The sequence below is a fragment of the Bradyrhizobium sp. Unk1 genome (assembly GCF_059512345.1).
The window spans coordinates 1-224,940 of sequence record NZ_JCAMOP010000009.1 but is presented as its reverse complement, the minus strand read 5'-3'; the positions used below and the strand labels follow the sequence as shown (position 1 = coordinate 224,940).

Annotated in this window: 210 protein-coding genes and 3 pseudogenes; 101 read left to right on the top strand and 112 right to left on the bottom strand. The window is 64.2% G+C overall.

Going from position 1 to position 224,940, the window contains the following annotated elements:
• Window positions 1–30: 30 nt before the first annotated feature.
• The 3 genes from AC5ZFO_RS14270 to AC5ZFO_RS14260 all read right to left on the bottom strand — a co-directional run bounded on the left by AC5ZFO_RS14270 (window position 31) and on the right by AC5ZFO_RS14260 (window position 4,067).
• Window positions 31–1,767: a type I secretion system permease/ATPase gene (locus AC5ZFO_RS14270; protein ID WP_496122174.1), complete on the bottom strand. Its 1,737-nt coding sequence runs from the start codon at window positions 1,765–1,767 to the stop codon at window positions 31–33.
• 141 nt (window positions 1,768–1,908) lie between these two features.
• The gene (locus tag AC5ZFO_RS14265) at window positions 1,909–2,484 is read right to left on the bottom strand and encodes a hypothetical protein (RefSeq protein WP_496122173.1); all 576 of its coding nucleotides are present in this window, start codon (window positions 2,482–2,484) and stop codon (window positions 1,909–1,911) included.
• Window positions 2,485–2,633: 149 nt separating this feature from the next.
• Entirely contained in the window at window positions 2,634–4,067 is a 1,434-nt protein-coding gene (locus tag AC5ZFO_RS14260; RefSeq protein ID WP_282523957.1) for a hypothetical protein, read from the bottom strand.
• A gap of 363 nt (window positions 4,068–4,430) precedes the next feature.
• Between AC5ZFO_RS14260 and AC5ZFO_RS14255 the strand changes: the two genes are divergently transcribed.
• Window positions 4,431–5,276 (top strand): hypothetical protein, encoded by an 846-nt coding sequence (locus tag AC5ZFO_RS14255; protein WP_496122172.1) that lies wholly within the window; start codon window positions 4,431–4,433, stop codon window positions 5,274–5,276.
• A gap of 812 nt (window positions 5,277–6,088) precedes the next feature.
• On the opposite strand, the gene AC5ZFO_RS14250 is transcribed toward AC5ZFO_RS14255, so the two are convergent.
• From AC5ZFO_RS14250 to mdcA, 7 genes are read right to left on the bottom strand one after another with little or no spacing between them, the layout of a single operon-like run.
• The gene (locus AC5ZFO_RS14250; RefSeq protein ID WP_496122171.1) at window positions 6,089–7,009 is read right to left on the bottom strand and encodes an acyltransferase domain-containing protein; all 921 of its coding nucleotides are present in this window, start codon (window positions 7,007–7,009) and stop codon (window positions 6,089–6,091) included.
• Window positions 7,009–7,872: a triphosphoribosyl-dephospho-CoA synthase MdcB gene (gene mdcB / locus AC5ZFO_RS14245; RefSeq protein ID WP_282523954.1), complete on the bottom strand. Its 864-nt coding sequence runs from the start codon at window positions 7,870–7,872 to the stop codon at window positions 7,009–7,011. The genes AC5ZFO_RS14250 and mdcB overlap by 1 nt, the downstream gene beginning before the upstream one ends.
• A complete protein-coding gene (gene mdcG / locus AC5ZFO_RS14240; protein ID WP_282523953.1) occupies window positions 7,869–8,516 on the bottom strand; it encodes a malonate decarboxylase holo-[acyl-carrier-protein] synthase in 648 nt (215 codons plus the stop codon). The genes mdcB and mdcG overlap by 4 nt, the downstream gene beginning before the upstream one ends.
• Window positions 8,509–9,249, bottom strand: a complete 741-nt coding sequence (mdcE, locus tag AC5ZFO_RS14235; RefSeq protein ID WP_282523952.1) for a biotin-independent malonate decarboxylase subunit gamma — start codon at window positions 9,247–9,249, stop codon at window positions 8,509–8,511. The genes mdcG and mdcE overlap by 8 nt, the downstream gene beginning before the upstream one ends.
• On the bottom strand, window positions 9,236–10,150 hold the full coding sequence (locus tag AC5ZFO_RS14230; protein ID WP_282523951.1) for a biotin-independent malonate decarboxylase subunit beta: 915 nt from the start codon (window positions 10,148–10,150) through the stop codon (window positions 9,236–9,238). The genes mdcE and AC5ZFO_RS14230 overlap by 14 nt, the downstream gene beginning before the upstream one ends.
• Complete coding sequence (gene mdcC, locus AC5ZFO_RS14225; protein WP_282523950.1) at window positions 10,147–10,464, bottom strand: malonate decarboxylase acyl carrier protein; 318 nt, start codon at window positions 10,462–10,464, stop codon at window positions 10,147–10,149. Before mdcC ends, AC5ZFO_RS14230 begins: the two co-directional genes overlap by 4 nt.
• Window positions 10,465–10,474: 10 nt before the next feature.
• Window positions 10,475–12,121 carry a malonate decarboxylase subunit alpha gene (mdcA, locus tag AC5ZFO_RS14220; RefSeq protein ID WP_282523949.1) on the bottom strand — a complete coding sequence of 549 codons (1,647 nt, stop codon included), beginning with the start codon at window positions 12,119–12,121 and terminating at the stop codon, window positions 10,475–10,477.
• A gap of 193 nt (window positions 12,122–12,314) precedes the next feature.
• Here mdcA and madL point away from each other — a divergent pair, with 193 nt between their 5' ends.
• From madL to AC5ZFO_RS14200, 4 genes are all read left to right on the top strand, one after another.
• On the top strand, window positions 12,315–12,755 hold the full coding sequence (gene madL / locus AC5ZFO_RS14215) for a malonate transporter subunit MadL (protein WP_282523948.1): 441 nt from the start codon (window positions 12,315–12,317) through the stop codon (window positions 12,753–12,755).
• Complete coding sequence (madM, locus tag AC5ZFO_RS14210) at window positions 12,752–13,516, top strand: malonate transporter subunit MadM (protein WP_282523947.1); 765 nt, start codon at window positions 12,752–12,754, stop codon at window positions 13,514–13,516. The genes madL and madM overlap by 4 nt, the downstream gene beginning before the upstream one ends.
• Window positions 13,517–14,203, top strand: coding sequence for a GntR family transcriptional regulator (locus AC5ZFO_RS14205; protein WP_282523946.1), 687 nt, complete (start codon window positions 13,517–13,519; stop codon window positions 14,201–14,203).
• Between the two features lie 462 nt (window positions 14,204–14,665).
• Window positions 14,666–15,814 carry an ABC transporter substrate-binding protein gene (locus AC5ZFO_RS14200; protein WP_282523945.1) on the top strand — a complete coding sequence of 383 codons (1,149 nt, stop codon included), beginning with the start codon at window positions 14,666–14,668 and terminating at the stop codon, window positions 15,812–15,814.
• A 45-nt stretch (window positions 15,815–15,859) separates the two neighbouring features.
• Here AC5ZFO_RS14200 and AC5ZFO_RS14195 read toward each other — a convergent pair whose 3' ends face one another.
• From AC5ZFO_RS14195 to AC5ZFO_RS14175, 5 genes are read right to left on the bottom strand one after another with little or no spacing between them, the layout of a single operon-like run.
• Window positions 15,860–17,089: a Gfo/Idh/MocA family protein gene (locus AC5ZFO_RS14195; RefSeq protein ID WP_282523944.1), complete on the bottom strand. Its 1,230-nt coding sequence runs from the start codon at window positions 17,087–17,089 to the stop codon at window positions 15,860–15,862.
• 33 nt (window positions 17,090–17,122) lie between these two features.
• Window positions 17,123–18,748 (bottom strand): dipeptide ABC transporter ATP-binding protein, encoded by a 1,626-nt coding sequence (locus AC5ZFO_RS14190; RefSeq protein ID WP_282523943.1) that lies wholly within the window; start codon window positions 18,746–18,748, stop codon window positions 17,123–17,125.
• A gap of 36 nt (window positions 18,749–18,784) precedes the next feature.
• Window positions 18,785–20,380, bottom strand: coding sequence for a gamma-glutamyltransferase (gene ggt, locus AC5ZFO_RS14185; RefSeq protein WP_282523942.1), 1,596 nt, complete (start codon window positions 20,378–20,380; stop codon window positions 18,785–18,787).
• On the bottom strand, window positions 20,377–21,153 hold the full coding sequence (gene nagB, locus AC5ZFO_RS14180; protein ID WP_282523941.1) for a glucosamine-6-phosphate deaminase: 777 nt from the start codon (window positions 21,151–21,153) through the stop codon (window positions 20,377–20,379). Before nagB ends, ggt begins: the two co-directional genes overlap by 4 nt.
• Entirely contained in the window at window positions 21,150–22,358 is a 1,209-nt protein-coding gene (locus AC5ZFO_RS14175) for an ROK family transcriptional regulator (RefSeq protein ID WP_282523940.1), read from the bottom strand. The genes nagB and AC5ZFO_RS14175 overlap by 4 nt, the downstream gene beginning before the upstream one ends.
• A 231-nt stretch (window positions 22,359–22,589) precedes the next feature.
• Between AC5ZFO_RS14175 and AC5ZFO_RS14170 the strand changes: the two genes are divergently transcribed.
• From AC5ZFO_RS14170 to AC5ZFO_RS14145, 6 genes are all read left to right on the top strand, one after another.
• On the top strand, window positions 22,590–24,101 hold the full coding sequence (locus AC5ZFO_RS14170) for an ABC transporter substrate-binding protein (RefSeq protein WP_496122170.1): 1,512 nt from the start codon (window positions 22,590–22,592) through the stop codon (window positions 24,099–24,101).
• A gap of 57 nt (window positions 24,102–24,158) precedes the next feature.
• Window positions 24,159–25,100: an ABC transporter permease gene (locus tag AC5ZFO_RS14165; RefSeq protein WP_282523938.1), complete on the top strand. Its 942-nt coding sequence runs from the start codon at window positions 24,159–24,161 to the stop codon at window positions 25,098–25,100.
• Window positions 25,097–25,969: an ABC transporter permease gene (locus AC5ZFO_RS14160; protein WP_028149198.1), complete on the top strand. Its 873-nt coding sequence runs from the start codon at window positions 25,097–25,099 to the stop codon at window positions 25,967–25,969. The genes AC5ZFO_RS14165 and AC5ZFO_RS14160 overlap by 4 nt, the downstream gene beginning before the upstream one ends.
• Window positions 25,970–26,221: 252 nt before the next feature.
• On the top strand, window positions 26,222–27,310 hold the full coding sequence (locus AC5ZFO_RS14155; protein WP_282523937.1) for an AI-2E family transporter: 1,089 nt from the start codon (window positions 26,222–26,224) through the stop codon (window positions 27,308–27,310).
• Between the two features lie 173 nt (window positions 27,311–27,483).
• Window positions 27,484–28,593, top strand: coding sequence for an acetate kinase (locus tag AC5ZFO_RS14150; protein ID WP_496122169.1), 1,110 nt, complete (start codon window positions 27,484–27,486; stop codon window positions 28,591–28,593).
• A 40-nt stretch (window positions 28,594–28,633) separates the two neighbouring features.
• A complete protein-coding gene (locus AC5ZFO_RS14145) occupies window positions 28,634–29,077 on the top strand; it encodes a potassium channel family protein (RefSeq protein ID WP_282523936.1) in 444 nt (147 codons plus the stop codon).
• A gap of 195 nt (window positions 29,078–29,272) precedes the next feature.
• Here the strand turns inward: AC5ZFO_RS14145 and AC5ZFO_RS14140 are convergent, their stop codons facing one another.
• Entirely contained in the window at window positions 29,273–29,956 is a 684-nt protein-coding gene (locus AC5ZFO_RS14140) for a helix-turn-helix domain-containing protein (RefSeq protein WP_282523935.1), read from the bottom strand.
• A gap of 221 nt (window positions 29,957–30,177) precedes the next feature.
• On the opposite strand from AC5ZFO_RS14140, the gene AC5ZFO_RS14135 reads away from it, so the two are divergent.
• Together AC5ZFO_RS14135 and AC5ZFO_RS14130 are read left to right on the top strand one after the other, a co-directional pair.
• Window positions 30,178–30,801: a response regulator transcription factor gene (locus tag AC5ZFO_RS14135; protein WP_247303629.1), complete on the top strand. Its 624-nt coding sequence runs from the start codon at window positions 30,178–30,180 to the stop codon at window positions 30,799–30,801.
• Between the two features lie 184 nt (window positions 30,802–30,985).
• Window positions 30,986–31,354, top strand: a complete 369-nt coding sequence (locus AC5ZFO_RS14130; RefSeq protein ID WP_282523934.1) for a response regulator transcription factor — start codon at window positions 30,986–30,988, stop codon at window positions 31,352–31,354.
• Window positions 31,355–31,368: 14 nt separating this feature from the next.
• Here AC5ZFO_RS14130 and AC5ZFO_RS14125 read toward each other — a convergent pair whose 3' ends face one another.
• The 3 genes from AC5ZFO_RS14125 to AC5ZFO_RS14115 are packed head-to-tail and all read right to left on the bottom strand — an operon-like array spanning window position 31,369 to window position 34,563.
• The gene (locus tag AC5ZFO_RS14125; protein WP_282523933.1) at window positions 31,369–31,953 is read right to left on the bottom strand and encodes an invasion associated locus B family protein; all 585 of its coding nucleotides are present in this window, start codon (window positions 31,951–31,953) and stop codon (window positions 31,369–31,371) included.
• A gap of 22 nt (window positions 31,954–31,975) precedes the next feature.
• Window positions 31,976–32,863 (bottom strand): alpha/beta hydrolase family protein, encoded by an 888-nt coding sequence (locus AC5ZFO_RS14120; protein WP_282523932.1) that lies wholly within the window; start codon window positions 32,861–32,863, stop codon window positions 31,976–31,978.
• A gap of 11 nt (window positions 32,864–32,874) precedes the next feature.
• Window positions 32,875–34,563 carry an aspartate:alanine exchanger family transporter gene (locus tag AC5ZFO_RS14115; RefSeq protein WP_282523931.1) on the bottom strand — a complete coding sequence of 563 codons (1,689 nt, stop codon included), beginning with the start codon at window positions 34,561–34,563 and terminating at the stop codon, window positions 32,875–32,877.
• A gap of 135 nt (window positions 34,564–34,698) precedes the next feature.
• Between AC5ZFO_RS14115 and AC5ZFO_RS14110 the strand changes: the two genes are divergently transcribed.
• The 3 genes from AC5ZFO_RS14110 to AC5ZFO_RS14100 all read left to right on the top strand — a co-directional run bounded on the left by AC5ZFO_RS14110 (window position 34,699) and on the right by AC5ZFO_RS14100 (window position 39,975).
• The gene (locus AC5ZFO_RS14110) at window positions 34,699–35,379 is read left to right on the top strand and encodes a YoaK family protein (protein WP_282523998.1); all 681 of its coding nucleotides are present in this window, start codon (window positions 34,699–34,701) and stop codon (window positions 35,377–35,379) included.
• The gene (locus AC5ZFO_RS14105) at window positions 35,376–37,079 is read left to right on the top strand and encodes a SulP family inorganic anion transporter (RefSeq protein WP_282523930.1); all 1,704 of its coding nucleotides are present in this window, start codon (window positions 35,376–35,378) and stop codon (window positions 37,077–37,079) included. The genes AC5ZFO_RS14110 and AC5ZFO_RS14105 overlap by 4 nt, the downstream gene beginning before the upstream one ends.
• A 142-nt stretch (window positions 37,080–37,221) precedes the next feature.
• On the top strand, window positions 37,222–39,975 hold the full coding sequence (locus AC5ZFO_RS14100) for a decarboxylase (RefSeq protein WP_496122168.1): 2,754 nt from the start codon (window positions 37,222–37,224) through the stop codon (window positions 39,973–39,975).
• A gap of 1 nt (window position 39,976) precedes the next feature.
• Here the strand turns inward: AC5ZFO_RS14100 and aspT (AC5ZFO_RS14095) are convergent, their stop codons facing one another.
• Both aspT (AC5ZFO_RS14095) and aspT (AC5ZFO_RS14090) read right to left on the bottom strand, forming a co-directional pair.
• Complete coding sequence (gene aspT, locus AC5ZFO_RS14095) at window positions 39,977–41,668, bottom strand: aspartate-alanine antiporter (protein WP_282523928.1); 1,692 nt, start codon at window positions 41,666–41,668, stop codon at window positions 39,977–39,979.
• Between the two features lie 14 nt (window positions 41,669–41,682).
• Window positions 41,683–43,374, bottom strand: coding sequence for an aspartate-alanine antiporter (gene aspT / locus AC5ZFO_RS14090; protein WP_282523927.1), 1,692 nt, complete (start codon window positions 43,372–43,374; stop codon window positions 41,683–41,685).
• Window positions 43,375–43,717: 343 nt separating this feature from the next.
• On the opposite strand from aspT (AC5ZFO_RS14090), the gene aspD reads away from it, so the two are divergent.
• Together aspD and AC5ZFO_RS14080 are read left to right on the top strand one after the other, a co-directional pair.
• Entirely contained in the window at window positions 43,718–45,337 is a 1,620-nt protein-coding gene (aspD, locus tag AC5ZFO_RS14085) for an aspartate 4-decarboxylase (RefSeq protein ID WP_282523926.1), read from the top strand.
• A gap of 67 nt (window positions 45,338–45,404) precedes the next feature.
• Complete coding sequence (locus AC5ZFO_RS14080; RefSeq protein ID WP_282523925.1) at window positions 45,405–45,839, top strand: hypothetical protein; 435 nt, start codon at window positions 45,405–45,407, stop codon at window positions 45,837–45,839.
• Between the two features lie 55 nt (window positions 45,840–45,894).
• Here AC5ZFO_RS14080 and ppk2 read toward each other — a convergent pair whose 3' ends face one another.
• The gene (ppk2, locus tag AC5ZFO_RS14075; protein ID WP_282523924.1) at window positions 45,895–46,695 is read right to left on the bottom strand and encodes a polyphosphate kinase 2; all 801 of its coding nucleotides are present in this window, start codon (window positions 46,693–46,695) and stop codon (window positions 45,895–45,897) included.
• Window positions 46,696–46,697: 2 nt separating this feature from the next.
• Window positions 46,698–47,150 carry a hypothetical protein gene (locus tag AC5ZFO_RS14070; RefSeq protein WP_496122167.1) on the bottom strand — a complete coding sequence of 151 codons (453 nt, stop codon included), beginning with the start codon at window positions 47,148–47,150 and terminating at the stop codon, window positions 46,698–46,700.
• A 174-nt stretch (window positions 47,151–47,324) separates the two neighbouring features.
• Here AC5ZFO_RS14070 and AC5ZFO_RS14065 point away from each other — a divergent pair, with 174 nt between their 5' ends.
• The 6 genes from AC5ZFO_RS14065 (at window position 47,325) to AC5ZFO_RS14040 (ending at window position 54,202) form a co-directional block, all read left to right on the top strand.
• The gene (locus tag AC5ZFO_RS14065) at window positions 47,325–47,759 is read left to right on the top strand and encodes a hypothetical protein (protein ID WP_282523997.1); all 435 of its coding nucleotides are present in this window, start codon (window positions 47,325–47,327) and stop codon (window positions 47,757–47,759) included.
• Entirely contained in the window at window positions 47,752–48,984 is a 1,233-nt protein-coding gene (locus tag AC5ZFO_RS14060; protein WP_282523922.1) for an HlyD family secretion protein, read from the top strand. The genes AC5ZFO_RS14065 and AC5ZFO_RS14060 overlap by 8 nt, the downstream gene beginning before the upstream one ends.
• Before the next feature lie 94 nt (window positions 48,985–49,078).
• Window positions 49,079–50,974 carry a sensor histidine kinase gene (locus AC5ZFO_RS14055; RefSeq protein ID WP_282523921.1) on the top strand — a complete coding sequence of 632 codons (1,896 nt, stop codon included), beginning with the start codon at window positions 49,079–49,081 and terminating at the stop codon, window positions 50,972–50,974.
• A 141-nt stretch (window positions 50,975–51,115) separates the two neighbouring features.
• Entirely contained in the window at window positions 51,116–52,840 is a 1,725-nt protein-coding gene (locus AC5ZFO_RS14050) for a DUF3300 domain-containing protein (protein WP_282523996.1), read from the top strand.
• A complete protein-coding gene (locus AC5ZFO_RS14045; protein WP_282523920.1) occupies window positions 52,837–53,754 on the top strand; it encodes a DUF2950 domain-containing protein in 918 nt (305 codons plus the stop codon). The genes AC5ZFO_RS14050 and AC5ZFO_RS14045 overlap by 4 nt, the downstream gene beginning before the upstream one ends.
• Complete coding sequence (locus AC5ZFO_RS14040) at window positions 53,738–54,202, top strand: lipid-binding SYLF domain-containing protein (RefSeq protein WP_282523919.1); 465 nt, start codon at window positions 53,738–53,740, stop codon at window positions 54,200–54,202. Before AC5ZFO_RS14045 ends, AC5ZFO_RS14040 begins: the two co-directional genes overlap by 17 nt.
• A 16-nt stretch (window positions 54,203–54,218) precedes the next feature.
• Here AC5ZFO_RS14040 and AC5ZFO_RS14035 read toward each other — a convergent pair whose 3' ends face one another.
• Window positions 54,219–54,524 carry a RidA family protein gene (locus tag AC5ZFO_RS14035; RefSeq protein WP_249814683.1) on the bottom strand — a complete coding sequence of 102 codons (306 nt, stop codon included), beginning with the start codon at window positions 54,522–54,524 and terminating at the stop codon, window positions 54,219–54,221.
• Between AC5ZFO_RS14035 and AC5ZFO_RS14030 the strand changes: the two genes are divergently transcribed.
• On the top strand, window positions 54,513–54,692 hold the full coding sequence (locus AC5ZFO_RS14030) for a hypothetical protein (RefSeq protein ID WP_282523918.1): 180 nt from the start codon (window positions 54,513–54,515) through the stop codon (window positions 54,690–54,692). The genes AC5ZFO_RS14035 and AC5ZFO_RS14030 overlap by 12 nt on opposite strands.
• A gap of 182 nt (window positions 54,693–54,874) precedes the next feature.
• A complete protein-coding gene (locus AC5ZFO_RS14025) occupies window positions 54,875–57,196 on the top strand; it encodes a molybdopterin guanine dinucleotide-containing S/N-oxide reductase (RefSeq protein ID WP_282523917.1) in 2,322 nt (773 codons plus the stop codon).
• Window positions 57,197–57,422: 226 nt separating this feature from the next.
• Here AC5ZFO_RS14025 and AC5ZFO_RS14020 read toward each other — a convergent pair whose 3' ends face one another.
• Window positions 57,423–58,400 carry a helix-turn-helix domain-containing protein gene (locus AC5ZFO_RS14020; RefSeq protein ID WP_282523916.1) on the bottom strand — a complete coding sequence of 326 codons (978 nt, stop codon included), beginning with the start codon at window positions 58,398–58,400 and terminating at the stop codon, window positions 57,423–57,425.
• Window positions 58,401–58,748: 348 nt separating this feature from the next.
• Between AC5ZFO_RS14020 and AC5ZFO_RS14015 the strand changes: the two genes are divergently transcribed.
• A complete protein-coding gene (locus AC5ZFO_RS14015; RefSeq protein WP_282523915.1) occupies window positions 58,749–61,625 on the top strand; it encodes an ATP-binding protein in 2,877 nt (958 codons plus the stop codon).
• A 6-nt stretch (window positions 61,626–61,631) separates the two neighbouring features.
• Here AC5ZFO_RS14015 and AC5ZFO_RS14010 read toward each other — a convergent pair whose 3' ends face one another.
• The 6 genes from AC5ZFO_RS14010 to AC5ZFO_RS13985 all read right to left on the bottom strand — a co-directional run bounded on the left by AC5ZFO_RS14010 (window position 61,632) and on the right by AC5ZFO_RS13985 (window position 69,135).
• Window positions 61,632–62,351 (bottom strand): hypothetical protein, encoded by a 720-nt coding sequence (locus tag AC5ZFO_RS14010; RefSeq protein ID WP_282523914.1) that lies wholly within the window; start codon window positions 62,349–62,351, stop codon window positions 61,632–61,634.
• 105 nt (window positions 62,352–62,456) lie between these two features.
• Complete coding sequence (locus tag AC5ZFO_RS14005; protein ID WP_282523913.1) at window positions 62,457–63,500, bottom strand: alpha/beta fold hydrolase; 1,044 nt, start codon at window positions 63,498–63,500, stop codon at window positions 62,457–62,459.
• Window positions 63,501–63,538: 38 nt separating this feature from the next.
• Window positions 63,539–64,492, bottom strand: coding sequence for an alpha/beta fold hydrolase (locus AC5ZFO_RS14000; RefSeq protein WP_282523912.1), 954 nt, complete (start codon window positions 64,490–64,492; stop codon window positions 63,539–63,541).
• A gap of 78 nt (window positions 64,493–64,570) precedes the next feature.
• On the bottom strand, window positions 64,571–65,272 hold the full coding sequence (locus tag AC5ZFO_RS13995; protein ID WP_282523911.1) for a type 1 glutamine amidotransferase domain-containing protein: 702 nt from the start codon (window positions 65,270–65,272) through the stop codon (window positions 64,571–64,573).
• Between the two features lie 193 nt (window positions 65,273–65,465).
• Entirely contained in the window at window positions 65,466–66,173 is a 708-nt protein-coding gene (locus AC5ZFO_RS13990) for a hypothetical protein (RefSeq protein WP_282523910.1), read from the bottom strand.
• 118 nt (window positions 66,174–66,291) lie between these two features.
• Complete coding sequence (locus tag AC5ZFO_RS13985; RefSeq protein WP_282523909.1) at window positions 66,292–69,135, bottom strand: ATP-binding protein; 2,844 nt, start codon at window positions 69,133–69,135, stop codon at window positions 66,292–66,294.
• Window positions 69,136–69,464: 329 nt separating this feature from the next.
• Here AC5ZFO_RS13985 and AC5ZFO_RS13980 point away from each other — a divergent pair, with 329 nt between their 5' ends.
• The 7 genes from AC5ZFO_RS13980 (at window position 69,465) to msrA (ending at window position 74,962) form a co-directional block, all read left to right on the top strand.
• Entirely contained in the window at window positions 69,465–70,133 is a 669-nt protein-coding gene (locus AC5ZFO_RS13980) for a sensor histidine kinase (RefSeq protein WP_282523908.1), read from the top strand.
• Between the two features lie 33 nt (window positions 70,134–70,166).
• A complete protein-coding gene (locus AC5ZFO_RS13975) occupies window positions 70,167–70,868 on the top strand; it encodes a VOC family protein (RefSeq protein WP_282523907.1) in 702 nt (233 codons plus the stop codon).
• Between the two features lie 285 nt (window positions 70,869–71,153).
• Entirely contained in the window at window positions 71,154–72,467 is a 1,314-nt protein-coding gene (locus AC5ZFO_RS13970; RefSeq protein WP_282523906.1) for an epoxide hydrolase family protein, read from the top strand.
• 65 nt (window positions 72,468–72,532) lie between these two features.
• Window positions 72,533–73,381, top strand: coding sequence for an enoyl-CoA hydratase/isomerase family protein (locus AC5ZFO_RS13965; RefSeq protein ID WP_282523905.1), 849 nt, complete (start codon window positions 72,533–72,535; stop codon window positions 73,379–73,381).
• A 121-nt stretch (window positions 73,382–73,502) separates the two neighbouring features.
• The gene (locus tag AC5ZFO_RS13960) at window positions 73,503–73,925 is read left to right on the top strand and encodes an OsmC family protein (protein WP_014493564.1); all 423 of its coding nucleotides are present in this window, start codon (window positions 73,503–73,505) and stop codon (window positions 73,923–73,925) included.
• 21 nt (window positions 73,926–73,946) lie between these two features.
• Window positions 73,947–74,417 (top strand): cupin domain-containing protein, encoded by a 471-nt coding sequence (locus tag AC5ZFO_RS13955; protein WP_282523904.1) that lies wholly within the window; start codon window positions 73,947–73,949, stop codon window positions 74,415–74,417.
• Window positions 74,418–74,446: 29 nt separating this feature from the next.
• The gene (gene msrA, locus AC5ZFO_RS13950; protein ID WP_282523903.1) at window positions 74,447–74,962 is read left to right on the top strand and encodes a peptide-methionine (S)-S-oxide reductase MsrA; all 516 of its coding nucleotides are present in this window, start codon (window positions 74,447–74,449) and stop codon (window positions 74,960–74,962) included.
• Between the two features lie 94 nt (window positions 74,963–75,056).
• Here msrA and AC5ZFO_RS13945 read toward each other — a convergent pair whose 3' ends face one another.
• Window positions 75,057–75,698, bottom strand: a complete 642-nt coding sequence (locus AC5ZFO_RS13945; protein WP_282523902.1) for a TetR/AcrR family transcriptional regulator — start codon at window positions 75,696–75,698, stop codon at window positions 75,057–75,059.
• Between the two features lie 139 nt (window positions 75,699–75,837).
• On the opposite strand from AC5ZFO_RS13945, the gene AC5ZFO_RS13940 reads away from it, so the two are divergent.
• The 3 genes from AC5ZFO_RS13940 (at window position 75,838) to AC5ZFO_RS13930 (ending at window position 79,496) form a co-directional block, all read left to right on the top strand.
• Window positions 75,838–76,980, top strand: coding sequence for an HlyD family secretion protein (locus AC5ZFO_RS13940; protein WP_282523901.1), 1,143 nt, complete (start codon window positions 75,838–75,840; stop codon window positions 76,978–76,980).
• Window position 76,981: 1 nt separating this feature from the next.
• Complete coding sequence (locus AC5ZFO_RS13935) at window positions 76,982–78,475, top strand: MDR family MFS transporter (RefSeq protein ID WP_282523900.1); 1,494 nt, start codon at window positions 76,982–76,984, stop codon at window positions 78,473–78,475.
• A gap of 82 nt (window positions 78,476–78,557) precedes the next feature.
• Window positions 78,558–79,496: an aldo/keto reductase gene (locus AC5ZFO_RS13930; protein ID WP_282523899.1), complete on the top strand. Its 939-nt coding sequence runs from the start codon at window positions 78,558–78,560 to the stop codon at window positions 79,494–79,496.
• A 38-nt stretch (window positions 79,497–79,534) separates the two neighbouring features.
• On the opposite strand, the gene AC5ZFO_RS13925 is transcribed toward AC5ZFO_RS13930, so the two are convergent.
• Window positions 79,535–82,375: an ATP-binding protein gene (locus tag AC5ZFO_RS13925; RefSeq protein ID WP_282523898.1), complete on the bottom strand. Its 2,841-nt coding sequence runs from the start codon at window positions 82,373–82,375 to the stop codon at window positions 79,535–79,537.
• Window positions 82,376–82,673: 298 nt separating this feature from the next.
• Between AC5ZFO_RS13925 and AC5ZFO_RS13920 the strand changes: the two genes are divergently transcribed.
• Complete coding sequence (locus AC5ZFO_RS13920; protein WP_282523897.1) at window positions 82,674–83,663, top strand: Bug family tripartite tricarboxylate transporter substrate binding protein; 990 nt, start codon at window positions 82,674–82,676, stop codon at window positions 83,661–83,663.
• A gap of 6 nt (window positions 83,664–83,669) precedes the next feature.
• On the opposite strand, the gene AC5ZFO_RS13915 is transcribed toward AC5ZFO_RS13920, so the two are convergent.
• The 10 genes and pseudogenes from AC5ZFO_RS13915 to AC5ZFO_RS13870 all read right to left on the bottom strand — a co-directional run bounded on the left by AC5ZFO_RS13915 (window position 83,670) and on the right by AC5ZFO_RS13870 (window position 96,363).
• The gene (locus AC5ZFO_RS13915) at window positions 83,670–84,830 is read right to left on the bottom strand and encodes an MFS transporter (protein WP_282523896.1); all 1,161 of its coding nucleotides are present in this window, start codon (window positions 84,828–84,830) and stop codon (window positions 83,670–83,672) included.
• A 744-nt stretch (window positions 84,831–85,574) separates the two neighbouring features.
• On the bottom strand, window positions 85,575–88,097 hold the full coding sequence (locus AC5ZFO_RS13910) for an autotransporter outer membrane beta-barrel domain-containing protein (protein WP_282523895.1): 2,523 nt from the start codon (window positions 88,095–88,097) through the stop codon (window positions 85,575–85,577).
• 1,074 nt (window positions 88,098–89,171) lie between these two features.
• Window positions 89,172–89,339, bottom strand: a complete 168-nt coding sequence (locus tag AC5ZFO_RS13905; RefSeq protein ID WP_282523894.1) for a hypothetical protein — start codon at window positions 89,337–89,339, stop codon at window positions 89,172–89,174.
• A 122-nt stretch (window positions 89,340–89,461) separates the two neighbouring features.
• Window positions 89,462–89,587, bottom strand: a pseudogene (locus tag AC5ZFO_RS13900) (SOS response-associated peptidase); the annotation flags it as partial.
• Window positions 89,588–90,376: 789 nt separating this feature from the next.
• Window positions 90,377–91,609, bottom strand: coding sequence for a Zn-dependent hydrolase (locus tag AC5ZFO_RS13895; protein WP_282524336.1), 1,233 nt, complete (start codon window positions 91,607–91,609; stop codon window positions 90,377–90,379).
• On the bottom strand, window positions 91,602–92,387 hold the full coding sequence (locus AC5ZFO_RS13890; protein WP_282524335.1) for an ABC transporter ATP-binding protein: 786 nt from the start codon (window positions 92,385–92,387) through the stop codon (window positions 91,602–91,604). Before AC5ZFO_RS13890 ends, AC5ZFO_RS13895 begins: the two co-directional genes overlap by 8 nt.
• Window positions 92,384–93,157: an ABC transporter permease gene (locus tag AC5ZFO_RS13885; RefSeq protein ID WP_028156759.1), complete on the bottom strand. Its 774-nt coding sequence runs from the start codon at window positions 93,155–93,157 to the stop codon at window positions 92,384–92,386. Before AC5ZFO_RS13885 ends, AC5ZFO_RS13890 begins: the two co-directional genes overlap by 4 nt.
• Window positions 93,158–93,229: 72 nt before the next feature.
• Entirely contained in the window at window positions 93,230–94,174 is a 945-nt protein-coding gene (locus AC5ZFO_RS13880) for an ABC transporter substrate-binding protein (protein ID WP_282524334.1), read from the bottom strand.
• A gap of 105 nt (window positions 94,175–94,279) precedes the next feature.
• Entirely contained in the window at window positions 94,280–95,008 is a 729-nt protein-coding gene (hutC, locus tag AC5ZFO_RS13875) for a histidine utilization transcriptional repressor HutC (RefSeq protein ID WP_259256555.1), read from the bottom strand.
• Window positions 95,005–96,363 (bottom strand): formimidoylglutamate deiminase, encoded by a 1,359-nt coding sequence (locus AC5ZFO_RS13870; RefSeq protein WP_282524333.1) that lies wholly within the window; start codon window positions 96,361–96,363, stop codon window positions 95,005–95,007. Before AC5ZFO_RS13870 ends, hutC begins: the two co-directional genes overlap by 4 nt.
• An 82-nt stretch (window positions 96,364–96,445) precedes the next feature.
• On the opposite strand from AC5ZFO_RS13870, the gene hutI reads away from it, so the two are divergent.
• The 3 genes from hutI to hutU are packed head-to-tail and all read left to right on the top strand — an operon-like array spanning window position 96,446 to window position 100,900.
• Entirely contained in the window at window positions 96,446–97,660 is a 1,215-nt protein-coding gene (gene hutI / locus AC5ZFO_RS13865; RefSeq protein WP_282524332.1) for an imidazolonepropionase, read from the top strand.
• A complete protein-coding gene (hutH, locus tag AC5ZFO_RS13860) occupies window positions 97,657–99,216 on the top strand; it encodes a histidine ammonia-lyase (RefSeq protein WP_282524331.1) in 1,560 nt (519 codons plus the stop codon). Before hutI ends, hutH begins: the two co-directional genes overlap by 4 nt.
• Before the next feature lie 13 nt (window positions 99,217–99,229).
• Entirely contained in the window at window positions 99,230–100,900 is a 1,671-nt protein-coding gene (gene hutU / locus AC5ZFO_RS13855) for a urocanate hydratase (RefSeq protein ID WP_282524330.1), read from the top strand.
• On the opposite strand, the gene AC5ZFO_RS13850 is transcribed toward hutU, so the two are convergent.
• Window positions 100,901–101,521 carry a TetR/AcrR family transcriptional regulator gene (locus AC5ZFO_RS13850; protein WP_028170512.1) on the bottom strand — a complete coding sequence of 207 codons (621 nt, stop codon included), beginning with the start codon at window positions 101,519–101,521 and terminating at the stop codon, window positions 100,901–100,903. It abuts the gene before it with no gap.
• Window positions 101,522–101,778: 257 nt separating this feature from the next.
• Here AC5ZFO_RS13850 and AC5ZFO_RS13845 point away from each other — a divergent pair, with 257 nt between their 5' ends.
• Genes AC5ZFO_RS13845 through AC5ZFO_RS13810 form a run of 8 tightly spaced genes read left to right on the top strand, consistent with a single transcriptional unit; the run spans window position 101,779 to window position 110,142 of the window.
• A complete protein-coding gene (locus AC5ZFO_RS13845; protein WP_282524329.1) occupies window positions 101,779–102,639 on the top strand; it encodes an FAD binding domain-containing protein in 861 nt (286 codons plus the stop codon).
• Window positions 102,636–103,160 (top strand): (2Fe-2S)-binding protein, encoded by a 525-nt coding sequence (locus tag AC5ZFO_RS13840; protein WP_282524328.1) that lies wholly within the window; start codon window positions 102,636–102,638, stop codon window positions 103,158–103,160. The genes AC5ZFO_RS13845 and AC5ZFO_RS13840 overlap by 4 nt, the downstream gene beginning before the upstream one ends.
• Window positions 103,157–105,532, top strand: coding sequence for a xanthine dehydrogenase family protein molybdopterin-binding subunit (locus AC5ZFO_RS13835; protein WP_282524327.1), 2,376 nt, complete (start codon window positions 103,157–103,159; stop codon window positions 105,530–105,532). The genes AC5ZFO_RS13840 and AC5ZFO_RS13835 overlap by 4 nt, the downstream gene beginning before the upstream one ends.
• Window positions 105,533–105,554: 22 nt before the next feature.
• Entirely contained in the window at window positions 105,555–106,796 is a 1,242-nt protein-coding gene (locus AC5ZFO_RS13830; protein WP_282524326.1) for an ABC transporter substrate-binding protein, read from the top strand.
• Between the two features lie 11 nt (window positions 106,797–106,807).
• Window positions 106,808–107,683 (top strand): branched-chain amino acid ABC transporter permease, encoded by an 876-nt coding sequence (locus AC5ZFO_RS13825; protein WP_028152185.1) that lies wholly within the window; start codon window positions 106,808–106,810, stop codon window positions 107,681–107,683.
• Entirely contained in the window at window positions 107,680–108,678 is a 999-nt protein-coding gene (locus tag AC5ZFO_RS13820; protein WP_282524325.1) for a branched-chain amino acid ABC transporter permease, read from the top strand. The genes AC5ZFO_RS13825 and AC5ZFO_RS13820 overlap by 4 nt, the downstream gene beginning before the upstream one ends.
• Window positions 108,675–109,430: an ABC transporter ATP-binding protein gene (locus AC5ZFO_RS13815; protein WP_282524324.1), complete on the top strand. Its 756-nt coding sequence runs from the start codon at window positions 108,675–108,677 to the stop codon at window positions 109,428–109,430. Before AC5ZFO_RS13820 ends, AC5ZFO_RS13815 begins: the two co-directional genes overlap by 4 nt.
• The gene (locus tag AC5ZFO_RS13810; protein ID WP_282524323.1) at window positions 109,423–110,142 is read left to right on the top strand and encodes an ABC transporter ATP-binding protein; all 720 of its coding nucleotides are present in this window, start codon (window positions 109,423–109,425) and stop codon (window positions 110,140–110,142) included. The genes AC5ZFO_RS13815 and AC5ZFO_RS13810 overlap by 8 nt, the downstream gene beginning before the upstream one ends.
• A gap of 96 nt (window positions 110,143–110,238) precedes the next feature.
• On the opposite strand, the gene AC5ZFO_RS13805 is transcribed toward AC5ZFO_RS13810, so the two are convergent.
• Complete coding sequence (locus AC5ZFO_RS13805; RefSeq protein ID WP_496122166.1) at window positions 110,239–112,248, bottom strand: putative bifunctional diguanylate cyclase/phosphodiesterase; 2,010 nt, start codon at window positions 112,246–112,248, stop codon at window positions 110,239–110,241.
• A 500-nt stretch (window positions 112,249–112,748) separates the two neighbouring features.
• Between AC5ZFO_RS13805 and AC5ZFO_RS13800 the strand changes: the two genes are divergently transcribed.
• The gene (locus AC5ZFO_RS13800; RefSeq protein ID WP_282524321.1) at window positions 112,749–114,065 is read left to right on the top strand and encodes an alpha/beta hydrolase; all 1,317 of its coding nucleotides are present in this window, start codon (window positions 112,749–112,751) and stop codon (window positions 114,063–114,065) included.
• 19 nt (window positions 114,066–114,084) lie between these two features.
• Here AC5ZFO_RS13800 and AC5ZFO_RS13795 read toward each other — a convergent pair whose 3' ends face one another.
• Both AC5ZFO_RS13795 and AC5ZFO_RS13790 read right to left on the bottom strand, forming a co-directional pair.
• Window positions 114,085–114,363: a Plug domain-containing protein gene (locus tag AC5ZFO_RS13795; protein ID WP_175618126.1), complete on the bottom strand. Its 279-nt coding sequence runs from the start codon at window positions 114,361–114,363 to the stop codon at window positions 114,085–114,087.
• A gap of 63 nt (window positions 114,364–114,426) precedes the next feature.
• Window positions 114,427–116,061 carry a hypothetical protein gene (locus tag AC5ZFO_RS13790; RefSeq protein WP_496122165.1) on the bottom strand — a complete coding sequence of 545 codons (1,635 nt, stop codon included), beginning with the start codon at window positions 116,059–116,061 and terminating at the stop codon, window positions 114,427–114,429.
• A gap of 100 nt (window positions 116,062–116,161) precedes the next feature.
• Between AC5ZFO_RS13790 and AC5ZFO_RS13785 the strand changes: the two genes are divergently transcribed.
• Complete coding sequence (locus AC5ZFO_RS13785) at window positions 116,162–116,971, top strand: ABC transporter substrate-binding protein (protein ID WP_282524320.1); 810 nt, start codon at window positions 116,162–116,164, stop codon at window positions 116,969–116,971.
• Here AC5ZFO_RS13785 and AC5ZFO_RS13780 read toward each other — a convergent pair.
• From AC5ZFO_RS13780 to pstS, 3 genes are all read right to left on the bottom strand, one after another.
• A complete protein-coding gene (locus AC5ZFO_RS13780) occupies window positions 116,945–117,643 on the bottom strand; it encodes an ABC transporter permease (protein WP_282524319.1) in 699 nt (232 codons plus the stop codon). The two genes, AC5ZFO_RS13785 and AC5ZFO_RS13780, sit on opposite strands and share 27 nt — an antisense overlap.
• Before the next feature lie 262 nt (window positions 117,644–117,905).
• Window positions 117,906–119,039 (bottom strand): NAD(P)/FAD-dependent oxidoreductase, encoded by a 1,134-nt coding sequence (locus AC5ZFO_RS13775; RefSeq protein WP_496122185.1) that lies wholly within the window; start codon window positions 119,037–119,039, stop codon window positions 117,906–117,908.
• A 214-nt stretch (window positions 119,040–119,253) separates the two neighbouring features.
• Entirely contained in the window at window positions 119,254–120,306 is a 1,053-nt protein-coding gene (gene pstS, locus AC5ZFO_RS13770) for a phosphate ABC transporter substrate-binding protein PstS (protein ID WP_282524318.1), read from the bottom strand.
• Window positions 120,307–120,700: 394 nt separating this feature from the next.
• Here pstS and AC5ZFO_RS13765 point away from each other — a divergent pair, with 394 nt between their 5' ends.
• The 4 genes from AC5ZFO_RS13765 to AC5ZFO_RS13750 all read left to right on the top strand — a co-directional run bounded on the left by AC5ZFO_RS13765 (window position 120,701) and on the right by AC5ZFO_RS13750 (window position 125,062).
• Complete coding sequence (locus AC5ZFO_RS13765; RefSeq protein WP_496122164.1) at window positions 120,701–121,552, top strand: 3-hydroxybutyryl-CoA dehydrogenase; 852 nt, start codon at window positions 120,701–120,703, stop codon at window positions 121,550–121,552.
• A gap of 267 nt (window positions 121,553–121,819) precedes the next feature.
• Window positions 121,820–122,284 carry a group III truncated hemoglobin gene (locus tag AC5ZFO_RS13760; protein ID WP_282524316.1) on the top strand — a complete coding sequence of 155 codons (465 nt, stop codon included), beginning with the start codon at window positions 121,820–121,822 and terminating at the stop codon, window positions 122,282–122,284.
• Between the two features lie 264 nt (window positions 122,285–122,548).
• The gene (locus tag AC5ZFO_RS13755; protein WP_282524315.1) at window positions 122,549–123,205 is read left to right on the top strand and encodes a QcrA and Rieske domain-containing protein; all 657 of its coding nucleotides are present in this window, start codon (window positions 122,549–122,551) and stop codon (window positions 123,203–123,205) included.
• 129 nt (window positions 123,206–123,334) lie between these two features.
• Complete coding sequence (locus AC5ZFO_RS13750; protein ID WP_445216832.1) at window positions 123,335–125,062, top strand: methanol/ethanol family PQQ-dependent dehydrogenase; 1,728 nt, start codon at window positions 123,335–123,337, stop codon at window positions 125,060–125,062.
• 229 nt (window positions 125,063–125,291) lie between these two features.
• On the opposite strand, the gene AC5ZFO_RS13745 is transcribed toward AC5ZFO_RS13750, so the two are convergent.
• From AC5ZFO_RS13745 to xoxF5, 7 genes are all read right to left on the bottom strand, one after another.
• The gene (locus AC5ZFO_RS13745; protein WP_282524314.1) at window positions 125,292–125,552 is read right to left on the bottom strand and encodes a hypothetical protein; all 261 of its coding nucleotides are present in this window, start codon (window positions 125,550–125,552) and stop codon (window positions 125,292–125,294) included.
• Between the two features lie 55 nt (window positions 125,553–125,607).
• The gene (locus tag AC5ZFO_RS13740) at window positions 125,608–127,920 is read right to left on the bottom strand and encodes a xanthine dehydrogenase family protein molybdopterin-binding subunit (RefSeq protein WP_282524313.1); all 2,313 of its coding nucleotides are present in this window, start codon (window positions 127,918–127,920) and stop codon (window positions 125,608–125,610) included.
• 1 nt (window position 127,921) lies between these two features.
• Window positions 127,922–128,374 carry a (2Fe-2S)-binding protein gene (locus tag AC5ZFO_RS13735; protein ID WP_014493612.1) on the bottom strand — a complete coding sequence of 151 codons (453 nt, stop codon included), beginning with the start codon at window positions 128,372–128,374 and terminating at the stop codon, window positions 127,922–127,924.
• 626 nt (window positions 128,375–129,000) lie between these two features.
• Window positions 129,001–129,564, bottom strand: a complete 564-nt coding sequence (gfa, locus tag AC5ZFO_RS13730) for an S-(hydroxymethyl)glutathione synthase (protein WP_282524312.1) — start codon at window positions 129,562–129,564, stop codon at window positions 129,001–129,003.
• A gap of 33 nt (window positions 129,565–129,597) precedes the next feature.
• A complete protein-coding gene (locus AC5ZFO_RS13725; protein ID WP_014493614.1) occupies window positions 129,598–130,707 on the bottom strand; it encodes an S-(hydroxymethyl)glutathione dehydrogenase/class III alcohol dehydrogenase in 1,110 nt (369 codons plus the stop codon).
• Window positions 130,708–130,764: 57 nt separating this feature from the next.
• Window positions 130,765–131,286 (bottom strand): c-type cytochrome, methanol metabolism-related, encoded by a 522-nt coding sequence (locus AC5ZFO_RS13720; RefSeq protein WP_496122163.1) that lies wholly within the window; start codon window positions 131,284–131,286, stop codon window positions 130,765–130,767.
• Window positions 131,287–131,367: 81 nt separating this feature from the next.
• Entirely contained in the window at window positions 131,368–133,179 is a 1,812-nt protein-coding gene (gene xoxF5 / locus AC5ZFO_RS13715; RefSeq protein ID WP_282524311.1) for a lanthanide-dependent methanol dehydrogenase XoxF5, read from the bottom strand.
• Window positions 133,180–133,692: 513 nt separating this feature from the next.
• Here xoxF5 and AC5ZFO_RS13710 point away from each other — a divergent pair.
• Window positions 133,693–134,661 carry a helix-turn-helix domain-containing protein gene (locus tag AC5ZFO_RS13710; RefSeq protein ID WP_014493617.1) on the top strand — a complete coding sequence of 323 codons (969 nt, stop codon included), beginning with the start codon at window positions 133,693–133,695 and terminating at the stop codon, window positions 134,659–134,661.
• Window positions 134,662–134,701: 40 nt separating this feature from the next.
• Here the strand turns inward: AC5ZFO_RS13710 and AC5ZFO_RS13705 are convergent, their stop codons facing one another.
• The 6 genes from AC5ZFO_RS13705 to AC5ZFO_RS13680 all read right to left on the bottom strand — a co-directional run bounded on the left by AC5ZFO_RS13705 (window position 134,702) and on the right by AC5ZFO_RS13680 (window position 140,505).
• Window positions 134,702–135,127, bottom strand: coding sequence for a hypothetical protein (locus tag AC5ZFO_RS13705; protein ID WP_282524310.1), 426 nt, complete (start codon window positions 135,125–135,127; stop codon window positions 134,702–134,704).
• A 135-nt stretch (window positions 135,128–135,262) separates the two neighbouring features.
• Entirely contained in the window at window positions 135,263–136,252 is a 990-nt protein-coding gene (locus AC5ZFO_RS13700) for a Bug family tripartite tricarboxylate transporter substrate binding protein (RefSeq protein ID WP_282524309.1), read from the bottom strand.
• 100 nt (window positions 136,253–136,352) lie between these two features.
• Window positions 136,353–137,342: an FUSC family protein gene (locus AC5ZFO_RS13695; protein WP_282524308.1), complete on the bottom strand. Its 990-nt coding sequence runs from the start codon at window positions 137,340–137,342 to the stop codon at window positions 136,353–136,355.
• Between the two features lie 205 nt (window positions 137,343–137,547).
• Window positions 137,548–138,477 (bottom strand): substrate-binding periplasmic protein, encoded by a 930-nt coding sequence (locus AC5ZFO_RS13690; protein WP_282524307.1) that lies wholly within the window; start codon window positions 138,475–138,477, stop codon window positions 137,548–137,550.
• A complete protein-coding gene (locus tag AC5ZFO_RS13685; protein WP_014493623.1) occupies window positions 138,474–138,830 on the bottom strand; it encodes a c-type cytochrome in 357 nt (118 codons plus the stop codon). Before AC5ZFO_RS13685 ends, AC5ZFO_RS13690 begins: the two co-directional genes overlap by 4 nt.
• A gap of 10 nt (window positions 138,831–138,840) precedes the next feature.
• Window positions 138,841–140,505: a methanol/ethanol family PQQ-dependent dehydrogenase gene (locus AC5ZFO_RS13680; RefSeq protein WP_282524306.1), complete on the bottom strand. Its 1,665-nt coding sequence runs from the start codon at window positions 140,503–140,505 to the stop codon at window positions 138,841–138,843.
• 338 nt (window positions 140,506–140,843) lie between these two features.
• On the opposite strand from AC5ZFO_RS13680, the gene lanM reads away from it, so the two are divergent.
• From lanM to AC5ZFO_RS13660, 4 genes are all read left to right on the top strand, one after another.
• Entirely contained in the window at window positions 140,844–141,236 is a 393-nt protein-coding gene (gene lanM / locus AC5ZFO_RS13675; RefSeq protein ID WP_063981985.1) for a lanmodulin LanM, read from the top strand.
• Between the two features lie 171 nt (window positions 141,237–141,407).
• Window positions 141,408–141,488, top strand: a complete 81-nt coding sequence (gene pqqA / locus AC5ZFO_RS13670; protein WP_012029362.1) for a pyrroloquinoline quinone precursor peptide PqqA — start codon at window positions 141,408–141,410, stop codon at window positions 141,486–141,488.
• 24 nt (window positions 141,489–141,512) lie between these two features.
• A complete protein-coding gene (locus AC5ZFO_RS13665) occupies window positions 141,513–142,415 on the top strand; it encodes a DUF6662 family protein (RefSeq protein ID WP_282524305.1) in 903 nt (300 codons plus the stop codon).
• Between the two features lie 125 nt (window positions 142,416–142,540).
• Complete coding sequence (locus AC5ZFO_RS13660) at window positions 142,541–142,750, top strand: hypothetical protein (RefSeq protein WP_014493627.1); 210 nt, start codon at window positions 142,541–142,543, stop codon at window positions 142,748–142,750.
• Between the two features lie 174 nt (window positions 142,751–142,924).
• Here AC5ZFO_RS13660 and AC5ZFO_RS13655 read toward each other — a convergent pair whose 3' ends face one another.
• From AC5ZFO_RS13655 to AC5ZFO_RS13635, 5 genes are all read right to left on the bottom strand, one after another.
• Complete coding sequence (locus tag AC5ZFO_RS13655; RefSeq protein WP_282524304.1) at window positions 142,925–143,272, bottom strand: hypothetical protein; 348 nt, start codon at window positions 143,270–143,272, stop codon at window positions 142,925–142,927.
• Window positions 143,273–143,298: 26 nt separating this feature from the next.
• Window positions 143,299–144,084 carry a pentapeptide repeat-containing protein gene (locus AC5ZFO_RS13650; protein ID WP_282524342.1) on the bottom strand — a complete coding sequence of 262 codons (786 nt, stop codon included), beginning with the start codon at window positions 144,082–144,084 and terminating at the stop codon, window positions 143,299–143,301.
• A gap of 100 nt (window positions 144,085–144,184) precedes the next feature.
• Window positions 144,185–144,883: an ABC transporter ATP-binding protein gene (locus AC5ZFO_RS13645; protein WP_282524303.1), complete on the bottom strand. Its 699-nt coding sequence runs from the start codon at window positions 144,881–144,883 to the stop codon at window positions 144,185–144,187.
• Window positions 144,873–145,610 (bottom strand): ABC transporter permease, encoded by a 738-nt coding sequence (locus AC5ZFO_RS13640; RefSeq protein WP_282524302.1) that lies wholly within the window; start codon window positions 145,608–145,610, stop codon window positions 144,873–144,875. The genes AC5ZFO_RS13645 and AC5ZFO_RS13640 overlap by 11 nt, the downstream gene beginning before the upstream one ends.
• Before the next feature lies 1 nt (window position 145,611).
• Window positions 145,612–146,559: an ABC transporter substrate-binding protein gene (locus AC5ZFO_RS13635; RefSeq protein WP_282524341.1), complete on the bottom strand. Its 948-nt coding sequence runs from the start codon at window positions 146,557–146,559 to the stop codon at window positions 145,612–145,614.
• Window positions 146,560–146,694: 135 nt separating this feature from the next.
• Here AC5ZFO_RS13635 and AC5ZFO_RS13630 point away from each other — a divergent pair, with 135 nt between their 5' ends.
• Window positions 146,695–147,054: a hypothetical protein gene (locus AC5ZFO_RS13630; protein WP_014493633.1), complete on the top strand. Its 360-nt coding sequence runs from the start codon at window positions 146,695–146,697 to the stop codon at window positions 147,052–147,054.
• 296 nt (window positions 147,055–147,350) lie between these two features.
• Here the strand turns inward: AC5ZFO_RS13630 and AC5ZFO_RS13625 are convergent, their stop codons facing one another.
• Together AC5ZFO_RS13625 and AC5ZFO_RS13620 are read right to left on the bottom strand one after the other, a co-directional pair.
• Entirely contained in the window at window positions 147,351–148,169 is an 819-nt protein-coding gene (locus AC5ZFO_RS13625) for a quinoprotein dehydrogenase-associated SoxYZ-like carrier (protein WP_282524301.1), read from the bottom strand.
• Window positions 148,170–148,244: 75 nt separating this feature from the next.
• Window positions 148,245–149,171: a quinoprotein relay system zinc metallohydrolase 2 gene (locus AC5ZFO_RS13620; protein WP_282524300.1), complete on the bottom strand. Its 927-nt coding sequence runs from the start codon at window positions 149,169–149,171 to the stop codon at window positions 148,245–148,247.
• A 129-nt stretch (window positions 149,172–149,300) separates the two neighbouring features.
• On the opposite strand from AC5ZFO_RS13620, the gene AC5ZFO_RS13615 reads away from it, so the two are divergent.
• Window positions 149,301–150,182, top strand: a complete 882-nt coding sequence (locus AC5ZFO_RS13615) for a substrate-binding domain-containing protein (RefSeq protein ID WP_496122162.1) — start codon at window positions 149,301–149,303, stop codon at window positions 150,180–150,182.
• Entirely contained in the window at window positions 150,179–150,736 is a 558-nt protein-coding gene (locus tag AC5ZFO_RS13610; protein WP_282524298.1) for a PQQ-dependent catabolism-associated CXXCW motif protein, read from the top strand. The genes AC5ZFO_RS13615 and AC5ZFO_RS13610 overlap by 4 nt, the downstream gene beginning before the upstream one ends.
• A gap of 164 nt (window positions 150,737–150,900) precedes the next feature.
• Here AC5ZFO_RS13610 and AC5ZFO_RS13605 read toward each other — a convergent pair whose 3' ends face one another.
• The 6 genes from AC5ZFO_RS13605 to AC5ZFO_RS13580 all read right to left on the bottom strand — a co-directional run bounded on the left by AC5ZFO_RS13605 (window position 150,901) and on the right by AC5ZFO_RS13580 (window position 155,755).
• Window positions 150,901–151,200 carry a copper-binding protein gene (locus AC5ZFO_RS13605; protein WP_028151296.1) on the bottom strand — a complete coding sequence of 100 codons (300 nt, stop codon included), beginning with the start codon at window positions 151,198–151,200 and terminating at the stop codon, window positions 150,901–150,903.
• A 137-nt stretch (window positions 151,201–151,337) separates the two neighbouring features.
• Window positions 151,338–151,952 carry a hypothetical protein gene (locus tag AC5ZFO_RS13600; RefSeq protein ID WP_496122161.1) on the bottom strand — a complete coding sequence of 205 codons (615 nt, stop codon included), beginning with the start codon at window positions 151,950–151,952 and terminating at the stop codon, window positions 151,338–151,340.
• Window positions 151,952–152,797 (bottom strand): ABC transporter permease, encoded by an 846-nt coding sequence (locus AC5ZFO_RS13595; RefSeq protein WP_282524296.1) that lies wholly within the window; start codon window positions 152,795–152,797, stop codon window positions 151,952–151,954. The genes AC5ZFO_RS13600 and AC5ZFO_RS13595 overlap by 1 nt, the downstream gene beginning before the upstream one ends.
• Window positions 152,794–153,600 (bottom strand): ABC transporter ATP-binding protein, encoded by an 807-nt coding sequence (locus tag AC5ZFO_RS13590; RefSeq protein WP_496122160.1) that lies wholly within the window; start codon window positions 153,598–153,600, stop codon window positions 152,794–152,796. Before AC5ZFO_RS13590 ends, AC5ZFO_RS13595 begins: the two co-directional genes overlap by 4 nt.
• A complete protein-coding gene (locus tag AC5ZFO_RS13585; RefSeq protein WP_282524294.1) occupies window positions 153,597–154,565 on the bottom strand; it encodes a YVTN family beta-propeller repeat protein in 969 nt (322 codons plus the stop codon). Before AC5ZFO_RS13585 ends, AC5ZFO_RS13590 begins: the two co-directional genes overlap by 4 nt.
• Before the next feature lie 8 nt (window positions 154,566–154,573).
• Window positions 154,574–155,755, bottom strand: coding sequence for an ABC transporter substrate-binding protein (locus tag AC5ZFO_RS13580; protein ID WP_282524293.1), 1,182 nt, complete (start codon window positions 155,753–155,755; stop codon window positions 154,574–154,576).
• A gap of 59 nt (window positions 155,756–155,814) precedes the next feature.
• Between AC5ZFO_RS13580 and AC5ZFO_RS13575 the strand changes: the two genes are divergently transcribed.
• A complete protein-coding gene (locus AC5ZFO_RS13575) occupies window positions 155,815–156,387 on the top strand; it encodes a DUF3280 domain-containing protein (RefSeq protein WP_282524292.1) in 573 nt (190 codons plus the stop codon).
• 177 nt (window positions 156,388–156,564) lie between these two features.
• Here AC5ZFO_RS13575 and fghA read toward each other — a convergent pair whose 3' ends face one another.
• On the bottom strand, window positions 156,565–157,410 hold the full coding sequence (fghA, locus tag AC5ZFO_RS13570; protein WP_282524291.1) for an S-formylglutathione hydrolase: 846 nt from the start codon (window positions 157,408–157,410) through the stop codon (window positions 156,565–156,567).
• 75 nt (window positions 157,411–157,485) lie between these two features.
• Window positions 157,486–158,106: a response regulator gene (locus AC5ZFO_RS13565; RefSeq protein ID WP_014493646.1), complete on the bottom strand. Its 621-nt coding sequence runs from the start codon at window positions 158,104–158,106 to the stop codon at window positions 157,486–157,488.
• 193 nt (window positions 158,107–158,299) lie between these two features.
• Between AC5ZFO_RS13565 and AC5ZFO_RS13560 the strand changes: the two genes are divergently transcribed.
• Window positions 158,300–159,649 carry a histidine kinase gene (locus tag AC5ZFO_RS13560; protein ID WP_282524290.1) on the top strand — a complete coding sequence of 450 codons (1,350 nt, stop codon included), beginning with the start codon at window positions 158,300–158,302 and terminating at the stop codon, window positions 159,647–159,649.
• 153 nt (window positions 159,650–159,802) lie between these two features.
• Window positions 159,803–162,289, top strand: coding sequence for a TonB-dependent receptor (locus AC5ZFO_RS13555; RefSeq protein WP_496122159.1), 2,487 nt, complete (start codon window positions 159,803–159,805; stop codon window positions 162,287–162,289).
• An 86-nt stretch (window positions 162,290–162,375) separates the two neighbouring features.
• Here the strand turns inward: AC5ZFO_RS13555 and AC5ZFO_RS13550 are convergent, their stop codons facing one another.
• Window positions 162,376–162,942, bottom strand: a complete 567-nt coding sequence (locus AC5ZFO_RS13550) for a DinB family protein (RefSeq protein WP_282524288.1) — start codon at window positions 162,940–162,942, stop codon at window positions 162,376–162,378.
• Between the two features lie 124 nt (window positions 162,943–163,066).
• On the opposite strand from AC5ZFO_RS13550, the gene AC5ZFO_RS13545 reads away from it, so the two are divergent.
• The 5 genes from AC5ZFO_RS13545 to AC5ZFO_RS13525 all read left to right on the top strand — a co-directional run bounded on the left by AC5ZFO_RS13545 (window position 163,067) and on the right by AC5ZFO_RS13525 (window position 167,742).
• Window positions 163,067–163,234: a hypothetical protein gene (locus tag AC5ZFO_RS13545; protein WP_282524287.1), complete on the top strand. Its 168-nt coding sequence runs from the start codon at window positions 163,067–163,069 to the stop codon at window positions 163,232–163,234.
• 61 nt (window positions 163,235–163,295) lie between these two features.
• Entirely contained in the window at window positions 163,296–163,703 is a 408-nt protein-coding gene (locus tag AC5ZFO_RS13540) for a hypothetical protein (protein ID WP_282524286.1), read from the top strand.
• A 404-nt stretch (window positions 163,704–164,107) separates the two neighbouring features.
• The gene (locus AC5ZFO_RS13535; RefSeq protein WP_282524285.1) at window positions 164,108–165,571 is read left to right on the top strand and encodes a GH1 family beta-glucosidase; all 1,464 of its coding nucleotides are present in this window, start codon (window positions 164,108–164,110) and stop codon (window positions 165,569–165,571) included.
• A 279-nt stretch (window positions 165,572–165,850) separates the two neighbouring features.
• Window positions 165,851–167,083 (top strand): acetyl-CoA C-acetyltransferase, encoded by a 1,233-nt coding sequence (locus AC5ZFO_RS13530; RefSeq protein ID WP_282524284.1) that lies wholly within the window; start codon window positions 165,851–165,853, stop codon window positions 167,081–167,083.
• 356 nt (window positions 167,084–167,439) lie between these two features.
• Window positions 167,440–167,742 carry an HU family DNA-binding protein gene (locus AC5ZFO_RS13525; RefSeq protein ID WP_014493658.1) on the top strand — a complete coding sequence of 101 codons (303 nt, stop codon included), beginning with the start codon at window positions 167,440–167,442 and terminating at the stop codon, window positions 167,740–167,742.
• Window positions 167,743–167,814: 72 nt separating this feature from the next.
• Here the strand turns inward: AC5ZFO_RS13525 and AC5ZFO_RS13520 are convergent, their stop codons facing one another.
• The 4 genes from AC5ZFO_RS13520 to AC5ZFO_RS13505 form a co-directional block, all read right to left on the bottom strand.
• The gene (locus AC5ZFO_RS13520; RefSeq protein ID WP_282524347.1) at window positions 167,815–167,979 is read right to left on the bottom strand and encodes a hypothetical protein; all 165 of its coding nucleotides are present in this window, start codon (window positions 167,977–167,979) and stop codon (window positions 167,815–167,817) included.
• On the bottom strand, window positions 167,976–170,369 hold the full coding sequence (lon, locus tag AC5ZFO_RS13515) for an endopeptidase La (protein WP_282524283.1): 2,394 nt from the start codon (window positions 170,367–170,369) through the stop codon (window positions 167,976–167,978). Before lon ends, AC5ZFO_RS13520 begins: the two co-directional genes overlap by 4 nt.
• Window positions 170,370–170,377: 8 nt before the next feature.
• Window positions 170,378–170,761 carry an Hsp20/alpha crystallin family protein gene (locus AC5ZFO_RS13510; protein ID WP_014493661.1) on the bottom strand — a complete coding sequence of 128 codons (384 nt, stop codon included), beginning with the start codon at window positions 170,759–170,761 and terminating at the stop codon, window positions 170,378–170,380.
• 186 nt (window positions 170,762–170,947) lie between these two features.
• On the bottom strand, window positions 170,948–171,517 hold the full coding sequence (locus AC5ZFO_RS13505) for a YciE/YciF ferroxidase family protein (protein WP_496122158.1): 570 nt from the start codon (window positions 171,515–171,517) through the stop codon (window positions 170,948–170,950).
• 150 nt (window positions 171,518–171,667) lie between these two features.
• Between AC5ZFO_RS13505 and AC5ZFO_RS13500 the strand changes: the two genes are divergently transcribed.
• The 4 genes from AC5ZFO_RS13500 to AC5ZFO_RS13485 all read left to right on the top strand — a co-directional run bounded on the left by AC5ZFO_RS13500 (window position 171,668) and on the right by AC5ZFO_RS13485 (window position 175,960).
• The gene (locus AC5ZFO_RS13500; RefSeq protein ID WP_282524281.1) at window positions 171,668–172,294 is read left to right on the top strand and encodes a MarC family protein; all 627 of its coding nucleotides are present in this window, start codon (window positions 171,668–171,670) and stop codon (window positions 172,292–172,294) included.
• A gap of 176 nt (window positions 172,295–172,470) precedes the next feature.
• Window positions 172,471–173,118: an L-fuculose-phosphate aldolase gene (locus tag AC5ZFO_RS13495; RefSeq protein WP_282524280.1), complete on the top strand. Its 648-nt coding sequence runs from the start codon at window positions 172,471–172,473 to the stop codon at window positions 173,116–173,118.
• 13 nt (window positions 173,119–173,131) lie between these two features.
• Window positions 173,132–174,919 (top strand): chloride channel protein, encoded by a 1,788-nt coding sequence (locus AC5ZFO_RS13490; RefSeq protein ID WP_496122157.1) that lies wholly within the window; start codon window positions 173,132–173,134, stop codon window positions 174,917–174,919.
• Between the two features lie 180 nt (window positions 174,920–175,099).
• Entirely contained in the window at window positions 175,100–175,960 is an 861-nt protein-coding gene (locus AC5ZFO_RS13485) for a hypothetical protein (protein ID WP_282524278.1), read from the top strand.
• A 35-nt stretch (window positions 175,961–175,995) separates the two neighbouring features.
• Here AC5ZFO_RS13485 and AC5ZFO_RS13480 read toward each other — a convergent pair whose 3' ends face one another.
• Window positions 175,996–176,148, bottom strand: coding sequence for a hypothetical protein (locus AC5ZFO_RS13480; protein ID WP_282524277.1), 153 nt, complete (start codon window positions 176,146–176,148; stop codon window positions 175,996–175,998).
• 3 nt (window positions 176,149–176,151) lie between these two features.
• Window positions 176,152–176,409 carry a DUF2798 domain-containing protein gene (locus AC5ZFO_RS13475; RefSeq protein ID WP_282524276.1) on the bottom strand — a complete coding sequence of 86 codons (258 nt, stop codon included), beginning with the start codon at window positions 176,407–176,409 and terminating at the stop codon, window positions 176,152–176,154.
• Between the two features lie 289 nt (window positions 176,410–176,698).
• Between AC5ZFO_RS13475 and AC5ZFO_RS13470 the strand changes: the two genes are divergently transcribed.
• The 3 genes from AC5ZFO_RS13470 to AC5ZFO_RS13460 all read left to right on the top strand — a co-directional run bounded on the left by AC5ZFO_RS13470 (window position 176,699) and on the right by AC5ZFO_RS13460 (window position 180,257).
• Window positions 176,699–177,094, top strand: a complete 396-nt coding sequence (locus AC5ZFO_RS13470) for a hypothetical protein (RefSeq protein ID WP_282524275.1) — start codon at window positions 176,699–176,701, stop codon at window positions 177,092–177,094.
• Between the two features lie 424 nt (window positions 177,095–177,518).
• Window positions 177,519–179,444 (top strand): AI-2E family transporter, encoded by a 1,926-nt coding sequence (locus AC5ZFO_RS13465; protein ID WP_282524274.1) that lies wholly within the window; start codon window positions 177,519–177,521, stop codon window positions 179,442–179,444.
• 441 nt (window positions 179,445–179,885) lie between these two features.
• Entirely contained in the window at window positions 179,886–180,257 is a 372-nt protein-coding gene (locus AC5ZFO_RS13460) for a hypothetical protein (RefSeq protein WP_282524273.1), read from the top strand.
• Window positions 180,258–180,610: 353 nt separating this feature from the next.
• Here the strand turns inward: AC5ZFO_RS13460 and AC5ZFO_RS13455 are convergent, their stop codons facing one another.
• The gene (locus tag AC5ZFO_RS13455; protein WP_282524272.1) at window positions 180,611–180,826 is read right to left on the bottom strand and encodes a hypothetical protein; all 216 of its coding nucleotides are present in this window, start codon (window positions 180,824–180,826) and stop codon (window positions 180,611–180,613) included.
• Here AC5ZFO_RS13455 and AC5ZFO_RS13450 point away from each other — a divergent pair.
• The 5 genes from AC5ZFO_RS13450 (at window position 180,807) to uraD (ending at window position 183,699) form a co-directional block, all read left to right on the top strand.
• Window positions 180,807–181,052, top strand: coding sequence for a hypothetical protein (locus AC5ZFO_RS13450; protein WP_282524271.1), 246 nt, complete (start codon window positions 180,807–180,809; stop codon window positions 181,050–181,052). The two genes, AC5ZFO_RS13455 and AC5ZFO_RS13450, sit on opposite strands and share 20 nt — an antisense overlap.
• A gap of 27 nt (window positions 181,053–181,079) precedes the next feature.
• A complete protein-coding gene (locus tag AC5ZFO_RS13445) occupies window positions 181,080–181,367 on the top strand; it encodes a hypothetical protein (RefSeq protein WP_038934641.1) in 288 nt (95 codons plus the stop codon).
• Window positions 181,368–181,456: 89 nt separating this feature from the next.
• On the top strand, window positions 181,457–181,870 hold the full coding sequence (locus AC5ZFO_RS13440) for a DUF3830 family protein (protein ID WP_282524270.1): 414 nt from the start codon (window positions 181,457–181,459) through the stop codon (window positions 181,868–181,870).
• Window positions 181,871–182,806: an allantoinase PuuE gene (gene puuE, locus AC5ZFO_RS13435; RefSeq protein WP_282524269.1), complete on the top strand. Its 936-nt coding sequence runs from the start codon at window positions 181,871–181,873 to the stop codon at window positions 182,804–182,806.
• A gap of 5 nt (window positions 182,807–182,811) precedes the next feature.
• Window positions 182,812–183,699 (top strand): 2-oxo-4-hydroxy-4-carboxy-5-ureidoimidazoline decarboxylase, encoded by an 888-nt coding sequence (uraD, locus tag AC5ZFO_RS13430; protein WP_282524268.1) that lies wholly within the window; start codon window positions 182,812–182,814, stop codon window positions 183,697–183,699.
• Here the strand turns inward: uraD and AC5ZFO_RS13425 are convergent.
• Both AC5ZFO_RS13425 and AC5ZFO_RS13420 read right to left on the bottom strand, forming a co-directional pair.
• Window positions 183,696–186,422, bottom strand: coding sequence for a molybdopterin-dependent oxidoreductase (locus AC5ZFO_RS13425; RefSeq protein ID WP_282524267.1), 2,727 nt, complete (start codon window positions 186,420–186,422; stop codon window positions 183,696–183,698). The genes uraD and AC5ZFO_RS13425 overlap by 4 nt on opposite strands.
• Window positions 186,419–187,246: an FAD binding domain-containing protein gene (locus tag AC5ZFO_RS13420; protein WP_282524266.1), complete on the bottom strand. Its 828-nt coding sequence runs from the start codon at window positions 187,244–187,246 to the stop codon at window positions 186,419–186,421. The genes AC5ZFO_RS13425 and AC5ZFO_RS13420 overlap by 4 nt, the downstream gene beginning before the upstream one ends.
• A gap of 150 nt (window positions 187,247–187,396) precedes the next feature.
• On the opposite strand from AC5ZFO_RS13420, the gene AC5ZFO_RS13415 reads away from it, so the two are divergent.
• Window positions 187,397–188,746, top strand: coding sequence for an 8-oxoguanine deaminase (locus AC5ZFO_RS13415; RefSeq protein WP_282524265.1), 1,350 nt, complete (start codon window positions 187,397–187,399; stop codon window positions 188,744–188,746).
• 110 nt (window positions 188,747–188,856) lie between these two features.
• Here the strand turns inward: AC5ZFO_RS13415 and AC5ZFO_RS13410 are convergent, their stop codons facing one another.
• The 4 genes from AC5ZFO_RS13410 to AC5ZFO_RS13395 all read right to left on the bottom strand — a co-directional run bounded on the left by AC5ZFO_RS13410 (window position 188,857) and on the right by AC5ZFO_RS13395 (window position 193,561).
• A complete protein-coding gene (locus AC5ZFO_RS13410; protein WP_282524264.1) occupies window positions 188,857–189,933 on the bottom strand; it encodes a BMP family ABC transporter substrate-binding protein in 1,077 nt (358 codons plus the stop codon).
• Between the two features lie 77 nt (window positions 189,934–190,010).
• The gene (locus tag AC5ZFO_RS13405) at window positions 190,011–190,928 is read right to left on the bottom strand and encodes an ABC transporter permease (RefSeq protein WP_282524263.1); all 918 of its coding nucleotides are present in this window, start codon (window positions 190,926–190,928) and stop codon (window positions 190,011–190,013) included.
• Window positions 190,915–192,006 (bottom strand): ABC transporter permease, encoded by a 1,092-nt coding sequence (locus tag AC5ZFO_RS13400; RefSeq protein WP_282524262.1) that lies wholly within the window; start codon window positions 192,004–192,006, stop codon window positions 190,915–190,917. Before AC5ZFO_RS13400 ends, AC5ZFO_RS13405 begins: the two co-directional genes overlap by 14 nt.
• A complete protein-coding gene (locus AC5ZFO_RS13395; protein WP_282524261.1) occupies window positions 191,990–193,561 on the bottom strand; it encodes an ABC transporter ATP-binding protein in 1,572 nt (523 codons plus the stop codon). Before AC5ZFO_RS13395 ends, AC5ZFO_RS13400 begins: the two co-directional genes overlap by 17 nt.
• 574 nt (window positions 193,562–194,135) lie before the next feature.
• Between AC5ZFO_RS13395 and AC5ZFO_RS13390 the strand changes: the two genes are divergently transcribed.
• Window positions 194,136–195,245 (top strand): hypothetical protein, encoded by a 1,110-nt coding sequence (locus AC5ZFO_RS13390; RefSeq protein ID WP_282524260.1) that lies wholly within the window; start codon window positions 194,136–194,138, stop codon window positions 195,243–195,245.
• 196 nt (window positions 195,246–195,441) lie between these two features.
• Here AC5ZFO_RS13390 and AC5ZFO_RS13385 read toward each other — a convergent pair whose 3' ends face one another.
• Genes AC5ZFO_RS13385 through AC5ZFO_RS13360 form a run of 6 tightly spaced genes read right to left on the bottom strand, consistent with a single transcriptional unit; the run spans window position 195,442 to window position 201,314 of the window.
• Complete coding sequence (locus AC5ZFO_RS13385) at window positions 195,442–195,927, bottom strand: nucleoside deaminase (protein ID WP_282524259.1); 486 nt, start codon at window positions 195,925–195,927, stop codon at window positions 195,442–195,444.
• A 13-nt stretch (window positions 195,928–195,940) separates the two neighbouring features.
• Window positions 195,941–197,473, bottom strand: a complete 1,533-nt coding sequence (locus AC5ZFO_RS13380; protein WP_496122156.1) for an ABC transporter ATP-binding protein — start codon at window positions 197,471–197,473, stop codon at window positions 195,941–195,943.
• Window positions 197,470–198,153, bottom strand: coding sequence for a biuret amidohydrolase (biuH, locus tag AC5ZFO_RS13375; protein ID WP_282524257.1), 684 nt, complete (start codon window positions 198,151–198,153; stop codon window positions 197,470–197,472). The genes AC5ZFO_RS13380 and biuH overlap by 4 nt, the downstream gene beginning before the upstream one ends.
• An 11-nt stretch (window positions 198,154–198,164) precedes the next feature.
• Window positions 198,165–199,091, bottom strand: coding sequence for an ABC transporter permease (locus AC5ZFO_RS13370; RefSeq protein WP_282524256.1), 927 nt, complete (start codon window positions 199,089–199,091; stop codon window positions 198,165–198,167).
• 1 nt (window position 199,092) lies between these two features.
• Window positions 199,093–200,205 (bottom strand): ABC transporter permease, encoded by a 1,113-nt coding sequence (locus tag AC5ZFO_RS13365; protein WP_282524255.1) that lies wholly within the window; start codon window positions 200,203–200,205, stop codon window positions 199,093–199,095.
• Complete coding sequence (locus AC5ZFO_RS13360) at window positions 200,202–201,314, bottom strand: BMP family ABC transporter substrate-binding protein (RefSeq protein WP_282524254.1); 1,113 nt, start codon at window positions 201,312–201,314, stop codon at window positions 200,202–200,204. Before AC5ZFO_RS13360 ends, AC5ZFO_RS13365 begins: the two co-directional genes overlap by 4 nt.
• A 399-nt stretch (window positions 201,315–201,713) precedes the next feature.
• On the opposite strand from AC5ZFO_RS13360, the gene AC5ZFO_RS13355 reads away from it, so the two are divergent.
• Together AC5ZFO_RS13355 and AC5ZFO_RS13350 are read left to right on the top strand one after the other, a co-directional pair.
• A complete protein-coding gene (locus AC5ZFO_RS13355) occupies window positions 201,714–202,988 on the top strand; it encodes an allantoate amidohydrolase (protein WP_282524253.1) in 1,275 nt (424 codons plus the stop codon).
• A 101-nt stretch (window positions 202,989–203,089) separates the two neighbouring features.
• Entirely contained in the window at window positions 203,090–204,463 is a 1,374-nt protein-coding gene (locus AC5ZFO_RS13350) for a hypothetical protein (RefSeq protein WP_282524340.1), read from the top strand.
• 10 nt (window positions 204,464–204,473) lie between these two features.
• On the opposite strand, the gene AC5ZFO_RS13345 is transcribed toward AC5ZFO_RS13350, so the two are convergent.
• On the bottom strand, window positions 204,474–205,793 hold the full coding sequence (locus AC5ZFO_RS13345; RefSeq protein WP_282524252.1) for a dicarboxylate/amino acid:cation symporter: 1,320 nt from the start codon (window positions 205,791–205,793) through the stop codon (window positions 204,474–204,476).
• 182 nt (window positions 205,794–205,975) lie between these two features.
• On the opposite strand from AC5ZFO_RS13345, the gene map reads away from it, so the two are divergent.
• On the top strand, window positions 205,976–206,728 hold the full coding sequence (gene map, locus AC5ZFO_RS13340; RefSeq protein WP_496122184.1) for a type I methionyl aminopeptidase: 753 nt from the start codon (window positions 205,976–205,978) through the stop codon (window positions 206,726–206,728).
• A gap of 87 nt (window positions 206,729–206,815) precedes the next feature.
• On the opposite strand, the gene AC5ZFO_RS13335 is transcribed toward map, so the two are convergent.
• Window positions 206,816–207,037, bottom strand: coding sequence for a hypothetical protein (locus AC5ZFO_RS13335; protein ID WP_282524251.1), 222 nt, complete (start codon window positions 207,035–207,037; stop codon window positions 206,816–206,818).
• A gap of 364 nt (window positions 207,038–207,401) precedes the next feature.
• Between AC5ZFO_RS13335 and AC5ZFO_RS13330 the strand changes: the two genes are divergently transcribed.
• Window positions 207,402–207,584: a hypothetical protein gene (locus tag AC5ZFO_RS13330; protein WP_282524250.1), complete on the top strand. Its 183-nt coding sequence runs from the start codon at window positions 207,402–207,404 to the stop codon at window positions 207,582–207,584.
• Window positions 207,585–207,609: 25 nt separating this feature from the next.
• Here the strand turns inward: AC5ZFO_RS13330 and AC5ZFO_RS13325 are convergent, their stop codons facing one another.
• From AC5ZFO_RS13325 to AC5ZFO_RS13315, 3 genes are all read right to left on the bottom strand, one after another.
• Window positions 207,610–208,989 carry a vWA domain-containing protein gene (locus AC5ZFO_RS13325; RefSeq protein WP_496122155.1) on the bottom strand — a complete coding sequence of 460 codons (1,380 nt, stop codon included), beginning with the start codon at window positions 208,987–208,989 and terminating at the stop codon, window positions 207,610–207,612.
• A 5-nt stretch (window positions 208,990–208,994) separates the two neighbouring features.
• A complete protein-coding gene (locus AC5ZFO_RS13320; RefSeq protein WP_282524248.1) occupies window positions 208,995–209,942 on the bottom strand; it encodes an AAA family ATPase in 948 nt (315 codons plus the stop codon).
• 145 nt (window positions 209,943–210,087) lie between these two features.
• Window positions 210,088–210,285, bottom strand: coding sequence for a hypothetical protein (locus tag AC5ZFO_RS13315; RefSeq protein ID WP_282524247.1), 198 nt, complete (start codon window positions 210,283–210,285; stop codon window positions 210,088–210,090).
• Between the two features lie 226 nt (window positions 210,286–210,511).
• On the opposite strand from AC5ZFO_RS13315, the gene AC5ZFO_RS13310 reads away from it, so the two are divergent.
• Window positions 210,512–211,486 carry a quinone oxidoreductase family protein gene (locus tag AC5ZFO_RS13310; RefSeq protein ID WP_282524246.1) on the top strand — a complete coding sequence of 325 codons (975 nt, stop codon included), beginning with the start codon at window positions 210,512–210,514 and terminating at the stop codon, window positions 211,484–211,486.
• A gap of 39 nt (window positions 211,487–211,525) precedes the next feature.
• On the opposite strand, the gene AC5ZFO_RS13305 is transcribed toward AC5ZFO_RS13310, so the two are convergent.
• Window positions 211,526–211,801, bottom strand: a complete 276-nt coding sequence (locus tag AC5ZFO_RS13305) for a hypothetical protein (protein WP_282524245.1) — start codon at window positions 211,799–211,801, stop codon at window positions 211,526–211,528.
• A 99-nt stretch (window positions 211,802–211,900) separates the two neighbouring features.
• Entirely contained in the window at window positions 211,901–212,509 is a 609-nt protein-coding gene (locus tag AC5ZFO_RS13300; protein WP_028156659.1) for a S24 family peptidase, read from the bottom strand.
• Between the two features lie 166 nt (window positions 212,510–212,675).
• Between AC5ZFO_RS13300 and AC5ZFO_RS13295 the strand changes: the two genes are divergently transcribed.
• Window positions 212,676–213,206 (top strand): GcrA family cell cycle regulator, encoded by a 531-nt coding sequence (locus AC5ZFO_RS13295; RefSeq protein WP_496122154.1) that lies wholly within the window; start codon window positions 212,676–212,678, stop codon window positions 213,204–213,206.
• A gap of 38 nt (window positions 213,207–213,244) precedes the next feature.
• Window positions 213,245–213,817 (top strand): hypothetical protein, encoded by a 573-nt coding sequence (locus AC5ZFO_RS13290; protein ID WP_496122153.1) that lies wholly within the window; start codon window positions 213,245–213,247, stop codon window positions 213,815–213,817.
• Between the two features lie 49 nt (window positions 213,818–213,866).
• Here the strand turns inward: AC5ZFO_RS13290 and AC5ZFO_RS13285 are convergent, their stop codons facing one another.
• Window positions 213,867–214,223 (bottom strand): hypothetical protein, encoded by a 357-nt coding sequence (locus tag AC5ZFO_RS13285; RefSeq protein ID WP_282524242.1) that lies wholly within the window; start codon window positions 214,221–214,223, stop codon window positions 213,867–213,869.
• 688 nt (window positions 214,224–214,911) lie between these two features.
• Between AC5ZFO_RS13285 and AC5ZFO_RS13280 the strand changes: the two genes are divergently transcribed.
• Together AC5ZFO_RS13280 and AC5ZFO_RS13275 are read left to right on the top strand one after the other, a co-directional pair.
• On the top strand, window positions 214,912–215,097 hold the full coding sequence (locus tag AC5ZFO_RS13280) for a hypothetical protein (RefSeq protein ID WP_282524241.1): 186 nt from the start codon (window positions 214,912–214,914) through the stop codon (window positions 215,095–215,097).
• Window positions 215,098–215,242: 145 nt separating this feature from the next.
• The gene (locus AC5ZFO_RS13275) at window positions 215,243–215,584 is read left to right on the top strand and encodes a phasin (protein WP_014493705.1); all 342 of its coding nucleotides are present in this window, start codon (window positions 215,243–215,245) and stop codon (window positions 215,582–215,584) included.
• Window positions 215,585–215,634: 50 nt separating this feature from the next.
• Here the strand turns inward: AC5ZFO_RS13275 and AC5ZFO_RS13270 are convergent, their stop codons facing one another.
• The 3 genes and pseudogenes from AC5ZFO_RS13270 to AC5ZFO_RS13260 all read right to left on the bottom strand — a co-directional run.
• Window positions 215,635–215,811, bottom strand: a complete 177-nt coding sequence (locus AC5ZFO_RS13270) for a hypothetical protein (protein WP_282524240.1) — start codon at window positions 215,809–215,811, stop codon at window positions 215,635–215,637.
• 78 nt (window positions 215,812–215,889) lie between these two features.
• On the bottom strand, window positions 215,890–216,720 hold the full coding sequence (locus AC5ZFO_RS13265) for an alpha/beta fold hydrolase (protein ID WP_282524239.1): 831 nt from the start codon (window positions 216,718–216,720) through the stop codon (window positions 215,890–215,892).
• A 148-nt stretch (window positions 216,721–216,868) separates the two neighbouring features.
• A pseudogene (locus AC5ZFO_RS13260) lies at window positions 216,869–217,230 on the bottom strand (BamA/TamA family outer membrane protein); the annotation flags it as partial.
• On the opposite strand from AC5ZFO_RS13260, the pseudogene AC5ZFO_RS13255 reads away from it, so the two are divergent.
• Window positions 217,229–217,428: pseudogene (locus AC5ZFO_RS13255) on the top strand (hypothetical protein); the annotation flags it as partial. The pseudogenes AC5ZFO_RS13260 and AC5ZFO_RS13255 sit on opposite strands and share 2 nt — an antisense overlap.
• Window positions 217,429–217,455: 27 nt before the next feature.
• On the opposite strand, the gene AC5ZFO_RS13250 reads toward AC5ZFO_RS13255, so the two are convergent.
• Window positions 217,456–217,716, bottom strand: a complete 261-nt coding sequence (locus AC5ZFO_RS13250; RefSeq protein WP_282524238.1) for a hypothetical protein — start codon at window positions 217,714–217,716, stop codon at window positions 217,456–217,458.
• Between the two features lie 277 nt (window positions 217,717–217,993).
• Between AC5ZFO_RS13250 and rocF the strand changes: the two genes are divergently transcribed.
• From rocF to AC5ZFO_RS13230, 4 genes are all read left to right on the top strand, one after another.
• A complete protein-coding gene (rocF, locus tag AC5ZFO_RS13245; RefSeq protein WP_282524237.1) occupies window positions 217,994–218,971 on the top strand; it encodes an arginase in 978 nt (325 codons plus the stop codon).
• Window positions 218,972–219,131: 160 nt separating this feature from the next.
• Window positions 219,132–220,403 carry a sulfite dehydrogenase gene (gene soxC / locus AC5ZFO_RS13240; RefSeq protein ID WP_496122152.1) on the top strand — a complete coding sequence of 424 codons (1,272 nt, stop codon included), beginning with the start codon at window positions 219,132–219,134 and terminating at the stop codon, window positions 220,401–220,403.
• Window positions 220,390–220,932, top strand: a complete 543-nt coding sequence (locus tag AC5ZFO_RS13235; protein WP_282524235.1) for a c-type cytochrome — start codon at window positions 220,390–220,392, stop codon at window positions 220,930–220,932. The genes soxC and AC5ZFO_RS13235 overlap by 14 nt, the downstream gene beginning before the upstream one ends.
• Window positions 220,933–221,078: 146 nt before the next feature.
• Window positions 221,079–221,363 carry a hypothetical protein gene (locus AC5ZFO_RS13230; RefSeq protein ID WP_282524234.1) on the top strand — a complete coding sequence of 95 codons (285 nt, stop codon included), beginning with the start codon at window positions 221,079–221,081 and terminating at the stop codon, window positions 221,361–221,363.
• A gap of 131 nt (window positions 221,364–221,494) precedes the next feature.
• Here the strand turns inward: AC5ZFO_RS13230 and AC5ZFO_RS13225 are convergent, their stop codons facing one another.
• Entirely contained in the window at window positions 221,495–222,739 is a 1,245-nt protein-coding gene (locus AC5ZFO_RS13225) for an NRAMP family divalent metal transporter (protein ID WP_282524339.1), read from the bottom strand.
• 803 nt (window positions 222,740–223,542) lie between these two features.
• On the opposite strand from AC5ZFO_RS13225, the gene AC5ZFO_RS13220 reads away from it, so the two are divergent.
• The gene (locus AC5ZFO_RS13220) at window positions 223,543–223,716 is read left to right on the top strand and encodes a DUF3606 domain-containing protein (protein WP_282524233.1); all 174 of its coding nucleotides are present in this window, start codon (window positions 223,543–223,545) and stop codon (window positions 223,714–223,716) included.
• Window positions 223,717–223,750: 34 nt separating this feature from the next.
• On the opposite strand, the gene AC5ZFO_RS13215 is transcribed toward AC5ZFO_RS13220, so the two are convergent.
• Window positions 223,751–223,936, bottom strand: coding sequence for a hypothetical protein (locus AC5ZFO_RS13215; protein WP_014493715.1), 186 nt, complete (start codon window positions 223,934–223,936; stop codon window positions 223,751–223,753).
• 498 nt (window positions 223,937–224,434) lie between these two features.
• Here AC5ZFO_RS13215 and AC5ZFO_RS13210 point away from each other — a divergent pair, with 498 nt between their 5' ends.
• Complete coding sequence (locus tag AC5ZFO_RS13210; RefSeq protein WP_282524232.1) at window positions 224,435–224,767, top strand: hypothetical protein; 333 nt, start codon at window positions 224,435–224,437, stop codon at window positions 224,765–224,767.
• The last annotated feature ends 173 nt before the right edge of the window (window positions 224,768–224,940 follow it).

Here is a 224,940-nt window from a genome sequence, read left to right as displayed (position 1 = left end):
GATGTTTCCAGATGGTGAGAGAGTTCCAGATCATGGCGCTATCTGCGAAGTAACCTGGGGTCGGCTCAGGTGCCGTTCAAAGATGTCCTCGCTGTCGCCGAACGCGGCGACCGCACCGCCCTCCATGATGGCAATCTTGTCCGTGGCGGCGAGGAGACCCATCCTGTGGGTGACGACGACAAGGATGACGCCTGCGAGCTTCATGTGCTCGATGGCATCCAGGAGCATTCGCTCGCCCCCGTAGTCGAGGCTGGCGTTGGGTTCGTCGAGAACGACGAGGCGTGGACTGCCGAAAAAGGCGCGGGCAAGACCGAGGCGCTGCCGATACCCGCGCGAGAAGGTTGCTTCGCTCTGAATCACCGTGTCGTAGCCCAGCGGCAGGCGCATGATCGCCCCATGGATGCCGACGAGCTTGGCCGCTTCGATGACCTTGCGCCGGTCGGCATCTTCAAGGCGTGCGATGATGTCGTTGATCGTGTCGCCGAGCAGGTTGATGTCCTGGGGGAGATATCCGAGACGGTCGCCTTTTAGGCCCTCGCGAAGCAGCGAGACGTCGGTATTGTCGAGCGCGACACGGCCATGCGTCGGCATCGACAGCCCGGCGATCACCTGGCCGAGCAAGGACTTGCCCGACCCGGACGGACCGATGATGCCAAGGCATTCTCCGGGCATGAGGCTGAACGAGACGCCGTTCAGGAGAAGATGGTTGGTCCCCGCAAGCCTCACGCCGACATTGTCGACGACGAGGCCGCTTCGCGCCTGCAGCGGAGAAACTTCCGCGCTCTGCTGCCGGGCGACGGGGAATGCGGCGAGAAGTGCGCCGAGCCGCTGACAGGCGCTCATGGCCGTCACGAGTGATTTCCAGCCTGCGACCGCACTTTCGACCGGCGCGAGCGCCCGGCTGAACATCAGCGTGGAAGCAAAGATGATGGCCGGACTCTTCCCGTGATCGAGGACAAGCCATGCGGCGGCCCCCATGATCAGGACCTGCGACAGCGCGCGAACCGGCTTGGTGGCCAGTGAGACGATCTCGCCTCGCCGCAGTGCCACATCGTGCTCTCTGCGGGCGTGCCGCGCGTCACGGTGGATCATGCGCGCAGCGCTATCGAGCATTCCCATGGCGCGGATCATGTGGATGTTGCTCGCCGCAGTCTGGAGGCGGCCGCAGCTGCTGGACAGCGCGGCGCCGGATCTGAGCAGAGCGTCTTCCGTGACCAGCTCTCCGGCAACCGTGAGCGCGAACAGGAAGGCGACGCAGCAGGCGCCCACCACGCCAAGCAGGGGATGGATCAGAAAGAGGACAAGGAGGAACAAGGGCGCCCAGAACGCGTCGAACAGCATCGTACATGCGCCGGACTCGACGAACTGGCGCAGCACGGTGAGATCCCGATACGCGCCCGACGCTTGCGTCCAATCGCTGCGAAGCGCCGATTCGAGGCCGGCCGAAAGCACGCAAGGACGAAGGCGATCGTCGAGCCAGGCACCAAGGCGTCCAAGGACGGCGCGCCGCAATGCATCGAACACGCCCCCGACGACCACCGTGATCGCGACAATGAGCGTGAGCAGGAGCAACGTGTCGCCGCTCCGGCTCGACAATACCCGGTCGTAGATTTGAAGAAGATAGATGGAGGGCGCGAACAGAAGCAGGTTGTAGCTGCAGCTATACGCGAACACGAGACCGAGCGGTCCCGCGCAGGACCGGAGGGCCGCGTGCAGTGGCGTCCCGATCTGCGGCAGGATAGGCAACCGGATGGGCGGCATCAGCATGATCGTCACCGCCTGAAATCGAGGTCCGGCGCACTTGACCGATGGCCAACGCAATCCGGCAACGGCATCGGTAAATCATTGGCGTGAAATCCAGGACCGGCGGCCGCGGCCGCCGGTCCCACCAGTCGGACGAGCGGCTGGTCAGAGCGTATCGAGATGGAAGGTCACTCCGCCACCCCATGCGACGTTGCCGTCTCCGCCATCGCCGCCGATGCCGGCCACAACTTCCTGGTGCTGGTCCACCATGACCTTGTTGATCTGGGTGGCATCCGTATTGGCGTAGACCTTGGAGGTATCGTAGCCGCTGTAGGATTTCTGGCTTCCGTTCGACTCGGCGTCTCCGCCATGGGCCTTCGAAAAATACGAGGCCTTGGCGTTTGCGCCGCCGGCATCCCAATCCGCCGTCTGTTTGACGTGATCGCCGGTGTTCACGTGCACGTCGGCACCTTCCGCCTTGTTGGTCGGATCGAAGTTGACAGTCGGCTTGCTGATGATGGCTCCCTTGAAAGTACCGTCGCCGCCATTTCCGGCACTTTGACCACCGGTGTCGATCGATTTGACTTTGATCGTATCCGAGATGTTGATTGCCTTTGGCATCATTTGAGGCCTCCGTCGTTTTGTTGGCTGTCGTGCAACATCCATCCCGATCAGGCGGACGCGCGCGGCAAGTCTGATCCGCCCACGCGCGAAGGCGATAGATGTCAAATCGGACACCATCCGGTGTGGTCGACCTACGTACGAAAGTATGGCGTTCGTCGCGCAACACCGGAGCTCGAGACGTCCGGGAGAGCCCGCAGGGGGAGCTTGCGTGTGCAGAGTGTCGACGCAGCTCGCGATCGGGCTTGTGCTAGCGTCGCGATGCTTCGCTAAGCCATCAGGTGAAGATCCGACAGAAGATGGGCGGAAAGATCGCCGCCCAGCGCGAGATTGCCGTGGCCGCCGTCCCCGCCAACACCGGCGGTCTGGACCGCACTCTGGTCGATGTGCACGTTGTTGACCTGATCGGCTACGGCCGTCGAATGTGGACCTGCGATTGCGATGTTGATGGGTGCATAGATCGCGACGCTGACATCGATCAGGCTGCCGGAAAAATATCCGTTGCCGCCATTGCCTGCGCCGTTCGAACCGGTCGCGATCGTATCGGAGCCGCCCCACAGATGATGGGAGAGAAGGCTTGCGTGGCCGCCCGCTGCGGCGTCGTCGTTGCCGCCGTGCCCGCCAATGCCGGCGATCTGAACCGCGGATTGATCCACGGAGACATCGTTTATCTGGACCGCGTAAGTGCTGGAGCCATAGCCCGCGATTGCGATGTTGATCGGGTTGTACATTACAAACGAGGTATGGACGAGTTCACCGTAGAACACGCCGTCACCGCCATTGCCGGCTTGGCTTCCGCCCGTTTGAACGCCAAAGACGCTCCCTCCGTTGCTTGATCCCCAGCTGGGGTCGAGCGTCATGACGCTGCCGCCGGCGGCCAAATTGCCATGTCCGCCACTTCCGCCGACGCCCGCTATCTGGGTGGCCGACTGATCGATGTCCACCGTGTTCGATTGACTTGCATGCGCAGTGCCGCTCGAGGCCGCCACCGCAATATTGATCGGATGATAGATCACCACGGGAGCGTCCAAGATCGCACCCGAGAAATAGCCGCTGCCGCCGTTTCCGGCGCCGTTGTCGCCGCTCGCGATCACGCCGGCGCCTGAGGACGTACTGACGCTGCCTCCCGATGCAATGTTGTCATTGCCGCCATGGCCGCCGACGCCGGCCATCTGAAAGGCGGATTGATCGACATTCAAATTGTTGGACTGGTTGGCCAGGGCGACCGAGTCGTATCCCAGGCTCACCGAGATGTTGATCGGTTGATAGATCAACAGGGACGCGTGAATGACGCTACCGTAAAAGTAGCCATCTCCGCCGTTCCCGGCCGTGTTGGCTCCGCTTTCGACCGTAGCAATGCCCATCCCTGATGCGCCGGAAGCGGGCGTAGTAGACGAAACATCAGGGTCCGCCGCAGCGTGGTTGCCGGCGTGGCCGCCCGTGTCGCCCACCGATGTGGGATGTTTGGCTTGAATCGGGTCGGAGTCATGATGCTGGGTATTCGCGCCCGCGGCGTGCGCTTCAGTACCTGCAAATTGACCTGCAGACGGGCCGGGACCATGGACCAGGGCGCCACCGCCGACCGCCTCGGTCACGAACGGGGCGCTCGGTCCCGGACCCGCTTCGTCGTCGCCATCGTACCCATCGTGCCGATGAGAGGCGTGATGCAGCCGGATCCCATCCGACATCCGCGAAAAATCCATCGTAGCCTCCCTCATCGCAATCGCTCCACGCAATCGGACGGGTCCTGCACTCCGGACGGAATGTCATCCCGGGAAGGTCGAAAGCCCAGTCGTCAGTTCGGATATAGCGTTTCGTCTGGCAGCCGTAACATCGGCTACATCCGTTCGGGTAAAGTTACAGCCTTTGCAACTTTGCGTGGGCCGATGCTCGAAAGTGCGACCCTGAGGGGATGGCGAAAATGGACAATCGAGCTGACGGCCAGGTCGCCTGCATCTCGCCTGCGGCCAAAATGAATCCACCGCGTTGCCGGATTTAAGTCGCATTGCGACCCAGGTCGCGGCCAAAGCTCCCGTCCGGGCGGGGGCGCAACACCGGGGTTTTTCATGTCCGGTCATTTGCGAATTTGTTGCGCCACTTTTGCTTTTCTTGCAGGTCTCTCGACATCATCCGCGTTTTCGACCCCTCTTTCCGAACTCTTCAATGCCGGTCCCGCCACGGCCCCCGCGCCCGCTTCCGCGGAAGCGGAGTGCTTGACGCGGCCCGGCAAGTCGACCGCCGATGGCCAGCACTGGGTCTATCGGGTGGAAGGCCAGCGCAGATGCTGGTTCCAGATCGCCGAAGGAACAGAGAAGGCGAAGAAGCTGGTTCAGCAACGCGCCACCAAACATCGTGTCGCCGCGGCCGAAGAGAACCAGACCGCGGCGCGCAAGCGGAAGGCGGTGGTGGATGCGCGCGCGGAGCTGCCGCGCTCCGCACCTGCGGATACGTCCCGGCCGAGCCCGTCCGTGCCCGCGCAGGTGGTTGATGCCAGTCCCATCCTCGCCACCGGGATCGCAACCCGCGCGTCGCCGGCCCCGCTTTCCAAACGCGACCGGCTCACCGGTGACGAGATCACGCCGCGCCAGGTCGACGTCCAGGTCGACGTGGAGGCACTCCTGGCGGCGGTGCCGGCCGCCAGTGACGTGGTTGCCGCCTCGGCGGCGCCGCTCGCCTTGTCCGCCGCAGAGGCGGGCGATGACGGACGGGTCTGGACCTGGCTTGGCATGCTGCTGATGGCTTTGGGGCTTGTCTCCGTCTTGAGCGCGAGTCCAACCATTCGGTGGGCCGTGCTGCTGCACGAGCTATCATTCGCTTGCCAGCGGCTGCTGCTGGTCAAGACGCGACTACGCGGGGGGGCGGGGGTCAAGCGGCCATTCGGCCTGAACCGATCGGCTCCGGCCGCAAGCTGAACAGCTGAGACGGTCTTTGGTTCAGGTCGGACTTTCCGAACAGGCGTCAGGGCCCGATCTTGAATCGGCGACGGCGATCCATTGTCGTGCTCAGGCATGGAGGCCTGCTTCTACGTCCGCCCGAACAGCCTCAGCGTCCGCAGGTCTTCGCCATCCAGCGTTACATATTACAGAGACGGTGCACTTGGTTCATGGGTCTTCGAATCCGCGAAAGCGGCCGCGGATATTGAATGCACCGTAATCCCCGCTTCAAACATGCGTGGATGCGGGTCACGCAACGGTGAGTGCCGTTCGCGCAGCCGTGATTTTCCATCGCGTGTCTTTTCTCAAGCGCATACCTACGTAATCCTTGTCCAAAAAAATTCGAAGGAAACGCTTTCAACAGAGCAGCCGATTCTGGCCAGCGCGAACGCTCCGGACGAAAACAACAACCGTTCGGAGCACGACTATGATTGGATTCAGGACTTCCATTATTGCAGCGATGATGTCGATTGGCGCGATAGGCTCTGCAAGTGCCCAGTGCCCGACGTGGGCGACTCAAAATCCAGCTTCGTTTCAGGCGCAATATCCCAACAGGGATATATTGAACGACTGCGAGTTGACGCCAGCAGGCAGAATGGGCCTCGAACTCCCCGGCGGCGCGGCTCCCTGGTTTGGGCGCAACAGGGCTTATGGAGCAATGCCTGGCGTTGTTCAACACCACAGCTTTCAGCACCGATCGCGGTGAGGATCTGAAGGCTTCTCTTGTCGAGGGCGAGTTCTCTCGAGAAATTTCATGCGTTCGCTCAATCGCGAGCCGCCGGGCGCCCTGCCTATTCGGAAGAAACCCAATTTCGCAGACCATCGATCGTGCGAAATCCGTCGGCGGCGTAGCAGCGGATCGATGGATGGAAGCCCTGCATCATCTCCGCAAGCGCGTGTCCTGGGCCGAGATCCAGGACTTGATCGACCCCGAGCTCTACGAGAGCCTCCAGCGTCGCCGCCCAGTCGATCGGGCGCGCGATCTGGCATGCGAGCTTTGCTGTCGCATCGGTCACGGAGAAGATGCGCTCGCCGCCATCCCCGGCGAGGAGGGTCCTTTGGTCTGCGACAGGAGCGCGTCTGCTGGTCGCAAGCGCCTGCCGCAAGGGCGTGCAGGCCGGTTCGAGACGCGCCGTATGCGAGGCGATTTTGACGGCGAGGAGACCGGCGCGGGCGGCGCCTTGTGTCGTCGCCTCCTGACAGAGGTCGATGACATCGCGCTCCGCGCCTCCAACCACGACAAGAAGGCCGGGATTCCGGATTGCGATCTCGCAGCGGTGCTTCTCGAGCAGGTGTTCGAGCGCGGTTCGTTCGAGCCCGCGGACATAGCCGAGCCGCCCATCCGGCCCCGCCACGCCGTCCATCAACCGGGCGCGAATATCGGTCAGTCGCAACGCTTCGGCGGCGGTCCATATTCCCGCAACGCTCCAGGCCGCCATCTCGCCGACGCTGTAGCCCGTGACAGCGGTATCCTCAGTCAGCAAGTCCGCGATGCAGGCGTGGATCGCGAGCGCCGATGTGACGGTCAGGATCTGGCTGGCATGGTTGGCGGACAGCTCGTCCGCGCTGCGCGTCCTGATGAGCTTCCGCGGATCTTCGCCGAGACAAGCAGTCGCGGCGGCGAAGATCGATTCCGCAGCAGGCCGTTCGGCGACGAGATCGAATATCTTGTCCGACAGGGTGCCTTGTCCGCCGCAGAGCAGTGCAAGCATCAGGGGGCCGGCCGATCGACGAAGAGAGCGTCCACAAACAGAGCCATGGCGAGCAGATCTGCCGATCCGCCCGGACTGAGATTGCGCGCGACGAACGCCCGGTGAATGCCGTCGGCGTGTTTGCGCCAGCCTGGGCAACCGATTCCGCCCGCGGCAAGGAATGCGGATGCGCTGACCTGCGCGAAGCGCAAGCCGTCAGCTCCGCCCCTGTGCAACAAATTGGTGTCGGCAACATCTGCGATCAGCGCCATGCAGGTCTGAACCCGGACCGCCTCCTCATCCCGAGGCGCGAGCGTCCGCGCCGCGTGCAGCGCGGGAAGGGCGATGTCATAGACGGAGGGGAAGCCACAAGCCGCTTCCGCCCTGGCGCCGCCGGCGCCGTAGCGACGTGACGCCAGCGCGCCGTGGCTGCGCAGGGATATCGGGCCTGCGTGGATGGCGTCGCCCCAACGTTGCGACACCAATTCGCCGAGCGGCTTGCGAATGCCGAGAGCGCTGCGATATCCGGCCGCGGCGCAGAGCAGACCCAGTCCGAAGATCGCGCCGCGATGCGTGTTCACACCTGAGGTCGCAGCCAACATCGCGCGCTCCGCCGCAACCCCGATCGCGCGCAACCGGTCCATGCCGGCGCTCTCGGCGCCCGCGGCTGCGAGGTTGCGGAAGAACGGAGCCAGCGTGTCGGCACTCCGGCGCAGGAGCCCGGCATCCATATCGCGATGCGCGCCGTTGTCGACGTGGCTGACGAGCCCCGGCTTCGGATAGGTCTCGACTTCGAGCTTCAGGCACAGCGATGCGAGATGACCGAGTTGCTCCGCGCGGAGCGCGCGTTGCGGCGGCGCTTGCCATCTCAGCGCGACATTCATGACGCGCCACCCGCGAGAAACGCCGCACGCGTGGTGACATGAACGCCGGCCGCGCCCTTGACGAGGACCTCGTCCTCGTCAGCGCCGGTCAGCTCGCGCCATTGCACGCCGCCGGCGTGATAGACGATCTCGCCGTCGAGCCGCATCGGCGCCGTCTCTGCGATCCGCGCGATGTCGGACGGCAGGGTGTTCGCGTGCCTCGCCGACGACAGCGGCCAGAGCAGGTCGAGGTCCGATCCATCCGACAGATAGGGCAGGCCGGTGAGATGCTGCCAGGCCAGGCTGCCGAACGTGCGCGTCTGCGGCAGAAGGCGGACGAGCAGGTCGATGGTCTCGCGCCACGACGCAGGCGCGGCTGCTGCCGCATCCGCCAGCAATGGCGGCGGCGCGTGTGCGATGAGATCGCCGGGGGCGAGCGCGACCGCGATACGCCGCTTGCCGTGGCCCGGCGGCAGCGGCAGGCCGAGCGGAATCATGCCTGCGGGATCGTTGCAGGCCGGCCTGCGAACCACGAGAGGGCGGCCGCTGCGCGCCCAGCCCTCGATGATCGGCTCGCTGGCGAGTGCGGGGTTTCGGCTCATCGCGGCGGCCCATCCGGTGGCCGAGGCCGTCACCATCGTATGGCGCTGGAGGGCTTCAGCCATGTTGCGCCCCCTGATGCGCGGCTGCCGCGAGTGTGACAACCCGATCGGCGATCTCGGCCGCCTTCCTCCTGCCGCCACGCTCGGCGCCGAGCCGCGCGCGATCGTCCTGTCCCTGCGGCCGTCGCAGCACGGCGGCAAGCTGCGGCGCCAAGGGGGCGCTTTCGTTCCAGACAACGTGAATGCCGCCGGTCTGCATCATGTTGTCGAGGCCCGGCGCGAACACCGGCGTCGCTTCCGCCTTGGCCTTCAGCACATCGATCGGAAGCTTGGTGACCCGCGCCATCGACGGCAGGTCCATCACCGCGGGATGCGCGCCGGGCAGCGCCACCAGCGTAGCCGTGGCGAGCGCGGTGGCGATGAACGCGCCGGCCGCGCTGCCGCCGTAGAGCAGGCCGACGGTGCGGTGTCCCTCGGCTTCCGCCAGCAGCAGAGACTTGGCGAGATGCGACAGGTATTCGCTGAGTCCCAGCAGCTCGTCGCGCTTGCTCATGCGCTGGCTGGCGGAATCCACCAGGACCAGGATCGGCGCGCGATCGCCGGATTTGACGATCTCGATCACGCGCCCTGCGAGCACGATCGCCTCGTCCACGCCGAGCGGCTGACCCTGCGTGACGCCCAGCACGTGGACGGGGCCTCCATCGGGAAGGATCGCCTGTCCCGCGATCATCGCGCCGGTGGTTGCGATCTTGCTGCCGTTCGGAAAGAGACTGGCCAGAGTGTCATCGAGCGTCATCGGCGTTCTCCCTGTTGCTTGCCGCGCGAAGAAATGCGGCTGTGGGAAGTGCGGGGATCCCGGTCGGCTGGTCGATGCCGAGTGCTTGCCAGATTTCGACGGCGTCCGCGGCCTCGCCGAAACGCTGCAGCCGCCGCTCAAGGCGTTTCTGCTCCGCTTCCAGGACCGCAACATCGCAACCCCGCATGGTCTTGAGCGCGTCGATTGCCGCCTGACGAAACGCCAGCGCCTCGTCGTCGACGAACGCATCAGCGCCGCCGATCAGGTAGCGATGCTTGCCGCCCATGGTGCGCCACACCAGCGCGCGGTCGCGCGAGTCGAATTCCTCGATGCCCTTGTTGGTTTCGATGACCTCGGGGCCGCTGACGCTGATCCGCCCCTGTTCGGATACGATCAGGCGCGAACAGGTGCCGGCGATCAGGCTGCCGCCGCCATAGCAGCCGGCGCGGCCGCCGATCAGGCCGAGGACGTGGATGCCGGCGCGCCGTGCCTCGATCACCGCGCGCATGATCTCGGCGATGGCGAGCTCGCCGGCATTGGCTTCCTGAAGCCGCACGCCGCCGGTGTCGAACAGGATCAGTACGTCCTGATGAAGCGCACGCGCGGCGCGCAAGAGGCCCGTGAGCTTGGCGCCATGGACCTCGCCGAAGGCACCGCCCATGAAGCGTCCCTCCTGTGCCGCGACGAGCACCGGCACGCCGTCCAGGCGGCCGCGCCCGACGACGATGCCGTCGTCGAACTGCTCCGGCAGGTCGAAGATCGCCAGATGCGGGCTCATCTCGCGCAGCTCGGGGCCGATGAGTTCGGCAAAGCTGCCGGCATCGACGAACGCGTCGATGCGCTGGCGGGCGCTGGCCTCGTACCAGCTCAGCGAAACATTGTCGGCTTTGGCCGTTGTCATCGTTCCGGCTCCTCGATCTTGCGGACGCCTTGCGCAAGGCGCAGCGCCACTGTGTCGGGCCTGGCTCCGCCGTCATTGATGGAAATGCGTAAGCCCCCGGCAGAGCGGCGGGCGACGAAGTCGCGGACCACGGCGTCCCACACCGCACCGAAGCCATGGGCCGCGGTTGCGATGTCGATCGTGCACATGTCGGCCGGCGAGGCCCGTTCCAGCAGGACCTCGAGATTGCCGGAGGCGACGACGCCGACGATCGCCTGGGTGCGGGTGCCGCCGGCGCATCGCGGGGCAGTCAGTCTGAAGCTGAGCTTTTCCATGCAAAACTCCTCACCAGTTGCGGAAGCGGCTGGGCGGGCGGTAGAGACCGCCGGAGGCCAGCATGAGGTCCTTGATCGAGCGGGCCGCCAGCAGGCTCCGGTCGGCGTCGAGCGGATCGATGTCGAGATCCTCGGGGCGCTGGATCACACCGCGCTGCCTGAGCTGTTCGACCAGCTTCGCATCACGCGCGCGTCCGATGTCGGTGTAGCCGGCAACGCCGCGGATCGCCTGCTCGCGCTCGTCCTTGCTCCGGCACATCAAGAGGTTGGCGATGCCTTCCTCGGTGACGATGTGGGTGACGTCGTCCGAGTAGACCATGACCGGCGCGAGATCGAGCTTGAGCTCGCGTGCCAGATCGAGCGCATCGAGCCGCTCGACGAACAGCGGCGCTTTGCGCTCGCCGAAGGTCTCGCCGATCTGCACCACCAGCTTGCGGCCGCGGCGCAGCGCCGCATTGGAGTCGGGATCGGCTTCGGCGCCGGCCTTGAGCCAGGGTTCGCTCGGGTGGCGGCGGCCGCGCGGATCGGAGCCCATATTGGGCGCGCCGCCGAAGCCGGCGATGCGGCTGGTCGTCACCGTCGAGCTGTGGCCATCGAGATCGATCTGCAGCGTCGAACCGATGAACATGTCGCAGGCATAGAGGCCCGCTGTCTGGCAGAAGGCGCGGTTCGATCGCAACGATCCGTCGGGCCCGGTGAAGAAGACATCGGAACGCGCCGCGACGTAATCCTCCATGCCGACTTCCGAGCCGAAACAGTGGATCTGGTCGACCCAGCCGGATTCGATCGCCGGAATGATCGTGGGATGCGGGTTGAGCGCGAAATGGGTGCAGATCTTGCCCTTGAGGCCGAGCCTCTCGCCATAAGTCGGCAGCAGCAGCTCGATCGCGGCGGTGTTGAAGCCGATGCCATGGTTGAGGCGGCGCACGCCGTAGGGCGCGTAGATGCCCTTGATCGCGAGCATTGCCGTCAGGATCTGGGTTTCGGTGATCGCGGCCGGGTCGCGGGTGAAGAGCGGTTCGACATAGAAGGGACGGCCGGCCTCGACCACGAAATGCACGAGGTCGCCGGGAATATCGACGCGCGGCACCTTGTCGACGATTTCGGTGACCTGCGCCACGACGAGACCGTTCTTGTAGCTCGTCGCCTCGACCACCGTCGGCGTGTCTTCGGTGTTCGGCCCCGTATAGAGATTGCCGTCCTTGTCGGCGCTCACCGCCGCGATGAGTGCGACGTTCGGCGTGAGATCGATGAAATACCGGGCGAACAGCTCGAGATAGGTATGGACCGCGCCGAGCTCGATCTTGCGGCCGAACAGCATGCGCGCGATGCGGGCTGATTGCGGGCCCGAATAGGAGAAGTCGAGCCGCCGCGCGATTCCCTTGTCGAAGATGTCGAGGTGGGAGGGCAGGACCACCCCCGACTGCACCATGTGCAGGTCATGGACATCCCGGGGGTCGAGGTTCGCGAGCGCCGAGGCGAGGATGTCGGCCTGCTTCTGATTATCGCCCTCCAGGCAGACCCGGTCCCCTGACCGGATCACCGCCTTCAGGAATGCAGGCAGGTTCGCGATGGGCACCATCTTGCCCTTCGCGTGCTGGTCGCCGGCCGCCAGGCGCTCCGCCAGGGCGGCCTTTTGCATACCCCAATCGCTCATTTCGGCTCCTTGGCATGCGGGGTTGGCTTTCGATTGCCTCAATGTATGCGTATTGCCTTCTAATGTCAATTAGTGTATACACAAATCCATAAGCGATGGATGTTCGCATACACAGGAGGGAATTTACGATGCGAATGCATGCAGATAGTCCAAGTCCTGGGGATCGTGCGCTGCTCGCCGAGGGGAGGCGCCCGTGACCATTTCCGGCGTAGCGCTGCTCGCGATCTGCACCCTCTTAGGGGGCCTGCTGGGGGACCTGCTCGGCGTCGCCCTCGGCGTGAAGGCCAATGTCGGCGGCGTCGGCATCGCCATGATGTTCTTGATCGCGGCCCGGCTCTGGCTAATGCGGCACGGCATACTCAGCCACGGGCTCAAGACCGGCGTCGAGTTCTGGGGCAGCTTCTACATTCCGATCGTGGTCGCCATGGCCGCGCAGCAGAACGTGGTCGCCGCGGCAAAAGGCGGTCCGGTCGTCGTCATTGCGGGGATCGGCGCGGTCGCGGTGTGTTTCGCGATGGTGGCCCTGATCGGGCGGTTCAGCGGTCGCGTCGAGACCATGGACGAGATCGAGGCGCGAGAGGCCGAGGCACTCGCTGCACCTGTGCCCCACTTCAAGTCCGGGAGGATCGGATGACCATGATGTCTCACATTCTCGCCGCCAATGCACTGATCACCGCGTTCGCGGCCGTCGGAATCCTGATGTGGATATCCGGGGCGATCTCGAAACATCTCACCTTCGGGCGCATTCACGCCTCGGCGATCGCGATCATGCTGGGCCTTGCGCTGGCCTTTTGGGGAGGCATCTCCACCGGCGGCGAGAAGGGCGTGGCCGACCTGCCGGCCCTGGCCGGGATCGGCTTGATGGGCGGAGCGATGCTGCGCGATTTCGCCATCGTCGCCACCGCCTTCGAGGTCGATGTCGTCCATGCGCGCAAGGCCGGGGTGATCGGTGCAATCGCACTCGGACTGGGAACGGTGGTGCCGTTCATTCTCGGCGTGTTCGTCGCCGCGGCGTTTGGCTACACTGACGCGGAATCGCTGACGACGATCGGTGCCGGTGCGGTCACCTACATCGTGGGCCCGGTCACGGGCGCGGCGATCGGCGCATCCTCACCGGTTATTGCGCTCTCGATCGCGACCGGTGTATTCAAGGCAGTCATCGTCATGATCGGCACGCCCTTTGTGGCGAAGATGATCGGCCTGAACAATCCGCGTAGCGCGATGGTGTTTGGCGGCTTGATGGGAACGGTCAGCGGCGTGTCTGGAGGGTTGGCGGCGACTGACCGGCGTCTGGTGCCCTACGGTGCGCTGACGGCGACATTCCACACCGGGCTCGGATGCTTGGTCGCGCCCTCGATCCTTTACTTCGCGGTGCGCGCGATCACGGGAGGCTGAATGGCAGAAGTATTGAAGGTCGCAGTCGACGCTGAGGACGATGGCGGGCTGCTCTCCGATCGTATCCGGAACGCGCTCACGGACGAGATTGCCTCAGGTGCGCTCGTCGCCGGTTCGGCCCTGGAAGAGCAGCAGCTTGCCGATCGTTTTGGAGCTTCCCGCACGCCGGTGCGGGAGGCGCTTCGCCAGCTCGTGGTCAGCGGCCTCGTCGAGGTGCGCGGCCGCCGCGGCCTCGTCGTTGCGCGGATGACGCCGGAGCGCATCATGGACATGTTCGAGACCAGCGCCGAGGTGGAAGCCATGTGCGTCAGGCTCGCGACCTACCGCATGACCCCGCTCGAGCGCAGCCATCTGATCGAGCTTCATGACGCCTCGCTGCAGATGGTCGAGGCGAACGATGTCGATGCCTATGACGCGTTCAACCGCGAATTCCACGAATGCATCTATCGGGCAACGCACAACTCGTTTCTCGCCGAGCAGGCGCAGGACGTGCGTTCGCGGCTCAGCGCCTTCCGCCGTACCCAATTGCGACAGGGCGATCGCATTCGCAAGTCCCGCGACGAGCATGACGCCATCATGCAGGCGATCGCGGAAGGTGACGGAGAGACCGCCGCGCGCCGAATGCGTGCGCACATGCTGAACGCCGCGTCCGCGCTCAGGCGCTACATCGATGATCGCCTCGGCTGAGTAGCCCGATCGCACGATCGGGCCGATAGCTTGACCGCATCCGGCGGCCGCAGGCATGGACTATTGGTAAGGTCGCGTGCCCATTCTGCCTGATCGAGGCGCGCCGGGCAGAGGCGTAGGCATCTTGCCTGCGTTCGTCCGCGCACCGAATAGCGCGATAGTCCGGCCTCACCAGCCAGTCGATCGGGGCGTCGAACGCGACGCAAGACAGCTCGATCATGGCGCGCACGACGTGAACTGCCGATTGGGTGGCTTAGGCCGGCGCCTGGCTTGAGGCGCTGGTCCTTGTCCCTAGGCATAGGGACAGACACGGCCCTGCGATCCGCTTAGGGTCGCTCGCCTGGTTGCTCGTAGCCGCGGGGCAGGGCTTGAATATCGGACGATCTCCTCCGGGTCCTTGATGCTGCCCCGCGGGGTCCGATGCAGCCGGCCGAAACACTGGGGCGGACAGGGAGGAGCTGCATGACGATCGGTTTCACGCGAGTTTGTCTTGTTGTGGCCTGCGTACTTTATGGATACGCGGCGCACGCGGAAATTAAGGTCGGAATTGTGATTTCGGCCACCGGCCCGGGATCTGCCTTGGGGCAACCCCAGCTCAAGACTGTCGCAGCTCTGCCAAAGGAGATCGGCGGAGAGAAGGTGACCTACATCACCCTGGACGACGAGTCTGACTCGACCAAAGGAATCCAGAACGCGCGCCGGCTCGTGATCCAGGACAAGGTCGATGTGCTGGTCGGGTCTTCCCTGACGCCGGTGACCATGCCGATGCTCGACGTCGCGCTGGAGTCGAAGACGCCGCTGCTATCGCTTGCGGCCGCCACCGCCATCGTTCAGCCGCTGGACGACAAACGGGCCTGGGCCTTCAAGGTCGTCCCCAACGATGACCTGATGGCGAGCGCCATTCTCAAATACATCGCGAAATCCGGCGCGAAGACGCTTGGCTTTATCGGTGTTTCGGATGGGTATGGCGAAGGTTACTATAAAGAGGTGAGTCGCCTGGCACCGACCTTGGGCCTGACGGTGACGACGCATGAAGTCTACGCGCGTGCGGACACCAGCGTCACCGGCCAGGCGTTGAAGGTGATGTCGACGAATCCTGACGCGGTCTTCATTGCTTCTGCAGGTACCCCGGCGGTCCTGCCGCAACAGGCGCTCCGTGAGCGCGGATACACCGGAAAGATCTTTCAGACACATGGCGTGGCCAGCGAGGAGTTCATCAAGCTCGGAGGCGCGACCGTCGAAGGCGCTATTTTCGCCGGCGAGGCCTTTACCGTTGCGGCCGATCTTCCGGCCGGAGACCCGTTCCGTCACGCGACGGAGCAGTTCGTGACCGCCTATGAGGCGGTGAACGGTCAGAAGCCCAATATGTTCGCGGCTCACCTCTGGGATGTCGTCGCGCTGATCGGGAAAGCTGCTCCGAACGCGCTGAAGACGACGAAGCCGGGCACGCCCGAGTTTCGTGCAGCTCTGCGGGACGAACTCGAGCGCGGGGAGAACATCTATCTCAACAATGGGCTGTCGAACATGAGCAAGACCGACCACAACGGCTATGATGAACGCTCAGCCTTTTTGATCAAGGTCGAGGGCGGGAAGTTCCGTTTGGCGAAATAGCAGCGCGCCATCCTCGGGAAGACGCGATGGGCGCGTCCCGCGCCGTCAGCGCGCCACGAGAGGGACATAGTGTTCGAGTTCGGGGTCCGGGAAATGGATGGTCCGGCCAAGCTCTGCGGAGCGATAGAGCCCCATAAGCATTTCCATGACGCCGACCCCGTCATCGAAGGTTTCTGCCGGACTCATGCCTCGCCTGAATGCCTCCACCATATGGCGGTTCTCGTCGGTGTAGCCGTAGATGCCGGCTTCATCCTCGACAACCGGCATCAGACCCTGCTCGGAATTCTGCTTCTCGACGAGATCCTCGCCCTCTGATCCGCTGATTGCGCGGGAGAGGAAGACCTTGAGGCCGGTTGAGAGCGAGGAGAACTCCATCGAATATTCGGGACCAAGCAATTCAAGCTGGATGCGCAAGCCCGCGCCGACATACGCCCATGAGGTCGTCGCCTCGATCATCAATTGATGCCCATCAGCATCTTCCATCGCAAGTATCCCGCGCGCGAAATCTTCGACCGGACGTTTGGTGAAATCGACTCCCATTCGCCTCTTGAGGTCGGCAGCGTAGTGGGGGCGCGTCCATTTGAGATTGGCCGTCGTGGCGCTGGCGCTGAGCAGCCGCAAGGAATCGCGCTTTGCGCCTGGCGCGGTGAGCATGAAGCGTGCGACCTCGACTGAATGGCACATCATGTCGGAGAGCACGCCCCCTCCCTGTTTGTCGCCTTGCCAGAACCACGGCTCGTGCGGTCCTGAATGTTCCTCGGCGGCACGCGCGAGATAGGGGCGTCCACTTCCGGGTACGGCTCGCCGCCAGATGATGTCCTTGCCGCGCATCACCGCGGTCGAGAAAAGCTGGTTCTCCAGATAACCGTGAAGCAGGCCTGCATCTTCGACGAGCCTGCGCATTTCCCGTGCTTCGGCAAGCGTGCGGGCGAGCGGCTTTTCGCAAGCGATGGCGCGCAAGGGAGCCCCGGCCTTGGTCACGCGGTGGATCTCGCGCATGATGTCGAGACGGCTGTCGTTCGGCGTCAGCAGCCAAAGCGCATCGACCTCGCCGGACATTGCCATCGCTTCGATGCTGTCAAACACATGCGCCGGCCCAAGGCCAAGACTGCGCGCCTTGTCGGCGATCCGCGTCCGCCGCTCGGCAGAACGGCTGTAGACGCCGCCGACGCTGACGTTGCGCACGCCGAGCATGGACTGCAGATGGAACGCGGCAATGAAGCCGCTGCCGACAAGGCCGATGCGCAGCAGTGGAAGTTCCGTGAGCTTCTGCATGTCAGAGACCTCCTTCGATGAAAATGCGGTGGTTCAGACCGAATTGGGCATTCTGCGTTGCCTGCCCGGGATCGCCGCCAGCAGTGCCTGCGTGTAGGGATGCTCCGGCCGTGTCAGCAGATCTGCCGTCGGCCTGATCTCGACGATTTCTCCGAGGCGCATCACGGCGATCCGATCGCAGACCTGGGCCGCGACGTTGAGATCGTGGGTGATGAACAGCACCGCCAGCCGCAGCCGCGCCTTCAATGTCTCGAGCAAGGTGAGCACCTGCGCCTGGACAGAGACGTCGAGCGCCGACACCGGTTCGTCGGCCACCAGCACCTCCGGGTCGAGCGCCAGCGCGCGCGCAATTCCGATCCGCTGGCGTTGCCCTCCGGAGAATTCATGCGGAAAGCGTCGCGCGGCGCTCGGGTCGAGACCCACGAGCGCCAGCAGTTCCTCGGCACGCGCGAAGGCCTGCGCCGGCGGGACGCCGTGCGCGATCGGCCCGTCGGCGATGATTCGCCCGACGCGGCGACGTGGATTGAGCGAGGCGAAGGGATCCTGGAACACCATTTGGACGTGCTTGCGGGCGGCCCGCAGGCGGGCACCGCGAGCCTCGGAGAAATCCAGTTCGCCGATGCGGACCACGCCCGCATCGGCGTCGGTAAGGCGCATCACCAGCCGACCGATCGTGCTCTTGCCCGAGCCGGACTCTCCAACGAGGCCGAGCGTCTCGCCGCGCCGGATTTCGAAGGTCACATTCTTTACGGCTGCGACCTCGGTCCGCGAGCTGAACCAGTCGCTGCCACGATAGATCTTCGCAAGTCCGGTCGCAGCGCAGGCGATCGGTTCATCCGCGACCCGGACCCGGACCGGCGGAGTCCCGCCGGGCACCGCGGCGAGAAGCCGGCGCGTATAGGGATGCTGCGGGCGCTCGAGCACGTCCTCCACGGACCCCTGTTCGACGACGCGACCCTTCTCCATGACCGCGACGCGGTCCGCGATGTCGGCCACGACGCCGAAATCATGGGTGATGAACAGCACCGCCATGCCGCGCCGCTGCTGAATGTCCCGGATCAACCGTAGGATCTGTGCCTGTGTCGTGACGTCGAGTGCCGTGGTTGGTTCGTCCGCGACCAGGATCGATGGTTCGAGCGCAAGGGCCATCGCGATCATTGCACGCTGACGCTGGCCACCCGACAACTGATGCGGGTAGCTGCGGATGATCCGCTCGATATCGCGCATGCCGACCTCTTCGAGGAGGGCGCGCAAGTGGGCCTGCCGCTCAGTTGGCGTGAATTGTCCGTGCGCCTCGAACGCTTCCATGATCTGGTCGCCGATCCTGATCACAGGATTGAGCGCTGTCATCGGTTCCTGGAAGATCATCGCGATGCGTCGCCCGCGCAACGTCCGCCATTCTGCCGCGGGCAGGTTCAGCAAATCGCGTCCCTCAAAGTGTATGGCCCCTGCAACCGGGCGAATGGCCCTGGGCAGCAGGCCCATTACAGCAGAGGCGCAGACCGATTTACCGGAGCCGGATTCACCGACGACGCAGAGGATTTGTCGCGGATGCAGAGCCAGCGAAACGTCCTCGACGGCAGAGGCGCGATCCCCGCCGGCGGGCAGCGCCAGCGTCAGCCGCTCGATCGACAGGATCGCCTCCGTTGTCTCGCTCATGCTGTCCGATCCGACATCACGTCTTTCTCATCCTGGTCACGCCGCCAGTGCAATGCCGTCCTTGCGATGGTCCGACGCGCCGAGCATGACGCCCCTGGAAGGATCGACGTGCACGGCCTGACAACCTCCGAGCGGTTCGTCCGCCCGGATCACGCGATGACCGCGCGCAATCAGTTCGTCAGCGACGGAGCCGGGAATCGTGGGTTCGAGGCTCAGCGTGCCATCAAACGCAAAGCTGCGCGGCGCATCCGAGGACTGCTGAATGTCGAGCCGACGATCGAGCACGCCGCTCAGGATCTGCACATGTCCCGCCGCCTGGTATTGTCCACCCATCACGCCAAAGGCCATGATCGGCTTGCCGTGCTTCGCCAGCAGACCCGGAATGATGGTGTGAAAGGGACGCTTTCGCGGCGCGATGGCATTGGGATGTCCTTCGAGGAGGGAGAATCCCGAACCTCGGTTCTGCAATAGCACCCCCGCGCGCGGGGCGTAGATGCCGCTGCCGAATGCAAAGAAAAGCGAATTGATGAAAGATACCATGTTGCCGTCGCGGTCGGCGACTGCAACGTAGGCCGTGTCACGATGAACAGGCATGTCAAAATCCGCCGATGCGCTGGCACGATTCCGGTCGATGGAGGAGCGCAACGCCGCGACTGACGCCTCCGAGAGGAGCGCGTCGACATCGAGCGGACGGAATTCCGGATCGGCGACCAGCGCGTCGCGCTGCCGGTAGGCCGCCTTGGTTGCCTCGGCAAGGAGGTGAATGCGATCCGCCTCACTGAGCGCCGGATTGGCCATGTCGAAGCCGGCAAGGATGCGGGCGATCAGCAGCGCCGCGACGCCCTGTCCATTAGGCGGACATTGCAGGATTTGATGATCGCGGTAGTCGGCGCTGATCGGCTCAACGTACTCCGATCGGGCACTTGCGAGATCTTCAAGCTGCATCATTCCGCCCAGCGCCTTCAATGTCGCGACGATTTCTTCGGCGACGGCACCTTCGTAAAACGCGGCGCGTCCCTCGCGCGCAATCCGGCGCAGCGTCGCGCCGAGTGCGGGATGATTGAGCTTGCTGCCGACGGCGGGCGCAGCGCCGCCGGGCAGATAGACCGGCACGCCAGTCTGATGTCGTTCGATGCGATTGGCGTAACGTGCCCAATCCAGCGCGGCGCGGGGCGTCACCACAAAGCCGGTCTCGGCCGCGCGGATCGCTGGCGCCAGAACCTCATCCAGGCTTTTTGAACCATAGTCGCCAGAGAGGCGGCACCAGGCATCGACTGCGCCCGGAACTGTGACTGCATGGGGTGAATCGTCCGGGATCGACGCCAGCCCGTGTTGCCGAAACCAGCCGAGCTCGGCCTTCGCCGGCGCTCGGCCCGAGCCGTTGACGGCGACGGGTTTGCCGGAGGCGGGAGCATAGATCGCAAAACAGTCGCCGCCGATTCCGGTCATAAGCGGATCAATGACACCCTGGAGGGCGATCGCGGCAATGGCGGCATCGACTGCATTGCCGCCACTGCGCAGGATCTCGACCGCAGCGAGCGTGACAGCGGGATGAGAGGTCGCGGCCATGCCCCGGTCGCCAACCGCCAGTGAGCGCCCCGGCACCATGAAATCGCGCTGTCCCCAGCTCATGCCCTTCTCCGATTGTTGTTCTGGGGCCGCGTGGCCAGGGCTGCTGCAGCCGGTTCATCGCAAAGGATATCGACGTTGCCGTGCAGGCGGAGCGCCGAGGCAGGACAAGCTGCTGCGATCGGACCCTCGATCGCGGCTGCGACCGCGGCGGCTTTCTCCGGCCCCCTGGCGATCAGGAGGATGCTCCGAGCCTCCAGGATTGTCGCTATGCCCATTGTGATCGCACGTTCGGGAACCGACGCCGGATCGGGAAAATTGATGGCATTCGCGATGCGGGTGGCTTCGTCGAGTCTGACCTCGCGGGTACGTGAGGCGAAATCCGAACCTGGCTCATTGAAGCCGATATGGCCGTTGGCGCCGATGCCGAGGAGCAGCAGGTCGATGCCCCCGGCAGCCGCAATCTGCGCCTCATAACGCGCGGCCTCGGCGGCGACGTCGTCGGCCGTGCCATCGGGGATCTTTGCCCGACCGGCTTCCATATCCACATGCCCGAACAAATGCTGCTGCATATAGGCATGGAAGCTTCCGGGCGATTGGGGTGCGACGCCCACATATTCATCGAGGTTGAAACTCGACACGGTCCGGAATGAGATGAGGCCGGCGCGGGTCGCGGCGACAAGGCGGGCATAGAGCGGCGCCATGGTCGCTCCGGTCGCAAGACCGAGGGTCATCGGCCGTCGATCGTGCAGCCGCGCGATGACAAGCGCGGCCGCGCGTTCCGCGACGGCGGCGGCATTGCCGAAAACTTCGATTCTCGGCGCCTGCTCCTTCATGCGGCGACATCTTCTGCCGTGAAAGGAAGAGCCAGCGGGCCCGCATCCTTGCCGATGCCGAACAACGAGCGATGCACGAGGTCGATCGCGCTGCCGATCGCGCCGATCAGCGTAGCGCGATTGCCGAGCGCGCTGAGCTCGATACGAACAGGCTCGCGCATGCAGCGTGCCAGATGTTCATCGATCCGGACCTTCAACTCGGGCCGCGCGCCGATGCTGCCACCCATGATGATGATTTCCGAATCGAGGATGCTGTGCACCGCCAGGATCGCGGTCGTGAGGATCCGGCCGACTTCGTCGATCGTCACTCGTGCCGCCTCCTCGACCACGAGCCGATCGAAGACATCGCGCACGGTACTGCCGGGCGCGCCGCCGAGCCCGATATAGCGTTCGACAATGCCGGCACTGCCGATCGCGGTTTCCAGGGTGCCGAACCGAAGGCCGCGCGCATCGTAGGGATCGCCCCCAAGCGGCAGGTAGGCTATCTCGCCGGCCGCCCCGCGTGCACCGCGCACGAGATAACCGTCCGAAAAGATGCCCATGCCGATGCCGGTGCCGACTGCGATGAAGGCGAAACTGCGAGCCTTGCGGCTGTTGCCGCGCCAATGCTCCCCGATTGCGGCGAGATTGACGTCATTCTCGATGGCGACGTCGATCCCGAGCCGTTCGCGCAGCGCGGCCCTCACGTCCAGGCTATCCAGTCCGGGGATATTGGGTGCGATGACGATACTGCCCGACGCCGGGTCGACCATTCCCGGACTTCCCATCACGCCGCCGCGCAAACGTTGCGCCGATACGGACGCACGCTGAAGCAGGGCATCCTTCATGCGATCGATCTGTGCGACCACGGCAGCGCCGCCGTCGCAGGATGTCGGCTCGATGCTCTCGGCGACGATCTCACCGTGCAGATCGGCAAGTGCGACATGCAGTTTCGTACCGCCAAGGTCGATACCCAGCACGAAGGCGGCGTCCGGCCGGAGCGCATAGGTGACGGCGCTTCTCCCCACGCTGCCCTGGATTTGACCGTCCTCATGGACCCAGCCGTCGCGCTCGAGATCACGCATCACTTCGGAGATGGTCTGCTTGGACAGGCCTGTGCTGCGGGCGATTTCGGCGCGCGATACCGAGCGATCGCGCAGCAGGCGCTCAACCACAAGGCGCACGGATTGCTGTCGCGCAACGGGCGATGAGGGGGCGTCTGACATGGGCCTCAATCCAATTAGTCAACATACCGAACTAATACCTCGCATGATCTGCCGTCAAGGGGTTTAATGCGAGGATTTTGCGCTTTCGAAAGCGGTGCATTGTAATTTAGTTCCATATCTTAGAACGATTTGTTCGAGATATTTACAAATAGGTTCAGTCGTGCTTGTCTTGACCTTCCACAGCAGAGGCTTGGATGCCTTGGGATAGGCGTGCGACGAAAGGAATTCCGTATGAAGCGGACGGGCACGGCGTTGGCGGCAATTCTGATGATCGCATCGGGCCTTGTCTCGGCGAGTGCCGCGACATTGCGGGTCGGCATCCAGGACGATCCCGATGCGCTCGATCCGGCACTCAGCGGCACCTACTCCGGCCGCTTCGTGTTTGCGGCGCTGTGCGACAAGCTTGTCGATATCTCCCCCGACCTCATGATCGTGCCGCAGCTGGCAGAGGCATGGGAGTGGTCCGCTGACGGCAAGTCGATCACCTTTATGCTGCGCAAGAACGTCACGTTCCACGATGGCACCGCGTTCGATGCAGCGGCAGTCAAGTTCAATATCGAGCGCATGAAGACGATGCCGGATTCCAAGCGCAAGGCCGAACTGGCGCCGATCGCGAGCGTCGAAGCGCTTGCTGCGGACAAGGTGAAGTTCAACCTGTCGGAGCCGTTCGTGCCGCTGCTTGCCAATCTCAGCGATCGTGCCGGCATGATGGTCTCGCCCAAGGCTGCCACGGAGAAGGCCGGGGAATTTGCAGCCGCGCCGGTCTGTGCCGGTCCGTATCAATTTGCCGAGCGCAAGTCGCGCGATCTCATTCGCGTCAAGAAATATCCCGGCTACTGGAACGCCGCACGGGTCGGCTATGACGAGGTCGTCTACTACTACGTTCCCGACTCGACCGTGCGGCTGTCGCGTGTCCGGGCGGGCGATCTCGATCTCGCGGAGCGTATCGCGCCGACCGATCTCAAGACCGTACGCGACGATCCCAACCTCGCCTTGCATTCCGGCCAGGGACTTGCCGTCTCGCATCTGATGTTCAATGTCGGCGCGGGCGCGAAGGCCGATACGCCACTCGGCAAGAACTCGACGCTGCGTCAGGCCTTTGAGCTGGCGATCGATCGCAATGTCATCAACCGCGTTGCCTTCAACGGCGAGTTCCTGGCGGATAACCAGATGATCCCGCCGTCATCTCCGTTCTACGATAGCGCGCGCAAGGCGCCGGCTCGCGATGTTGGCAAGGCCAAGGCAATGATTGCCGCCGCCGGAATGACTCGCGTGCCGGTCGAGATCCAGTACGAGAATACGGCCGGCGATTCCCGGGTCGCACAGATCATACAGTCGATGGCGGGCGAGGCCGGCTTTGACGTCAAGCTGCTGCCCATGGAAACGACCACGGCCATCGAGCGCTACATGAACGGAAATTTCGAAGCCTATATCGGCAACTGGAGCGGCCGCGCCGACCCGGACCCGACGTTGGTCGCCTTTTTCAGTTGCGCGGGCTCCCAGAACGTCAACAAGTACTGCAACAAGGACCTCGATGCGATCCTGAACCAGGCCCGGGGCGAGGCTGACGAAGCCAAGCGCAAGGCACTCTACGCCAAAGCGACGGACATCTACCTGACGGCGCTCTCGTCGATTCCCCTCCATCACCCGAACTGGTTCTTCGCGGCCCGCAAATCGGTCGGCGGCATCGTCATGGTGCCGGACGGTCTCTTGCGTCTGGTCGGTGTCGGGCCTGTGAATTGATGCGCAGCGCCTTGCGCCCGCCGACGCGCTCGCCCTGGTGAGGACTGGTCTGCCCCGATGAAGACCTTGCTTCTGCGCCGGCTTGCCGTCCTACTGCCGACCTTGTTGCTGGTGTCGATGATGGTGTTCGGTCTGCTGAAACTGCTGCCCGGCGATCCTGCGCTGGCGCTCGCCGGTGAAGAGCGTAATCCTGAAGTCGTCGAGTATCTTCGGCAGAAGTATCGCTTCAATGATCCGATCCCGGTGCAATACGCCGTCTGGCTGAAAGCCCTGGTGCACGGTGACTTCGGCACTTCGGTACGCACCCGATTGCCGATCGGCACCATGCTGGCGGAAAAATTGCCGGTGACCGTCGAGCTCGCAATACTGTCGATGCTGGTCGCGCTGCTCGTCGGGTTGCCGATCGGGATCTTCGCGGCGCTGGGGCGCGGAACGCCGTTCGACTACGGTGCCAGTCTGTTCGGGCTTGCCGGACTGTCGATCCCGCATTTCTGGCTCGGGATCATGCTGATCCTTCTGTTCTCGGTGAATCTCGGCTGGCTTCCGGCCGGAGGTTTCGTTCCGCCGTCCGAGAGCGTGGGACGCAACCTGCTTTCGATGCTGATGCCCTCCTTGGTGCTCGGCACGGGCACGGCTGCGATCATGATGCGCCATGTCCGCAGCGCGATGATCGAGGCGATGAAGCAGGACTACGTGCGCACCGCCCGCGCGAAGGGCGTGCGCGAAAGCACCATCGTGCTGCGTCATGCGTTGCCGAACGCGCTGATTCCCGTGGTCACGCTAGGCACACTGCAATTTGGCGAACTGCTGGCCGGCGCGGTGTTGACGGAGCAGGTCTTTTCCATCCCGGGTTTCGGCAAGATGGTCGTCGACGGCGTGTTCAGCCGCGATTATGCCGTGGTTCAGGCGGTCGTGCTCTGCACAGCAGCCGTATTCCTCCTGATGAGCCTGATTGCCGACGTGGCCTATGTGCTGCTCAATCCGAGGCTCAGATCATGAGCTCGATTGAGACGGTGCCGGTCGCAAGTCAGGCGCGCGCCGCCGCTCCTTCGGAAATTCGTCGCCTGTTGCGCGAACCATCCGCCGTCATCGGGGCCACGATCATCCTGTTCTTCGTCGTGCTGGCGGTGTTTGCCTCGTGGATCGCGCCATACGATCCAAACTCGCCGGACTGGATGGCGATTCGCGCGGCACCCGGTGCGGCACATTGGTTCGGCACCGACGATCTCGGTCGGGACGTGCTGTCGCGCGTGATCTTCGGCACGCAAGCCTCGCTTGCCGCCGGCATCGTCTCCGTGACGGTCGCGGTGCTGATCGGCCTCCCGTTTGGTCTCATGGCCGGCTATTTCGGCGGCCTCACCGACATGGTGATCTCGCGCTTCGCCGATGCGCTGCTCGCTTGCCCGTTTCTGGTGCTGGCGATTGCGCTCGCCGCGTTCCTGGGCCCCAGCCTGCAAAATGCGATGATTGCCATCGGCATTTCCGCCGTGCCGGTGTTCGTTCGTGTCGCGCGTGCCGAGACGCTGGTTGTCTGCACCGAGGATTATATCGCGGCGGCCCGGTCCCAAGGCCTCGGCCATCTCGCCATCCTGACCGGACAGGTGCTGCCGAACGTGCTAGCGCCGACGATTGTGCAGGCGACGCTGACCATGGCGATTGCAGTTCTCGCCGAGGCGAGCCTGGCCTTTCTGGGGCTTGGGCAGCTTCCGCCGGCCCCGTCATGGGGCGCCATGCTTGACGTTGCCAGGCAATTTCTCGGCGAGGCGCCATGGATGGCCTTCTGGCCCGGCCTCGCGATCATTGCGCTCGTCATCGGCTTCAACCTGATGGGTGACGGCCTGAACGATGCCCTCAATCCCAGGCACTAGATGGAAGACGAGCCTGTTCCGCTGAGGGACTTCGCTGCGTGGCCTAGGGCTTTTTGATTTCAGGCGGCAGCACAAAGCCTGTCTCATCCGAGCGTTGCAGCGCGCAGATCCGATGACAGAGGTCGATGACGTGCCCGTCGTAGACTAGCGTGTATTGGCGCGAGCATTGGGCGTGCTGTTGATCTGTATCAAGCCTGCCGCGGGATAGGGGCTGCTAGGCTTGCAGCAGGAGCGCTGCCCGAGACACAGGCCTTGTACACCCCTCGCCAGTATCTGTTTGCCGATGGCATCATCCAGCTCGTGATCCGGCTCGGATTGCTGGCGCTGCTGATCGTGTGGACTTTCCTCATCATCCGCCCCTTCGTGCCAATCCTGGCCTGGAGTGCGGTGCTCGCGGTGGCGTTCTATCCAGTCTTCGGCTGGCTCGCCAAGCGCCTCGGGGGCCGCCCGCGCACCGCCGCTTTCATTCTTACGCTGGTTACGCTGGGTATCGTCATTGGTCCCGCGGCCTGGCTCGGCATGAGCGCAGTGGACGGGATCAGGGATCTCGCGGGCCAGATCAGCAGCGGCGATCTCAGGCTTACGGAGGCGCCCGAACAGATCAAGAGCTGGCCGCTGATCGGCACCCAGCTCTACGATCTCTGGACCCAGGCCAACAGCAATATTCGCGCGGCGCTGAGCCAGGTGATGCCGTATCTCAAACCGCTTGCCGGGATGATGCTGTCGTTCGCGGGTGAGGCCGGTGTTGGCACGCTCCAGTTCCTGCTGTCGGTCTTTGTCGCCGGCTTCCTCTTTCCCTACGGTCCGCAGCTCGTCGACGCGGTGCGCGGCTTCCTGTTCCGGGTCGTACCGGAGCAGAGCGAGCATTTTCTAGAGCTCGCCGGCGCGACCATCCGCGCGGTGTCGCAGGGCGTGATCGGTGTCGCAATCGTGCAGTCGCTATTGGCCGGCATCGGCTTCAAGCTCGCCGGCGTCCCGAGTGCCGGCCTGCTGGCATTCGTCGTCCTGTTGCTGTCGATCGTGCAGATCGGTCCCTTCCTCGTTCTCTTCCCTGTCGTAGTCTGGATCTGGATGGACAAGGACGTGACCACGGCACTGCTCCTGACCGTCTTCTTCGGCGCCGTCGGCCTCCTCGACAACGTCCTGAAGCCCATCGTCATGGGGCGCGGCCTGACCACGCCGACGATCGTGATTCTGATCGGGGTGATCGGCGGAACGCTCGCGCACGGAATCATCGGCCTCTTCATCGGGCCGATCATCCTGTCGGTCGCCTGGGAGCTCGCGGCGGCCTGGATCCGGAACGACCGCGCGGCTGCGCCGAAAAGGCCGGAAGAGACCTGAATCTCCGCGCGCATCACCACCTTTGACCTAAGTCAATCCTCTCGACTCCCGATGCACCTTGATTGAGTGAAGGCAGATCTGACTTCAGGCATGTCGATGGCTCATCAAACGTCGCAGCGGGATTGCGCATTCGGGCAAACGTCCCCGGCGATGACGGGCGTCGATTGACCGCCATGGATGCAATCCTTGCCATCGATGCGAATGCAGGAGGCGTGAACTTCCAGCTCTTCTCCGTACGCGGCGAGGGGAGGCTGGAACGGCAAATCAAGGGACGGCTTGACGGGCTCGGCAGCCATCCGCGCCTCAGGGCGAGCGGAGCGAACGGCGATCCGCTGGCGCACCGCACCTATCAGAACGACGACGTCGATGACGTTCCGGCGGCATGCGCGGTTGTCGATAGCTGGCTGCGGGACGAATTGGGAATCCAGCCGCTGGCCGTGGGACATCGCGTCGCGCAGGGAGGACCGGATGACGCCCGGCCGGCCCTGATCGATGACGCCGTGATGGCGCGTCTGGAACGGCTGATTGCACTGGCGCCGCTGCTTCAGCCGCATAATCTTGCGCCGATCCGTATCATGCAGGCCAATCATCCGGCGCTGCCGCAAGTCGCCTGTTTCGATACTGCATTCCATCTTGGCAAGGTGGTAGAGAACGGCAGCTATCCTATCCCCCATCGACTCTACGCAGGTGACGTAAGGCGCTACGGGTTTCACGGTCTTTGCTACGAATCGATTGCACGAGCTCTGACGCTCGAGGCTCCCGGGATTGCCGCGCGCCGCGTGATCGTTGCGTGCCTCGGCGAGACCAGCTCGATGTGTGCGCTGAAGGATGGCCGCAGCGTCGAAAGCACAAATGGATTCTATGCCTTTGGTGCATCGCCGTCGGACTATTCCACAGGCGAAATCGATCCCTGCGACGCGTTTCTGTTCACCAATCCGGGTGACGACGCAGCGGCTCGTTCTTTGCGAGCGGAGCAGGCCGTCGAGCACCTCGCCTACTGCGCTGGCCTCAACGCCGGCCTGCTTGCGGCCGCGCTGGAGGGGCTCGATGCCTTTGTTTTCACCGGCGCGATCGGCCAAGGTTCGACAGCGACCCGCGCGCGCATCGCCGAAAGGCTGAGCTGGCTCGGTGCAACACTGGATGCTAAGGCCAACGCCCAGAACGCACGGCTGATCTCGCGCCGCGATAGCCGTATCCCAATCTACGTGCTCCCGTCCGACGACGAATTGACCATCGCGCGGCACACGTTAGCGCTCTTGCTGAACGGGCCGTCGCCACGTTGAGGCAGCTTCCCGGAAACCTGAAAAGGATTGGCGGCGCGCGATGCTTCTTCAATTCCTCGTCGGTACGCTGGTCAGCGTGATCAATATCGGCATCCATGCGCTGGTGACCATCGTCGCCGTCGGGATCGCCCGCGGCGCGGGCTTGCGGCAAACCAGGAGACCAAGAGTGCACCTGATGGGTGTCATGGTCGCGACAGCCGTGGTGTTGCAGGTCGCGCACACGCTGGAGGTTCTGGTGTGGGCTCGGATGTATGAAGTCGTTCAGGCCGCCGCACCGGGCAGTGATTTGCTCTATTTCGCCTTCGTCAACTACACCACGCTGGGCTACGGCGATATCACCCCGGTGCGCGATTGGCGCCTGATCGGCCCGTTGACGGCTATGAATGGTGTCCTGCTGTTCGGCTGGTCGGCCGCCATCCTGTTCGAGGTCTTGCGCAAGACTCTCGAGCACCTCGGTGTAACCCAGGCGCCTGGCCTTAAATGACCCTGATACCGATGGCGGCTTCGGTCGGAGCCGAGCTCACCCCAGGAAAAGGATCATGGCCGTGAACGCCACCGGCAGCGTCCCGAACACAACGACTGCGATCCGAAATGCGGTCTCGTTCCACATCGGAAGAGGCTAGCATCGGACTGTACCGGTGTGATGTGCAGTTTGTGCCATTCGCCGGGGTCGGCTCGCTCAAGGCTGCAGATCGAGGCTTGCAAGCTGGTGCCGATCCAGCAGCACGATCTGACGCTGAGTGTTGCCGACGAAGCCGAGGGCGCCGAGCTCATGGAGCCGTGACAGCGCGCGGGATACGGTCTCCAGCGTCAGGCCGAGGTAATCGGCGATATCGCGCCGCGACATCGGCAGCGCCATGACGCCGGACGCCGTCAATCGCCCGTCCATCTCGAGCAGGAACGCCGCGACCCGCTCCAGCGAGGTCTTGCGTCCCAGCAGCAGCATGTGGTCCTCCGCATGCTGGAGGTTGTTCGTGGTCATGCTGAGGAGGTTTCTGGCCACCATCGCATCGCTTTCGGCCACCATTTCGAGGCTTTGCCGTCTGACCAGGCGCACCGTAGTGTCGACGATCGCTTCCGTGGTGAAGCGGTGCTCGTTGCCGTTCTCCAGGCCAAAAATGTCGCCGGCGAGGTGAAAGGCGCCAATCTGCCTGCGGCCGTCCGACAGCAGCTTGTAGCTTCGCACCGCACCGGACGTCACCTGATAGACATATTCGGCGGGCTCTCTCTCCCCGTAGATTTCGCTGCCCTTTTTATAAGTAAATTGGCTTAAACTGACGAGCGTATTTGAATCGCTGCTCATGCCGAGGTCACGAAGGGAGTTGGGACGCGGCGTCGAATCCGCTGTGATGCGAACGAACATGGGCCAACTCCTCAGCTCATCGCCGAATTGGTCTGTCGGACGAAAACTCTCGCCGCCGGGAATGCGCCACGCCGTCCCACTCCCGCCGAAGTTGATTTACGACTAAGGCGGCATTCTCATCCATTGTCCCAAGGTTCATTGTACCAAGGGACAGCGTGGACGGCCGTTGGGAGGTTGTTGCGCGGATTGAGAAGCTGTCGGAATTCAGCAAGAGGTGATGCGTGCCCGGTCTTGTTCACGTGGTGGACGACGACGATTCCTTCCGGACGGCGATCGCGCGCCGACTGAAGCTCGCTGGCTACGACGTTGCGACCTACGCATCGGCGCAGGATTTACTGGATGCGGCGCCTGACGACGCGCAGCCGGGATGCATCCTGCTCGACGTGTGGATACCGGGGCTGAGCGGCCCCGACTTGCAGACCCGCTTGGTCGCGTCGGGCTCGACGTTGCCAATCATATTCCTGACCGGACACGCCGACACGCCAACCACGGTGCAGGCCATCAAGGCCGGCGCGGAGGATTTCCTGACCAAGCCGGTATCCTCCGAGCAGTTGATCGCTGCGATCGAGCGCGCGATGGTGCGCCAGCACACCGCGCAGGCGCATCGCGGCAGGCTCGAGACCTTCCGCATTCACCTCGCCGCATTGACGCATCGCGAGCGTCAGGTGTTCGATCTCATCGTCCGCGGCAGGATCAACAAGCAGATCGCGCATGAGCTTGGAACCACCGAGCGCACCGTGAAGGCGCACCGCCACCAGGTGATGGAGAAGATGCAGGTTCGTTCGCTGGCGGAGCTCGTTTCGATCGCGGAACGGCTTGGAATGCTCGATACGAGCGACGATTAGCTGATTTTTCGTCACGGCACAGTTCCCGCGGTGTGACTTCCCCAAGAGACAATATGAAATTCGTTGGTGCGGTGCTGCCATGCAGGGCGGCGAATGCGGCGGTTTGCCTGACACGCAAGTAGACCAGGCGAATATGGCGCCAGCGCCGCCGTGATCAGTCCGTCCGTCTCGAAGGGACACTTCCTTGCCAGAGCGTGGCTCTGTTTTCGTCGTCGATGACGATCCCTCCATTCGGACCAGCTTGAACAGGCTGCTCCGCGAGTATGGCTTTGCCGCGACGCTCTTCGATTCCGCAGGAGCCTTGCTCCATCACGGCAGCTTCGACAAGGCGATCTGCATCGTTCTCGATATCGACCTGAACGGAAGGTCCGGCATCGACCTGCGCCGGCAACTGGCAGAGGAGGGCGTCACTGCGCCGGTGATCTACATCACGGGAAATGACAGCTCGGCGAATCGCGCCGCCGCGGTCGCCTCCGGATGCATTGCCTATCTGGTCAAGCCGTTCACGGCGGAGTCCCTGATCGAGTCGGTGGCGCGTGCGTCGGCTGCGTAATGCAGCATGGCCGATCATTCGTCGACATATTGCTCCAGCGTCCTGGCCGGTGCGCCCTTGTGGACGGACGCGAACTGCGCCAGCGGCACCGAGGTCGTCAATGCCAGAAGGTTTGAATCGACGACCTCGAGGGCAAGTGTCTTCCCTGACCCCATCTCCTTGATGATCGCGGGCGGCGCGACGTCGGCCGCAATGCAGGCGTTGGTCAGGCACCAGCTGTAGGGGATGCGGAGGGGGCTGCCCTGGTCGACGGTCAGCTTCGCCGGCTGTTGCAGGTACATGCCGACGGGCACGAAGAGCTGCAGCCTTGCCGAGGGAGTGCCTTCGCGCTCGATCAGGTCCACGCGCACCGCCGTCTGGCCGGTTGGAAACTTGCCGGTGATCGAGGTTCGGCACAGCGTCGGCGCACCGCCTGCCTTGAAGCAGAGCTTCTGCCAGTCTCCGTAGACGATGTCCTTTGCCTCGCGCTGGCCGCGCGTCGCGACCTCGGCGGGTTTATCGGCCTGCGCGGATTTCGGCGCGGCGATGCCGGCACATGTCGCGCTTCCGGCGACCGCGACGACGAGCAGGCCAGAGAGACAATTGCGGGGACTTGGCATGATGTGCCTCCGAACCTGAACTCTATTTCTGCGCGTCGAGGAACTTCGCCACCAGCGGCGACCACAGCGGGATCGCGTCCGGCGAGCCGATGAAGAAATGGCCCTCGCCGCCGAACGGCGGCATCAGATGATATTCGGCGCGGCCGCCAGCCGCCGTGAATGCTGCATGCATGCGCTTCGACAGATCGGGGCCGAAAAACGTGTCGTTCTCGATGTAGATCCACAGCATCGGCACCCGCGACGTGCTGCCGAAATCCGCGGTCGCCTCGACCAGCTTGTCGGGTGCACAATTGTTGTTCGGCTTGCCGCCGACCCGCCCGCCGCGGCCGGCGGCGAAGGTGATGATGGCCTTCACCTGTGGTGGGTTCACGCTGGACAAGGCGATGGAAGCCCAGCCTCCGGCGGACTGGCCGACCACGATCACGTCCTTTGGAATGATCCGTTTCTCGGCGGCCATGTAGTCGATGATCCAGAGATCGACCTTGGCGACTGCGAGGCCCGCATCATGGAAGTTGGGGTTCGTGCACTTTCCGACCTTGGAAAAGAATGGCCCATAGAGCGCGCGCTCGGGAATGTCGATGGCCGCGGCGCCATAGCCGCTGCCGACCGGTGCGACCACGAGATAGCCGCGCTTGGCGAACCACTTTGCAGCGTCGCGGAATTCCACCAGCGGGAAGAAGCTCCGGTCGGTCGGATTGAGAGAGACGCCGTGGTTCATGATCACCAGAGGGAAAGGGCCGTCGCCGACCGGGCGCACCAGATAGGCGAACATCGGCAACGGCAGTGGCAGAGCCCAGATCTCCTCCTGGATTCGGACCTCGTCCTCAGCCCGCGTTGGGGCAGAGAGCGAGGCCAGAACGAGCAGGGTGGTCGCCAGGGACCGGAGCGTTACAGCCAGAAGCGAGTGCATCGCGATCTCCTTCACCCCGTATACGTAGCGGCAACGACGATCGGGCCCAGCACCGTCAGCAACACGTTGCCGACCGCGTAGGGCACGGCGACACCGAGCACCGGCGTCTTGCTCTCGGCGACGTCGCACGCGCCTGTCACGGCGGCGTCGACCGTCATGGCACCGGCGAGCGCGCCGCAGGTCACGACCGGGTTCATGCGGAGCACGTAGCGGGCGAACAGGGTCCCAACCGTCAGCGGGATCAGCGTGACGACGATGCCCATGCCGACCAGCAGAAGGCCGTGCGCCTGAATGGCTGTCCAGGCGGCGAGGCCGTTGCCGAGCCCAATCGCCGCGATGAAGCCGCCAAGCCCGAGATCGCTCAGCGTCTGTTGCGCCGCCGGCGGCAGCGCGCCCATGGTCGGGTTTCGCGACCGCAGCCAGCCGCAGACGAGGCCGGAGATCAGTGCGCCACCTCCTCCGCCGAGCGTCAGCGCGACGGCGCCGACTTTGAAGTTTGCAAGGCCGGCCAACAGACCGACGGCAATGCCTGCGGTGAGGAAGGCAATATCGGTCCGGTCGGACGCGTTGAGGGCGTGTCCGACCTGCGTCGTCGCCCGCGCGATATTGCCGGTGCTGCCGACCAGCGTCATGACGTCGCCGATATAGACGCGCGTGTCGGGACCGAGCGGCACCTCGCGGCCCATGCGGGTCAGAGAACGCAGGAACACGCCGCGCGCATCGTCGCCGAGCCGTTCGGCGATGTCCCGGATCGAACGGCCGTGCAGCCTGCGGTTTTCCACGAGGACCTCTGTCACGTTGCCGGGCAGGTTGCGCAGGAGTTCGCCGGCGTCGATTTCGGCGCCGAGAAGGGGCTTGGCCGCCACGATTGCCGTGGTGGGGCCGGCAATCACGACATCGTCGCCGGCTTCGAGGCGGGTGTCATGCTGGGGCTTGATGTCTGCTCCGGCGCGGACGATCCGCTCCACGACGGTGCGGTTGCCGATCTCGGCTTCGATCGCCGCGATCGTGAAGCCCGCGCCGGTCGAGACGCGATAGGCGCGCGCCTGGAATTTGCGATAGGACAGGTTTTCGGTCTTCGGTGGCGCGCCGCCGGCCAGCTCGGCTTCGAGCTTCGCAGCCTCCGCCTTGAGATCGACCCGCATCAGGATGGGTGCGACGAACGGGACGAACAACAGCGTCAGGATGTAGCCGAGCACGTAGGTCACCGCATAGCCGGCCGCGATATTGGCCTCCTGCTGCTCCAGCGCCGCCTTCGGCAGGCCGAGTTGCGCCAGCGCGCCCGACGCGGTGCCGATCACCGAGGACTGGGTCAGCGCGCCGGCGGTCAGCCCCGCCGCAGTTCCGGTATCGAGCTCGAAGACATGAGCGAAGACGAGCACGATGACGAGGCCGGTGGCGCCGATCACCAGCGCCAGGACAACCTGCGCCAGGGTCCGAAAGCTCAAGGAAGCAAAGAACTCCGGGCCGGAGCGGTAGCCTATGGTGAACACGAAGAGGCTGAACAGGATGGCCCTGAGGATCGGCGGAAAAGCAAAGCTTCCGAGTTGTCCGATCAGGACGGCGACGATCAGCACACAGGCGGTCGTTCCGATCGAGAAGCCGCGAATCTTGATCCGGCCGAGGAGGGTGCCGATTGCAATGGCCAGCAGCAGTAAGATTTCCGGAGCGGTGGAGATGATCCACCTGACGGTTTCCATGGTCGCAATTCCCCCGGTGCTTTGGCCGATTTGATTTGCGGGGAAGGGAGATTGCTTGATCCAGATCAAGCCTTGCCGACGGCAGGGCGCCGCCTATGCGCGCATGCAGAACCTGCGACGGCCCGCATTGTCAGCATGAGCACTCTGGATGTCGTAGCCGGTGCGGTGCGCCGCGATGAGACGGTCGAGATCGTCCTGCTGCTCGCCTTCGCCGGCGGCTATATCGATGCCTATACCTGGATCATCCACGGCGTGATGGCCAATGCCCAGACCGCCAACCTGATCTTTCTCTGGGTCTATGCGACAGCCGGCAACTGGGCGAAGGCGTTTCACTTCGTGCCGCCGATCCTGGCCTTTGCGGTCGGCATCGTGATCGCCGCCTGGCTGCGCCGCGCTGCCGGCGAGCGGGCCCGCACGATCAGCACTCTGGTCGAGATCGCGCTCCTGATCGTGATCGGAATCCTGCACAACCGGCTGCCCGATATGGCCGGAACGCTCGGCATTTCCGTGGTCGCAGCGATGCACGCAGCAATGTTCATCAAGGTCAAGGGGACGGTTTGCAGCACGGTGATGATCACCGGCAACATGCGCCAGGCCATCGAGAACATCTTTGCGGTGGTGTACGGAGACGCGCCGCTCGGGACACTGCGCAAATCTGGCATTTTCTTCGCCCTGTGCGCGGTGTTCGGCTTCGGTGCCGCCGCCGGTGCCTACGCCACCAAGATTATTCCCAACCTCGCGCTCGGTTTGCCCGTGATCGCGCTGCTGATCGTCCTGCTGCGCTACGAAACGACGCCTCGTGAGGTGACCGGATGAATTCGCCTCCTGAAGCGAGCTGGATGCGTTTCTTCCCACCGTTCGGCTGGCTCGCGGCCTATCGGCGCGAATGGCTGCCATCCGATGCCGTCGCAGGCATCACGCTCGCGGCCTACGCGATCCCGGTCTCGCTCGCTTATGCCGCGCTTGCCGGCCTGCCGCCGCAGATCGGGGTCTACGGCTACATGCTCGGCGGCATCGGCTATGCGCTGCTCGGCTCGTCGCGCCAGCTTGCGATCGGCCCGACCTCCGCGATCTCCCTGATGATCGCCGCGACCGTCGGCGCGCTCGCCGGTGGGGACGCGGTGCGCTATGCGCAGATCGCAAGCCTCGCGGCGTTTGCCGTGGCGGTGTTGTGCTTCATCGCCTGGCTGTTCAAGCTGAGCGTGCTCGTGCGCCTCGTCAGCGACAGCATATTGGTCGGCTTCAAGGCGGGGGCAGGGCTCACCATCATCATGAGCCAGTTGCCGAGCCTGCTCGGCGTTGCTGGCGGGGGCCACAATTTCTTCGACCGCGCCATCAAGCTCGCGGGGCAGCTCGGTACCATCAATCCGCTTGTGCTCGCGATCGGCGCGGTCGCGCTACTGCTGCTCTTGCTCGGCGAGCGGCTGCTGCCTGGAAAACCGGTCGGCATCACCATCGTCGCACTCGCGATCGTCGTGGCGACGGTGCTGGGTCTCCCCTCTCTCGGTGTGCCCGTCACCGGGAAGATACCCGAGGGGTTGCCGGCTCTGGCGACGCCGACCTTCGGCCTGCTGGAATTCGACGATCTGTTTCCGCTCGCCGCCGGTTGCGTGCTGCTGGCCTATATCGAAGGCGTCTCGGCGGCCCGCAGCTTTGCCGCCAAGCACGGCTACCCGCTCGACGTCCGGCAGGAATTTTTGGGTCTTGGCGCCGCCAACCTCGCGGCTGCCTTTGGCCATGGCTATCCCGTCGCCGGCGGCCTATCGCAATCGGCCGTCAATGACAGCGCTGGCGCACGGACGCCGCTGGCGTTGGTGATTTGCTCAGTGACACTCGGGCTGTGCCTTCTGTTCTTTACCGGCCTCTTGACCAACCTGCCCAAGGCGGTGCTCGCGGCCATCGTCTTTGCCGCGGTCTATAAGCTCGTGGATGTGCGTGCGCTGCTGCGGATGTGGCGGGTCAGCCGGATCGACTTCTACGCGGCGGCGATTGCCTTGGTATCCGTGCTGCTGCTCGGCATTCTCCAGGGCGTCCTGCTGGCAGCGATTGCGTCGATCTTCCTGCTGCTGGCGCGCGCCTCGCGGCCGAACGTCGCGTTCCTTGGCCGATTGCCCGGCAGCGGCCGCTATTCGGACAGTGCCAGGCACGAGGACGTCGAGCCGCTGGCCGGAATCATCGCATTCCGCCCCGAAGCATCGCTGCTCTACATCAATGCCGAGACGATCCTGGAGACGGTCCTGATCGCGCTCCGGAGGTCGCCTGGCATCCGGCTGGTGGCCTGCGATCTTTCAGCCTCGCCTTATATCGATCTGGCCGGCGCGCGCATGCTGCACGAGCTCTACGACGAACTGGCCGTCCGCGAAGTCAGCTTTTGCATCGTCGGGGCGCATGCGCAGCTACGCGACCTGCTGCGTGCCGAAGGGCTGGCGGAGAAAACCGACAGCGGCCAGTGGCTGCGGTCGCTCGACAGCGTCCTGGGCGACGATTCAGCCAACACCGCGCAACGAACGGTCTGACGCCCCGGTATTGCGATGCCGAGGGCATCGTCCTGTCCGTCCGCCCGATCAGAATGCGCGACCGTTGACTTGGATCAATGGAGCGACCAGCCCCGCACTCACGATCCCGCATCACCCTTGCCTATGGGATCGGGAGAGCCGCATGTCCAAAGAAGCCAAGCCCGCGCAAAAGCGCATCGATCAGTTCTTCTCCGGGCCCGGCGGACGGGCGGACAACTGGCGCGATCTGGTGGAGGCCGCAAAGGCGTGGGTGCGTGGCGGGGATCGCGCGAAATATGATGCTGCGCTGGCCGATCTCTCCATAACGGAGGAATTTCACGGATATCCCGGCCTTCACCTCATGACAGCCCTGCGGGACGCGGCCGCGGCTGGCGATGCGGCGGGCTCACTCGCCCTTGCGACACGGATGATGCAGGCCTTGACGACGAGGTCGTTTCGCCAACATGCCGGCGACGGGAGCGGAAATGACGAGGGCAACGGTGACACCCCCGATCTGGTGCCGCAAATGTCCGGGCAGCATGGTGCGCGCCGTCCCTATTTCGAGACACTGATCGTCACCGGCCTCTCGTCCGGCAATTGGCCCGCGCTCGCCAACGAATGGCGCAAGCTGCGGCGGCCGGTCGATCCATTCGTCTATGAGCCGGTCATCGTCGGCAGCCTCGAAGATGCCTTCTGCGCCGCCATCCTGAATCCCAATCTCGCAGCCGTCGTCATCAATGAGGGCTTTGCGCTGCGCTCACGCCATGACGCGCCGGTGCTCCGTACGATGACCTCGTCGGCCGGGTTGAACGACGAGTCCGATGCCTCGGCGCTGCGGCTCGCCCACGTCATCAAGCGGGTCCGCCCCGAGCTCGACCTCTATTTGATGTCCAATCGCGACGTTGAGGCGATGGCCGGAAATCCCGAGGCCGATGTCGTCCGCCGCATCTTCTATTCGGTCGAGGAACTGCTCGAGCTGCATCTCTCGATCCTGGAAGGGGTACAGGATCGTTACGACACGCCGTTCTTCGACAATCTGAAGAAATATGCACAGCGTCCGATCGGAACGTTCCATGCGCTGCCGATCGCGCGCGGCAAATCGGTCTTCAAGTCGGACTGGATCCGTGACATGGGCGAATTCTACGGCCTGAACCTGTTCCTGGCCGAAAGCAGCGCGACCACTGGCGGCCTGGATAGTCTGCTGGAGCCGACCGGCAACATCAAGAAGGCGCAGGACAAGGCAGCACGCGCGCTTGGCGCCGATCGCGTCTTCTTCGTCACCAACGGCACCTCGACCTCGAACAAGATGGCGGTGCAGGCGCTACTCGCGCCAGGTGACATCGCGATCGTCGACCGCAATTGTCACAAGTCGCATCATTACGGCATGGTGCTGGCCGGCGCGCAGCCGCTCTATGTCGAAGCCTTCCCGATGACGGAATATTCGATGTACGGCGCCGTGCCGCTGAAGACCATCAAGCAGGCCTTGCTGAACGCCAAGGCCGATGGCCGGCTCGATCGCGTCAAGCTGCTGGATCTGACCAACTGCACCTTCGACGGCCACATCTACAACACCCGCCGGGTGATGGAGGAATGCCTCGCCATCAAGCCCGACCTGATCTTCCTGTGGGACGAGGCCTGGTTCGGCTTTGCGCGCTTTTCACCGTTCCTGCGACGGCGCACCGCGATGGGCGCCGCCAACGAGATCGAGGCCTGGATGCGCGATCCGAGATCGGTCGCAGCTTACGAAGCCCAACAAGCCACGCTCGGCAAGAACCCCTCGAACGAGGTGCTGCTCAAGACCCGGTTGATCCCCGATCCGCGCCAGATCCGCTTGCGCGTCTATCAGACCAATTCGACCCACAAGTCGATGTCGGCGATCCGTCAGGGCTCGATGCTCTCGGTCAAGGACGTCGAATTCCATACGGTTGAGCAGCAGTTCAAGGAGGCCGTCTTTACCCATGCCTCCACGAGTCCGAACCAGCAGTTGATCGCTAGCCTCGACGTCTCGCGGCGCCAGATGGAGCTGGAAGGGTATGGTCTGGTGGCCAATGCGATCGAGATCGCGCTCGCCATCCGTCACGCCGTCAACAGCAATCCGCTGCTGTCGAAATATTTCCGCATCCTCGGCGCCGACGCCATGGTGCCGGCGCAATATCGCCAGAGCGGATTCACCGATTATCTGGCCGCCGGCGCGAACTGGGCGAGCGCGCTGAAGAGCCTGGACGAGGATGAGTTCTGCCTCGATCCGACCCGCATGACCCTGGTGTGCGGCACCGCCGGCTACGATGGCACGCAGTTCAAGGGGATCCTGGCGAACGACTACAACATCCAGGTCAACAAGACCTCACGCAATTCGGTGCTGATCCAGTCCAACATCAACAACACCCGCAGCGACGTCGCGCATCTTGTCAGGGTTTTGGCCGAGATCGCGGGCGAGGTTGATCGCGGCCTCGCCCAAGGCGGTGCCAATGCGAAGAAGACCTTCGAGGCGCGGGTGAAGAGCCTGATGACTGACGTGCCTGATCTGCCGAACTTCTCGCACTTCCACCAGAGCTTCCGTGGCGATGCCGGCAGCAAGACCAATGAGGGTGATATCCGCAGCGGATTCTACGCGGCCTACAACGCGGCGGGATGCGAATATATCAGGCTCGCCGATCCCGAGATCGACCGCCGCCTGAAAGCCGGCCCCGACCTCGTCTCCGCCAGTTTCGTGATTCCCTATCCGCCGGGCTTCCCGATCATGGTGCCGGGGCAGGTGATCACCCAGGAAACCATCGACTTCATGCGCAAGCTCGATGTGAAGGAGATCCATGGCTACGACGCCAAGGAAGGCCTCAAGCTCGTGCGCGCCGAAGCCTTGGCGAAGATCGGCAAGCCCAGGCCCGGCGCGCAGCCGAAGCTGAAGGCCGCGTCATAGGTCAGGCGAAGACGACCACTATAACGGAGCCCCAGGTCGTCAACAGGATGTTGGCGACCGGGTAGGCCGGCGTATAGCCGAGCACGGGCACCGGGCTTCCGGAGCGCTCCTGGAGCGCGGCCATTGCCGCCGTCACGGTCTGAGCCCCGGTCAAACCGCCGAGCAGAAGGATTGGGTTCATGCGCAAGACGAAATGACCGAAGCAGAATCCGACGATCTGCGGCAGCAGGGTCACGACCATGCCGCCGAGCAGCAGGCCGATGCCCGATTCCCGCAAGGCGGAGAGGAAGATCGGCCCGGCATGGATCCCGGTGAGCCCGACAAACGCGGCCAGTCCGAGTGACGTCATCAGGCTGACGGCGCCGTCCGGAATCCGGCCGAAGCGCGGATTGAGCGTGCGGAGATAGCCGACCAAAAGCCCGGCAAGCAGCGTGCCGACGCTCGTGCTCAGTGCGATCTGGATGCCGCCGACAGGAAAACTCACGAGAACGCCGACGATGCCGCCGAAGAAGATGGCGAGCCCCAGCACCACGAAATCGATGCTGGTGCTGGGGGCAACGATGACACCGATATTTTTCGCCGCGTTCTCCACGACCGGTTCTGGACCGACGATGCGCAGCAGGTCGCCACGCTGCAGGACGACGCCGGGAGCAATCGGAAGCTCTTGGCCGCCCCGGCTCAACGAGCGTAAATAGAGGCCGCGTGTCCAGTCATGCTGCGAGGCCTCCTGCAGGTTCATGCCCGCGAGCTTGGTGTTGATCAGGAACACGTCAGCGGAGATCAAGGGAATGTCGAGCAGCTCTTTGTCCTCGACCTCCTCGGCGCGGGAGCCGACGAGTTCTACGATGATCTGGCGCGGAGCCGATATCGTGATGACGTCGCCTGGCGCGAGGATGGTGCCGGGCTCTGCCTGGAAGATGCGTTCTCCTTGGCGGATCCGATGGATGAACAGGCGATGCTCGGGCAGGCGGTCTTCGGCGGCCGCGACTGTCGATCCGGCGAGAGGAGAGTGCTCGTCCAGCCGATAGGCGCGCAGCTCGAATTTTCGCCAAGCGGACGCCAGACCCGGCTTGGTGCGGCTCATTCCCAGCGATTGCTCGAGCTTGAGCGCCTCTTCTCGCAGGTCGATCTTCAGAAGCGCCGGTGCGATCACTGTGCACCACATGATCACGCCCGCATAGCCGAAGATGTAGCAGACTGCATCAGCGACCGCGATGTGCGAGACGAAAAGGGCGCGTTGCGCCTCCGGCACCGCGAGACCGTTGACCGCGTCGGTCGCCGTTCCCATCGCCGCGCTTTGGCTGAGCGCTCCCGACATCAGCCCCGCCGCAAAACCGGGATCGAGCCCGAGTATCCTGCCGACGACAATTGCGGCCGCAAGGCCCGTGAGGCACACGACGACGGCTAGCAGCATCGGCTTCAGCCCGTCGCGCTTCATTGCCTGCACGAATTGTGGACCGACGGAATAGCCGACGCCAAACAGGAATAGCAGGAACAGGAAAGATTTGGTCATGCTGGAAACAGGCACATGCGCGAAGTCGCCGACCATCAGGCCGGCGAACAGCGCGCCCGTGACCGGACCAAGACTGAAGGCGCCGATCTTGAAGCTTCCGATCCAGTAGCCCGCGGCGATCACCAGGAACAGCGCGAGCTCCGGATAGCGGACGAGAAACTGCTCCAGCCAAACCAGCATCGCGGGCGGCCTTGCTATGTCATCAACATGACAAGCACCATTCCCCAGATTGTCAGCAGCGTGTTTCCGACAGCGTATGTCACGGTATATCCCAGACCCGGGATCTGGCTCTTGGCGCGGTCATTGATCATGCCGAGAGAAGCTGTCGTGGTCCTCGCCCCTGAGCAGCATCCGAGCACGATGGCGTCATGGAAGCGGAACACATATTTTCCGACATACATTGCGAGGATCAGCGGCACGGTCGTCACGCCGACGCCCCAGAGGAACAGGCCGATGCCCTGCGCCTTGAGGCCGGCCACGAAGCCCGGTCCCGACGAGATGCCGACGATCGCAATGAAGACGTTCAGGCCGACCGAGTTCATGAACCAGACGGTCGGCGAAGGAATCCGGCCGAAGGTCGGGTGCACGGAGCGGAGCCAGCCGAAGAACAGGCCTGAGATCAAGGCGCCACCTGACGTGGACAGCGTCAACGGCACGCTGCCGATCTTGTAGACGATGGCGCCGATCAGCGCGCCGATCGCGATTGCGGCTCCGATGAAGGCGACGTCGGCCACATCGGTCGCGCGATCCGGGCGGCCGAGCATCTTTGTCGCGGCCGCCACATCCGGCGTGCGTCCCACGATGGTGACGATGTCGCCGCGATTGATCTTCGTGTTCGGCAGGATAGGGATATCAACGGCGATCGCACCACGGGTGATCTTGCGAAGGAACACTCCGCGAGCGCCTGCCGTTCGCGACAGCTCCTCCAGCGTCTTTCCGTCGACGTCCTTACTGGTCACGTAGACGTCGACGCCCTCGATCGGCATCGCCAGCAACTCGCGATCGTCGACCTCTTCCGCTTGCTCGCCGATCAGACTGACGAGAACGTCGCGTCGGCCGGCCACAGCGACGACGGCGCCTGCGTGAATGACGGCATCGGCGGTGGCATCCGTGATCTTGCCGTCCTGCCTGATCCGCAGGACGAACACCCGATGGTCGGGTAGCAATGCTTCCGCCTGCTGCACGGTCTTTCCAACCACCGGACCCCGCTCATTGACACGAAAAGCGCGCACATCGAACTGGTGCCAGGCCGTTCCCGGACCGCCCGTCTGCTTCTTGCCCCCGTGCTCCTCCTCATATTTCTTGCAGGCCGCCTCGAGATCGATACCGAGCAGTGCCGGACCAAGCAGAGCCAGGACGATCGCGGATCCGACCGTGCCGAAGATATAGGTGACCGCGTAGGCGACCGGCATGCCGTCGAGAATCTTCTTGGTCTCTTCCGGCGACAGGCCGAGCCGGTTGATGGCATCGGTCGCAAGGCCCATGGATGCCGAGATCGTCTGCGAGCCGGCATAAAGTCCGGCGGCCGAACCGACATCGTAGCCTGCAAGCTTTGCTCCAACATACGCCGCGATCAGGCAGAACACGCACACGACGGCCGCGAAGATCGCCTGTGGGACGCCGTCCTGCGCGATGCCGCGCACGAATTGCGGCCCGACGCCATAGCCGATGGCAAACAGGAACATCAGGAAGAAGAACGGCTTGAGCGGACCCGTTACCGTGATCCCGATCTGGCCGATGATCACGGCGGCAATCAGCGTCGCGGTGACGGCACCGAGCCCGAGGCCCTTGTAGGTGAAGGAGCCGAAATAATAGCCCAAGGCCAAGGACAGGAAGATCGCGATTTCCGGATAGCTTTTGAGCGTCTGAAAGAACCAGTCGATCATGATGTCACCCCTTCACGCAGTCGCACGCGCCCCGCTTCGCTCCTGCGCGACGTCTTGGGATCGAAGACCCCGGCGACGAGCGCTGAAGCCGCATCGATCCGGATGAAGCGACCCGTCCGAGCCGGTCATGTTGATTTATGTCAAGCGCGCGGGGGGATGGCATCCGCGACCCCGCCGACGAAATCGTCTCACTGCGTTGCGACATGGGGCGATCCGGACCGCTCTACGGCCAGGACCTTGAGGTAGATCAAGGGAGGTCACCGGACGCCGATCATCCTGAGCGCGATTGCACAGGCGAGGGCTCCACCTCGTTTCAACAGCTCGCACCGCTCGGGAGCGTCACATGGCCGATATCTTGACCCTGAAGAAATTCGAGGCACTGAGCCCGTTCGAGATCAAGGACGAACTGATCAATCTCGCCAAGGCGACGTCGAAACGAACGCAATCCGCGTTCCTGAACGCCGGCCGCGGCAATCCGAACTGGGTGGCCACCACGCCGCGCGAAGGCTTCTTCCTGCTCGGACAGTTCGCGATCACCGAGAGCAAGCGCGTCATGGAACACCCGGCCGGGATTGGCGGCATGCCCCAGGCCAAGGGCATTGCGGCAAGGTACGAGGCTTGGCTCGCCAAGCACTCTGACATGCCGGGCGCGACCTTCCTGTCGGAGATGCTGCCCTTTGCGGTCAAGAAATTCGGCTTCGATGCGGACGCCTTCGTCCACGAGCTGGTCGATTCCATCATCGGCGACAATTATCCGGTGCCGGACCGCATGCTGGTGCACAACGAAAAGGTCGTGCACGAATATCTGACGTGGGCCGTTTGCGGTGACCCGCGGCCCGCCGGCAAGTTCGACATCTATGCGGTCGAGGGCGGCACTGCGGCGATGTGCTACCTCTTCAAGTCACTGAAGGCCAATCGCCTGTTGCTTCCCGGCGACACCATCGCGCTGGGAACGCCGATCTTCACGCCTTACATCGAGATGACGCATTTGGAGGACTACGACCTCAAGGTCGTCCAGATCAAGGCGCCGCAGGAAAACAAATTCCAGTTCACCGACGAGGAAATCAAGAAGCTGGAAGATCCGAAGATCAAGGCGTTCTTCATCGTCAATCCCGCAAATCCCTCCGGGATGGGGGTGAGCCCGGAGACGGTCGCCAAGCTGGGCAAGCTGGTCAAGACCAAGCGCCCCGATCTTATGCTGCTCACCGACGACGTCTACGGCACTTTCGTTCACGGATTCCGCTCGCTGCTGGGCGAGCTTCCGCACAACACCATTGGCGTCTATTCCTATTCGAAATACTTCGGCTGCACGGGATGGCGGCTCGGCGCCATCGCCATTCATGAAGACAACATCTTTGACAAGATGATCGCGAAGCTGCCCGAGGCAGCCGTGAAGGCGCTCGACAAGCGTTACGGGCCGCTGACGCTGGAGCCGCGCAAGCTGAAGTTCATCGACCGCATCGTCGCCGACAGTCGCGACGTCGCGCTCAATCACACGGCGGGCCTGTCGCTGCCGCAGCAGGTGATGATGAGCCTTTTCTCGCTCGCGGAGATGATGGACGCGAAGAAGGCCTATCAGGCCGCATGCATGGAAATCGTCAACAAGCGCCTGTGGGCGTTGCTCGATGGCCTGGGACTTGCCGACAAGCTGAACCCGAACCCCAACTATGATGCGTATTACGGACTGATCGATTTCGAGTTCTGGGCGCGGAAGAACATTGGCGACGACGCCGTCGACTACCTGAAGAAGAACGTTCATCCGCTCGATCTCGCGTTTCGACTGGCCGAAGCCCACGGCATTGTGTTGCTGAACGGCGGCGGTTTCGATGCGCCCGAATGGTCGCTGCGCGTGTCGCTGGCAAACCTTCCGGACGATGTCTACGACGATATCGGACGCGGTGTTCGCAGCATTGCGCGTGGCTATCGGGACGCCTACGAGGCGGCCGAGGGCGGCTCGAAGTAACGCGAACCAATGGGAGTGCCGGTCGATCCGGATCACTCCGATATCAACCCAAAGGAGAATGAACGTCATGAGGAAATCTGCCATCGCCGCCGCCTTGATCACCTCGTTCGCCGTCGCTGCCGGTTTCAGCACGCCGTCGCGTGCCGAGACCGGTCAGGTCGCCGTCGTCTTCACCAAGGGCGGCTTCATCGTCGGCGTCGGCGGCGGCGAGGGCGTTTTGGTGTTGCGGGGCAAACAATATCCCTTCACCGTGTCAGGCATGAGCGTCGGTTTCACGATCGGAGCTTCGACGACCAAGCTTGTCGGCCGCGCCCTCAATCTGAGGGGGCCGCAGTCGATCGAAGGCTCTTACGCGGCGGGCGGCGCCGGCGGCGCCGTCGCTGCGGGGGCCGGAGCCGTGCAGTTGCAGAACGGCAATGGGGTGATCCTTCAGCTCAGTGGACCGAAGGTCGGCGCGGAGGTGTCGGCCGCGGTCGGCGGCGTCACGATCCGGCTGAAATAGGCTCGGCAGGGCGCTCAAGCTAAACGGGCTGCGTCATCGCAGCCCGTTTCGCGTTTCAGTAGCGTTCCTCGACGAACTTCAGGCCGCGCAGGCTCGCCTGGTCGTTGTAACGTCCCTTGTGGGACCGCGGCGGCAGCTTGATCTTCTCCCGCTTGACCCTCTTGTAAGGGATCGTTCTCAGGATGTGCGAGATGACGTTGAGCCGCGCTCGCCGCTTGTCGTCGGAGCGGATCAGTCGCCACGGTGCATGCTTCGTGTCGGTCGCCTCGAACATCATGTCACGCGCGCGCGAGTAATCGTACCAGCGCCCGAACGATTCGGTGTCCATCGGGCTCAGCTTCCACTGCCGCAGCGGATCCTCGATCCGCGCCTTGAAGCGGAGCTCCTGCTCCTCCATCCCGACCTCGAGCCAGAGCTTGATCAGGACGATGCCGGCGTCCACGGCGAATTTCTCGACCAGCGGACACAATTCCAGGAAGCGCTTATGTTCGGTCGGCGAGCAGAAGCCCATGACGTATTCAACGCCGGCGCGGTTGTACCAGCTGCGGTCGAAAATCACGATCTCACCGCCGGCCGGGAATTGCTCGATATAGCGCTGCAGGAACAGCTGGGATTTCTGCCGGTCGGAGGGCGCGGGCAGGGCGCAGACACGGAACACGCGCGGGCTCACTTTTTCGGTCAGCGCCTTGATGGTCCCGCCCTTGCCGGCCGCGTCGCGCCCCTCGAAGATGATGATGACCTTCAGTTTCTGGGTTCTGACCCATTCCTGAAGGTGACACAACTCGACCTGGAGTTTTTCGAGTTCCTTCTCATAGTCCTTCCGCTTCATCCGCTCCGCGGGCGCGTCCTTGGCCATGCTCAATCACCCCAGGAAATGGTCACGCCGATGTCGCCGGGCACACCGCCTGGAAAATCGATGATCTGATAGGCGATGCGATAGCCGCGCGGTTTCAGGTAATCGCTCCAGAGCTGGAAGATTTCCTTCGGAATCCCGGTCAGGGTGTCCTCCCAGCCCTTTTCCATTTGATTGATGGCGCGACCCTTGTCCGTGCACAGCGTGTTGGGAAAGCGGTAGACCTGAACCTCCGTCAATCCGTTTCGCACTGCACGCTGGATGATGGTCGAAGCGAGTTTGATCTTCTCGTCCTCGGTCTTGCCAGAAGGCTTGGTGAGGCGTTCAATGAGGGCGTGTTTCTCGGCTTCGGCGGCGGCGGCAAGGCGCGCATATTCGTCGGCCTTCTCTGCCTCCTTGAGGGCTGCTTCCTTCCGGATCTGCGTGGCGCTGGGGATGAGATCATCGATGCCGGGCATGGCAGGCGGCTCCTGTTGTTGCACGTCAACTTTCAGGCGAGGCTAGGTGGGGCCGTTCCAGGCCCGTTGATCCAAATCAAGCAATTGCGCCACCCGTTACCGACACTGCATTCGACGCATTCAAGTGGATACGCGCCTGTCGAGGAGAGAACGTTGAGCGATCAGCTTCATCCGATGGCCCCGCATCATCTGCCGTTCTATCTCGCTCCGGGAAGCGGGGTGGATCCGCTGATGGTCGTGATGGGAATTTTCCTGATCGGCACCGTGCTCTGGGTCGGTACTCTCTATTGGAAACTGCACAGCCTGCCCGAGCGAATGGCGCACAAGTCGCAGAAACTGCAATTTGAATTCGTAGCCGTGCTCGGCCTGATCTCGCTCTTCACGCACATGCACATCTTCTGGATCGCAGGCCTGCTGCTGGCCATGATCGACATTCCCGACTTCGGCGGTCCGCTGCGCAGCATCGCCGATTCCGTGGAGAAGATCGCGGATGCGACGCCCGAAGACAGCGACGCGGCCAAGCAGGCCAGCTCGCGACCGACAGGCGGCGACACGCCGCCCCCAGAAAAGCCGGGGCCCGCGAAGGAGAAGGAGCACAGCCATGTTTGAGCTGATGTTCTGCTCGCTGCTGACGATCCTGCCCGACTATCTCTACCGCCGCTATGTCCAGGGCAAGCGCTTTGGCAAGGAGATCACCTTCTTCTCCGTCTGGTACGAGCTGCGCTGGGGCATTACCGGCTGCCTGATGCTGACAGTGTCGCTGATCACCATGATCTTCTATTTCCATCCGTCGACATCCAACGCGACGCTTTATTTCCGCACCGTGCCGATCCTGCCCGAAGGCTCGGGCCGCGTGGCCGAGGTCAAGTTCGGCTTCAGCGCGCCGGTGAAGAAGGGCGACGTGCTGTTCACGCTCGACGCGTCGAAGCAGCAGGCCGCATTTGAGACCGCCAGGCGCAAGATCGCCGAAGTCGATGCCGCCATGCAGACGGCACAAGCTGACGTGGTCAAGGCCGATGCGCAGATCGGCGAAGCGAAGGCGAACTACCAGCAGGCCAAGGACGAGCTCGACGTCAAGACCGAGCTGCAGCGCCGAAATCCCGGCATCGTACCGCAGCGCGATATCGAAAAGCTCCAGGTGCTGGTCGACCAGCGCCAGTCCGGCATCGATGCCGCGACGGCCGCGCGGCAGTCGGCGGCCTTGCAGGTCTCGACCTCGCTTCCGGCGCAGAAGGCGAGTGCCGAGGCGGCGCTTGATCAGGCCCAGGTCGAGCTCGACAAGACACAGGTCCGCGCCGGCGTAGACGGGCGCGTCGAGCAGTTCCTTGTCCGCTCTGGCGACGTCGTCAACCAGTTGATGCGGCCGGCGGGAATCCTGATTCCGACGGAGGCCGGCCGAACGTACCTTCAGGCCGGCTTCGGTCAGATCGAGGCCCAGGTGATGAAGACCGGCATGGTGGCGGAGGCGACCTGCATCTCGAAGCCGTGGGTCATCATCCCGATGGTGATCACGACGGTGCAGGACTACATCGCCGCCGGCCAATTCCGCTCCGGTGAGCAGTTACTGGAAGCACAGAACGCCGTTCGGCCCGGCACGATCCTGGTGTTCCTGGAGCCGCTCTACAAAGGCGGCCTCGAGGGCGTGACGCCGGGCTCGAGCTGTATCGTCAACGCCTACACCAGCAATCATGAAGAGATTTCTGCCAAGGACACGCCGACCAGCCGAAAGATCGCGCTGCACGTCGTCGACGGCGTCGGCCTGGTCCATGCCCTGCTGCTGCGCATCCAGGCGTTGCTGCTGCCGATCCAGACGCTGGTGCTGAGCGGCCATTGACGGCAGGCAACGGCCTCTTCCGGGTCTGTCGAAATGGCGCAATTCGGGCTAGAATTGCCGCCACAACGGCCGGATGAAGCCGTGGGGGAGGCGGATGAGCAGGCGCAGCTTCATAGCGTCGGTCAGGTCGCGGACAGTCGTGGCCGCGTGGCTGGGTCTCGGCCTGCTGCTTGCCTCCTGCATCCTGTCCGGCCCCGCCGCTGCCGTCGAGCGCAGCCTGCGCGGCGAGCTCAAGCGCGTGCTGATCCTGCACTCCTTCGGCCGCGAGTTTCGCCCCTGGAGCGAATATGCGCGGAGCATCAAGGCCGAGCTCGAGCGGCAATCGCCCTGGCCGCTCGACGTCCAGGAGCACACTCTGCTCAGCGCGCGCTTCAACAATCCAGGCCCCGAAGCGCCCTTCGTCGATTATCTCGGTTCGCTCTACCAGGGCAAGCCGCCCGACATCGTGCTGAGCATCGGCGCACCCGCGGCGCGGTTCGTGCAGAGATACCGCGCGAAGCTCTTTCCGGAAACGCCGGCGGTGCTGACCGTGGTCGAACAACGGCTGGTGAACCGCCTGGATCTCACCGACAATGACGTGGTCGTGTCCGTCCGCAATGATTTCGTGGCGGCCTTCGAGAACATTCTCAAGCTCTTGCCCGGTACCAAGACGGTTGCCGTTGTGGTCGGTGCCTCGCCCCTCGAGAAATTCTGGATTGACGAGGTGAAGCGGGAGTTGAAACCGCTGGAAGGACGGCTCGATCTCGTCTGGTACTCCGACCTTCCGTTTGAGGAGATCCTGAAGCGCGCATCGGCGCTTCCACCGCACACGGTGCTGTTCTGGGGGTTGATGTCGGTCGATGCCGCCGGCGTTGTCCACGAAGGCGATATCGCCCTGCACAGGCTGCATGCTGTCGCGAACGCGCCGATCTTCTCGTATCAGGAGCCTTTCTTCGGCAACGCCAGCGTCGGCGGGCCCATGCACTCCGTCGCCGAAACCAGTTCGAAGACCGTCAGTGCCGCGATCCGCATCCTCGGCGGCGAGAAGCCGGCCCGCATCAAATACGAGCCGATCGGATTCGGGTCGCCGAAATATGATTGGCGGGAATTGCAGCGCTGGGGGATCAGCGAGAGCAGTCTGCCGCTGGGCAGCGAAATCCTGTTTCGTGAGCCGACCGTCTGGGATCGCTATAGCTGGCAGATGCTGCTGATCGCGGCCGTGATTTTGATACAGGCCGGCTTCATCAGCGGGCTCCTGCACGAGCGCCATCGCCGTCAATTGGCCGAGATCGAGTCGCGACAGCGCCTGGCGGAGCTCGCCCACGCCAATCGCTACGCGGCCGTCGGTGAGTTGACGACGTCGATTGCCCACGAGCTGAACCAGCCGCTCGGCTCCATTCTGACCAATGCCGAGACGGCGGAGCTCATGCTCAAAGCCACTTCACCTGACATCAACGAGATCCGCCAGATTCTGGCCGACATCAGGCGGGACGATCAGCGGGCGTCCGAGGTCATCCGCAGGCTTCGCAGCGTCCTGAAGAAGAGGCCGTTTGAAATCAGGGACACCGAACTGAACGACACGGTACGGGAAGCCATTGGCCTGGTGACAAGCGTCGCCGACGGGCGCCGGATCACGCTGGCATATGCGCCAGCCGCCGTGGAGCTGAACGTCAAGGGCGATCCCGTGCAGCTGCAGCAGGTCGTTCTCAACCTGATCATCAATGCGTTGGACGCGGTCTCCGACGCGGACATGAAGAAGCGCGAGGTCAGCGTATCGACCGGGCGCGCCGGAAGCCACGCCGAGATCAGGATCGCAGATACCGGTTCGGGCATTGCGGCCGGCGACCTCGCGAACATCTTCAATCCATTCTTCACGACCAAGCCTCAGGGCATGGGTATGGGGCTTGCAATCGTCAAGACCATCGTCGAGGCCCATCGCGGCACCATAGCCGCCGAGAACCAGCCGTCGGGCGGCGCGCTGTTCACGATCAGGCTTCCGATCATCCACTAGGGCGAACGTTTTGCGATCCGGCAGCGCGGCATTGCTCTCGCGCCGCAACACGGCGGCGAAGCAGCCCTTCGTTGATCTTGATCAATAAACGCCCATACCGCGGCCCGATCTTGGTGGCCGGAAAGTTCGATGGAGGATGGCATGTTTCGCTGCGGCAAGATCCTGATGGCGCTTGCGTTGATGCTGACGATGCCGATCACCGCAACCGCGCAGACAGCTGACCAGCCGGCGGCGCCAAGCACGCAGGCACAGCCCGCAAGTCCGCCTCCGCCGAGCGCCGAACTCTTGAAACCCGAACAGCTCGAGGCACTGGTGGCGCCGATCGCGCTTTATCCCGACGAGCTGCTGGCCAATGTGCTGGCGGCATCGACCTATCCGCTGGAAGTGGTGCAGGCCGATCGCTGGCTGAAGGAGCGCAAGTCGCTGAAGGGCGATGCGCTCAAGGCCGAGGTCGACAAGCAGGCCTGGGACGACAGCGTCAAGGCGCTGGCGAGCACCGCCGATGTGTTGTCGATGATGAGCGACAAGCTCGAATGGACCCAGAAACTCGGCGACGCTTTTCTGGCCCAGCAACCCGATGTGATGGACGCGATCCAGCGATTGCGCAACAAGGCCTACGACAACAAGAAGCTGGTCACGACCAAGCAGCAGAAGGTCAGCGTTCAGAGCCAGGAAGGCAAGCAGGTGGTGGTCATCCAGCAGGCCGATCCCGCCGAGATGTACGTGCCCTATTACGATCCGGCGACGGTCTACGGCGCTTGGCCCTACGCGGAGTACCCGCCCTATTATTGGGGCTATCCGTCCTATATCGGCGCCGGCGTGGTCGCGGCCGGCATTGCCTTCGGCTCGGCCTGGGCGATCGGGCGCTGGGGCAATTACTGGGGCGGCGGCTGCAACTGGGGCAACCGCAACGTCTACGTCAATCATCGCACCACCAACATCGGCAACGGCTGGCAGCATAATCCGGCGCATCGCGGCGGAGTGCGCTATAACAACATCAACGTCCAGCAGCGCTTCGGCAACAACAACATCAGGGCCGGCGCGTCGGATCGGATGGATTTCCGCGGCCGGGACGGCAACCAGGTGCTGCGCCCGAGCCAAGGTGCGGGAGACCGGGCGGGAGATCGCGCCGGCGACCGTGCCGGTGATCGTGGTGGTCCGGGTGACCGTGCAGGAGATCGTGCTGGTGATCGCGGTGATCGTGCCGGCAATCGCGGCGACCGGCCCGGCGGCGGCGATCGCGCCGGCGCGGGAGATCGTGCCAAGGGTGGTGGAGATCGCGCCAAGAATGCAGGCAAGAATGCAGGTAAGGGCGGCGGCGATCGTGCAAAGGCTGCGAACCGTGCCGGCGGCGGCGCTGCCGCCAATCGTGGCGGTGGCGGCAATCGCGGCGGTGCGATGAACGTCTCGTCGGGCCGGGCGGCGGCTGCAGCATCGGCGCGCGGACGCTCCAGCATGGCGAGCATGCCGCGCGGCGGTGGCGGCGGAGGCTTTGCCGGGCGCGGCGGCGGTGGCGGAATGGCCATGCATGGTGGTGGTGGTGGCGGCTTCCGTGGTGGAGGCGGCGGAGGAGGCCGCGGCGGTGGCGGCGGTGGCCGGCGCTCCGACATCGCGCTGAAGCACGACATCACGCTGCTCGGCCATCTCTCCAACGGCCTCGGCTATTATCGCTTCAGCTACATCGGCAGCGACAAGGCCTATGTCGGCGTGATGGCGCAGGAAGTCGAGCGGGTGATGCCTGACGCTGTGGCGCGCGGCAGCGATGGCTATCTGCGCGTCTATTATGACAAGCTTGGCCTGACGTTCCGCACCTACCGCGATTGGCTCGCCGACGGCGCGAAGATCCCTGCGGAGGTGACGCCATGATCGGCCTGAAATCGCTCCATCGCGCGATCCTGCCGGGCGTGGTGGCGCTCGCCATGCTTGGCTCGGCGGCACAGGCGCAGCAATCCTACAAGACACCGGAGGATGCGGCCGCCGCGCTCGCGGCCGCGGTCAAAAGCGGACCGAGCGACATTCTGAAGGTGCTCGGCAGGGCCGCCGAGGATATCGTCTCGTCCGGTGACGAGGTCGCCGACAACGACATCCGTCAGCGCTTCACGTCGATGTACGACGCCAAGCACGGCATCAAGGCGGAGGGCAACAAGACCGCGACCTTGATGCTGGGGCCGGACGATTTCCCGTTCCCGATTCCACTGGTCAACACCAAGACGGGCTGGGCGTTCGACACCGACGAAGGACGGATCGAAGTGCTTCGTCGCCGCATCGGCCGCAACGAGCTCGATGCGATCCAGACCGCGCTCGCCTATGTCGATGCCCAGAATGAATATGCCGACAAGGATCGCGGCGAGGGTGCCGGCGTCTACGCGCAACGTATCGTCTCGTCGCCCGGCAAGAAGGACGGCCTGTTCTGGCGCGACGACAGCGATCCGAGCCCGCTCGGCGCGCTGGCGGCCGATGCTTCGAAAGAAGGCTATCGCGCAGGCGACGTCGGACCCGCGCCCTACCACGGCTACTACTTCCGCATCCTCAAGGGGCAGGGCCCGGATGCGCCGGGCGGCGCGCTCAACTATGTCGTCAAGGGCAAGATGATCGGCGGCTTCGCACTGATTGCCTGGCCGGCGGAATACGGCAATTCCGGCGTGATGACTTTTCTCGTCAATCATGCCGGCACCGTCTACCAGAAGGATCTCGGCAACCGCACGGCCTCAATCGCCGAACGCACCACGTTGTTCGATCCCGACCAAACCTGGAAGAAGGTCGATGCCGCGAAGCCTTAAATCGGAACGCATGCGGCGCGCGATCGCAATCGGCTTTGCGACGTTCGCGCTCTTCCTGCTCGCGATGCCGGCCACGCCGTCGTTTGCGCAAGCGAGCGGCCATGTCCAGGTGACGTTCGTCAAGGCTGGTCTGCTGGTCGGAGGCGGTACCGGCAGTGGCGTGCTGAACTACCGTGGCCGGAATTATCCCTTCAAGATCTCAGGCTTGAGCGTCGGCATTACGGCCGGTGCGACCATCGGCAGATTTGATGGCCGCGCATCGGGCATCCGCGATGTCGGCGACTTCGTCGGCACCTACAGCTCCGTCGGCGGCGGCTTCGCCCTCGTCGGCGGCGTGAACGGCGTCCACCTGCGCAACGAAAAGGGCGTGACGATCGTGCTGCAAGGCCCGAAGGCCGGACTCGAGCTCGCCTCCAACATCAGCACGATCACGATCGCCTGGAAGTGAGCGCCTCGAGCCTGGGTTACCGGGCCGCGATGGCCGTCATCTCGAGTTTGACGCCCGGACCGAGATCAGCCACGCCGATCGCAGCGCGCGCCGGCAGGTGGGCTTCCGCAAAGTGCGCCTTCCAGGCAGCGTTGAACTCCGCCTTCTCCTTGAGGTTGGTCATGAAGATGGTCACCTGCAAGACGTTGGCGAGATCGGAGCCGAGCGTCTTCAGCAGCCGCGCCAGCTGCCCGAGGACGTCGTTGGCCTGGCCCGACATATCGAGGCTGGTGTCCTCGGGGACGATCCCGCCGATGTAGAGCACGCCATTATGCTCGACCACTTCGTGGAGGAGTCCTTCGTAGGGCAAGACGCGCTGGATCATGATGAGACCGATGCTGCTGCGGGGATGGGCGGCATATCGCACATTTCCATGTCGATGTCGTTTGAAGAGATTTCGCGGCCGGAGCGCCCCGAGGATCATCCACAAGATATTGAAAATAAAGAATAAATTGGCTCAAGAATCGCCGCTGGTCGCGCGGTCGGACGGTCACCAAGCTGTACTTGCGCGCGGGAGCCCGGCGTTTCCGGCGGCCCTGATCCCGACGACATCAGGATGCGGATCGGTATACTGCCACCGGAATTGACGCGGTCGCGGCTGGACCCGTGCCGTACCGGAACAAGGATCAGACGATGGACGATACGATTGGCTTTCCCGACCCCGGCCTCGACCTGTCTGACGGCTTCAAGCCGCACACCTCGCATTGGGGCGTGTTTTCCGCGCGTCAAAGCGAAGCCGGGCTCGAGGTCAGGGCCTATGCGGGCGACCCCGATCCGAACGGCATCATCGGCAATTTCCCCGGCGCGCTGCGTCATCAGGCGCGCATCGCCCAGCCGGCGATCCGCCGCGGCTGGCTCGAGCGCGGACCTGGCCCGGACGATCGCCGCGGCCGCGACGAGTTCGTCTCCGTCAGTTGGGAGAAGGCGCTCGATCTGCTCGGCGACGAGCTCGGCCGCATCCGCGACACGCGCGGCCCCGGCGCCGTGTTCGGCGGCTCCTACGGCTGGTCGAGCGCGGGCCGCTTCCATCATGCCCAGAGCCAGGTGCATCGCTTCCTCAACATCGCGATGGGCGGCTATGTGCGTTCGGTGAACACTTACTCTTCGGGCGCTTCCTCGGTGCTGCTGCCGCAAATTCTCGCCGGCTACGAGGACATCACCAAGCGCAACGTCACCTGGGAGCAGATTGCCGGGAACACCGACATCGTGCTGGCGTTCGGCGGCATGGCGCTGAAGAACTCCATGGTGGCCGGCGGCTCGATCAGCAAGCATGTCGAGCGCGGCGCCATGGAAGCCGCGCGCCGGCGCGGCTGCGCGTTCATCCTGGTCAGCCCGCTGCGCGACGATCTTCCCGTCGAGGCCGGTGCCGAATGGATGACGTGCCTGCCCGGCACCGACACCGCCCTGATGCTCGGCATCGTCCACACGCTTGTGAGCGAAGGTCTGCACGACCAGGCCTTCCTCGATCGCTACACCGAAGGTTGGCCCGTGTTCCTGCGCTATCTCAACGGCGAGAGCGACGGGCAGGCCAAGCATGCCGAATGGGCCGCCGCGATTTGCGGTGTCGATGCGGAGGCGATCCGCGAGCTCGCGCGCCGCGCCGCCGGAAAGCGTGCGCTGATCACCGTTTCGCATTCGCTCCAGCGCGCCGAGCATGGCGAGCAGCCGGTGTGGATGGGCATGGTGCTCGCAGCAGCGCTCGGCCAGATCGGCCTGCCTGGCGGCGGCTATGCTTATTCGCTCGGCGCGATCGGCTATTACGGCCGCCGCGTCAACGACGCGCCGGGACCGACGCTGGGACAGGGTCGCAACGGCGTGCGCGATTTCATTCCGGTCGCGCGCATCGCCGACATGCTGCTCAATCCCGGCACGACCTATCGCTACAATGGCGAGACGCGTACCTATCCGGACATCCGCCTCGTCTACTGGGCCGGCGGCAATCCCTTCCATCACCACCAGGACATCAACCGCTTGCGCAAGGCTTTCGCGCAGCTCGATACGTTCGTCGTGCACGAGCTCGCCTGGACCGCGACGGCGCGGCACGCGGACATCGTGCTGCCCTCGACCATGACGCTGGAGCGCGAGGACATCGGCTATTCGACCAACGATCCCCTGATGGTCGCGATGCACCAGATCGCCGAGCCCTTTGGCCTTGCGCGTGACGATTACGACATCTTTGCCGATCTCGCCGAGCGCCTAGGTGCACGCGAACCTTTCACCGAAGGGCGCACGGTGCGGCAGTGGCTCGAACATCTGTACGAGCCGACTCGTGCCTCGCTTCAAGCGCGTGGCCTTGAGGCGCCTGATTTCGACGAATTCTGGCGGCGCGGCAGCCTGGTCGTGCCGCAACAGCCCGACGACGGCGGCCGGCTGCGCAGTTTTCGCGAGGATCCGGTCAATCATCCGCTGCCGACGCCGAGCGGCCGCATCGAGATCTATTCAGCCAAGATCGCCGCGCACGGCGATGCCGATTGCCCCGGCCATCCGGTCTGGCTGAAGAAGACCGACATGCCGAAACCCGGCGCGCCGTGCTTCCTCGTCGCCAACCAGCCAGTGACGCGCCTGCATAGCCAGCTCGATTTCGGTGGCCACTCGCTTGCCGCAAAACATCGCGGCCGCGAGGTCGCGCGCATGAATCCGCGCGATGCGGATGCGCGCGGCATCAGGGATGGTGACATCATCCGCCTGTTCAACGAGCGCGGCGCCTGCCTCGCCGCAGTCCACGTCACCGACGGCATCGCGGCCGGCGTCGTGCAGCTTCCGACCGGCGCCTGGTACGATCCGATGGACCCCGAGGACGAGGCGCCGCTCTGCGTTCACGGCAATCCGAATGTTCTCACCCGCGACATCGGCACCTCGTCCTTCGCGCAAGGCTGCACCGGCCAGCTCACGACGGTCGAGGTGGAGAAGTTCACCGGCAACCTGCCGCCGATCCGCGCGTTCGATCCGGTGTAGGCGCGTCGCCGGGATTGTTGCGCTGTAGTGTGAAGGCGCCGGATTACGCTGCGCTCCGTCCGGGCTGCGCGAAATGCGCCGCGAACCGCAGCGCGTCCGGGACACGAGAGGCAGAAAGAAAAAGGGGCCGCCCTCTGTGGGCGCAGGGACGGCCCGAGAGGCTCGCAGGCCCCGGGAGGAAAAAGGGCTCGAGCCGGCGCGAGTGGTAGGCACTCACGCCAAAGAACTACGCCGCTGCGCCGACCATCCAATCCATGTCCGCGGCAGGGCGCCGCCGCGGAAGCGCCTCCGTAGCAGGCAGCAGGGTCCTGCTGGCCAGACGCCAGCGTGCCGGTGACTCGCCGCTGATGCGCTTGAACACGGTCGAAAAATGCGCCTGGGTGCTGAAGCCGACGGCAAGTGCGATCTCCGCCAGGGGCCGCTCGGTCGTCGTGAGCAAGGTCTTCGCATGCTCGACCCGATGATTGAGCAGATATTCACGTGGACGGTAGCCGGTCGCGGCGCGGAACTGTGCCGCGAAATGCATCCTCGAGAGGCCAGCGACATTGGCGAGCTCGGACAGGCTGATACAGCGATCAAAGTGATCGGCGATAAATTGCTCGACGCGCCGCAGCCGCCATTTCGGCAAGGCATTGACTTTTGCGCGTGGCAGCTCGAGCCGGGTCAGATGCATCGCAAGGGTCTCGCCGATGCAGCGTGCGAACTGCTGGTCCGCAGTATCGCCATGCTCGGTCAGTGCCTTGGCGAGCTCGGCGGCGAGCGGGTCGCGCAGCAGGACGAGGTCATTGAGGCCCTCCGTCGCGGGCCGCGCCGCCGAGAAATGAGCGGTGGAGACGTGGAAGTGCAGGAAAGCGCAGGGCGACTGGAATTGCACGCCGAGAAGCTTCGATGGCGCACTGACGTACAGCGTGCCCGCAGGCATGGTGCCGTCGAAGATGATCTGACGGTCACGCGTCAGCTTGACCCGGGCGGTCTTCAGCGCGATGGCGACGAAATAGCGGTCCGGCGGCGTCGTCGCTTCGTGCGACGAGATCGCCCGCGAGTCCCCCCATCGCGAAATCGTGATGTCCGCGTCCAGACCGCGGTCGATCTTGCGCCATCCGCTTTCCTGCGCGATTGCTCGCATCCCGTGCGCGACCTCGCGATCACACCGGCTGGCGGGAAATTCGATCCAGGCATGCGCTGCCTGCAAGTCATTGAACATAGCGCGTCCTCTCCTGGTCTCGCCGCCGCTTGCAACGATCGGCCAACTCTGGGTGCTCTCCACGGTCAGAGGATAGGCGTGAGCCAGGCAAGAAGCCCGTTAGTGATGATTAGGAGGTGTTAGATTTTGTGCGTGCGCATAAAGTGTGACAGCCCGCCGCAGGACGTTCGATTCTGTCCAGCTTTTCAATTATTTGCGCAGATCGGTGCGGTGTGAGGACATTGCAGAACATCGCGCGGCGATCGATATGCCGGTGTGAGGCCGGCGCGGGGCCTTGCTGGACCCTGCATCGACGGCGGGTATAGTCGCCGCGCATTTGAATGAAATGGCCGTCAAGATGAGTCAGAAGTGACCGAACCCCCGGCAGGACATAGCTCGCCCGGCAATGGCGCCGGGGCGAGCCTTGATTTCGACGCAGTCTCGTTCGGACCGTTTTCGCTGCGGTCGCGGTTGCTCGAGAGGGACGGAGCGCCGGTCAAGCTCGGCAGCCGCGCGATGGACATTCTGCGCCTGCTCCTCAGCCGTGCCGGCGAAGTGGTGCCGAAGAACGAGATTTTGAGCTACGCGTGGTCCGGCCTCGCGGTCGAGGAGATCAGCCTGCGCGTCCATGTCGCGGAGCTGCGCAAGGTGCTTGGCGACGGCAAGGATGGGGCTCGCTACATCACCAACGTCCCGAGCCGCGGCTATTGCTTCGTCGCGCCTGTGCAACGTAACGAACGCAACGTGGCGCCCGTGCCCGTGTTGCGTGCGCCCGAACGAGCGGTGGCGCCGGCGGCCTTGCCGCATCGGCTGGACCGGATGATCGGTCGGGACGACGTGCTGCCCGAGTTGTCGGCGCGTCTGCTGAGCGACCGCTTCGTCACGCTGCGAGGACCGGGCGGCATCGGCAAGACCACGGTTGCAACCGCGCTCGCGCATGACATGTGGCAGGCATTCGACGGCCACGTTCATTTCCTCGAATTCGGCCCATTGAAGGACGCCACGCTGGTCGCGAGCACGGTTGCCGCCACTCTGGGCCTCGTCGTGCATCACGATGATCCCTCAGGCAGCATCATCAATTTCCTGCGCGGACGGCGGCTGCTTCTCATCCTCGACAGCTGCGAGCACGTCATCGACGAGGTCGCGCGTCTGGCCGAAAACATCTATCGCGAGGCGCCGGGCATCGCCATTCTAGCCACCAGCCGCGAGTCGCTGCTGGTGGAAGGCGAGCAGATCTTCGAGCTCGTTCCGCTGGCCGGCCCGCCGCAAGGCGCCCGCCTCAGTGCCGGCGAAGTGCTGGATTATCCGGCCGCGCAGCTGTTCATCGATCGTGCCGCGGCCGCAGGCCATCGCGGCGATATCACGGACGAGGATGCGGAGGTCCTGGCCGAGATCTGCGGCAAGCTCGACGGCATCGCGCTCGCGATCGAGCTCGCCGCCGTGCGCGTCGGCGTCTACGGATTGCGGGAGATGGCCGCGCTGCTTGACTCCCGGCTCAAGCTCGAATGGCGCGGACGGCGAACGGCGCCGCCACGGCAGCAGACGCTCGGCGCGACACTCGACTGGAGCTTTGGCCTGATTGGCGACAACGAGCGGACCGTGCTTCAGCGGCTCGCCATCTTCGCTGGCCCCTTCACGCTCAAGGGTGCGATGTCGGTCGCGGCGGAGGAGGGAACGCCGGGTGATCGTGTCGTCGATGCGCTGGAGCAGCTCGTGGCCAAGTCGCTGGTGTCGGCGCAGCCCGATGGCGCATCGCGACGCTATCGCCTGCTGGATGCCACGCGCGCCTATGCCATGCAGAAGCTGGTCGACGCAGGCGAAGCGGCGGCGATCGCGCGCCGTCACACGGCCTATGTTCAGCGCACGCTCGAAGCCGGCTTGGCGGAACAGGGCGACCAGGCTTCGCGCCTGCAGGCGCGCGCGAGCCTGCTCGCAGATGCTCGTGCGGCGTTGGAATGGAGTTTTGCCAACCACGACGGTGCCGCCCTGCGCGTGCCGCTCGCCGGCAGCGCCGCAAGGCTGTTCGTCGAGCTCAATCTGCTGAACGAGGCGCGCATCTGGTCGGGCCGCGCGCTCACGATGCTCGACGATGCCAACCAGGGCGGTAAATGTGAGCTCGAGCTCCAGTCGACGCTCGGCCACGCCTTTATGTTCACGGAGCGCAACAGCGAGCAGGCCGAGGCCGCACTGCGGCGCGGGCTGGAGATCGCGGAATCGCTCGACGATCACGCCAATGCGTTCAGGCTGCTGTCGCGGCTGAACATGTTCTATCGCCGCACCGGCGACTACAGGCACCTCGTGCCGACCGCACGCCAGGCCGAGCGCATCGCCCGCCAGATCGGCGACACCGCGGGGATCGCAGGCAGCAAGGCACTTCTCGGCGTGTCCTATCATCTCGCCGGCGACCAGGCCGAGGCGCAGGCCCATCTCGACGAAGGCGTGCGCGACGACGCCGCGCTGCGCGGAACGGAGCCCGGGCATTTCGCCTATTCGCGCACGCCGCAGATTCCGCTCGCGCGGGTGCTGTGGCTACGCGGCTTCCCCGACCGCGCACTCGATTGCGTCCGCCCGCTCGTCGGCGCCGCCGCGCCGCGCGATGTGGTGATGCATTGCATCGCGCTGTGCTGGTCATCCTCGGTGTTCGGCTGGGTCGGCGACTGGGCCGCCGTCGAGACGATGACGGGACGCCTCGCGACCCATGCGAATTTGCACGGGCTCGCGCCGTACGAAGCCGTCGCGAGCGGCTTTCGCGCGCAGACCATGATCGCCCGCGGCGAGGTGGCCGACGGTGTCGATTTGCTGCGGAGCGCGCTGCCGCGCCTGCATGCTGATCGCTACGAGCTCTACGCATCCGCGTTCGCCGCAGACCTGTCGCAAGGACTGGCGGCGCTGGGACGGTTGACGGAAGGGTTGCAAGTCCTGCACGCGACGATCGCTCGCGTCGAGCAGGGCGGCGGAGGTTTTGACATGCCCGAGCTCCTGCGCCGGCGCGGCGACCTCGAGGCGCGGACCGGTGATCTCGGGGCCGCCGAAGCGAGCTTTGCCGCATCGCTCGCGCTGGCCGAGCAGCAGGGCGCGTTGTCCTGGCGATTGCGGACCGAGATGTCGCTTGCGGCGCTTCGGCTTCAGCAGGGCATCAAGAATCCGCTCGACGATCTCGCCGCAACCTATGCGCGGTTCTCGGAAGGATTCGAGACGGCGGATTTGAAGGCCGCACGGCTCGTGCTGGACGAGGCATCTGCCTGACAAGGCTCAGTCGAACCGGAAATCCGCGAGATCGATCGACACCATCAGCTCGTCACGCAGCGGCATCAGATCGTCGCCGCGCAGATAGATGCGCCGGCGGGTCGGGAGCCTGAAGCCGTCAACGGTGACGGGATCGGATACGTACTGAGCTGCCGGAAAATTGCCGGCGATCTCGACCCGGTAATCATGCCGGCGGATGAGCATGTCGGGGCCAAAATAGAAATCCTGCTCGGCGCTGTGGCTCGCGATCACGGCCGGGAAGGTCGCCCGCAATCCGCGCCAGACCTCCGCGCCCTCGCGCCAGGGTGCGATCTCCCGGACTTCGAACCCGTCCGCCGCCAGCAGGAACGGCGCAGTCATGTAGGTCCAGAGCGCGTAGCCGTTGAAATAGGCGCGATGCAGCGGATCCCAATGCGTGCGCATATCGTGCCGCGCGAACGAGCCGCGCGGATTGTTGCGCTCCGCGACGACGTGGCCGTCCGCAGCCACGATGGCGATCCGCTCCGGGCTGAAGTCGGTGCGCTGGCCGGGCTTGCCGAACGGCTCCACGGAAGCCCGCTCACGATGCAGCTCGATCCGCATCGTCCGCGGCGCCTGGTCCTGATCGACGCCCTTCAATATCCAGAGGTCGCCGCCCGTCACGATCGTGGCGGTGAGTCGCTCGTGGGCATTCCATCGATCGAGCCCGCCATGGGCCTCGATCGCATTCGCCAGCAGCGGAATCATCCGGCCGTTTCCTCTCGCATCGTTGGTGTCGCCCCAATAGAGATACCCCCGTGCGCAGACGATCGCCCGTTAAGCGTTGTTAAGTGCCGTTGGCCGGCCCGGCGCCTAGGCTTCGGCCATGACGTCCAGCACCGCGTCGGCAAAGGCCTTCGGCGCCTCTTGCGGCAGATTGTGGCCGATACCGCCCTTGATGGTCCGGTGCGAATAACGCCCGGAGAATTTCTTCGCATAAGCGGACGGTTCCGGATGCGGCGCGCCGTTGGCATCACCCTCCATGGTGATGGTAGGCACGGCGATCACGGGCGCTTGCGCCAGCCGTGCCTCGTCGTCGGCGTATTTCGGTTCGCCTTCGGCGAGGCCGAGCCGCCAGCGATAATTATGGATCACGATCGCCACATGGTCCGGATTGTCGAACGCCTTCGCGCTGCGGTCGAAGGTGGCGTCGTCGAAATGCCATTGGGGCGACGCGAGCTGCCAGATCAGCTTGGAGAAATCGTGACGGTACTTGTCATAGCCCTCGCGGCCGCGCTCGGTCGCGAAATAGAACTGGTACCACCATTGCAGCTCGGCCTTCGGCGGCAGCGGCATCTTGCCGGCCTGCTGGCTGCCGATCAGATAGCCGCTCACCGACACCGTCGCGTTGACCCGCTCCGGCCAGAGTGCAGCGATGATGTTGGCGGTGCGCGCACCCCAGTCGAAGCCGGCAATCGTCGCCCTGTCGATTCCGAGCGCGTCCATCAGGGCGACGATGTCGGCCGCGATCGCCGCCGGCTGCCCGTTCCGCATCGTCGAGTCGGAGAGGAAACGCGTGCTGCCGTAGCCGCGCAGGTAAGGCACGATCACGCGACGGCCGGCCGCGGCGAGCAGCGGTGCGACATTGACGAAGGCGTAGATGTCATAGGGCCAACCATGCAGGAGGATCACGGGCGGGCCATCCGCGGGACCCGCCTCGGCATAGCCGACGTTGAGGAGGCCGGCGTCGATCTGTTTCAGGGACGCGAACGAGGTGTTGGCGACGGGCTTGACGACGGTGGCGGACTTCGCCGGTTTCGCCGTAGCCGTCGTGCTCAGCGCAAGCTGGGTCGCGGCGAGTGCCATCGCAGCCCTGCCGACGAAACGACGTCGTTCGTGGCTGATGTTGTCGGTCATACGTGCCTCCTGTGGTCGGTGCAGTGTGCAAGTCGCCGTCAGCCCTTGTGCCCGTCCAGACGCGCAAGGAAGTCGCGGACCAGCGTAGCGATCTCGTCGGTCGCCTCGTCGAGCGCGAAATGGCCGGCTTCGAGGATGTGGACCGCCGCATCCGGCACATCGTCGCGATAGGCCGAAGCGCCGGCGACGGTGAATGACGGATCGTATTTGCCCCAGACCACCAGCGTCCGCGGCCGCGCCTTGCGCAGCCACTCCTGCCATTTCGGATAGGAGGCGACGTTGGTCCGGTAATCCAGGAACAGCGCGGTCTGGATCTCGGCCTGCCCCGGACGCGTCAGGAATGCGTATTCGTCGGTCCAGGTGTCAGGGTCGTAGCGCTCGGGGTGCGGGCTGGAGCCGAGGTGCCGCTGGCGCGTCGCGGCCAAGGATGTGAAGTTGGCCTTGAGCGCCTCGAGCTCATGCGCCGGATCAGCCCAGTACTTGCGACGCGCTTCCCAGAGCGGGCTCAGTCCCTGTTCATGCGAGACGGCATTCTGGATCATGATGGCGCGAACGCGCTCTGGATGCGCCAGCGCCATGCGGAAGCCGACCGGGCCGCCATAGTCCTGCATGAACAGCACGTAGTTGGTCAGGCCGAGCTTGTTCGTCAGCTCGCCCATCACGCCGGCGATGTTGTCAAAAGTGTAGGTGAAGTCGGACGGCGGCGGCTCGCTGCTGTTGCCGAAGCCGGGATAATCAGGCGCGATCAGGTGATATTTGTCGGCGAGCAGTGGCAGCAGGGGTTCCCACATCCGCGACGAGGATGGGAAACCATGAAGCAGCAGCACGGTCGGCGCATCGGCGGGCCCGGCCTCGCGGTAGAAGATGTTGAGACCCCCGATATCGATCGTGTGATAACTGATCGAGCGTCGGCTCGACCGCAGATCCTGTGCCGAGGCCTGCACGGTCACGCAGGCCAGCGCGGCCGAGAGGGCGAAGGTAAGCCAATTCATGATCGTGGCCTCTCTGAGGGATACCGTGGCGTCGAGAGGCGTCATCGTAGGCGCCTCTCGAGATGTGGCATCCAGGATTTACGAAGCCCTCGCCAGCGGCTTGCCCTTCAAGGCGGCGAGCAGCGTCTGCGCGGCCGGGCCCGAGGAGTGCGGATTCTGTCCCGTGATGAGTTGGCCCGCGCTGACGACGTGTACGCCCCAGTTCGCCGTTTTCGAGAAGACCGCGCCCAGCTTCAACATCTCGTCCTCGACCAGGAACGGCACGACATTGGTCAGGCCCACGTCCTCTTCCTCGCCGTTGGTGAAGCCGGTGACTTCCTTGCCCTCGACCAAAGGCTTGCCATCGGGCGTCTTGACGTGGCGCAGCGCGCCGGTCGAGTGGCACACCACCGCGATGGTCTTGCCGGCGGCGAGGAAGGATTCGATCAGCTTGACCGAGTTCTTGTCTTCGGCGAGGTCCCACATCGGGCCATGACCGCCGGGATAGAACAGCGTGTCGAAGTCTTCCTGCTTGACGCTGTCGAGGCGCACCGTCTTGTCGAGCTGGGCTTCAGCGGCAGCGTCCGCCTCGAAGCGCAGCGTCAGGTCGGTGCGGAACTCGGGCTCGTTGCTCTTTGGATCGAGGGGCGGCCGGCCGCCCTTGGGCGAAGCGAGTGTGATCTCCGCGCCGGAATCCTTGAACACGTAGTAGGGGGCGGCGAGCTCCTCGAGCCAGAACCCGGTCTTGCGTCCGGTATTGCCGAGCTGGTCGTGGGAGGTGAGAACCATAAGAATCTTCATGACGATCTCCTTGAGTGCGTTCGCTGTAATGACGCATCCCCTCGTGGTGGAGGTGCGACGGTCTCGGTCTCGTTCGAGCACGACACTTGTTCGTTGCTCGTGAGCCCGATCCTGCACCCAAGGCCGCGTGTTAGCTCGTTATGTATTGTTAGGCGTTGAGAGCAACGGTTCCAGCTCTCGCGCGTCGCCACCGCTACTCGAACACCGCGTCGAATATCTCGACGTCCATCAGCACGGGCTTGGCGATCACGCTTCCATCAGGCCGCAGCGTCTGCGCTCGCCGCAATGTGGGCACGACGATGCCGCCGAAGCTGTCATGGGCCCAGGAATAATGTGCGACCTTGGTTCCGAACAGATCGTGATCCGTCCGCCGTTGCAGCGCGTTCTCGTCGAAGTAGAAGATCTGCTCGGGCGCGAGCGTGATCAGGTTCGGCGGAAACTGCGCGCGCAGCCGCCGCCACGTGTCAGCGTTTTCGCGCCACGGCGGAAGCTCCTCCGTGACGACGTCGGGATGGGCGAGCAGAAATGGGTTGGTCAGATAGTTCCAGATCGCAACGCCGCAGAAGAAGACGAGGTGCAGTTCGTCCGCGAGCGCAGGCGAGCCGGTCTCGGGAAATGCAAGGCTCGGGTTATTCCAGGTGCGCAGCACCTCACCCTCGAGGCTCTCGATCGTGATCGCGTCGGGCTGAAAGCAGCCGGAGTGTTCACCCCCGGTGATGCCGGTGAAGCGGACCGACTGGGCGCGGGTCGAGCCCTCCGCCGTCACGTCCTTGAATTCGCTGGCATGTCCGGCGCTGGAGAACAACGAGCCGCCGACGGAAAGGTGGAGCGTGAATCGGTTCAAGCTATTCCAGCGGGCCATCCCGCCGCTGGCATCAATCACATCGTCAAGGAGCGCCATGTCCCGCCATATCCACCGTGAAGTGCCGCCACCATGGCGGGGCGGATGCGGCTTGGCATGTTAGAAGTTGTTAGGAGTTGCGAGCAGGTGCTTGGGCGGTATCCCGTTGAAGATACTGTCAATTCAGCGCGCTCAGGAGATCCCTGGCCGCCACGAGATCACGGGTCTGGAGGCCTTCCTGGTACCGCGCGACGAGCGGGGCGAGCAGGGCGCGTGCTTCGCCCGCTTGTCCGGCCTGGTGCCGGAGCCGGCCGAGGCTGATCGCCCCCCGCAGCTCCCAGCCGAGCGCGCACTGCCGGCGCGACAGATCGAGCGATTTCCGGAAGCAGCGCTCGGCCTCCGCGGCGTTGCCTGACCGGACGAGGATGTCGCCCTTGACCCTGAGCATCTCCGGCATGTCGAAGGATTCGCCATGATCTGGAATCTGCGCAATGGCCTCATTGATCGTGCGCAGGGCCTCGTCCGGCTGGTTTTCCGCCACGAGGCCCTCCGCCAATGCCGTCGCAAATACCGTCGTCATGATCCGGTGCCGCGTCGCGTACAGCGTGGCCTGGCTGCGGCGAAGATGCTCTATCCCGCCCGCGATGTCGCCGCGGCGAAGCATGAGCTCGCCCTTCTGGCCGATGCCGACGGCGTGATAGGGACCGAGGAAGTGCCGCGCCGAATGGTCGATCAGTCGTTCGATCAGGATTTCGGCATTGGCCCAGTCGCCGACCCAGAGGAACACGTAGATCGTCCAGATCAGGGAGATGCCGAGGGTGAGCGGTTGTTCCAGCAGTTCGGCCTCGCGAACGGTATATCTCGCCGCCTCGATCGCGCGATCGGGCCGGCCGGTGAGCCAGAGCCCGCGCGCCAGCGCGACCAGCGCGACGATGCGGTCGTCATAACCGAGATGCCCGATGTTCAGCCGCTGCGAGCCGGGATTGTGCACCATCGCGCTCTCACAGAACTGCACGGCCTTGTCCTGATTGCCGATCAGATGGTGCGCGACGCCCAGCATCCATTCCACGTTCAGCGCGGCGGCTGGATCATTCAGCTTGCGTGCAACGCTCTCGCCCTGCTCGCCGGTGCCGAGCGCGCCATGAAAATCCCCGACCCTGGTCAGGTAGATGTGCAATCCGCGCAGCAGCCAGAGCTGCCAGTGCAGATCCTCGAGATCCCGCGCAAGCTGAAGACTGCGTGTGAACGCCGACCGGACCGCTTCGGTATTGCCCTGCGTGAACATCACGGAGACGCCGAGCGCGGCCTGCAACGTCATCTCCTGGCGGCGGTCGATCGAATTCGTATCGAGAGAGACCAGCGCCTGCTGCGTCCAGCGATAGCACTCCGTCAGCAATGTCAGTTCGAGGAAAAACTGGGCCGCCGAAGCCGCCAGATCCACGCCGATCGTCCGGTCGGCGCCATCCGAAAAGCTCCAGGTCAGCGCGGCCCTGACATTGGGCAAATGGTCGGCATAGGGAAGGAAGCCGCCCGCGGTCTGCATGCCCGTGGATTTGAGCGCGATGTCGCGCAGGAAGTCGCGGAAATATTCGGCGTGAGCGCGCGCGACACGGGGCGCTTCGCCGTTCTCGACGAGCTTCGCGCCGACGAAGGCGCGGGTGGTGTCGAGCAGACGATAGCGCAGCCGCCGCTCCGCAGGCGAGGTTGCGATCAGCGATTTGGAGAGCAGGTTCGAGATCGCCTCGACCGCCTCGGGCTCGCTGATGCCCTGGCTGGACGCAACGGCGAGCGCGGCCTCCATCGTGAATGGCCCGACGAACACCGACAATCCGCGCAGCGTCGCGCTTTCGGCTGCCGGCAACAAATCATAGCTCCAGGCGAGCGCGGCGCTCAGGGTCTGGTGCCGCGGGATCGCGGTGCGGCGCCCCCGCCACAGCAGCGAGAAGCGGCTGTCGAGCAGCGAGGCGGTCCCGGCAATCCCATAGGCGTTCACGCGTCCGGCGGCGAGCTCGATCGCGAGCGCGATGCCGTCCAGTCGCCGGCAGATCTCGGCGACAAGCGGTGCATCCTCCTCACTCAGTTCGAATTCGCCCAGGCTCTCGGCAATGCGTTCCACGAAGAGCTGGCTTGCGGGATAGGCAAGGATGTCGGCGATGCCGAGCCCGTCGCGCTGGGGCGGGCAGTCCAGCGGAAACAACCGGTGGACGCGTTCGCCTTCGGTGCGAAAGGATTCGCGGCTGGTCGCGAGAATATGCAGCTCGGGCGCTTCCTGGACGATGTGCTCGGCCAGGGGCGCGAGCTCGTCGATGATGTGCTCGCAGCTGTCGAAGATCAGCAGCATCCGACGGTTGCGCAGGACCGTCAGCAGGCCCGGCATTGGGTCCTCGGAATTGACGGTCAGGCCGAGCGTGGTGGCGATGGTGCTTGGAACGAGCCTGGCATCCGTCAGCGCGCCGAAATCAACGAAGTCGACCTGTCCGTCGAAGGCCTGGAGTTCGCGATGCGCGACGGCGAGCGCGACGGAAGTCTTACCAATCCCGCCGGGGCCGACAATTGTCACGAAGCGATGCTGCGCAAGCTCGGTGGAAATCCGCTCGACCGCGTCGTCCCGTCCAATCATCCTGGCAAGCGGCGGGGGGAGTATGTGAGGCGACGGGACGGCCGGGCCTGTCCGCGTCTCCGACGATTCGGACCGGACCAGCGGGCCCGTGAAGCAATAGCCACGGCCGGGCACATTGACGACATAGCGGGAGCCTTCGCCGGCATCGCCCAGGGCCTTGCGTAGCGTCGTGATGTGGAAGCGCAGGCTGCCTTCATCGACCGTCACGTCGGCCCAGACGCGCTTGATCAACTCACGCTTGTCGATGACCTCGCCGGCGCGCTCGACGAGAAAAATGAGGATGTCGAGTGCGCGGCCGCCGAGGTGAAGCGGAGCGCCGTCCTTCTCGAGCAGGCGCGACCTCGCGTACAGCCGGAATGGCCCGAAGGAAATCGCCGCATCCTGGTCGTTAGTGTCCACCACGCGCCAATGAATCCAGTGAAGGGGCTGTTGTCCGCATCCTGATCTAGCAGAACGAGGTCATGAGTAAACTGGTCGAAAGTGGCGAAATCGCGCGGCAAATCAGCCGGCCACACAAGGACTATGCGTGACAAATTTCGCTTAAACGCGAGCGGCTTGCGAAGCGAACGGGACGACCCGTCAGCGTGCTTGACCGTCGAGAGGACAGTCTGGCCGCCAACTTGTGATGCCGCCGATCATAACAAAATCTTGCAACGTCTAACGAGCAAAACGCGCGCGACGCATCCAGTATACGCTTCGAGTTAGGTCCTAGGTCCAACGGGGAGGCTATCATGTCCGCTATCGGCTTGGAGACGAGCGACCATTTCTTTCGTTCTCAACACATTGCCAGCCCTGATGATCAGTCGCGTGATTGGGAACTCGTGCTGCGAGAATCCCACCATCGGATGAAGAACACCCTGACGCTGCTGGGTGCGTCAGTCCGCCGCGACTTCTCGCGGCCGGGCACCAGGGATATGTCGGGCGCGGTGGACCGGTTCGAGCAACGCATCGTCGCGTTCGGTAGGCTCTATCAGCTTTTGTCCGATAGTGACAGCCTGACCGCCGTCTCCGTCGAGGCCTTCTTCGAAAACCTGTGCGAGGCGCTCTCCGAGGCAGTGCTGGAACCGGCCGGGATCCGCTGCGAGGCAGCGATCGAGAGCGGGGCGCTGCCGGCATCGCAGTGTCATCGGCTGGCCTTGATGCTGACGGAGCTGGTCACGAATGCAGCCAAACATGCCTTCCCAAACAAGAACGATGCGCTGATCCGCATCGAAATGGCCAACCGCGACGACGCCTGGCTCTGCACGGTGGCTGACAACGGCATCGGCGCGACCGGTCCGCTTCAGGGCACCGGCAGCCGCATCCTTGAAGGGCTCGCACGCAGTATCGACGCGCGGTTGCAGGGCGAGGCGGGCCGGGGCGGCACGCGCGTGACGATCGTGATGCCCGCTGCCGCTTGAAGCTCGCTTCAATTTCAACTCAGGGAGTTCGACATGGCCACCACCGAAATCGACCGCGACGCCGCGGCGAGGTCTCCGAATACGTCTTCGACATCGCGTAGCGTTGATCTGAAGCTCGAGATCGTCGTCATCCCCGTGTCGGATGTCGACCGCGCCAAGGCGTTCTACACACGCCTCGGCTGGCGATTGGACGCCGATTTTGCCTCAGGTGACGAATGGCGCGTGATCCAGTTCACGCCGCCGGGGTCGGCCTGTTCGGTAATCTTCGGCAAGAACGTCACACCGGCAGCGCCAGGTTCGGCGCGCGGGCTGTACCTGATCGTCTCCGATCTGGCGGCCGCGCGACAGGAGCTGCTCGACCGCGGCATCGTGGTGAGCGAACCATTCCATGGTGCGGGCGACGTTCACGCCGGTCCGGACGAGCCGTATCTGTTCGGCAGCGTCCGGGTCAGCGGTGTTGACCCGAAGCGCGGCAGCTACAGCTCGTTTGCCTCGTTCAGCGATCCCGACGGCAATGGCTGGCTGTTCCAGGAGGTCACGACGCGACTGCCTGGACGCATCGCGGGTGACGGCACGACGTTTGCCTCGACGGCCGATCTGGCCGCAACCCTGCGGCGTGCCGCTGTCGCGCATGGTGAGCACGAGAAGCGTACCGGCGGACACGACGAGAACTGGGCGGACTGGTACGCCGACTACATCGTCCGCGAGCAGGCCGGTCAACCGCTGCCCTCCTGAGTTGTAGTGAACTCATCTCTTGAATTCACTGACAGGGCGCGCGCCGGCTGAACTCGTCGCGCGCCGTGTCGCTTCTGCATCGCGCGTATCGTCATCGTCGCTCGCTCTCTCTCTCTCTCTCTCTCTCTCTCTCTCTTGCATCCCCCGGACTCGCAACGGCTAACGCAGCCTAACAACCGATAACGAGCAAATTGCCAGGACCTGCGCCAATCTCTGTTCACGACGAAACAACGCGTCGATTTCGAATTCGGTTGGCGTCACCGACCAGAGCAAGGGAGATCCGACATGACCACGCAAGCACGAGCCGACATTCTCAATCCCGACCGCCGTCAATTGCTGAGCCAGGCCGCAATGACCGCGGTCGCCGCCAGCGTGGCGAGCCTGCTGCCGCTGCGTCCGGCAAAGGCCGCTGCAAGCGGCGCCATCCGTCCGTTCCGAGTCAGCGTGCCCGAGGAAGATCTGCTTGACCTCCGCCGCCGCCTCGCAGCGACACGCTGGCCGGATCGTGAGATCGTCGCCGACCAATCGCAGGGCGTGCAGCTCACGACGCTCCAGCAGCTCGTGCGGTACTGGCAGAACGACTACGACTGGCGCAAGATGGAAGCGCGGCTGAACGCCTTGCCGCAATTCGTCACCGAGATCGACGGCGTCGACATCCACTTCATTCACATCCGCTCCCGCCACGAGAACGCGCTGCCGATGGTCGTCACGCACGGCTGGCCCGGCTCGATCATCGAGCAGATGAAGATCGTCGGCCCGCTCACCGATCCCACCGCGCATGGTGCGAAGGCTGCGGATGCATTCGACCTGGTGATCCCCTCGCTTCCGGGCCACGGCTTCTCCGGCAAGCCGACGGAGCTCGGCTGGGATCCGCAGCGTATCGCGCGTGCCTGGATCGTGTTGATGCAACGCCTCGGCTACAACCGCTACGTGGCGCAGGGCGGCGATTGGGGCAATGCCGTTACCGAGCAGATGGCGGTGATCGCACCGCCGGAGCTGCTCGGCATTCACACCAACATGCCCGCCACCGTTCCCGACGACATCGCCAAGGCGCTTCAGCCGGGCGGGACGCGGCCGTCGAACCTCTCGGCCGACGAGCGCATTGCCTACGACCAGCTCGATGATTTCTACAGGCATGGCCTCGGCTATGCGATCGAGATGTCGAACCGGCCGCAGACGCTCTATGGCCTCGTCGATTCGCCGGCCGGCCTTGCGTCCTGGATGCTTGATCACGACGCACGCAGTGCTGCGATGATTGCGCGGGTGTTCGACGGCAAGACCGAGGGCCTGTCGCGGGACGACGTGATCGACAACATCACGCTGTACTGGCTCACCAACACCGCGGTCTCGTCGGCGCGGCTCTACTGGGAGAACAAGCTGGTGTTCTTCGCGCCCAAGCACATCAAGATCCCGGTCGCCGTCAGCGTGTTCCCTGACGAGATCTATGCCGCGCCGCGCAGCTGGGCCGAGAAGGCCTATCCGAAGCTGATGCACTACAACCGCCTCGACAAGGGCGGCCACTTCGCGGCCTGGGAGCAGCCCGCGCTGTTCTCTGCGGAAATGCGCACCGCGTTCCGCCCGCTGCGCCAGTCGATCTGAACCGAGCAGGGGACGCGCGCTGCCGTGCGTTCCCTTTTCGAACACACATATCAGGAGTGCCAACAATGGACCGCCCCGTACAGATCTTCACCACCGAGGACATTCGTCTGGAGCGCCGCCTGCCGACATACTGGCGCGTCACCTTCGACATGCCGCCGGTGAACATCTTCGGCCCAAAACACCTTCCACTGCTCAACGACATCATCACCGCGATCGAGACCGATCCGGATGTGAAGGTGGTCGTATTCGCCAGCGCCGTCGAAGGCTTCTTCATCACGCATTACGACTTCCTGGCGCCGCTTGAGGACTCGCTTCGCGTTCCACCCGGGCCGACCGGCCTTGAGGCGCTGCCCGACATGCTGGTGCGCCTCAGCCGCGCGCCGGTCGTCTCCATTGCCTCGATCCGGGGCCGTGCCACCGGGGTCGGCAGCGAGCTCGCGCTGGCGAGCGACATGCGCTTTGCCAGCCGCGAGAAGGCGATCCTGTCGCAATGGGAGGTCGGCGCGGGACTCGTGCCCGGCGGCGGGCCGATGGCGCGGTTGCCGCGGCTGATGGGCCGAGGCCGTGCGCTCGAAGTGTTGCTCGGTGCCGATGACATCCACGGCGATCTCGCCGAGCGTTACGGCTACGTGAACCGTTCGCTGCCGGATGCCGAGCTCGACGGCTTCGTCGAGGCGCTCGCCATGCGCATCGCGTCGTTCGACAAGGAGGCCATCGCCGAGACCAAGCGTCTCGTCGATGTTGCGAGCCTGCCACCGGATGACGAGATCAAGCCGGAGTGGGACGCGTTCCTGGCCGCGCTCGGCCGTCCCGCCAGCCAAACCCGTATCAAGGCGTTGATGGCGCGCGGCTTCCACCGCGCCGGCGACGTCGAGAACCGGTTGGGCTTCCATGTGGGTCAAATCAGCGGCTAACGGAACCGCTGTGGCGTTCGGCCGGTTGGAGGGGTGACAGGCGGTCGTGCCAATGTCGCTTTCCTCCGCTACCGAGCGCCGGTGCCAAAAACCAACCTGAAAACCAACAAGGAGAATTGAGATGATCCGCAAGGCAACAGCAGTCTGGAAGGGCACCGGTCGCGACGGCACCGGTCATCTGTCGAGCGAATCCGGCGTGCTCGCCGGGACGCCCTATTCGTTCAAGACCCGCTTCGAGAACGAGAAGGGCACCAATCCCGAGGAGTTGATCGCTGCGGCCCATGCCGGTTGCTTTACCATGGCGCTGGCCTTCGGCCTTCAGCTCGCCGGCTTCACGCCGGACGAGCTGTCGACGGAAGCCGCCATCACGCTCGAGCCGGAAGGCAAGGGCTTCAAGATCAGCAAGTCGGCACTGACGCTTCGCGCCAAGGTGCCGAACCTTGATGACGCAGGTTTCGCCAAGATCGCCGGCGAGGCCGAGAAGAACTGTCCGGTGTCGAAGGTGCTCAACGCCGCGATCACGCTCGACGCCAAATTGACCTGATCGAACACAGGGAGCGGTGCCATGTCCCGCCAAGATCTGTCTCGTCAAGATCTGCCTCGCCAGCATCAGCCGGACGAAGACAGGTTCCGGGCGATTTTGCCCGAGGACATCGCTTGGCAACCGTTCCCTGCGTTCCCGCCGGGCGCGCGGCTGGCCGTGATGGTCGGCCATCCCAGCGAACCCGGACCTTACGTGGTCCGGGTGAAGGTCCCCGGTGGCACAAAATTGATGCCGCACAAGCATCCGGAGGACCGCATCTACACGGTCATGTCGGGTGTGTTCTACATCGGGCTCGGCGAGCGGTTTGATGGCGACCAGGTGAAAGCCTATCCGCCGGGCAGCGTCATCGTGCTGCCCGGCGAGACCTGGCATTTTCACTGGGCGAAGTCCGGCGAATACGTCACACAGGTCTCCGCCATCGGGCCGCTGGGCCTCGAATATCACGATGACCATGATGACCCGCGCTTGCATCCGGCAGCGGACAAGCGCTGACTATCTCGACGAAACGAATGGAGTATCAGATGACGACAGAGCGCGCAGTTTTGGCCGGAGGCTGTTTCTGGGGCATGCAGGATCTGATCCGCAGGCAACCGGGGGTGATCTCCACCCGTGTCGGTTACACTGGCGGGCAGGTGAAGAACGCCACCTATCGCAATCACGAGGGCCACGCCGAGGCGATCGAGATCATCTTCAATCCCGCGAAGACGAGCTTCCGGACCATGCTGGAGTTCTTCTTTCAGATCCATGATCCCACCACGCTCGACCGCCAGGGCAATGATCGGGGCACGAGCTACCGCTCGGCAATTTTCTATACCAGCGACGAGCAGAAGAGAGTGGCCGAAGACACCATCGCCGATGTCGAGGCGTCAGGTCTCTGGCCCGGCAAGGTGGTGACCGAGGTTGCGCCCGCAGCTGAGTTCTGGGAAGCCGAGCCGGAGCATCAGGATTATCTCGAGCGCTATCCCGATGGCTACACCTGCCACTTCATCCGGCCCGACTGGAAGCTGCCAAGGCGCGCGGCCGCGGTGGGAGGCTAGCCGGTTTGTCGCGTACGGCCGCCGAGGGCCTTTTGACGAGGAGTGCAAATGTGCGAACTCCCCTCATCGTACGACCACGAGCATTCCTCGCGGCTTAATGCGCCTGCGGCCGGCGTCGGCAGATCACAGTCACCGCCTTGCGGGCAATCTCCCCCAGCTCGGCGCGGCGTGCGCCGGCGCGGGCGCGGATGGCGATCGTCTGCATCGTGGCGGCGGCAAGGATCGCGAGTGCAGCCGGATCGGCCTCGCGATCCAGCTCGCCCTTGTCCTGCGCCAGGCGAAAGCGGGCCTCGAAATCGGCATCGATCGCGCGCAGTCCCGTCGCAACGCTGCTGCGGATCGCCGCATCCTCGGCGACTTCGGTCACCGCGGTACCGACCACGAAGCAGCCGCGCGCTGATCCCTTGCCGGAAAAGTAGATCGACAGCGCCGCGTCATAGGCCAGCATCAGCGCTTCGTCCAAGGGATGGTCCCCTGCGAGAGCCTCGCGCGTTGCCGCGAGGCTGATCTCCCAATAGCGCGCCAAGGCCTCGAGATAGAGCGCGTGCTTGTTGCCGAACACCGCGTAGAGGCTCGGTGGGCTCATGCCGGTCGCGGCCGCGACCTTGTCCAGGGACGTGCCGGAATAGCCCGTCCTCCAGAACGTTTCCGTGGCCCGCTTGAGGGCCGTCTCAGTGTCGTAGGCGGGTGGCCGTCCCCGGCGCGCCGGGCCCGTCTCGCTCTTTTTCCGTGCCATGTCGTCCGAACCTGGTTGCCATGTTCCACACGTATATTTGTATGGATCGTTATAAAAATCAATGGTCGCGCGGCTTGATCCTCACATCGGGGTACAATATTTGTAACGAACGTTATTAAATGAGATGAGGACGCGGACGATGGGTTTGAACTTTGCGCCAATCGCCGGCTGGCTGGGCGATCGCAGCTTCCGCGGGAGCGAAGCTGCGGCGCCGTTGTTCGGAGCGGATCTTGCGAGGCGGCTGCGCCGGCCCCTGATGCTGGTGGTGCCGGCCGCGGCTGCCGTGTTCGGCGCCTTTATGTATCTGGCGCAGGAACAATATGTCTCGACCGACGATGCGTTCGTGCGCGCCGCGAAAGTCACCATCAATGCGCGGGTGTCGGGCCAGGCGGTCGAGATCGCCGTGCGCGACAATGAGCGTGTCCGGCAGGGCCAGGTCCTGTTTCGAATTGACCCGGAGCCCTACCAGATCGCCGTCGATCAGGCCGAGGCCCGGCTCGGCAGCGCGCGGCTCCAGATCGACTCCCTCAAGGCGACCTACCGCCAGCAGCAGGCGGAACTGCAATCGGCGAAGGACTCGGCCTCTTTCGACGAGCGCGAGTTCGACCGCAAGAGAATGCTGGTCGCCTCCGACTTCACGCCGCGCGCGGTCTACGAGCGGGCCGAGACCGATCTCAAGGTCGCGCGCCATCGGATGGCATCGATCGAACAGCAGATCGCCAATACGGTCGTCGCGCTCAACGGCGATCCCGATATCGATGTCGACCGCCATCCGACAGTCCGCGCGGCCAGGGCGCAGCTCGATCGCGCGCGGCTCGATCTCTCCTACGCCACGGTGAGGGCTCCCGACGACGGTATCGTGACCAAGGTCGACGATCTGCAAATCGGTGGTTTCGTCAACGCAGGCGCGCCCACGTTCTCACTGATGTCGAGCCGGGACGTCTGGATCGAGGCGAATTTTCGTGAGACGGGCCTGACCCACATGCGGCCGGGCCAGGAGGCGACGATCGACGTCGACGCCTATCCGGATCGAAAATTCAAGGCGCATATCGTCAGCATGAGTCCCGGCACCGGGTCGGACTTCTCGATCCTGCCACCGGAGAATGCGACCGGGAACTGGGTCAAGGTCGTCCAGCGGCTGCCGGTGCGCCTCGAGCTCGACGATCCCGATCCGACCCGGCCACTGTTCTCCGGCATCAGCGTGACGGCGCGGGTCGACACCGGCCATCGTCGCAACTGGCTGCATCTGCTCCAGGCTGCGCTTGCGACGGAGGTCAAATGAAATGAGTACGCCCCTCCCATCGACCGCGACCGGCGGTCATCATGCAATCTCGGCGGCCGCCCTGATGGCGACCTACATGCAGGCCGTCAACATTTCGATACCGAACGCCGCGCTGCCGCACATCCAGGCCACGCTCTCGATGGCCAATGACGAGGTCGGCTGGGTGTTCTCCTCGTATATCGCTGCAAGCGCCGTGACCATGTCGATCACGCAATGGCTCGCGGGACGCTACGGCCGCAAGGCGGTCTATCAGACAGCCCTTGCCGTCTTCACGCTTGGTCTTGTCCTCGACACGCTGGCGACGACGTCGATCCAGTTCGTGCTGGCGCGGATTCTCCAGGGCGCGGCGAGCGGACCACTTGCGCCGCTCTCAATGGCGATTCTGCTCGAGGCGACGCCGGCGGCGCGGCAAGCGCGCATGGGCCTGGCATTGACGGTCTGTTCGCTGCTCGGCATCAGCACCGGCCCCGCTCTTGGTGGCTGGCTCAGCGAATATTACGGCTGGCCGTCGACCTTCTATGTCAGCCTGCCCATGACGGCCTTCATCGCCCTGACGATGGCCCTGCTGCTGGGCGAGAAGCGGGCAGAGCGGAGCCAGCCCTTCGACGTCTTCGGCCTAACGACCTTCTCCGCCGGCATGATCGGGCTGCAGATGCTGCTGGATCGCGGCGAGCGCCTCGAATGGTTCGCCTCGACGGAGATCTGGGTCGAAGCGATCGCCTCGGTCCTGGGCTTCTATCTCTTCATTGTGCACGTTCTGACGAAGAAGGAACAGTTTCTCCGCACGGCGCTGTTCAGGGATCGCAATCTCGTCCTCTCGACGGTGATCTCCTTCGCGCTCGGCTTCGTCTTGCTGCCGACATTGGCGTTGACCTCCCCGATGCTGGAGGAGTTGCTCAACTACCCTGTCGACACCACCGGCTACATGACCATTCCACGCGGCGTGGCGCTGGTGGGAGCGCTGGTGCTGACCAGCCTGGTTCCGGGGCAGGTCGACTACCGGCCGTTCCTCATGGGAGGAATGGCGCTGGTGGTCTATGCCAACTGGCTGATGCTCGGTTATTCGCCGACGATGGATTGGCGGCCGGTCGTCGAAGCAGGTTTTCTCCAGGGCGCCGGTCTCGGAATGTTGTTGCCGGCGCTCGTGAGGGCCGCGTTCGGAACGCTCGATCCGAAGCTTCGCCCTGAAGGCGGTGCGCTGATCAACCTGTCGCGCCTCTATGGCAGCACCATCGGCATCGCGGTGGTCCAGCTCTTCTTTTATGCCAACACCCAGGCCGTGCATGTCGCGCTCGCCAAGCATCTCACGCCTTATCGTGTCGCGGCGAATGTCGCGGGCCCGATCGGGAAGCCAGGCCTTGCCGCCCTCAACGGCATGGTCACGCGCCAGGCGGCCACGGTCGCGGTCATCGATCAGTTCGAGATCCTGATGTTCGCCATGCTCGTCGTGATCCCGCTGGTGTTCTTTCTTCGTAAGCCGCGTCCCGTCGGCTAACGCCGGAGAGTCGTGAAATGTGTCCGCAACCTCGATCGCTTCGTCCGCATCGCGCGGCCAGCAGTCAACAAGGAGTATCACCATGACGACCTCCGATTCACTTCGTTACACGAGAATTCCCACGCATGAGGCCGTGACGATTCCCGCAGTCGGATTTGGCACGCTCATTCCGGATCCGCACGTGACCCGGCAGGCCACCAGGGCTGCATTGGAGGCCGGATTTCGACATCTCGATTGTGCCGAGCGCTATCGCAACGAAGCGGCCGTCGGCGATGCGATGCAGGATGCGTTCAAGGCGGGCACGCTTCAGCGCCAGGACCTGTTCGTTACGACGAAGCTATGGAACACCAATCATCGGCCGGAGCGGGTCAGGCCCGCCTTCGACGCCGGTCGCCGGCGGCTCCAACTCGACGAGATCGACTGCTACATCATCCATACCCCCTTTGCCTTTCAACCCGGCGACGAGCAGGACCCGAGGGACGCGAGTGGCCAGGTGATCTATGATTCAGGCGTGACGTTGGCGGAGACATGGGGGGCGCTGGAGCGCCTCGTCGACGAGGGGCACTGCAAGTCGATCGGGCTGTCGGACATCACCTTGGAGAAGCTGCGCGAGATCGTCGAGGTCGCGCGGATCAGGCCCGCCATGGTGCAGGTCGAATCGCATCCGTACCTGCCCGAATTGGAGCTGCTCGACTTCTGTCGCGAGCATGGAATTGTCCTGCAGGCGTTTGCCGCGCTGGGACACGCCATGAAGCCGAACCTCCTCGCTGACCCCGTGATCACCGCCATCGCGGAGCGCCTGCACAAGACGCCGGCCCAGGTCGCCCTGGCCTGGGCCGTCCAGCGCGGCACGGCTTTCCTGACGACCTCGACCAATCCTCGTCGGATCGAGGAAAATCTCGATATTTCGACGCTGCCTGAAGACGCCATGCGGGAGATGCGGGACCACATCACGACGAATGTCCGGTTCAACACAGTGATCGAGACCGGCGTGCCCGGATTCATTCCGCGGGCAGGATGAAGCGAGTGGCGTGGTACGAAGGCCTTCGGCCGGCCTCGTCAAGTCCGGAGTTGCGCGATCAAATCGCGTGCGCTGCGGATATCGGCGATGCCGTCGCCCTCGCTGAACGGCCCGCATGCACGTTCGAGAATTGCCAGGGCCTCTGCATTCTGGCCGGCTCCGATCATGAACCGCGCGAGGCTGATCGCACCGCGCAGTTCCCAGAATCGCGCGCCCTGCTGGTTGGCAATGTGCATGGCCTCGCGAAAGCGCGCCTCGGCGTCCCCCGCATGCCGCGGGCTCTTGAGCAATAACTCGCCCTTGATGCGGATCAGTTCCGGCAGATACCACAGCTCCTGCCGGTCGTTGCAGCGGGTCAGGACGTCCTCGATCACGTCGAGGCCACGGTCGACCTGGTGGGCCTCGCCGGAACACGCGGCGAGTTCGCCGAGCAGCGGAAGAAAGCGCGGCAGGAAACGCGCATCGCCGGCACGATTGAGCTCTTCACGCAGCAGCGGCAGGCCGGTTGCGACGTCGCCACGCCTTACGACGACCGCCGCGTTGAAGGCCCGTGCCCACAGGCCCCACAGCCGGATGGCGTGGCGCTCGGTGTGTTCGAGCAGCTCAATGCCGTGGCGCTCCGCGGCTTCGAAATCGCCGGACCAGAAGGCGATCGGGCAAGCGGCTTGCCCCAGCACGCTGCAGAAAGTCAGCGCGTGGCCGTTGGCGCGACCTTCCTCGATGTTTCGGGCGGCGAGCGCCTGCGCCTGATCGGCGAGGCCCTGAAGCCACAGGATGCGGGCCCGGAAATATTGCGTCGATATCCTGAGGTCGAGCGGGAAGATCTTCGGCTTCTCCGCCAGCACATGCAGCGACGCGTTCACGCGCTCGATGCGCAGCCGTGCGTCGTTCTGATCGCCGAGATAATGCAGCGCCACCGCCATCAGCCGGTCGCCCAGCATGAGGTCGGTCCTGTCCGACGAGTTCGCCGCTGCATTCGCAAACCGGTCGGCGAGCGCACGGGCCTTGCCGAACTGTCCGTTGTTGAACTGGTCGATGCACAAGCCCCAGAGCGCGCGCAGCCTGAAGTCCTTGTCGTCGAGTCTGTCAGCCAGCTCCAGGGTCGTCTCGAGGATCGGACGCGCCTCGCGGGCGCGGCCCTCGCCATACATCAGCGACCAGCCGAGCGCCGATAGGAGTTGCATGCGAATGCGATCGTCGCCGCCGCTGTCGCCGAGCGCGGTGAGCGCCGTCTTGGCGCGCTCGCGGCATTCGGCGAACAGGGACAGGCGGACCCACAGCGTGACGGCAGCCGCCGTCAGCGCGATCCCGAGTGCGGCGTCGCCGTCGGGCCCGAAGGCCCAGTTCAATGCGGCGCGCACATTGTCCAGCTCCGCGCCATAGATGCTCAGCCATTCCGGCAGCAACGTCGATGTATCGGCCTCCGCGCGCTCGAAGAAGTCGCGGAAATGCTCTGCATGACGCCGCGCGAACTGACTGGTCTCACCGAGCTCGTTCAGCTTTCCATGCGCATAGGTGCGTGTGGTGTCGAGCAGGCGATAGCGCAGCGTTCGCGAGGCGGATGGCGAGATCAGCGATTTGGTGACGAGGCTGTCGATCGCCTCCAGCGTTTCGGACGCGCCAAGGCCGTCGCCGGCGGCCACCGCGGCAGCCGCCTCCGGCGCGAAGGGCCCGGCAAAGACCGACAGGCGTCGCAGCGTGGCACTCTCGGCGGGAGGTAGCAGATCGTAGCTCCAGTCGAGCGCCGCGGCGAGCGTCTGGTGTCGTGGCACGGCGGTGCGCCGACCCCGCCACTGCAACGAGAAGCGGCTGTCGAGCAGCGACGCCGTGCCGGCAATGCCATACGCATTGACACGGCCGGCCGCGAGCTCGATCGCGAGCGCGATGCCGTCGAGGCGCCGGCAAATGCTCGCGACGAGCGGTGCCTCTTCCGCGCTGAGCTGGAACGGACCCGAGCTCTGCGCAATGCGCTCGACGAAGAGCTGGGCCGCGGGGTAAGCGAGGACCTCGGCGACATCAAGGTCCTCGCGCTCCGGCGGGCAATCCAGCGGGAACAGGCGGAAAATCCGTTCGCCATCGCTCCGGAACGATTCGCGGCTGGTTGCGAGAACGCGGAGCTGCGGTGCGTCGCGAACGATGCGCTCGACGAGCGGTGCCAACGCATCCAGCACATGCTCGCAGCTGTCGAAGATCAGCAGGGCTGGGCCGGTCTTCAGAAATGTCAGCAGGGCCGGCGTCGGATCCTCCGCGCTGATGGTCAGTCCCAGTGCGGAGGCGATGGTGGTCGCGATGTGGCTGGCATCCCTCAGCGGACCGAAGTCGACGAAGAATACGCGCCCGCCGAAATCCGCCGATCTGCGATGCCCGACGGTGACGGCGACGGCGGTCTTGCCGATGCCGCCGGGGCCGACCACCGTCATGAAGCGATGCAATGAAAGCCCGTTCGATATCTTCTCGACGATCTCCTCCCGTCCGACCATTTTGGAGAGCGGCGAGGGAAGGGAGCGGGGAGGTGAGATGTTCACGGCGGGCTGAGCGGCCGGCGGGGCCGCCTGAGCGAGCGAGGCGACAAAGCAGTAGCCGCGGCCGGGCACATTGACGACATAACGGGCCGACTTGCCGGTATCGCCCAGCACCTTGCGCAGTGCCGCGACGTGGAAGCGCAGGCTGCCCTCGTCGACATTGACGTCGGCCCAGATGCGCTTGACCAGCTCTCTCTTGTCGATGACTTCGCCGGGGCGCTCGGCGAGGAAGATCAGAATATCGAGCGCGCGGCCGCCGACGTGAAGCGGCGAGCCCTCCTTCTCCAAGAGCCGCGACTTCGGAAATAGTCGGAATGGCCCAAAGGAAATGGCCGAGTCTTCGGTACGATCTGGCACGCGCCATTGCCCCCGCAACGGGAGTCAAAATGTATTACTTTTTGGTCTATCAGAACGAGGCGTACAGTAAACTGGCCGAAAGCAGTGGGCAAAGCTGGCAGCCCTGCGCGCATGGCTTGGGTCGGTCGGTCCGCTGAAATAACCCTTAAAAAATAAGGGGTTATGCTGACATGACAAGGCGATGACGCCGGTGCTCTCACCCGGATGGCGCATTGACGACGGTAGCAGATTGCTGAGATTGGATGGTTCGGGAGCCGGTCCCGCCTCGACAGTGACTACCGACTTCCGGAATTCGAACATGGCTTCCTTCTCGCGGCGACGATTCGTTCATGCGCTATCGGGCGCAGCGGCTCTGGCGGCCATCCCGCGCAGCGGACAAGCCGCTGACTATCCGTCTCGTCCCATTCGCCTCGTGCTTCCGTATGGAGCCGGCGGAGCGGGGGACCAGATCGGGCGTCCCTGGGTGGACAAGATGTCATCGCTGCTTGGGCCGACCTTCGTGGAATATATCGGCGGTGCGGGCGGCGCGATCGGGGCTGCGACGGTCGCGCGCGAGGAGCCCGACGGCTATTCGCTGCTGCTCGGCAACGGCAGCACGCAGGTCATCATTCCCCTGACCTCGAAAAATCCCGGCTATTCCGTTGACGATTTCCGAGCCATCTACCGCCTGATCAGCAGTGCATTGGTCTTCGCCATCAACCCGTCGGTGCCCGCCGCAGACCTGCGCGAGCTGATCGCCTACGCCAAAGCCAATCCGGGAAAGCTGTCCTACGGGACACCCGGCATCGGCACCGGCAATCATCTGGTTGGCGAATCCTTCAAGCAGCAGGCCGGCGGGCTGGATATCGTCCACGTTCCGTATCGGGGCATCTCGCAGGCAACCAACGACCTCGTCAGCGGCCAGATCTCGCTGATCATTGCCGTCATGTCCGTTCAATTGCAGCAACTGGCTCAAACCGGGAAAGTGAGGCTGCTGGCGGTCACCACCGAAACGCGGCTGAGCGGGGCGCCGGAGATCCCGACCGCCGTCGAATCCGGCATGCCCGACATCCGATATGGGGGATGGTTCGGCTTGTTCGCGCCCAAGGACACGGACGATGCGATCATCGACAAGATCGCGCAGGCGACACGTCTCGCCATGGGCGATCCGGCGCTTCAGGCAAGCTACCGCGCGCAGGGCATGGAGCCGGACGGCGATTCAAGCCCGGACAAATTCCAGCGCATTGTCGATGCGACAACGGCAAGCCTGGGGCCCGTGATCAAGTCGATCGGGCTGAGCAATTTGTAAGGCCGCTCAGGCCTCGACGCGCGATGTTTGGCGGCCCTCTGCCGTGACGATGCGCGCCGACAGCGCGACGAGACACATCAGCGCGGCCAGCAGCCAGAACGCTGTCGGCAATCCGCCAAGCCGTGCGACGAAGCCGACACCGGCGGGACCAATGAGGATGCCGGCGTAGCCTGCGGTCGTGATGGCGGCGACGGCGAGCCCCGTGGGCATCACAGTCTGCCTGGCCGCCCGGCGGAACAGCACCGGCACGAGGTTCGACGCACCGAGGCCGATCAGCAGGAAGCCGCCGATGGCGACCGCCGCAACGGGCGCCGTGAGCAGGACTACGAAGCCCGCGATCGCAATGATGCTGCCCCAGAACAATGTCGTGCGATCCCCGATGCGCGCAACGACAGCGTCGCCGCCGAGCCGCCCCGCCGTCATCGCGATCGAGAACACGATGTAGCCGATCCCGCCTTGCGCCTCCGAGACGAGGCCCGCGCCGATGACGAGCAGCGCGCCCCAATCGAGCATCGCGCCCTCGACGAGGAATGTGATGGCGCCGAGCAGCGCCAGCAGGAGCACGGAGCCATGCGGCAGCACGAAGAGCGGTCCGTCCAGCACCTGCACCGAACGAAGCAGGCGCGGCCAGGCCGCCAGCATTGCAATCAGCATCAGCACGGAGCAGATCAGCGTGCAGGCGAGCGCGCCGAGTTGCAGCGAGAGCAGCGCCGTCATCAAGGCGGATCCCGTGAAGCCGCCGATGCTGAACAGCGCGTGGAAGCCGGACATCAGCGGGCGGCCCGCGTCGCGCTCCACCTCGACCGCATGGATGTTCATGGCGACGTCGATGGAGCCGAGCGCGGCGCCGAAAGCGAACAGGGCCAGCGCCAGCGTTGCAGGCGAGCTCGCGATCGCCAGCAGGGGCAGCACCAGCGCCAGACCGAGTCCGCCCGCAATGATGATCGGCTTGCTGCCGTAGCGCGCGCTCATGACCCCGGTCAGAAGCATCGCAACGACCGAGCCGATGCCGAGGCTGAGCAGGAGCAATCCAAGAACGCCGTCGTCGACGCCGAGCCGCGTCTTGGCGAACGGCACCAGCGGCGCCCAGCACGCGATGCCGAAGCCCGCGACGAGAAAGGCGAGCCGCGTCGCGAGGCGCGTTGCCGGCCGGTCGGCAGAATGCATGGGAACTCCGGGGAAGCAGGGGCGGGGCGATCGACAAGCCCTGAGATTGCCGCGCCTTTATGTCCGAGGCGTGCTCGAATTGTCGCAGATAGTGCTCAAGAACGGCGTGACGTCAACCTGGGTTCCGAAGCGTGTCGCGTTCGGGACGATATTCGTGAGCGCGCCGCCGGGCCCGGCCGTCGGGCAAAACACCGGGTCATTCCGAGCTGCGCCGGTGTCAAGCCGCGCTTGCAAGAATATTCCACTTTACCGAAATTCGGATTTGTCGTATGTGTTACCCATCCCGGCTCATCCTTGAGGGGCGATCTTGTGTCGTCACTGTCGCGAGCCGGGCTTGCGGTGGACGCGGCAGCGTCGGGCGCGAGAGGTCAAGGGCAGGGCGGATTGCTCTCCGTGAGCCCCGAGGCCTCGTGCCGGATGAGCGGCGCTGTCAGGTTCGTCTCGTCTGTAAGTTTCCGGCTCCGTCGACAGGGCCGGAAAAACTGCGGCGAAACGGCGAGCCGTGCGTACGGCAAAACCGTGTGGTCCTGGCGTCCAGCACTAATTTTCGGGTGCCGTGGATGAGACAATCTCTTGCAGAACAAGACGCTTTTCAGATCTCTGAATGACGAAGCGAACCGCGGGTGAGATGGCCGGGCCCCAATAGGCCCTAGACCGCTTATCCGCTGAAGGCGGACGCGAACCACTTGTAGGCGGCAAGGGCCCATAAGCTGAAGTCCCTGCCCGAGAAGTGGCGGGCCGTTGTTACCAGCTGTAGCGGATCGTGCCGGTGCCAGCGTAGGTGGATGAGTGCGAGGCGAAGCCGCCGTCGAACTTGGCGAGCAGGCTGATGCCGTTGACGAACCGAAGCTCCGCACCCACCGACGTCAGCGCGGAATCTTTCGGGGGGATCGCCCCGTTGACGATGAAGCTCGCCCCCGGCAGCGCCTGGAACACCGGCATGAGGGTGGGATCACTCACCCAGTCATGCGCCCACGCGAGCCGGCCGCGCAACGTCAGCACGGCGTTGGAATAGAGCGCCAGCGACCGGTCGAAGCGCGCACCAAGCTCACTCCTGGTGTCGGTCGCATCGCGCGAACCGAACGCGAGGGCAAAGCCATTGGGAATGGTGCCGATTTCGCCGTAGCTCGGCGTGTGGAAGCTCTGCGCCTGGATCGCCGCATAGGGCGCAACTCCGACATACGGCGTCTCGAAGTGATAGCCGCCTTCCAGCCGCCCGCCGTAGCTCTGCGCGTTGAAGTCAGCCGTCAGATGGTCGCCGCCAAAGGCGAAGCGGTCGGTTGACATCCAGTGATTGGTGAAGGCGAAGTCCGTAGCGAGATAGGCCGCGCCCCAGCGGGTCGCGCCGTAAACGCCAGCCTGGAAGGCATCGCTTCTACCACCGCCAAGCCCGTGCGACAGGCTCCAATTGGTGCCGCCACCGGCGATTGCAAAGCCCACCACGGAATTGGGCGCAAGGCGGTAGTCGAACCCGCCCGCGAAACCCGCGGTGCGTGCCGAAAGATCATGGCTGCCGATCACGGGATCGCCGCTGGTCTTGTTGCCCCCGCCATAGCCGCCACCCCACACCGTCCAGCGCGGCTCATAGATCGGCGCCGGCGCCGGGGGTGTCTTGGTGTACATCGAGGCATAGGCAAGAGCTGGTCCCGACGGCCGAGGCTCGCAGTCGGGCCTGAAGCCGAGCGCTGGATAGTCCGTGCGGCCAACACCGCATCGGCCGTCGACGAGCGGATCGAGCATCAGGTTGAGAAACTGGCTGCCGAGTTGGAATGCGGCTGTCTGTGCACCGGTCGCAACTTCTCCGGAGATCTGATCGAGGGCATTGGTGAGATTGCTGCCGGCGAGGCCAAAGAGCGGCACAAAGGCCGGCGGCAGCGTACCGCCGTTGTTGAAGAAGTTGTCGATGGCACGGCCGACGTTGAGCTGGTTCTCGGTGAAGACCGGTGGGGGCGGCGGCAGCGCCGGTCCACCCGGTATGGGTGGTATAGGTATTGGCGGGTTAGGATCGGGAACGAGCTGGGCCTTGAGATTAAGTATTGCGTCGTTGCCGACGTAGGCCAGTCGCGCCCCGAAGCCGGCCGGCAAGCCGAAGGTGGCGAGCGCGTCGAACGTGCCGGTGAGCCCGCCGGCGGCCGTCAAAATGGTGTATTGGCGCGAGACATAACTCCCAGGTGCAAAAACGGCCCCCACTGTCCCCGCGAGCGAAGCGGTGCCGGTCACATTGGTGGTCGACGCCGTCGAGGGGTTTACCTGCACGATGTAGAACGCGCCGGATTGAAACGCGAGGCTGCCGGCGACGTTTATGCTGCTCGGCGTCCCCACCGGACCGGGAACGAGGAAGCCGCCCGCGTTAATGCTCGCCGGGCCTACGGTGCCGCTACCGTGGAGCGCAGCGCCTGAGTTCACAGTGGTCAGGCTCGATGATGCGATCGAACCATCCACTAACAGCGAACCGGCGTTCACCGTCGTTGTGCCGGTGTAAGTATTGGTGCCGGACAGCGTCAACGTGCCACTGCCCGTCTTGACTAGCGATCCGCCGGCGCCGACGATCACACCGCTGACCCCGGTCGATAGATCGTTGCTGCCAACTGTCAGTGTTTTACCGGGAAGTATGTAATTGCCGGCGCCCGCGATCGATCCGGCTGTGATCTGATTGTCGCCATTTGGCCCCGCCGTGAACTCAAAAGTCAGGTTCGCCCCAGCATTCGTGATCAATTGCGCATTGCCGCCGGTGCTGTTGCCCGCAAACGTCGTTATACCATTCGTGGTGATGGTGGCGTTGGCAGCCGTGCTGCTGTTCGTGAAAAGTAACTGAAAGTTGTTCGCGATCGTAGCGGTGCCCGCCGAGCTGGTGCCAGCAAAAGTCACGTTGCCGCCGTTGGTGATTGTGGTGGCGGCAGTGCCCACCGAAGTGCCCGCTGTGCTGTTGCTAGCGAACACCAAATTGCTGAGGGGCGAAACGGTAATTTGCACGCCGTTCGGCGTAAAGTTGGAGATGCCCGCGCCGGTAAATGTCAGGCTGCTCAAGGGAGCAAGAAGGAACGAATAGGGCCCCGCGAAGGCATTATTGAAGGTAAATCCGCCGAGGCTGTTTGCGGCACCCGAGTTGAACGTCAGGCTGGTGATATTGGACTGCCCGAAGAACGCGGTGCCAATACCGGTCGGCACTGTGGCGGGGTTCCAGTTGCCGGCGGTGTTGAAATCTCCGGAGCCGGGATTGCGCAGCCAAGTCGCATCTTGCGCGTGTGCGGATGTCGCCGCGAGCAAGGCCGCTACTGCCGCCGTTGCCACCAGATGCGCGCGAACCTCACCCCCTGCGCAAGCGGACCGAATATCTTGCCGCGTTTGTCGCGCTGACCTCCGGCGCTTTTGTATCGACGTTGGCTCGCTTGATGCTGTCACTCATCGTTCCCCCTTCGAGGAGCCGCGACTTCAGCAATGACCTGACGAACGGTGAGAGCGTGGATTGCCTTAAGTGTGGCGAACGACAAGCGCAATTACAGTTTGTGGCTTGCTGTTGCGAACGTGTGACGAAGTGGACAGAGTTGCTGACCAATTCTGAGTAGTTCGCTTGCCCTAAGGCACGTCGACACGGCGGTTTTGGTCCATTCGAGATCGAGTTAGCCTGTGGTAAGTCTGGTCGTGGTCCGCTATGCCGCCGAAAGCGGAAGTGGGCTATCCTGCGCGACGTAGCAGGAATGACGCTGACGACCGAGACAGTCGCGTCCATCGCCAAGCCTTCCCCTCGACCCGGCCCCAGAAAGCCCGCGACGGTCAGCGCGTCGGCATTGGCGCAACACCTCGATTGCAGTCGGACCTACATAGGGAAGCTCGAGGCCGAAAGCGTGATCCAGCGGCAGGGTGACGGCTTCCCGCTCGACCAGAGGCCGCGTTGCCTACCTTCGATGCTTGCCGCGAGTGGCGGCAATCGCCGCTGGTGCTGATCACGTCAGGGGCAAGACCGAGATGCTGCAACTGCGGCTGATGGAGAAGCAGGCGCGAACTGGTGCGGCGGGCAGATGTTGATGCGCTCATCGAGGGAATTGCCGGTGTCACCCTGACCGCACTGTCGAGCCTACCTGGCGCGGTGTCCGCCGCGCGGCGGATCTTGCGATCCGTCGCAGCATCGGGCGGGTCATGTTCGAGATCGCTTGCATCTGTCAGGAGATGGCCGACAAGTGCGGCGAGCCGCCACTCGATGAACAGTACGGATAGATGCTGGCGCGACGTGGGCGACCGGCGGCAATGACAGCGTGTTTTCGAGAACGCCGCAATCTCCTCATGCTGTTGCCGAAAGGCAACTGATTTATTGTTTCTTCGTTGAACTGTTCCATTTTGCGTTTACGCCGCAACAAACAGTTTTAGATTTGCGGTCTCCGGGCTGGGGCGTGTTTTACGACAGCGAATTTTCGAACCCGGAGGCTTTTCGAAATGATTTTGGAATTCCTCGCAATTTTTTCTCTCGTTCAGTTCGCCAACATGATTTCGCGACTGATCGGTCAGCGGCATGACGTACTCTCCTACGTTTCAAGATCAGGTCCTCACCGGTAAGTGTGGCTAAAGCGGCATTGCTGGCACCGTTTTGATGGCATCTATCCTGCACGGTGCGCGACGTAGCGATCTTGCGACCCGACCGGCGCAGGATAGTCGGGAAACACGCCGGGCATCGGTGCGAGGTTGCCGACGTATCGGTTGACGACGCGAAACAATGCGGCGATAGCGGCTTGATTAGTGGTGATGCTGTAGAGGTTGCACATGCGAGATGGTGTTGATGCGGTGGGGCATGCCGCCGCCGCTCCGCACAGGCGGGCCGCCAGTCACGCCGCCGGCCCCGGCCGTCGGGCAAAACACCGGGTCATTCCGAGCTGCGCCGGTGTCAAGCCGCGCCTGCAAGAATATTCCACTTTACCGAAATTCGGAAATGGCGTATGTGTCGTCCATCCCGGCTCATCCTTGAGGGGCGATCTTGTGTCGTCACTGTCGCGAGCCGGGCTTGCGGTGGACGCGGCAGCGTCGGGCGCGAGAGGTCAAGGGCAGGGCGGATTGCTCTCCGTGAGCCCCGAGGCCTCGTGCCGGATGAGCGGCGCTGTCAGGTTCGTCTCGTCTGTAAGTTTCCGGCTCCGTCGACAGGGCCGGAAAAACTGCGGCGAAATAGCGGGCCGTGCGTACGGCAAAACCGTGTGGTCCTGACCGTCGTTGCTACGGTCAAGCTCTTGCGAATGCGGCAGTCGCGTCAACCGGCGCGGCGTCGGCGACTTTCGCTGGGGTGAGGGAGGCCAGAAGGAACTCGGCTCCCGGGAGAGCGCGGCATAAGCCGTCCAACCACTGCGCAGGGAAGGCCGTGTGTTGGGCTCACCTGTATGCCGTTGTGCGGTTTTCTCTGCGTGTGCTTTTCGCGCAGCGGACCGCGGGTGCCAGCCGGCACCCGGCCTTCCCTGCGCCCTCTTGGATATGAGGGCGAAAGACGAAGCAAAGCTCGGGCGAAATGCGCTGCGAGGACGCGAAGGTGTGTCTGCGGGAGTTCAGGTTCGGCGGGGGACGTCGTTCTAACCACCCAGAATGCGGCGGCAGGCGTCGACGTACACCTGCGCGCCGGTGACGATGTCGGCGTCGGCGGTGTTCTCGGTCCAGTGGTGGCTGATGCCGCCGATCGACGGCACGAACAGCATGCCCGCGGGCATAACGGTCGCAAGCAACTGCGCGTCATGGCCGGCGCCGCTCGGCATGCGGACGGACCGTCCGCCAGCAAGGGCCTCGCTCGCGGCCTCGATTGCGTCCTGAATGCCGGGGTTCATCATCGCGGGAGCACCGGTGCGCAGCTTCTCCACGGTGACGGCGCAAGGGCCCTTCGCGCTGGCCTCGTCCGCCATGCTCCGCAGCAATTGCTCCAGCCGCGAGATCACAGCCGGATCGTCGTCGCGGATCTGGAACAGCAATTCGGCTTTGCCCGGGATGATGCTCGGCGCGCCGGGATCGAGCGTGATGCGGCCGGTGGTCCAGACCGTGCGCGGCCCGCAGGCGCCTGGGAACCGCTCGTCGATCGCGACGCAGAATTTGGCCAGCGCGAGGCCGGCATCCTTCCGCGCTGCCATGCGGGTGGTGCCGGCATGGTTCTGCTCGCCGACGAAATTGATCTGGTACTGCCAGATGCCGACGATGGAGGTCACCACGCCGATCGCCAGCTTGCCGCTTTCGAGCGTGTCGCCCTGCTCGATATGCGCCTCCAGATATCCGACGTGGCGTCCAGGCTCGGTCGAGACGCGCGCACGGCCCGAGAGCCGCATGTCGGCGAGCGCGTCGCGCATGGTGCGGCCGCTGGTGCGGTCGCGGGCGGCATCGATGTCGGCCTCGGTCACCTGTCCGACATAGGAGCGCGAGCCGAGGAAGTGCCCAAAGTGTCCTTCCTCGTCGCACCAGGCGGCAACTTCGACCGCGCCCTTCACGGACGGATCGGCATTGAGCACGCGCGCCGCTTCGAGCGCATAGACGACGCCGAGCGGGCCATCGAGCCAGCCGGCGTAGTTCTGGCTTTCCAGATGCGATCCCGCCAGCAGCTTCGGTCCGGGCTTTGCGCTGGTGCCGAACACATTGCCGATGCCGTCGATCGCGGCGGTAAGGCCGGCGTCGGGCAGCTTCTGCACCAGCCAGTCCAGTGACTGCTTGTGCGGCTCGGAGAAGGTCGGCTTGTGCACGCCGGTCTTGTAGGCGCCGATGGCACGCAGCGCATTGAGATCGGCGAGAACGCGTTGCCCATCGGCACGCGGCTTGGTGTCAGGCATGTTCGGCAACCTTCAGCGCCTCGGTGCGGATCTCCTCGACCAGCCGTTCCTTCAACTGGACGAATTCGGGCGTGGTCTTGATCTTGTAGGAGCGCGGATGCGGCAGGTCCACATTGATCTCGGCCTTGATGCGGCCGGGGCGCGCGCTCATCACGATGACGCGGCTGCCGAGGAAGATGGCTTCCTCGATGTCGTGGGTGACGAACAGCACGGTCTTCTGGTCGCGCTCCCAGATGCCCAGCAGCATCTCCTGCATCAAGGCGCGGGTCTGGTTGTCGAGCGCGCCGAAGGGCTCGTCGAGCAGCAGGATCTTCGGATCATTGGCGAGCGCGCGGGCGATCGCGGTGCGCTGCTGCATGCCGCCGGAGAGCTGTTTCGGCCAGTGGTTCTCGAAGCCGGACAGCCCGACCTGGCGGATGAAGGCATCGGCGATCTTGTTGCGCTCCGCCTCGGGCACGCCGCGCTCGCGCAGGCCGAAGGCGATGTTTTCCCGCACGGTCAGCCACGGAAACAGCGTGTAGGACTGGAACACCATGCCGCGATCGGCGCCGGGGCCGGTCACCTCGCGCCCGTCAAGCGTGACGCGCCCGCTGGTCGGGCGGTCGAGGCCGGCGACGATGCGGAGCAGCGTGGACTTGCCGCAGCCGGAGGGGCCGAGGATGGTGACGAAATCGTTGTTGCCGATGGTGAGGTCGGTCGGCTCCAGCGCCCTGGTCGGCGCGTTGCCGTGGCGCGCGGGGAAGGTTCGCGAGACCTGTTCGATCTTCAGCGTGGTCATGCGAGCCTCCACGGAAACAGCCAGGCGTTGAACGCCTTGAACATGAAGTCCGAGAGGAGACCGATCAGTCCGATCACGATGATGCCGAAGATGATCTGGCCGGTGTTGAGCAGCGCCTGGCTGTCGGTGATCATGTGGCCGATGCCCGAGGACGAGCCGATCAGCTCGGCGACGATGACATAGGTCCAGGCCCAGCCCAGCACCAACCGCAGAATCTCCGCGATCTCGGGTGCGGAGGAGGGCAGCAGCACGCGGCGGATGATGCCGCGGTCGCTGGCCCCGAGCGTATAGGCCGCCTCGACCAGATCGCGCCGCGTGGTGCCCACGGTTACGGCGATCATCAGGATGATCTGGAACACCGAGCCGATGAAGATGACGAGCAGCTTCTGCAATTCGCCGATGCCGGCCCACAGGATCAACAGCGGGATGAAGGCCGAGGCGGGCAAATAGCGAGCAAAGGAGACGAACGGTTCGAGGAATGCTTCGACCGGCTTGTAGGCACCCATCAGCACGCCGAGCGGAACCGCGATGATCGCAGCGAGCGCGAAGCCGCCGACGACGCGCCAGATCGTCATGCCGATGTCGAACAGGAAGCCCTGCTTGGCAAGCAGGTCATAGCCTTCCTGCATCATGGTCAGCGGGTTGGCGAGAAAGGTCTTCGACACATGGCCGCCGAGCGTTGCCCATGACCAGAGGGCGACGAACAGCACGAAGAACGCGAGGCCGTAAGCCACGCGCTGCTTCGATGTCACGGGATCCAGGGGACGCATCAACGATCTATCCCGGCGGTGAACGAGTTTGCCGGCCCCGCCGAGAGACGGGGCCGGCAGTTCCTGAATGGTTTACTTGATGTAGCTCGCGTCGAAGAGGTCCTCGACCTTCGGCGCGGCCTTGATGATGCCGATCTCGAGCAGGAGGTCGGCGGCGTCCTTGTTGAAGGTCAGGAAATCGCCGGCAAAGAACTTCTGGTTCGCGGCCTTGTCCTGCCAGCGCAGATATTTTGCCGAGTTGCCGAACGCCTCGCCGGTCTGCTTCACATCGGCCCCCATGATCTCGTAGGCCTTGGCCTGATCCTTGGCGATCATGTCGAGCGCCTCGAAATAGCTGTCGGCGAGCGCCTTGGCAGCCTTCGGGTTCTCGGTGAGGAACTTCGGCGTGCAGCCAAAGGTGTCCATGACCATCGGATAGTCGAGCGTGGTCGCGATGATCTTGCCCTTGTCGGGCGCGGCGCGAACCGTCGACAGATACGGCTCGTAGGTCATCGCGGCATCGTTCTGGCCGGAGACGAAGGCCTGGGCGGCTGCGGCGGGCTCGAGGTTCACGACGGTGACGTCCTTCACCGAGAGCCCGTTCTTCTTGAGCATCCAGGCCAGCGCGAAATAGGGCGAGGTGCCGGGCGCGGAGGCCGCAACGGTCTTGCCCTTGAGGTCCTTGATCGATGCGAGATCGTTGCGCACGGCCATGCCGTCGGCACCATAGCTCTTGTCGAGCTGGAAAATCTGCTTGGTCGCAACGCCATTGGCGTTCCAGGAGATCCAGGTCTCGACGGTCGTGGCAGCGCACTGGACGTCGCCGGAGGCGATCGCGAGGTGGCGATCCTTCTGCGGGATCTTCTTGATCGTCACGTCAAGACCGTTCTTCTTGAAGATGCCGGTCTCCTTCGCCAGCGTCAGTGGCGCGAATCCGGTCCAGCCGGAGATGCCGACGCCGACCTTGACGTCGTCGGCGAGCACGGGAGTGCAGGCCGTAAGCGCAATGATTGTCGCAAATACCTTTGAACTACGCATGATTGTCGTCCTCTTGCCGATCGATGGTTTGACGTCCTGTTGATCATTGCCGGCCCATATGGACCGTTGCCCGAAGCGTTGCACGATTTGTGCCGACATATCCTCTCAGCCTCCCTTGAATCGGGCGACAAGGCGGTGAGAGTCACCGGGATAGAGCAGGCGCACCGCGGTGATGGTGCGCGCGCTGCGCCAGGTATAGCGGTCGATCACGAGGCAAGGCGCGCCGACGGCGATGTCGAGCGCTTCCGCCGTGCGATCGTCCGCAACGATGGCGCTGATCGTATGCTCGGCTTCCGTCCATGGGACATGATGAAGCAGCCACGAGCCGGGCGGCTCGCGCGAGAAATCCGCGGTCGCCGCATCCGGCACGGACGACAGATCGATCAGTCGGTCCTCGACGGCAAACGGCACCTTGTCGGCGCTGTGCCGGCAGGTGATCGCAACCACCTTGCCGGCCTTCTTGACGCCAAGACGCTCGCGGTCGGCGGCGGTCGCCGCGCGCAGCTTGCGCCCGATCAGCTCGTAGCCGTAGCCGCGGCCAAGCGCGGTGATCTCGGCGCGAATGTCTGCGATCTTCAGCACCGCCGACAGATGCTGCGGCCGGCGTACGAAGGAGCCGGCGCGCCGGCGCCGTTCGATCAGGTCGGCCTGCGCGAGCTCCGACAGCGCCTTGTTCACCGTCATGCGCGAGCAGCCGTAACGTGCGACCAATTCGTGCTCGAACGGGATGCGATGCCCGGGTGGCCATTCGCCGGTCAGGATGCGCTTCTCGATATCGGCGCGGATGCGCTTGTAGAGCGTCGGCTGGTCGGCTGCATTGGTGGCCAGGCTCATGCGACGAGCCTCCGCACCGCTGCGTTGAAGCGCTCGCGCGCGGTCTGTCGCAGTCTGTGTCGTCCGCCTTCGACGACCTTGTGGCCGCCGGCCCAGACGCAATCGATCGCGCCGGTCCCTCCGGCAAAAATCCAACCGTCGATGGCGGCGTCGCGCAAACGTCCCGCGAGCGACGGATGTGCGGTGTCGAGCGTGACGATGTCGGCGCGTGCGCCGGGCCTGAGGCCAGCCGCGGCCTGTGCCAGCGCGCGCGCACCGCCGGCGAGCGCATGATCGAACAGCGTACGTCCCGTCGAGCGGCCTGCGCCGCCGGAGAGCACGTTGCGCTCGCGATGCTTGAGACGCTGGCCATATTCGAGCTGACGCAGCTCGTCGGCTGCGCCGACCAGCACGTTGGAGTCGGTGCCCACACCGAACGCGCCGCCGGCATCGACGAATTCGCGCGCCGGAAAGATGCCGTCGCCGAGACTGGCCTCGGTGATGGGGCAGAGACCGGCCACCACACCGGTCTTCGCGAACGCCGTGACTTCCGCATCCGTCGTATGGGTCGCGTGGATGAGGCACCAGCGTTGATCGAGCGGCGCGTGCTCCAGCAGCCATTGCACCGGCCGTCGTCCCGACCAGGCCAGGCAATCCTCGACCTCTTTCACCTGCTCGGCGGCATGAATGTGCACCGGTCCACCATCCGCGAGCGGAATGATCGCCGCGAGCTCATCCGGCGTCACCGCGCGCAGGCTGTGCGGCGCGATGCCGATATTGGCGCCCGGCAATCTGCTGATCGCCTTGCGTGATGCAGCCATCAGCGCGGCGAACTGATCGACCGAACAGATGAAGCGGCGTTGTCCGGCATGCGGTGCTGCGCCGCCGAAGGAGCCATGCGCATAAAAACTCGGCAGCAGCGTCAGCGCAATGCCGGATGCTTCGGCAGCCTGTGCAATGCGCACAGCCATTTCCGCGAGGTCGGCATAAGGAGAGCCGTCGCGATCGTGGTGGAGGTAGTGGAATTCGCCGACGCGGGTAAAGCCCTGTTCGAGCATCTCGACATACAGCAGCGTCGCAACGGCGGCGACATCGTCCGGGGTCATCGCCAGCGCGAAGCGATACATCGTGTCGCGCCAGGTCCAGAACGTATCGGTGCTATCGCCGCGCAGCTCGGCCAGCCCCGCCATGCCGCGCTGGAATGCGTGGCTGTGCAGGCTCGCCAAGCCCGGAAGCGCAATTCCGTGACGCTCGTCGCCGCCGGCCGGCGCCACGCCCGGCGTCACCTCGGCGATCGCGCCAGCGGTGATCACCATCTGCACGTCATTGGCCCAGCCCGAAGGCAGGAGCGCGGAAGCGAAATGCAGTCGGGTCATGATTACACGCCGGCTGGACAGAACCGCCCCACGATTATATGTCTAGACATATAAGTCAAGCATCCCACGAAGGGACCATTGCATGGCAGAGCGCTTCGACCGGATCTGGCACAATGCCCGGCTCGCCACGATGCGGGCCGACCGTCCAGATCTCGGCGAGATCGAGCATGGTGTGATCGCTGCACGCGACGGCCATATCGTCTATGCGGGCGCAGCGGCGGGTTTCCCTGTTGATGCCGACGCGATCAAGCGGATCGATTGCGAGGGGCGTTGGATCACGCCCGGCCTCGTCGATTGCCACACCCATCTCGTCTATGGCGGCAACCGCGCGCACGAATTCGAGCTGCGTCTGAAAGGCGCAAGCTACGAGGAGATCGCGCGCGCCGGCGGCGGCATTGTCTCGACAGTGGCCGCGACGCGCAAAGCGAGCGAGGCCGAGCTCGTTGCCAGCGCGCTGCCGCGGCTCGATGCGCTGATCGGCGAGGGCGTCACCACCATCGAGATCAAGTCCGGTTACGGCCTCGATGTCGAGACCGAGATGCGGCAGCTCTCAGCGGCGCGCATCCTCGGCCGTCAGCGGCCGGTTGCGATCCGCACCTCGTTTCTCGGGGCGCATGCGCTGCCTGTGGAGGCCGGCGGTGACAAGGATCGCTACATCGATCTCGTGTGTCATGAAATGCTGCCGGCTGTCGCAAAGGCCGGCCTTGCCGATGCCGTCGATGCCTTCATGGAAGGCATCGCGTTCTCGGCCGAGCAGACCGCGCGGGTGTTCGAGACGGCGAGGGGGCTTGGGCTGCCGGTCAAGCTCCATGCCGACCAGCTGTCGAACCTCGGCGGCGCTGCGCTCGCCGCAAAATTCTCCGCGCTCTCCGCCGATCACCTCGAGCACACCGACGAGGCCGGCGCCGCCGCGATGGCGAAGGCCGGAACAGTCGCTGTGCTGCTGCCCGGCGCCTTCTATTTCATCCGCGAGACGCAGAAGCCGCCGATCGAGGCGTTCCGAAAGCACGGCGTCCACACGGCGCTCGCGACCGACTGCAATCCCGGCAGCTCGCCGCTGACATCGCTCCTGCTCACGATGAACATGGGCGCGACGCTGTTCCGGATGACGGTGGCCGAATGCCTCGCTGGTGTCACCCGTGAAGGCGCGCGGGCGCTCGGCGTGCTCAATGAAACCGGCACGCTGGAAGCTGGAAAGTGGTGCGATCTCGCGATCTGGGACATCGAGCGGCCCGCCGAGCTCGTCTACCGCATCGGCTTCAATCCGCTGCATCGCCGGGTGTGGAGGGGACAGTGACGGAGCAGGGCGCAGCCATCGTCGTCAAGCCGGGAACGGTCGGCCTCGACGATCTCGCGCGCGTGCTCGTGGGCGCTCCTGTCGTACTCGATCCGTCATTCTGGCCGCGCGTCGAGGCGGCCGCGGAGATCGTCGCAAAGGCAGCACACGCCGCCGCGCCGGTCTACGGCATCAATACCGGTTTTGGAAAACTGGCCTCGAAGCGCATCCCGCCCGACCAGACCGCGCTGCTCCAGCGCAATCTCATCGTCTCGCATTGCTGCGGCGTCGGCCCGGCCACGCCGGAGCCGATCGTCCGGCTGATGATGGCGCTGAAGATCGTTTCGCTTGGGCGTGGTGCCTCCGGCGTCCGCCGCGAGGTGATCGAGCAATTGCAGGCCATGCTGGCGCAGGACGTCTATCCGCTGGTGCCGCAGCAAGGCTCGGTCGGTGCCTCCGGCGATCTTGCGCCGCTCGCGCACATGACGGCGGTGATGATCGGCGAGGGGCAGGCGATCGTCGATGGCAAGACTGTCTCCGGCCGAGAGGCACTCGCCGTCGCCGGACTTGCGCCGCTGACGCTGGGCCCCAAGGAGGGGCTCGCGCTGATCAACGGCACTCAATTCTCGACCGCCTATGCCGTCTCCGGCGTGCTGCGCGCGTTTTGCCTGGCTCGCGCCGCGCTCGTCACCGGCGCGCTGTCGGTCGATGCTGCGATGGCTTCGACAGCGCCGTTCCGCCCGGAAATTCAGGCGCTGCGCGGTCATGCAGGACAGATCGCTGCCGCCGCGACGTTGACCGCGTTGCTCGACGGCAGCGATATCAGGTTGTCGCATCTCGAAGGTGACGAGCGCGTGCAGGATCCCTATTGCCTGCGTTGCCAGCCGCAGGTCGCGGGCGCTGCGCTCGACCTGATCACGCAGGCCGCACGCACCCTGATCGTCGAAGCCAATGCCGTCACCGACAATCCGCTCGTCCTGGTCGAGACCGGCGAGATCATCTCCGGCGGCAATTTCCACGCCGAGCCGGTCGCCTTTGCCGCCGATACGATCGCGCTGGCGCTGTCGGAGATCGGCGCGATCAGCGAGCGGCGCATCGCGACGTTGGTCGATCCCGCGCTCAATTTCGGCTTGCCGCCGTTCCTCACGCCCGATCCCGGCATCAATTCCGGCTTCATGATCGCCGAGGTCACGGCGGCCGCGCTCTATGCCGAGAACAAGCAACGCGCGGCGGCCTGCTCGATCGACTCGACCCCGACCAGCGCCAACCAGGAAGACCATGTCTCGATGGCCGCGCACGCCGCGCGTCGCCTCTCGGACATGGCCGACAATCTCGCCGCCATCCTCGGCATCGAGTTGCTGGTCGCCGCACAAGGCATCACGCTGCGTGCGCCGCATGCGACCAGCGCGCCGCTCGCAGCCGTTATCGCCGCGCTTCGCGAGCATGTGCCCGCACTCGCCGCCGACCGCTACATGGCCGGCGATCTCGCCAAGGCGGCTGCGCTGATCGAAGCCGATGCGCTACCGGCCGTGGCGATCGCAGCGCTTCCAACCGATCCGTTCCCGAGACTTGACTAAAGAGGTGCTCCGCATGAACCGCCGACTGGACAATGACCGCACCATCCGCGCCCCCCGCGGCAGCGACATCAGCGCCAAGAGCTGGCTGACGGAAGCGCCCCTGCGCATGCTGATGAACAATCTCGACCCTGATGTCGCGGAGCGCCCGAGCGAGCTCGTCGTCTATGGCGGCATCGGCCGCGCCGCGCGCGACTGGGAGAGCTTTGACCGCATCACGGCGGCCTTGCGCAAGCTCGAAAATGACGAGACGCTGCTGGTCCAGTCCGGCAAGCCGGTCGGCGTCTTCCGTACCCATGCCGATGCTCCGCGTGTGCTGATCGCGAACTCCAACATCGTGCCGCATTGGGCCACGCTCGATCATTTCAACGAGCTCGACCGCAAGGGCCTGATGATGTACGGCCAGATGACGGCGGGCTCCTGGATCTATATCGGCAGCCAGGGCATCGTGCAGGGCACCTACGAGACCTTCGTCGAGGTCGGCCGGCGCCACTATGGCGGCAGCCTCGCGGGAAGATGGATTCTCACCGCCGGTCTCGGCGGCATGGGCGGCGCGCAACCGTTGGCGGCGACCATGGCCGGCGCCTCGATGCTCGCGGTCGAATGCCAGCCGAGCCGCATCGAGATGCGGCTGCGCACCGGCTATCTCGACCGGCAGGCCGCGACGCTCGACGAGGCGCTCGCGATCATGGAAGAGGCAGCAAAGACCAAGAAGGCGGTATCGGTGGGTCTGCTCGGCAATGCCGCGGAGATTTTCCCCGAGCTGGTGCGCCGCGGCGTCAAGCCCGACATCGTCACCGACCAGACCAGCGCACATGATCCGATCAACGGGTACTTGCCAAAGGGCTGGACGCTCGCCGATTGGGAAGCCAAGCGCGCGTCCGATCCGAAAGCTGTCGAGCGCGCCTCAAAAACGTCGATGGTCGAGCACGTCCAGGCCATGCTGGATTTCCATGCGCAAGGCATTCCGACGCTCGACTACGGCAACAACATCCGCCAGATGGCGCTGGACATGGGCCTGAAGAACGCCTTCGATTTCCCGGGCTTCGTTCCCGCCTATATCCGCCCTCTGTTCTGCCGCGGCGTCGGGCCGTTTCGCTGGGCTGCGCTGTCGGGCGACCCCGAGGACATCTTCAAGACCGACGCCAAGGTCAAGGAGCTGATGCCTGACGATAAGCATCTGCACAACTGGCTCGACATGGCCAAGGAACGCATCAAGTTCCAGGGCCTGCCGGCGCGAATCTGCTGGGTCGGCCTTGGCGACCGAGATCGCCTGGGCCTTGCCTTCAACGAGATGGTGGCGCGTGGCGAATTGAAGGCGCCGATCGTGATCGGCCGCGATCATCTCGACAGCGGCTCGGTGGCAAGCCCCAACCGTGAGACCGAGGCGATGAAGGACGGATCGGATGCGGTGTCCGACTGGCCGCTGCTCAACGCGCTGCTCAATTGCGCCAGCGGCGCGACCTGGGTCTCGCTGCATCACGGCGGCGGCGTCGGCATCGGCTACTCGCAGCATGCGGGCATGGTGATCGTCGCCGACGGCACGCCGGAAGCCGCGAAGCGCATTGAGCGTGTGCTGTGGAATGATCCCGCCAGCGGCGTCATGCGCCACGCCGATGCGGGCTATGAGACTGCGATCGATTGTGCCCGTGACAAGGGCCTCGATCTGCCTAGCCTTGCGAAGTAACTAGCCGCTCACCAGCAGCTTCGGCATCGTCATCTTCGCGCCGTCCATGAAGGTCTGGACGGCGTCGCGGACGATCGCGTCGAGATCGGGCGGGATCGGCGTCTCGTAGATGAACTTGCGGATGGCGAGATAGAAAATGCGGCCGTGCAGGCCCCAGAACAGCTCGGTCTCGCGTTCGCTGAGCGGATGGGATTTCGCGTCGGGCAGCTTCAGGTCGTGGCGCAGCTCGGCCGCCGCGGGCTCGATGATCTCGCGTCGGACAATGTCGAGATAACGGCCGGTGATGCCGAACGACTTCATGCCGGAGAAGACGAAGATCCGAACCCAATTGTACTCGAACACGCGTTCGACATAGTCGAGATAGAAGCGCGTCAGCCGCGCCTCGAGCGGCAAGGTTCGGTCGCGGATCATCGGCCCCCAATCGGGCGACCAGCGGCTGAGATAGACCTCCTGGTAGACCCGCTCGATCAGCGCTTCCTTGCTGGGGAAGTGGCGATAGATCGCCGAATGCGTAATGCCCATGCGTTTGGCCAGCTCGCGGGTCTGGCCTTCGAAGCCATGCTCGGCAAAGAAACGGATCGCCTCGTCCACGATCGCGCGCTCGCGGTCGGCCGCGCGCATGTTGCGGCGCTTTGGCGCGGCCTTGCTGCCTGCTTCGGTCCGCCTCCGAACCGGTCGCTTCGCTGACTTCTGCGCTTTTCGGGCCATTTCGTCGCTGTTTAGCAATCTCCGGCTGCCTTCTTAGCCCAAAGGTGCATTTGTAACCAAATGGTCATTTCCTGTTGACCGCCTCCCGGCGGCATGTCAGGATTTTGAGACCAGATGGTTACAAATCTGGCATCCCGGCTGATGAGCCGACGGATCTCGAGGAAACGGCGGTGAAGGCGAGGGCTTTCAGCTATTTTCGTGCTGCGACGATCGACCAGGCGCTGGATGCTCATGCCCGCGCCGGCGATGACGCGCGCTTCATTGCCGGGGGCCAGAGCCTCGTGCCGGCGTTATCGCTGCGGCTACAAGCGCCGCGGTTGCTGATCGACATCACCCATATTGAGGAGCTGCGCGGCGTCCGGCGCGAGGGCGGTTATTTGCGTATCGGCGCGCTGACGCGTCACTGCGAGATGCTGAGCGAGCCGCTGATCGCCGAGTTCGCGCCGCTGCTGCATGCGGCCGCCCCCTTCGTCGCCCATCCCGCGATCCGCAACCGCGGCACCTTTGGCGGCAGCGTCGCGCTCGCCGATCCTGCCTCCGAATTCCCGGCGATGACCCTGGCGCTCGATGCCGAGATCGAGATCGCCGGCCCTTCCGGCAGCCGGCGTGTGAAAGCCGACGACTTCTTCGTCGAGCTGTTCGAAACCGCGTTGCAGCCCGGTGAGCTGATCACCGCGATCTACGTTCCGCTGTTCAAGGCCGATCAGCGCTTTGCATTCGACGAGCTGGCGCGCCGGCGCGGGGACTATGCTCTGGTCGGATGCGGCATGCTTGCGACCTGCACCGGCGAGCGCATCGACGACATCCGCATCTCCTTCTTCTCCGTCGGCAATACGCCGACGCGCGTGAAGGGGGCTGAGGCGACCCTCATTGGCTCGCGCTTGGATGCGGAACGTATCGCCGCCGCACAAGCGGCGCTCGAAGGCGATCTCGCGCCGCCTGACAGCGACGATGTGCCGCCGGCGATGCGGCTGCATCTCGCCCGCGTGCTGCTCGGCCGCCTGCTCGGACGTCTGGGTGAGGGCGCATGAGCGGTTTTGACGAAACCCTTTTGGACGACGCGGACGAGACCGTGCGGGTCCGCTTCGTCGTCAATGGCCGCAAGGTCGCCTGCGAGGTGGCGCCGCGCGAGACGCTGGTCGATTGCCTGCGCAACGCGCTGGAGCTGACCGGCACGCATGCGGGCTGCGAGATGGGGGCCTGCGGCGCCTGCCTGGTGCAGCTCGACGGCCGCGCCGTGCATTCCTGCTTGATGTTCGCGGTGCAGGCCGATGGCGCCAAGATCAATACCATCGAAGGTCTTACCGAGAGCGGCGTGATCGCCGATCTCCAGGCCGAATTCCACCACCGCAACGCGCTGCAATGCGGCTTCTGCACGCCGGGCATGTTGGTCAATGCCCACGAGTTGCTCTCGCAGATCGCGCGGCCCAGCCGCGACGAAATCCGCGACGCGCTGTCTGGTAATTACTGCCGCTGCACCGGCTATGAGGCGATCGTCGACGCCATCGATGCGGTGGCCAAAGCGCGCAAAGAAAGCGGAGGCGGGACATGAGCGCGCCGCTGACCTCGCTCGATCGCCCGAATTCCTATATCGGCCGCTCCGTGCCGCGCCCGAACGCCAAGCGGCTGCTCGTCGGCCGCGGTCGCTATGTCAGCGACCTCCGACTGCCGCGCATGCTCGATGCTGCGTTCCTGCGCAGTCCGCATGCGCACGCGAAGATCGTCGCCATCAATACCGAGCAAGCGCGCGCGCTCGAAGGGGTGCATCTCGTTGCCACCGGCGAGGACCTCGCAAAGATCTGTACGCCCTGGACCGGCACGCTCGACCACTTCAAGGGCATGACGTCGGCTCCGCAATTGCCATTGCCGCTCGACCGCGTGGTCTGGGCCGGGCAGGCTGTGGTGGCCGTCGTTGCCGAGAGCCGGGCCATCGCGGAAGACGCGCTGGAGCTGATCGAGATCGATTACGAGGACCTCCCTGTCGTCGTCGATATCGACCGTGCACGAGAGGCTGGTGGCCCGCTGATCAATCCCGGCAGTGTCAATAACACCTGTTTCCGGGCCCAGCTCGACAATGGCGCCGTTGACGACGCCTTTGCGCATGCCGCGCACGTGGTGGAAGAAGAGTTCTCCTTCGGCCGCCACACCGCGGTGACGCTGGAGCCGCGCGCCATCGTCTCCGACTACGATCCCGCCGCCGATGCGTTGACCGTGCATCACGCGACGCAGACGCCCTACCAGTTCCAGGATCTCTATTCGCGCCACTACGGTATCCCCGAGGCCCGCGTTCGCGTCATCGCGACCGACATCGGCGGCTCCTTCGGGATGAAGCTGCATGTCTATCACGAGGATATGGCGGTGGTCGGCCTGTCGATCCTGCTCGGCCGTCCCGTGAAGTACGTTGCCGACCGCATCGAGTCCTTTGTCTCCGACATCCATGCGCGCGACCATCGCGTTCGCGCCCGCATGGCGCTGGATGCCAAGGGCGAGATCCTGGCGATGGACGTGCTGGACCTGACCGCGATCGGGGCGTTCTCGACCTATCCGCGCACCAGCGTGGTCGAGGGCAACCAGGTGATCCGCTTGATGGGGGCGCCCTACCGTTTCAAGAACTACCGCGCCACGCTGGAGGTGATCTTCCAGAACAAGGTGCAGACCAGCCAGTATCGCGCCGTCGGCCATCCCATCGCCTGCGCCGTCACCGAGCGGCTGGTGGACATGGCGGCGGCCAAGGTTGGCCTCGATCCCTTCGCCATCCGCGCGCAGAACGTCATCGCGGACGATGCCTATCCGCAGACCTCGCCGACCGGCTATCGCTTCGAGGCGCTGTCGCATCAGGCCTGCCTGAAGCGCCTGCACGAGATGATGGGTTATGAGGCGTTGCGCGCCGAGCAGGCCGACTTGCGCGAGCGCGGCATCTATCGCGGCATCGGCATTGCGGCCTTCGTTGAGATCACCAATCCCAGCCCGGCCTTCTACGGCGTCGGCGGCGCGCGCATTTCGTCGCAGGACGGCGCGATCCTCAGCCTGACGCCATCGGGCGAGATCCGCTGCCTGATCTCGGTCACCGAGCAGGGGCAGGGCACCGAGGCGATCATCAGCCAGATCGTGGCCGATCAGCTCGGCCTTGCGCAGGAGCACGTCAAGGTCATCACCGGAGATACCGAGGTGACGCCACATGGTGGAGCGACCTGGGCCTGCCGTGGCGCGGGCATCGGCGGCGAGACCGCGCTGCAGGCAACGCGCGTGCTCAAGCGCAATATTCTGGAGATTGCCGCTCTCATTCTTCAGGAGCAGCCGTCGGCACTCGACATCATCGATGGCGAGGTCGTCGACGCCGTGACCCGGAACCAGCGGATGCCGATCTCCGAGATCGCGCGGATCGCCTATTTCCGCTCCGACACCTTGCCGCCCGGCACACAGGCGCAGCTCACCGTCAGTCATCATTTCGCGCCGCAGGGCTATCCGTTCGCCTTCACCAACGGCATCCAGGGCTGTTCGCTGGAGGTCGATGTCGAGACCGGCTTCATCAAAGTGCTGAAGCACTTCATCGTCGAGGATTGCGGCCGCGTCATCAATCCGATGCTGGTGGACGAGCAGCTTCGCGGCGGCATCGTCCAGGGGTTGGGTGCGGCGCTGTTCGAGGAGTGCCGCTACAGCGAGACTGGCCAGCTCATGAACGGCTCGCTCGCCGACTACCTCGTTCCAATGCCGATGGAGATGCCCGACATCGTCATCGGCCATGTCGAGACGCCGACCGCCGACACCGTGCTCGGCGCCAAGGGGGTTGGCGAGGCCGGCACGGCGGCGGCCTCCGCCTGCGTGCTCAACGCCGTCAACGACGCGCTCACGCCGTTCGGTGCGACGATCAATTCGATCCCGATCACGCCCACAAAAGTCCTGAAAGCCCTGAAACGTTTCTAAAAAAAGACAGTTGGAGGAAATCATGCCAAAATCCGGTTCGACCTCGACAATATCCCGCCGCGCCGCGCTCGCCGGCATCTCCGCCGGCGCCGCTCTGCTCGCCATGCCGCGGCTCGGCCGCGCCGCGGACGAGACGATTCGCATTGGCTTCCCGACGCCGCTGACCGGCCCGTTCGCTGCTGAGGCGCGCGATCAGGTCAAATGCGCCGAGCTTGCCGTCAAGCTCGTCAACGACAAGGGCGGCATCGGCGGCCGCAAGGTCGAGCTCTTGGTGCGTGACGACAAGCTCAATGCCGGCGAAGCCGCGACTCGCACGCTGGAGCTGATCGAGAAGGACAAGGTCCACGCCGTGGTCGGCGCGCTCTCCAGCGCGGTGCAGCTCGCCGTCAACGAGGTCACCCGCGCGCGCGGCGTGATCTACGTCTCGATCAGCCAGTCCGACACCATCAACGAGGCCAAGGATTTCAGCAAATACACCTTCCATGAGGCGCTGAACCCGCACATGACGACGGCTGCCGTGGCGCGGCAGACCTTGAAGAAGGGGATGAAGGTCGCTCATCTCGTCGCGGACTATGCCTACGGCCACGAGATGCTGCGCGGCTTCAAGCGCGCGCAGGCAGCGATCGGCGCGGACAATGTCGGCGAGATCCTGCATCCGTTCGGAGCGGCCGACTATTCCACCTTCATGCCGCGCCTGATGTCGATGCGGCCGGACGTGCTCTGCATCTCCAATTTCGGCCGCGACCAGGCCAACGCGATCAAGCAGGCGGTGGATTTCGGCGTCAAGCAGCAGATGAAGATCGTCGTACCCGTCATCCTGCACAACCAGCGGCTCGCGGTCGGTCCTGATGTGTTCGAGGGCGTGGTCGGCGGGGCCAACTATTATTGGGGGCTGGAGCCGCAGAGCAAGTCGGCAGCAGCCTTCAACGCGGCGTTCAAGGCCGCCAATGGCGGTGCGATCCCGACCGACTACGGCGCCTACGGCTATTCCGGCGTCGGTTCGCTGCTGGCGGCCATGCAGGCCGCCGGCGGCACCGACACCGACAAAGTCATCGATGCTCTCGAGAAGCTGCAATATGATCTGACCAAGGGCCCGCAGCACTACCGCAAATGCGACCACCAGTCGGTGCAGTCGGTGCTGGTGCTGGAGTCCAAGAAGAAATCCGCCATGGCGAACGACAACGACCTGTTTGCGATTCTCGCCAACGATTCGGGCTCCGACGATATGCTGCGCAGCTGCAGCGAGCTCGGCCACGCGATCTGAAGCCTGTCACGATGGACCTGTCGCTGATCATCATGCAGCTTCTTTCCGGGATCGCCCTTGGGGCGGTCCTGGTGATCACTGCGCTTGGACTGACGATCGTGTTCGGCATGCTCGGGGTGGTCAATTTCGCCCACGGCGCGCTGTTCATGATCGGAGCCTATGCGGGGCTGTATCTGGCGTCGCTCACCGGCAGCTTCTGGTGGGGGTTGCTGCTCGCTCCCATCTTGATCGGCGCGTTCGGCATGCTGATCGAGCTCGTCCTGATCCGCAGGCTCTATGGACGCTCGATCGACGATCCGCTGCTGCTCACCTTCGGCCTCAGCTACATCCTGGTCGAGGGCGTGCGTATCGTGTTCGGCAGCGATGGCATTCCGTTTCCGACCCCGCCGCAGCTCGTCGGCGTGCTCGATCTCGGCATCGGCTTCTTCCCGCGCTACCGCCTGTTCGTCATCGCGCTGGTGGCGGTGGTGCTGCTGGTGCTCTGGCTGACGCTGGAGAAGACCCGCATCGGCCTCATTGTGCGCGCGGGCGCCCGCGATCCCACCATCATGCAGGTGCTCGGCGTCGATATCGGCCGGGTCTGGCTCGCGATTTTTGGCCTTGGCGTCGGACTTGCCGCGCTGGGCGGTGTGCTCGCGGGTCCCATGCGCAGCGTCAATCCGGAGATGGGCTCGCTGGTACTGGCGGAGGCCTTCGTCGTGACCGTGATCGGCGGGCTCGGTTCGATCGTCGGCGCGGTGGTCGCCGGCCTCATGGTCGGCATCTCCATCAGCCTGGTGGCGCTGTTCGCACCTGAAATGGCGACCATCGTCATGTTCGCGCTGATGGCGATTGTGCTGCTGATCCGCCCGCAAGGCCTGTTCGGCGTGAGAGGGAGGACCGCGTGACGTCACCATCGAGCGGCGAAGCGGTCGCCAAGCCCTCGTCCAGCGGGCTCGGCTGGATTCTCGAGCAGCGCGTCCTGCTCTCCATCGCGGTGCTGGCCGTGCTGCCATGGCTGCTGCCGTCCCAGGCACTGGCCGTCAACGTCCTGATCTACGGCGTCGTGGTGATGGGCTACAACCTGCTGTTCGGCTACACCGGGCTGCTGTCGTTCGGGCAGGCGGCGTTCTTCGGCGCGGGCGCCTACTTCACCGGCATTGCGATCGGCCGCTACGGCGTGCCCTGGTTCGCCGCGGTGCCGATCGCCGTCCTCCTGAGCACCGGCCTTGCCGCCGCAATCGGCATCGTCTCGACGCGCACCCGCGGCATCTATTTTTCCATGGTGACGCTGGCGCTGGCGCAGCTCGTCTACTACGTCGCGCTGCAGGCCTCGTCCTTCACGGGCGGCGAAAACGGCCTGCGCGGCTTCACCGTCGACCGCATCAACCTGTTCGGCTTCCCCGTCAATTTCCTCGACCCCGTCAACAAATATTATGTGCTGATGGCCTTCGCGGCGCTCGCGATGTGGTTCCAGTCGCGGATCCTGAACTCGCCGTTCGGCGCCGTCATCGAGGCCATCCGCGAAAACGAGCAGCGGGCACGAGCGTGCGGCTATGACGTCGAGCGCAGCAAGCTGATCGTGTTCATGCTGTCGGGTGCGATCTCCTCGCTCGGCGGCTGCATGCTGGCGCTGCACCTGTCGATCGTGCCGCTGGACCTTTTGCACTACCAGACCTCGGGCATGATCGTGATGATGGTGCTGCTCGGCGGCGCCCGCAGCTTCTTCGGGCCCTTCGTCGGCGCGGCGAGCTTTCTGATCCTGGAGGATGTCATCTCGCTCTGGACGCCGCATTGGCAGATCTTCGTCGGCGCGATCTTCGTGCTGTTCGTGCTGTTCCTGCCCAAGGGGATCTGGGGAACGCTGCTCGACACGCTCGGCATCGGAAAGGCGCGGCCATGAGCGGCGAACTGCTTCGCATCGAGGGGGTCGGCAAGCGTTTTGGCGGCTTTGTCGCGCTCGAAGACATTACCGTGTCCTTTGCGGCGGGACAGCTCACCTCGATCATCGGACCGAACGGCGCCGGCAAGAGCACCTTCTTCAACATCCTCTCCGGCGCGCTGACCCCGACATCGGGTACGCTGCACTTCAGGGGACGCGAGCTGAACGGCCTGCCGCAGCACCGCTTCGTGCATCAGGGCATCTCGCGCTCCTACCAGATCACGAACATCTTTCCGGACTTGTCCGTGCACGAGAATGTGCGCGTGGCGGCGCAGGCGCTGACCGTGAGCTACGACATCTGGCGCAACCGCGCCCGGCTGACGGAGCTGAACGCGCGCGCCGACGCGGCGCTTGAGGCGGTCGGACTGCTCGGCAAGCGCGGTGAATTGGCAAAATTCCTCTCGCACGGCCAGCAGCGCGCGCTGGAGATCGCGATCGCGCTGGTCTCCGAGCCCGAGCTGCTGCTGCTCGACGAGCCCACCGCCGGCATGGGTCCGGAAGAGACCAAGGACATGGTCGCGCTGCTCGAGCGGCTCGCGGAGAAGCGCACCGTGCTGCTGGTGGAGCACAAGATGAAGATGGTGCTGGGCCTGTCCAAGCGCGTCGTGGTGCTGCACCACGGCCGCTTGCTCGCCGACGGCGCGCCCGATGAGATCAGGAGCAATCCGGAAGTCCGTCGGGTCTACCTCGGACAGAGTGAAGGCTATGGCTGAGACCCCGCTGCTCGAAATCAATGATCTCCACGCCTGGTATGGCGCAAGCCATATCCTGCACGGCATTTCCCTGCACGTGAAGGAGGGCGAGGTGGTCGCTCTCGTCGGCCGCAACGGCGCCGGCAAAACCACGACCTTGCGCTCGATGATGGGTCTGATGCCGAAGGCCACCGGCCGCGTGCGCTTTGCGGGCAGGGAGCTACTGCCGCTCCGCGCTCATCAGCGATTCCACCTCGGTTTGGCCTATGTGCCGGAGGAGCGCCGCATCGTTCCCGGGCTCTCCGTGCGCGAGAACTTGCGGCTCGGCCTGGTCGCGGCCGGAAGCGAGATCGAGGAGCGCGCCGCGATCGACGAGATCGCCGAAACCTTTCCGCGCCTGAAGGAACGCCTCGATCAGGAGGGCGTCACGCTTTCGGGCGGCGAGCAACAGATGCTCGCGATCGCCCGCGCGCTGATCGCAAAGCCCAAGATGATCCTGCTCGACGAGCCCTCGGAAGGCATCATGCCCGTCCTGGTCGAGGAGATGGGCGTGCTGTTCCGCCGCCTGCGCGACGAGGGCAAGACACTGCTGCTGGTCGAGCAGAACGTCGAATGGGCCCTGCGGCTGGCCGACCGCGCCGTGATCATCGACCAGGGTGAGGTGGTGCACGAGAGCAGCGCGGCGGCGCTGCTGGCGGACAAGGACATCCAGGAGCGCTATTGCGCGGTGTGACGACTCCGGAGGGCGTTTCGACGCATGTGATGCGGACGATTGACAGGCAGCAATTTAATTTGTCAGCGCTACGCGTGCGGATTGAGATCTGGCCTCTCAGGCCACGACCTTGGCGCCGGCGTCGCCGAGACGCCGGCGTTCCTTTGCGAGATAGTCACCGATCGCATCGCCCGACATCGGCTTTGCGAAGTAGTAGCCCTGGATGAAGTCGCATCCGAGGCGGCGCAGGCTGTCGAGCTGCGCGCGAGTTTCGACGTCCTCGGCGACGCAGGCGATCTCCATGTCGTCGCACAGGCCGGCGAGAGACTTGATGATCTTGTGACTCACCGGATTTTCGTTGATGTCGGCGACGAAGCTGCGGTCGATCTTGATCTTGTCGAGCGGCAGCCGATGCACGTGGCTCAGCGAGGAATAACCGGTGCCGAAATCGTCCAGTGAAATGCCGCAGCCCATGGCCTTCAGCGTCGCGATCGACTGCTGGGCGCGCACGAAGTCGAAGGTGACGGCGGTCTCGGTGATCTCGAAGTCGATCCGGTGCGGCGGCAACCCGCTCTTCTCGATGATCGAGATCAGCGGCAAAATCCCCTCGGCTGCGCAGACATCGTGAGCGGAGAGGTTGAACGACAGGCGGATGTGGTCGGGCCAGGTCCTTGCCGTCGCGAGCGCGCGGACCAGCAGCGCCTGCGTCAACGGCCGGATCAAGCCGATCCGCTCCGCGGCCGGAATGAAGTCGGCCGGTGAGACAAGGCCGAGGCGGGAGCTGTGCCAGCGCGCCAGGACTTCGAAGCCGGCGGTGTGCTCGCTCATGGCGTCCACGATCGGCTGGAACACCAGGTCCATCTCGGTGCTGAAATCGGCGGTGCGGAGCAAGTTCTCGATGACGCCGCGGCTGCGGATCTCGGCCTCGAGCTCACTCGAGAAGATCACTGTGCGGCCGCGGAGATGGCGCTTGGCGTGATAGAGCGAGTAATCAGCGCATTCATAGAGCGCTTCGGCGCTGGTCGCCGAGCTCGGGAACAGCGCGAAGCCGATCGAGCAGGACAGCCCGGTATGGGCGGTGTCGAGCTGGTAGGGGAGCTTGACCTGTTCGCCGATGCGCTGGCCCAGCCGCATCAAATCGTCATCTTCGGGATCGCCGCAGACCACGAGGCCGAACTCGTCGCCGCCGAGCCGGGCAAATTCCACCCGCTGCGGGCCGAAGCCCTCGCAAACTTCGCGGATGCGGCGCCCGGCTTCGATCAGGACGCGATCGCCGACCGAGTGGCCGTAATTGTCGTTGATCGGCTTGAAGCCGTCGAGGTCGATGATCCCCACCGCGACACGAACGCGCCTGCGCTCGGCGTCGGTGAAGGCGCTCGACAGCTCGGCGAAGAAGCGGCGGCGGTTCGGCAGCTCGGTGAGGGAATCGAGATTGGCGAGGCGGAAGTTCTCGTCCGACAGCGCTTGCGTCGCCGCCTGCTGCGCCAGCAGCGATTTGCGGCTCGAGACGAGATCGGCGAAGTCGCGATAGTAGATGAAGAGCACCGTCACCATCGCGCCGGAGACGAGAAGGTTATTGACCGCGATCGCCTTCAGCGTCGGTTCGCCGGTGGCCCAGAAGAATAGCACATAGGGAACGTCGACGACGAGCGTCACGATCAACGCCGCGGAACGCAGATGCATCAGCGAAAAGATGCAGCCGATCACGGTCACCGCCATGTAGAAGGCGACCTGGCTCTTGGCGAAGGCATCGCCGTAAGGGTACAGCGCAAAAGACCATGCGGTGAAGCCGGCGCCGATTGGCAATGTCATCCAGTTGGTGGCGCGCAGATTGCGCAGGATATCGGCATCGCTCCGCACAAGGTGCCGCTGGCGCAGCCACCAGGCGGTCCGAAGCGCGGCGAGCACGGTGAGCACGCTCGGCACGATCAACGTCAGCCAGTCCGGCGCCACGTTGACATAGGTGTAGGCGACGGCGATCGTGTTGCTCATCAGGATGAAATAGAGCAACGGGATCTGCTTGGAGAAGGCGTCGAACTGCGCGCGCGTCAGGTCCGGGTTATCGGCCGGCACGCGAAACAGCCGCATCGTGGCGGCGAGCTGAGACGTCAAACTGGCGACAGGCATTGCAATACGCGCCCCGGATCCCTTCAAAACGGCGGCGATCTTGCACGACGGGGGTAAAGGTCGCGTTAGGTGGGGGCTGTACGAAAAACCAGCGCAGGTTGCGCGCTGCCACGGGATTTTCCAGCCGCGTGCATTGGTGAGATCGTGTTAAGGATATCCGGCGGCGGAGGCGCGTGTCTCAGGCACGCCTCGCCCGCAGCCAGCCGCAGGTACGATCTGCTAACCATGCGAGACCTTGGCTATTTCACGTCAGCGACGGCGCATTGCTGTGCGGTCAGCCGACGCGCGTGCTTGCGCAAGCTGCGTCGTACGAGCTGCGGCAGCAACGGCCTCGCATCCGGAAAAATTCATGAAGCATGCACGGAATAACGGTCGCCGTTCGGTTTGAGCATGGCGGCTATCGCTGGAATGCGGACCCTTGCGGTTTGACCGCGTGCAGGCGGCCCGCCATACTTTGCGTCAAGGCGAGCCAGAAAGACTTGTCGGCACCGGGAGCTGAAATGACCCATTCATTCTCCGTCCTCGCGGGGACGCTGATTTCCCTCGTCTCCTTCACTTCAATTGCACTGTCGCAGCCGGCCTGCGTCACTCAGAACATGGCTGTGCCGCCCGGGGCCAACACCACCGACAAGGCGGCACCGTTCTTCATTGACACGACGGGCCTCGATTTCAAGACGGCGCCGCCGACGCGCGATCCCTCGAACCCCAACTATCCGCGCGCGACCGAACTGCCCGACGGAACGCTGCCGCCGTCCGGCGCCGAGGGCAATTTCATCATCGGGCCTACCCACAATCCCGCGCCGGAGACGATTGCGAAGGAAGGCGTACCACGCGGCATGACAAAATCCTTCACGCTGACGTCGAAGGAGAGCACGATCTACAATCCCGGCCTGATCCGCGACGACGTCGCCGGCTGCACCAATTCTTCGATCATGACGACCGTCACCGCGCCGGATGACAAGTCGCACATGATCGTCACCACCAGCCATCCTGGAATCTGGTCGCGCACGATCGACGTCTACGTGCCCGCGCAATATGTCCGCGGCACCGAGGCGCCGTTCATCGTGGTCGGCGACGGCGGCTCCAACGCCTACAAGGATCTCGCCACGACGCTCGATAATCTGATCGCGCAGCGCCGCGTGCCGCCGATGATCGCGATCCAGATCGGCAACGGCGGCCAGGACGCGCAGGGCAGCCAGCGTGGCCGCGAATACGACGCGGTGTCAGGCGCGTATGCGCAATTCGTCGAGCGCGAGGTGCTGCCTCTGGTCGAAAGGAGTGCCGACGTCAGGCTGACCAGAAATCCGGACGGGCGCGCGACCATGGGGCTGAGCTCAAGCGGGGCTGCGGCCTTCACCATGGCGTGGTTCTATCCCGATCTCTATCACCGCGTGCTGGCCTTCTCGCCGACGATGGTCAACCAGCAATGGCCGCACGATCCGTCGCTGCGTGGCGGCGCCTGGGAGTATCACAGCGCATGGACAGGGCCGGCGGGTCCCAACCTCATATCAAAGGCCGGCGTGCTGACGCCGGCCGAGCCGCCCGGCGTGCCCCTGATCGTCGCCGCGCCGGCGAAGCCGATCCGCTTCTGGTTCTTCGGCGGCGATCAGGACCTGTTCTATCCGAACCCCACCATTCCCGACGGCATGCACGACTGGACTTTGTCGAACGCGCTGATGGCGAAGGTGCTGGCGGAGAAGGGCTACCACTACCAGTTCCTGTTCGTGCGCAACGCCAAGCACGTCGACCGGCCGACGATCGCGCAAACGCTGCCGTCGGCGCTGGAGTGGGTCTGGAAGGGCTATCCGATCCCCTGAACGCGAAGTCGCGCGAAATCTAGCGGCCAATCCCAATCGTCACGCCGGCGGTCGAGCGCATGGCGTCCCGGAGGGTCGTCGCGTTCATGTCGTCAAGGATCTGACGCGTCAGCACGGTGGTCTGGCCGGGCGTGTTGAGGATCGTCTGGCCGCGCGAGGTGGAGAGCCGGTCGGCCTTGTAGGGCGCGGCCGGATCGGTGGCGGGCGCATGGTGCGGGCGTTTGCTGGACGCCGCAAAGGCCCCTTGCGAGATGCAGAGGGCGGCGATCACGACCAGGCGCAATGATCTTGCTGGCATGCGGCCTCCCATGTCCAAGGCGTCAGCCTAGCATATGGCGGGCATGGTCGCAGAGGACAAGGGTCAGGCGAGTGCGGCCTGGCGTTCCCGTATCGGTTCGCGGGTCCGGTCGGGGTTACGCGGCTCGGCGAGCTGGGTAAAGCTGCGGTGACCCGCCGACGCGGGCGCCTCGACGACGACGCCCTCGCAGACGATCTGCCCGCCCGACATCCTGAATTCGAGCTTGTCGTAACGTGGCATGGTCTCGCCGGGCGCGGGCGGCAGCAGCTCGACGCGGCCCTGGATGTTCAGCGCGGCGTCGCCGGCGCCGTGAAGCCGCGGATTCCACATCCTGATCCCGGTCTCCGCCCAGCGCTGCCGGATCAACGTGGCGCGGTCTATGGGTTCCACGACCTTTGCGCGCGTCTTCGGCGCGCTGGGGATCACCGGAGCGGGGGACTCGGAGACCGGCTCCGGCGCGACATGCGTGACGACGCTCGCTGTGTCGGCAGAGGGACCCTCCGCTGCGACCGGGGCGGAATCGTTGGCCGGGACCGGCTCGATCTCCATTGCGACGATCGGCAAGGGAGCGCTGTCGATGCTGCTCTCGGAGGCTTCCTCCGCCGAGGCGTCGCTGTCCGCAAGCGCGACACACGAGTCTTCCACGGCAGACGGCTCAACATCGGCGACGTCGGCGGAGGTATCGTCGTTGACGGCGGGAACGGGGGCATCAACCGGAGCGGTCTCGATGTCGAAAGATGAGACCAGCGCCTCCTCTACGACGACAAGCTCCACCTCGGCTGAGAGTTCGGGAGATGGATCGCTGCCGATAACGGGCTCGGAAACGTTGGCCTGCCGGCTCTCGGCCTCGACAGGCGACAGCCGCGCCTCTTCAACGATGATGGGTTCAACGATCTCCGGAAGTTCCACAGATGGGTCGCTGCTGACGAGCTCGGGAGCATCGACCCGGCCGCTCTCGATCTCGACAACCGGGACCGGTGTCTCTTCTACGACGACGGGTGCGACGTTGGTCTGGAGTTCCGCAGGTGGATCGTTGGTGACGAGATCATGAGCATCGATGGCCTCGCTCTCCACTTCGACTGGCGAGACCGAAACCTCTTCGAGGACGACCGACTCGACCTCTGTCGGCGCTTCCAAGGATGAATCGTTGGCGATGCTGATATCAGTTGGCGCTGCGGAGGGGATCTCCGGGATGACAGAGATAGCCGCGCGATCCTCGGCGAGCGGACTAGCAACGGCGATTTCGGTGTCACTGCGCAGCGGGCTCGTGCTGGTGCTGTCGGGAGCCGCAACAGCTTCTGCGAGGTCGGCAACGATTGCCGGCGACTCGCTTGCCGCGATCGGCACGACGTCGATGCTGCCGCCGTGCGGCAAGGGCCTAAGCCGGGTGAACGCCCATTTCACCGCAGGAATGCGGCGCAGCAACGATATCAGTCTCGAAAGCACAGGGAGTTGTCCAAGAGGTACTCGGCGTGAAGCAATCGCTGATTCGCCAGCAATGCAAAAAACTGCCCCGGCCGTCACATCAATGTCAATGTAGGTGGGACCAATTGCAGAACATCGGTGCGAGGTCAGGGTCCGCAATCCCAGAGGCTTCGACACCGTGACGCTCGCGTATGTCATCGATGACGACAAGCTTTGGCTGCACGAAGACGATTGGGTGAAGGAGCCGGGGCCACAGGCGATCCGCGCCGTCATGCGGTACTGCCCCGACCGCTGATCCTGAGCCGAACGTCGGGGCTTCCCGGCGTCGTCCTTCCTGGCGTAATTTGAAACGTCTGGAAAGTGGGGACGACGCATGAAGAAGCTTGCCGCCATCGCAGCGGTTCTGGCCTGGTCGACATGCGCATTCGCGCAGGATCGCACCATCACCGTGGCCTCGACGACGTCGACGGAACAGTCGGGCCTGTTTGGTTACCTGCTGCCGTTGTTCTCGAAGGCGGAGGGCATCGAGGTGAAGGTCGTTGCCGTCGGCACCGGCCAGGCGCTCGATATCGGGCGGCGCGGCGATGCCGACGTGGTGTTCGTGCATGACAGGCCTGCCGAGGACAAGTTCATGTCCGAGGGGCAGGGCGTGAAGCGCTTCGATGTCATGTACAATGACTTCATCATCGTCGGTCCGAAGAGCGATCCCGCAAAGATCGCCGGCGGCAAGGACGTCACGGATGCGCTGCGCAAGATCGCGGCGGCAAAGGCAACCTTCATCTCGCGCGGCGACAAGTCCGGCACCCATGCGGCCGAGCTGAGATTGTGGAAGGAGGCGGGCGTCGATATCGGCGCCGGCAAGGACAGTTGGTATCGCGAGATCGGCCAGGGCATGGGTCCGGCGTTGAACATGGCCTCGTCGTCGAATGCCTATCTTCTGTCGGACCGCGGCACCTGGCTGTCGTTCAAGAACCGGGGCGAGCTTGCCGTCCTGACCGAGGGCGACAAGCGGCTGTTCAACCAGTACGGCGTCATGCTGGTGAATCCGGCCACGCATGCGAACGTGAAGGCGAAGGACGCACAGGCCTTCATCGACTGGCTGGTCTCGCCGAAGGGGCAGGATGCGATCGCCGGCTACAAGGTCGGCGGCGAGCAGCTATTTTTCCCCAACGCGTCCCACTAGCAGGAAGGCGACGGTCGACACCGCCACACTGAGCGCGAGCAGGATCAGCCCGAGCCCGAGGGCCAGCGGCAGGTCGCCCTTGCTGGTCTCCAGCGCGATCGCGGTCGTCATCGTGCGCGTGAAGCCGCGGATGTTGCCACCGACGATGATGATCGCGCCGACCTCGGCGATCGCGCGTCCGAAAGCCGCGAGAAAGGCCGTCAGCAGGGACGTTCGGCCGAGCGCGAACAGCAGGCCGATGCTGCGCAGTGTCGATAGTCCGTCGATCCGCGCGAGGTCGCCATACTCGGCCCAGAGCAGGCTCGCCGGCCGGTGCACCAGCGCGACCACGATCGGGGTCGCGAGCAGGGTCTGCGCGATCACCATGGCGGTTGCCGTGAACAACAGTCCGGCTGCCCCAAGCGGGCCGGACCGCGACAGCAGAAGATAGAGCGCAAGCCCGACCACGACCGGCGGAAGGCCGAGCAGCGCGTTGGTCAGCACGATGACGACCTGTCGCCCGCGGAATCGGGTGATCGCGAGCAGGGCCCCGAAGGGCGCGCCGATCAGCAGCGCGACGATGCCGGCGGTCAGGCTGACACGAACCGACAGTGCGACGATGCCGAGCAGCTCGGCGTCGGCCTCGCCGATCAGCGTGAGCGCGGCGCCGACGGATCGCGCGAAATCGTTCATCCGGCCGGACGCTTTGGCGTCGGGCAGAATGCCTCGGGTTCGTCGATGTCGAGGCCGCGCAATCGCTTCACGGACTGGTCCCTGCGAGTCTTGTTCAACGACAGAATACCGGGCAGGAACGATTTGAAAACGCGATTCATCCAAAAAAAGAACGTCGGTGCCGTGTTATGCAGGCTTCCGGGACGTGATCTGAGCCGTGCTTCGCTCTTCGGTGGCTCCGCCCCGAGATGTCCCATATGGAGCGCTTCGATGGTCGGTCTGCTCAGGCGGTGCGATCGATCGCGAAGTCGTCAAGTAGCGGAGAGTTGCCTCCGGAGCAAAACGTCGCGAGCAGTTCAGCCGCAAGATAACTGAACGTAATGCCGTTGCCGCCGTAACCATAGGCGGCGAAAATGTTCTTCTGGCCGGGCACCGCGCCGATGAGCGGCAATCCGTCCTGCGTCGTGTCGAACGCCCCCGACCAGCAATAGTCGATCTTGTGGGATGATCGAGGCCAAAGCGCCCCAAGCGTCTGCCTCAGGCGTTCCCGCTTGGCAGGGGTGAGCGCCTCGCGCGCCTGCGGTTCGATCGCGGAATCATCATCCTCACCGCCGAAAATGATCCGGCCGTCCGATGTGCTGCGGGCATAGTGGTAGTCATGGCTCGCTTCCCAGATCAGCGCGTCTTCGGGCCACAGATTTTGGGGTTGAGGCTCTGTGGCAATGGCCCAGCTCGAGGCCGGGCGCTGGATGGTCGGACGCACGATGCTGGGCATCACGTAACCCGTACACAACACCACGCGGTTCGCCTCGATCTCGTGGCCGCCGTCGAGGCCAACGGCGACCTTGGCGCCGGCACTTTCAAAAGCCGTCGCGTTGGCTTGCCGGACAAGGGCCCCCCGTCCGATGGAAATCTTCAGAAGTCCGTGAGTGAGCTCGACAGGATCGGCATCTGCGGCAAGCGGCGACAGGATCGCACCCGCGCGGGCAACCTCAAACCGGCGGAGCAGTGACGCGTGATCGAGAAATACGCCGGGCAGATCGACGCGCGCTCTCAGATCAGACTCCTCTTTCAGGGATTTTCCGCTGTCATCAACTACAAGGTAGAGTGAAAGCCGATCTCTGATGTGGCATGGGATGCGATAGTGGCGCGTCAACGACAACAAGCCCTGGACGGCGCGGAGGCTCGCCGTGTAGCAACGCGCCGCGCGTTCGAATCCGTAGGCCTGGGTAAGCTCGGACAACGGTCGATCGATTTCCCAGAGCAACATCGCGGTGCTTGCGCCGGTACTGCCATGTCCGGGAGTTTCCCGGTCGATGACGACGACCTCGTGCCCGCGACGGGTGAAGCTTTCGGCGATCATAGCGCCGGTGATCCCCGCACCGATAACCAGGACGTCGCATGCGAAGCTTCCGATGACGGGTCGAACGTCTGGTCCGCCGCTCGTGACCCAGGGGGTTACCGAACTCCTGAGGTCACCGTGGTCGATGTCTTCATCGTCGGAAAAGATCGCAAGGCCTCCAACCGGCCGAGTTCAGGCCCGGTGCCAGCTCAACGTGCTCGACGCGCGCAAGGTTCCAGCGGGGAATGGCCTGCCGGCGATTGATCTCTGACCAGGCTTGCTTCGAGCCTCAGCGCTTGACCGCAGCCGATGCCGAGATCGTGGACGCACCAAGGCTCTGCTCCCAGTAACGCTCGATCTGGTCGACCAGGGCGGCCGGCAGCGGCACGTAATTGAGCGTCTCGGCCTGGGCCTTTCCGTTCTCCAGCGACCAGCGCATGAAGTCGATGGTGGCTGCCGATCGTTCCTCGGATTTCGGCGCCTTCGGCATCAGCACGAACGTCGTGGCTGTGATGGGGTAGGCGTCTTCGCCGGGCGCGTTGGTCAGCACGAGATGGAAACCTTTCTCCGCCCTCCAGTCCGCGCTCGAGGCCGCCGCCTGGAACGATGCGGCGTCGGGGACGACGAAATTGCCGGCGCTGTTCTGCACGACGCCGAAGGAAATCTTGTCGAGCCGTTGCAGGGCGTAAGTGTATTCGAGATAGCCGATCGAGCCCGGAACGAGGCTGACGAGCGAGGCGACGCCATCATTGCCCTTGCCGCCGAGACCAAGCGGCCACTCGACCGAGGTGCCTTCGCCCACGCTCGACTTCCACTGCGGGCTGACCTTCGAGAGGTAGTTCGACCAGTTGAACGTCGTGCCGGATCCGTCCGTGCGATGAACCACCGTGATTGCAGTGTTCGGCAGCCTGATGTCGGGGTTGATCGCGCGAATGGCCGGATCGTTCCATGATTTCAGCTTGCCGAGATAGATGTCGGCGAGCATCTGGCCGGTGAAGCGGATCTGGCCGGGCTTGACCCCATCGATATTGACGACCGGCACGACGCCCCCGATCACGATCGGGAATTGCATCATGCCGAGCCTGTCCAGCTCCTTGGGATCGAGCGGCATGTCGCTTGCGCCGAAGTCGACGGCCTCTTTCTTGATCAGGCTGACGCCGATGCTGGAGCCGACCGCTTGATAGCTGACGGTGTTGCCGGTCTTCGTCTTGTATGCGTCGATCCATTTCGCCATCACAGGCGAAACGAAGGTTGAGCCGGCTCCCTTGGTCTCGGCCGCCAGGCTTTCCGTGGCGACGAGCAGAGCGGTGAAGATGATTGGTAGCGCAATATGTTTCTTCATGTGCGCGACGCTAGCAGGCTGGGCACGAAGCCGGTGTGGCCTATGTCACAAGAGTGTAACGGTGCATCCTATTGCCATTTAGCCGAAATTCTATTTTTGCTAAAGGGCCATTGTGTGGCCGAGGCCGGAATGCCCCAGGGCCGGCGCCCGGGTCCTCTTTGCGCCGCGGGCCTCGTCCCGGGGGCGGGACCTGACGCAAAACCGGGCCCACGTGGCCCGCAGGAATGCCAAATCGTACGCTTTAGCGACGGAAGAGCGGCTTTATTCCCGCCTCGGATGCTTTATGGAAGGGCAGGATCAGGTCGCACCCGCCCGGCGGCGGTGCTAGACCCTGATGCAGGAACAATGGGGCCGGGCCGTCTGGCACGCCCGCAAGGATGAAGGATACGCGGCAATGATCGACACGGTTGGCATCATCGGGGCAGGGACCATGGGGAACGGCATCGCGCAGATTTGTGCCGCGGCCGGGCTCTCGGTCGTGATGGTCGACATCTCCGATGCGGCGGTGAACCGCGGGCTGTCGACCGTCGGCGGCAGCCTCGAGCGCCTGGTCAAGAAGGAGAAGATGTCGGCGGCCGATCGCGAGGCGGCTCTCAAGCGCATCACCGGCACCACCGATCGCGCGAAGCTCGCCGATTGCGACCTGGTCATCGAGGCCGCGACCGAGAACGAGGAGCTCAAGGTCAAGATACTGAAGGACCTCTGCGCCACGCTGTCGCCGCGCACGCTGCTCGCGACCAACACCTCCTCGATCTCGATCACGAAGCTTGCCGCCGCAACCGATCGTCCCGATCGCTTCATCGGCATGCACTTCTTCAACCCGGTGCCGGTGATGGCGCTGCTGGAACTCATCCGCGGCTTGCAGACCTCCGACGACACCCACGCCAAGGCGCTGGATTTCGCCAAGCGGGTCGGCAAGGTGGCGATCACGGCCAAGAACAGCCCCGGCTTCGCCGTCAATCGCATCCTGTGCCCGATGATCAACGAGGCGATCTTTGCGCTCCAGGAAGGGATCGCGACCGCCGAGGAGATCGACGCCGGCATGAAGCTCGGCTGCAACCATCCGATCGGGCCGCTGGCGCTCGCCGATCTCGTCGGGCTCGACACCATGCTCTCGGTGATGGAGGTCTTCTATAAGGGCTTCAACGACCCCAAATACCGTCCGGCCCCCTTGCTCAAGGAAATGGTCGATGCCGGCCATCTCGGCCGCAAGACCGGGCAGGGCTTTTACAGCTACGGTACTTAATCACGGAGCCGGGTGCTAAGGACCCGCGGTGCCGTAGGGTGGGCAAAGCGAAGCTTGCCCACCATTGTCGCGATTGGAGAGAGAGGGTGGGCATGGCGCAAGTGCGCCTTTGCCCACCCTACGATTCTGATCAAGGTGCGGGCGCCGGACTCGAAACGCCCGCCGCTCGATCCCGCAATTTGCGCTGCGACAAAGACGCCGCGCGCAATTGGCCCGACAATGTCGAACGGGCGGCCCGCGGGAACAACGGAACGGATAACGAAGGACATGTCGGATCGACTGAAGGCCGAGCGCGAGGCGGCGGCCGCGCGGCGGAACCTGCTGACCCAGGATGCGATCGAGCGCACCGGGATCACCGAGGAGATGATCGGGGAGCTCGTCACCCGCTTCTACGGACGCGTGCGCGAGGATGCGCTGCTGGGGCCGGTCTTTGCGATCGTGCAGAATTGGGACGAGCATCTCGCCAAACTTAGGGATTTCTGGTCGTCGGTCGTGCTGATGAGCGGCCGCTATCATGGTTCGCCGATGCGGGCGCATGTGCCGCTCAGGCTGGTCGGCGATCATTTCGACCGCTGGCTCGATCTGTTCGAACAGACCGCGCGCGAGGTCTGTCCGCCGCCGGCGGCCGCGCTCTTCATCGACAAGGCGCGTCGCATCGCCGACAGTTTTGAGATGGCGTCGGCGACCATCGCCGGCCGCATCGCTGCGCCGCGTCACGTGCTCCGGTCCTGACGACAGCAAGTCTGCCTGCAAAACGTGCAGTTGTATCGCTCCGAGGTTGCGCTGCGCGACCAATAACGCGTTGCACCAATTCCGGCATCATCGGTCTGATCTGCAAAATCATCATGCCGATCGCGCGACGCGACGTTGCAATTGCAAATATGCGCTGGAACGCATTCATTTGCGTTCAACCAAAGCGAGCAAAGACATATTGATGTGCTGCGGCGCCAATTCTCCGCCTTTTTTTCGGCAGAGTTCCAGCGCCTGCTAACGTGCATGTCGCGCGCATCATTCAACACCACTTCCTCATCGTCCTCCGAGAGCACCGCGGAACCTGAAGTCGACGCGGGCATAGAACAGACGCGGCGAACGCTGCTGCTTGGCGCGCTCGCCACGACCGCCTGCCTTGGTTGTTCCACGCAGGCGCGCGCGGGCGAGGATCCGCCAGGCTCCGACGAACGTCCGCAGAAGGGTGATCTCCTCGTCTTCTCCGAAGGCGACCAGGGGGGAAAGCTCATCACCGCGGCCGATCTCCCGGCCGGTGGACCGCCGGTCCATGCGTGGCCGAAGGATCCCAACACATCGGTGGTGCGCAGCGCCTCGCGCCTCAACGAAATCCTGATCGTCAGACTCGATCCCGCCGAGCTCGACGAGAAGACCCGCGCGCGTGCCGTCGACGGCATCCTGGCCTATTCGGCGATCTGCTCGCATGCCGGATGTCCCGTCACCGCCTGGGTCAAGAGCGATGTCGGCGACAAGGATGTGTTCAAGTGCATGTGTCACAACTCCGAATACGATCCCCGCGAGGGCGCGCAGGTCGTGTTCGGCCCGGCGCCGCGGCGTCTCGCCGCCCTGCCGCTCGCGCTGGCTGACGGTTCGCTCAGCGTCGCCGGCAACTTCATCGGAAAGGTAGGTGGCGTGCAGCCAGGATGATGGACGGTGCGGGTTATGCCCGCGTCACGAGAGGCCGCATCCGCCGAGGGGCGGACGACGGGACGAACGACAAGAATTCAAAACAAGAATTCAAACGGATGAAAAAGGGGAACGTCCATGAAAACTTCCATGACCAGGAAGCAATGGTTACTGTCCGGCTTCGTCGCCTTCACGTGTCTTGCCTCGACCGCCGCCGGCGCCGGCCCGATCGAGAATTATTCTCCCGTCACCGCGCAGCGGCTGGAAAATCCGGAACCCAGCAACTGGATGCTCTATCGGCGCACCTATGACGGGCAGGGCTATAGCCCGCTCGACCAGATCAACACCTCGAACGTCAAGAATCTCACGCCGGTCTGGACGTTTGCCACCGGCGTGGTCGAAGGCCACGAGGCGCCGCCGATCGTCAACAACGGCGTGATGTTCGTGGCGACCCCGATGGGCCAGGTGATCGCGCTGAACGCGAAGACCGGCGACGAGTACTGGCGCTACAAGCGGCAGCTCCCCGACGATCTATTCCAATTGCACCCGACCAGCCGCGGTGTCGGCCTCTGGGAGGACAAGCTCTATCTCGCCACCACCGACGACCACGTCGTGGCACTCGACGCCAAGACCGGCAAGGTGGTGTGGGACACCAAGGTCCAGGATTACAAGAAGGGCCAGTACATGACCCTGATGCCGTTGATCATCGACGGCAAGGTCATCGTCGGCGGCTCCGGCGGCGAGTTCGGCGTGCGCGGCTATGTCGCCGCCTACGATGCCAAAGACGGCAAGGAGCTGTGGCGGACCTACACCATTCCGGGCGAAGGCGAGCCCGGTCACGACACCTGGCAGGGCGACGACTGGAAGAACGGCGGCGGCTCGGCCTGGATGACCGGCAATTACGACAAGGACACCAAGACGATCTATTGGGGCGTCGGCAATGCCGCGCCGTGGCCCGGTGAGATGCACCCCGGCGACAATCTCTACACCTCGTCGGTGCTCGCGCTCGATCCCAGCAACGGCAAGATCAAGACCTATCACCAGTATCACCAGAACGATTCCTGGGACTGGGACGAGGTCGAAGCGCCGATGCTGATCGACCTGCAACGCAATGGGCGCAACATCAAGAGCCTGGTCCATCCCGGCCGCGACGCGATCTTCTGGGTGCTCGAGCGCACGCCGACCAAGATCAACTATGTCGCCGGCTGGCCATTCGTCTCCACCGACGTCTGGAAGGGCATTGATGCCGAGAGCGGACGGCCGATCGTCGATCCCGATCACAAGCCGGCCGTCGGCAAGCGCGTCGAGTTCTGTCCGTCGCTGTGGGGTGGCAAGGACTGGCCGTCGGCGGCCTATAGCCAGAAGACAGGCCTCGTCTACGTGCCCGCCAACGAGAATTTCTGCGGCGGCTTTACCGGCGAGAAGCTTCCGCTCAAGCCCGGCGAGCTCTGGCTTGGCACCAAGCCGGAAGACATCGGCCTGAAGACCAAGCCCGGCGCGGATCATTTCGGCGAGCTCCAGGCCTGGGATCCCGTCACCGGCAAGAAGGTGTGGCAGCACAATTTCCCGAAGTCGCAGTTGTTCGGCTCGGTGACGGCGACCGCAGGCGATCTCGTCTTCGTCGGCGGCACCAACGACCGCAACTTCCGCGCCTTCAATGCCAAGACCGGCGAGCTGCTGTGGGAGCAGAAGACAAACTCCGGCATCATGGGCATGCCGTCGTCCTATGAGATCGACGGCACGCAATACATCGCGATCCAGTCGGGATGGGGCGTCGACGCGCAGCGCATCCAGGATGCGCTCGCGACCAACAATATCGGCATCGAATCCAATGTGCCGCAGGGCGGCGTCATCTGGGTGTTCGCGCTGAAAAAATAAGCTCCGCGGGCGGATCGCAAAGCGGAGCGTCAGGGGGCAAATGCGGCGGACGGCAACGTCCGCCGCATTTTGCGTTTGCGGTCAGGATTGTCACTCGCGCCACGAACTCGTCATGCCCGGGCTTGTCCCGGCCATCCATGTTCTTCGTGCCGCGGCGGAGGTCGTGGGTGGCCGGGACAATCCCGGCCATGACGGCGAGCGGCGGTTTGTGGGCGCAGGCGCCGAACCGCTACTTCCCCTGCCGATCAACCTTGTCCTTTTCCTTCTGGTTCATCTCCTGAACCTTCGGATCGGAGCTGGTCTGCCCGGTGGTCTGCGTGGTCGAAGGCGGCGGAGCGCCGGCGTTGGGAAGCGAGTTCTGGTCCGGTGCGGTGGGGCGCGTGGCGGTGGTCGGCGGGGCAGTGTTGCTTTGGGCGAACGCACAAGTGGTCGTCATGAAAAAGGCGCCCGACAGCAACGAGACTGCGAGCGCCTTTGAGATGTTGATCATCGATCTGCTCCTGTCAGATCGATAGAAACGGCGCGAGGCCGCTCAATGTTCCGTCTTAAGCCTCCAATTGCTTGCCGAGCGGAAGGCTGCGGATACGCTTTCCGGTCGCGGCGAAGATCGCGTTCATCAGCGCGGGTGCGAACGGCGGAACGCCGGGCTCTCCGACGCCGCTCGGCAGCGTGTCGGGTCCGGGCGGGACGATGTAGACGTTGGTGACAAGAGGAGATTCATCCATCCTGAGGACCTGGAAGTCGTCGAAGTTCTTCTGCTCCACCTTGCCGTCCTTGAAGGTGATCGCGCCGTATTTGGCGACACTCAGCCCCATGATCGCCGCGCCCTCCATCTGCGAGGCGATGCGCTCGGGATTGACATAGGTGCCGCAGTCGATCGCGGTGTCGACCCGCGGCACCGTCAGCTTGCCCTTCTCGTCGACGGCCACCTCGACGATGGTCGCGATGTAGCTGACGAAGCTGCGGTGCACGGCAATGCCGAGGCCGTGGCCTTTCGGCACCTGACGGCCCCATTCGCCCTTCTCGGCGGCCAGCTCGACCACCTTGCGCAGGCGCGCGGTGTCGATCGGGTAGCTGTCATAGGGCTCGCCGTAGTTCCACAAGTCCTTCACCGCCGGCTTGACGATGCGGGGGCTGCCGATCAGCGCGAGCAGCGTCTCCTTCTGGTCGCGCCCGGTCGCCTGCGCGATCTCGCCGACCATCGACTGCACCGCGAACGCGCGCGGGATGTTCGAGACCGAACGGAACCAGCCGATGCGGGTGAACGCCGCAGCCTCCGGGTTCTCGCAGGAGATGTTGGCGATCTCGAACGGCATGTCGACGAGGCCCATGCCGAGCTCGAACGGTGCGGCATGATTTGCGCCGGCGGCGAAGGTCGAGGCGATGGTCGGGGCCACGCTGCGGTGGCGCCAGGCGATCACCTTGCCGTTCTTGTCGAGTCCCGCCTCGATCCGCTCGACCGAGACGGTGTGCAGGAAGTCGTGACGGACGTCGTCCTCGCGCGTCCATTGCACCTTCACCGGCGCGCCGAGCTCCTTCGACAGCAGTGCGGCCTCGAGCGCGAAGTCGCATTTCGACTTGCGGCCGAAACCGCCGCCGAGCAGCGTGACGTTGACCGTGACGTTGTCCTCGGGAATGCCGAGCGTCTTGGCGACGTCCTCGCGGGTGCCGCCGGGACTCTGCACCGGCGCCCAGATCTCCGCCTTGTCACCCTTGACGTCGGCGACCGCCACCGGCGGCTCCATGCTGACATGGGCGAGGTGCGGCAGATAGTATTCGCCGACGACGACCTTGTCGGCGCCCTTCAGCGCAGCGTCTGCGTCACCCTCCTGGCGTACGACGAGGCCCGGCTTGCGCGAGGCTTCCTCGAGCTCCTTGCGATAAGCGACGGAGTCGTATTTGCCGTTGGCGCCGTCGTCCCAGGTCAGCTTCAGCGCGTCGCGGCCCTTGATCGCCGCGCCGGTGTTGCGCGCGATCACCGCGACGCCGCCGAGCGGCTGGAATTTCGACGGCCACGGCCAGCCGCGCACCTGCATCACCTTCTCGACGCCGGGGACCTTCAGCGCCGCGTCCGGATCGAACGAGACCAGCTTGCCGCCGGTCACCGGCGGGCGTGCGATGACGGCGTATTTCATGCCTGATAGTCGCACGTCGGCGCCGTAGCGCGCCTTGCCGGTTGTGATGTCGTGGAGATCGACGATGCCGATCTGACCCTTGCCGAGATAGCGGAAGTCCTTGGGGTCCTTCAGCTTGAGGCCTTCGATGCTCGGCACCGATTGCTTGGCTGCGTCCGCGGCGAGCTCGCCGAAGCCGAGCTTGCGGCCGCTGGCGCTATGGACGACCTCGTGGTTGACGGCCTTGACCTCGGTCGCCGGCACGCCCCAGCGCTTGGCCGCGGCCTGCTCCAGCATGGTGCGGGCGGAGGCGCCGATCTGGCGCATCGGAATCAGATAATGCCGCGTGCTGCGGGAGCCGTCAGTGTCCTGGTTGCCGAACTTGACCTCGTCGCCATGGGCCTGCTGCACCTTCACCCTGGACCAGTCGGCCTCCATCTCCTCGGCGACGATCAGCGGCAGGCTGGTGCGCACGCCGGTGCCCATCTCCGCGCGGTGGGCGAGGATGGTGACGGTGCCGTCGGGCGCAACGGCAACGAAGACGCGCGGATCAACCACGACGCCGTGCGGCATCTTGCCAGCGCCGGTCTCATAGGCAAACGCCTGACGCGACATCACGGGCGCCGCGAGCACGAAGCCGCCGGTGATGCCGAGCCCCTTCAGGATGCTTCGGCGCGAGACCTTTTCGACCCGAATGTTCTTCTCGAAGCCACGAAGCTTCCCGGGTTTGTCGATGAAATTCATGTCACACTCCCGTCGATGCGAGATGGACCGCGTTCTCGATGCGCTGGTAGCAGCCGCAGCGGCAGATGTTGCCGGCCATCGCTTCGCGGATCTGGTCGTGCGACGGCTTGGGGTTCTCCATCAGCAGCGCGGCGGCCTGCATGATCTGGCCAGCCTGGCAGAAGCCGCATTGGGGCACGTTGACCTGGCGCCAGGCCTTCTGGACGGGGTGGTCGCCGTTCGGATGCAGCCCTTCGATGGTGGTCACCTCGCGCCCGGCGACGTCGTTGATCGACGTGATGCAAGAGCGCACGGCCTCCTTGTCGACGATGACGGTGCAGGCGCCGCACAGGGCCTGGCCGCAGCCGAACTTGGTGCCGGTGAGCCCGGCCTCGTCACGCAGGAACCAGAGTAGCGGGAGATCCGGGTCGCCGTCCCAGCTCTGTTCCTGGCCGTTGATCTTCACCTTGATCATGATGGTCCCTCGCTCTTCATAAGCATGTCGATTTCAACATTGCCGACACAGGTCGGCGCACTGCCCGTTTCGTCGTGTCGTCGCATCCCGGCCTGTTCTCCTGCGCGGGCAGATCCCGGCAGCAAGCAGGAATGCGAATCGTGATGTCCGGATGTGCTCGATACCTCCCGTCTTATTCTTGATTGATTGAATTCGCGCGGCATCGTGACGACGCGATCGTAGCAGAGACCGCGTCGGCCCGGCGTTCACAGCCGGGTGTTCTTGAAGGGAAAAGATTGCAACGAAGGTTGTCAAAAGCAGGGCGCGGCTTCACGCGCCTGCGCCTGCGAAATGTGCACGACGAAAAAAGCTTCGTCCGGCAGAGACTGCGCGGACGAAGCAGGATGCCTCAGTCGAGGGAGGGAGAAACGCAGAGCCGCGGACTTCGAGGGGGAAGTGGGCGGCACTGCGCAGTCATTCAGAGACCAGGACTGAGGAGCTCATCTGAGGAACTCATGGCCCTCGCATCTTGCGATGTGCGAAGCGGAGGCATCGTAGCGATTTGGTCGGCGGCCGCACGGTCCGACTCGCTGGCGATGGTCGGGGCCAGCGAGCGGACGGGCACGGCGAAGGTCTGGCGGCCTTGTTCAGGCAGCCTTGGCTTTCGCGACGTGGGTCGCGATCGCGTCCATCAGCGCCGGCGACAGGCAGTCATAGGGCTCGAGCCCGATTTCCTTCAGCCGCGAGCGGATGCCTGCCATCTGTTCCGGCTTCACGCCGGATTCGATCACGGAGGAGACGAAGGCGGCGAATTGCGGCGCCTGCGAGCCCTGCTCCTGGAACAGCTCGGGATGGATGAAGTCGAGGCCGTAGAACGGGTGGCCCTTGTTCTCGATGCGGCCGTACATGTGCGTGCCGCAGGCCTTGCAGGCGTGGCGCTGGATCACCGCCGAGGCATCGACGATCTGGAGCTTGTCGCCGTTCTCGGTCACGCTGACGTTCTGGCGCGGCACCACGGCGACCACCGAGAAGTTCGCGCCTTGCGGCTTCCAGCACTTGGTGCAGCCGCAGGCGTGGTTATGGGCGACGTCGCCCTTCACCGCAACCTTGACCGGGTGGTCCGTGCATTTGCAGACCAGCGTGCCGCCGGCAAAGCTGCCGCTGCCCTGTTTGACGCCGTTATCGATCGAGGGATGGAGTGCAACAGTCATGGGTCGATCCTCCTTGGGTGTGACGCTTTCGAGCTAGAACACGACGACTGAACGGATGGATTTGCCCTCGTGCATGAGGTCAAAGCCCTTGTTGATCTCCTCGAGCTTGAGCACGTGGGTGATCATCGGATCGATCTGGATCTTTCCGTTCATGTACCAGTCGACGATCTTGGGCACGTCGGTGCGGCCACGTGCGCCGCCGAAGGCCGTGCCGCGCCAGTTGCGCCCGGTGACGAGCTGGAACGGGCGGGTGGCGATCTCCTTGCCGGATTCGGCAACGCCGATGATGATCGAGGTGCCCCAGCCGCGATGGCAGGCTTCCAGCGCCTGGCGCATCACGGTGGTGTTGCCGGTGCAATCGAAGGTGTAGTCGGCGCCACCGTCGGTCAGGTTGACCAGATGCGCGACGATGTCGCCGGTGATCTTCTTGGGGTTGACGAACTCGGTCATGCCGAACCGGCGGCCCCAATCCTCCTTGGAGTCGTTGATGTCGACGCCGATGATCTTGTCGGCGCCGGCCATCTTGGCGCCCTGGATCACGTTGAGGCCGATGCCGCCGAGGCCGAACACGACCACGTTGGAGCCCGGCGTGACCTTCGCGGTGTTGACGACGGCGCCGACGCCAGTGGTGACGCCGCAGCCGATGTAGCAGCTCTTGTCGAACGGCGCGTCCTCGCGGATCTTGGCGACGGCGATCTCCGGCAGCACGGTGAAGTTCGAGAAGGTCGAGCAGCCCATGTAGTGGTAGACCGGCTTGCCCTTGTAGGAGAAGCGGCTGGTGCCGTCAGGCATCACGCCCTTGCCCTGCGTCGCGCGGATCGCAGTGCAGAGATTGGTCTTCTGGCTCAGGCAGCTTTTGCACTGCCGGCACTCCGGCGTGTAGAGCGGGATGACGTGGTCGCCCGGTTTCACCGAGGTCACGCCCGGTCCGATCTCGCGGATGATGCCGGCGCCCTCATGACCCAGGATCGACGGGAAGATTCCTTCGCTGTCGAAGCCGTCGAGCGTGTAGGCGTCGGTATGGCAGATGCCCGTCGCCTTGATCTCGACCAGGACTTCACCGGCCTTCGGTCCTTCCAGATCGACTTCGACGATCTCGAGTGGCTTCTTGGCTTCGAAAGCAACGGCGGCACGTGTCTTCATCGTAAACTCCTCAAATTCTCGCAGGACGCCACGAGGTGGTATCGGTCCTGGTAACCTTCATTTCTTGCCCATGCAGGCGTCTTCCGCCTTGGTGTAGGCCTCGTTCTTCTCCTCCTTCTTGGAGGGACGTTGACGACCCCACGCCTCGTCGGAGCGTGCGCGCAGATAGACGTAGAGATCGTCCATGTAGCAGGCGACGTTGGGGTTGTCGCCGAAGGCAGGCATGACATTCTCCTGCGCGGTCGAGATGTTCTTGCGACCGGAGGCGACGACGCCGAGGAAGTCGCCATAGCTCATGGTCTTGACCGAATCCTTCAACGCCGGTGCGTAGGTGGATCCCATGCCGTCGGGGCCATGGCAGACGTGGCAGTCGGAGTGATAGCGGCGATATCCGGAATAGGTGAACCAGTCCACGGTGCCGTCGGCCGAAATCTTGTAGGTCGGGTTTCCTTCCTTATCGAGCCACTTTCCGTCGTCTTCCTTCTTGACGGCGGTCGGGTCGCCCGGACCTTCCGCAACGGCAATTCCTCCCGAAGTCACGAGGATAGTCGCAGCGATGACAAAGCAGATTTTACGCAAGAGATGATCCTCGAAGGCGTTCGGTGGAGACGAGCCGGCGCGTGGATTTGATCCACGCGCCGGAGCGACACGAAGGGTGGGCTAGTTCGCCGCGGGCAGCGAGAACACGGTCAGCGTACCGCCGAGTGCCGTGTAGTTGCTGAGGGCCGCGTAGCCACCGACTGCGCCGAGACCGGCGGTCGGATCGGTCAGACCCGCTGCCAGACCGATGCCGGCCCAGCCGCCCACGCCGGAGAGCACTGCGACGTACTGCTTGCCGCCGTTCTCATAGGTCGTGACGTTGCCGATGATGCCGGAGGGAGTCTTGAACTTGTAAAGCTCCTTGCCGGACTTGGCGTCGACCGCCTTCAGGTAGCCTTCGAGCGTGCCGTAGAACACCACGCCGCCGGCGGTTGCGAGCGCGCCCGACCAGACCGAGAACTGCTCCTTGTTCGACCAGACGATCTTGCCGGTCTTGCCGTCCCAGGCGATGAAATTACCCATGTGGGTTTCACCCTGCGGCGGATACATCGAGAGCGTCGCACCCACATAGGGCTGGCCCGCGGTGTAGCTCACCTTGAACGGTTCGTAGTCCATGCAGACGTGGTTGGTCGGAACGTAGAACAGCTGCGTGTCCGGCGAGTAGGCTGCCGGCTGCTCGTCCTTGGTACCGAGCGCGGCCGGGCAGATGCCCTTGGTGTTATGATCCTCGCCGCCCTTTTCGGTCGAGGCCGCGTCGAGAACCTTCGGGCGGCCATAGGTCGGTGAGTTCTTGTCCATGTCGACGCCGGAGGTCCAGTTCACCTTCGGATCGAACTTCTCGGCAACCAGCAGCTCGCCGGTGGCGCGATCCATCGTGTAGCCGAGGCCGTTACGATCGAAATGCGTCAGCAGCTTGCGGGGCTGGCCGTTGATCTGCTGATCCGAGAGGATCATCTCGTTGACGCCGTCATAGTCCCACTCATCGTGCGGCGTCATCTGGTAGACCCACTTGGCCATGCCGGTGTCGGGATTGCGGGCCCAAATCGTCATCGACCATTTGTTGTCGCCCGGACGTTGCTTCGGATTCCAGGTCGAGGGATTGCCTGATCCGTAATAGATCAGGTTCAGCTCAGGATCATAGGAGATCCAGCCCCAGGTGGCGCCGCCGCCAATCTTCCACTGATCACCCTGCCAGGTCTTGAGGCTGGAGTCCTTGCCGACCGGCTTGCCGAGAGCGGTGGTCTTCTCGGCATCGACCAAGATTTGATCATCAGGGCCTTCCGAGTAACCGCGCCAAGCCAACTTGCCCGTTTTGAGATCGTAAGCCGTCATGTGAGCCTGGACGCCAAACTCGCCACCGGAAATGCCAACCAGGACCTTGTCCTTGACGACGAGCGCCGCAGAGGTTCCGGTTTCGCCCTTAGTAGGATCGCCGTTCTTCACAGACCAGGCGACCTGGCCGGTCTTGGCGTCGAGCGCAACCAGAGTGGTGTCGGCCTGGTGCAGGATGATCTTGCCGTCGCCATAAGCGAGGCCGCGGTTGACCGTGTCGCAGCACATCACCGGGATGACGTTCGGATCCTGCTTCGGCTCGTACTTCCAGATGATCTTGTTCTCGTTGGAAAGGTCAAGAGCGTAGACCTTGTTCGGGAACGGCGTGTGGACGTACATCGTGTTGCCGATGATCAGCGGGCCGCCTTCGTGGCCGCGCAGCACGCCGGTCGAGAAGGTCCAGGCAACCTGGAGCTTGCCGACGTTTTGTGCGTTGATCTGGTTCAGCTTGGAATAGCGAGTGCTGGCATAGTCGCCTGCCGGAATGACCCAATCCTTGGGATTCTGGGACATTTTGAGCACTTCGTCATTGGCTGACGCGCTCCCGACGGCGAGAGCCGCCGCGGAGCCAAGAAAGGTCGCCAGTAGCACCTTGCGCATAGTCATTCCTCCGTTGGTCTCGTTTATTGTTTCCGAAGCATTGCTTAATCACCGGGCTTCTCGTCCGGCGTCTGCTCGTGCAGGGCGGTCACGTTTGGGACCAGAAACGATGCTGTGCTGTGTCCTCCTCCGGATGAGAGCTACGGGTCCACGTGCAGGAGAGGCCCGTTCTTGTTGTTCCTGCCGCAATCCCTAACGACTTCGTCATCGGGAAACTTGCCCAAGAGGGAAGCCGGTTTGCTCGACAGCGCACGGACGCGAAGTTTTTGATTTTGCAGTAGCGAATTCAGCGGCTTCCGCGCGGCTTCGCGACTGCCTTGGCGCTCAGGTTCCCCTTGACGGCGCTGCAACTAAGGCGGAGGATTAACCGTCAAGGGTGGCAATGGAACGATCGCGCTCGTTTCAACAGACCGCTCAAATTCGAGGTAAACGTCACGCAATCATGGCTGAGGGCTCCGGCAGCGCTGGTTGCGATTCGCGTCGAATCTCCAGATGAAACCAGCGGCTGGATTAATGTCCGACACCATTCACACGCTCTCGACGACCGGTTTGACGCCGAAGCGGCAGATCCAGAGCTGGATCGACGGGCTGACAAGCCTGTGTGGGCATTTCGACGTCGATCCGCTCGAGGCGTCCTCGCTCGAGGGCCGCATCGACTACACAAGCGTCTCGCGTCTGAAGCTCTGCCAGATCGAGGTCAGCCAGCATCGCATCGCGCACACGCTGGCGCGCGCCAAGGCCAATGAACACCCGTACATCAAGATCCACTTCCAGACCTACGGCGTGTCCTATTTCGAGCAGGAGGGCCGCCATATCGAGCTGAACCCGGGCGACATCATCGCCTATGACGTCTCCTGTCCGCATTCGATCATCAGCCCCGCCTTCACCCGCCACGACGTGGTGATCGTGCCGAAGGCCTTGCTGCGCGACCGCGGATTCCCGTCGCAGCGGATGCCGGCCTGCAAATTGTCGGCGAAGACCGGGACGGGGAGGATCGCCCATGATTTCGTCCATGCCACCTTCGACGAGGCGGCCAAGCTCTCGGCGAACAGCGCGGTCGGTGTCGCCGATTCGCTGATCGACCTCTTGCTGCTGCCGTTGCGCGAAGCGGACACGATGTTCGATCGCGTCGGGCCCGAGGCGATGTATGTGCGCGCGCAATTCTTCATCCGCGAGCACCTGCGCGATCCGGATCTGTGCATCGACCAGATCTCCGCCGAGCTCGGCTGCTCCAAGCGCTATCTGCACATGCTGTTCTCCGAGCGCGGCACCACGGTGAGCGACTACATCTGGCAGGCGCGCTTGCAGAATTGCCGCCAGGAGCTCGAGGCGCACGGCGGCAAGACCATCACCGACGTCGCCTTCTCCTGGGGCTTCTCCAGCTCATCGCATTTCAGCCGCGTGTTCCGGAAATATTTTGGCGTGGTGCCGTCCTCGATCCACAAGGCCCAGCAGGGCGCCGCCGCCTCGGGCGAGCATTAGGCGAGCGCCACAGCCGGCGCAGGCCGCGGGGCGATATCTCTCAGGCCGATATGGCGACGTAGGGAATGCTGGTCACGAGAGCGACGAGCAGCACCGCGTTGCCCAGCATGCCGCTCCAATGCAGCCGGCGCAGCCGGTGCAGGGCTTCAGTATCGCCAGCGTCCCTCGCTCTGAGCTGGTCGTCGATCCGTTGCATGAACCAGCCGCGCCCCCATATGGCCAAGGCTGTAAGCAGGCCAACGCCGATCGCGGCGACCAGGCGGCCGTCGAGCAGGAAAGCCAGCGTCCCGATCACGCCGGCCACGCGCATCACCAGAAAATGGGCGTTGAACATCCCACGCAATAGCTGGGTGACGGGCTGGATATCGAGCTTCACCAGCAGGAAGGCGGGCGAGGCCAGCGTGAAATAGCCCATCGGAAAGAGCAGGATGATCATGACGGCAACGGCGACGCCATCCGGTGTCATGCGATCGGCCTTTCTTGTCCGCCGGTGAGGGGGTCCGGCACCGGCGCACAATCATAGCGGGAAAATGCGGTTCCGACACTAGGCTTTGGTCGGATGCCGGGTTGCGATGGGACGGCCCCGCGCGCCGCGCAAGGTTCAGGCCGGCTCGAGGCCGAGCGACCGCGCGCTCTCGATCCAGATCGGCAACTCGCGCTGATACAGGGCATTGGTCTCCTTGAAGCCGATGGCCGGCTCGAGCACGAAGGTCGCGAGAACCTCCTTCACCTTCGGATCGCTGTTGGCGGCGACGCAGAGCTCCGCCAGGCGGTCGACCACCGGCTGCGGCGTCGCCTTCGGCACGGCCCAGCCGGAGAAGCCGCTCACGGTGAAGAATTTTGACGTTGCGCCCTGCTCCGGGAGGGTCTTGATGGCGGGGATCGCGTCGACCTTCTTCGAATGCACGGCGAACACGGTGCCACGGTCGCTTTGCAGGACGGACTGCGCCGCCGTGTAGCTGCCCATTGCGGCATCGAGCGTGCCTTCCAGCATCCCTGTCCACATCGGCGCTTCGCCGCGGTAGTGAACCGGCTCGATGGAAAGACCGTACTGCTTGTTGAGCTCGTTGATCGTCATGTGCGGGGCCGAGCCCGCGCTATAGGTGCCGAAGTTGACCTTGCCACTCTTGCGCGCGAAGGCGACGAAATCCTCCAGCGTCTTGACCCCGGTCTTGGGGTTCGCGACCAGCAACAGGCCGGCGCCCGGAATGACGCTGACCAGCGTCAGATCCTTGTCCATGTCGTAGCCGGGATTCTTCATCACGACCCGGTTCATGATGTAGGTGGTCGAGATCGAGCACAGAATGGTGTGGCCGTCGGGCTCGGCGCGTGCGACCTCGGCGGTGCCGATCGCGCCGGAGGCGCCGGGCTTGTTCTCGACGACGACGGTCTTGCCGACCTGCTTGGAGATGAATTCGCCATAGGCGCGCGCGAGCAAATCGGTCTGTCCGCCGGCGGGATAGCTGCAGATCATACGAATCTGACGGGACGGCCACGCGGCCTGCGCCAAGGCGCCGCGCGCGACGAAGGGCATCGCGAGTGCACTGGTACCGGCGGCGATGAAGTGGCGGCGATCGAATTTTGCGGGCATGATTCCCTCCTGATTTTTGCCGACCCTACTGCATCAGGCTGAGGTGGTAGGCGAGACAGATTGGCGCATTCGACAAGGCCGCGCGGTGCCCATTTGCGCGTCATCCGGGCGATCGGGTCTTCCGCATGACGCGCAGCCAGACGATCTCGGTCAGGGCCACCGCAATCAGGCCGAACGTGCCACCGATCAGCACGTTGACGATGCGCTCCTCGGCGATGCCGCTGGCGCCGCCGGCAAAGGACGCGGCGAGCGCGATGAAGAAGCAGCGAAGGCCGAAGCCGACGATGTAGCGGGAGAACGAGATCAGCGTGAGCGTGGCCGCGAGAATCGCGATGGCGTAGCCGACGCGGCTTTGCGGCAGGGCAAGGCCCGCGAGAAAGCCGAGCGGCACGCCGACGAAGGCGCCGATCGCCCGCTGCTTCAGCTTGCCGGTGGACGCTGTGAGGTCGCCGACCACGACGCTTGCGGCCGACCACATCACCCATTGCCCCTGCGCGAGGTTGAAGATCTCGACCAGGGCGGCTGCGGCAAAGACCGCCATGGCGGTTGCTGCTGCGGGCAGAAACCATTCGGCCGCGGGCGGTCCGAACGAGGTCGCGGCATTGCCGCGCAGCCGCTGGTCGTAAATCTGGATAGCGCAGACGAGCGCCAGCGCGATCGGAGAGGAGGCGACGATCACGCCGGCATGACGTATCGCTTCCGCGGCGCTCACGCCCTCCCGCACCTCGCAGGCGAGATAGACAGCGGGGATGAACACCCAATTCCCGAGCGTACGGAAATGTTCGCCATAGCGCGTCCCCGCCACCGCAAGGAAGCCGGCGAGTGCCGTCAGCACCACGAATAGCGGCTTGACCGGAGCTGCAAGGAATAGCGCGGCAAAGGTGACGAGAATGGCGAGATAATGCCACGCGACGACTTTTGGCGGAAAGTGCTGCCTGAGCGCCGGAATAAGCAGCGAGACCGCGACGAGCCCCAGGTTCAGCAGCGCCGTCTCGCGCGAGATGAAATAGGCGGCGACCATCGGGCCGACGACGATCAGCGCGCGCAGGAGCTCGCTGGTCTTGACTTCGCGGGAGAGGAGATCGCGCAAGTTTGTGGCAGAAGGGATGGTCGGGGAATTCACGGGGCACCAAAGGGGCGGATGAAGCATGACGCGTAGCGCCGGACAACGCCCGCACCTTAGCGCGTGAGGCGACGGCCACGCCACACCCTCGCTGTCATCGCCCGCGTCGCGGGCATGACAGCGGAGTAAATGGATACGCTCGCCCGCCACCGCTCCCCGCGTCGGACGACCGTCACCTTTGAATGATCTTCGCCCAGACATCGCCGAGCACCGCAGGCTCGCGCGGCGGCAGATAGGTGAGGCCGGCCTGCTTGCCGAATTCGGCGATCTTGCCCTCGGCGGCAAGGCTGGTCAGCGCCTTGTTGACCGCGTCGATCAGTGCGCCGTCGCTGGCGAGCCCGACATAGCCGCGATTGGCGCCGATCGGATAATAATAGCCCGACGCGGTGATCGTCGTGTCGGGATGCGCGGCGCGGTGGGCATCGAAGCGGCCGAGGTCGATCAGCGTCGCGTCATAGTCGCCGCGCTGGAGCGCGCCGAGGAGATCGTCGCGGCCGGTGACGAGATGGGTGATGCTGTCGATCAGGCGGCCCTTGTCGAAGGTCATCAGGATGGCATCGCCCAGCGAGCCGCTCTCGATCGCAAGGCGAAGGCCGGCGAGATCGCCGATGTCGCCGATCTTGCGGCCCTGCGCTTTCGGCCCGAGTACCACCGTCATCGGCGAATAGACGTAAGGCTGGCTCGGCGCGAGCACGCCGAGCGCGACGCGGCGGCGCCGGTCGTCGCGCGTGGCCCCGGTGAAATCCGGCAAGCGTGCCGTCTTCATGCCGGGCTTGACGAGGGAATCCGTCGTCAGCGCATAGCCACCGACCAGCGAGCAGCGCCCGTCCGAGAGCAAGGCGTTGGCCTCGAGCTGCGGGCTCGAATCCTCGTCCAGCTTGCTCTCGAACCACTGGATCTTCAGCGGCCGGCCGATCCGGTCCGCGATCGCCTGCGCCAGCAGCACGTCGAAGCCTGAATCCGGCTTGCCCTTGTGATGCACCGAGAGCGGAGGCCGATCCTCATCGAGGCAGACCTTCAGCGGCTCGTCGGCCGCGCGCGCGGCGGTGGTCGCCGCCGCGAGGATCGCGGCAACGCTCCACGCGATCAGCCAGCGTCTCATGGCTTCCTCCGGCTCGAGACGAAGGCCCAGAGATTGCCGATCTCGTCGTCGCTCAAAATGTCGGCCCAGGGCGGCATCTTGTTGTTCTTGCCGTTCTTCACCGTGGTGACGAAGCGCGTCTTGTCGTCGGGAAAGGCGCGCAGGTCCGGCGTGATGGTGCCGGAATTCATCATGTTGGGGCCGTGGCAGTGCGAGCATTTCGAAGCATAGGTCGACTTGCCATGGTCGATCTGTGCCTGCACGGGATTGCCGGTTGCATCGTCCGCGGCACGAACGGTCGCCGCAAGCGCGACCGTCAGCACCGCGACGGTGGCGATCGTCGCCACCGTCTTGTGAGATATGTCTTTCAGCATCGGGCCGTGGTTATTGCTTGACCGCAAAAACCCACAGCGAGCCGCCAGGCGGCACCTTGGCAAGCCGCTCGTCGCCGGAGAACAGCGAGTAGACGCCGCCATAGCCGGAGGTGACGGCAATGTACTGCACGCCATCCTGCTGCCAGGTCACCGGCTGTCCCTCGATGCCCGAGCCGGTCTGGAACTGCCAGAGCTTCTTGCCGGTGTCGGCATCGAAGGCCTCGAACTCGCCGGTCAGCGCGCCCGAGAACACGACGCCGCCCGCGGTCGACAGCACGCCCGAGAAGCGCGGGATGTCGCTTGGCGCTTCCCACTTGGCCTTGCCGGTCATGGGATCGATCGCCTTCAGATGACCGCGCGGGCCGTCACCCCACTCCCAGAGGTCGGTGAGGTCCATGCCGAGATACCATTCGCCCTGCTTGAAGGTGACAGGCTCGGTCTTGTACCTGCCGCCGAAGGCGAGCGTGTTGGCATAGGCGAGGCCGGTCTGCGGATTGAACGACATCGGCTCCCAGTTCTTGCCGCCGAGGATCGACGGATAGACGGTGACCTTCTTGCCGTCGCGCGCGTCCTTCGTGACGTCGGTCTCGATCGGCTTGCCGGTCTTCATGTCGACGCCGGTCGCCCAGTTCACCTTCACGTAAGGATTGGCCGCGAGCAGCTTTCCGTTGGTGCGGTCGAGCACGTAGAAGAAGCCGTTGCGGTTGGCGTCCATCAGCACCTTGGTCGGCTTGCCCTCGACATTCATGTCGGCGAGGACCATCTCGGCCACCGAGTCATAGTCGAACGGATTGTTCGGCGAGAACTGGTAGTGCCACTTGATCTTGCCGGTCTTGGGATCCATCGCCAGCACGGAGCAGGTGTAGAGGTTGTCGCCGGGACGCACCGCCGAGTTGAACGGTCCGGGATTGCCGATGCCCCAATAGACCGTGTTGAGCTCGGGGTCGTAGGAGCCGGTGATCCAGGTCGAGCCGCCGCCGAGCTTCCAGGTGTCGCCCTTCCAGGTGTCGCCACCGGGCTCGTCGGGCGAGGGGATCGAATGGGTACGCCAGAGATGCTTGCCCGTCGCCGGATCCCAGCCGTCGATGAAGCCGCGGGTGCCGAACTCGGCGCCGGAGATGCCGGTGATGACGACGCCGTCGGCGACCAGCGGCGCCACCGTCATCGAATAGCCTTCCTTGATGTCGGCGGCCTTCTGCCGCCACAGCTCCTTGCCGTCCTTGGCATCGAGCGCGATCACGTTGGCGTCGAGCGTGGTGCGGAAGACCTTGCCGTCATAGAGGGCGGCGCCGCGGTTGATGATGCCGCAGCAGACGATACGCGGCGTCTCGGCGGGATACTCGATCTTGGATTTCCAGATCTGCTTGCCGGTCTTGGCGTCGACCGCCATGGTGGCGTTGTGCGAGGTCACGTAGATCACGCCCTGGTACACCAGCGGCTGCGATTCCTCGCTGCGATCGTCGTTGAAACTGTAGTTCCAGACCGGGACGAGATTCTTGACGGTGTCCTTGTTGACCTGGTTCAGCGTCGAGAAGCGCTGCAGATTGTAGCCCATCCCGTAGTTGAGAACGTTCGATGTATCGGTCGCACCCTTGACCAGCTGCTCGGTAGTCTGGGCGTTTGCACACGTCGATGCAAGCATGACGAGGCTCGCGGCCATCGCAAAGCGTTTCATCCGTTCCTCCCAATATGCGCGCCTTTTGACGCTGCGGTAGCAACACTCCGCCCGATTGCAAAAACCGTCAATACGAAAGTCGTAAACGCGCTGACGATATGTTGGATGCCAGATGCCGGTCACCTGACGGAAACCTGACAACCGACTTTCACTTGTGCGCAGACGCTGAAAAAATTCCGTGGCATGAAGCGGTGCCGGCTTCGGCCGCTCTGCTCGGGCAGTCGGGTTCCGCGAGTTGTGCGGTGCGCAGGTTGCAATTCCGGACTTGAACCGGGGCTCGCTTGTAGACTTATGTCGTTTCGATCCCGTGCGAATCGGGGTCTGGTCAGGAGGGTTTGATGATTTCACGTCGCTCAGTTGCGCTTGCGCTCACGATTGCAGTGCTGTCCGGTCCCGCGTGGGCTGCTTCCGGCAACGCCGTAAAGATGTTCGATACCGACAATGACGGCACGCTCGATCTCGCCGAGGTGAAGAAGGCGGCCGCCGCGCTGTTCGCAAAGCTCGATCCCGATCACGACGGCACGCTGGACGCGCGTGAATTGCGCGGACGGTTAACGGCGAAAGAACTCGCCGCCGCCGATCCCGATCGCGACGGGACTCTCACGCTCGACGAATATCTCGCGGTGGTGGAGCAGCGCTTCAACGCAGCGAATCCCGACAAGGACGGAACGCTGGATGCGAAGGAGCTGAACTCGCGCGCCGGCCGCGCGCTGCTGCGCTTGTTGCGGTGAGAGACGCGGCGCTTGACTGGGAGCGAAGGTGATTTGCCCGAGAGGGAAATTCGCGAGCATAATGCGACAGTTCGCTGTGTTTGCGCTTCGATTCCAGACTTGCGCTGCACCTGACGCAGCCCTAGGTTTTGCCCCGCGCGATGTCGCGCTCAATACCCTTGGGAGACCCGAATGGCTTGGAAAGCTCCGAAGATCGTGGAAGTGCCGGTCGGCATGGAAATCAACATGTACGCCTGCGCTGCGCGCAAGTAAGACTGACGACCTGCCGCGGCTTCGATGGCGAACGCCGTCGAAGCCGTGGTAGTGTTCGCAATGCCCATTGGAGCCCACACGATCTGGACGGCAATTGCGTTCGGTGTTGCGCTTGCACCGGCGTGTGTCAGTGCCGAAGAGAGCTTTGATACCGAGCACATCTTCGGCTTCATGATCGGCACCGACGTCGGCAATCCCGGTGAGCGCGAATTCCAGACCCAAACGACAGGGCGCTTCGGCAAGGGCGGCACCTATCGCGCCCTCCAGCAGGAGGTCGAGATCGAAGTCGTGCCGCTGCCGAACTTCCGTATCGAGGTCGGCGGCACCGCCACGCTGCATGACATCACCGGCGTCCCTGATATCGGCGACCGCCGCCAGTTCAATTTCCAGGGCGCCTCGCTCGACCTGCGTTACCGCCTGCTCGACCGCGAGCGCGCGCCATTCGGATTGACTGTCGCCGCCGAACTCCATGGCGATCGCATCGACGAGACCAGCGGCGCGAAGGGGCGGATGTACGGCACCGATTTCACGCTCGCTTTCGACCGCGAGCTGGTCCCGAACTTCGTCATCGGCGCGCTCAACCTGATCTATCAGCCGGAATGGGCGCGCTTCGAGGTGGCAGGTCTGTCCGAGAAGAGTTCGACGATCGGGGCGGCGTTTGGCGGCTTGGTGCGCGTGCGCCCCAATTTTCTGCTCGGTGGGGAGATGCGCTACTTCCGCCAGTATGAGGGCATCGGCCTCGGCGAGTTCTCGGGGCAGGCGCTGTTTGTCGGTCCGACCGCCTATTTCCAGCTATCGGAGAAGTCGCGGCTCACCCTGAGCTGGAGCATGCAGGCCTGGGGTCGCCCGGCCGGATCGGGCGGCAATCTCGACCTCGTCAATTTCGAGCGTCATCAGGCGCGATTGGTGTTCGGGGTAAACTTCTAGGGTGTTTGTTCCGCCTCTGCCTGCGCGCTGGGAGCGGGAACATCCCGTCCGTTTGAAACTTCCCGCTCCTCGGAACGTAATCTTTCGTGCTAATCTCCATTGTCCCCTTGCGACAGGATCCCGGCATGAACCCGATTGACCTGGTGGTGACTGTGTGTGCGGTGCTCTCGCCTGCGACCTGCGAGGAGCAGCACCTGGTGTTCAACTTTGCGGGGTCGCCCAGGCAATGCGTGATGGCTGCGCCGCCCTATATCGCGCAATGGGTCGGCGACCATCCGAAGTGGCAGGCGGTGCGGTGGCGCTGCGAATATCCGCACCCGAACGACAAGGCATGAAGCGCTCGCGCTGCCGGGTCTTGAGTGCTCTAACCCCTCATCCTGAGGAGCCGCGAAGCGGCGTCTCGAAGGATCGAGGCCGAGCTGAATCGGCCGGGCCTTCATAGTTCGCCCGGCGATGCGAAGCATCGTCCGGAGACGCGCTTCGCGCTCCTCACCATGAGGGTCTCATAACTATTTCGTGCAGTCCTTCAGGTCCTTGTCGGCGATCGAGAACACCGCGTCTGCCTTGATCTCGATGTCGCGGACGATGCACTGCCGCGCGTTGGGATAGCTGACCCTGGCGTCGTAGCGGCCGGGCTCGACGCCGGTGATGCGCAGCCGCTCGTCGTGGTCGACCTCCTTGTCCTTGTCGTTCAGGCACTGGTTCGGTCCCCACTCGGTCTTGCCGGCGGGCGCGAGCTGGAAGCCGGAGATCGTCTCCGTCGTCAGATTCCAGAGCCGGATGCCCTTGCCCTTGCTTTGGGCTGCGGCTTCGCCGGCCAACGTCAACAACGCGATCAAAGCCAGAAACCAACGCATCAGCCGATCCTCCCAAAGGCGCCCCGTTATTCCCTGATCAGGCGCTCGCGGTTCTTTGCCTTGTCGAAATTTCTGGCGCGGTCAAGGCCGATCGGCGCGATCAGCTTCGCCGAGACGAGATCGGCGCCCTCGAAATCGGCGTCAGTGACGGTGGCTCCGGTCAGGTCGGCGCCGCCGAGTTGGGCGTTTTTCAGCGATGCACCGCTCAGATCGGCTCCCTTGAGGGAGGCAAATTCGAGATCGACGCGCGACAGGTCGGCGTTGCGCGCGTTCACCCGTTCCAGATTGGCGGATCTCAGCACCGCGCGCATCAGCCCCATCGACTGGTTGCGCATATCGGCGCCAAGATGCGCGTCCGCGATCGAGGCGCCGACCAGGCTTGCGCCGGTGAGGTCGGCCGCGATGCGAGCACCGGTCAGGTCCGCGCCGTCCAGACGCGCGCGCGCCATCTGCGAGGCGAACAGATTGGCGCCCTTCAGGCTCGCGCCCGCGAGATCAGCGTCCAGCAGCCACGCCTGATCGAGGATCGCATGATCAAGATGGGCACCGGCGAGTTTTGTCTTGTTGAGTCGTGCCGCACGGAGAATAGCCGCGGAAAGGTCGAGACCCGAGAGATCAAGCCCCGACAACCGCTTGCCGGTGAAATCGGCCGGCGCCCCGGCGCTGGCTTTGGCCAGGATGGTCTCGACCTCCTGCCGGCTCATTTCCGCGGAGACCATCGCGGGTGACGTGAGGTCGACGTCACGCATCATGTCCTGCGCGCTCGCCATGGTCGCGACGAGAGCGAGGCCAAGCGTCATGAGGGCGACCATTCGCTTCATCGTCAGGCTCCGCTACGGGTCCTGTTTAGCACGCGCTTTGCCTGGCTGCCTATGAGGCATCACGCCCGGCATGTTCGCCGCCATGTTCACCTTAGGTCCTCGCCAAGAGGCCCGCCCTAATCGTGGCTATCTCTGCGTCGCCGCGTGCGCCACGCGGGATGCTGATGGGCACTTCTGCCAGAATTCGCGCCGGCTGCGGCGACAGGAAGAACAGGCGGTCACCGAGGCGGACCGCATCGTCGAGGCTGTGGGTGACGAGCAGCGTCATCATGGGGCGGCTTGCGACCAGCGTCGCGATCTCGTCGCGCAGGCGGCCCGCGAGCGCGTCGTCGAGCGAGGCGAGGGGCTCGTCGAGCACGAGCAGATCGGGCTCGACCGCGAAGGCGCGGGCCAGCGCGACGCGCCGGGCAAGACCCAGCGACAATTCGCCGGGAAAGTGGCTGCGATGCGCTTCCAGCTCCAGGATCCTGAACAGTTCCGACAGCTTCGCTTCGGAGATATCAGGAGCCGCAAGCCGCACATTCTGTTCGACCGAGCGCCACGGCAACAGCCGCGGCTCCTGGAACACCATCCCGATCCGCGCTTCCGGTGGACGCGCGATGGTCCCGTGGAAATCGCGGTCGAGCCCGAGGATGATGCGCAGCATCGTGCTCTTGCCGCAGCCGGAGGGGCCGATCAAAACGCCGACCTCACCGGATTGAAGCGCGAAGCTGACCGGGGCCAGTACCTCGTGCGTTTCGCCCGCGGCACTCCTGAATGTCTTTCCGGAGATATCGACTTCAAGCCGCACGGGGCCGCCACCGTGTTGCGCGGGCTTCGAACGGCTGCACCAGCAAGGTTTCGATGACGAGCACGACGGCCGCGAAGGTGAGCGAATAGGCCAGCAGTCGCGGCGTGTCGAACAGCTGGAAGGCGACGCCGATCTCGAAGCCGACGCCGTTCGGCCGTCCCAGCAGTTCGGCCACCAGCACGATCTTCCATACCAGCGACAATCCGGAGCGGGCCGAGGCTGCGATATAGGGCGCAAGCTGCGGCAGCACGACGTGGCGGAACGCGCGCCAGCGCGGCATCGCGAACACGGTGGCCATCTCGTCCAGCGAACGGTCGAGCGCGCGCGTGCCCTCGCGCAAGGTGACGATGGCGGTCGGCAGCTTGTTGATGGCGATCGCCGCGATCGCGGCCGCTTCGGTCAGGCCGGCCCAGATATAGGCGAGCACGATCACGACCAGCGCCGGCAGGTTCAGGAGCAGGATCAGCCAGGGATCGCCGAGCCGGTCGGCGAGCTTCACCCGTCCCATCAAATAGCCGATAGCACTGCCGAGCGACATCGCCAGCACGAAGGCGAGCGCGACGCGCGCCAGCGTAGCGCCGAGATGCAGGAACAGGGCGCCGCTCGTTGCTTCCGCGATGATGACGTTGAGCACGGCAGGCGGGGAGGGCAGCTTTGCGCCGCCGACGAACAGCGCCGCAATCCACCAGGTCGCGAGGAATAGGGAAAACGAGAGAAGACGCAGCACCTCAGTCTCCGGGGACTGCGTGATAGAAGGTGCCGGGATCGAGCTCGGTCGCCGGCCCGACCAGGTCGCGTCCGCCGATCTCGGCGAGCACGCGATAGAGCACGCGCGCATCCGCCTCCTCGTCCACGATGCTCCGGCGCGGAATGCCGTCGCGATAGTGGTCGCGGTAGGTCTTGAGGATGGCCGGATCGCTCGCGCCGGTGAGCGGCGCGATCTTGTCCCAGGCGGCGTCCGAGGTGACCAGCAGCTGCTTGGCCTTGCGGGTCATCGCAATGAAGCGCGCCACCGCATCGCGATGGCTTGCGGCCCAGCTCTCGTCGAAGACATAACCGACCGCGGACACCGCGCCCTTGGCCCCCAGCTTCGGCAAAATGTCCTCGATGCCGGCGAGGCGGCGAAAACCCTTGGCCTCGAGCTGCGCACAGAAATTCCAGAAGTTGAGGCTCGCATCCATCTCGCCGTCGAGGGCCTTGGCGGCGATCAAAGGCGGCGCGCCGTAGACGATGCTCGCATCTGACTTCAGATCGATGCCGTCCTGTTTCATCCGCGCCTGCAGCAGCAGCCAGCTCTTGTCGATCGCGCCGCCGCCGACGCCAAGCTTCCGTCCCTTCAGGTCGGCGAGCGTCCTGATCGGCGAGGATGCGGGCACCATCACCGCGCCGAGCGCGCTGGAATACGGATAGAAGGTGAGCTTGGCGCCGAGCACGCGCTCGCGCGACACCCACAGCCAGTCCGACAGGATGATGTCGGCACTCCCGGCGCGCAGCGCGATCTTGCCGGCCTCGGGGCTCGCGAGCTCGGCGACGTCGAGCGACAGGTCGGCTTCCTTGTCGAGCCCGCCGGCGCGGATCGCGGCCAGCTCCCAGGAGAATGTTCCGGTCTTCTGCACTGCAAGGCGGATCGTATCCGCCGCGCGGCCGGGTGCGGCCAGCGACAGCGCCAGCGTCATCGCGAGCGCCAATGTTCGTCCAGGCGCTCTCGAACCAAGTGCTCTCATCACCTTGTGAGCCGTTTCCTCAGATAGAGTGCTTTTCATGACAATACGCATAGCATAGCTTTCGTCGCAACCAGCGGGAGGACGCTCATGAATCTGGCGGGACAGCTACGACCGATTGTCGCCGCATTGGCGGTGTGGGCTGCGACCGTCTACGCCGCGCGTGCCGAGGAGGCCAATGATTATCCGACCTCGGCGCGTGCCGAATACGTCTATGGCTGCATGAAGGCCAATGGCGAGAGCCGGCAGTCGATCGAGCAATGCTCCTGCTCGATCGACGTGGTGGCCTCGATCGTGTCCTATGACCGTTACGTCACCGCCGAGACGGCGCTGAGCATGTCCCAGGTGCGCGGCAATCTCGGCGTCCAGTTTCGTACGTCGGAGCAGGCGAACTCAGCGGTGAACGATCTCAGGCGCGCGCAGGCGGAAGCCGAGGTGAGGTGTTTCTGACTCTTTCTTCCTTCTCCCCTCATGTCCGCCGAAGCCTTGGCGAAGGCGGATGCGGGAGAAGGTGGCATAGGCGGCCTAGGGCCGCCGTTCTTAAGAACGCCGAAGCAAAGCTTCGGCTATGGCGCCGGATGAAGGGTATGTCTCCGCGAATACTATCGCAAGAGAGTAGCTCGCGGAGACAAACCCCTCACCCAAGCGAATTTTTGTCTACCAGCGGTGCTGCCCTCTCCCACAAGGGGCGAGGGCACAGTCATCCGCACCGCGTTTGACTTTGAAGGGGGAGGGAAGGCAGCGCCTCACGTCCCCGGCTTCTCCACATCCCATTCATTGCGGAACACGTGCCCATCCGTGTCCTTCGCTTCCGCACGGAAACGCCTGGCGCCGTTGGAGACGTAGGTGAAGCGCAGATTGGGATCCTCCGAGATCGAGATGCCGCCCTCCATCGACAGCACGGGACTGTCGTCCTGCGTCAGCTTCAGCTGGTTGACGAAGAAGGCGGGGATGTAGAGCTGCGTGACCTGGTCCATCTGCAGGCCGGAATTGTTGGGATGGCCGATCATGATCTGCGCCTCGCGGACGCGGCTCGCAGGTGCCTCCTCGCGCGCGAATTGCCGGTAGCGCATCTGGCCGAGCCGGTTCCTGGCTTCCTCGATGTTCTTTCCTGCCGGCGCCGAGCAGCCGCCCGAGGCCTTCACATAGGTCTTGGCGACGTAGAGCTGGCCGTCGCTGAGCTCGGCGACCGCGTGGACGTCGGTGTAGTTGTTGACGCGCACGCGCGTGGAGATCTCGGTGACGTTGGCATCTGCGCCGAGCTCGAACTTTGCCGCCATCGGCGCGGGGTTGCGGTCGATCACCAGCGTGATCGAACGGATGCGGCGGCTATCCGCCGGCGACAGTTTGCTGCGCAGGGTCACCGGCACGATCGCCGCGTCCTCGGCGCGATAGGGCATCTCGATGCCGATGACGTCGTTGCCGTCGTTGATCGGACGGTTGCTGAAGATGTCCTGGACCAGGCCCGGCCAGGGATCGTAAGCCTCCTCGGCACTCGCCGGCACAGCGAAGGCGATGCCAAGCAATGCGGCGATCAGGGGCAGGCGGCGTGTGCATCCCGTCATGGTCGTGGTCCCGTGCGGACGAAGCAGTTTTCTCTGGGGCGGCATAGCCGATCCCCGTCCAGCGTAGCGCGTCCACTACTCCCATTCAATTTCCGAAAATGCTGCGGTTGCGTTGCGGGCATTGTAGTCGTCGAACAATTGCCAATGCGGCCGTTCCGATGCGGCCGCCTTGTCGGCGGCAGTCCGGATCGGCTCACCCTTCTTGTTCGACGCCCGGACGTCCGCCAGCAGCGTCGTGAGATAACGCCGCTCGTCGCCGAGCGCGGCAGGCCAGTCGCTCACAGGCCCGTGACCGGGCACGACGCGCTGCGCGGGAATCTTGTCGAGTTCCCCGAGCGTGCCGAGCCAGCCGCGGATGCTACCGTCCATCACCGGGATATGGCGGAGGAAGACCAGGTCGCCCGCGAACAGCGTCTTGCTTGTCTCGTCGAACACGGTCAGATCGTTGTCGCTGTGCCCGGCCGGCCAGGCCCGCAAGGTGAGGCGGCGCGACCCGAGATCGAGCGTCAGGGTATCAACGACGAGCAGGGTGGGCGGCACGATCTTCACGGGATCGATCAATTCGCTACCCATGAGGCGTCTAAAATTGTCGAGATAATACGGCCCGCGCGTCGCCAGCGCCTGCGGCAGCTTGCTGTGGCCGACGAAGCTGGTTCCCTCTGCGGCAAAGGCCGCATTGCCGAAGACATGGTCGGGATGGCCATGGGTGTTGATGACGTAGCGGATCGGCTTTGATGTGCGAGCCCGCACCGCCGCCAGCAGCGCCTCGCCCTCACGCAGGCTGCCGCCGGTGTCGATCACGGCCACCGCGTCCTCGCCGACGATGAAGCCGACATTGGCCATGTCCCCTTCGTTCTCGCGGGTCATGAGCGCGATGGTCCCGGAGTGTACGAAGATTCCCGGCGCGACTTCGCTCACAGGCAATTCGGCCGCCGCAGCGCGTGCTAGCGTTGCTATCCCCAGCAGGGACAAGGCTGCGATCACGAGAGCGATGCGAGACACTTTTCCGCCTCAGTTCAAAGGGTTGCGCGCATTGCACTGCAACAAAGCAAAGCCAGCACAAAGTTTAGCAAAACATGGCGTGTCATGCGTTGCATGGCTAGCATTCAAACAAACCGAGGAGGAAGCGCGATGACGGAGGCCGGACGACATCGTCGCTGGTTGTTTTCACTGTGGATCCTGGTGGCATCCTGCGCGTTCGGCGACGTCGCCATCGCGCAGACCAGCGAGACCGGCGACCTCTCGTTCGAGCTGGTCGACCCGAAAGTGCTGCGCGTCTGTGCCGACCCGCGCAATCTGCCGTTCTCGAACGAGAAGGGCGAGGGGTTCGAGAACAAGCTCGCCGAGCTGCTCGCGGACAAGCTCCAGAAGAAACTCGACTACGTCTTCTTCCCGCAAGCCACCGGCTTCGTGCGCATGACGCTGGGCGCGCATCGCTGCGACGTCATCATGGGATTTCCGCAAGGTGATGACCTCGTGCAGGGCACCAATCCCTATTACCGCACGACCTATGCGCTGGTCGCCAAGACCGGCAGCGGGCTCGAGGACGTCGATACGCTCGAAGACGCGCGCCTGAAGGGCAAGCATGTCGGCATCGTCGCCGGCACGCCGCCGGCCACCAACATGGCGATCGCCGGCCTGATGGGCGATGCAAAGCCCTATCCGCTGATGATCGACACGCGCTTCGACAACTCCGCGCAGGCAATGGTCGACGACCTCGTCGCCGGCAAGATCGACGCCGGCGTGCTGTGGGGGCCGATGGCCGGGTTCTATGCCAAGAAAGCCGGATCGCTGCACGTCACGCCGCTGGTGAAGGAAACGACCGGGCCGAAGCTGGTCTATCGCATCGGCATGGGCGTGCGCCCCGCCGACCAGAACTGGAAGCGGCAGCTCAACAAGCTGATCCAGGAGAACCAGGGCGAGATCAACAAGATCCTGATCGACTTTGGTGTGCCGCTGCTCGACGAGAGCGACAAGCCGCTCGGCGCGGAGACGGCCAAGAAGACGCCATGAGGCGGCGCGTTGCCGCCGCGCTGCTCGCCGCCATTCTGGTGGTGCCGGCGTTGGCGCAGCAGCAGGAGCCGTTCGAGCCCGAGGGATATCGCGCCGACAATTACCGCGCGCCGGTGCCGGCGACGCTCACTGGCGCGCGCGTGCTGACGACTGCGGAGGCCGAAGCGATCTGGCGTACGAAGAGCGGCGCATTCATCGACGTGCTGCCGCGCGCGCCGAAGCCGAAGAACCTTCCCGAAGGCACGGTGTGGCGGGATGAGCCGCGGAAAAACATTCCGGGCAGCATCTGGCTGCCGGACAGCGGCTACGGCGTGCTGGCGCCCGCCATGGACGATTATTTTCAGCGCGGCCTCGCCCGCGCCGCGCGCGGCGACAAGGCTGCGCTGCTCGTGATCTACTGTCTGGCCGACTGCTGGATGTCCTGGAACGCCGCCAAGCGCGCCTTGGCTTACGGTTATGCCAACGTAGCCTGGTACCCCGACGGCACCGACGGTTGGGAGCGCGCGAAGTTACCGACCGAGGAGACGCAGCCGCAGCCGCGGCCGGAGCAGTAGTTCAAGCAAGTCGCAACAGCGTGGCCTCGTGGTTCGAGACGACCGCTTCGCGGTCTCCCACCATGAGGGTCCTAGGATCTCGCCGCGAAACCAGACCTCATCCTGAGGAGCCCGCCAAGGCGGGCGTCTCGAAGGATGGCCGCAATGAGGCTGAAGATTTCGGCCTACTGCTTCTGCAGCTTGGTCAGCGTGCCCGTACCGTTGTTGTCGGTCGCCGAGTACGTCACCCTGTCGCCGGCATGGACGGCATCCAGCATCGCGGCGTCCTTGGCCTTGTACTCCTGAAGCGCGCCGGCGCCGCCCGCGCTGCCGCCGACCGTGCCTTTCTGTGTCTGCTGGATCGAGATCGTGCTGTTGAGCCGGTCGATTCTGGTGACCATCCCGGTCATGTCGTCAGCAAAAGCGGGGGACGCGAGCGTGCTGATGGCTGCAGCGCATGCGAAGATGAATTTTGTTGTTCCCATCGAGGCCTCCCGACGTCTTGAAGTCCACTTCGACAAGCCATCTTGAATGGATTTAGTTCCGGCAGATAGCGCGGCAAAAGGTTAACGATCCCGAGGCGATCGCGGGAACTTTTGGTGAGCTGTCAGCGAGGCTGACGCTATTCCATTTCCTGCTGGATCACGCGTCCGAGAGCGAACAGGCGCTGGTCGATCGTGGTCGGAACTTCACAAACGAACCGCACCACCTTGTGGCGGTCCTCGAAGATGCGGGTCTTCCAGATCAGCTCGTTGCTGAGCGCCTCGACCTTGGCCTCGTCGCGCGGCGTTGCGCTCTGGAGCGTCTGCAGCGCCAGGGTCTCCTCGCGAATCTTGTCGGCGGCCTCGCGCTGCTTGCGGCTGACGCGTTCGAGCCCGCTCATGACCTGGGAGCGCTGCGCGTTGAGTGTGTCGAACAGGCCGGCGAACAGGAGTTTTGCGTTCGCGGTCTTGTCAGTGGCGGAGCCCGCCAGAAATTCCTTGACCGACTTCTCCGCCTCGTCGAGCGGCGTCTTGCGCGCCGACAGCTTTGAGACCAGCGCGCTGATCTTGGCGTCGTCCTTCCACTTGGTCTCGGCGTCGTCGAGCGCCGGGCCGGCCCACACCGCGGCGAGAGAAATCACCGGCACTTTTGCCTGCGTGCAGGGCCAGTCGGGATAGCGCGGATCGGCCGCGCGTGCGGCCGTGCCCGCAACAGCGAGCGCCACAGCGCCTACGATCACGATCCCTGATCTCATCATTCGCCTCCCGCAGGGCCCCGTCGCGCCAGCCCGCGCGAGGGATCATAGGCCAGAATCGCGCCGATCATGAAGACGATTGTGCAGGCCGCCACGACCGCCAGCGAGATCCAGTTGATTTGCCCGTAGAATGCAAAACGTATCAGCTCGACCGCATGGGTGAATGGGTTGGCCTGGCAGAGATAGTAGAGATAGGGGCTGCCCTCCTGCACCCGCCAGAGCGGGTAGAGCGCGGAGGAGGCGAAGAACATCGGAAAGATCACGAAGTTCATCACGCCGGCGAAGCTTTCGAGCTGCTTGATGCCCGAGGAGATCAGCATGCCGAGCGAGCCCAGCATCAGCCCGGACAGGATCAGCGCCGGCAGCACGGTGAGATAGCCGATCGCGGGAGGGGTGATGTCCCAGAACCAGGCGATCAGCAGGAACGCATAGACCTGGAGCAGCGACACCGCGGTGCCCGCCAGCAGCTTGCAGAACAAGAGGAATCCGCGCGGCAGCGGGCTCACCAGCAGCGTCCGCATATTGCCCATCTCGCGGTCATAGACCATCGAGAGCGAGGACTGCATGCCGTTGAAGAGCTGGATCATCGCCATCAGCCCGGGCGCGATATAGACCTCGTAGAGGATGTAGGTCTCGTAAGGCGGGATGATCGAGATGCCGAGCACCTGGCGGAAGCCGGCGGCGAAGATGAACAGCCATACCAGCGGCCGCACCAGCGCCGAGATGAAGCGCTCACGCTGATGCAGGAAGCGCAGCCCCTCGCGCCAGACGATGCCGGTGAGGCAGGTCATGTATTCCGCGGCCGAGAAACCGCGCGGTGAATCCCGCGTCGTGATGCTGCTCATGCGCCGCCTCCCGGCATCGTCTGCGCACCGGTCAGGCGCATGAAGGCGGTGTTGACGTCCTGCGCGCCGGCATCCGTGATGACGCGGCTCATCGGCCCCTGCGCCAGCACCTTGCCCTGGTGCAGCACCACGAGGTCGTCACCGGCCGTGATCTCGTCGAACAGATGTGTGGCCCAGAGCACGCCGATGCCTTGCTCGGTCACGAGCTGGCGGACATGGCTGATGATGTCGGCGCGCGCCTTGACGTCGAGGCCGACGGTCGGCTCGTCCAGCAGCAGCAGGCGCGGCCGGTGCAGCAGGGCGCGGGCGATCTCCAGCCGCCGCATCTGGCCGCCCGAGAGATCGCGCACCTTGCTGCCGGCGCGCTCCGAGAGGCCGATGCGGCCGAGCAGCTCGCCGCTGCGCGCGGCCGCCTCGCGCCGGCTGATGCCGTGGAGTGCGGCGTGATAGAGCAGGTTCTGCGTCAGCGACAGATCGAGATCGAGCGTGCGCGGCTGGAATACGACGCCGAGCAGCCGCAGCGCCTCGCCGGGGCTCTTGCTGATGTCGTGGCCGAAAATGCCGACGCGGCCGGACTGGATGCCGAACAGGCGCGTGATCAGCGAGAACAATGTGCTCTTGCCGGCGCCGTTGAGCCCGAGCAGCGCAGTGAAGCTCGCAGGCTGTACATTGAAGGAGACGTCCATCAACGCCCGGCGCGGCCCATAGGAATGGCTGACGCCGTCGATCGACAGCGCCGGCACCGCGGCCGCTTCCAGCCTCGGCATCCCCTGTGGCTCGGCGATGGGAGCAGGGCTGGTCATGGCGCGATCGTAATGCCCCAGGGCAGTTCGCCCACCTGAATGGTCTTGATCACCTTTTGCGCGGCGACGTCGATGACGGAGACGTCGTTCGAGACGCCGTTGGTCGTGAGCAGATATTTCTCGTCCGGCGTGAACGCCATGTGCCAGACGCGCTGTCCCACCAGCAGGTATTTCGTCACCTTGCGCGAGGCGACGTCGACCACGGCGACGCGATTGGCGGGGCCGAGCGCAACGAAGGCGGTCTTGTCGTCCCTGGTCATGCCGATGCCGACCGGCTGGATCGCCTCTTTCCGCAACCCCGGAATCTCGAACGTGACCTTGCCGGTCACCTCGTGCTTTTTGGGATCGATGATCGAGACCGTGCCGCCGATCTCCGAGGATACCCACAGCTCCGAACTGTCGTGCTTGAATTCGGCAAAGCGCGGCCGCGCGTCGACCAGCACGTTGGCGACGATCTGGCGCGACGAGGTGTCGATGAAATGCGCCATGTTGGTCGTCTCGGACGTGTTGATCAGCGTCTTGCCGTCCGGGCTGATGGTCATGCCCTCGGGCTCGACGCCGACCTGGATGTCGCCGAGCCGCGCGCGCTTCTCCAGATCGATCACGGTCACCGTGTTGTCGTTCTCGTTGGCGACATAGAGGATTTTTCCGGCCGCATCCTGCGCGAACAATTCCGGGTCGGGCCCGGAGGGCAGGCTGTCCACGATCGCTTGCGTCTTGGCGTCGATCACCTGGATGGTGTCGTCGTCGCCGACCGCGACCATCACGAACTTGCCGTCGCGCGTGAAGTCGATGCCGCGCGGGCGCTGGCCGACCTTGATGGTCTTGGTCACGGTCCAGCTGTCGGTGTCGATCACCGAGACCGTGTTGCTCTTCTCGTTCGAGACATAGGCAATGAACGCATGCGCGGGCGCGGCCGCAAGCGCCAGTCCGGACAGCAACCCCACACGCCACATGCGCAACATTCGCGTCCTCATTTCAGCTTGCATTTGCTCTCCGGGCGGTCGTAGCCGAGTGTGTCGAGCTCGGAGACCTGGTGCAGAAATCCCTCCTGCGGCGACACCGACACCACCATGCGGCCGTCGACCAGCAGGATCGGCTGGCGCAGCTGCAGGTTCCAGTCGCGCAGGGTCAGTTTTGTGCCCTTGAAGGCCGCGACCGAGAAGTCCGGCCCCTTGATGAAGTCGGTGACTTTCTTGACGTCGCCGGAATTGGTGCGCGAGGTGGCCTCGCCGATCATGCGCACCGCCGTCCAGGCCTGCATGTCGAGCGGGGTCATGCGCCGCGAATTCAGCTTGATGAAGCGGTTCTGCATCTGGATCGCGCCCCATTGATCCTGCGCCGCGTCCCAGCTGCGCGGCACGAGGCCGGCCGAGCCCGCGACGGGGCGCGGATCCCAGGTGCGATAGGGCAGATAGGCGCCGAACACTTCGCTCTCGTCGGCGGCGACCAGCACATCATAGGCTGGGGCTTGCTGGGTAAACACCGGCATCTGGCGCTGGATCAGCGTCACGCCGCTATCGGTGCGGCGCGCGCCGCCCTTGTCCTCGAACGTACGCTCCTGCACGATCTTGGCGCCGAACCGCGTGGCGGTGCGCCGCAGTGCATCGGCGAACAGCTTGTCCTCGTCATGCGAGCCGACCACGAGCAGCCAGCGCTTCCACTGCTTCCACACCAGATATTGGCCGAGCGCATCGGCCAGCATCGCGCGCGTCGGCGCGGTGTGGATGACATTGGCGCGGCAATCAGCCTCGCGCAGGCGCTCGTCGATCGCGCCGGCATTGAACAGCAGCGTGCTACGCTCGCGCAGGGCATCCGAGACCTTCAACAGCGCGTCGGCCGGCAGGTCGGCGATGATGAAGCCGTTTTTCTCGGCGAGCGCAGCCGCAGCCTCGACCGGATCTTCGCCTTCCCTAATGCGGCGCTCCTCCAGCGTGAAACGCTGGTTGAGGAATTTTCCCGTGGTGTTGTTGTCCTCGATGGCGAGGCGCGCGCCGGCGACGCCGTCATTGTCCGCGGGCTGCTCGACCAGCGACAGCGTCGATCTGGTGCCGGCGACGCCGAGATAGCCGACGCCGATCTGGACCGGGTCGGCCGCGAGCGCGCTCGTCGCGGCAAGACCCAGGCCGATCAGGCCGACCAACCATCGGATCATGTTTCCTCCAGATGTTCTCCCTGGCTTGACCGCCGGTGGAGAATTGTCTCTGCTAAAGCATGACCGATTTGGCCCGGCTTGCAACCCCGCATTTCGTCCCCGCGCGCGCGAGGCACGGAATCACGATCATGCGAGCGCTGATTTGTTTCGCAGCTTTGCTGTTGACGGGTTCGGTCGCGTTGGCCGATCCGCCCAAGCTCGCGGTGTTCGATTTCGAGCTGATCGACACCAGCCTTCCCGGCGAGTTCTACGGCTCCAAGCCGGAAGAGGTGCGGCTCGAGCGCATCGGCGAGCAGCTGCGCAAGGAACTGGCGGAGTCAGGAAGGTTCCAGCTGCTCGATATCGCGCCGGTCAGGGATGCCGCCCGCCACGCCAATCTTCAGGCCTGCGGCGGCTGCGACCTCAAGCTTGCCGGCCAGCTTGGCGCCGACCTCGAGATCACCGGCATGGTGCAGAAGGTCTCGAACCTGATCATCAATCTCAACATCTATCTGCGCGACGTGAAGACCGGCGACATGATCGCCGCCGCCAGCGCCGACATGCGTGGCAACACGGACGAATCGTGGTCGCGCACCATGAGCTACCTGATCCGCAATCGATTGCTGGCGCCGAATTACGGGAAGCCGGAGTAGGGCGCTCTTACCCTCCCCTGGAGGGGGAGGGTCGCTTCGCATGGAGCGAAGCGCAATGCGAAGCGGGGTGGGGTGATCTCTCCACTCGGGCACCGCCTCGTCGGAGAGACTGTCACCCCACCCCGCTCGCGCTTCGCGCGATCGACCCTCCCCCTCCAGGGGAGGGTAAGAAGAAAATCACCCCTTCAATCTTTCCGCATGCCAGTGCAGATGATCGCCCATGAAGGTCGAGATGAAATAATAGCTGTGGTCATATCCCGCCTGCCGCCGCAGCGTCAGCGGGATGCCCGCCCTGGTGCAGGCGGCCTGCAGCAGCTCGGGCCTGAGCTGTTCTTTCAGGAAATTGTCGGCCTCGCCGACGTCGACGAGGAAGCCGGAATATTTCGCGCCGTCCTCGATCAGCGCCACGGTGTCGTGGTTGCGCCAGGTCTCCTTGTTCGGTCCGAGATAGCCGGTCAGCGCCTTGATGCCCCAGGGCACGAGCGAGGGCGCCACGATCGGCGCGAACGCGCTGGCCGCGCGATAGCGGTGCGGATTGCGCAGCGCGACCGTCAGCGCGCCGTGGCCGCCCATCGAATGGCCCATCACCGATTGCCGCTTGGCATCGACGGGAAAGTTCTCTGCCACGAGCTTGGGCAGTTCGTCGGTGACATAGCTCCACATGCGATAGTTGCGCGCAAACGGCTCTTGCGTCGCGTCGAGATAGAAGCCGGCGCCGAGGCCGAAATCATAGGCATTGTTGGCGTCGCCCGGCACGTCGGGCCCGCGCGGGCTGGTGTCCGGCGCGACGAAGATCAGGCCGAGCTCGGCGCAGGCTTTGCGGAATTCGCCCTTTTCGGTGACGTTGGCATGCGTGCAGGTGAGGCCGGAGAGATACCAGACCACGGGCAGCTTTGCGTCGGCGGCATGTGGGGGAACATACACCGAGAACACCATGTCGGTTCCGGTCGCCTGGCTGGCATGGCGGTACACGCCCTGCACGCCGCCATAGGAAGTGTTGGTCGAGACAGTCTGGATCGTCATGCCGATATGCTCCGTGGCATCTAACCACATCAAGATTGCAACGCTTGTGTGACCGAACTCGTGGCGGTGTGCGCGTCAGGCGACGCCGCTGTCGATCGCCAGCCGCACCAGCTCGACCGAGGTCTTCACGCCGAGCTTCTGTCGCATGATCGAGGAGGTGTTGGCGACAGTCTTGTAGGACGACTGCACCAGCCAGGCGATCTCGGACAGGCTCTTTCCGGCGCTGAGCAGTCGCAGGATTTCCATCTCGCGCGCGTTCAGCTTCGACAGCGGGCTTTGCGCCAGCGTCGGTCCTGCAAACGCGATGCTGCGCGCGATCGCGGTCGGCAGATAGGTGCCGCCGCCCCCGACGGCGCGGATCGCCTCGACGAGGTCGTCGGGGTCGCCGGTCTTGGAGACGTAGCCCTTGGCCCCGCACTCGATCGCGCGCGCGGCGAACGCAGGGTCGTCGTTCATGCTGAACATGATGATGCGGGCCTCGGGCGCACGTTCGAGGATGCGGCGCGCGAGCTCGAAGCCGGAGACGGTCGGCAGGTTGATGTCGATGATGCAGAGGTCGGGGCGCTCGACAATGAAGACGCATTCGCCGTCTTCGGCGTCGGCGGCCTCCAAAATCTCGATCTCGCCTTCGTCGGCCAGCACGGCACGGCAGCCGGAGGCGACAATGGGATGATCGTCGACGATCAGAATGCGCATAGGCGTTCCCCGTGACAGCCTCGGCCTGCTTTTCCGCCGCATGATCGGAACAAGAACGCTGCGCGCGTCTCATGTCGCCTCATGCAACCCGGCCGGGATTGCTGTACGGTTTCGATTAGATATCGGGCGCTTCGCCTCTGTCAACGTCATCGGACAGGCGCGGGCCAACCTTCGCGAGGCACGGGCGGCACCAATGTGGCAAAATCTATCGTTGCGCGCGCGCATCAACCTTCTGCTGGCGCTGCTGCTGGCGCTGGGGCTCGCCGTCAATATCGGCCGCCAAGCCGCGGAAGCCGGGCCTCGCGTGCAGGCCGAGGACCAGAGCGTGATCCGGCTTGCGCGCGAATTCATCGAGATGATCGTCGCGGATCTGAACGAGGCACCCGACCCGGATGCCAGGCTGAACCAGATCGCGCGCGATCTGAGCCGCCTGCGCCATGTCAGCATCGCGCTGCAGGACGCCGGCGGTAACCCGCTGACGCCGCCCCGGCCTTCCGACGACGACGCGCGTGGACCGCCGGCCTGGTTCGTCAGCCTGGTTCATCCCGAACAGACCGCGGTGAGCGTGCCGGTCTCGGTCCATGGCAAGCCGGGCTCGCTGGTGATCACCGCGCATCCCGACGACGAGATCGCCGAGATCTGGGACGCCATCGTGACCCAGCTCGAGGTCGGCTCGGTGATCGCGCTCGCGCTGTTCCTGGTGATGATGACGGTGGTCGGCCGCGCTCTGGCGCCGCTGCAGTCGTTGGCGCAGACGATGACCGCGATCGAGGGCGGGCATTATGACGCGCGCGCCACGCCGGGCGGTGCGCCCGAGCTGGCCGCGATCTGCGGCAAGCTCAATCATCTCGCGGCGGCGCTCGGCGAGGCGGTGGAGGAAAAGCGGCTCCTGGCCGAGCGTGCGGTGTCGCTCCAGGACGTCGAGCGCAAGGAGATCGCGCGCGAGCTGCATGACGAATTCGGGCCGTATCTGTTCTCGCTGCGCGCGCATGCGAGCGCGCTGGCGAAGCTCGCGGACGGGCGCGCGCCGAATGCCGACTCGGTCCGGAAACACGGCAGCGCCTTGCTGGAACAGATCAACGCGCTCCAGCAGTTCACGCGCCGGGTGCTGGAGCGGCTCCGGCCCGTCGGCCTTGCCGAGCTCGGCCTGCGCCAGGCGCTGGAATCGCTCTCGCGGCTGTGGCGGGAGTCGCATCCCGACGTCGCGATCGAAACCGTGATCTCCACCACGCTCGGGGTCACCGGCGAGACGGCCGACCTCACCATCTACCGCATCGTGCAGGAGGCGCTCACCAACGTGTTCCGCCACGCCGGCGCGACCTCGGTCAATGTCGTGATCGAGCCCGTCGAGCAGGCCGGCGGCCGCGGCTACGCGCGCGTGCGGGTCAGCGACAACGGCCGCGGCATGGAGCCGGGCCAGAAGCTCGGCTTCGGCCTCGTCGGCATGCGCGAGCGCATTCTGGCGCTAGGCGGCTCGCTCAACGTCGTCTCCGGCGACGGCGGCCTGACCGTGGAGGCGCTGGTTCCGACGGCGGCGTCCTGATTGCATCGGGAAAAATTCCCGATTTTGTCGGGAAAACGGGTGCGGATAGTGCCAGACCTTTTGTGGCTGGCGGACTCACTGCCGCCGAATACACTCATCTCAACCAAACGGCGAAAATCAAAACAGCCGGTGGTCACGGATGGGAAGGCAGGGATGGGCAAGCCTCTTTGGTTCAAGCGTCGTTTGTTGATGGCCTCGGTGTCGACGGGGCTGGTGTCGGGCTTGGTCCTTGCAGGCCCCGCCGCAGCCGCGCAGGACGAGGAAACCAACGTCCAGAACCTGCCGCCGGTCGAGGTGACGGCACCTCCGCCGACGGCCGTGAGGCGTAGTGCGCCAACGCGGCCGGTCGCGCGCATAGGAGCGCCGGCGTCTGCCAGCCCCAAGACGCGCCTTTACGTCTACCCGACCTCGCCGGGCACCGGCCGAGGTCTCGATGTCGACAAGGTCCCGTCCGCGATCAATGCGGTTGATGCCAGCCAGATCAGGCGTACCGGCTCGCCAGATATCGCCATTGCCCTGCAGCAGTACGTGCCTGGTCTCAGCATCAATGAAGTGACCGGCAATCCATTCCAGCCCGATGTGCAGTTTCGCGGCTTCGTCGCTTCACCTCTGGCCGGCACGCCGCAGGGCCTCGCCGTCTACCAGAACGGCGTACGCATCAACGAGGCGTTTTCCGACACTGTTAATTGGGATCTGATCCCGACGGCTGCGATCCGATCGGCAGTGGTCGTAACTAACAATCCGGCATACGGCCTTAACGCGCTCGGCGGCGCCATCGATCTGCAGATGAAGAACGGCTTCAACTATCAAGGTGCCGAAATCGACATCATGGGCGGTTCGTTCGGCCGCATCCAGGGCTCTGCACAATGGGGCAAGAAGGTCGACAATAACTGGGCAGTCTACGGAGCGCTCGAAGGCGTTCACGACAATGGTTTCCGCAATTTCTCGCAATCGGATGTCCGGCGCTTCTATGGCGATGTCGGGTATCGCTTCGAAGGCAACGAGTTCCACCTCAATGGCGGCGTCGCCAACAATTCCCTGGCAGGCCCCAGCACCGTTCCGGCCGAATTGCTCCAGCAATATTGGGGGGCGACCTACACAACGCCGCAAACCATCTCCAACAAGGTCGGCTATCTCAATCTGACCGGCAAGGTGGAGGCGACGCCGACCTGGACCTTTGAGGGCACAGCGCATGTGCGGAGCTTCAAACAGAGCACCGTGGACGGAAACCCGACCAATACGCAGCCCTGCGACGCTGATGCGACGCTCCTTTGTTTTGGCGAGGTCAACCCTTTGACTGGTCTCCAAGCGCCGGCCAACGGCCTGAATGGCGCTCAGCTCGCCAATACCTTTGCGCCGGATGCCATCCTCAGCGAGATCGATCGCACCAGCACGAAATCGACCACCTTTGGAATATCCGGGCAGGCGACCAACAGCGATCAGCTGTTCGGTCATGAGAACCGCCTCGTGATCGGCGCAAGCTATGACGTCAGCAGCACTCGCTTCACCGGTAGCGCCGAGCTGGGTACCATGGGCACGAACTATGTCGTCACGGGCAGCGGCATATTCCTGGGTCCCTCCGGCGACCCGACATCGGTTGGTCCCGTGTCGCTTCGCACCGTCAACCAATATCAGGGGCTCTATGCGCTCGACACGTTCAACGTGGACGATCGCTTTGCGGTGACGGCAGGCGGCCGGTTCAATGCGGCCCGTGTCACGCTGATGGACCAGCTCGGCACCGCACTCAATGGCGATCATACCTATGATCGATTCAATCCGATCATCGGTGGCACCTACAAGATCACCTCTGAAGTGACAGCCTATGCGGGCTATTCCGAAGCCAACCGGGTGCCGACGCCGCTCGAACTCGGCTGCGCCGATCCGGCGAGGCCATGCATCATCGGACAGTTCCTGATCGCTGACCCCCCACTGCAGCAAGTCGTATCCAAGACCTTCGAAGCGGGCTTCCGCGGTACCAAGGAATTGAACATCGGTTCGCTCGGCTGGAAGATCGGTGCCTACCGTGCCACCAACTACGACGACATCCTCGCGACTCCGATTCCTGGATTGACCGGCTTCGGTTTTTTCCAGAACGTCGGCCGAACACGCAGGCAAGGTGTCGAAGCTGAGGTGAGCCTGAAGTCGAATGTGCTTCAGTTCCAGGCGAGCTATGCGTTCCTGGACGCGCGCTTCCTCGACGCGCTGACGCTTGGATCAGAGAGCCCGTTCGCCGACGCCGACCGCCATATCCAGGTCTTGCCGGGTAACCAGATTCCGCGCCTGCCGCGCCATCTCCTCAAGGCCAGCGTCGAATATGCAGTGACCGATGTTTGGAAGGTCGGGGGTGACGCGCTCTTTGTCTCGAGCCAGTATTTCGTCGGCGACGAGTCCAACCAGTTTCCGCAGTTGCCATCCTACGCGGTGTTCAATCTCCACACCTCCTACCAGATCACCAAGAACCTGCAGATTTACGGTCGCGTCAACAACATCTTCGACAACCGCTACTCGACCCTTGGCACCTTCTTCGATAGGGAGGCCTTGCCCAACTTCACCAATGGCGGTGCGCAATTCACCGACCCGCGATCGCTGAGCCCGGCAAGGCCGCGCGCGTTCTATGCAGGCATGCGGATGACGTTCTGAGTGTAGCTCCGTTGAGCCACCAGCGTCGGGCACCGGCGCAGGTTTTGCCCTCTCCCCGGGGGGAGGGCTGATAAGCCATAGGCGACCTAGGAGCTGGGCGGCCCCCAAACCGTTTCCTCCGTCCAGCCCAGATCGGCAAACTCGGATGCCCTCAACGGCGCTTCGGCAGCTGAAAAGAACTCGTCGAGCTGCGGCGGCTTGATGCGCGTTCCCGATAACATCGTGTGCGCCTGCCCACGGTGGTGAATTTGATGCTGAATGAGATGCATCAGCAGCCGGTCACGTCGCTCTATCTGGACACTGGGATCTCGATTGATCCGCACGTCTTCGTTCAACGAGGCGGGTGTCAGAGCAGCGCAGACGCCGATGAAGCGGCGGTCCATCGATGCTTGAGCTTCCGAGAGCCCTGCAAGAGATGGAAATGGGATCGGATCCTCCCAGGCCTTCGGCCCAAGCCATCCGCCCTCGAGTGCATCGACGTAAAAGAGGTCAACGACATAAATATGGTTCAACGTCCGCTGCAAGCTCAGGAAGAAGCCCGTCCGCTCGACCTCAAATTCGCCTTGGCTCAGCTCGGCGCACGCGCGGAGCAACCGGTGGTTCGCCCAAGCATTGTTGTAGGCGAAGGCGCGATAGCTTTGAACGATCGACATTGCAAACCCCGCGACCTGCTTGGCGCCGCGTTCCTTTACCGATCAGAAACCATAGCAAATGATCTGAAAATTGTAACGAAACGACTTGGCTGTTTGCGGGTAGGTTTGCCGGAGGGCCCGTCCGATGACAGAGCACCAGTTGCGAGAGCAGGAATTCCAGATCGCGCGTTACAGGCTTCTGGAGCGCGAAGTCACCGATCCGCTTGCCGCGTGCCTGCTTCACAGCATCATCGAGGAACTGGAAGCCGAGTTGCGAAGAGACAGACCGGATTCGCACGGGCCGCGCGATTAACCGTTTCTTAGCGCTGATCATGCGGATTATTCGCGAGGGAATGTCAAGGGAGACTGCTCCCATGCTGAAGGACGGCACCTACGCGGCGTGGTACAAGACGCCACTGGACCAGGGCACCGGGATCGTCCATGTCGCAGATGGCCAGATTTGGGGCCGCGATAGCCTGATGACCTATCACGGCTCCTGTAAGGTCGACGGCGATCGCTTCACCGCTACCGTGTCGACGAAGCGTCATACCGATGGACGTGCAACGGTCTTCGGTGTCGATGATGAGCTCACGCTGGAGATCGAGGGGACGTGCCCCGGCAAGATCGCGACTTACACCGCGACGGCAGGACAGGCGCCAGGCGTCGTCCTTCGGGGAACGCTCATTCTGGCGGAACAGCCGTCGCCGGCACTTGAGCAAACCGGGCAGGTATCAGCGTTCAATCCTGACAAGCTTCCGAAGTTGCCCAAGCGCTCGCGCTGATCGAGGGAGCCGGGTCGCTCGGCGTGCTCAGTTCAATGCAGCATCATGTCGGACAAGACTTCGCGTCGCCAGCTTGTCAGGCCGGCGCTGGATCATTCTATCGTCCAGAAATTCGATGTTTTCGGACGATCGCTCCAGCGTTCGCAGCGCGAAGCTGAAGATCATACCGCCCAACGGCAAGGACCGCGACTTCGTGGTGGATGGTCTGGGCGCGCGAGCTGTGATCAATTCGCTGCTGGCGTGCTTCGATGCGGCTCAGGGCCTGAAAGGCAAAACGAAGGGCAGGGGCAAATCCGGGCGTTCTTCTGCATTTTTGCATCCGCAAGTCCCGGAACTCCCGCTTTTCAAGCAGCTTCCGACACGCCATTGTGCCGCCGCAACAATCGTCTCAAGGGGCAGTATCAATGTCGGACAAGGTCTCGCGTCGCCAGTTTGCCAAGCTGGCGGGATTGTCCGCAGCCGGTATCGCAAATCCGCTGGAGGCCGCCGAGATAAAGCCGGCGCCGGCGCCGCGGGGCGTGGACGGCTTTCCGGCGGGCTTTGTCTGGGGCACGGCGACCTCGTCCTATCAGGTCGAGGGTGCGGTCGACGTCGACGGGCGGGGGGCTTCGATCTGGGACAAGTTCGTGCGCATCCCCGGCAAGATCGAGGACGGCACCACCGGCGATCGCGCCGTCGAGCATTATCACCGCTACAAGGAGGACATCGCGCTCATCAAGGAGCTCGGCTGCAAGGCCTACCGCTTCTCGGTGGCATGGCCGCGGGTGTTTCCGGACGGCGACGGCAAGCCGAACCCGAAGGGGCTCGACTTCTACAATCGTCTCGTCGACGAGCTCCTCAGGAACGGCATCGAGCCGTGGCTGACGCTCTATCACTGGGACCTGCCGCAATCGCTCCAGGATCGCTTCGGCGGCTGGCGCTCGACCGAGACCTGCAAGATCTTTGGCGACTATGCGGGCTATGTCGCCGAGCGCCTGACCGATCGCGTCAAGAACGTGTTCACGCTGAACGAGAGCGGACGTTTCGTCCAGTTCGGCTATGGCCTCGGCATCGACGCGCCCGGCGTGACGCTGCCGCAAGCGGAAGTCAACCAGGTCAGGCATAACAGCGCGCTCGCGCACGGGCTCGCGGTGCAGGCGGTGCGGGCGCACGGCCGCCGCGGCACCAGGGTCGGGCCGGCCGAGAATATCGACGTCTGCGTTCCCGCCATCGACACGCCCGAGCATGTCCGTGCAGCCGAGATCGCGCTGCGCGAGATGAATGCCGGCTATCTCAACGTCATCATGACCGGCCGGTATACCGACGCCTTCCTGAAATACGCGGGCGCCGATGCGCCGAAATACACCGACGCCGAGCTGAAGGTCATCTCCTCGCCGGTCGACTTCCTCGGTCTCAATATCTATGCGCCGCAGAACTATGTGGTGCCCTCCGACCAGGGCGCGGGCTTCATGCCGCTGCCGATCCCGAAATCGTTCCCACACATGAACTCGAACTGGCTCCGCGTCGCGCCGGAGACGATCTACTGGGTGCCGAAGCTGGCCGCAAAGATCTGGAAGACGGATGCGATCTACATCAGCGAGAACGGCACCTCCGGCGATGACGTGGTGACGCCCGACGGCAAGATCTACGACACCGATCGCATCATGTACCTGCGAAACTATCTCGCCCAGCTCCAGCGCGCCACCGCCGAAGGCGTGCCGGTGCGCGGCTACTTCCTCTGGAGCCTGCTGGACAATTTTGAATGGGTGTTCGGGCTCAACAAGCGTTTCGGGCTCTATCACGTCAATTTCGACACCCAGGTGCGCACGCCGAAGCTCAGCGCGACCTTCTACCGCAACGTGATCGCGAAGAACGCGGCGGGGGCGTAGCTTTCTCTCCCTCTCCCGCATTTTTCCGCCGCGCGTAAAATCCGACCTCTTCCCGCAGGCGGGGCGAGGTGACGCAAGATCGCGCGGCCACGGCCGTTTAGCCTGACAAGCCAATCGCTTCACCGGTATCACCGCGCCTCATGCGGAACCCGCGCTTCTACTGTGCATGGGGTTGTTTTTCAGTTTTTTGCAAGGAGGCCGCGCGGCACCGCACGTTGACTCCACTCTTCCCCTGATTCAGAAACGACATCAACACCCATAAACAAGAGGACAACGCCAATGGCTGACGCGCTGATCATCGATGCCTGCCGGACCCCGCGGGGCGTCGGCAAGGCCGGCAAGGGAGCACTCTCGGGCATTCATCCGCAGCAGCTCGGCGCGACCGTGCTGCGCGCGCTCGCCGACCGCACCGGCATCGACACCGCCGATGTCGACGACATCGTCTGGGGCTGCAGCGCGCAGGTCGCGACCCAAGGCGGCGACCTCGGCCGCATGTCGGCGCTCGATGCCGGCTACGACGTGCGCGCCAGCGCGGTGACGCTGGATCGCTTTTGCGGCTCCGGCATCACCAGCGTCAACATGGCGGCCGCCTCGATCATGTCGGGCACCGAAGACCTCGTCGTCGCCGGCGGCTGCGAGATGATGTCGATGGAAGGACGCCGCGGCGGCGGTCCGATGATGATGGACTCCGGCAATCTGCGCCTGCGTGCGCGGCATCCGCAGTCGCATCAGGGCGTCTGCGCCGACGCGATCGCGACGCTGGAAGGCATCACGCGAAGCGACGTCGACGCGCTCGGTCTCGAAAGCCAGAAGCGCGCAGCGCAGGCGATTGCCGGCGGCCACTTCGAGAAGAGCCTCGTGCCCGTGCATCGCGATGACGGCAGCCTCGCGCTCGACCATGAAGAGTATCCGCGGCCGCAGACCACGATGGAGGGGCTGAGCGCATTGAAGCCCGCATTCCCCGCGATCGCCGACTATGCGCTCGACGACAAGGGCACGACCTATCGCGGCCTCATCCTGCAGAAATATCCGGACCTGAACATCGACTTCATGCATCACGCCGGCAACTCGTCCGGCGTCGTCGACGGCGCCGCCGCGATCCTGCTGGCATCGCCCGCCTATGCCAGCGCGCACGGCCTGAAGCCGCGCGCTCGCGTCGTCGCGATGGCCAACATGGGGGACTCGCCGACCCTGATGCTGAATGCGCCGGTGCCGGCCACGCGCAAGGTACTGGCGAAGGCGGGGCTCTCGATCGACGACATCGACCTGTTCGAGATCAACGAGGCCTTTGCGGTGGTGGCGGAAAAGTACATCCGCGACCTCAAGCTCGACCGCGCCAAGGTCAACGTCAATGGCGGCTCGATCGCACTCGGCCATCCCATCGGCGCCACCGGCTCGATCCTGATCGGCACCGTGCTTGACGAGCTCGAACGGCGCGACCTGAAGCGCGGTCTCGTCACCATGTGCGCCGCCGGCGGCATGGCTCCCGCGGTCATCATCGAGCGTATCTAGCGCGAGCGAAGCTCGTCGCGCCCCTGTAGGAACGGGGTGAGAGAGCAGCTGAGGCGCCGCAACACGACGATCTAGCCTTATTTTTCAGGGTGAATCGCGACCGGCCTCCCACAAAGAGGCCGGTCGTCGCTTGTCGAAAGCAGCGAATCAGCTTTAGCAAGGCGGCGTGCGGGCCTTTGAAACAAGGCAAAAACCGCTGCCGGAGGCTCCTTCCGCTCTGGAAGCCGCTGAAAAGCAGGGTTTTTTGCCACAGAGGGCCAAAAAAGCCCGTAAAATCGCGACAAAACTGTGCAGAAGGCTCTGGGCCTTCAACGGTTGGTCTAATATGCAACCGGCAACGAATCAGAGGAGACACGATGCCAACCCAAATGTCCAAATCGCAGCTGATCGAAAAGATTGCGACCGCCACCGAGCTTTCCAAGCGCGACGTCAAGAGCGTCATGGAGACGCTGACCGACGTCGGTCACAAGGAGCTCAAGAAGAACGGCCTGTTCCTGGTGCCGGGCTTCGCCAAGTTCGTGGTCATCAAGAAGCCCGCGACCAAGGCGCGCAAGGGTACCAACCCGTTCACGGGTGAAGAGATGATGTTCAAGGCCAAGCCGGCCCGGAAGATCGTCCGCGCCCGCCCGGTCAAGGCCGCCAAGGACGCGGTGGGCTAACAACGCAAAGGCCCCCTCGGCTAGGAGGGGGCCTTTTGTTCGGGGCTGCCGCGAGGGCTTGAGACGGAGGGCTCAACCCTTGCGGCGCTTCACCCGGACCGGAACGGGCTGAAGCCGCGGCCCTGGTGCCGCCAGCGCATCGCGAACCCGGTCGATCGCACGGTCGAGCAGCTGACGCAGCCGCTGCGTCTTCCGCGATCGCTTCGCTTTTTCCAGCAACTTCTTCATCGCCTTCACTCCGCTGCTTCGACCTTGGCATCAGCCGGCTCGAGCGCTGCGGCGATGGCCTCGTCGACGCGCTCCAGCCAGATGAATTCGAGGTTGTCCCGTGCGCTCTTCGGGATGTCGTCGTAGTCCCGCTTGTTGCGCGCCGGCAGCATCACCCGCTTCAATCCGGCGGCGGCCGCAGCCACCACCTTCTCCTTGATGCCGCCGACCGGCAGCACCAGACCGCGCAGCGAGATCTCGCCGGTCATCGCGGTGTCGCTGCGCACCGTGCGATTGGTGAGCAGGGACGTCAACGCCGTGAACATGGCAACGCCCGCGCTCGGTCCGTCCTTCGGGGTTGCGCCCGCCGGCACGTGAACGTGGATGTCGTTCTTCTCGAACACCGACGGATCGATGCCGAGCTGTGTCGCCTTGCTCTTCACCAGCGTCATGGCAGCCTGCACGCTCTCGCGCATGACGTCGCCGAGCTGGCCGGTCAGGATCATGCCGCCCCGGCCGGGCACGCGCGAAGCCTCGATGAACAGGATGTCACCGCCGACCGGCGTCCAGGCGAGCCCGGTGGCCACGCCCGGAATGCTGGTGCGCTGCGCGATCTCGCCCTCGAAGCGCGGCTGGCCGAGCACGGTGGCGATGTCCTTCGGGCTCACCACGACCTTGGCAGCCGTGCCCTCCGCGACCTGCACCGCGGCATGGCGGAACAGCTTGCCGATCTCGCGCTCGAGGTTACGCACACCGGCCTCGCGGGTGTAGCCCTTGACCACCAGCTTCAACGCCTCCGGCTCGATCTCGGCCTGCTCGGCCGTCAGGCCGTTGGCCTCCAACTGCCGCCGCACCAGATAGCGCTTCGCGATCTCCAGCTTCTCCTCTTCGGTGTAGCCGGCGAGGCTGATCAGCTCCATGCGGTCCAGCAGCGGACCCGGAATCTGGTCCAGCATGTTGGCGGTCGCGATGAACACCACGCGCGACAGGTCGAACGGCACGGCCAGATAGTTGTCCCGGAACGTCCCGTTCTGCTCGGGGTCGAGCACCTCCAGCATGGCGGCCGAGGGATCGCCCTGCACCCCACGGCCCATCTTGTCGATCTCGTCCAGCATCATGACGCAGTTCCGCGTGCCCGCCTTCTTGATGCCCTGGATGATGTTGCCGGGCAGCGCGCCGATATAGGTGCGCCGGTGACCGCGGATCTCGGCCTCGTCATGCACGCCGCCGAGGCTGACGCGCACGAAGGGGCGATCCATCGCGCGTGCGATGGATTGGCCGAGCGAGGTCTTGCCGACGCCGGGCGGGCCGACGAAGCACAGGATCGGCGCCTTGCCCTGCGGAGCGAGCTTGCGCACCGCCAGATATTCGATGATCCGTCCCTTGATCTTCTCCAGGCCAAAGTGATCGGCGTCGAGGATGCGGCGTGCTTCCTTGATGTCGATCGGCTTCTCCGCGGGCAGCGCCCAGGGCAGCTCGATCAGCCAGTCGAGATAGGTGCGGACCATCCCGGACTCACCGGCGGCCTCGGGCATGCGCTCGTAGCGGCGCAGCTCCTTCTTGGCGTGCGCCTCCGCTTCCGGCGGCATGTTGGCCTTGGCGATGGCAGCCGTCAGCTCGGCGACTTCGGCCGCCTTGCCGTCGCCTTCGCCGAGCTGGCGCTGGATGGTCGCCATTTGCTCGCGCAGGATCGCCTCGCGCTGCCGCTCGTCGAAAGAGGCCTTGGTCTTCTGGCCGATCTCGTTGGAGATGCGCAGCACCTCCAGCCGCTCGGCCAGGTGCTTCGACACCTTCTCGACGCGCAAGGCGAGGTCGATGGTCTCCAGCACCTCCTGCTTGTCCTGCGGCTTGATGTCCATGAACGAGGTCGCCAGGTCCGCCAGCGCGCCGGGCGCGGTGGTGCTCTGGAACATCGCGACCAGCTCGGGCGGCGCCTGCGGCAGCAGCTCGATCGCCTCGATGGCCTGGCGCTGCAGGTTCAGCGCGCGCGCCTCGATCTCGGGCGAACTCGTGGTCGGCTCGGGGATCTGCTGGAAACGCGCGGCCAGGAACGGCGTCCCCGGCAGGAAGTCGAGGATGCGGGCGCGCTGCACGCCCTGGCACACGATGTGATGCGTGCCGTCGGGCGCGGTGATGTAGCGCACGATGTTGGCGATGGTCGCGACCCGGTAGAGATCATCCGGCCCGGGCTCCTCGATCTCGGGGCTGCGCTGCAGGACGATGCCGACCGGCCGCTGCTCGCGCAGCGCCTGCTGCGCGGCAGCGATGGACTTCGCCCGGCCGATCGCGATCGGCGCGATGGCGCCGGGAAACAGCACCATCTCGCGCACCGGGATGACAATCAGCGCGTCTTCGGGAATCTTCACGTCGGAATTGTTTTGGGAATTGGTCTGTGCGGTATTCATCTGCTCGGTGGCCATGATCGACCTCAGGATTTGGCGAGGCGCAGCGCGACGCAGCCGTCCATCACGAAGCGGCTGATGGCGTAGCGGCCGACGGGAAGCGCGATGCGCCGCTCGAAGCGGCCCTGCGGCAGCTCGAGCCGGTGGATGCGGGCGTTGCGAAGCTCCGGCGGCAGCGTGCGCTGGCCGGAGATGACGAGCACGCCGTCGAGGATCACCGTCTCGACATTATCAGGGTTGACGCCGGGAAGCGCGACCAGGATCAAAAGCTCATGCTCGGTCTCGAGCACGTCGATCGGCGGCTCCCAGCAGGCTTCCTGGCGGCCGAACTGCTGGCGCAGCCGTTCGGCGCGGGTCAGCGAGTCCAGGGCTTCGGACAGCATCCAGTCGAGGGGATTTTTGGGTTGCATGGCAAAACTCGGGGAAGGCGCTGCGGTTGGAAAACGAGCATATGGGGACGGTTCCCCAAAATTCCAGCATCGCGCGTTTGGAGCATGCCTGGCCTCTCCAACCGGAAAGGCCCTTGTAGTCGCACGCTTCGACGCCGCGGGGATATTCCGCGGCATCGAAGGCAACAGTTGGGCGCGTCGCGTCGATCAGGCTGCGGCGCGGTACTCCTCTTCCGCTTCGAGGTTGATGACCGAGGTCGCGAGCTCGGTCAGCGTGTGATCGGTCGCCTCTTCCTCGTCCAGCGTCTCCTGGAGAAGCCTTGCCGCATCCGGCATGCCGAGCTCCTCGGCCCAGGTGCGCAGCGTGCCGTAGCGGGAGATCTCGTAGTGCTCGACGGCCTGAGCGGCTGCGAGCAGGCCGGCATCGAGGGCAGGGGCGTTCTTGAAATCCTTCATGATCTCGGCGCCCTCGTCGGTGATGCCGTTGATCGCTTCGCAGGGCTTGCCGCGGGCCGGCTTGCCCAGCATCTTGAAGATCTGGTCGAGCCGTTTGACCTGGCCCTGCGTCTCGCGCAGATGCTTGTTGAAGGCGGCGGCAAGGTCCTTGGAATGCGCGGCCTTGGCCATCTTCGGCAACGTCTTGGTGATCTTTTTCTCGGCGAAATAGATGTCCTTCAGCGTCTCCAGGAACAGGTCGCTCAACATCTTCGGTGCCTGACGCGGACGGCGCGCCGCGGTCTTTTTCGCGTTCGCACGTTTCTTTGCTCGTTTAGCCATAAATCCTCCTCTTGAGGCGACATGGGAAGGCATGCCCTTCCTCAATCCTCGGGCGATAAAGACTCTTCGAAAGCAATTGTTCCTCGCGAAGGCTGCCGCGGGCCGCTATGGCTTGCCGCCTGAGCTACGCTCGCCCGAGACGCCTGACCCATGCTCGACTTCGCCCTGTCCGCCTTCGTGACGCTGCTGCTGGTGGTTGATCCCGTCGGCCTTGCGCCGGCCTTCCTGGCCGCGACCGGAGGCATGCCCGACAAGGTCAAGCGCACGATCGCGCTGCGCGCGCCGCTGATCGCGGCCTCGATCCTGGTAGTGATCTCGTTGGCAGGAAACTGGCTGTTGCGCCAGCTCGGGATCGGCATCCCCGCCTTCCAGATCGCCGGCGGACTGCTGCTGTTCGGCGTCTCCTACCAGATGATCTTCGGCGACCGTCCGCATCGCGAGGCGCGCGAGGCCGACAAGGCGACCTCGGAGCATGCCTCCGACGTCGCGGTGTTTCCGTTGGCCATCCCGATGATGGCCGGTCCCGGCGCGATCGCGACCACGCTGCTGCTGACGGGCAATGCCGGCTATGGGACCAAGCTCGCGATCATCATCGCGGTTGTCGTCTCCGTCTGCCTGCTCTGCATGCTGTGCTTCGTCTCCGCGAGCCTGATCGCGCGCACCCTCGGGCGCACCGGAAATGCCGTGCTCTCACGCGTGCTCGGCATGCTGCTCGCGGCCTATTCGGTGCAGTTCGTGATCAACGGGATCGCGGCCGTCCGGGCGAGCTTTTCGTAAACCTGCGACAATCTGCTAATATACTGATTTTACAATTGGTTTCTTGATGTAACGGTACAGACGGCAAGGCAGCAGCCAATCCCGGCCGCTTTCTCTTGCACTGCCATATAGCTTTGACGTACTCCCGGTCTAACAAAGGTCCATCGTCAAGAAGCCGAGAAGAAACCGAGATATCGATGACAGCGGACGAGCTCGCAAAGAGACAGGCCATCATCGACGCGTGCCGCCGCATGAACGCGCTCGGCATCAACCAGGGCACCTCAGGCAATATCAGCGTCCGGCATGTGGACGGGCTTCTGGTCACGCCGACCAGCGTGCCCTATGACGCCATGACGCCCGACCAGATCGTGTTCATGGCGATGGACGGCTCGCATGCCCCCGGTCAGAAGCCGTCCAGTGAATGGCGCTTCCACCGCGACATCCTGAAATCGCGGCCCGACGTCAACGCCGTCGTCCACGCCCATCCCACCTATTGCACCATCCTGGCGATCATGGGCATGGAGATTCCGCCCGTGCACTACATGATCGCAGCCGCCGGCGGTGACAGTATCCGTTGCGCACCCTATGCCACTTTCGGAACGGCGGAACTGTCCGAGCATGCGCTACGGGCGTTGGAGGGCCGGCTCGCCTGCCTGCTCGACCATCACGGCATGATTGCGGTCGGCAAGACGCTGGACAAGGCGATGTGGCTCGCCGTCGAGGTCGAGACGCTGGCGCGGCAGTATCACGGCTGCCTCCAGATCGGAAAACCGCCGCTGCTGTCGAGTGCCGAGATCGAACGGGTCCGCCAGCGCATGGCCGGTTACGGCATGTCGGAAGGGTAGGGCGGGCAAAAAGGTGTTCGCGCGGATCAGACACATCACCGATCGCAAGGGATCGAACCGCGTCATGGTTCGCCTGCGCGCGCTCTTGCGCAGCAACGAGTTCTACCTGATCCCGCTGGCGCTCGTGATCGGTACGCTTACCGGCGCCATCGTGACGCTGATGGCCGAGATCGCGCAGATTGCCCATATGGTGATCTACGGCATTCCCGTCGACGTTCGCCTATCCGCCCACGCCCGGGTCAGCCCCTGGGCGGCCCTGCTCGCGCCCGCGCTCGGCGGACTGGCGCTCGGTATCATGGAATGGTGGCGGCGGCGGCTGAAGATCTCCAACGCGGTCGACCCGATCGAGGCGAACGCGCTGCGCGGCGGCAATCTGTCGATGCGCGACAGCATGGTGGTGTCGAGCCAGACGCTGATCTCGAACGGCTGCGGCGCTTCGGTCGGCCTTGAGGCCGGCTACACCCAGATCGGCTCGGGCATCGCCTCACTGTTCGGCAAGTTCTTCAATCTGCGCCGCAACGATTTGCGCCTGATCGTCGGTTGCGGCCCCGCCGCTGCGATCGCAGCGGCGTTTGGCGCGCCGATCACCGGCGCCTTCTATGCCTGCGAGCTGATCGTCGGCGTCTATTCGGTCGGCAGCGCCGCGCCGATCCTGGCGGCCTCGCTTGCCGGCGCGCTGACCGCGCAATGGCTCGGCGGCGCGCCGTACTCTATCGAAATACCGAAGGTCAGCGCGGTCGGCGTCGAGCAATATCTGGCGCTGATAGGGCTTGCGCTCGTCACCAGTGGCGTCGGCATCGCGGTGATGCGGTCGTCTTCGATGTTCGAGCGCCTGTTTATCTGGCTGCCGATCTGGCTGCGCCCGGTGATCGGCGGCCTTATCGTCGGCAGCTTTGCCATCGTCACGCCGCAGGTGCTCGCAGCCGGCCACGGCGCCATGGTGCTGGATCTGTTTCACGACATGACGATCGGCCTGATCGCGATCATCATCGCCTTGAAGGTGACGGCCTGCCTGATCTCGCTCGCCTCGGGTTTCCGTGGCGGTCTGTTCTTTGCCTCGTTGTTCGTCGGCAGCCTGATCGGAAAGTTCTTCGCTGCGGTTCTTTTGCTCATCAGCCCGGAATTCGTGATCGACCCGCTGGTCGCGATGCTGACGGGTATGGCGACGCTCGGCGTCGCCATCGTTGGCGGCCCCTTGACTATGTCGTTCCTCGTGCTGGAAATGACCCGCAATGTCGACGTCACCGCCGTGGTGCTGGCCGGCTGCATCGTCACCTCGATCTGCGTCCGCTTCATGTTCGGCCATTCCTTCTCGACCTGGCGCCTGCATCTGCGCGGCGAGACCATCCGTAGCGCCAACGACGTCGGCTGGCTGCGCAACCTCACCGTCGAGCGGCTGATGCGCTCCGACGTCGGCAAGGTGCCATCGACCACAACGATCGCCGCGGTCCGCAGCGAATTCGCGCTGGGCTCGCGGCCCGGCATCGTCATCGTCAACAATGCGGACGAGTATGTCGGGCTCGTTCTGCTGCCCGACCTGTTCTCGAGCGACCTCGACACCATCGCCGACGACATCCAGGTGATCGAGCTCGCCCGCCTGACCGAGATCGTGCTGATCCCGGAAATGAACGTGAAGTCGGCGATGGCCGTGTTCGACGAAGCGGAAGCCGAGATGCTGGCGGTGGTGGATTCCACCGACAGCCGCAAGGTGGTCGGCTTCCTCACCGAGACCTTCGTTCGCCGTCGCTATGTCGAGGAGATCGACAAGGCCACGCGCGGCGTGCTGGGGGCGCTGTCGTAGGGGTCAGCGGCCTCGGGGTCGAGAGAGGTATTGGGGGAGGGGGGCATGTCACCCGGAGCCGTCCGGCCTCCGAATCTCCTTGAAGGCGTCTTGCTTTGGACAAAGCGCGTCAGCGATGATCAGGGCAAGCAAATGCGACGGACGCCTTCGGGCGACATTGGGCTGGGAAGGGGACCGCCAATGAACTCCGTGACGACACCGATCGAGCCGCGTTATGCGCCGTCCGCGCGCATGGACGAAGAGCTCACGCATACCTTCGAGAAAATCAAGAGTGTGGATGAAGAGATCGCGCGCGCCAGCGAGCAGCTTGCCCGGCTGGAGCGCGATGCCGTGCGCAGTCGCCCGCGGCGTGGCGGGACGGCGCTGCGCGGCTTCGTCGGTCTGGGGCTGGCTGCGGGGATTGGCATCGCCGCCTTGGTCTCGCAATCATCCCACGGTGATACGGTCAGGCAGATGATCGCCGGTTGGGCGCCGCTGCACGCTGCGACGTCGTCGCAGTTGCAAGCAGAGCCGGCGCGCGAAGCTGAGACGAGCCCGACTGCTCAATTGGCCGAGGCATCGCCACAACCGGCATCCGCCGCCGAAACCATACCAGAGGTAGTCGCGCCAACCGGCAGCACGCTGCCGCCGGAGTTGACCGAATTGCTGCAGAAGCTGGTGAGTGATGTCGCAAACGTGCAGCAAGGCATCGATCAGCTCAAGGCGAGCCAGGCGCAATTGAAAGCGAACCAGGACCAAATGTCGCTCGACAGTCTCAGGCTTGCCGATGAGTTGAAGGCAGGCCAGGAACAAATGGCGCGGCTCGTCGCCAAAGTGCCTGGAGACAAGGCGTCTGAAAACAACACGCCGGATAACAAGATGCCCGAGATCGCCGGGAAAACGACCGACCGGTCGAACGCGGGGCGGAAGACGAGCGCAGCACCCGTGCCTGCGCCACGTCCGGCTGCGGCCCAGACGCGCAAGCCGGCGCCGGCAACGTCGTCACCGCATGCCGCGGTGCGACGGCCGGCTCCGGTCCAGCTGCAATCAGCGCGACAATAGTCGCGATCGATATGGGCCCGTAGTCGCGGCCGCTTTCACGACAACGATCGCCCCACATCGGTGGTGCCGACGCCGTCGAGCACTGTCGCCGGCATCGCGCCGAGTAAGGCGGCGATCATGCCGCTTTCGAATTCGCCGAGCCGCACCAGCGTGACGCGGATTATGCCGCTGATCGCTATGGCGCCCATCGCCTATCGGCCTGGTTGAGGAGGGGAAGCGACGACGCACGCCACGATCCGTCGGACCAATGGCAGCACCATCAGCAGCGTTGGAAAGGCGACGAGCCATGACAGCGCCCAGGCGCCCGGCCAGGTCGCGAGGAACGCCGGCGTCGCGCCGAGGCTCCGGAGCGTCGAAATGACCGACACCACGGCCGTCATGAGGATGGACAGCACGAATGGCATCACGATCGGCGCATAGCGCGCCGGCAGTTTGCGAACCGCAATCATCTGATTTCTCTTGAGGAAAAGGACGCGTCAGTCACGTTGAACCTGCGAAAATGCATCGATCCCGACGGCGTCGGTTGATGCGTTGGTTCACGTGAAACGCTTACGGCGACCGAAAAACGGCGCGGCTGTTCATTATCCGCTCAGGTTGAGTGGTTCAAGCTGGATCTGGTCGTTCGGTTTACAATCGTTCGAAGCGTGGCAGATCGCCGCGATCACGAAACTTTTCAGTGGTTTGCACGTTGTGGATCGTTTCATATTTTGACTTTGAACAAGAACAAAGGACGCCGAGATGAGCGATAGGCCCGTAAATTCAAGGTTCGGCCGCAACACCGCGCTGGCTGCGTTTGCGAGTCTGGCTCTGGCGACAGCTTCCGTCTCGCCCTCGTCTGCGGCGCCGGCCGGTTCGCCGACCGTCAGCGCGGACTCTGCGACGCCTAGCAGATCCGTAGCGACCGATTTCAGTGCCGCCCGGCGCCACCGCTACTATCGCCGGGGTCCAAATGCGGCAGGGCTTGCCTTCATGGGCGTGGCGGCAGGTCTGATCGGAGGCGCCATCGCGGAGAGCCGGCGCCAGGAGTACTACGAGAATCGCTATTATGACGGCCCGGGTCCTTACTATGGTGGTCAGGGATATTACGGTGGCGGTCCCTATTACGGTCCGCGTGGCTACTATCAGCCTTACTAGGCGCCTGTTCTCGCCGTAGTCCGGATTGCACGGAGCGTGTCATCGTGCGGCGCTTCGCGCCGTCCCGTTGGCTCCGTCCGGGCTAAGCGGCTCTGTGTTTGCCCGAGGGGCAAAACACCCGAGAGGGCGTCAAACCGCGCGGGCGAGATTATTCTAATTTACCGAAATTTGGATTTGTCATATGTGTCACCCATCCCGGCTCACCAAGAGGGCGATCTTGTGTCGTCACTGTCGCGAGCCGGGCTTGCGGTGGACGCGACAGCGTCGGGCGCGAGCGGTCAAGGGCGGGGCGGATTGCTCTCCGTGAGCCCAAAACTTCGCGCCGGATGAGCTGTCGGAACAAGTTAGTTCGGTGTACGATGGTGTCGCGAAGGAGAATTCACCCACGTATGGGATGAATGAGCCGCGCCATGGAAGACGCGCCATGGAAGAGAAATCTCCTCAAATAAGATTGGCACAGCCGCCGGGGACTGTGCTGACGAATATGGCCGTCGCAGCGTTGATAATTGCTGCGCTCTATTTCGGTCGTGAAATTTTTGTTCCCTTCGCGTTAGCAGTTCTCCTGAGTTTCGTTATGGCGCCCTTCGTGATGCGCTTACGTTCCTGGCGAATTCCGCGCACGATTTCTGTGCTGGTGGTCGTCTTCATCGGATTCTCGATCATATTTAGTCTGGGCGGTCTTATGGTTTCGCAGGCGACCCGGCTCGCCACCAAGTTGCCAGGCTATCAACAAACATTGAGCGACAAGATCGAAAGCCTGCGCGGCTTAATGGGCGGCGGCTCTGGAACATTGGAGCAGGCGTCGACAGTTCTGAAAGAATTGAAGACAGAGTTGCAGAATCGAGATGGGGCCGGCCGACCTGCTGACGGCGAACTCACCAGACAGCCCTCAGACAAGCCGATACCCATACCCGTTGAGGTAAGGCAACCCGATCCTGGTGCTCTGTCGACGTTTGGCGCAATCATCCAGCCACTGATCTCACCTTTAACGACGACAGGGATCGTCGTGATCTTTGTTGTCTTTGTCCTGCTGCAACGGGAAGATCTGAGGAATCGGCTTGTCCGACTGGCCGGATCCGCGGATATTCAACGCACGACCGCGGCCCTGGACGACGCCGGTAAGCGTCTGAGCAAGCTCTTTCTTACCCAGATCGCGTTCAATGGCGTGTTCGGTCTTGCAATAGGCTTAGGTCTTGAATTCATCGGTGTCCCCTCGGCTCCGCTATGGGGTCTGATCGCGATGATTATGCGATTTGTACCGTATATCGGTGCATTGATATCTGCGGTATTCCCTCTCATTCTCGCGGCGGCGGTGGGCACGGGCTGGCAGATGCTGATACTTACGGCGGCATTGTTCGTCGTGCTTGAGTTGCTCGCAGGACAGGTCCTCGAACCCTTGATTTTTGGGCATAGCTCGGGTCTTTCCCCGATTGCAATTATCCTGTCAGCGTCATTCTGGACGTGGCTTTGGGGGCCGGTCGGATTGGTGTTGGCCACGCCCCTGACAATATGTCTCGTCGTCCTTGGGCGGCATGTCGATCGTCTTAAATTCCTTGACGTTATGCTTGGCGACCGACCACCGCTGACGCCGCCGCAACTGGCTTATCAACGAATGCTGGCGGGAGATCCCATTGAAGCGGTGGAACAGGCGCATGAATACCTGAATGACTCGTCGCTTGAGAATTATTATGACGACATCCTCTTGAAGGGCCTGAGACTCGCGGAGGCCGACCGTCAATTGGGTCACCTCGATCAGGACCGATTAAATCGGGTAGTCTCAACGGTGGAAGAATTGGTCGCTGAGCTGGGGGCACACCATGACGTGGAAGCAACAGGACCCAGTTCCCCGGATCTAAGCTCAAGCCCGGGAGCTGCCATTACATTCGAGCGAGCAGGCTCCGAGCACGCTTTGATTCCGGAGCCGCCGACCTCGTCTATTTCGGTCGTTTGCATCCCTGGTGCCGGGCGACTCGATGAGGCGACGGCGCTTGTGCTGGCGCAGCTTCTGCGGTACCGCGGGATTCAGGCAATTGCGGAAAAGGCTGATGCTTCAGCAATGTCGAAATTGCTTTCGCTCGAATTGGCAAACACCGCGCTTGTATGTGTCTGCTATCTGAGTCAGCCGTCCACCGCCAAGATTCAGCACGTCATTCGAGGGCTCAGTAAAAGGATTGGCGCAACCCGTATCCTGTTCGCTTTGCTGGGAACGGGAGCTGCAGAAACGGTGGGAAACGCTTCCAACGCGTTGGTAGCAAGCGGGTCGTTCGGCGCAACCTTGGAAGCAGTCGTTCACGTGACCTCCGCGCAACCTGATGCGTCGGATCAGGCGAAGGCAGCTGCTCCGGCGTAAAACGAATCTTTTGCCCCTCTGGATTGCCGGGCGTCGCAGAGCGACCATCCGCATCGGTCACCGGGTCCTGTGGAGAGCAAAAGGATGGGCGGGGACCGCGCGACGGCGACCCTTGCGAATATTTGCCATCGCGCATTCCCGATTTTATTTAATGCGAACCGGTGCACAAACGGCGGACGCGATGTGGCGAATGCCGTAATCCGAGGACCGTTAGTGAAGCCCGGTTTGGCGCAAACCGCACATTTGGCCGGACCCAAAAGCTTCAGCAGGGACAATAGCGATCATTGCGACACGCGCGTGGAATGTCCACTCACGTCTCACAAGCAAAACATTCGGTTTGCACCGCCGCCATGACCCTTTGACCTAGGTCAATACTCTCAACGTGGGTTTACCTTGGGAGTAGCAACTAATCGGAGCGACTGCACTCTTCGCCTGTATCTCGTGCGTAACGCCGATATCGCTCGTCTGCAGTACGCGCAGGCAGCGATAGAAGCGTTGGGTAAGCTTTCGCCGGAAGAACGGGCAGCGTTCGTGAAGATGCTGCAGGAGCGAGCCGCCGCGCGCGGCGTGGCGCTACCTGGAGAAGTGGTCCCCGAACCGAAGGAACTGGGCGAGGTGCTCACCGATCTGCATGGGAAGCCCGGTCAGCTCCGGGATATCCTCGCCAGTGGCGATGCCCAGCCTCACGAGCAAGCCCAACCGTCGAACCCGATCATCGACATACTTGCGTCCCCGCAGGCAAAGGCCGTGCTCGCGGGGATCGCGGCCATGGTGGTCAAGCGTGTCATGCAGGGTTCATCCCGGACCGCGTAGCGCATGCGTGAGGCCCGCAGCCAAAGTCCGGTTGGGGTCATTCGGTTGACCTATCGGCAAGTCCGGGCAAGGTTCGCTATGCCGCCAAAATCGTAAGCGAGTTATCCTGTCGCGACGCAACAGGAACGAACACGATGACCGAGAGCGACGGCCCGCCCATCGCCAAAGGGTCTGCGACTGTCAGCGCGTCGGCCATTGGTGCGTCTGCAGCACTCGCTGTCATCGCCCGGGGGCCCATGTCTCCGCATTGTACCGTGTCGCTTTCTGTGTCCCGGCTCTGCGCAGCAACGCTTGCGCGTTGCGGCGCGTCCGGGACACGAGAGACGTCGCAGCAACCGCGTTCTACGCCCGCATCATCGCCCCGCTGGTGCCGACAGCGCGCCGTTGGCGTAGCGCTGCCAGTTGGGTGTGGTCGACTGCGACGGCCAGAACGCGTTGGAGTCGCGGACCGACTGGCTGATCGGGGCGGGGTGTGCCTTGCTTCTGCGGTGGCGGTCGCTCGCGGCGGCGGTCTGGATGGTGGCGGCGGCAATCAGGGTGACGCCGAGAATGGCAAAGGTCCTTCGCATGGTTGTTTCTCCCGTGACGGCGATTCAGGCTGTGAGAAAGATGTCGCCTGTGTTCGCGGTCGTGGCTGACATGGCGATGTCCCCTGCCGAATATCAGCCGGGCCGGTTTCACGATCCCAAGCGCGGCCATCACGTTGGGGCGAGCAAATTTTTTAGCCCCGGCCAAATATTCGGCAATCGTGCCCGCAGCGCCGGTGGACTTGCCCCCGGCAATCCGGTTCAATGAGGTGAATTGAGTTCTCAGGCGACAACGATGTCGAAATATCTGCTGGTCCTTCTCCTGATCGCCTCGCCGGCGGCCGCGCAGGTTAAGCTCACGCCAAAGACCTCGGCAGCGCATCCAGATCCGTGCGCCCCGATCGGGCGGACAGCGGACGGCAAGCTGGTCTACTCCATGAAATGCGAGAATCTGCCGGCGCCGCCTCCGCCTCCGCCACAGGCGGAACTGAAGGAGGCGCCCCCTTCGGCCGCGCCCGCCGCCGAGCCCGAGCCGGAGGTGCGGCGGAGCGGTATTTTCGGCTGGTCCTACGACCGCAGATGACGGGCCGCGCCACTTGCGCGAAGCCCCCTGGAATGCTCTTTGCTTGAAAATTCCCCGTGGGCCTTTAGCCCTCGATCCAGAGAGATGAGATGAGCAAACTCGTTATTCGCGCCGGCGACTTCACCTTCGATGCCCGCTTCGAGGAGCAACTGGCGCCCAAGACCGTCGCTGCGTTCCGCAAGGCGCTGCCGTTCGAAAGCCACATCATCCATGTGCGCTGGAGCGGCGAGGGCGTGTGGATGCCGCTCGGCGATCTCGATTTCGGCGTCGGCTACGAGAACCACACCAGCTATCCCGCGCCGGGTCAGATCATCCTCTATCCGGGCGGCATCAGCGAAACCGAGATCCTGCTCGCCTATGGCGGCGTGCACTTCGCCAGCAAAATGGGCCAGCTCGCCGGCAACCATTTCATCACGCTGACCTCGGGCCTCGAGAATCTCGCGCCCCTCGGCAAGAGCGTGCTCTGGAAGGGCGCCCTGCCGATCCGCTTCGAGGAAGTCTGAGTGACGGATACAAGCTACCCGCGCGATCTCCACGGTTACGGCCGCAACCCGCCGCATCCGCAATGGCCTGACAACGCGCGGGTCGCGGTGCAGTTCGTCGTCAATTTCGAGGAGGGCGGCGAGAACAACATCTTGCACGGCGATCGCACCTCGGAAGCGTTTCTGTCCGACGTCCTCGGCGCGCAGCCCTGGCCGGGCCAGCGCCACGCCAATATCGAATCGATGTTCGAATATGGCTCGCGCGCCGGCTTCTGGCGGCTGTGGCGGATGTTCAACGCGCGGAAGTGGCCGACGACCGTGTTCGGTGTCGCCACTGCGCTGAAGCGGAATCCGGAGATTGTCGCGGCGATGAAGGAGTCAGGCTGGGACATCGCGAGCCACAGTCTGAAATGGATCGAGCACAAGGACATGACCGAGGCGCAGGAGCGCGCCGAGATCGCCGAGTCCATTCGCGTCCACACCGAGGCGACGGGCTCGCGGCCGCTCGGCTGGTACACCGGGCGCTCCTCGATCAACACCAACCGCCTCCTGATGGAGGAGGGCGGATTCCTCTATCTGTGCGACTCCTATGCCGACGATCTGCCCTATTGGGTCAAGGGCGCGAACGGCAAGCAGCTCATCATTCCCTATACGTTAGACGCCAACGACATGCGCTTCATCAACCCGCAGGGGTTTGCGGAAGGTGAGCAGTTCTTCACCTATCTGAAGGACGCCTTCGACGTGCTCTATGCCGAGGGCGAGACCGCGCCGAAGATGATGTCGGTGGGGCTGCACTGCCGTCTTGCCGGCCGGCCCGGCCGCGCCGCGGGACTGATCCGCTTCCTCGACTATATCGGCAAGCACGATCGCGTCTGGGTGCCGACGCGGCTCCAGATCGCGCAGCACTGGCACGACAAGCATGCGCATCTTGCCGCCGACGCATTCGAGATCGGGTGAGGACGATGGCGCAAATCTCGCTCGCCGATCTCAATGCTGCTGATCAGGCCGGCTTTGTCGCGGCCCTCGCCAACGTCGTCGAATACTCACCGTGGATTGCGGAGAAACTTGCCGGGCAGCGGCCGTTCGCCGGTATCAACCAGTTGCACTCAGCGCTGATGGCAGCGATCCAGAGCGCCGAGCCCGACGTGCAGCTCGCGCTGATCCGGGCGCATCCCGATCTCGCCAACAAGACCCAGCGTGCAGCGGGGCTCACTGCAGAATCGACAGACGAGCAGAACAGCGCCGGCCTCGACCGTCTCTCGGATGCAGAATACGCCGCGTTCGAGCGCGTCAACAACGCCTATCGCGACAAGTTCGGCTTCCCCTATATCGTCTGCGTGCGCCGTCACACCAGGGATTCCGTGCTGCGCGACTTCGAGACGCGGTTGCGCAATATCGCCAAGACCGAGACGCGGCGTGCGATCGAGGAGATCGGCCGCATCTCCGCGCTGCGGCTCGATCAGCTCGTCGTCGCCGACGACAGGCTGAAGGTGCACGGCCAGCTCTCGACGCATGTGCTCGACAATCATGCCGGAAAGCCTGCAGCCGGTATCCCGGTGGAGCTCGTCGAGCTTGCGAATCTCGGCGAGAGCCGCGTGATCGCGCGCGCCGTGACCAATGCCGATGGCCGCACCGACCAGCCGCTGATCGGCGGCCGTCCGCTGCCGATCGGTCGCTATGAGCTCAAATTCAGCGTTGCCAAATATTACGCGGAACGCAACGTGCCGCTGTCAGACCCGCCGTTCCTCGACGAGATACCGCTGCGCTTTGCGATCAGCGAGCCGGAAAGCCACTACCACGTGCCGCTGCTGGTTACGCCGTGGAGCTACTCGACCTATCGCGGCAGTTAATTCCCAAACTTCTCGTGCAGCGCCGGAAACAGCCGGTCCGGCTTGAACGGCGGCGCGGTGAAGCGGATGCCGGTGGCATCCGCGATCGCGTTGCCGAGCGCGGCGGTGACCGGATTGTACGGGCTCTCGCTCATCGACTTGGCGCCCAGCGGCCCGATCGTGTCGGACGTCTCGGCGAAGAAGACCTCCGTGCGCGGAACGTCTGCGAAGGAGGGCAGATGGTAGTCGCGGAATTTCGGGTTGGTGACGCGGCCGGTCGCGTCGATCACCATCTCCTCGTAGAGCGCCGCCCCGATCGCCTGCGCGACGCCGCCCTCGACCTGGCCGCGGCACTGCATGGGATTGGCGACGACGCCGGCGTCCGCCGCCTGCACGCTCCGGAGAATCTTGATCTCGCCGGTGCCCTTGTTCACGGCGACGCGAAAGCCCTGGACGTTGAAGCCGACCGAGCGCGGCGTCCCCTCGGAATTGCCGCTGGCCGCGAACGGCTGCCCGCGTTCGCGCGCGAGCTTCGCCAGTTCAGCGAAGGACATCCGCCGGACACCACTGACAACCGTCTCGCCCTCAAGCGCGCAAGTTCCGACGTCGCACAGCCAGGCATCTGCGGCCGCCGCCTTCAGATCCGTCGCAAGCTGCATGGCGGCGGCATGCGTCGCCTTGCCGGCGACGAAGGTGCCGGCGCTGCCATAGGCGCCGGTGTCGTGACCGCCATGGGCGGTGTCGGACTGTCGCAGGCGGATCCTGTCGACGGTGGTTGCCAGCGTCGTCGCCGCGATCTGCCGGTGCACGGTGCTGGTGCCGTTGCCGAACTCGGCGGTGCCGACGGTGAGGTCGAAGCCGCCGTCGTCGTTGAGCGCGATCATCGCATCCGCGAGATGGCCGGCCGGCGGCACCGTGTCGATCATGGTCAGCGCGACGCCGTCGCCGATCAGCCACTCCGGCGTCAGGTCCGGCTGCGGGCCGTCGGCCTGCATGGCGCGTTCGACGAGGTCGAGGCATTGGTCGAGCCCGTAGGAGCCAAAGAGCACGTCGTGAAATTCGGACGGCGGCGGCGACAGCATGGGATCGCCTGTCTTGATGACGTTGCGCCGGCGCATGTCGTAGGGGCTGATGCTGAGCTGCCGTGCCAACTCGTCGATCGCGGCTTCGATCGCGATCTGCGTTTGGGGCAGGCCATAGCCGCGAAACGCGCCCGATGGCACCGTGTTGGTGTAGACGGCGAAGCCGTCGACCTTCTTGTTCGGACAGTTGTAGACAGCGATGGACTCGGACAGCGAGTGGAACATCACGGGGCCGGCATGATTGCCGTAGGCGCCGGTGTTGGAGAGCACCTCGAGCTGGAGCGCGGTGAGCCTGCCGTCGGCATCGGCGCCGGCCTTGATGTGGACCCGCATCGGATGCCGGGTCGAGGTCGCGATGAACTGCTCCTCGCGGGTCAGCTCCAGCTTGACCGGTCGTCCGGTCTTGAGCGTAGCCAGTGCCAGAATGTCCTCGACGAACATCTCCTGCTTGCCGCCAAAACCGCCGCCGACGCGTTCGCAGAACACGCGGACCTTGTCCAAGGGGAGCTCAAAGATGTCCGACAGCGCGCGGCGGGTCAGGAACGGCACCTGCGTGGAGGTGCGGACATTGAGCACGCCTGAAGCGTCGAGCCAGGCGAGGCCGCCATGGGTCTCCAGTGCCGCATGCTGCACGCGGTGGCTGTGGAAGGTCGCCTCATAGGTGACGGCGGACGTCGCGAGCGCCGCCGCCACGTCGCCGTATTCGCCATGCGTCTCGGCTGCGAGGTTACGCTGGGGATCGGCGATGCGGTTCGCGGTGGTACGGTCAGGATGAATGACAGGTGCGCCCGGCGCCATCGCCTGCTCCGGGTCGATCAGCGCAGGCAGGATTTCGTAGTCGACCTTCAGCCGCCGGCACGCCTCCTCGGCGGCGGCCTCGCTCTCGGCGACGACGGCGGCGACCTTCTGGCCGATGAAGCGGACGACGTCATCGAGGATGCGAGTATCCTCCGGATCCATCCAGTCCTTCTCATGCCGCGCGGTCGAGATCAGCACCGACGGCGCATCCTCATGCGTCAGCACCGCGTGCACGCCGGGCACGCGTAGCGCATCCGACTTGTCGATCGCGACGATTTTCGCGTGCGCGTGCGGCGAGCGCAGCAGCTTGATGTGTAGCAGGCCGTCGATCTGCGTGTCGAAGGTGTAGCGCGCCTTGCCGCGGACGACGTCGGGGCCTGCGGGCGCCGGCAGGCTGCGGCCGAAGGCGGCACCGGCCTCGACGCTCTCCTCGACATTGGTCTTGCCGAGCAGCGCGTCCTCGATCGAGCGATAGCCGGTACAGCGACAGATATTGCCCTTCAGCGCCGATCCGAGATCGGTACGCTGCGCCTGGTTCAGCGAGGCGCAGGTCAGGATCATGCCGGCGGTGCAGAAGCCGCATTGGAAGCCCTGCGCGTCGAGGAACGCCTGCTGCATCGGATGCGCGCCGCGGTCGCTACCGAGCCCTTCGATCGTGGTGACGGCGCGCCCCTCGGCGCGGAATGCCGGGATCAGGCAGCTATGCACGGGCTCGCCGTCGAGCAGCACGGTGCAGGCGCCGCAATCGCCGGCATCGCAGCCCTTCTTCACGCCGAAATGGCCGAGCTCGCGCAGGAACGTGCGCAGGCACTGGCCGGCGCGCGGCTCTTGCGGGAACGTCTTGCCGTTGACCTCGAAATTCACGATGGCGTCGTCCCCAGGAGCTCGCCGCGAATCTCCTCGGCGAGCCTTAGCGTCATATGCTTGCGCCAGAGCGGCTTGCCGTGGATATCGATGTGGTACAGATCATCCGGGATCTGCTGTGCGATCGCGTCGCGAAGCGCACCCGCGTCCGGAGCCTTCTGAAAGGACAGCTGGATCGGTCGCACCGTCGATGCGGTTACCGACAGCGTCAGCGTGCCATCGTTATCCAGGCTGCCGATCAGAAGCGCCGCAGAGCGGCCGACCGGTGCCAGCGAGATCTGGCGAAAGGCCGTGCGGCGCTTCAGCGCGGCAATCGGGATATCGATCTGCCGGATCAGGTCGCCCGGCGTCAGGCGGTTGCGCTGGTTGCCAATGACGAAGTCGACGACGGGAATCTTCTCTTCACCGCCGCCGGCCTTCCAGATGGTGCAGACGCCATCCAGCGCTGATGTGAGCGAGATCATCGGTCCCGCCGGCAGCGACATGCAGAGATTGCCGCCGACCGTCGCGGTCTTCCAGATCTTGAATGAAGCAAGGAAAGCCCGGCAGCACTGGCCAATCAGCGGGGCTGCGAGCCAGTCGGGCGGGCAGGCGAAACCGTCGAGCTGCGTGATGGTGCAGGTGGCGGAGATGGCGAGATGGGTGTCGGTGATCGTCAGCGCCGGCCATTTCAGATCAGTGAGATCGATCAGCCGTTTCAGGTGGGCCTGCGGCTCCGAGAACAGCCAGGTGCCGCCCGCGAGCCAAGCATCACCTTCCGCCCAGGCGGGCAGTTGCGCGCGCGTTTGCGGATGGGCCACCGTCGTGATGGTATTCAAATCCATGGCTGCGCCAAAGCTTTCGCCCGTGAATCGTACAGATGAGTCTTGCAAGACCGGAGCCAAGTCGCAACAAGCAAGTCGTAGCATGAAGGTGATCGGGCCGGCGGCCGCCTTGCCGGCCTTGTCATCAGCGGATGTGAGGAGACCAGGATCATGAGCGACGCAAAGCCGATCTGGCTCAGGGATCCCCTGGCCATCCTCGCGGACGGCGCCGAGCGCGGGATCGTGGTGAGGGACGGCCGGATTGTCGAGCTCGTGCCGGCCGGCGGCAGGCCTGCGACGGCGGATGTCGCGGTGTTCGACGCAAGCGAGCATGTCGTGCTGCCGGGCCTGATCAACACGCATCATCATTTCTACCAGACGCTGACGCGAGCGTTGCCGGCGGCGATGGACCGCGAGCTGTTTCCCTGGCTCCAGGCGCTCTATCCGGTGTGGGCGAGGATGACGCCGGAATCGCTCGAGCTCGGCGTCACCGTGGCGATGTCCGAGCTCCTGCTTTCGGGCTGCACCACCACAACGGATCACCACTATGTGTTCCCGGCGGGGCTCGAGGAATCCGTCGATATCGAGGTCGGAGTCGCAAAGCGGCTCGGTGTCCGGGTGCTGCTCACGCGCGGCTCGATGAACCTGTCGCAGCGCGATGGCGGACTGCCGCCCGACAGCGTCGTGCAGGACGAGGATACGATCCTAGCCGACAGCGCGCGGGTGGTTGCAGAGCATCACCAGCGCGGCGCGGATGCGATGGTGCAGATCGCGCTGGCGCCTTGCTCGCCGTTCTCGGTGACGACGTCGCTGATGCGCGCCACCGCCGATCTCGCCGACAAGCTCGACGTGCGCCTGCACACCCATCTCGCCGAGACCGAGGACGAGACCAAATTCTGCCAGCAGATGTATGGCTGCCGTCCGCTCGACTATCTCGAGCAATGCGGCTGGCTCAATGCGCGGACCTGGCTCGCTCACGGCATATTTTTCAACGCCGACGAGATGAAGCGGCTCGGCAAGGCCAAGACCACCATCAGCCATTGCGCATGTAGCAACCAGATTCTGGCGTCGGGCTGCTGCCCGGTGTGCGAGATGGAGGAGGCCGGTGTCGGCATCGGCATCGGCGTCGACGGTTCGGCCTCGAACGACGGGTCGAATTTGATGCAGGAGGTGCGGGCGGCGTTCCTGCTGCAACGGGCGCGCTACGGAGTGGCCAAGGTCAGCCACAAGGACGCGCTGCGCTGGGCGACCAAAGGCTCGGCGGCGTGCGTCGGCCGGCCGGAGCTGGGCGAGATCGCCATCGGCAAGGCGGCCGATCTCGCCCTGTTCAGGCTCGACGAGCTGCGCTTCTCCGGTCACGGCGATCCGCTCGCTGCGCTGGTGCTGTGCGGGGCGCATCGGGCCGACCGGGTGATGGTGGCGGGACAATGGGCCGTGATCGACGGCGCGATCCCGGGACTGGATGTTCCCGATCTCGTCCGCCGCCACAGCGCGGCGGCGCGGGCGATGCAGGCGGGATAATCCGGGCAAAAAAAGAAAGAGGGGGCGACCACAAGTGCCGGGTGCTTCTGGCCACCCCCTCCGAACCTCCTCCGGGAGGAGCAGGTGATCTAGGCAAAGCAAGAAGCGTGCTACTTGCCCGGAAGCTTGTCGTCGATGCCTTTGACATAGAAATTCATGCCGAGGATCTGGCCGTCATCGAGGTGATCGCCACCTTTGCACTCGACGGGCTTGCCGTCCTGCCCAACGACCGGGCACTTGAATGGATGCAGCTTGCCCGCTGTGATCGCGGCTTGGGCATCCTCGGCGATCTTCTTCACGTCGTCGGGCATATTGGTGTAGGGCGCCATCGCGAACATGTGACTGTCGAGGCCGCCCCAGCTGTCCTCGGACTTCCAGGTGCCGGCGAGCTCGGCCTTGACGCGCTCGATGTAGTAAGGGCCCCAGGTGTCCAGGATCGAGGTGAGCTGGGTCTTCGGCCCGAACTTGATCATCTCGGAATCCTGGCCGAAGGCGAGCTTGCCGCGTTCGCTGGCAATCTGCATCGCCGCCGGCGAATCCGTGTGCTGCATGATCACGTCGGCGCCTTGGTCGATAAGCGCCTTGGCGGCGTCGGCCTCCTTGCCCGGGTCGAACCAGGTGTTGGCCCAGATGATCTTAACCTTGATGTTCGGATTGATGGTCTGCGCCGCGAGGATCGTCGCGTTGATGCCGGAGACGACCTCCGGAATCGGGAACGAGCCGATATAGCCGAGCACGCCGGACTTCGACATCTTGGCCGCGATCAGGCCCTGGATGTAGCGGCCCTGCCACCATTTGGCCGAGTAGGTCGACATGTTCGGATTGCGCTTGTAGCCGGTGGCGTGCTCGAAATGCACGTTCGGATATTTCTTGGCGACCTTCAGCGTCGGGTCCATGTAGCCGAACGAGGTCGTGAAGATCAGCTTGTTGCCGGCGCGGACGAGCTGCTCGATGGAGCGCTCGGCGTCGGGGCCTTCGGGCACGTTCTCGAGATAGGTGGTCTCGATCTTGTCGCCGAGCTCCTTCACCAGGGCCTGGCGCGCGAGGTCGTGCTGGTAGGTCCAGCCCAAGTCTCCGATCGGACCCAGATAGATGAAGCCGACTTTCAGCTTGTCGGCGGCGGAGGCTGCACTGACGCTTCCGGCAAGCAAGAGCCCGGCAGCCAGCGCAAGAAGTGATTTCCTCATCATCAATCTCCAAACATCAGGGGACAGCCACGGTCCGCAACGTACGCGCCCCATTGCGCACGCCGCGGAAATGAAACTTAGCGGTCCGGCACGAACACGGTGCCGAGCGCGGCCGGCGCGGTCGAGCCGCCAGTGCGCGCGCGGGAGAGCAGGACCAGGACGATGACGGTTGCGAGGTAAGGCAGCGCCGACATGAATTGCGAGGGAATGCCGACGCCCCAGCCTTGCGCATGTAGTTGCAGGATCGTCACCGCGCCGAACAGATAGGCGCCGACCACGAGCCGGCCCGGCCGCCAGGACGAAAACACGACCAGCGCCAGCGCGATCCAGCCGCGCCCCGCGGTCATGCCGGGAATGAAGAACGGCGTGTAGGCGAGCGGCAGGTAGGCGCCGGCAAGGCCTGCGCAGGCGCCGCCGAACATCACGGCGAAGGTGCGGATGCGCAGCACGGGGTAGCCCAGCGCATGCGCGGAGACATGGTTGTCGCCGCAGGCGCGGAGGATCAAACCCGCCCGCGTGCGGTACAGGAACCACCAGACGCCGATGACGAGTGCGATGGAGAAATAGACGAAGGCGTCCTCGCCGAACAACACCCGGCCAATCAGCGGCATGTCCGTGAGGCTGGGAATATAGAGGTGCATCGCGGGCGTGATGCGCTCGCCGACGAAGCCGGCGCCGATCAGGCCGGACAGGCCGACGCCGAGGATGGTCAGCGCGAGACCCGTTGCAACCTGGTTGACGGCGAGCCCGAGCGCCATCAGCGCGAACACCAGCGACATCAGCGTGCCCGCGACGATGCCGAACAGCGCGCCGATGAAGATCGAGCCGGTGAGCCACGCACCCGCAAAGCCGCAGGCCGCGCCGACGATCATCATGCCCTCGACGCCGAGATTGAGTACGCCGGAGCGCTCGGTCACGAGCTCGCCGGTCGCCGCGATCAGGAGCGGCGTCGATGCGGCGAGCACCGCGAGGATGATGGCTTCAACCAGTTCCACGGGTCACCTGTCGGTTCGGGAAAACCAGCTTGAAGCGATAGAGAATGAGGGAATCGCAGGCGAGGACGTAGAACAGGAGGATGCCCTGGAAAACCTTGGTGACGTCCAACGGGATCTTCATCGCGATCTGCGCCTGCTCGCCGCCGATAAAGGTCAATGCGAGAAAAAGGCCTGCAATTAGTATTCCAAGCGGGTTCAGCCGGCCGAGGAAGGCGACGATGATCGCGGTAAAGCCGTAGCCGGGCGAGATGCCGGGCTGGAGATGCCCGACCGGACCCGCGACCTCGATGATGCCGGCGAGCCCGGCGAGCGCGCCGGAGACCGCGAAGGTCAGGATGATCAGCTGGTTGGCGTTGAAGCCGCCGAATCGTGCGGCGCGAGGTGCCGCGCCGACCACGCGGATCTCGAAGCCCTTGATGGTGCGCCCGAGCAGGATCGCGGCGGCCGCGACGACGAGCAGGGCGATGATCGAGCCGAGATGTAACCGGCCGCCTTCGATCAGCAGCGGCACCGTTGCGACCGGATCGAACTCCGCGGTGGTCGGGAAGTTGAATCCATGCGGATCGCGCCAGGGTCCACGTACGAGATAGTCGAGAAAGAGGTCGGCGACATAGACCAGCATCAGGCTGGTCAGGATTTCGCTGGCGCCGAACTTCACCTTGCAGATCGCCGGGATCAGCGCATAGAGCGCGCCTGCTGCGGCGGCGAGCACGAGCATGACCGGAAGCACCCAGGCGCCGGCATCGGTGCCCTGCGTCTTCACCGCGATCCAGCTTCCGGCCACCGCGCCGATCAGGAATTGGCCCTCGGCGCCGATGTTCCACGCGTTGGCGAGATAGCACAGCGACAACCCGATCGCGATCATCACCAGCGGCGTCGCCTTCACCGCGATCTCCTGCAGTGAATAGCCGTCGGTCAACGGCGCGATGAAATAGGCATGCAGAGCGAGCAGCGGATTCTTGCCGAGGATCGCGAACAGGATGATCATGGTCACGATCGTCAGCCCGATCGCGATCAGCGGCGAGACCAGCGCGATCGTGTTGGAGCGCTCGACGCGCTTCTCAAGCACCAACTGCATGCTCGGCCTCCTTCGGCTCCAGGCTGCTGCCCCCCATCAACAGGCCGAGTTTTTCGCGCGTGGCTTCGCTCGTGGCAAGCGGCGCCGACAGCCGGCCATGGAACATCACGGCGATCCGATCGGCGATCTCCGCGAGCTCGTCGAGATCCTGGCTGGTGACGAGCACTGCGGCGCCTGCGGTTGCGAGATCAAGCAGCGCCTGGCGGATCACGGCGGCGGCGCCGGCATCGACGCCCCATGTCGGCTGGCTCACCACCAGCACCGCGGGGTTGCGCAGGATCTCGCGGCCGACGATGAACTTTTGCAAATTGCCGCCGGACAGGCTCGCCGCTTCCGGATCCCGCTTGGCCTTGCGCACGTCGAACGTTTCGGTCGCGCGGTCCACGGTTTTTAGTGTCGCCGCGGTGTCGATGAAGCCGTGATGAACCATGCCGCTGGCGGCGTGCCCGGTGAGCAGCGCGTTCTCCGAGAGCTTCATGCGCGGCGCGGTGCCGTGGCCGAGCCGTTCCTCCGGGACGAAGGCCGCGCCCAGCTTGCGGCGCTGCGTGATCGAGAGGTGGCCGGCGGCGATGCCTTCGATCACGACGGTGCCGGGGTCGTTCGACAGGCGTTCGCCGGACAGCGCGGCGAACAGCTCGTCCTGGCCGTTGCCGGCGACACCGGCGATGCCGAGGATCTCGCCACCCTTCAGCTCGAACGAGATGTGCTCGAGCCGGACGCCGTGCGCCTCGCTCGGCGCCAGCGAGAGATCGTTGACGACCAGCCGCGGCACCGTGGTCTTCCGGCCGGCAGGTGCCTTCACTTCCTTGATCTCGCCGCCGACCATCATGCGCGCGAGCGAAGCCGCGGTCTCGAGCCGGGGATTGCAGGTGTCGACCTTCTTGCCGCCACGCAGGATCGTGGCGGTGTCGCAGAGGCGCTTCACCTCCTCCAGCTTGTGGCTGATGTAGAGGATGGCGCGGCCTTCGGCCTTGAGGCGCTCCAGCACGATGAAGAGCTGGTCGGCTTCCTGCGGCGTCAGCACGGCGGTCGGCTCGTCCAGGATCAGGAATTTCGGGTCCTGCATCAGCGCGCGCACAATCTCGATGCGCTGGCGCTCGCCGACGGAGAGCTGCCAGACCTCGCGCCTGGGATCGAGCGGCAGGCCATAGGTCTTCGACACCTGCTCCAGCCGCGCTGACATGTCCTTGAAGGACTCTTTGCCGTCGAGCCCGAGCGCGACGTTCTCGGCGACGGTCAAATTGTCGAACAGCGAGAAATGCTGAAACACCATGCCGATGCCGCGGCTGCGCGCTTCGGATGGACCCGACAGCACGATGGGCTGGCCCCGCCAGCGGATCTCGCCGGCGCTGGGCTGGATCAGCCCGTAGATCGCCTTGACCAGCGTCGACTTGCCGGCGCCGTTCTCGCCGAGCAGGGCATGGATCTGTTTCGGCTGGATCTCGATGCTGATGGAGTCGTTGGCGAGGAAATCCCCATAGCGCTTGGTGAGCCCGATCGTCTGAAGCAGAGGGGGCTCGCCGGAATGCAGGTCGTTGGACGTCTGGTCTAACATTCGCTGATGCGCTGGCACGGGGTGAAGTGCCTCAATTGTGGGCTAGTTTGAACCGTCGCGTAAGATGTGAAAAAGCGTCATCCCTTGCTCAACGCTTCGGCAGGCGGTCTGTGTCGCGAGTCGCGGCCCTTGTCAGTCGATGATCGTCGTCAACCGAGATCAGGGAGAGCCATTGCGGCGGCCTCCCGCGAGAGACGCCTGTTGCAAATTTGTGACGGCTCAAACCAAATCGGAACCCGCTGTGCAGGCTTGACGTGAAGTTGAGCAAAGTCGCGCCGGCGCGCGTATGCAATTCCCGACCGCGCCAACCGTCGCCGTCGTCAATTGTGTCTGCATTCTTGCGCCGCCACAAAAGACAAATGAAATCAAACGGGAATGTTCGGCATCGCGTCACCGCGCGCACGCAACAGCGAAACGGAAAAAATCCTCGAATTCCTGGGTTGAAAGGCCGCCTCCTGCCGAAACAAGCGGCATGCCTTGAAAGAAGTTGAGGCTTCTCACTCCGGGAGATCGGCGCAAGTGTCGCACCCAAGGGGCGTTCATTTTTACGTGTCCAAACTTGGGGGTATTCAGGATGTCGTTTGGTTTCAAGGCAATCGCAGCCGCGGCGCTGTCGATTGCTACACTCGCTACCAGTGGCCTGGCTCAGGCAGCGGACCTGCCGGTCAAGGCTGCCAAGAAAGCGTCGGACGTCCCGTTCTTCCTGGTGATCGACAACCGCGTCACGTTCTCCTGGATGCCCAAGGGCACTGACCCCGGCATGTGGAGCGTCAATCCGAACGGCAGCATCAACGGTACGACCGCCAAGCAGGTCTATTCGTTCACGCACTTCGATCTCTGGGCCTACGGCACCAACTTCTTCACCATCTCGATGTTCAAGTCGGGTCATAACGACCCTGCTTCGCCCTGTATCGCACCTGGTCTATCTTCCTCCTTCGGTGCAGCCGACTGCGCCGGCGCGACCGAGATCTACGGCCTGTTCCGGTCGACCTTCGGCTGGAACCAACTCTTCAACACCAAGGCCTTCACCACGGGGCCGCTGCAGAACATTTCGTTTGAAGTCGGTATGGATGGCAATTCCGAGAACACATTCTTGGCGCCCGCCAAGCGGGACGTCGTTGCCGGTCTCCAGTTCGCCTTCGATCTTCCTTACAAAGGCTACATCAACGTCGCGCCCTTGATGTACTGGGAGTTCTCCAACCACAACGCCTTCACTCAGTGCGGCAGCGGTTTTGCTGGCCCCCTCCCGGGTGTGAGCTGTAACTCCGATGGCAATGTCAGCTACAACCCGACCTGGGCCGTCGAAATCAACTACTACATGGACCTCGGCTTCCTGCCGCCGAACATGCAGTTCTGGTCGATCAGCGGCCGCGCCGGCTGGTACGGACCGAAGGGCGACTCGAACGGCCTGCCTGCGCTCTCGGGCCCCGGCCGGTTCTCGACCGCCTCCAAAACCGAGCTGAACAGCGAGCCGATCCGCCTGACCTTTGATGCCTCGAAGGCGGTCTGGGGTGACAAGTACTCGCACTTCGTCGATCTCTGGGTTGCCTATCGCTACTGGCAGAACAAGTTCGGCCTCGACCACAACGCCATGGCCGGTGTCTGCACCGTCGCGGCGACTGGCCAGAGCACCAAGAGCTGCACCGAGTCGACGGTTTACGGAGGTATCACTGTGAAGTTCTGATCGGCTGAGTCTCCAAGCTACAACGATGGCGCCGCGCAGAGATGCGTAGCGCCATTCTGTTTTTGAAGCTCCAGAGTGTAGAATCGTAGGGTGGGCGAAGGCGCAAGGCGCCGTTGCCACTATCTTTCCAAGCGATTGGCTATTGGTGGGCACGCTTCGCTTTGCCCACCCTACGGTACCGGTTGTTGCGAAGCGGCTACTTCGTCCACACGCCGTCGTGCAGCGCTTCGGCTTCGTCCTCGAGCAGCGGCCCCACAACCTCCGTTGGCCGCTGGCCGCTGGCAAACACATGACGGCACGGCAAGTCGAGCGTGGGGTTCTCGGGATGGTTGCCGGTGACGCCCCGCAGGCGGTGCTCGCTGAGGCCGTAGACCACGCGGCCGATGCCGGCCCAGTAGATCGCGCCGGCACACATCGCGCAGGGCTCTGCGGAGGAATAGAGCGTGGCTTTCGCCAGCACCTCACGGTCGAGCATACGGCAGGCTTGCGAGGCCGCGAGGCGCTCGGCATGCGCAGTGCCGTCGTGGTCGGGCATGTAGCCGTTCTCGGTCTCGATCAGCACCTTGCCATCGGCATCGACGACGACGCAGCCGAACGGATGGTTGCCATGGGTGAGCGAGCGGCGCGCGACCGCGAAGGACAGGCGGAGGAAGTGCTCGTCGCGCTCGGATCCGCCGCCCATCGCTCGTCCCTGGTCAATGCCCCGCCATATGCCGGCCGACCACGGTGAGATCGGCTTGGCTGGTTCGTGCTTCATACACGAATTCGCCGTGGAACATCACCACCAGACGATCGGAGAGTTCGAGCAATTCGTCGAGATCCTCGCTGACGAGCAGCACGGCGGCGCCACGGTTGCGGGCGGCCATGATCTCGGCGTGGATCTGCGCCACCGCCGCGAAGTCGAGGCCGAAGCAGGGATTGGCCGCGATCAGCACCTCGACGTTGCCGCCAAGCTCGCGCGCCAGCACGGCGCGCTGCACGTTGCCGCCCGACAGCGCCGCGATCGGCGTATCGGGCGTGCGGGTCTTGATCTTGTACTGCCTGATCTTCCTCTTCGCATCGTCCCGGAAGGCGCCGCGGTTGAGCCACCAGCCGCCGCTGGCGAAGGGCGCGCGGTCGAACTCGCGGAAGGCGATGTTGTCGGCGACGCTCATGCCACCGACGCAGGCGTTCTTCAGCGGCTCCTCGGGCAGGAGCGACATCTTGTGGCGCCGCATCTCCTCGCGGCTGGCGTGATAGGAATCGCCCGCGACGCGAATTTCACCACCCTCCGGCTCGCGCTGGCCGGCCAACACCTCGACCAACTGGCGCTGGCCATTGCCGGAGACGCCGGCAATGCCGACGATCTCGCCGGCGCGAACCGTGAGTGAGACGTCGTGCACGGCAATGGCGCCTGCGTCGTCGAGCGCGCGGACTTTTGCCAATTCCAGCCGGGCCTGGCCGGCTTCGCCGGTGCGCAGCGGCTGCACGGTCAGTTCTTCGGCGCCGATCATGGTTCGCGCCATCGCATCCGGTGTGAGTTCGGAAACCTTGCCGGCACCTGCGAGCTTGCCGCGGCGCAGGATCGTGACGTCGTCGGCGAAGGCCATGACCTCGCGGAATTTGTGCGTGATCATCAGGATGGTCAGCTCGCCCTTGACGACCATGTCGCGGAGCATGCCGAGCACTTCGTCGGCCTCCGCGGGCGTCAGCACCGAAGTCGGCTCGTCCAGGATCAGGAAGCGGCGCTTCAGATAGAGCTGCTTGAGGATCTCGCATTTCTGCCGCTCGCCGGCCGAGATGTCGGAGACCTTTGCGCCGAGCGGCACCTTGAAGGGCATCCGCGCCAGAAAAGCCTCGAGCTCCTTCATCTCCTTCGGCCAGTTCACCACGGCCGGCACATCGTCGCGTGCCAGCACGAGGTTTTCCGCGACCGTCATTGCCGGCACCAGGGTAAAATGCTGGTAGACCATGCCGAGGCCGAGCGCGTGGGCGTCCTTTGGATTTGCGATCGCCTGCTCGCGGCCGCCGACGAGGATGTCGCCTTCGGTCGCGCGGTAATAGCCCATGATGCATTTGACGAGCGTCGATTTGCCGGCGCCGTTCTCGCCGAGCAGCGCGTGGAACGAGCCCGGCCGCACCTTCAGCTCGACATTGTCGAGCGCCAGGAAGTCGCCGAAACGCATGGTCATGGCGATGGCGTCGACGCCGAAGGCGCCTGCCGGCGGTGGCGTTTCGCCGATGATCACGAGATCGCCCCGATGAAGGCATCCGACGTCGAGACCGCGCCGAACACGCCGCCCTGCATCTTGATCATCTTCAGTGCATGCTCGTGGTTGCTCTTGTCGGTGGCGCCGCAGCAGTCGTGCAGCAGGACGCATTCGAAGCCGCGGTCGTTGGCCTCGCGCATCGTGGTGTGAACGCAGACGTCGGTCGTGATGCCCGTCAGCACGATGTTCTCGATGCCGCGCACGCGCAGGATCAGCTCCAGGTCGGTGGCGCAGAACGAGCCCTTGCCGGGCTTGTCGATGATGGGCTCGCCCGGCAGCGGCGCCAGCTCCTCGATGATGTCCCAGCCCGGCTCGCCGCGCACCAGGATACGGCCGCACGGGCCGGGATCGCCGATGCCGGCGCCGATCTGGCGCGAGCGCCAGCGCTTGTTGGCGGGAAGGTCGGAGAGATCGGGGCGATGGCCCTCGCGGGTATGGATGATGTGAAAGCCTTGCGCGCGCATCGCTGCGAGCAGCTTCTTGATCGGCTCGATCGGCGCCCGCGTCAGAGAGAGGTCGTAGCCCATCTTGTCGACATAGCCGCCGATGCCGCAGAAATCGGTTTGCATATCGATGATGATGAGCGCGGTGTTCTCGGGGCGGAGATCGCCATTGTAGGGCCAGGCATAGGGCTCGGACTTGATATAGCGCTCGGGCATGATTTCGCTCTCTAGCGGGTGATCGACAATTCGGCCGGGGCTCCGGTCAGCGTGCGTTTCGGCGAGCAGGTGATGATCATGATCGCCAGCGTCAGGATGTATGGGGCGGCGTTGAAGAGGTGATAGCCGGAGGTGACGCCGACCGATTGCAGTGCAGGGCCCAAGGCCGCGGCACCGCCGAAGGCGAGCGAGGCCCACAGGCAGAGCATGGGATCCCAGCGCGCGAAGATCACCAGCGCCACCGCCGTGATGCCCTGGCCTGAGGAGAGGCCCTCGTTCCAGCTTCCGGGATAGAACAGCGACAGGAAGGAGCCGCCGATGCCGGCGAGGAAGCCGCCGACCATGGTCGCGCGCAGGCGGATCAGCAGCACGGAATGGCCCATTGCGCGCGCGGCGTCGGAGCTCTCGCCGGCGGTACGGATCAAAAGGCCCCAGCGCGTGGTGCGGAAGGCCCAATAGAGGATTGGCGCGAGCGCGACGCCGATCAGGAACAGGACGTTGACGCGCAGCGCGGCGCGCACCTGCGGGATGTCGCTCCACCAGCCAAAATCGATCGCGGGCAGGCGTGGCGCGGTGGGTTCGATCAGCGGCTTGCCGAGATAGAAGGCAAGGCCGGTGCCGAACAGCATCAGTGCAATGCCGACCGCGATATCGTTGACGCGCGGCAGCGAGCAGATGCCGGCGTGCAATGCGCCCAGCAATGCACCTGTGATGCCGGCGGCGAGCACGCCAAGCCAGGGCGATCCCGTGAGATACGAGATGCCGTAGGCGCTCATCGCGCCCATCACCAGCGTGCCTTCGAGGCCGAGATTGATGCGCCCGGAGCGCTCGGTGATGCATTCGCCGAGGCTCACGAACAGGAACGGCGTGGAGACGCGGATGGCGCCGCCCAGCACGGCGAGGGGGACAGTCCAGAGCCCGATCGATCCATCTGCCATCTCAGGATTTTCCCTTCAAAAATCCAATGCGGCCGTAAAGTGCATCGCTGGCCAGCACGAAGACGAAGATGATGCCCTGAAGCACCAGAACGGATGCGTCGGGCAATCCGAGACGGCGCTGCAGCAGGCCGCCGCTGGCGCTGATGCCGCCGAGCAGGATCGCGACGGGAATGATCGCGAGCGGATTCTGCCGGGCAAGGAAGGCGACGAGAATGCCGGTGAAGCCATAGCCCGCCGCAAGGTTGGCGTTGGTGCGTCCCTGCACGGCGGCGACCTCGACCATGCCGGCAAGGCCCGCGGCGCCGCCGGCGAGGAAGCAGATGGTCAGGATCAGCTTGCTGACGCCGAGGCCGACGATCTTTGCGGCGCGGATATTGCCGCCGGTGACGCGCGCGGCGAAGCCGAACACGGTGTGATAGATCAGGACGTAGGCGGCGATCGCGGCGATCAGGCCGAAGACGAGGCCCCAATGCACGTCGGTGCCGGGAATGCTGCCGATCATGTTGGCCGCGCCGATCTCACGCGTCGACGGCTTGTTGAGGCTGGCGGGATCGCGCATCAGCCCCTCAACAAGATGATTGAGGATCGCGAGCGCGATGTAGACGAGCAGCAGGCTCGAGATGGTCTCGTTGACACCGCGATACTGGCGCAGCGCGCCCGACAGCATGATCCACAGGCCGCCGCCGACTACGCCGCCGATGACCATGGCAATTTGCACGACGAGCGGCGGCATGCCCTGAAGCGCCAGCGCGGCGCTGGTCGCCGATAGCGCGCCGATTAGGAGTGCGCCTTCGCCGCCGATGATGACCATGCCGAGCTGTGCCGGCAGTGCGGTGCAGAGCGCGGTGAGGATCAGCGGCGCAGCACGCGTCAACGTATTCTGCCAGGAGAACCAGGTGCCGAAAGCGCCGTAATACATGTAGAAATAGAGATCGAGCGGGTTCTTGCCGAACATCGCGACGAAGATGCCGAAGACCACGAGCGCGCCGGCCAGCGCCGCGCCCGGGATCAGGATGTATTCGATTGTCGCGCCGTGGCGCTGGAAAAAGCCGGGACCGGCGGCCGAGGCAATTGTCCCGGCCGCTTCAGTGGAATCCGCGGCTTCCGTTGTCACGAAGTCGCTCCGATCACGCCTTCGACCAGGTAGTCCATCTTCTCCAGCTCAGGATCCTTCTGGCCGCGATCGGTACCGGCTGCGATCACCGTCTTGCCCTTGTTGTCGACCAGCCCGCCCTTGAAGATGGCGTAGCCCTCTGCCGACAGGAATTTGGCCTTGACCTCGTCGGCGTGCTTGCGCGCCTCGGCGGAGACTGCCTCGCCGTAGGGCGAGGTCTTGACGATCTCTTCCTTGAGTCCGCCGCGATAGAAGTTCGGGATGCTTTCGCCGGCGGCGATCATCTTCACGAACTTCGGATAGAGCGCTTCCCAATTCCACTCGGCGCCGGTGAGATACGCCTTCGGCGCCAGCGGCGACTGGTTGGTGTGATAGCCGCAGACGAAGGCGCCGCGGCGTGCCGCGTTCTCGACCATGGTCTTCGGACCGTCGACGTGGCAGGTGAGTACGTCGACGCCCTGATCGATCAGGCTGTTGGTGGCTTCGGCCTCCTTGACCGGCATCGACCAATCGCCGGTGAAAATGACCTGCGTGGTGGCCTTGGGATTGGCGAGCCTGGCGCCGAGCGCGAAGGCGTTGATGTTGCGCAGTACCTGCGGGATCGGCTTGGCGGCAACGAAGCCGAGCTTGCCGCTCTTGGAGGTGTAGCCGGCGACGATTCCCGAGATGTACTGGGCCTCGTCGATATAGCCAAAATAGCTGCCGGCGTTCTTCGGATCCTTGTCGCTCCACAGGCCGCCGCAGTGCTCGAAGCGTAGCTTCGGGAACTTGGTGGCCATCTTGATCATGTGCGGGTTGTAGTAGCCGAACGAGGTCGGGAAGAGCAGGGTGGCGCCGTCGAGGTTGATCATGGACTCGATCGTCTTCTCGACCGCGTCGGTCTCCGGCACCTTCTCTTCCTCGACGACCTTCAGACCCGGAATTTTCTTCAGTGCCGCCGCGCCCTGCGCATGCGCCTGGTTGTAGCCGTAGTCGTCGCGCGAGCCGACATAGATGAAGCCGATGGTCGTTTCGGCCGCCAAGGCCGGCCGGACGCCCGCTGCTGCACCGAGAGTGAGGGCCGCGCTGCCTTGCAATAAATGACGTCGTGAAATCCTGCCAAAATCCATTGCCTGCTCCCCTTGGCGGATGCACCGCCCCAATCTCTCGGCTGCGCCGGTCTGGCGGAGCCTGGGGATAAAATGTCGCAAGCTTCGTGCCAGAGGCCACGGAGCGGTCAATTGATGTGAAGGCATTGAAAAGTATAATGTTTATGAATTTTCAGAATCCCGCCGAGCAAATCGTCAGATTAATTTTTGAGCAGAATATATTAATTGTATGCAATGGAGTTGAGCAGCCAGGCCAGCTCGCGTGTGGGCATGACGGGAGCTACGGTCTGCCGGCAACCCGCATTCATGCTACCCACGCGCGGATCGGGACCGGGTTGGTGATTTTTCGCTGGCACCGAACTTGTATCGATCGCCGCCAGGACCGCCGCCGCGGTCCCAAGAGATGGGAAGCTCGCCGAGATGGTTGCTGGTAACGCCGTTCAGAACGCATCGCTCGGCGAGGAGATCCTGCGCGGGATCGACGAGCTCGCCGCGATCTCGGAAGACGGCGACAAGCTCACCCGCATCTATCTCACCAACGAGCTGCGCAAGGCCGCTGACCTCATCCTGGGCTGGATGCGCGAAGCCGGCATGGGCGCGCATCTCGATGCGATCGGGAATGTTTGCGGACGCTACGAAGGCGAGCAGCCGGGGGCGCCCTGCCTGATGCTCGGCTCGCACTACGACACGGTGCGCGATGCCGGCAAATGGGACGGACCGCTGGGGGTGATCACGGCGATCGCCTGCGTCGCCGATCTCAACCGCCGCGGCAAGCGCCTGCCGTTCGCGATCGAGGTGATCGGCTTTGCCGATGAAGAGGGGGTACGTTTCGCCTCGACGCTGCTCGGAAGCCGGGCGGTGGCCGGCACCTTCGACGAGAGCGTCCTGAACACGCGCGACCGCGACGGCGTGTCGATGCGCGATGCGCTCGTCGCGTTCGGCCTCGATCCCGATCACATCGGCGCGGCCGCGCGGGCCCGGCGCGAACTGCTCGCCTATCTCGAATTGCACATCGAGCAGGGCCCGGTGCTGGAAGCGCAGAACCTGCCCGTCGGTGTCGTCACTGCGATTGCGGGCGCGACACGGCTCGCTGCGCGGCTGACCGGCATGGCCGGTCACGCCGGCACCGTGCCGATGGCGCTGCGCCGTGATGCGCTCGCCGGCGCGGCCGAATGCATCGGCGCGATCGAGCAGTTCTGCCGCACCGACGAGAGCGGGCTGGTCGGCACGGTCGGCTATATCCAGGCGAGGCCCGGCGCGACCAATGTCATCCCCGGCGAAGTGTCGTTCACCATCGACATGCGGGCACCGACCGACATGCATCGCAAGCGCGCGGTCGCCGACGTCGTCCGGCAGATCGAGGCCATCGCCAAGCGCCGGCAATTGGCGCTTCAGCTCGACGTCACTCACGAGAACCGCACCGCGCCTTGCGCGCCCTGGCTGAAGGATCAGATCGCGCAGGCGATCGCTGCCGAAGGCGCCTCGGTGTTCGAGCTGCCGAGCGGGGCAGGGCACGACGGCATGGCGATGATCGATATCGCCGATGTCGGCATGATCTTCGTCCGCTGTCGCGGCGGCATCAGCCACCACCCGGACGAGCACGTCGAGCTCGCCGATGCCGACGCCGGCGCGCGCGTGCTGCTGCGGGTGATCGAGAATTTCAGGCCGCGGGAGGGCCGTGCCGGCGCGAACTGATTGCCTGAAGCCCGCAAGTCACCGGGTAGAGATACGAATCAGTCATGTTTAAAATGGTGGCCGCCATCACGGGGTCACGAGACATCAGCCGATTGACGCATATGAACAGCGACATCTCATTTCCATCACATCGTGAGAACCGGTTCTACCAGGGGATGGCTGCGACCTTTGTCGCCAACGCGCTTCAGGCGGTCAATTTTCTCGGTGATCGCTTCCTGAGACAATCGCATCATGCGTTGTCGGACATCGAGGACTTGTACCGGCACTCGATGGACAGCGCCTTTTCGGTGACCGAGGCCTTCCTCGTCACGGGAGCGCCGCACGCTTCCGCCTATTATCCGCGCGATTTCGCCTGGTTTTACCCCGACGTCCTCGACCCTGAAACCATCATGGATGCGCAGGACGCGGTCCGTCGGGCGCGCCTGCTCGAAAAGAGCGTTCGCCTCCTGCTGGAGGCGGTTCGCGCCGACGTGGTCACGACGACGATCGTTCCTGCGGGACGCGGGCGGTACCTCGGCGTGAATTATTTCTCGCGGCCCTCTGACACGCTGCTCGGCATTCTCGCCGGTCTCCAGCAGATGATAGGTGCCGACGAGAGAGCGTCGTCCTATCTGGCGATGTCGCAATGCGCACATGCCGGCCGCCTGCTGCTGGCCGAATATGGCGTCGACCTGAAGCGCGCGATCCTCCGGCTTGCGAGCGAACTGGAGCCATTTGATCACGACGGCACCAGATATCTGCTGTGCGATGCCGGCGGGCCTCGCTCTGCGGCAACGGATACGCGGGCCGAGCGCAGGCGCTTCGTCACCAACGCCTGCGTCTACACGACGTTCGTGTGGGGCGTGCAGCTCGGGATCGTCGACGAGAACGAACTGAAGCGGCTGCTCGGTCGCGACCTTGCGCAGTACAAGAGAGATCTGCTCCGCTTGTTCGGCAAGGACGGCTATATCAGGCATTCGCTTGACGGCCCGGCGGGCGCACCGGTGTCCTTGGTGGCCCTGGATTTCGTCAGCGTGCATCGCGGCTTCTGGGACATGAACGATGCCGGCGAGCGGGCGCTGTTTGCGGCTACGACGGATCTGATCATCGCCGAGCCGCGCTTTCGCATCCCCAGCACGTTCCACTTTCTGGTGTCCGCGGATAATCCACGGAACAAGATGATCCACAAGATCGCGGCGCCGGCCTATCAGGGGCGTTCGTCGTGGCCGACATTCAATGTTGAATTCGCGGATCGGATGCTGGATTTTGATGAAGCCTTAGGGAGCGATACCTATCGGGCTTGCGCGCAGGGGATATTGAAGGACATTCGGACCGCGACCGAAGTCCATGGCGGCTATCAGGAGCTGATCTCGGAGCAGGGCCTGAAGTATCGCACCTGGGCGTATAAGGGCGCCGTGGCGCACTCATGGTTTCCGCGCTTCCTGTCCGTCTGGAGGAGGGCGTATGGAACGCCACTCCTCCGGTGGGATGACTGATCCGCGGGCGCTACCCCGCGGTCACGTCGACCAGCTCGCCGCCCTCCAGCACCTGGGCCGCCTTGGCGCGGTCGAGATCGCCTTCCCAGGCGGCGACCACGACAGTCGCCACGCAATTGCCGACGAGGTTGCCGAGCGCGCGGGCCATGCCGATGAACCAATCGACCGACAACACCAGCACGAGGCCGATGGCAGGAATGCTCGGCACCGCGTTGAGCGTCGCGGCCAGGATCACGATCGCCGAGCCCGGCACGCCGTGCGCACCCTTCGACGTGATCAGCGAGACGCCGAGCACCAGCAGGAGGTCGCCGAAGGACAGCGGCGTGTTGGTCGCCTGCGCGATGAAGACGACCGCAAGCGTCAGGTAGATCGAGAAAGCGTCGAGGTTGAAGGAATAGCCGGTCGGGATGACGAGGCCGACCACGGAATCCTTCACGCCCATCCGCTCCAGTTTCTTCATGATCTGCGGCAGCACGGCATCGGAGGACGCGGTCGCGAGCACGATGGTCAGCTCTTCGCGCAAGTAAGCGAGGAATTTGAGGATGTTGATTCCGGCGAGCGCCATGACGCCGCCGAGCACGCCCAGCACGAAGATGCCGACCGAGACGTAGAACAACATCACCAGCGAGACGAGCTGCTTCAGCGAGCCGACGCCGTATTTGCCGACGGTATAGGCGACCGCGCCGAGCACGCCGAGCGGCGCGACCCGCACGATCAGCCCCATCACCCGAAACAGCACGCTGGAGGCCGCGTCGATGATCGATGTGACCAGCGCGCCTTTCTCGCCGCCGACGAGTGCAAGGCCGACACCGAACAGGACCGCGAAGAACAGCACCTGGAGCACGTCGTTGCGCGACAGCGCATCGAACGAGGTGCTGGGGATCACGTTCATCAGGAAGGCGCCGATGCCGCCGCCGGACAGCTTGTGGGCGTTGTCGGCATAGGTGTTGAGCGCCTTGGCGTCGAGCGTCGAGGGATCGATGTTCATGCCGTGGCCGGGGCCGAAGAGATAGGCGAGCAGCAGGCCGACCACGAGGGCGACCGTCGTCATCACCTCGAAATAGACCAGCGCCTTGACGCCGACCCGGCCGACCTTCTTGAGGTCGCCGGCACCGGCAATGCCGTGCACGACGACGCAGAAAACGATCGGGGCCACGATCATCGAGATCAGCTTCAGGAAGGCATCGCTGAGGATCTTGAGCCCGATGGCGAAGTCCGGAACGGCCATCCCCAGGATGACGCCAAACACCAGCGCGGCGAGGACCTGGACGAACAGCGAGGTGTAGAGCGGCTTCGGCTCGGCGGTAGGTACCGCGGTGATGGTCGTCATGGTGGACTTCCCCTTTTCGACGCGTCTTGGACGTCAAAAAGGAGCAACAACCGTGCCAGATTGTCGCGGCTTGGTCCTGGAAGTCATCCAGGGCGCCGCATAATCCGGGATTCTTGCGCGCGCTCTTCCGTTTGCAAGTCGGCATCGCAACAGCTATGTCCCGGCTTTCGCAAGAGCTTGATATGACAATCTCGAATGAGAACGATCTGATCTGCCTGAAAGAGGTCGGGCGTATCGTCGCCAATGCGCTTGAGGAGATGGGGAAAGCCCTCGAGCCCGGCATGACCACCTCGGAACTCGACCGGATCGGACGAAAGTTCCTTGAGACCGCCGGAGCGCGTTCGGCGCCGGAACTGGCCTATGCCTTTCCTGGCGCAACCTGCATCAGCGTGAACGAAGAGATCGCTCATGGCATCCCGGGCGCCCGGCGGATCGAGCGGGGCGACCTCGTCAACATCGACGTCTCGGCCGAGAAGAGCGGCTTCTTTGCCGATACGGGAGCCTCGTTCGCCGTTCCGCCCGTGCCCCGTTCGATCGAGCGTCTTTGCAGGGATGGTCGGCGGGCGATGTGGACGGGCCTGCGACAGGTTGGAGCCGGCAAGCCGATTGCCGGCATCGGTCAGGCCATCGGGACGTTTGCGCGGAAAAACGGCTACATGCTCGTCAAGAACCTAGCCAGTCACGGTGTCGGCTTGTCGCTCCACGAGGAGCCGACGGAGATCGCGACATGGCCCGATCGCTCCGAGCGCCGCATCATGAGCGATGGCCTGGTGTTCACCGTCGAGCCGTTCCTGTCGCTTGGCGCGGAGTGGGCCGAGAACGGTGATGACGATCCATGGACGCTCTACAGCAGCCCCGAGGCGCCTACCGTTCAGTACGAGCACACGGTTGTCGCAACCCGCAATGGACCGTTGATCGTTACGTTGGCGGGTTGAGGCCGTCCCCGCTACGCGCTGTCAGCGGGAACGCTAGAGATTATTTTTCAGGCGATCATGCAGAGCCGTTGCGCGCAGACAGCCTCGTCACGCCACGAGATCCAGTAGCCGGCACGATCCGCGCACCAGCACCTTGCGTCCGGTCGGCGTCATCGAAGGTACGCCGTCATTGATCACAACGAGACCGAGCTTGACGAGACCTTCGACGAGATAGGCCTTCGAGAGGCGACCATTTGGCACAGGGTTGCGAAGCGCTTTCAGCGCTTCCCATTGGTCCGGCGAAAGATCGAAGTCGATGTCGTTGATCATGTTGCCTCAAGCGATAGTCAAGTTCGCGGGCCCCTGTTAGCGGCGTCGCATGAACACCATGCGACGACAATGAGTCGGGAATTCGGTAAGCTGTTTAGAACCTCTCTTCACGAATTGCCGCACTTCATTGCGCCACAACAGTTAAGATCGTTTGCGCACGAAAATCGTCCCGCGCTCCGATCACTAATTGATGATGTGCGCTTGATCGTGCGGCGAGCGTTACCGCAGTGCACGGGAAGCATCGCTGTCCCATTACGCGTCGCGATATGCACAGAAATCGTGAAGCGAGAGCGATTGGACTCTGACTGGACTCTGCTACGTTGATTCGCAGGGGATTGGCTTCACACGACAGGAGTGTGAGTGCATGAACAGGCTGGTGGAAATTCGCAGTCAGGAGTTCCTCTGCCGAGAGCGCGCCGCGCTGGATTCGGAGCGACGGGCGTTCTGGCTCGCGCAGGCCCAGGAATGGGAGCAGCGCGCGCTCGACGAAATCGCGTATCACTTTCGGGAGTGCAACCTCGTCCAGGCCGAGCTGACTGCCGCCTGACGCCAGCGGCGAACGTGATTGCCGTCTACTGATAAGTCGCCACGATGTCGGACACGGCGCGCTCGAGCTGCTGTGCGGTGGCGCATTGGCGTACGACAGTGCAAAAGGTCGCGTAGCGCGGCATCTCGGAATCACCGAAGCCCCAGGCGAGCCGTCCTTCGGGATTGAGCCAGACCACGCGCTTCGAGCGTTCGGAGATACGGCGCAGGATGTCGGCGCGCGGGTCGAGATTGTTGCTGCGGGCGTCACCGAGCACGATCACCGTGGTCTGCGGCGTCAGCGTGCTCATGAACTCCTTCTCGAAATCGACGAGCGAAGAGCCGTAGTCGGATGAGCCGAAGCCGACCTTGGACATGATCTCGGCCATCGCCTCTTCCGGCGACTTCTTTTCCAGGATCTCGCTGACCTCGATCAGATGCGAGGAGAAGGCGAAGGAGTGGACGTCGTCGACCACCTCGTGCAGCGAGTGGATCAGGAGCAGGAAGAAATCGGAGACCTGCGCGACCGAGCCTGAGACGTCGCAGATTGCGACGATCTTGGGCCGGTCGCGGTGCTTGCGCTTCCACGCGGTGAGGAAGGGCACGCCGCCCCAGGCAGCGTTACGGCGCAGCGTGCGGCGCACGTCGAGATGGCCGCGGCGCTGGCGCTTGCGCGGCTTCGAATAACGCTCGCGCAGGCGGCGCGCGATCTGGCGGATGAGGGCGCGCATCTCCGCGACCTGGCGCCGCTCGATGCGGGCAAGCGGCGCGTTGCGCAGGATTTCGTTGCGGAGGTTTTCGGCCTCCTCGCGGGCATAGAGCGCAAGGCCTTGCGAGACCGTGTCGCGCACCGCTTCGCGCAACGCGTCCAGCGCGCCGCGCAGACGCTCGGCCAGCGACGGATTGGTCGCGGTGAGCGCGTCGAGATCGTCACGCAGGCGCTGAAGGCCCATGGCGTCGAGGATGCGGCTGGAAAAGATGCCGCGCTGAGTCGAATAGCGGATGTCGGACAGCGAAGCCGCACCGGAAGCGCTGGCGATCGCGGCTGCGATCGCGTTGCGATCCTGCGACAGCAGCATCTGCGCAAGCGGGCCTAATCCTTCGGAAGGCTGGCCTTCGCCTGCTTCGCTGGCCGAGCTGAGTGAGGGGGTCTGATCCGCGTCCTGCGAGGCGTCGTCGTTGTCGTCGGCTTCGGGTTGATGCTGCCGCGGCTCTGGTTGGCTGAAGAAGAGATCAAAGCAGTCGCCGAGGGCGAGCTTCTCGTCCTGCGACTTGGCGAGGGTCAGGAGCAGCGCATCGCGCAGGATGGCCCGGTCGGAAAAGCCGACCTGCTTGACCGCGCGCATCGCATCGATGCTTTCGGCGGGCGAGACATGCACGCCGGCGCCGCGCGCCGCCCGAAAGAAACGATGGAGGTTCTCGCGCATCGGCGTCAACCGAAGACGTTGGATCGTGCTGCCTTGGCAATGAAGGTCGTAACTTGCGGCGTTGCTGCCTCGATGTCGGCCTCGTATTTCAGGAGCACGTTGAGCGTGTCCTTGACGATCTCCGTATCGAGCTCCGTAGCCTGAAGTAGAACCAGGACGCGCGCCCAGTCGATGGTCTCGCTGACCGAGGGCAGCTTCTTCAGGTCGAGCGAGCGGATCTCGTGGATGAAGCCGACCATCTGCCGGCGCAGCGCCTGCGAGATGCCGGAGACGCGGCTCTCGACGATGCGTTCTTCGAGCCGCTGCTCGGGGAAGCCGATATGCAGATGCAGGCAGCGCCGCTTCAGGGCGTCGCCGAGGTCACGCTCGCTGTTGGAGGTGAGGATCACCGTCGGCGGCGTGATCGCCGAGACCGTGCCGAGCTCGGGGATCGTGACCTGGAAATCGGAGAGGATTTCCAACAGCAGCGATTCGAACTCGGCATCCGACTTGTCGATCTCGTCGATCAGCAGCACGCAACCGCCGGGCTGCTCCAGCGCCTGGAGCAGCGGCCGCGGCTCGACGAACTCCTTGGAGAAGAAGACGTCACCGAAATCATGGAGCTGCTCGAGCGCCGCGTGCAGCGTCTGCGCACCGCCGAGGACTTCGCCGAGCTTGTCCTTGAGGATCTGGGTGTAGAGAAGCTGTTTTGCGTATTTCCACTCGTAGAGCGCCTTGGCCTCGTCGAGGCCTTCGTAACACTGCAGGCGGATCATCTTCATGCCGCGCCAGGCAGCAATGGCCTTGGCAAGCTCGGTCTTGCCGACGCCCGCGGGGCCTTCGACCAGGATCGGCTTCTCGATCTGCTGCGACAAATAGACGGCGGTCGCGATCTGCCGGCTCGCGATATAGCCTTGCGCGGCGAGGCCGCTCTCCACTGCCTCGATCGAGGTCGAGGCCTTCTGTTCAGCCACGAATGGGCGCTCCCAAAGGTCTTGCTTGAGGCTTGTTCTGCCTGCGTTCCCGGCAAAGAACAAGCCTCGTTTGGGAGGCAACAGACCCGCGCGGACGGCGTTTTTTCCGCCTAACGCAAATACTTGAGGGGGACGCCGACGGCGGTCAGTGCCGCAGGTCCGGCTTGCGGATGGTCTGCCGGACTTCGGCCCCGCAGTCCGCGCATTCATAGACGAAGTCGATCTTGGCAAGCCCCCAATGCGGTTCGACCTCGCGAACATACATCGGCAGGAACCCCATGCAGGCAGGGCAAATTACAGGCGCGATTTCGATGTCCTGATGATGCTGTACATAAGCTGGCATCTCGGCTCTCCTTCGCAGGCGACCACCAAACCCCGTGCAAACGCTACTGCCCGTTGCCCCGGAGCCGTCATCAACTCTTTCGAACAGAGGCGGAACAGCGGGCCTTTGTCGTTCGCTGTGACATTCTTGTTACGTCTCTGTACTGTAACGGGCCGACCAAATTCCTATTTCAGGGGCCGATCCGTTTTCCACGGACCTTCACGGCAACAATAAGGGAGCAACGCCCATGACGCATGCCATTCGCTTTCACAAGACCGGCGGTCCTGAAGTCCTGGTCTGGGAGGAGGTCAGCGTCGGGAAGCCCGGACCTGGCGAGGCGCGCATCCGCCACACAGCCGTCGGTCTCAACTTCGTCGACATCTACAATCGCTCGGGCGTGTATCCGGCACAATTGCCGAGCGGTCTTGGCAGCGAGGCGGCCGGAATCGTCGAGGAAGTCGGCTCGGGTGTCACCAATCTGAAGCCGGGCGATCGCGTCGCCTATGGCGCATCGCCGCTCGGTGCCTATTCCGAGGCGCGGCTGATCCCGGCCGACCGGTTGTTGAAGCTGCCTGATGGTGTCGACGACAAGACCGCGGCGGCCATGATGCTGAAGGGGCTCACCACCCAATACCTGATCCGGCAGACCTATCGCGTGAAGGCCGGCGACACCATCCTGCTTCATGCCGCGGCCGGCGGCGTTGGCCTGATCCTGAGCCAGTGGGCAAAACATCTCGGCGCGACAGTGATCGGCACCGTCAGCAGCGACGAGAAGGCAAAGCTCGCCAAGGCACATGGCTGCGATCATGTGATCATCTATACGCGCGAGGATTTCGTGAAGCGCGTGGACGAGATCACGGGCGGCAAGAAGGTGCCGGTGGTCTATGATTCCGTCGGCAAGGATACGTTCCTGAAGTCGCTGGATTGTCTTGCGCCGCTCGGTGTTGCCGCGCTGTTTGGTGCGTCCTCCGGCGCTGTCGAGCCGCTCAATCTCGGCCTGCTCGCGCAGAAGGGCTCGCTCTACGTCACCCGTCCGACGCTGTTCACCTACGCTGCCAAGCGCGAGGCCCTGGTCGCGATGGCCAACGAGCTGTTCGACGTTGTGAAGTCCGCCGCGGTCAAGATCGAGGTGCACCAGACGTACCCGCTGAAGGATGCCGCCAAGGCGCATGCCGACCTCGCCGCGCGCAAGACCACGGGGTCGACCGTTCTCACGGTGTGATCTCTGACCGGGCAGTGGCGCAGGCCGTTTGGGCCTGCGTCACGTCTTCTCGTGCTTGCGCAGGTCGCGGGCGTGATCGAGGCGGATCGCCTGGAGGTCGACTTCTTCAGGCGGAATCTGGGGGAGGGCGGCCTCGGTCAGGATGGCCGCGGTCACGTCCTCCACCGCATTCTCCGCGATTTCGTGGATGAACGAGATGTTTCGATACTCACCCGAAGCGACGCGGGAGATGACCTCGCGCCTTGTGATTTCGGGATCGACGACCGCCTCGCGTCCGCGCCGCCCATAGTCGATCATCACGACGAAATACTGCATGAAACGATCCTGCCGCGCTCCGTAGTCGGGAGCGCGGCAGAGTATTTCCGAAAAACAGAACTAAGTCAAGGGTTATTTCCGAAAAACGGAAATAGGCCCCTATTTGCTCTTCTTGCGAGGGCGTGCTGACTTGGCGCGCAGCCGCTCGAGCTGGCCCTTGGGCATGGACAGGCAGATCTCGCCGACCCACTCGAGCTTGACGCCGACGATCGGCTTGGCGTTGAAGCTGGTGAGGTTGACGACGGAGGGCGACTTGCCCCGTTCGATGGTCTTCAAATAACGCTCGCCGGTCTTGAGCCGGACCACGGCCTCTTCGCCGTAGAAGCTCGACAGTGGATGGCGCTGGTCCTTGTAGACGACGATCACGTCGCCGCTCTCGTATTTAGGCAGCATCGAATCGCCGACGATCTCGAAAGCGACGGTCTCTTCCATGATCGGGAACGGCAGCGCGATATCGCCGAGGCCTTCAGGGGGAACCTGTTCATAATCGGGCTCGATCACAGCGCCGGCCCCGACGCGGCCCATGATCGGCGCGAGATTGAGCTCAAGATATTCCATGATCGGAATGATTTCAGACGCCTTCACCAGGCGCTCGCCGCCCAGGATCTCCGACACCGCGCCGGGCCGCACGCCCATGGCCGCCGCCAGGCCGCCCTTGCTCTTGCCCGTCTTCTCCAGGCCCCGCTCGATCATTGCAACGTCCAACATGGTGATTCCCTCGATTGCCCATCGTCCCGCCTCTTGTAATCCGAAATTCGGAATTGATGCAATTATGAATATCAGAATTGTCGCTTGACAGTTGCTTCGGAATACCGGAATGTAGGCTCCGCCTCGCGATCGAACGATCGGAGGAGGCGCATCACAGGACAGCAGCATGGAACCGGGTCATTGGCCGTCGGAGCACTCCGACGCGCTTCACGACTATTTTCTCAAGGGGATGTCTTATGCGGAGATCGGAAGACAGATAAACGGAAGGTTTGGAACGGCTTACACACGCAACGCGGTGGCCGGCCGCGCCAAGCGGCTGGGACTCGCGGCACCGGCGCGGATGACGAGTCCATCGATCGTGCCGTCCTTGCCGTCAGGAGCCTGTCTCATCGGGCCGCCCCGTCCGGCGGTGCCGAACCTGAACTTTCCGCCGAAATCCGCAATGAAACCCGCGCGGGTCAAGTTGCGCTGTGTCGGCGTCCAGCCCCGACTGGTCGCGCTGGGCGAACTCGGGCGCGACGACTGCCGCTATACCTATGGTGGCGACAAGGACGGGGAGGGGATCGCCTTCTGCGGCCATCCGCGCCAGCCGGGCTCCAGCTATTGCTCGCCGCATGCCCGCCTGACGCGAAGGTCTGAGGCTGCGTCCGCTCGCGCCGCCGGTCCTGTCGTCCTGAGGCTGATCTCTGCCGCCTGACGGGACCGCCATTCATTCAATTTGCGAGGAGTATCCGAGTGGCACGTCTACGACGCAACAAGTCCTACAGATTGACTGGAATCTACGATCGGCGATCGCGCGAGGTGCCGTTCAATGCCGAGGTGGCGGAGGTCGAGGTCGACAATCCGCTGGCGCTCGATGCCGGCGAGAAGATCGTCGCCGTCCGCTCGGTCCGCGGCGATCCGCTCGGCCGGTTGCACGCGCATCACCAGATCGATGAGGCGCAGTATCGCGGCGGGCGCGCCTTCCAGAACGACTGGGAGAGGGCGGAGCGCGGGCCCCAGGCGGTGGACCCGACGCGCGAATATGTCGATGGCACGCGCTCGCGCGAGCCCGTCACCGAGGACCAGCGCCAGGCTGTGCTGCGCCTGAACCGGGTCGAGCGCGAACTCGGTACCGATGGCGCCGCGCTGGTGCACGACGTCCTGGTGCTGGGGCTGACCATGGATCAGATCGGGGAGCGGCGGGCTGTCCGTACCCAGCGCTGGAACGACTATTTCGCACGGCGCTTTCGCGAATGCCTGGACCGGCTGGCGCTGATCTACGGCTTTGCGACTGAAGGCGGGGCTCAGCGCGCCAAGCAGCGTTGAGAGTAGTGGCGCGCCTGCGATCTCGCCGCAGGCGCGCCCGGGCCGCTTGTTACGGATGCGGCACGATCTGGTAGGGCGTCGTGTAGGGCTCGACACGGAGAGACGCGTTGGCCAAGAGCCCGATCTTAACGGTCGGCGCCTGTTGCAATTCGCCGTTCGGGCCGCGATGCACGTTGTACTGCCAGACCGTGAGATCGCCCTTCTGCGCCAGCGCGTGCGCAACCGCGCTTGCATCATTGCCGCCAAGCGCCTGGAGCTCCTGCGCCGACAATCCGACGACGATTTCGTCCTTGATGGTGACGATCTTGAACAGATTCATCCTGGTCTCCTGCGCCCATGCGCCTTGTATCGAGAGGGTGAGAAGCGCGACCGCGCCGCCCTTGATGAGATCGCAGCGGGAAAGCATGCTGTCGTCCTTTGGTGCTGAGGCGCGCCCGAATCAAGAAGTCCGTCAGCCATGGCGCCCGTGGTCTGCGTGGCCGCTTCGCAACCGCTTGGTCGTTCAGCCTTGAACGACGGTTCATTGGCGGAGATATTTTCGGACCGATAAACCCTGGTGGGGGAACCGCGTCCAAGCCGAGCAGCCCAAGGGGGCTTCACTGGCGGACGGATCAAGACGCTGCAGGCCGGCTGCGAGGCTCGACGTTCATTCCGTTGACGATACAACCGCCGCGGTCGGACTCGCCAATTACGTGTATGCGCTGAAGAAACTTCAATCTGACCTCGTTCACACCAGAAACACGGCGAAACGCCGCACCGATTGACAGCGATCGAGGCCGTGTGCGTGATTGATGCCGCTTCTTGACGCAGGTGGGTGACGACGGTCCATAATCCTGTTATCCGGAATTGCCGTGCTGCGATGCGGACGAAGCATCGCTACGGCGACGGTTGGGCTTGCCGGAAGGGTTGTTTCTTGACATAATTGCAACCTGTTCGGTTGAGCCAGTCCGTGTGGACATGTGGTTCGACGTGTTAACCCACCGGGTGCCCCGGCCGAGATCTCAGGGGCACCATGGCGTCCGGTCATGGTGTTCGGTTCTCGAGCGAGACCTCGACGTCTGATTACGAGGGCCGATGCTTGTCATAGGTGCGAGATGAAAAACCTCAATTTCGCGGCTGAACTGCACCTTAAGCTCGGCGCGCCTGCAAGCAGCACCGTTGAAAGTCTGCGTCTGCTTCGCGCGTTCCTGAAGCTCGCGCCTCGACAGCGTTTCGAGGTGATCAAGCTGGTCGAAGACCTCGGCACCGAAGAAACCCGTCCCGAGCACCCCCTGTCCTGACCCCGGCCGCGCGCCGGCCTTACGCCTCGTCCCTCGTTTTCCTGCCGGAGCCGGACCGCCCGGGCGACGTTTGTCCCCCAGGCTGCCGCTGGAATGCGGTGCGGCAAGTGTGGTATTCAGTTGGGAAAAAGGGGAGGAGATGACCATGATCGAACCGAAGCTCGAAGTCCCAGCCGAACTGCGCGACCTAGCCGAAAAGACGATCGACCAGGCGGAACAGGCCTTCGGCATGTTTTTCGAAGCTGCCACCAAATCGATGACTTCGGTTCCCGGAGCGGGTACCGAAGTGTCCAAGCAGGCGCTCGCGTTCACCGAGCAGAACATGAAGTCGGCGTTCGAGCACGCGCGCAAGCTCGTGCATGCCACCGACCTTCAGGAAGCGATGCGAATCCAGTCCGACTTCCTGCGCAGCCAGTTCACCAGCGCCGGCGACCACATGCGCCAGATGACCGGCAGTTTCATGCAGCCCGGCAAAGGAAAGTCCTGAGTTCCGGTGTGCGCCGCGTGCCCGCAAATTGATCCTGCGTGACGCCGCGCTCAGCCGCAGCACGATCCCGGAAATTGCGAGAGATCGATGCGGGCGATGATCGACCGGAGCAGCTTGCGGGTTGCACGATAGAGATGACGCGCGAATGCCGATGTCCTCGCAGCCGGCAGGCCAAGGCTTGCCGTGTCGAGACGTTTCGTAAGAAGGCTTTCGGGGGAGTGCGACACGTGCCTCTCCGGGATGGTGAGGCCCTTGCTATCGTTGCCAGCCTGGAGCTGCCTTGATCTGCCGCAAAGCGGGCCCGGCTAGTAGTCGCCGGGATTCATGATCATAGGGCTTCTGGTGTCGGCCGGTGCGAGCGAGCTGCTGGCACTGTCACGCAGGAAGCGGTCGAGTGTCGCCTGGATCTTCTCCTTGACCGCATCGGGACCGCGATCGCTCATCTCGGTGTGCTGAGCACCGGTATGGACGATGTCGATGCCGCGCGCTTTGGCCTCGTCAGGCGTCGGCAGCACGCCCGGGTCGGTCTGGAAATGCGGATCCTTGGAGCGGAACGACAAGATCTTCAGGTTGTCGCTGAGCACGAAGGGCACCCGCAAATTGTCGAGCGTGATCACCTTCGACACGATCTCCGGGTGCTGATGGGCGACATACATCGAGACGTCGCCACCGTTGGAATGGCCGACGAGGGTGATGTGGTCGTAGTCGGTGTTTTCCTGCCGTCGCTTCAGTTCGGCCAGGGTGAAAAGGATGTTGGCCTCGCAGCGGATATAGACCTCGCGCCGCCCGACATATTGCTGACCGACATGGGTCATCAACGGCGGATCGCTCGGCAGGTCCTGCTGGATGCTGGCAACGAGATAACCGCGCGCCGCAAGTACGTTGGCGAGGAAGGAATACTCGGTCGCCTTGACGGTGTTGCCGTTGCTGATGATGGCGAGCGGGAGCTTCCAGAGCCCGAGATTGGCCTTGGTCTCATAGTCGCGCCGCACCGCGATTTCGACCGAGATCGGCCGTTGGCGCGCGGCATCGAACAGGGTCAGAACCTCATGTCGGATCGCGAACCGGCTGACCACGAAATACTGGCCGACGCCGAGCACGCAGAGAAAAGCCAGGATTGCAAACACCCTCTTCATAGTTCCGTCCCAATCACTTTCGACTGAAAATGGTCACCGGAAGCCCCCGGATCGAGCGATCTTGAGCAGGTTACGGGATTAAATTTAGGCAAGTCTGTGAGCAAGGCCGCAAAAGGGCCGCATGCCGGGTGTGCTCAAAGCGCGGCAGCTAGAGGCAGCTGCCCCTGCCGCGTTCGGGGCAAAGCCGGAATGCGCTCGAGAGGGTGAACAGGAAGCGTGGGCTGCGGCGCTCGTTGTCTGGAGCCCGGTAGCCCAAGGGGATGGCTACGCCGAGATCGGCCTGAAGATCGTCCGGCAGAAAGAACCGCACGCCGGCTCCGGCCGATGTCAGCGACAGGCCGTCGCTCAGCCGGTAGCCATCGTTCCAGACTGCGCCGGCGTCGCCAAAGGCGTAGAGCTGATAGCCGGTCCAGTGCGGAAATTGAGCTTCTGGTCGAAGCGCAGCTCGAGCGAGCCGGCAAGACCGTTGTCGCCGCTGATCTCGGCTGCGCCATAGCCCCGGCCGAAAGCCCCGATCGTCGGCTCGACCATCGGTCTCAGCAAGCAGCTCGGGCTCACAGTCGTGGCGGAAGGCATCGAGAACCGTGCCACGGCCGACTTCCTGGTCAGCATGGGATGCGAGGAAGGGTATTTCTTCGGCCGGCCGATGCCTGCCAGGCGTTCGAGAGGCAATTCCTGCCGCAGCCCCGATCCGCCACGGCTGCCTAGCTGAGTTACGTCACGCGGGCTTCATTGCTAACGCCGGCGGGCGATGGCAACCCCGAACAGGAAGGCGACGAACAGGCTCGCGAGCGGCGCTTCACGTGTGATTGCGGCGACCGTCGAGAGCGGTTTACCCGGCTTTCGAGCTTCGTCGATGACATGCGTCAAGCGGTCGACAGCGGCGCGCAAGCCTCCCGCGACCTCACCGATCGAATGGGAGACGTCGGCCGCCGCGTCGATGGCGCGCTCGGCCATGCCGGGCTGGGACGGGGGCTGCGGAATTTCGGTGCTCAAATTCGTAAACTCCGCTTCTGACGAAGTGAATGAGGCCGGCACCTTTGGCTATCCGCGCGAGCGCTCGTTTTGAACAGCGGGTCCGAAGACCTTTGGCTATCCGCGACAGGCGCCGTAATGTACGGCGGGTGCCGGCCTTGCAAGGGAAATGCGGTGCGCGGGATTTTGTTCCGGGACGGCTTCTCTCGCGGCGTCTTTTCACCGAGAAATACCCGTGAAACGACGGGTACGAATCTCTGTTAGGCTGCCACGACCTTGTGGATGTCAGGAGACTGCCGTGACCGATCGGACCATGCCGGATCGAGCCCGGCGTATCGCCTTGCTCGGCGCGCCCATCGACATGGGAGCTTCGCAGCGTGGCACCTTGATGGGCCCTGCGGCGCTGCGCACCGCCGGGCTTGCGGCATTGCTCGAAGGCCTTGATTTCGAAGTTGTCGATTACGGCGATCTCTCCGTGGCGGAGGTCAGCGACCTCGCTGACAGGCCGCCCGAAAAAGCCAATCACTATCGCGAAATCCAGCGCTGGACGCGGATGCTGAGCCGCAGAGGCCATGAGATCGCGCAGACCGGGGCGTTGCCGATCTTCCTCGGCGGCGATCACACATTGTCGATGGGCTCGGTGAATGCCATGGCGCGCCACTGGCAGGAGCGCGGACGTGAGCTGTTCGTGCTCTGGCTCGACGCCCATGCCGATTACAATACGCCCGAGACGACTATCACCGCCAACATGCACGGCATGTCGGCGGCGTTCTTGTGCGGCGAGCCCGGCCTCGACGGATTGCTTGGCGATGATCCGCGCGCCTCGATTGATCCCGACAGGCTGGACCTGTTCGGCGCGCGTTCGATCGACAAGCTCGAAAGGGAATTGATGCGCACACGCCGGATCAGGGTTGTCGACATGCGCCAGATCGACGAGTTCGGCGTCGCCGTGCTGATCCGGCGCGTCATCGAGCGCGTCAAGGCAAGCGATGGCGTGCTCCATGTCAGCTTCGATGTCGATTTCCTCGATCCGTGTGTGGCGCCGGGAGTCGGCACCACGGTGCCGGGCGGAGCGACCTATCGCGAAGCGCATCTGATCATGGAGCTGCTTCATGACTCAGGCGTGGTCGGATCAGTCGACATCGTCGAGCTCAATCCGTTCCTGGACGAGCGCGGTCGCACCGCGCGGACTGCGGTCGAGCTGATCGGCAGCCTGTTCGGACAACAGATCACCGACCGGCCGACGCCGAGTAACGCGATCGCACCGGGCGAGTGACGCCGAGAGCTGTTTTGCATTGCGAAGAACGGAATGGCTGTTGCGGCTGGCTGATCTAGATCAGTCCTGGTCGAAATCGCCTGCTTTTGAAATAGGTGCGGATTGCAAACGCCCTTCGCGGAGGGTTTGATGCGGGTCGCGCTTCAGCCGAGGATCCGCAATGAGCAGCACGATCGACGCCGCCGGAAAATCCGCGAGAACAACACGCCGTCGCTTCCTGCAAGGCGGCACCGCGGTGGCGGGCGGCGCCGTTCTGGGCGCCGGTGCGTCGGCCGCGGCGGAGACGGACAACCTTCCGCCCAACATTCCCGAATGGATGAGGGCGCCAGGCGAGCCGATGGGAGCCCAGCCCTATGGCGCGCCGTCACCGTTCGAGAAGGGCGTCGTCAAGAACATCTCGAAGACTCTCAAGCAGTACATATCGGCCTCCAGCCGGACGCCGTTGCCGGAGCTCGACGGCATCATCACGCCGAATGGACTGTTCTACGAGCGGCATCATGGCGGTGTTCCGACCATCGATCCGGTGCAGCATCGGTTGATGCTGCACCGCCTTGTCGAACGGCCCCTGATCTTCACGATGGACGATCTCAGGCGCTTCCCGTCGGAGTCGCGCATCCATTTCCTCGAATGCTCCGGCAATCCCGGCTACACCAAGCCCTATGGCAAGACGGCATCGGACCTCGTAGGTCTGGTGAGTTGCGCCGAATGGACCGGCGTGAGCCTGAAGCTGGTGCTCCAGGAGGCCGGATTGAAACCGGACGCCAAATGGGTCGTCGCCGAAGGCGCTGACGCCGCCGCGCTGACGCGCAGCATTCCGATCGAGAAATGCCTCGAGGACGCCCTTCTGGTCTACAGCCAGAACGGCGAGCGGTTGCGTCCGCAGCAGGGCTATCCCTTGCGGCTGTTCTTGCCGGGCTTCGAAGGCAATATGAGCGTGAAGTGGCTGCGCCGCCTGCACGTGACCGCGGAGCCCACTTATTCGCGCGAAGAGACCTCGAAATACACCGATCTCTTGCCCGACGGCACGGCGCGCGAGTTTTCCTTCTACATGGAAGCGAAGTCGATCATCACGCGCCCCTCGGGCGGTCATCGCCTGAGCGCGCCCGGCTTCCATGAGATCACCGGCATCGCCTGGAGCGGACATGGCAAGATCGAGCGCGTCGAGGTTTCGGTCGATGACGGCAAGAGCTGGCAGGACGCGCGATTACAGGAGCCGGTGTTGACGCGCGCCCTCACGCGCTTCCGCTTGCCTTGGCAATGGGACGGCAAGCCAGCCGTGATCCAGAGCCGTGCCGTCGACGAGACCGGCTATGTGCAGCCGACGCTGGCCGAGCTGCTCGCGGTGCGCGGCGAGAACTATTTCTACCACAACAACGCGATCTGGCCCTGGCGCATCGCAGCCGACGGCGAGGTGACCAATGCGCTGGCGTGAGACCTGCGGCGTTGCCGTCGCAATCGCGCTGGGTGCCTTCGCGAGCGAAGCGCAGGCGCAAAGCCCTTATGGCATCGGTCGCCCTGCGACGGCTGCAGAGATCGCGGGCTGGAATATCGATGTCGGACGTGACGGCCAGAATCTGCCGAAGGGGGGCGGTTCGGTCAGCCATGGCCGCGAGGTGTTCGCCCAGCAATGTGCGTCCTGCCATGGCGATAAAGGCGAGGGGGGCCTGGGTGACCGGCTCGCCGGTGGGCAGGGCACGATCGCAACGGCCAAGCCGATCCGCACCGTCGGCAGCTATTGGCCTTATGCGCCGACGCTGTTCGATTATATCCGCCGCGCCATGCCGCAGAACGCGCCGCAGTCGCTGAGCGACGAGGAAGTCTATGCGGTGTCCGCCTACATCCTGAACCTGAACGGGCTGGTGGGAGCGGATGCGACACTCGATGCCAAATCGCTTTCGGCTGTCAAAATGCCGAACCGCGACAGCTTCGTCGGCGACGCGCGCCCGGACGTGAAAAAGTGATCGTATCGGGACGATCTGTTCCGCGTAGTGGCTCGGAACTTGCTTAAGCGAAGGCCGGAACTCGCGGGATACGTTTGAGTTAACCCGCGAGAGGAAGCGGGATACGTTTGAGTTAACCCGCGAGAGGAAACAGCACGGGTCTTTCGATGACAACAGATCGTTTCGCAAACTCCATGTCCTCGGCGCTTCGCCATCCCGGCGTGATTGCGCTGATGGTGGCCGGCTTGACGATTGCTGCGATGCTGATCGTCGATCACGGGCCGTGGAACCGCGCCAAGACGCAGCCGGCTCATGTCGCGATGTATGCAACGACGGGCGAGGCCGCACATGCCGCCGGCGCCAAGGTGCTTCCCACCGCACCGAAGTCGCCGGTCGAGCCGGAGCGGCCGGGGCCGAAGACATCTCCGACCGTCAATCCCGTGACGCCGTAATACGGTTCATCAGCGTGCCGGCCGTGCGCGCGGCCTTCATCATCGTCATCGTGTCGCAGATCTTGGCGTCGTAGATCTTGGCGTCGCAGATCTCGGCGTCGCAGATCTCGGCGCAGCTGTCGCCGGTCGGGTCAGCCGATCGCGGACGAGCCGAGCAGAGCGAGGACGGCGAGCGCCATGATCGCGGTGCCGAGCCAGCCCAGCGCGACCAGCCATGAGCGGGCTTTGAAGCGGCCCATGATCGCGCGGCTCGAGACGATCAGCATCATCATGGCCATGACCGGCACGGCAACGATGCCGTTGAGCACCGCGCTCCATACCAGCATGTGTATCGAGTCGATGCCGGTGAAGCCGAGGCCGAAGCCGATGATGGTTGCGGCCGCGATGATGGTGTAGAAGCCGACCGCCTTTTCCGGCTTCGCCTCCAGCGTGGCGCGCCAGCCGAAAGTCTCCGCAACGGCGTAAGCCGCCGAGCCCGCCAGCACCGGGATCGCCAGGAGGCCGGTGCCGATGATGCCGAGCGCGAACAGCGCGAAGGTGAAATCGCCGGCGAGCGGACGCAGCGCTTCGGCCGCTTCCGTCGCCGAGTTGATCTTGGTGACGCCATTGCCGTTCAGCACGGACGCCGTGGTCAGGATGATGAAGAAGGCGATGCTGTTGGAGAGCAGCATGCCGACAACGGTGTCGGCCCTGATGCGCGCGATCTCGGGATCGCCCCCGCTCGGAAGGTCGCGCAGCGGCTTGTCGCGCTTGCCCTGGTTCATCTCCTCGACCTCTTGGGAGGCCTGCCAGAAGAAGAGATAGGGGCTGATGGTGGTGCCGAGCACGGCGACAACCATCAGGAAATACTCGGCGCTGATAGTCACCTTCGGCCATACCGCGGCGAGCAATGCGGTGCTCCACGGGATCTTCACGGTGAAGGCGGTGGCGACATAGGCGAACAGCGTCAGCGTCAGGAATTTGAGCACCGGCGAATAGCGGCGATAGGGCACGAACACCTGGAGCAGGGTCGAGCCCGCCGCGAAGATCAGGGCGTGCTCGTGATTGAGCCCGCCGATGACCAGCGAGAGGGCCTCCGCCATCGCGGCGATGTCGGCGGCGATGTTGAAGGTGTTGGCGATGACGAGCAGCGAGACGAGCCCCAGCACGATCCAGCGCGGCGCGAGCTGCAGGACGTTGGCGGCCAGCCCCTTGCCGGTGACCCGGCCGATCCGCGCGCTGACGAGCTGAATCGCGATCATGAACGGCAGGGTCAGAAACACCGTCCAGAGCAGCCCGTAGCCGAATTGCGCACCCGCCTGCGAATAGGTGGCGATGCCCGACGGATCGTCGTCGGCTGCGCCGGTGATGAGGCCGGGCCCCAGCCGTTTCAGCAGCCCCGGCCCGGACTTCGCCGAACCTTCGGCGCTGTCGTGCTTGGCGGCGTGCTGTTTCGATCGGTTTGACAGGGCTGACCTTCCGGAATTGCGAAGTGTGCTTTAAGCGCGATCATGGCCGCAAAGTTCCTGCGTCGGCCAGCGCCGCCGCCTGTTGACGCAATGCTCCGTGATTGCTTTGACACGTCGGGCAAAACACCTGTAGAGTCGTACCATCGCAGAGATCGAGCCCGAACCGTCCCGGTTGCGGGCTTTTCATTTGCTTGACGTCGAAACGGTCACCATCGTATCGCACGCCAGAACATGTTGCCGATGGTCGGCCGATGCCTGGACACAGCATCTGTCGGCGATCAGGCAGCACGCGCTCGGCTGTCCGCCGTCGCGCAGCACGGTCTGGTTCTCATGACGATGGCACCCGCCGACCGGTAGGGTTAACATCGGCTGATTCGCGCTGTGCGAAAATTAGGAACCAAAGGTGGGTTAGCACGTTGCGCTGCCGGTCGACCGGCTGTTCCCAACCCGCCCCGGCAGCAAAGTCACGATACGGTCCTGCCTTGCCCAAGGCGGTGACCGCGTGCGGTGCGGGCAAAGAATTTGCAACGAAAAGGGGGCTCGCGTGGCCGCCGACCTGGTTTTTAGAATTGCAATTGTCGGGCTGTTTGTATTTTCAGCGGTGCTGGCTTCCATGCTGTGGCTGAACGTTTGAGCCTCGACGTGTGAGCCCCGCCCTGTGAGTCTCGCTCTGCCGTTTGGAACGGCCGGTCCATGTTGGCGTTTTTTTCTTCCGTGAGGGAGGAAACGCAATGGACACTCTGACGAAGCGCGCGCAACCGGACCGCAGCAAGATCAACATGCACGAGGCCTTCGAGGTCAAGTACTGGACGCACGCGCTCGGCGTATCGAAGGAGGAGCTGCAAAAGGCCGTCGACAAGGTCGGCAATTCGGCCGCGGCCGTCCGCAAGGAATTGGGGAAATAGCGCGTTCAACGCATTCGCGGCGAAACGCGCGCTGCTACTTGATGCTGACGAACATGCCCCAGGCGGCGGCCAGCGCGCCGCCGGTGAAGACGACCACCGGGTTGTCGCAGAACGTGCTGCCATAGCTGCACACGTTCGCGCCGAACTGGCCGAGCTCGTGATGGCTCGCGGAGTAGAACAGTCCGGACAGCACCAGCAATGCGGCGGCGACGTAATACATCGACGAAATCTCCAGCCTGCCCATGCGCCCTCGCAAGGGACATGTCCCAGCATGGCGCGGAGAGATTTCATTCCGCCGAATCCGCTTCGCCGCATTTGGATAAAGTTTGACCCAATGGGCAAATGATGTCGTGACGCAGAAAATGAACGCGGTTAGAGCGTGTACTGATAAATCCACAATGCCCGCTTAGCCCCCAAGAACGGCGCAGAAGCGGACGCTCCATGAGGTCCGGGAAGGGCCAAGCGGATTCCTCAGACCAAACACGCAGCTGCGCTGACCTTTAGTCAAGCAGTCGTTGCTGAACCTTTGCCCGAGTTGAAGGACTCACGTCCATAAGCGCCGGGGGACGAAAGTCTCCCATGACGAGGTCTCGAACGATTGTGGCTGTTGCGCCCATCACCGAGACGCAGCTGTAAGCGCCATCTTGTTTTCCGGGTTGCCAGCCTTGTCCGCATCAAGCCCCGCGGATCGGGCGGCGAAGATCGCGGAGGCAAAGAGATGTTTCCAGCAATACCTGCGGCACTGTTGCTTGGCTTGACGGCGCTAGCGACGCCAGCACTCGCGCACGATGGCCCGCTGAAGTTATGGTTTGAAAGCTTGCAGAGCGAATTTGGACAGTGCTGCACCGATCTTGACGGGTACATCGTTTCTGATGCGGATTGGGAGTCCAATAGCGGGCGTTACCGCGTCTACATCGACAACGAATGGGTCAACGTGCCCGATGGCGCCGTTGTCAAGCAACCAAACCGTTTCGGCCGTACAATGGTCTGGAAGCATTACATCGACGGCCATCCACGCATCCGGTGCTTCATGCCTGGCAGCATGACTTGATGCCGTTTTAAAGATGGGCCGCTCAGGGTCAAAACCGGCAATACTCTGATTGAGCAACGAACTTCTGCTTAGGCTCCAAAAGCCGACGTCTGCTCCTTTATGATGGGGTGGACGCCCCGCCCGACGGCATCGATGTGCCAAAGTGGAGTTGTTGAGCACCACTTAAGGGAGGC

Coding starts and splice junctions, on each gene's coding strand:
- AC5ZFO_RS13895 (WP_282524336.1), bottom strand. CDS start 91,609: ATGCCTGACACCAAGCCGCGTGCCGATGGGCAACGCGTTCTCGCCGAT.
- AC5ZFO_RS13540 (WP_282524286.1), top strand. CDS start 163,296: ATGCTGAAGGACGGCACCTACGCGGCGTGGTACAAGACGCCACTGGAC.
- AC5ZFO_RS13880 (WP_282524334.1), bottom strand. CDS start 94,174: ATGCGTAGTTCAAAGGTATTTGCGACAATCATTGCGCTTACGGCCTGC.
- AC5ZFO_RS13295 (WP_496122154.1), top strand. CDS start 212,676: ATGGAACCGGGTCATTGGCCGTCGGAGCACTCCGACGCGCTTCACGAC.
- AC5ZFO_RS13275 (WP_014493705.1), top strand. CDS start 215,243: ATGATCGAACCGAAGCTCGAAGTCCCAGCCGAACTGCGCGACCTAGCC.
- hutI (WP_282524332.1), top strand. CDS start 96,446: ATGGCAGAGCGCTTCGACCGGATCTGGCACAATGCCCGGCTCGCCACG.
- AC5ZFO_RS13945 (WP_282523902.1), bottom strand. CDS start 75,698: ATGGCACGGAAAAAGAGCGAGACGGGCCCGGCGCGCCGGGGACGGCCA.
- AC5ZFO_RS13970 (WP_282523906.1), top strand. CDS start 71,154: ATGACCACGCAAGCACGAGCCGACATTCTCAATCCCGACCGCCGTCAA.
- AC5ZFO_RS13530 (WP_282524284.1), top strand. CDS start 165,851: ATGGCTGACGCGCTGATCATCGATGCCTGCCGGACCCCGCGGGGCGTC.
- AC5ZFO_RS13355 (WP_282524253.1), top strand. CDS start 201,714: ATGGTTGCTGGTAACGCCGTTCAGAACGCATCGCTCGGCGAGGAGATC.
- AC5ZFO_RS13510 (WP_014493661.1), bottom strand. CDS start 170,761: ATGCAACCCAAAAATCCCCTCGACTGGATGCTGTCCGAAGCCCTGGAC.
- AC5ZFO_RS14170 (WP_496122170.1), top strand. CDS start 22,590: ATGAAGCGGACGGGCACGGCGTTGGCGGCAATTCTGATGATCGCATCG.
- AC5ZFO_RS14060 (WP_282523922.1), top strand. CDS start 47,752: ATGTTTGAGCTGATGTTCTGCTCGCTGCTGACGATCCTGCCCGACTAT.
- AC5ZFO_RS13360 (WP_282524254.1), bottom strand. CDS start 201,314: ATGGATTTTGGCAGGATTTCACGACGTCATTTATTGCAAGGCAGCGCG.
- AC5ZFO_RS14000 (WP_282523912.1), bottom strand. CDS start 64,492: ATGAATTGGCTTACCTTCGCCCTCTCGGCCGCGCTGGCCTGCGTGACC.
- map (WP_496122184.1), top strand. CDS start 205,976: ATGACAATCTCGAATGAGAACGATCTGATCTGCCTGAAAGAGGTCGGG.
- AC5ZFO_RS13330 (WP_282524250.1), top strand. CDS start 207,402: ATGAACAGGCTGGTGGAAATTCGCAGTCAGGAGTTCCTCTGCCGAGAG.
- AC5ZFO_RS13480 (WP_282524277.1), bottom strand. CDS start 176,148: ATGGGCGCCATAGCGATCAGCGGCATAATCCGCGTCACGCTGGTGCGG.
- AC5ZFO_RS14250 (WP_496122171.1), bottom strand. CDS start 7,009: ATGCTTGCACTGCTCTGCGGCGGACAAGGCACCCTGTCGGACAAGATA.
- AC5ZFO_RS13735 (WP_014493612.1), bottom strand. CDS start 128,374: ATGATCAAGGTGAAGATCAACGGCCAGGAACAGAGCTGGGACGGCGAC.
- AC5ZFO_RS13830 (WP_282524326.1), top strand. CDS start 105,555: ATGCCAAAATCCGGTTCGACCTCGACAATATCCCGCCGCGCCGCGCTC.
- AC5ZFO_RS13285 (WP_282524242.1), bottom strand. CDS start 214,223: ATGCTTTCCCGCTGCGATCTCATCAAGGGCGGCGCGGTCGCGCTTCTC.
- AC5ZFO_RS13920 (WP_282523897.1), top strand. CDS start 82,674: ATGGCTTCCTTCTCGCGGCGACGATTCGTTCATGCGCTATCGGGCGCA.
- AC5ZFO_RS13960 (WP_014493564.1), top strand. CDS start 73,503: ATGATCCGCAAGGCAACAGCAGTCTGGAAGGGCACCGGTCGCGACGGC.
- AC5ZFO_RS14110 (WP_282523998.1), top strand. CDS start 34,699: ATGAGCACTCTGGATGTCGTAGCCGGTGCGGTGCGCCGCGATGAGACG.
- soxC (WP_496122152.1), top strand. CDS start 219,132: ATGAGCAGCACGATCGACGCCGCCGGAAAATCCGCGAGAACAACACGC.
- AC5ZFO_RS13410 (WP_282524264.1), bottom strand. CDS start 189,933: ATGAGGAAATCACTTCTTGCGCTGGCTGCCGGGCTCTTGCTTGCCGGA.
- mdcC (WP_282523950.1), bottom strand. CDS start 10,464: ATGGAAAAGCTCAGCTTCAGACTGACTGCCCCGCGATGCGCCGGCGGC.
- AC5ZFO_RS14045 (WP_282523920.1), top strand. CDS start 52,837: ATGATCGGCCTGAAATCGCTCCATCGCGCGATCCTGCCGGGCGTGGTG.
- AC5ZFO_RS14150 (WP_496122169.1), top strand. CDS start 27,484: ATGGATGCAATCCTTGCCATCGATGCGAATGCAGGAGGCGTGAACTTC.
- AC5ZFO_RS14030 (WP_282523918.1), top strand. CDS start 54,513: ATGCTCGACCACTTCGTGGAGGAGTCCTTCGTAGGGCAAGACGCGCTG.
- AC5ZFO_RS14260 (WP_282523957.1), bottom strand. CDS start 4,067: ATGGATTTTTCGCGGATGTCGGATGGGATCCGGCTGCATCACGCCTCT.
- AC5ZFO_RS13965 (WP_282523905.1), top strand. CDS start 72,533: ATGGACCGCCCCGTACAGATCTTCACCACCGAGGACATTCGTCTGGAG.
- AC5ZFO_RS14190 (WP_282523943.1), bottom strand. CDS start 18,748: ATGAGCGAGACAACGGAGGCGATCCTGTCGATCGAGCGGCTGACGCTG.
- AC5ZFO_RS13450 (WP_282524271.1), top strand. CDS start 180,807: ATGGCAAAGGTCCTTCGCATGGTTGTTTCTCCCGTGACGGCGATTCAG.
- AC5ZFO_RS13995 (WP_282523911.1), bottom strand. CDS start 65,272: ATGAAGATTCTTATGGTTCTCACCTCCCACGACCAGCTCGGCAATACC.
- AC5ZFO_RS13625 (WP_282524301.1), bottom strand. CDS start 148,169: ATGACGGGATGCACACGCCGCCTGCCCCTGATCGCCGCATTGCTTGGC.
- AC5ZFO_RS13750 (WP_445216832.1), top strand. CDS start 123,335: ATGACCAGGAAGCAATGGTTACTGTCCGGCTTCGTCGCCTTCACGTGT.
- AC5ZFO_RS13305 (WP_282524245.1), bottom strand. CDS start 211,801: ATGCAGTATTTCGTCGTGATGATCGACTATGGGCGGCGCGGACGCGAG.
- AC5ZFO_RS13835 (WP_282524327.1), top strand. CDS start 103,157: ATGAGCGCGCCGCTGACCTCGCTCGATCGCCCGAATTCCTATATCGGC.
- aspT (WP_282523928.1), bottom strand. CDS start 41,668: ATGCTGGTTTGGCTGGAGCAGTTTCTCGTCCGCTATCCGGAGCTCGCG.
- AC5ZFO_RS13220 (WP_282524233.1), top strand. CDS start 223,543: ATGGACACTCTGACGAAGCGCGCGCAACCGGACCGCAGCAAGATCAAC.
- AC5ZFO_RS13870 (WP_282524333.1), bottom strand. CDS start 96,363: ATGACCCGACTGCATTTCGCTTCCGCGCTCCTGCCTTCGGGCTGGGCC.
- pqqA (WP_012029362.1), top strand. CDS start 141,408: ATGGCTTGGAAAGCTCCGAAGATCGTGGAAGTGCCGGTCGGCATGGAA.
- AC5ZFO_RS14195 (WP_282523944.1), bottom strand. CDS start 17,089: ATGCAGAAGCTCACGGAACTTCCACTGCTGCGCATCGGCCTTGTCGGC.
- AC5ZFO_RS14105 (WP_282523930.1), top strand. CDS start 35,376: ATGAATTCGCCTCCTGAAGCGAGCTGGATGCGTTTCTTCCCACCGTTC.
- AC5ZFO_RS13815 (WP_282524324.1), top strand. CDS start 108,675: ATGAGCGGCGAACTGCTTCGCATCGAGGGGGTCGGCAAGCGTTTTGGC.
- AC5ZFO_RS13400 (WP_282524262.1), bottom strand. CDS start 192,006: ATGCAGTTGGTGCTTGAGAAGCGCGTCGAGCGCTCCAACACGATCGCG.
- madM (WP_282523947.1), top strand. CDS start 12,752: ATGACCATGATGTCTCACATTCTCGCCGCCAATGCACTGATCACCGCG.
- AC5ZFO_RS14070 (WP_496122167.1), bottom strand. CDS start 47,150: ATGCCCGGCATCGATGATCTCATCCCCAGCGCCACGCAGATCCGGAAG.
- AC5ZFO_RS13655 (WP_282524304.1), bottom strand. CDS start 143,272: ATGCGTTGGTTTCTGGCTTTGATCGCGTTGTTGACGTTGGCCGGCGAA.
- AC5ZFO_RS14055 (WP_282523921.1), top strand. CDS start 49,079: ATGAGCAGGCGCAGCTTCATAGCGTCGGTCAGGTCGCGGACAGTCGTG.
- AC5ZFO_RS13230 (WP_282524234.1), top strand. CDS start 221,079: ATGACAACAGATCGTTTCGCAAACTCCATGTCCTCGGCGCTTCGCCAT.
- AC5ZFO_RS14230 (WP_282523951.1), bottom strand. CDS start 10,150: ATGACAACGGCCAAAGCCGACAATGTTTCGCTGAGCTGGTACGAGGCC.
- AC5ZFO_RS13980 (WP_282523908.1), top strand. CDS start 69,465: ATGTCCGCTATCGGCTTGGAGACGAGCGACCATTTCTTTCGTTCTCAA.
- biuH (WP_282524257.1), bottom strand. CDS start 198,153: ATGCCCGAGCGCTATATCAAGTCCGAGCCCTATGCCTGGCCCTACAAT.
- AC5ZFO_RS13215 (WP_014493715.1), bottom strand. CDS start 223,936: ATGTATTACGTCGCCGCCGCATTGCTGGTGCTGTCCGGACTGTTCTAC.
- AC5ZFO_RS13955 (WP_282523904.1), top strand. CDS start 73,947: ATGTCCCGCCAAGATCTGTCTCGTCAAGATCTGCCTCGCCAGCATCAG.
- lon (WP_282524283.1), bottom strand. CDS start 170,369: ATGGCCACCGAGCAGATGAATACCGCACAGACCAATTCCCAAAACAAT.
- AC5ZFO_RS13990 (WP_282523910.1), bottom strand. CDS start 66,173: ATGGCGCTCCTTGACGATGTGATTGATGCCAGCGGCGGGATGGCCCGC.
- AC5ZFO_RS13545 (WP_282524287.1), top strand. CDS start 163,067: ATGACAGAGCACCAGTTGCGAGAGCAGGAATTCCAGATCGCGCGTTAC.
- AC5ZFO_RS13315 (WP_282524247.1), bottom strand. CDS start 210,285: ATGCCAGCTTATGTACAGCATCATCAGGACATCGAAATCGCGCCTGTA.
- AC5ZFO_RS13660 (WP_014493627.1), top strand. CDS start 142,541: ATGAACCCGATTGACCTGGTGGTGACTGTGTGTGCGGTGCTCTCGCCT.
- AC5ZFO_RS13555 (WP_496122159.1), top strand. CDS start 159,803: ATGGGCAAGCCTCTTTGGTTCAAGCGTCGTTTGTTGATGGCCTCGGTG.
- AC5ZFO_RS14010 (WP_282523914.1), bottom strand. CDS start 62,351: ATGATTCCGCTGCTGGCGAATGCGATCGAGGCCCATGGCGGGCTCGAT.
- AC5ZFO_RS13370 (WP_282524256.1), bottom strand. CDS start 199,091: ATGGCAGATGGATCGATCGGGCTCTGGACTGTCCCCCTCGCCGTGCTG.
- AC5ZFO_RS13585 (WP_282524294.1), bottom strand. CDS start 154,565: ATGTTGCGCATGTGGCGTGTGGGGTTGCTGTCCGGACTGGCGCTTGCG.
- AC5ZFO_RS13710 (WP_014493617.1), top strand. CDS start 133,693: ATGTCCGACACCATTCACACGCTCTCGACGACCGGTTTGACGCCGAAG.
- AC5ZFO_RS13210 (WP_282524232.1), top strand. CDS start 224,435: ATGTTTCCAGCAATACCTGCGGCACTGTTGCTTGGCTTGACGGCGCTA.
- AC5ZFO_RS14140 (WP_282523935.1), bottom strand. CDS start 29,956: ATGTTCGTTCGCATCACAGCGGATTCGACGCCGCGTCCCAACTCCCTT.
- AC5ZFO_RS13605 (WP_028151296.1), bottom strand. CDS start 151,200: ATGGGAACAACAAAATTCATCTTCGCATGCGCTGCAGCCATCAGCACG.
- AC5ZFO_RS13610 (WP_282524298.1), top strand. CDS start 150,179: ATGAGGCGGCGCGTTGCCGCCGCGCTGCTCGCCGCCATTCTGGTGGTG.
- AC5ZFO_RS13915 (WP_282523896.1), bottom strand. CDS start 84,830: ATGCATTCTGCCGACCGGCCGGCAACGCGCCTCGCGACGCGGCTCGCC.
- AC5ZFO_RS13940 (WP_282523901.1), top strand. CDS start 75,838: ATGGGTTTGAACTTTGCGCCAATCGCCGGCTGGCTGGGCGATCGCAGC.
- AC5ZFO_RS13440 (WP_282524270.1), top strand. CDS start 181,457: ATGAGCAAACTCGTTATTCGCGCCGGCGACTTCACCTTCGATGCCCGC.
- AC5ZFO_RS13580 (WP_282524293.1), bottom strand. CDS start 155,755: ATGATCCGATGGTTGGTCGGCCTGATCGGCCTGGGTCTTGCCGCGACG.
- AC5ZFO_RS13550 (WP_282524288.1), bottom strand. CDS start 162,942: ATGTCGATCGTTCAAAGCTATCGCGCCTTCGCCTACAACAATGCTTGG.
- AC5ZFO_RS13535 (WP_282524285.1), top strand. CDS start 164,108: ATGTCGGACAAGGTCTCGCGTCGCCAGTTTGCCAAGCTGGCGGGATTG.
- ppk2 (WP_282523924.1), bottom strand. CDS start 46,695: ATGGCCAAGGACGCGCCCGCGGAGCGGATGAAGCGGAAGGACTATGAG.
- AC5ZFO_RS14115 (WP_282523931.1), bottom strand. CDS start 34,563: ATGGAAACCGTCAGGTGGATCATCTCCACCGCTCCGGAAATCTTACTG.
- AC5ZFO_RS13810 (WP_282524323.1), top strand. CDS start 109,423: ATGGCTGAGACCCCGCTGCTCGAAATCAATGATCTCCACGCCTGGTAT.
- AC5ZFO_RS13760 (WP_282524316.1), top strand. CDS start 121,820: ATGTCGGATCGACTGAAGGCCGAGCGCGAGGCGGCGGCCGCGCGGCGG.
- AC5ZFO_RS14205 (WP_282523946.1), top strand. CDS start 13,517: ATGGCAGAAGTATTGAAGGTCGCAGTCGACGCTGAGGACGATGGCGGG.
- AC5ZFO_RS13780 (WP_282524319.1), bottom strand. CDS start 117,643: ATGAACGATTTCGCGCGATCCGTCGGCGCCGCGCTCACGCTGATCGGC.
- AC5ZFO_RS14125 (WP_282523933.1), bottom strand. CDS start 31,953: ATGCCAAGTCCCCGCAATTGTCTCTCTGGCCTGCTCGTCGTCGCGGTC.
- AC5ZFO_RS13445 (WP_038934641.1), top strand. CDS start 181,080: ATGTCGAAATATCTGCTGGTCCTTCTCCTGATCGCCTCGCCGGCGGCC.
- AC5ZFO_RS13595 (WP_282524296.1), bottom strand. CDS start 152,797: ATGAGCAGCATCACGACGCGGGATTCACCGCGCGGTTTCTCGGCCGCG.
- AC5ZFO_RS13310 (WP_282524246.1), top strand. CDS start 210,512: ATGACGCATGCCATTCGCTTTCACAAGACCGGCGGTCCTGAAGTCCTG.
- AC5ZFO_RS13930 (WP_282523899.1), top strand. CDS start 78,558: ATGACGACCTCCGATTCACTTCGTTACACGAGAATTCCCACGCATGAG.
- AC5ZFO_RS13790 (WP_496122165.1), bottom strand. CDS start 116,061: ATGACGGCGCGGATCGCCTGTGGCCCCGGCTCCTTCACCCAATCGTCT.
- AC5ZFO_RS13755 (WP_282524315.1), top strand. CDS start 122,549: ATGTCGCGCGCATCATTCAACACCACTTCCTCATCGTCCTCCGAGAGC.
- AC5ZFO_RS13765 (WP_496122164.1), top strand. CDS start 120,701: ATGATCGACACGGTTGGCATCATCGGGGCAGGGACCATGGGGAACGGC.
- AC5ZFO_RS13635 (WP_282524341.1), bottom strand. CDS start 146,559: ATGACGCTGGCGCTGTCGCTGGCCGCACCCGGCCGCGCGGCGGATACG.
- AC5ZFO_RS13390 (WP_282524260.1), top strand. CDS start 194,136: ATGTCGTTTGGTTTCAAGGCAATCGCAGCCGCGGCGCTGTCGATTGCT.
- AC5ZFO_RS13495 (WP_282524280.1), top strand. CDS start 172,471: ATGACAGCGGACGAGCTCGCAAAGAGACAGGCCATCATCGACGCGTGC.
- AC5ZFO_RS13785 (WP_282524320.1), top strand. CDS start 116,162: ATGAAGAAGCTTGCCGCCATCGCAGCGGTTCTGGCCTGGTCGACATGC.
- AC5ZFO_RS14100 (WP_496122168.1), top strand. CDS start 37,222: ATGTCCAAAGAAGCCAAGCCCGCGCAAAAGCGCATCGATCAGTTCTTC.
- AC5ZFO_RS13805 (WP_496122166.1), bottom strand. CDS start 112,248: ATGCCTGTCGCCAGTTTGACGTCTCAGCTCGCCGCCACGATGCGGCTG.
- msrA (WP_282523903.1), top strand. CDS start 74,447: ATGACGACAGAGCGCGCAGTTTTGGCCGGAGGCTGTTTCTGGGGCATG.
- AC5ZFO_RS13600 (WP_496122161.1), bottom strand. CDS start 151,952: ATGAGATCAGGGATCGTGATCGTAGGCGCTGTGGCGCTCGCTGTTGCG.
- AC5ZFO_RS13745 (WP_282524314.1), bottom strand. CDS start 125,552: ATGATCAACATCTCAAAGGCGCTCGCAGTCTCGTTGCTGTCGGGCGCC.
- fghA (WP_282524291.1), bottom strand. CDS start 157,410: ATGACGATCCAGACTGTCTCGACCAACACTTCCTATGGCGGCGTGCAG.
- AC5ZFO_RS13415 (WP_282524265.1), top strand. CDS start 187,397: ATGAGCGACGCAAAGCCGATCTGGCTCAGGGATCCCCTGGCCATCCTC.
- AC5ZFO_RS14005 (WP_282523913.1), bottom strand. CDS start 63,500: ATGACCGACAACATCAGCCACGAACGACGTCGTTTCGTCGGCAGGGCT.
- AC5ZFO_RS13470 (WP_282524275.1), top strand. CDS start 176,699: ATGAGCGATAGGCCCGTAAATTCAAGGTTCGGCCGCAACACCGCGCTG.
- AC5ZFO_RS13825 (WP_028152185.1), top strand. CDS start 106,808: ATGGACCTGTCGCTGATCATCATGCAGCTTCTTTCCGGGATCGCCCTT.
- nagB (WP_282523941.1), bottom strand. CDS start 21,153: ATGAAGGAGCAGGCGCCGAGAATCGAAGTTTTCGGCAATGCCGCCGCC.
- AC5ZFO_RS13740 (WP_282524313.1), bottom strand. CDS start 127,920: ATGAATTTCATCGACAAACCCGGGAAGCTTCGTGGCTTCGAGAAGAAC.
- AC5ZFO_RS14065 (WP_282523997.1), top strand. CDS start 47,325: ATGGCCCCGCATCATCTGCCGTTCTATCTCGCTCCGGGAAGCGGGGTG.
- AC5ZFO_RS14255 (WP_496122172.1), top strand. CDS start 4,431: ATGTCCGGTCATTTGCGAATTTGTTGCGCCACTTTTGCTTTTCTTGCA.
- pstS (WP_282524318.1), bottom strand. CDS start 120,306: ATGAAGAAACATATTGCGCTACCAATCATCTTCACCGCTCTGCTCGTC.
- AC5ZFO_RS13395 (WP_282524261.1), bottom strand. CDS start 193,561: ATGTTAGACCAGACGTCCAACGACCTGCATTCCGGCGAGCCCCCTCTG.
- AC5ZFO_RS13650 (WP_282524342.1), bottom strand. CDS start 144,084: ATGGTCGCCCTCATGACGCTTGGCCTCGCTCTCGTCGCGACCATGGCG.
- AC5ZFO_RS13525 (WP_014493658.1), top strand. CDS start 167,440: ATGCCAACCCAAATGTCCAAATCGCAGCTGATCGAAAAGATTGCGACC.
- hutC (WP_259256555.1), bottom strand. CDS start 95,008: ATGAGCCTGGCCACCAATGCAGCCGACCAGCCGACGCTCTACAAGCGC.
- AC5ZFO_RS13590 (WP_496122160.1), bottom strand. CDS start 153,600: ATGACCAGCCCTGCTCCCATCGCCGAGCCACAGGGGATGCCGAGGCTG.
- AC5ZFO_RS13905 (WP_282523894.1), bottom strand. CDS start 89,339: ATGCCGCTGACCGATCAGTCGCGAAATCATGTTGGCGAACTGAACGAG.
- AC5ZFO_RS13850 (WP_028170512.1), bottom strand. CDS start 101,521: ATGCGCGCGGCCGACCGCGAGCGCGCGATCGTGGACGAGGCGATCCGT.
- xoxF5 (WP_282524311.1), bottom strand. CDS start 133,179: ATGCGCAAGGTGCTACTGGCGACCTTTCTTGGCTCCGCGGCGGCTCTC.
- AC5ZFO_RS14040 (WP_282523919.1), top strand. CDS start 53,738: ATGCCGCGAAGCCTTAAATCGGAACGCATGCGGCGCGCGATCGCAATC.
- AC5ZFO_RS13505 (WP_496122158.1), bottom strand. CDS start 171,517: ATGGCTAAACGAGCAAAGAAACGTGCGAACGCGAAAAAGACCGCGGCG.
- AC5ZFO_RS13280 (WP_282524241.1), top strand. CDS start 214,912: ATGAAAAACCTCAATTTCGCGGCTGAACTGCACCTTAAGCTCGGCGCG.
- AC5ZFO_RS13890 (WP_282524335.1), bottom strand. CDS start 92,387: ATGACCACGCTGAAGATCGAACAGGTCTCGCGAACCTTCCCCGCGCGC.
- AC5ZFO_RS14025 (WP_282523917.1), top strand. CDS start 54,875: ATGGACGATACGATTGGCTTTCCCGACCCCGGCCTCGACCTGTCTGAC.
- AC5ZFO_RS13705 (WP_282524310.1), bottom strand. CDS start 135,127: ATGACACCGGATGGCGTCGCCGTTGCCGTCATGATCATCCTGCTCTTT.
- mdcE (WP_282523952.1), bottom strand. CDS start 9,249: ATGACGCTCGATGACACTCTGGCCAGTCTCTTTCCGAACGGCAGCAAG.
- AC5ZFO_RS13560 (WP_282524290.1), top strand. CDS start 158,300: ATGTGGCAAAATCTATCGTTGCGCGCGCGCATCAACCTTCTGCTGGCG.
- AC5ZFO_RS13690 (WP_282524307.1), bottom strand. CDS start 138,477: ATGAGACGCTGGCTGATCGCGTGGAGCGTTGCCGCGATCCTCGCGGCG.
- AC5ZFO_RS13325 (WP_496122155.1), bottom strand. CDS start 208,989: ATGCGCGAGAACCTCCATCGTTTCTTTCGGGCGGCGCGCGGCGCCGGC.
- AC5ZFO_RS14165 (WP_282523938.1), top strand. CDS start 24,159: ATGAAGACCTTGCTTCTGCGCCGGCTTGCCGTCCTACTGCCGACCTTG.
- AC5ZFO_RS13350 (WP_282524340.1), top strand. CDS start 203,090: ATGAACAGCGACATCTCATTTCCATCACATCGTGAGAACCGGTTCTAC.
- hutU (WP_282524330.1), top strand. CDS start 99,230: ATGAACCGCCGACTGGACAATGACCGCACCATCCGCGCCCCCCGCGGC.
- AC5ZFO_RS13680 (WP_282524306.1), bottom strand. CDS start 140,505: ATGAAACGCTTTGCGATGGCCGCGAGCCTCGTCATGCTTGCATCGACG.
- mdcB (WP_282523954.1), bottom strand. CDS start 7,872: ATGAATGTCGCGCTGAGATGGCAAGCGCCGCCGCAACGCGCGCTCCGC.
- AC5ZFO_RS13465 (WP_282524274.1), top strand. CDS start 177,519: ATGGAAGAGAAATCTCCTCAAATAAGATTGGCACAGCCGCCGGGGACT.
- AC5ZFO_RS13475 (WP_282524276.1), bottom strand. CDS start 176,409: ATGATTGCGGTTCGCAAACTGCCGGCGCGCTATGCGCCGATCGTGATG.
- AC5ZFO_RS13265 (WP_282524239.1), bottom strand. CDS start 216,720: ATGAAGAGGGTGTTTGCAATCCTGGCTTTTCTCTGCGTGCTCGGCGTC.
- AC5ZFO_RS14265 (WP_496122173.1), bottom strand. CDS start 2,484: ATGGTGTCCGATTTGACATCTATCGCCTTCGCGCGTGGGCGGATCAGA.
- AC5ZFO_RS13235 (WP_282524235.1), top strand. CDS start 220,390: ATGCGCTGGCGTGAGACCTGCGGCGTTGCCGTCGCAATCGCGCTGGGT.
- AC5ZFO_RS13565 (WP_014493646.1), bottom strand. CDS start 158,106: ATGCGCATTCTGATCGTCGACGATCATCCCATTGTCGCCTCCGGCTGC.
- AC5ZFO_RS14020 (WP_282523916.1), bottom strand. CDS start 58,400: ATGTTCAATGACTTGCAGGCAGCGCATGCCTGGATCGAATTTCCCGCC.
- AC5ZFO_RS13935 (WP_282523900.1), top strand. CDS start 76,982: ATGAGTACGCCCCTCCCATCGACCGCGACCGGCGGTCATCATGCAATC.
- AC5ZFO_RS13975 (WP_282523907.1), top strand. CDS start 70,167: ATGGCCACCACCGAAATCGACCGCGACGCCGCGGCGAGGTCTCCGAAT.
- gfa (WP_282524312.1), bottom strand. CDS start 129,564: ATGACTGTTGCACTCCATCCCTCGATCGATAACGGCGTCAAACAGGGC.
- aspT (WP_282523927.1), bottom strand. CDS start 43,374: ATGATCGACTGGTTCTTTCAGACGCTCAAAAGCTATCCGGAAATCGCG.
- AC5ZFO_RS13885 (WP_028156759.1), bottom strand. CDS start 93,157: ATGCGTCCCCTGGATCCCGTGACATCGAAGCAGCGCGTGGCTTACGGC.
- AC5ZFO_RS14120 (WP_282523932.1), bottom strand. CDS start 32,863: ATGCACTCGCTTCTGGCTGTAACGCTCCGGTCCCTGGCGACCACCCTG.
- AC5ZFO_RS13300 (WP_028156659.1), bottom strand. CDS start 212,509: ATGTTGGACGTTGCAATGATCGAGCGGGGCCTGGAGAAGACGGGCAAG.
- AC5ZFO_RS14050 (WP_282523996.1), top strand. CDS start 51,116: ATGTTTCGCTGCGGCAAGATCCTGATGGCGCTTGCGTTGATGCTGACG.
- AC5ZFO_RS13725 (WP_014493614.1), bottom strand. CDS start 130,707: ATGAAGACACGTGCCGCCGTTGCTTTCGAAGCCAAGAAGCCACTCGAG.
- AC5ZFO_RS13385 (WP_282524259.1), bottom strand. CDS start 195,927: ATGGGCGGCGGATCCGAGCGCGACGAGCACTTCCTCCGCCTGTCCTTC.
- AC5ZFO_RS14080 (WP_282523925.1), top strand. CDS start 45,405: ATGAGGAAATCTGCCATCGCCGCCGCCTTGATCACCTCGTTCGCCGTC.
- AC5ZFO_RS13800 (WP_282524321.1), top strand. CDS start 112,749: ATGACCCATTCATTCTCCGTCCTCGCGGGGACGCTGATTTCCCTCGTC.
- mdcG (WP_282523953.1), bottom strand. CDS start 8,516: ATGGCTGAAGCCCTCCAGCGCCATACGATGGTGACGGCCTCGGCCACC.
- AC5ZFO_RS13700 (WP_282524309.1), bottom strand. CDS start 136,252: ATGCCCGCAAAATTCGATCGCCGCCACTTCATCGCCGCCGGTACCAGT.
- AC5ZFO_RS13665 (WP_282524305.1), top strand. CDS start 141,513: ATGGCGAACGCCGTCGAAGCCGTGGTAGTGTTCGCAATGCCCATTGGA.
- AC5ZFO_RS13795 (WP_175618126.1), bottom strand. CDS start 114,363: ATGCCAGCAAGATCATTGCGCCTGGTCGTGATCGCCGCCCTCTGCATC.
- AC5ZFO_RS14270 (WP_496122174.1), bottom strand. CDS start 1,767: ATGCTGATGCCGCCCATCCGGTTGCCTATCCTGCCGCAGATCGGGACG.
- AC5ZFO_RS13500 (WP_282524281.1), top strand. CDS start 171,668: ATGCTCGACTTCGCCCTGTCCGCCTTCGTGACGCTGCTGCTGGTGGTT.
- AC5ZFO_RS13615 (WP_496122162.1), top strand. CDS start 149,301: ATGACGGAGGCCGGACGACATCGTCGCTGGTTGTTTTCACTGTGGATC.
- AC5ZFO_RS14145 (WP_282523936.1), top strand. CDS start 28,634: ATGCTTCTTCAATTCCTCGTCGGTACGCTGGTCAGCGTGATCAATATC.
- AC5ZFO_RS13420 (WP_282524266.1), bottom strand. CDS start 187,246: ATGGATTTGAATACCATCACGACGGTGGCCCATCCGCAAACGCGCGCG.
- AC5ZFO_RS13685 (WP_014493623.1), bottom strand. CDS start 138,830: ATGCTGAAAGACATATCTCACAAGACGGTGGCGACGATCGCCACCGTC.
- AC5ZFO_RS13630 (WP_014493633.1), top strand. CDS start 146,695: ATGAATCTGGCGGGACAGCTACGACCGATTGTCGCCGCATTGGCGGTG.
- AC5ZFO_RS14200 (WP_282523945.1), top strand. CDS start 14,666: ATGACGATCGGTTTCACGCGAGTTTGTCTTGTTGTGGCCTGCGTACTT.
- ggt (WP_282523942.1), bottom strand. CDS start 20,380: ATGAGCTGGGGACAGCGCGATTTCATGGTGCCGGGGCGCTCACTGGCG.
- AC5ZFO_RS14175 (WP_282523940.1), bottom strand. CDS start 22,358: ATGTCAGACGCCCCCTCATCGCCCGTTGCGCGACAGCAATCCGTGCGC.
- AC5ZFO_RS14160 (WP_028149198.1), top strand. CDS start 25,097: ATGAGCTCGATTGAGACGGTGCCGGTCGCAAGTCAGGCGCGCGCCGCC.
- AC5ZFO_RS13840 (WP_282524328.1), top strand. CDS start 102,636: ATGAGCGGTTTTGACGAAACCCTTTTGGACGACGCGGACGAGACCGTG.
- mdcA (WP_282523949.1), bottom strand. CDS start 12,121: ATGAGCGATTGGGGTATGCAAAAGGCCGCCCTGGCGGAGCGCCTGGCG.
- aspD (WP_282523926.1), top strand. CDS start 43,718: ATGGCCGATATCTTGACCCTGAAGAAATTCGAGGCACTGAGCCCGTTC.
- lanM (WP_063981985.1), top strand. CDS start 140,844: ATGATTTCACGTCGCTCAGTTGCGCTTGCGCTCACGATTGCAGTGCTG.
- uraD (WP_282524268.1), top strand. CDS start 182,812: ATGGCGCAAATCTCGCTCGCCGATCTCAATGCTGCTGATCAGGCCGGC.
- AC5ZFO_RS13345 (WP_282524252.1), bottom strand. CDS start 205,793: ATGACGACCATCACCGCGGTACCTACCGCCGAGCCGAAGCCGCTCTAC.
- AC5ZFO_RS13575 (WP_282524292.1), top strand. CDS start 155,815: ATGACCGATTTGGCCCGGCTTGCAACCCCGCATTTCGTCCCCGCGCGC.
- AC5ZFO_RS13485 (WP_282524278.1), top strand. CDS start 175,100: ATGAACTCCGTGACGACACCGATCGAGCCGCGTTATGCGCCGTCCGCG.
- AC5ZFO_RS13455 (WP_282524272.1), bottom strand. CDS start 180,826: ATGCGAAGGACCTTTGCCATTCTCGGCGTCACCCTGATTGCCGCCGCC.
- AC5ZFO_RS13335 (WP_282524251.1), bottom strand. CDS start 207,037: ATGATCAACGACATCGACTTCGATCTTTCGCCGGACCAATGGGAAGCG.